Source organism: Roseomonas aerilata DSM 19363, assembly GCF_000711725.1.
In the GTDB taxonomy this organism is placed as follows: Bacteria; Pseudomonadota; Alphaproteobacteria; order Acetobacterales; family Acetobacteraceae; genus Roseomonas; species Roseomonas aerilata.
Map to the genome: position 1 here is coordinate 1 of NZ_JONP01000002.1, position 227,854 is coordinate 227,854.

The 227,854-nt window shown below is 70.1% G+C and carries 204 protein-coding genes, 1 pseudogene and 1 other annotated feature (1 of these 206 cut by a window edge); of the genes and pseudogenes, 100 read left to right on the forward strand and 105 right to left on the reverse strand.

Going from position 1 to position 227,854, the window contains the following annotated elements; translation table 11 throughout:
- Positions 1-1,013 precede the first annotated feature (1,013 nt).
- Positions 1,014-2,801, forward strand: a complete 1,788-nt coding sequence (locus BO39_RS02895) for a transglycosylase domain-containing protein (protein ID WP_052401384.1) — start codon at positions 1,014-1,016, stop codon at positions 2,799-2,801.
- 113 nt (positions 2,802-2,914) lie between these two features.
- Here BO39_RS02895 and BO39_RS02900 read toward each other — a convergent pair whose 3' ends face one another.
- The 3 genes from BO39_RS02900 to BO39_RS02910 are packed head-to-tail and all read right to left on the reverse strand — an operon-like array spanning position 2,915 to position 6,706.
- Positions 2,915-5,164: a xanthine dehydrogenase family protein molybdopterin-binding subunit gene (locus BO39_RS02900; protein WP_043829957.1), complete on the reverse strand. Its 2,250-nt coding sequence runs from the start codon at positions 5,162-5,164 to the stop codon at positions 2,915-2,917.
- Positions 5,157-6,212: an FAD binding domain-containing protein gene (locus tag BO39_RS02905; RefSeq protein ID WP_043829959.1), complete on the reverse strand. Its 1,056-nt coding sequence runs from the start codon at positions 6,210-6,212 to the stop codon at positions 5,157-5,159. Before BO39_RS02905 ends, BO39_RS02900 begins: the two co-directional genes overlap by 8 nt.
- Complete coding sequence (locus BO39_RS02910; RefSeq protein WP_043829961.1) at positions 6,209-6,706, reverse strand: (2Fe-2S)-binding protein; 498 nt, start codon at positions 6,704-6,706, stop codon at positions 6,209-6,211. Before BO39_RS02910 ends, BO39_RS02905 begins: the two co-directional genes overlap by 4 nt.
- 164 nt (positions 6,707-6,870) lie before the next feature.
- Between BO39_RS02910 and BO39_RS02915 the strand changes: the two genes are divergently transcribed.
- Positions 6,871-7,461, forward strand: coding sequence for a TetR/AcrR family transcriptional regulator (locus tag BO39_RS02915; protein ID WP_043829963.1), 591 nt, complete (start codon positions 6,871-6,873; stop codon positions 7,459-7,461).
- Positions 7,462-7,797: 336 nt separating this feature from the next.
- Here the strand turns inward: BO39_RS02915 and BO39_RS02920 are convergent, their stop codons facing one another.
- The 7 genes and pseudogenes from BO39_RS02920 to BO39_RS02950 form a co-directional block, all read right to left on the reverse strand.
- Positions 7,798-8,886, reverse strand: a complete 1,089-nt coding sequence (locus tag BO39_RS02920) for an acyltransferase family protein (protein ID WP_043829964.1) — start codon at positions 8,884-8,886, stop codon at positions 7,798-7,800.
- Positions 8,887-8,923: 37 nt separating this feature from the next.
- The gene (locus BO39_RS02925; RefSeq protein WP_043829965.1) at positions 8,924-10,042 is read right to left on the reverse strand and encodes a LuxR C-terminal-related transcriptional regulator; all 1,119 of its coding nucleotides are present in this window, start codon (positions 10,040-10,042) and stop codon (positions 8,924-8,926) included.
- Positions 10,043-10,483: 441 nt separating this feature from the next.
- The gene (locus BO39_RS02930) at positions 10,484-11,239 is read right to left on the reverse strand and encodes a LysE family translocator (protein ID WP_043829966.1); all 756 of its coding nucleotides are present in this window, start codon (positions 11,237-11,239) and stop codon (positions 10,484-10,486) included.
- 1,001 nt (positions 11,240-12,240) lie between these two features.
- Entirely contained in the window at positions 12,241-13,002 is a 762-nt protein-coding gene (locus BO39_RS02940; RefSeq protein WP_245614913.1) for an ABC transporter ATP-binding protein, read from the reverse strand.
- Positions 12,996-13,756 (reverse strand): annotated as a pseudogene (locus tag BO39_RS02945) (ABC transporter permease); the annotation flags it as partial. The pseudogene BO39_RS02945 and the gene BO39_RS02940, both read right to left, overlap by 7 nt.
- Before the next feature lie 174 nt (positions 13,757-13,930).
- Positions 13,931-14,263 carry a hypothetical protein gene (locus tag BO39_RS32405; protein ID WP_156963426.1) on the reverse strand — a complete coding sequence of 111 codons (333 nt, stop codon included), beginning with the start codon at positions 14,261-14,263 and terminating at the stop codon, positions 13,931-13,933.
- Positions 14,264-14,818: 555 nt separating this feature from the next.
- Complete coding sequence (locus BO39_RS02950) at positions 14,819-15,226, reverse strand: DUF6525 family protein (protein WP_156963428.1); 408 nt, start codon at positions 15,224-15,226, stop codon at positions 14,819-14,821.
- Between the two features lie 520 nt (positions 15,227-15,746).
- On the opposite strand from BO39_RS02950, the gene BO39_RS02955 reads away from it, so the two are divergent.
- Together BO39_RS02955 and BO39_RS02960 are read left to right on the forward strand one after the other, a co-directional pair.
- Positions 15,747-16,004: a DUF3126 family protein gene (locus BO39_RS02955; RefSeq protein WP_043829971.1), complete on the forward strand. Its 258-nt coding sequence runs from the start codon at positions 15,747-15,749 to the stop codon at positions 16,002-16,004.
- 205 nt (positions 16,005-16,209) lie between these two features.
- Entirely contained in the window at positions 16,210-16,605 is a 396-nt protein-coding gene (locus BO39_RS02960) for a response regulator (RefSeq protein ID WP_043829973.1), read from the forward strand.
- Between the two features lie 108 nt (positions 16,606-16,713).
- Here the strand turns inward: BO39_RS02960 and BO39_RS02965 are convergent, their stop codons facing one another.
- From BO39_RS02965 to BO39_RS02980, 4 genes are all read right to left on the reverse strand, one after another.
- Positions 16,714-16,899, reverse strand: a complete 186-nt coding sequence (locus BO39_RS02965) for a hypothetical protein (RefSeq protein WP_043829974.1) — start codon at positions 16,897-16,899, stop codon at positions 16,714-16,716.
- Between the two features lie 119 nt (positions 16,900-17,018).
- Positions 17,019-17,240 carry a hypothetical protein gene (locus tag BO39_RS02970; RefSeq protein ID WP_043829976.1) on the reverse strand — a complete coding sequence of 74 codons (222 nt, stop codon included), beginning with the start codon at positions 17,238-17,240 and terminating at the stop codon, positions 17,019-17,021.
- Positions 17,241-17,830: 590 nt separating this feature from the next.
- The gene (locus BO39_RS02975) at positions 17,831-18,139 is read right to left on the reverse strand and encodes a glutathione S-transferase family protein (protein ID WP_043829978.1); all 309 of its coding nucleotides are present in this window, start codon (positions 18,137-18,139) and stop codon (positions 17,831-17,833) included.
- A gap of 45 nt (positions 18,140-18,184) precedes the next feature.
- A complete protein-coding gene (locus tag BO39_RS02980; protein ID WP_084697805.1) occupies positions 18,185-19,090 on the reverse strand; it encodes a hypothetical protein in 906 nt (301 codons plus the stop codon).
- A 529-nt stretch (positions 19,091-19,619) separates the two neighbouring features.
- Between BO39_RS02980 and BO39_RS02985 the strand changes: the two genes are divergently transcribed.
- The 3 genes from BO39_RS02985 to BO39_RS02995 all read left to right on the forward strand — a co-directional run bounded on the left by BO39_RS02985 (position 19,620) and on the right by BO39_RS02995 (position 22,417).
- Positions 19,620-20,612, forward strand: a complete 993-nt coding sequence (locus tag BO39_RS02985) for an aminopeptidase (protein WP_043829980.1) — start codon at positions 19,620-19,622, stop codon at positions 20,610-20,612.
- Positions 20,613-20,619: 7 nt separating this feature from the next.
- A complete protein-coding gene (locus BO39_RS02990) occupies positions 20,620-21,537 on the forward strand; it encodes an NAD(P)-dependent oxidoreductase (protein WP_043829982.1) in 918 nt (305 codons plus the stop codon).
- A gap of 76 nt (positions 21,538-21,613) precedes the next feature.
- Complete coding sequence (locus BO39_RS02995) at positions 21,614-22,417, forward strand: IclR family transcriptional regulator (RefSeq protein WP_043829985.1); 804 nt, start codon at positions 21,614-21,616, stop codon at positions 22,415-22,417.
- A gap of 7 nt (positions 22,418-22,424) precedes the next feature.
- On the opposite strand, the gene BO39_RS03000 is transcribed toward BO39_RS02995, so the two are convergent.
- Positions 22,425-23,210, reverse strand: coding sequence for an SDR family NAD(P)-dependent oxidoreductase (locus BO39_RS03000; RefSeq protein ID WP_043829987.1), 786 nt, complete (start codon positions 23,208-23,210; stop codon positions 22,425-22,427).
- Between the two features lie 31 nt (positions 23,211-23,241).
- The gene (locus BO39_RS03005; RefSeq protein ID WP_043830299.1) at positions 23,242-24,213 is read right to left on the reverse strand and encodes a Bug family tripartite tricarboxylate transporter substrate binding protein; all 972 of its coding nucleotides are present in this window, start codon (positions 24,211-24,213) and stop codon (positions 23,242-23,244) included.
- Positions 24,214-24,354: 141 nt separating this feature from the next.
- On the opposite strand from BO39_RS03005, the gene BO39_RS29595 reads away from it, so the two are divergent.
- On the forward strand, positions 24,355-25,791 hold the full coding sequence (locus BO39_RS29595) for an MmgE/PrpD family protein (RefSeq protein ID WP_169742722.1): 1,437 nt from the start codon (positions 24,355-24,357) through the stop codon (positions 25,789-25,791).
- Positions 25,788-26,753, forward strand: coding sequence for a Bug family tripartite tricarboxylate transporter substrate binding protein (locus BO39_RS03015; protein WP_043829989.1), 966 nt, complete (start codon positions 25,788-25,790; stop codon positions 26,751-26,753). Before BO39_RS29595 ends, BO39_RS03015 begins: the two co-directional genes overlap by 4 nt.
- Before the next feature lie 61 nt (positions 26,754-26,814).
- On the opposite strand, the gene BO39_RS03020 is transcribed toward BO39_RS03015, so the two are convergent.
- The 4 genes from BO39_RS03020 to hisD form a co-directional block, all read right to left on the reverse strand.
- Positions 26,815-28,242: a SulP family inorganic anion transporter gene (locus tag BO39_RS03020; protein WP_211257378.1), complete on the reverse strand. Its 1,428-nt coding sequence runs from the start codon at positions 28,240-28,242 to the stop codon at positions 26,815-26,817.
- A gap of 111 nt (positions 28,243-28,353) precedes the next feature.
- Positions 28,354-28,409 (reverse strand) — a sequence feature (sul1 is cis-regulatory element that is thought to sense ions involved in sulfur or methionine metabolism; They are found in Alphaproteobacteria).
- A gap of 296 nt (positions 28,410-28,705) precedes the next feature.
- Complete coding sequence (locus BO39_RS03025; protein ID WP_052401389.1) at positions 28,706-29,557, reverse strand: alpha/beta fold hydrolase; 852 nt, start codon at positions 29,555-29,557, stop codon at positions 28,706-28,708.
- A 548-nt stretch (positions 29,558-30,105) separates the two neighbouring features.
- Entirely contained in the window at positions 30,106-32,172 is a 2,067-nt protein-coding gene (locus tag BO39_RS03030; protein WP_052401390.1) for a methyl-accepting chemotaxis protein, read from the reverse strand.
- Positions 32,173-32,842: 670 nt separating this feature from the next.
- Positions 32,843-34,138 carry a histidinol dehydrogenase gene (hisD, locus tag BO39_RS03035; protein WP_043829991.1) on the reverse strand — a complete coding sequence of 432 codons (1,296 nt, stop codon included), beginning with the start codon at positions 34,136-34,138 and terminating at the stop codon, positions 32,843-32,845.
- Between the two features lie 168 nt (positions 34,139-34,306).
- Here hisD and BO39_RS03040 point away from each other — a divergent pair, with 168 nt between their 5' ends.
- From BO39_RS03040 to def, 4 genes are all read left to right on the forward strand, one after another.
- A complete protein-coding gene (locus BO39_RS03040) occupies positions 34,307-34,855 on the forward strand; it encodes a cupin domain-containing protein (protein ID WP_043829993.1) in 549 nt (182 codons plus the stop codon).
- Positions 34,856-34,945: 90 nt separating this feature from the next.
- The gene (locus BO39_RS03045; protein ID WP_043829996.1) at positions 34,946-36,436 is read left to right on the forward strand and encodes a M81 family metallopeptidase; all 1,491 of its coding nucleotides are present in this window, start codon (positions 34,946-34,948) and stop codon (positions 36,434-36,436) included.
- 91 nt (positions 36,437-36,527) lie between these two features.
- A complete protein-coding gene (locus tag BO39_RS03050) occupies positions 36,528-38,108 on the forward strand; it encodes an ABC transporter substrate-binding protein (protein WP_043829997.1) in 1,581 nt (526 codons plus the stop codon).
- Between the two features lie 100 nt (positions 38,109-38,208).
- A complete protein-coding gene (gene def / locus BO39_RS03055) occupies positions 38,209-38,739 on the forward strand; it encodes a peptide deformylase (protein WP_043829998.1) in 531 nt (176 codons plus the stop codon).
- A gap of 50 nt (positions 38,740-38,789) precedes the next feature.
- Here def and BO39_RS03060 read toward each other — a convergent pair whose 3' ends face one another.
- Together BO39_RS03060 and BO39_RS03065 are read right to left on the reverse strand one after the other, a co-directional pair.
- Complete coding sequence (locus BO39_RS03060) at positions 38,790-39,635, reverse strand: NAD-dependent protein deacetylase (RefSeq protein ID WP_245614915.1); 846 nt, start codon at positions 39,633-39,635, stop codon at positions 38,790-38,792.
- A 34-nt stretch (positions 39,636-39,669) separates the two neighbouring features.
- Positions 39,670-40,437, reverse strand: a complete 768-nt coding sequence (locus BO39_RS03065) for a DUF3891 family protein (protein ID WP_052401391.1) — start codon at positions 40,435-40,437, stop codon at positions 39,670-39,672.
- Between the two features lie 320 nt (positions 40,438-40,757).
- On the opposite strand from BO39_RS03065, the gene BO39_RS03070 reads away from it, so the two are divergent.
- The 3 genes from BO39_RS03070 to BO39_RS03080 are packed head-to-tail and all read left to right on the forward strand — an operon-like array spanning position 40,758 to position 43,041.
- Complete coding sequence (locus tag BO39_RS03070) at positions 40,758-41,303, forward strand: DJ-1/PfpI family protein (RefSeq protein ID WP_052401392.1); 546 nt, start codon at positions 40,758-40,760, stop codon at positions 41,301-41,303.
- 10 nt (positions 41,304-41,313) lie between these two features.
- Complete coding sequence (locus BO39_RS03075; protein ID WP_043829999.1) at positions 41,314-42,348, forward strand: phosphotriesterase family protein; 1,035 nt, start codon at positions 41,314-41,316, stop codon at positions 42,346-42,348.
- 15 nt (positions 42,349-42,363) lie between these two features.
- Positions 42,364-43,041, forward strand: a complete 678-nt coding sequence (locus BO39_RS03080) for a type 1 glutamine amidotransferase domain-containing protein (protein WP_043830000.1) — start codon at positions 42,364-42,366, stop codon at positions 43,039-43,041.
- 42 nt (positions 43,042-43,083) lie between these two features.
- On the opposite strand, the gene BO39_RS03085 is transcribed toward BO39_RS03080, so the two are convergent.
- Genes BO39_RS03085 through BO39_RS03095 form a run of 3 tightly spaced genes read right to left on the reverse strand, consistent with a single transcriptional unit; the run spans position 43,084 to position 46,081 of the window.
- Entirely contained in the window at positions 43,084-43,947 is an 864-nt protein-coding gene (locus BO39_RS03085) for an alpha/beta fold hydrolase (RefSeq protein WP_043830001.1), read from the reverse strand.
- Positions 43,948-43,974: 27 nt separating this feature from the next.
- Entirely contained in the window at positions 43,975-45,015 is a 1,041-nt protein-coding gene (locus BO39_RS03090; RefSeq protein WP_156963432.1) for a 2,5-dihydroxypyridine 5,6-dioxygenase NicX family protein, read from the reverse strand.
- Between the two features lie 16 nt (positions 45,016-45,031).
- The gene (locus BO39_RS03095) at positions 45,032-46,081 is read right to left on the reverse strand and encodes a LysR family transcriptional regulator (protein WP_052401393.1); all 1,050 of its coding nucleotides are present in this window, start codon (positions 46,079-46,081) and stop codon (positions 45,032-45,034) included.
- A 97-nt stretch (positions 46,082-46,178) separates the two neighbouring features.
- On the opposite strand from BO39_RS03095, the gene BO39_RS03100 reads away from it, so the two are divergent.
- From BO39_RS03100 to BO39_RS03130, 7 genes are all read left to right on the forward strand, one after another.
- Positions 46,179-47,264 carry a histone deacetylase family protein gene (locus tag BO39_RS03100; RefSeq protein WP_245614917.1) on the forward strand — a complete coding sequence of 362 codons (1,086 nt, stop codon included), beginning with the start codon at positions 46,179-46,181 and terminating at the stop codon, positions 47,262-47,264.
- Between the two features lie 15 nt (positions 47,265-47,279).
- Complete coding sequence (locus BO39_RS03105) at positions 47,280-48,413, forward strand: aromatic ring-hydroxylating oxygenase subunit alpha (RefSeq protein WP_043830003.1); 1,134 nt, start codon at positions 47,280-47,282, stop codon at positions 48,411-48,413.
- A 31-nt stretch (positions 48,414-48,444) separates the two neighbouring features.
- On the forward strand, positions 48,445-49,983 hold the full coding sequence (locus tag BO39_RS03110) for an ABC transporter substrate-binding protein (RefSeq protein ID WP_052401394.1): 1,539 nt from the start codon (positions 48,445-48,447) through the stop codon (positions 49,981-49,983).
- A gap of 64 nt (positions 49,984-50,047) precedes the next feature.
- Positions 50,048-51,001, forward strand: a complete 954-nt coding sequence (locus BO39_RS03115) for an ABC transporter permease (RefSeq protein WP_043830005.1) — start codon at positions 50,048-50,050, stop codon at positions 50,999-51,001.
- Positions 50,998-51,831, forward strand: coding sequence for an ABC transporter permease (locus BO39_RS03120; protein WP_084697809.1), 834 nt, complete (start codon positions 50,998-51,000; stop codon positions 51,829-51,831). Before BO39_RS03115 ends, BO39_RS03120 begins: the two co-directional genes overlap by 4 nt.
- 4 nt (positions 51,832-51,835) lie before the next feature.
- A complete protein-coding gene (locus BO39_RS03125) occupies positions 51,836-53,512 on the forward strand; it encodes an ABC transporter ATP-binding protein (RefSeq protein ID WP_052401395.1) in 1,677 nt (558 codons plus the stop codon).
- Positions 53,513-53,514: 2 nt separating this feature from the next.
- Positions 53,515-55,089, forward strand: a complete 1,575-nt coding sequence (locus BO39_RS03130; protein WP_245614919.1) for a GMC family oxidoreductase — start codon at positions 53,515-53,517, stop codon at positions 55,087-55,089.
- Positions 55,090-55,219: 130 nt separating this feature from the next.
- Here BO39_RS03130 and BO39_RS03135 read toward each other — a convergent pair whose 3' ends face one another.
- Together BO39_RS03135 and BO39_RS03140 are read right to left on the reverse strand one after the other, a co-directional pair.
- Entirely contained in the window at positions 55,220-55,954 is a 735-nt protein-coding gene (locus BO39_RS03135; protein ID WP_043830326.1) for an NADPH-dependent F420 reductase, read from the reverse strand.
- A gap of 192 nt (positions 55,955-56,146) precedes the next feature.
- On the reverse strand, positions 56,147-56,623 hold the full coding sequence (locus BO39_RS03140) for an SWIB/MDM2 domain-containing protein (protein WP_245614921.1): 477 nt from the start codon (positions 56,621-56,623) through the stop codon (positions 56,147-56,149).
- A gap of 103 nt (positions 56,624-56,726) precedes the next feature.
- Between BO39_RS03140 and BO39_RS03145 the strand changes: the two genes are divergently transcribed.
- Positions 56,727-57,791 (forward strand): SDR family oxidoreductase, encoded by a 1,065-nt coding sequence (locus tag BO39_RS03145; protein ID WP_043830007.1) that lies wholly within the window; start codon positions 56,727-56,729, stop codon positions 57,789-57,791.
- Between the two features lie 24 nt (positions 57,792-57,815).
- Here the strand turns inward: BO39_RS03145 and BO39_RS03150 are convergent, their stop codons facing one another.
- Positions 57,816-58,646: a substrate-binding domain-containing protein gene (locus BO39_RS03150; protein WP_169742723.1), complete on the reverse strand. Its 831-nt coding sequence runs from the start codon at positions 58,644-58,646 to the stop codon at positions 57,816-57,818.
- A gap of 186 nt (positions 58,647-58,832) precedes the next feature.
- Between BO39_RS03150 and BO39_RS03155 the strand changes: the two genes are divergently transcribed.
- The gene (locus tag BO39_RS03155; protein WP_052401396.1) at positions 58,833-60,185 is read left to right on the forward strand and encodes a cation:proton antiporter; all 1,353 of its coding nucleotides are present in this window, start codon (positions 58,833-58,835) and stop codon (positions 60,183-60,185) included.
- Positions 60,186-60,368: 183 nt separating this feature from the next.
- Here the strand turns inward: BO39_RS03155 and BO39_RS03160 are convergent, their stop codons facing one another.
- Positions 60,369-61,316 carry a PEP-CTERM sorting domain-containing protein gene (locus BO39_RS03160; RefSeq protein ID WP_245614923.1) on the reverse strand — a complete coding sequence of 316 codons (948 nt, stop codon included), beginning with the start codon at positions 61,314-61,316 and terminating at the stop codon, positions 60,369-60,371.
- Between the two features lie 369 nt (positions 61,317-61,685).
- Between BO39_RS03160 and BO39_RS03165 the strand changes: the two genes are divergently transcribed.
- The 3 genes from BO39_RS03165 to BO39_RS03175 are packed head-to-tail and all read left to right on the forward strand — an operon-like array spanning position 61,686 to position 64,777.
- The gene (locus BO39_RS03165; protein ID WP_043830014.1) at positions 61,686-62,975 is read left to right on the forward strand and encodes an FAD-dependent oxidoreductase; all 1,290 of its coding nucleotides are present in this window, start codon (positions 61,686-61,688) and stop codon (positions 62,973-62,975) included.
- 28 nt (positions 62,976-63,003) lie between these two features.
- On the forward strand, positions 63,004-64,005 hold the full coding sequence (locus tag BO39_RS03170) for a Bug family tripartite tricarboxylate transporter substrate binding protein (RefSeq protein WP_043830330.1): 1,002 nt from the start codon (positions 63,004-63,006) through the stop codon (positions 64,003-64,005).
- Complete coding sequence (locus BO39_RS03175) at positions 63,995-64,777, forward strand: IclR family transcriptional regulator domain-containing protein (RefSeq protein WP_043830016.1); 783 nt, start codon at positions 63,995-63,997, stop codon at positions 64,775-64,777. Before BO39_RS03170 ends, BO39_RS03175 begins: the two co-directional genes overlap by 11 nt.
- Positions 64,778-64,907: 130 nt before the next feature.
- Here BO39_RS03175 and BO39_RS03180 read toward each other — a convergent pair whose 3' ends face one another.
- Positions 64,908-66,332, reverse strand: a complete 1,425-nt coding sequence (locus BO39_RS03180; protein ID WP_043830018.1) for an aldehyde dehydrogenase family protein — start codon at positions 66,330-66,332, stop codon at positions 64,908-64,910.
- Positions 66,333-66,588: 256 nt separating this feature from the next.
- Here BO39_RS03180 and BO39_RS03185 point away from each other — a divergent pair, with 256 nt between their 5' ends.
- Together BO39_RS03185 and BO39_RS03190 are read left to right on the forward strand one after the other, a co-directional pair.
- On the forward strand, positions 66,589-67,569 hold the full coding sequence (locus BO39_RS03185; protein ID WP_043830020.1) for a Bug family tripartite tricarboxylate transporter substrate binding protein: 981 nt from the start codon (positions 66,589-66,591) through the stop codon (positions 67,567-67,569).
- 97 nt (positions 67,570-67,666) lie between these two features.
- On the forward strand, positions 67,667-68,512 hold the full coding sequence (locus BO39_RS03190; RefSeq protein ID WP_084697810.1) for a DNA-binding transcriptional regulator: 846 nt from the start codon (positions 67,667-67,669) through the stop codon (positions 68,510-68,512).
- A gap of 59 nt (positions 68,513-68,571) precedes the next feature.
- Here the strand turns inward: BO39_RS03190 and BO39_RS03195 are convergent, their stop codons facing one another.
- From BO39_RS03195 to BO39_RS03220, 6 genes are all read right to left on the reverse strand, one after another.
- Complete coding sequence (locus BO39_RS03195) at positions 68,572-69,900, reverse strand: MFS transporter (protein ID WP_084697811.1); 1,329 nt, start codon at positions 69,898-69,900, stop codon at positions 68,572-68,574.
- Positions 69,901-70,196: 296 nt separating this feature from the next.
- Entirely contained in the window at positions 70,197-70,997 is an 801-nt protein-coding gene (locus tag BO39_RS03200) for an SDR family NAD(P)-dependent oxidoreductase (RefSeq protein WP_043830022.1), read from the reverse strand.
- 77 nt (positions 70,998-71,074) lie between these two features.
- Positions 71,075-72,052: a tripartite tricarboxylate transporter substrate binding protein gene (locus tag BO39_RS03205; RefSeq protein WP_043830025.1), complete on the reverse strand. Its 978-nt coding sequence runs from the start codon at positions 72,050-72,052 to the stop codon at positions 71,075-71,077.
- A gap of 37 nt (positions 72,053-72,089) precedes the next feature.
- Positions 72,090-73,031 carry an SMP-30/gluconolactonase/LRE family protein gene (locus BO39_RS03210; protein WP_043830026.1) on the reverse strand — a complete coding sequence of 314 codons (942 nt, stop codon included), beginning with the start codon at positions 73,029-73,031 and terminating at the stop codon, positions 72,090-72,092.
- 5 nt (positions 73,032-73,036) lie between these two features.
- Entirely contained in the window at positions 73,037-73,612 is a 576-nt protein-coding gene (locus tag BO39_RS03215) for a carboxymuconolactone decarboxylase family protein (RefSeq protein WP_245614925.1), read from the reverse strand.
- Positions 73,613-73,628: 16 nt separating this feature from the next.
- Positions 73,629-74,423 carry an IclR family transcriptional regulator gene (locus BO39_RS03220; RefSeq protein WP_084697812.1) on the reverse strand — a complete coding sequence of 265 codons (795 nt, stop codon included), beginning with the start codon at positions 74,421-74,423 and terminating at the stop codon, positions 73,629-73,631.
- Between the two features lie 101 nt (positions 74,424-74,524).
- On the opposite strand from BO39_RS03220, the gene BO39_RS03225 reads away from it, so the two are divergent.
- The 6 genes from BO39_RS03225 (at position 74,525) to BO39_RS03250 (ending at position 80,898) form a co-directional block, all read left to right on the forward strand.
- Positions 74,525-75,553 (forward strand): tripartite tricarboxylate transporter substrate binding protein, encoded by a 1,029-nt coding sequence (locus BO39_RS03225; protein ID WP_156963436.1) that lies wholly within the window; start codon positions 74,525-74,527, stop codon positions 75,551-75,553.
- A 26-nt stretch (positions 75,554-75,579) separates the two neighbouring features.
- On the forward strand, positions 75,580-76,380 hold the full coding sequence (locus BO39_RS03230; RefSeq protein ID WP_043830027.1) for an SDR family NAD(P)-dependent oxidoreductase: 801 nt from the start codon (positions 75,580-75,582) through the stop codon (positions 76,378-76,380).
- Between the two features lie 424 nt (positions 76,381-76,804).
- Positions 76,805-77,149, forward strand: coding sequence for a 6-pyruvoyl trahydropterin synthase family protein (locus BO39_RS03235; protein WP_084697834.1), 345 nt, complete (start codon positions 76,805-76,807; stop codon positions 77,147-77,149).
- Positions 77,150-77,318: 169 nt separating this feature from the next.
- Positions 77,319-77,900: a GTP cyclohydrolase I gene (folE, locus tag BO39_RS03240; RefSeq protein ID WP_169742724.1), complete on the forward strand. Its 582-nt coding sequence runs from the start codon at positions 77,319-77,321 to the stop codon at positions 77,898-77,900.
- A 38-nt stretch (positions 77,901-77,938) separates the two neighbouring features.
- Positions 77,939-78,490, forward strand: a complete 552-nt coding sequence (locus BO39_RS03245; RefSeq protein ID WP_245614927.1) for a putative pterin-binding protein — start codon at positions 77,939-77,941, stop codon at positions 78,488-78,490.
- Positions 78,491-78,891: 401 nt separating this feature from the next.
- Positions 78,892-80,898 carry a putative bifunctional diguanylate cyclase/phosphodiesterase gene (locus BO39_RS03250; protein ID WP_156963440.1) on the forward strand — a complete coding sequence of 669 codons (2,007 nt, stop codon included), beginning with the start codon at positions 78,892-78,894 and terminating at the stop codon, positions 80,896-80,898.
- A 62-nt stretch (positions 80,899-80,960) separates the two neighbouring features.
- Here BO39_RS03250 and BO39_RS03255 read toward each other — a convergent pair whose 3' ends face one another.
- A complete protein-coding gene (locus BO39_RS03255; RefSeq protein ID WP_156963442.1) occupies positions 80,961-81,233 on the reverse strand; it encodes a hypothetical protein in 273 nt (90 codons plus the stop codon).
- Positions 81,234-81,439: 206 nt separating this feature from the next.
- Positions 81,440-82,213, reverse strand: coding sequence for a FadR/GntR family transcriptional regulator (locus BO39_RS03260; RefSeq protein WP_211257372.1), 774 nt, complete (start codon positions 82,211-82,213; stop codon positions 81,440-81,442).
- A gap of 113 nt (positions 82,214-82,326) precedes the next feature.
- Here BO39_RS03260 and BO39_RS03265 point away from each other — a divergent pair, with 113 nt between their 5' ends.
- From BO39_RS03265 to BO39_RS03305, 9 genes are all read left to right on the forward strand, one after another.
- On the forward strand, positions 82,327-83,352 hold the full coding sequence (locus tag BO39_RS03265; RefSeq protein WP_043830031.1) for a TRAP transporter substrate-binding protein: 1,026 nt from the start codon (positions 82,327-82,329) through the stop codon (positions 83,350-83,352).
- 10 nt (positions 83,353-83,362) lie between these two features.
- The gene (locus tag BO39_RS03270) at positions 83,363-85,219 is read left to right on the forward strand and encodes a TRAP transporter large permease (protein WP_043830032.1); all 1,857 of its coding nucleotides are present in this window, start codon (positions 83,363-83,365) and stop codon (positions 85,217-85,219) included.
- 18 nt (positions 85,220-85,237) lie between these two features.
- Positions 85,238-86,230, forward strand: coding sequence for an NAD(P)-dependent oxidoreductase (locus BO39_RS03275; RefSeq protein ID WP_043830034.1), 993 nt, complete (start codon positions 85,238-85,240; stop codon positions 86,228-86,230).
- 94 nt (positions 86,231-86,324) lie between these two features.
- Positions 86,325-86,555, forward strand: a complete 231-nt coding sequence (locus BO39_RS03280) for a type II toxin-antitoxin system ParD family antitoxin (protein WP_043830036.1) — start codon at positions 86,325-86,327, stop codon at positions 86,553-86,555.
- Positions 86,545-88,833, forward strand: a complete 2,289-nt coding sequence (locus tag BO39_RS29600; RefSeq protein WP_156963444.1) for a PAS domain-containing sensor histidine kinase — start codon at positions 86,545-86,547, stop codon at positions 88,831-88,833. The genes BO39_RS03280 and BO39_RS29600 overlap by 11 nt, the downstream gene beginning before the upstream one ends.
- Positions 88,834-88,900: 67 nt before the next feature.
- The gene (locus BO39_RS03290; RefSeq protein WP_043830038.1) at positions 88,901-89,629 is read left to right on the forward strand and encodes a DUF72 domain-containing protein; all 729 of its coding nucleotides are present in this window, start codon (positions 88,901-88,903) and stop codon (positions 89,627-89,629) included.
- Between the two features lie 432 nt (positions 89,630-90,061).
- Positions 90,062-91,597, forward strand: coding sequence for a sensor histidine kinase (locus BO39_RS29605; RefSeq protein ID WP_052401403.1), 1,536 nt, complete (start codon positions 90,062-90,064; stop codon positions 91,595-91,597).
- Positions 91,598-91,619: 22 nt separating this feature from the next.
- Entirely contained in the window at positions 91,620-92,384 is a 765-nt protein-coding gene (locus tag BO39_RS03300; protein WP_052401404.1) for a response regulator, read from the forward strand.
- Positions 92,385-92,389: 5 nt separating this feature from the next.
- A complete protein-coding gene (locus tag BO39_RS03305; protein ID WP_052401405.1) occupies positions 92,390-94,795 on the forward strand; it encodes an ATP-binding protein in 2,406 nt (801 codons plus the stop codon).
- Positions 94,796-94,808: 13 nt separating this feature from the next.
- Here the strand turns inward: BO39_RS03305 and BO39_RS03310 are convergent, their stop codons facing one another.
- Positions 94,809-95,732 (reverse strand): crotonase/enoyl-CoA hydratase family protein, encoded by a 924-nt coding sequence (locus tag BO39_RS03310; protein ID WP_043830040.1) that lies wholly within the window; start codon positions 95,730-95,732, stop codon positions 94,809-94,811.
- A 358-nt stretch (positions 95,733-96,090) separates the two neighbouring features.
- Here BO39_RS03310 and BO39_RS32415 point away from each other — a divergent pair, with 358 nt between their 5' ends.
- A complete protein-coding gene (locus BO39_RS32415) occupies positions 96,091-96,267 on the forward strand; it encodes a hypothetical protein (RefSeq protein ID WP_156963446.1) in 177 nt (58 codons plus the stop codon).
- Positions 96,268-96,336: 69 nt separating this feature from the next.
- On the opposite strand, the gene BO39_RS03315 is transcribed toward BO39_RS32415, so the two are convergent.
- The 7 genes from BO39_RS03315 to BO39_RS03345 form a co-directional block, all read right to left on the reverse strand.
- The gene (locus BO39_RS03315) at positions 96,337-97,269 is read right to left on the reverse strand and encodes a dihydrodipicolinate synthase family protein (RefSeq protein WP_156963448.1); all 933 of its coding nucleotides are present in this window, start codon (positions 97,267-97,269) and stop codon (positions 96,337-96,339) included.
- 11 nt (positions 97,270-97,280) lie between these two features.
- Complete coding sequence (locus tag BO39_RS03320; RefSeq protein ID WP_043830041.1) at positions 97,281-98,657, reverse strand: NAD(P)H-dependent oxidoreductase; 1,377 nt, start codon at positions 98,655-98,657, stop codon at positions 97,281-97,283.
- 10 nt (positions 98,658-98,667) lie between these two features.
- Positions 98,668-100,419, reverse strand: a complete 1,752-nt coding sequence (locus BO39_RS03325) for an IlvD/Edd family dehydratase (protein WP_043830043.1) — start codon at positions 100,417-100,419, stop codon at positions 98,668-98,670.
- An 88-nt stretch (positions 100,420-100,507) separates the two neighbouring features.
- Positions 100,508-102,040, reverse strand: a complete 1,533-nt coding sequence (locus BO39_RS03330; protein ID WP_043830045.1) for a tripartite tricarboxylate transporter permease — start codon at positions 102,038-102,040, stop codon at positions 100,508-100,510.
- 11 nt (positions 102,041-102,051) lie between these two features.
- Entirely contained in the window at positions 102,052-102,534 is a 483-nt protein-coding gene (locus BO39_RS03335; protein ID WP_043830047.1) for a tripartite tricarboxylate transporter TctB family protein, read from the reverse strand.
- Positions 102,535-102,559: 25 nt separating this feature from the next.
- Positions 102,560-103,561 carry a Bug family tripartite tricarboxylate transporter substrate binding protein gene (locus BO39_RS03340; protein ID WP_084697816.1) on the reverse strand — a complete coding sequence of 334 codons (1,002 nt, stop codon included), beginning with the start codon at positions 103,559-103,561 and terminating at the stop codon, positions 102,560-102,562.
- A gap of 64 nt (positions 103,562-103,625) precedes the next feature.
- The gene (locus BO39_RS03345) at positions 103,626-104,657 is read right to left on the reverse strand and encodes a 4-hydroxythreonine-4-phosphate dehydrogenase PdxA (RefSeq protein WP_043830048.1); all 1,032 of its coding nucleotides are present in this window, start codon (positions 104,655-104,657) and stop codon (positions 103,626-103,628) included.
- 123 nt (positions 104,658-104,780) lie between these two features.
- Between BO39_RS03345 and BO39_RS03350 the strand changes: the two genes are divergently transcribed.
- Positions 104,781-105,452: a GntR family transcriptional regulator gene (locus BO39_RS03350; RefSeq protein ID WP_043830049.1), complete on the forward strand. Its 672-nt coding sequence runs from the start codon at positions 104,781-104,783 to the stop codon at positions 105,450-105,452.
- A 286-nt stretch (positions 105,453-105,738) separates the two neighbouring features.
- Here BO39_RS03350 and BO39_RS32420 read toward each other — a convergent pair whose 3' ends face one another.
- Positions 105,739-105,945: a hypothetical protein gene (locus BO39_RS32420; protein WP_156963450.1), complete on the reverse strand. Its 207-nt coding sequence runs from the start codon at positions 105,943-105,945 to the stop codon at positions 105,739-105,741.
- Between the two features lie 385 nt (positions 105,946-106,330).
- Here BO39_RS32420 and BO39_RS03355 point away from each other — a divergent pair, with 385 nt between their 5' ends.
- The 9 genes from BO39_RS03355 (at position 106,331) to BO39_RS03395 (ending at position 115,348) form a co-directional block, all read left to right on the forward strand.
- Positions 106,331-107,083: an IclR family transcriptional regulator gene (locus BO39_RS03355; protein WP_052401407.1), complete on the forward strand. Its 753-nt coding sequence runs from the start codon at positions 106,331-106,333 to the stop codon at positions 107,081-107,083.
- Entirely contained in the window at positions 107,080-108,783 is a 1,704-nt protein-coding gene (locus BO39_RS03360; RefSeq protein WP_043830052.1) for a hypothetical protein, read from the forward strand. Before BO39_RS03355 ends, BO39_RS03360 begins: the two co-directional genes overlap by 4 nt.
- Positions 108,780-109,538: a hypothetical protein gene (locus BO39_RS03365; protein WP_052401408.1), complete on the forward strand. Its 759-nt coding sequence runs from the start codon at positions 108,780-108,782 to the stop codon at positions 109,536-109,538. The genes BO39_RS03360 and BO39_RS03365 overlap by 4 nt, the downstream gene beginning before the upstream one ends.
- Positions 109,528-110,502 (forward strand): dipeptidase, encoded by a 975-nt coding sequence (locus tag BO39_RS03370; protein WP_043830054.1) that lies wholly within the window; start codon positions 109,528-109,530, stop codon positions 110,500-110,502. Before BO39_RS03365 ends, BO39_RS03370 begins: the two co-directional genes overlap by 11 nt.
- A 10-nt stretch (positions 110,503-110,512) precedes the next feature.
- Positions 110,513-111,565, forward strand: a complete 1,053-nt coding sequence (locus BO39_RS03375) for an ABC transporter substrate-binding protein (protein ID WP_052401409.1) — start codon at positions 110,513-110,515, stop codon at positions 111,563-111,565.
- Positions 111,562-112,401, forward strand: a complete 840-nt coding sequence (locus tag BO39_RS03380) for an ABC transporter permease (protein ID WP_043830056.1) — start codon at positions 111,562-111,564, stop codon at positions 112,399-112,401. Before BO39_RS03375 ends, BO39_RS03380 begins: the two co-directional genes overlap by 4 nt.
- 4 nt (positions 112,402-112,405) lie before the next feature.
- The gene (locus BO39_RS03385; protein WP_043830058.1) at positions 112,406-113,194 is read left to right on the forward strand and encodes an ABC transporter permease; all 789 of its coding nucleotides are present in this window, start codon (positions 112,406-112,408) and stop codon (positions 113,192-113,194) included.
- Entirely contained in the window at positions 113,191-114,267 is a 1,077-nt protein-coding gene (locus BO39_RS03390; protein WP_043830060.1) for an ABC transporter ATP-binding protein, read from the forward strand. Before BO39_RS03385 ends, BO39_RS03390 begins: the two co-directional genes overlap by 4 nt.
- Positions 114,268-114,481: 214 nt before the next feature.
- Positions 114,482-115,348 carry a type 1 glutamine amidotransferase gene (locus BO39_RS03395; RefSeq protein ID WP_043830061.1) on the forward strand — a complete coding sequence of 289 codons (867 nt, stop codon included), beginning with the start codon at positions 114,482-114,484 and terminating at the stop codon, positions 115,346-115,348.
- Between the two features lie 28 nt (positions 115,349-115,376).
- Here BO39_RS03395 and BO39_RS03400 read toward each other — a convergent pair whose 3' ends face one another.
- The 14 genes from BO39_RS03400 to BO39_RS03465 all read right to left on the reverse strand — a co-directional run bounded on the left by BO39_RS03400 (position 115,377) and on the right by BO39_RS03465 (position 129,304).
- The gene (locus BO39_RS03400) at positions 115,377-116,168 is read right to left on the reverse strand and encodes an LOG family protein (RefSeq protein WP_043830063.1); all 792 of its coding nucleotides are present in this window, start codon (positions 116,166-116,168) and stop codon (positions 115,377-115,379) included.
- Between the two features lie 211 nt (positions 116,169-116,379).
- Complete coding sequence (locus tag BO39_RS03405) at positions 116,380-116,943, reverse strand: NUDIX hydrolase (protein WP_084697818.1); 564 nt, start codon at positions 116,941-116,943, stop codon at positions 116,380-116,382.
- 197 nt (positions 116,944-117,140) lie between these two features.
- Entirely contained in the window at positions 117,141-117,815 is a 675-nt protein-coding gene (locus BO39_RS03410) for an alpha/beta hydrolase (protein WP_043830067.1), read from the reverse strand.
- Between the two features lie 215 nt (positions 117,816-118,030).
- Positions 118,031-119,002, reverse strand: a complete 972-nt coding sequence (locus BO39_RS03415; protein WP_043830069.1) for a TIGR03885 family FMN-dependent LLM class oxidoreductase — start codon at positions 119,000-119,002, stop codon at positions 118,031-118,033.
- 414 nt (positions 119,003-119,416) lie between these two features.
- On the reverse strand, positions 119,417-119,776 hold the full coding sequence (locus tag BO39_RS03420) for a response regulator (RefSeq protein ID WP_043830071.1): 360 nt from the start codon (positions 119,774-119,776) through the stop codon (positions 119,417-119,419).
- Positions 119,766-121,694, reverse strand: a complete 1,929-nt coding sequence (locus tag BO39_RS03425) for a PAS domain S-box protein (RefSeq protein WP_043830073.1) — start codon at positions 121,692-121,694, stop codon at positions 119,766-119,768. The genes BO39_RS03420 and BO39_RS03425 overlap by 11 nt, the downstream gene beginning before the upstream one ends.
- A 188-nt stretch (positions 121,695-121,882) precedes the next feature.
- Positions 121,883-122,719: a creatininase family protein gene (locus BO39_RS03430; protein ID WP_043830076.1), complete on the reverse strand. Its 837-nt coding sequence runs from the start codon at positions 122,717-122,719 to the stop codon at positions 121,883-121,885.
- An 11-nt stretch (positions 122,720-122,730) separates the two neighbouring features.
- Positions 122,731-123,426 carry an ABC transporter ATP-binding protein gene (locus tag BO39_RS03435; RefSeq protein ID WP_043830078.1) on the reverse strand — a complete coding sequence of 232 codons (696 nt, stop codon included), beginning with the start codon at positions 123,424-123,426 and terminating at the stop codon, positions 122,731-122,733.
- The gene (locus BO39_RS03440; RefSeq protein ID WP_043830080.1) at positions 123,413-124,174 is read right to left on the reverse strand and encodes an ABC transporter ATP-binding protein; all 762 of its coding nucleotides are present in this window, start codon (positions 124,172-124,174) and stop codon (positions 123,413-123,415) included. The genes BO39_RS03435 and BO39_RS03440 overlap by 14 nt, the downstream gene beginning before the upstream one ends.
- Complete coding sequence (locus BO39_RS03445) at positions 124,171-125,118, reverse strand: branched-chain amino acid ABC transporter permease (RefSeq protein ID WP_043830082.1); 948 nt, start codon at positions 125,116-125,118, stop codon at positions 124,171-124,173. The genes BO39_RS03440 and BO39_RS03445 overlap by 4 nt, the downstream gene beginning before the upstream one ends.
- On the reverse strand, positions 125,115-125,978 hold the full coding sequence (locus BO39_RS03450; RefSeq protein WP_043830084.1) for a branched-chain amino acid ABC transporter permease: 864 nt from the start codon (positions 125,976-125,978) through the stop codon (positions 125,115-125,117). The genes BO39_RS03445 and BO39_RS03450 overlap by 4 nt, the downstream gene beginning before the upstream one ends.
- A gap of 5 nt (positions 125,979-125,983) precedes the next feature.
- A complete protein-coding gene (locus BO39_RS03455) occupies positions 125,984-127,192 on the reverse strand; it encodes an ABC transporter substrate-binding protein (RefSeq protein WP_043830086.1) in 1,209 nt (402 codons plus the stop codon).
- 45 nt (positions 127,193-127,237) lie between these two features.
- A complete protein-coding gene (locus BO39_RS03460; RefSeq protein WP_043830088.1) occupies positions 127,238-128,461 on the reverse strand; it encodes a gallate dioxygenase in 1,224 nt (407 codons plus the stop codon).
- A 171-nt stretch (positions 128,462-128,632) separates the two neighbouring features.
- Positions 128,633-129,304: a cysteine hydrolase family protein gene (locus tag BO39_RS03465; protein ID WP_052401410.1), complete on the reverse strand. Its 672-nt coding sequence runs from the start codon at positions 129,302-129,304 to the stop codon at positions 128,633-128,635.
- A gap of 119 nt (positions 129,305-129,423) precedes the next feature.
- On the opposite strand from BO39_RS03465, the gene BO39_RS03470 reads away from it, so the two are divergent.
- The gene (locus tag BO39_RS03470; protein ID WP_052401411.1) at positions 129,424-130,644 is read left to right on the forward strand and encodes a LysR family transcriptional regulator; all 1,221 of its coding nucleotides are present in this window, start codon (positions 129,424-129,426) and stop codon (positions 130,642-130,644) included.
- On the opposite strand, the gene BO39_RS03475 is transcribed toward BO39_RS03470, so the two are convergent.
- From BO39_RS03475 to BO39_RS03490, 4 genes are all read right to left on the reverse strand, one after another.
- Positions 130,641-131,822, reverse strand: a complete 1,182-nt coding sequence (locus BO39_RS03475; RefSeq protein WP_043830371.1) for a 4-hydroxybenzoate 3-monooxygenase — start codon at positions 131,820-131,822, stop codon at positions 130,641-130,643. The two genes, BO39_RS03470 and BO39_RS03475, sit on opposite strands and share 4 nt — an antisense overlap.
- A 173-nt stretch (positions 131,823-131,995) precedes the next feature.
- Positions 131,996-132,871, reverse strand: coding sequence for a glutathione-dependent disulfide-bond oxidoreductase (gene yghU / locus BO39_RS03480; protein ID WP_043830090.1), 876 nt, complete (start codon positions 132,869-132,871; stop codon positions 131,996-131,998).
- A gap of 123 nt (positions 132,872-132,994) precedes the next feature.
- Complete coding sequence (locus tag BO39_RS03485) at positions 132,995-133,660, reverse strand: GntR family transcriptional regulator (RefSeq protein ID WP_043830092.1); 666 nt, start codon at positions 133,658-133,660, stop codon at positions 132,995-132,997.
- Entirely contained in the window at positions 133,660-134,334 is a 675-nt protein-coding gene (locus BO39_RS03490) for a DUF4286 family protein (RefSeq protein ID WP_043830094.1), read from the reverse strand. Before BO39_RS03490 ends, BO39_RS03485 begins: the two co-directional genes overlap by 1 nt.
- 84 nt (positions 134,335-134,418) lie before the next feature.
- Here BO39_RS03490 and BO39_RS03495 point away from each other — a divergent pair, with 84 nt between their 5' ends.
- From BO39_RS03495 to BO39_RS03510, 4 genes are read left to right on the forward strand one after another with little or no spacing between them, the layout of a single operon-like run.
- Positions 134,419-135,000: an amino acid synthesis family protein gene (locus BO39_RS03495; RefSeq protein WP_043830096.1), complete on the forward strand. Its 582-nt coding sequence runs from the start codon at positions 134,419-134,421 to the stop codon at positions 134,998-135,000.
- Position 135,001: 1 nt separating this feature from the next.
- Positions 135,002-136,198, forward strand: a complete 1,197-nt coding sequence (locus BO39_RS03500; RefSeq protein WP_043830098.1) for an amidohydrolase family protein — start codon at positions 135,002-135,004, stop codon at positions 136,196-136,198.
- Positions 136,198-137,412, forward strand: a complete 1,215-nt coding sequence (locus tag BO39_RS03505; protein WP_043830100.1) for an FAD-dependent oxidoreductase — start codon at positions 136,198-136,200, stop codon at positions 137,410-137,412. The genes BO39_RS03500 and BO39_RS03505 overlap by 1 nt, the downstream gene beginning before the upstream one ends.
- A gap of 29 nt (positions 137,413-137,441) precedes the next feature.
- Positions 137,442-138,464, forward strand: a complete 1,023-nt coding sequence (locus BO39_RS03510) for an alpha/beta hydrolase (RefSeq protein WP_043830102.1) — start codon at positions 137,442-137,444, stop codon at positions 138,462-138,464.
- A gap of 39 nt (positions 138,465-138,503) precedes the next feature.
- Here BO39_RS03510 and BO39_RS03515 read toward each other — a convergent pair whose 3' ends face one another.
- Positions 138,504-139,481 (reverse strand): Bug family tripartite tricarboxylate transporter substrate binding protein, encoded by a 978-nt coding sequence (locus BO39_RS03515; RefSeq protein WP_043830104.1) that lies wholly within the window; start codon positions 139,479-139,481, stop codon positions 138,504-138,506.
- A gap of 158 nt (positions 139,482-139,639) precedes the next feature.
- Complete coding sequence (locus BO39_RS03520; RefSeq protein WP_043830106.1) at positions 139,640-140,560, reverse strand: LysR family transcriptional regulator; 921 nt, start codon at positions 140,558-140,560, stop codon at positions 139,640-139,642.
- Between the two features lie 190 nt (positions 140,561-140,750).
- Here BO39_RS03520 and BO39_RS03525 point away from each other — a divergent pair, with 190 nt between their 5' ends.
- The 3 genes from BO39_RS03525 (at position 140,751) to BO39_RS03535 (ending at position 144,770) form a co-directional block, all read left to right on the forward strand.
- Complete coding sequence (locus BO39_RS03525; protein WP_052401413.1) at positions 140,751-141,965, forward strand: FAD-dependent monooxygenase; 1,215 nt, start codon at positions 140,751-140,753, stop codon at positions 141,963-141,965.
- A 46-nt stretch (positions 141,966-142,011) separates the two neighbouring features.
- A complete protein-coding gene (locus tag BO39_RS03530; RefSeq protein ID WP_043830108.1) occupies positions 142,012-142,986 on the forward strand; it encodes a Bug family tripartite tricarboxylate transporter substrate binding protein in 975 nt (324 codons plus the stop codon).
- Between the two features lie 101 nt (positions 142,987-143,087).
- Entirely contained in the window at positions 143,088-144,770 is a 1,683-nt protein-coding gene (locus tag BO39_RS03535; RefSeq protein ID WP_043830109.1) for an amidohydrolase, read from the forward strand.
- Positions 144,771-144,780: 10 nt separating this feature from the next.
- Here BO39_RS03535 and BO39_RS03540 read toward each other — a convergent pair whose 3' ends face one another.
- From BO39_RS03540 to BO39_RS03565, 6 genes are all read right to left on the reverse strand, one after another.
- On the reverse strand, positions 144,781-146,316 hold the full coding sequence (locus BO39_RS03540) for a cryptochrome/photolyase family protein (protein WP_043830111.1): 1,536 nt from the start codon (positions 146,314-146,316) through the stop codon (positions 144,781-144,783).
- 10 nt (positions 146,317-146,326) lie between these two features.
- A complete protein-coding gene (locus BO39_RS03545; protein ID WP_043830113.1) occupies positions 146,327-146,872 on the reverse strand; it encodes a cob(I)yrinic acid a,c-diamide adenosyltransferase in 546 nt (181 codons plus the stop codon).
- A gap of 58 nt (positions 146,873-146,930) precedes the next feature.
- Entirely contained in the window at positions 146,931-147,764 is an 834-nt protein-coding gene (locus BO39_RS03550) for an energy transducer TonB (RefSeq protein ID WP_043830115.1), read from the reverse strand.
- Positions 147,765-147,854: 90 nt separating this feature from the next.
- Positions 147,855-148,742 (reverse strand): cation diffusion facilitator family transporter, encoded by an 888-nt coding sequence (locus BO39_RS03555; RefSeq protein WP_043830117.1) that lies wholly within the window; start codon positions 148,740-148,742, stop codon positions 147,855-147,857.
- Positions 148,743-148,767: 25 nt separating this feature from the next.
- On the reverse strand, positions 148,768-152,268 hold the full coding sequence (gene metH, locus BO39_RS03560; protein WP_043830375.1) for a methionine synthase: 3,501 nt from the start codon (positions 152,266-152,268) through the stop codon (positions 148,768-148,770).
- An 11-nt stretch (positions 152,269-152,279) separates the two neighbouring features.
- Entirely contained in the window at positions 152,280-153,212 is a 933-nt protein-coding gene (locus tag BO39_RS03565; protein WP_043830376.1) for an ArsR/SmtB family transcription factor, read from the reverse strand.
- A gap of 57 nt (positions 153,213-153,269) precedes the next feature.
- Between BO39_RS03565 and BO39_RS03570 the strand changes: the two genes are divergently transcribed.
- Complete coding sequence (locus BO39_RS03570) at positions 153,270-153,644, forward strand: hypothetical protein (RefSeq protein ID WP_052401414.1); 375 nt, start codon at positions 153,270-153,272, stop codon at positions 153,642-153,644.
- Between the two features lie 284 nt (positions 153,645-153,928).
- Here BO39_RS03570 and BO39_RS03575 read toward each other — a convergent pair whose 3' ends face one another.
- The 3 genes from BO39_RS03575 to BO39_RS03585 form a co-directional block, all read right to left on the reverse strand.
- The gene (locus tag BO39_RS03575) at positions 153,929-154,447 is read right to left on the reverse strand and encodes a GNAT family N-acetyltransferase (protein WP_043830119.1); all 519 of its coding nucleotides are present in this window, start codon (positions 154,445-154,447) and stop codon (positions 153,929-153,931) included.
- A gap of 224 nt (positions 154,448-154,671) precedes the next feature.
- Positions 154,672-155,112, reverse strand: coding sequence for a DUF3429 domain-containing protein (locus tag BO39_RS03580; RefSeq protein ID WP_043830121.1), 441 nt, complete (start codon positions 155,110-155,112; stop codon positions 154,672-154,674).
- Between the two features lie 99 nt (positions 155,113-155,211).
- Positions 155,212-155,925 (reverse strand): GNAT family N-acetyltransferase, encoded by a 714-nt coding sequence (locus BO39_RS03585; protein WP_043830380.1) that lies wholly within the window; start codon positions 155,923-155,925, stop codon positions 155,212-155,214.
- Between the two features lie 87 nt (positions 155,926-156,012).
- Here BO39_RS03585 and BO39_RS03590 point away from each other — a divergent pair, with 87 nt between their 5' ends.
- From BO39_RS03590 to BO39_RS03620, 7 genes are all read left to right on the forward strand, one after another.
- On the forward strand, positions 156,013-156,816 hold the full coding sequence (locus tag BO39_RS03590) for a ferredoxin--NADP reductase (protein ID WP_478212672.1): 804 nt from the start codon (positions 156,013-156,015) through the stop codon (positions 156,814-156,816).
- Positions 156,817-157,150: 334 nt separating this feature from the next.
- On the forward strand, positions 157,151-158,860 hold the full coding sequence (locus tag BO39_RS03595; RefSeq protein WP_043830123.1) for an MFS transporter: 1,710 nt from the start codon (positions 157,151-157,153) through the stop codon (positions 158,858-158,860).
- 148 nt (positions 158,861-159,008) lie between these two features.
- Positions 159,009-159,827 (forward strand): enoyl-CoA hydratase, encoded by an 819-nt coding sequence (locus BO39_RS03600; protein WP_043830125.1) that lies wholly within the window; start codon positions 159,009-159,011, stop codon positions 159,825-159,827.
- Entirely contained in the window at positions 159,827-161,473 is a 1,647-nt protein-coding gene (locus tag BO39_RS03605) for an AMP-binding protein (RefSeq protein WP_052401462.1), read from the forward strand. Before BO39_RS03600 ends, BO39_RS03605 begins: the two co-directional genes overlap by 1 nt.
- A gap of 40 nt (positions 161,474-161,513) precedes the next feature.
- The gene (locus BO39_RS03610) at positions 161,514-162,050 is read left to right on the forward strand and encodes a GNAT family N-acetyltransferase (RefSeq protein ID WP_043830127.1); all 537 of its coding nucleotides are present in this window, start codon (positions 161,514-161,516) and stop codon (positions 162,048-162,050) included.
- Positions 162,047-162,808: a hypothetical protein gene (locus BO39_RS03615; RefSeq protein ID WP_043830129.1), complete on the forward strand. Its 762-nt coding sequence runs from the start codon at positions 162,047-162,049 to the stop codon at positions 162,806-162,808. The genes BO39_RS03610 and BO39_RS03615 overlap by 4 nt, the downstream gene beginning before the upstream one ends.
- A gap of 53 nt (positions 162,809-162,861) precedes the next feature.
- Positions 162,862-163,923, forward strand: coding sequence for an ROK family protein (locus BO39_RS03620; protein WP_052401415.1), 1,062 nt, complete (start codon positions 162,862-162,864; stop codon positions 163,921-163,923).
- Here BO39_RS03620 and BO39_RS03625 read toward each other — a convergent pair.
- The 4 genes from BO39_RS03625 to BO39_RS03640 form a co-directional block, all read right to left on the reverse strand.
- On the reverse strand, positions 163,915-164,505 hold the full coding sequence (locus BO39_RS03625; RefSeq protein ID WP_052401416.1) for a DUF1643 domain-containing protein: 591 nt from the start codon (positions 164,503-164,505) through the stop codon (positions 163,915-163,917). The two genes, BO39_RS03620 and BO39_RS03625, sit on opposite strands and share 9 nt — an antisense overlap.
- Positions 164,502-165,632 carry a peptide chain release factor 2 gene (prfB, locus tag BO39_RS03630; protein ID WP_084697821.1) on the reverse strand — a complete coding sequence of 377 codons (1,131 nt, stop codon included), beginning with the start codon at positions 165,630-165,632 and terminating at the stop codon, positions 164,502-164,504. Before prfB ends, BO39_RS03625 begins: the two co-directional genes overlap by 4 nt.
- A gap of 101 nt (positions 165,633-165,733) precedes the next feature.
- Entirely contained in the window at positions 165,734-168,352 is a 2,619-nt protein-coding gene (locus BO39_RS03635; RefSeq protein ID WP_169742725.1) for a penicillin-binding protein 1A, read from the reverse strand.
- Between the two features lie 230 nt (positions 168,353-168,582).
- Complete coding sequence (locus tag BO39_RS03640; RefSeq protein ID WP_052401417.1) at positions 168,583-169,725, reverse strand: N-acetylmuramoyl-L-alanine amidase family protein; 1,143 nt, start codon at positions 169,723-169,725, stop codon at positions 168,583-168,585.
- Between the two features lie 831 nt (positions 169,726-170,556).
- Here BO39_RS03640 and BO39_RS03645 point away from each other — a divergent pair.
- The 3 genes from BO39_RS03645 (at position 170,557) to BO39_RS03655 (ending at position 175,932) form a co-directional block, all read left to right on the forward strand.
- Positions 170,557-173,763: an Rne/Rng family ribonuclease gene (locus tag BO39_RS03645; RefSeq protein ID WP_043830131.1), complete on the forward strand. Its 3,207-nt coding sequence runs from the start codon at positions 170,557-170,559 to the stop codon at positions 173,761-173,763.
- 40 nt (positions 173,764-173,803) lie between these two features.
- The gene (locus BO39_RS34905) at positions 173,804-174,802 is read left to right on the forward strand and encodes a bifunctional GNAT family N-acetyltransferase/(deoxy)nucleoside triphosphate pyrophosphohydrolase (RefSeq protein WP_052401418.1); all 999 of its coding nucleotides are present in this window, start codon (positions 173,804-173,806) and stop codon (positions 174,800-174,802) included.
- Positions 174,803-175,161: 359 nt separating this feature from the next.
- The gene (locus tag BO39_RS03655) at positions 175,162-175,932 is read left to right on the forward strand and encodes a competence/damage-inducible protein A (protein WP_043830133.1); all 771 of its coding nucleotides are present in this window, start codon (positions 175,162-175,164) and stop codon (positions 175,930-175,932) included.
- Here BO39_RS03655 and BO39_RS03660 read toward each other — a convergent pair.
- Positions 175,929-176,870 carry a M14 family metallopeptidase gene (locus BO39_RS03660; RefSeq protein ID WP_043830135.1) on the reverse strand — a complete coding sequence of 314 codons (942 nt, stop codon included), beginning with the start codon at positions 176,868-176,870 and terminating at the stop codon, positions 175,929-175,931. The two genes, BO39_RS03655 and BO39_RS03660, sit on opposite strands and share 4 nt — an antisense overlap.
- A gap of 132 nt (positions 176,871-177,002) precedes the next feature.
- Between BO39_RS03660 and BO39_RS03665 the strand changes: the two genes are divergently transcribed.
- The gene (locus BO39_RS03665) at positions 177,003-178,151 is read left to right on the forward strand and encodes an aminotransferase class V-fold PLP-dependent enzyme (protein WP_043830137.1); all 1,149 of its coding nucleotides are present in this window, start codon (positions 177,003-177,005) and stop codon (positions 178,149-178,151) included.
- A 134-nt stretch (positions 178,152-178,285) separates the two neighbouring features.
- On the forward strand, positions 178,286-179,050 hold the full coding sequence (locus BO39_RS03670; RefSeq protein ID WP_052401419.1) for an IclR family transcriptional regulator: 765 nt from the start codon (positions 178,286-178,288) through the stop codon (positions 179,048-179,050).
- A gap of 27 nt (positions 179,051-179,077) precedes the next feature.
- Here BO39_RS03670 and BO39_RS03675 read toward each other — a convergent pair whose 3' ends face one another.
- The 10 genes from BO39_RS03675 to BO39_RS03720 all read right to left on the reverse strand — a co-directional run bounded on the left by BO39_RS03675 (position 179,078) and on the right by BO39_RS03720 (position 191,208).
- On the reverse strand, positions 179,078-180,841 hold the full coding sequence (locus BO39_RS03675) for an FAD-dependent oxidoreductase (protein WP_043830139.1): 1,764 nt from the start codon (positions 180,839-180,841) through the stop codon (positions 179,078-179,080).
- Positions 180,842-180,977: 136 nt separating this feature from the next.
- Positions 180,978-182,252 carry an acyl-CoA dehydrogenase family protein gene (locus tag BO39_RS03680; RefSeq protein ID WP_052401420.1) on the reverse strand — a complete coding sequence of 425 codons (1,275 nt, stop codon included), beginning with the start codon at positions 182,250-182,252 and terminating at the stop codon, positions 180,978-180,980.
- Between the two features lie 37 nt (positions 182,253-182,289).
- On the reverse strand, positions 182,290-183,267 hold the full coding sequence (locus BO39_RS03685) for a tripartite tricarboxylate transporter substrate-binding protein (RefSeq protein WP_169742726.1): 978 nt from the start codon (positions 183,265-183,267) through the stop codon (positions 182,290-182,292).
- Positions 183,268-183,406: 139 nt separating this feature from the next.
- Entirely contained in the window at positions 183,407-184,399 is a 993-nt protein-coding gene (locus tag BO39_RS03690) for a Bug family tripartite tricarboxylate transporter substrate binding protein (RefSeq protein WP_052401422.1), read from the reverse strand.
- Between the two features lie 50 nt (positions 184,400-184,449).
- A complete protein-coding gene (locus BO39_RS03695) occupies positions 184,450-185,505 on the reverse strand; it encodes an alpha/beta hydrolase (RefSeq protein WP_052401423.1) in 1,056 nt (351 codons plus the stop codon).
- A gap of 11 nt (positions 185,506-185,516) precedes the next feature.
- Positions 185,517-186,794, reverse strand: a complete 1,278-nt coding sequence (locus BO39_RS03700; RefSeq protein ID WP_052401424.1) for an acyl-CoA dehydrogenase family protein — start codon at positions 186,792-186,794, stop codon at positions 185,517-185,519.
- A gap of 409 nt (positions 186,795-187,203) precedes the next feature.
- On the reverse strand, positions 187,204-188,256 hold the full coding sequence (locus BO39_RS03705; protein WP_245614931.1) for an amino acid ABC transporter substrate-binding protein: 1,053 nt from the start codon (positions 188,254-188,256) through the stop codon (positions 187,204-187,206).
- 65 nt (positions 188,257-188,321) lie between these two features.
- Positions 188,322-189,572 (reverse strand): D-amino acid dehydrogenase, encoded by a 1,251-nt coding sequence (locus BO39_RS03710; protein WP_043830141.1) that lies wholly within the window; start codon positions 189,570-189,572, stop codon positions 188,322-188,324.
- A 33-nt stretch (positions 189,573-189,605) separates the two neighbouring features.
- Positions 189,606-190,463: a tryptophan 2,3-dioxygenase gene (kynA, locus tag BO39_RS03715; protein ID WP_043830142.1), complete on the reverse strand. Its 858-nt coding sequence runs from the start codon at positions 190,461-190,463 to the stop codon at positions 189,606-189,608.
- Positions 190,456-191,208, reverse strand: coding sequence for a DsbA family protein (locus BO39_RS03720; RefSeq protein ID WP_043830143.1), 753 nt, complete (start codon positions 191,206-191,208; stop codon positions 190,456-190,458). Before BO39_RS03720 ends, kynA begins: the two co-directional genes overlap by 8 nt.
- A 206-nt stretch (positions 191,209-191,414) precedes the next feature.
- Between BO39_RS03720 and BO39_RS03725 the strand changes: the two genes are divergently transcribed.
- The 3 genes from BO39_RS03725 to BO39_RS03735 are packed head-to-tail and all read left to right on the forward strand — an operon-like array spanning position 191,415 to position 194,979.
- On the forward strand, positions 191,415-192,809 hold the full coding sequence (locus tag BO39_RS03725; protein ID WP_052401425.1) for a gamma-glutamyltransferase: 1,395 nt from the start codon (positions 191,415-191,417) through the stop codon (positions 192,807-192,809).
- A gap of 52 nt (positions 192,810-192,861) precedes the next feature.
- Entirely contained in the window at positions 192,862-193,980 is a 1,119-nt protein-coding gene (locus BO39_RS03730) for a pyridoxal phosphate-dependent aminotransferase (RefSeq protein ID WP_052401465.1), read from the forward strand.
- 33 nt (positions 193,981-194,013) lie between these two features.
- Positions 194,014-194,979: a Bug family tripartite tricarboxylate transporter substrate binding protein gene (locus tag BO39_RS03735; RefSeq protein WP_043830144.1), complete on the forward strand. Its 966-nt coding sequence runs from the start codon at positions 194,014-194,016 to the stop codon at positions 194,977-194,979.
- Positions 194,980-194,998: 19 nt separating this feature from the next.
- Here BO39_RS03735 and BO39_RS03740 read toward each other — a convergent pair whose 3' ends face one another.
- The 3 genes from BO39_RS03740 to BO39_RS03750 are packed head-to-tail and all read right to left on the reverse strand — an operon-like array spanning position 194,999 to position 198,045.
- Positions 194,999-195,847, reverse strand: coding sequence for a shikimate dehydrogenase (locus BO39_RS03740; protein ID WP_043830145.1), 849 nt, complete (start codon positions 195,845-195,847; stop codon positions 194,999-195,001).
- Positions 195,848-195,851: 4 nt separating this feature from the next.
- On the reverse strand, positions 195,852-197,081 hold the full coding sequence (gene argJ / locus BO39_RS03745) for a bifunctional glutamate N-acetyltransferase/amino-acid acetyltransferase ArgJ (RefSeq protein ID WP_043830147.1): 1,230 nt from the start codon (positions 197,079-197,081) through the stop codon (positions 195,852-195,854).
- A 16-nt stretch (positions 197,082-197,097) separates the two neighbouring features.
- Positions 197,098-198,045 carry a peptidylprolyl isomerase gene (locus tag BO39_RS03750; protein WP_043830149.1) on the reverse strand — a complete coding sequence of 316 codons (948 nt, stop codon included), beginning with the start codon at positions 198,043-198,045 and terminating at the stop codon, positions 197,098-197,100.
- A 262-nt stretch (positions 198,046-198,307) separates the two neighbouring features.
- Here BO39_RS03750 and secA point away from each other — a divergent pair, with 262 nt between their 5' ends.
- Both secA and BO39_RS34910 read left to right on the forward strand, forming a co-directional pair.
- Positions 198,308-201,040: a preprotein translocase subunit SecA gene (gene secA / locus BO39_RS03755; RefSeq protein WP_043830151.1), complete on the forward strand. Its 2,733-nt coding sequence runs from the start codon at positions 198,308-198,310 to the stop codon at positions 201,038-201,040.
- Positions 201,041-201,105: 65 nt separating this feature from the next.
- On the forward strand, positions 201,106-201,237 hold the full coding sequence (locus BO39_RS34910) for a hypothetical protein (RefSeq protein WP_281175523.1): 132 nt from the start codon (positions 201,106-201,108) through the stop codon (positions 201,235-201,237).
- A gap of 285 nt (positions 201,238-201,522) precedes the next feature.
- On the opposite strand, the gene BO39_RS03760 is transcribed toward BO39_RS34910, so the two are convergent.
- The 5 genes from BO39_RS03760 to BO39_RS03780 all read right to left on the reverse strand — a co-directional run bounded on the left by BO39_RS03760 (position 201,523) and on the right by BO39_RS03780 (position 205,213).
- Complete coding sequence (locus BO39_RS03760; RefSeq protein WP_043830153.1) at positions 201,523-202,086, reverse strand: type 1 glutamine amidotransferase domain-containing protein; 564 nt, start codon at positions 202,084-202,086, stop codon at positions 201,523-201,525.
- A 118-nt stretch (positions 202,087-202,204) separates the two neighbouring features.
- A complete protein-coding gene (locus tag BO39_RS03765) occupies positions 202,205-202,954 on the reverse strand; it encodes an ABC transporter permease (RefSeq protein ID WP_043830154.1) in 750 nt (249 codons plus the stop codon).
- Positions 202,954-203,742 (reverse strand): ABC transporter ATP-binding protein, encoded by a 789-nt coding sequence (locus tag BO39_RS03770; RefSeq protein ID WP_043830156.1) that lies wholly within the window; start codon positions 203,740-203,742, stop codon positions 202,954-202,956. Before BO39_RS03770 ends, BO39_RS03765 begins: the two co-directional genes overlap by 1 nt.
- Positions 203,739-204,701 carry an ABC transporter substrate-binding protein gene (locus BO39_RS03775; RefSeq protein ID WP_043830158.1) on the reverse strand — a complete coding sequence of 321 codons (963 nt, stop codon included), beginning with the start codon at positions 204,699-204,701 and terminating at the stop codon, positions 203,739-203,741. Before BO39_RS03775 ends, BO39_RS03770 begins: the two co-directional genes overlap by 4 nt.
- Before the next feature lie 11 nt (positions 204,702-204,712).
- The gene (locus BO39_RS03780; protein ID WP_052401426.1) at positions 204,713-205,213 is read right to left on the reverse strand and encodes a VOC family protein; all 501 of its coding nucleotides are present in this window, start codon (positions 205,211-205,213) and stop codon (positions 204,713-204,715) included.
- A gap of 214 nt (positions 205,214-205,427) precedes the next feature.
- Here BO39_RS03780 and BO39_RS03785 point away from each other — a divergent pair, with 214 nt between their 5' ends.
- Both BO39_RS03785 and BO39_RS03790 read left to right on the forward strand, forming a co-directional pair.
- Positions 205,428-206,183, forward strand: a complete 756-nt coding sequence (locus BO39_RS03785) for an aspartate/glutamate racemase family protein (RefSeq protein ID WP_043830159.1) — start codon at positions 205,428-205,430, stop codon at positions 206,181-206,183.
- 25 nt (positions 206,184-206,208) lie between these two features.
- Complete coding sequence (locus BO39_RS03790; protein ID WP_052401466.1) at positions 206,209-207,192, forward strand: Bug family tripartite tricarboxylate transporter substrate binding protein; 984 nt, start codon at positions 206,209-206,211, stop codon at positions 207,190-207,192.
- A 104-nt stretch (positions 207,193-207,296) separates the two neighbouring features.
- Here BO39_RS03790 and BO39_RS03795 read toward each other — a convergent pair whose 3' ends face one another.
- Positions 207,297-207,659, reverse strand: a complete 363-nt coding sequence (locus BO39_RS03795; RefSeq protein ID WP_043830163.1) for a hypothetical protein — start codon at positions 207,657-207,659, stop codon at positions 207,297-207,299.
- Positions 207,660-207,799: 140 nt separating this feature from the next.
- Between BO39_RS03795 and BO39_RS03800 the strand changes: the two genes are divergently transcribed.
- Genes BO39_RS03800 through BO39_RS03810 form a run of 3 tightly spaced genes read left to right on the forward strand, consistent with a single transcriptional unit; the run spans position 207,800 to position 210,656 of the window.
- Positions 207,800-208,771, forward strand: a complete 972-nt coding sequence (locus BO39_RS03800) for a CobW family GTP-binding protein (RefSeq protein ID WP_043830166.1) — start codon at positions 207,800-207,802, stop codon at positions 208,769-208,771.
- Positions 208,772-209,812: a WD40 repeat domain-containing protein gene (locus BO39_RS03805; protein WP_043830168.1), complete on the forward strand. Its 1,041-nt coding sequence runs from the start codon at positions 208,772-208,774 to the stop codon at positions 209,810-209,812.
- Between the two features lie 22 nt (positions 209,813-209,834).
- The gene (locus BO39_RS03810) at positions 209,835-210,656 is read left to right on the forward strand and encodes an aldo/keto reductase (RefSeq protein WP_043830171.1); all 822 of its coding nucleotides are present in this window, start codon (positions 209,835-209,837) and stop codon (positions 210,654-210,656) included.
- A gap of 43 nt (positions 210,657-210,699) precedes the next feature.
- Here BO39_RS03810 and BO39_RS03815 read toward each other — a convergent pair whose 3' ends face one another.
- Positions 210,700-211,074 carry a hypothetical protein gene (locus BO39_RS03815; protein ID WP_043830173.1) on the reverse strand — a complete coding sequence of 125 codons (375 nt, stop codon included), beginning with the start codon at positions 211,072-211,074 and terminating at the stop codon, positions 210,700-210,702.
- Positions 211,075-211,237: 163 nt separating this feature from the next.
- Between BO39_RS03815 and BO39_RS03820 the strand changes: the two genes are divergently transcribed.
- The gene (locus BO39_RS03820; RefSeq protein WP_043830175.1) at positions 211,238-211,654 is read left to right on the forward strand and encodes a DUF3775 domain-containing protein; all 417 of its coding nucleotides are present in this window, start codon (positions 211,238-211,240) and stop codon (positions 211,652-211,654) included.
- Here BO39_RS03820 and BO39_RS03825 read toward each other — a convergent pair.
- Positions 211,651-212,364, reverse strand: a complete 714-nt coding sequence (locus tag BO39_RS03825; RefSeq protein ID WP_043830177.1) for a DUF1194 domain-containing protein — start codon at positions 212,362-212,364, stop codon at positions 211,651-211,653. The genes BO39_RS03820 and BO39_RS03825 overlap by 4 nt on opposite strands.
- 72 nt (positions 212,365-212,436) lie before the next feature.
- On the reverse strand, positions 212,437-213,114 hold the full coding sequence (locus tag BO39_RS03830) for a phosphoribosyltransferase (RefSeq protein WP_043830179.1): 678 nt from the start codon (positions 213,112-213,114) through the stop codon (positions 212,437-212,439).
- Positions 213,115-213,239: 125 nt separating this feature from the next.
- Here BO39_RS03830 and BO39_RS03835 point away from each other — a divergent pair, with 125 nt between their 5' ends.
- Genes BO39_RS03835 through BO39_RS03855 form a run of 5 tightly spaced genes read left to right on the forward strand, consistent with a single transcriptional unit; the run spans position 213,240 to position 218,466 of the window.
- Entirely contained in the window at positions 213,240-214,838 is a 1,599-nt protein-coding gene (locus BO39_RS03835; protein ID WP_043830180.1) for an ABC transporter substrate-binding protein, read from the forward strand.
- A 4-nt stretch (positions 214,839-214,842) separates the two neighbouring features.
- Positions 214,843-215,859, forward strand: a complete 1,017-nt coding sequence (locus BO39_RS03840; RefSeq protein ID WP_211257375.1) for an ABC transporter permease — start codon at positions 214,843-214,845, stop codon at positions 215,857-215,859.
- Positions 215,856-216,872 (forward strand): ABC transporter permease, encoded by a 1,017-nt coding sequence (locus tag BO39_RS03845; protein ID WP_084697824.1) that lies wholly within the window; start codon positions 215,856-215,858, stop codon positions 216,870-216,872. The genes BO39_RS03840 and BO39_RS03845 overlap by 4 nt, the downstream gene beginning before the upstream one ends.
- Positions 216,869-217,732: an ABC transporter ATP-binding protein gene (locus BO39_RS03850; protein ID WP_043830182.1), complete on the forward strand. Its 864-nt coding sequence runs from the start codon at positions 216,869-216,871 to the stop codon at positions 217,730-217,732. The genes BO39_RS03845 and BO39_RS03850 overlap by 4 nt, the downstream gene beginning before the upstream one ends.
- Complete coding sequence (locus tag BO39_RS03855) at positions 217,729-218,466, forward strand: ABC transporter ATP-binding protein (RefSeq protein ID WP_043830184.1); 738 nt, start codon at positions 217,729-217,731, stop codon at positions 218,464-218,466. Before BO39_RS03850 ends, BO39_RS03855 begins: the two co-directional genes overlap by 4 nt.
- On the opposite strand, the gene BO39_RS03860 is transcribed toward BO39_RS03855, so the two are convergent.
- Positions 218,463-219,017 (reverse strand): sugar O-acetyltransferase, encoded by a 555-nt coding sequence (locus tag BO39_RS03860; protein ID WP_043830186.1) that lies wholly within the window; start codon positions 219,015-219,017, stop codon positions 218,463-218,465. The genes BO39_RS03855 and BO39_RS03860 overlap by 4 nt on opposite strands.
- Before the next feature lie 264 nt (positions 219,018-219,281).
- On the opposite strand from BO39_RS03860, the gene urtA reads away from it, so the two are divergent.
- The 6 genes from urtA (at position 219,282) to BO39_RS03890 (ending at position 225,485) form a co-directional block, all read left to right on the forward strand.
- Positions 219,282-220,517: an urea ABC transporter substrate-binding protein gene (gene urtA / locus BO39_RS03865; RefSeq protein WP_043830188.1), complete on the forward strand. Its 1,236-nt coding sequence runs from the start codon at positions 219,282-219,284 to the stop codon at positions 220,515-220,517.
- Between the two features lie 49 nt (positions 220,518-220,566).
- The gene (urtB, locus tag BO39_RS03870; RefSeq protein WP_043830419.1) at positions 220,567-222,120 is read left to right on the forward strand and encodes an urea ABC transporter permease subunit UrtB; all 1,554 of its coding nucleotides are present in this window, start codon (positions 220,567-220,569) and stop codon (positions 222,118-222,120) included.
- Entirely contained in the window at positions 222,117-223,214 is a 1,098-nt protein-coding gene (urtC, locus tag BO39_RS03875; protein ID WP_043830190.1) for an urea ABC transporter permease subunit UrtC, read from the forward strand. The genes urtB and urtC overlap by 4 nt, the downstream gene beginning before the upstream one ends.
- Positions 223,211-223,951, forward strand: coding sequence for an urea ABC transporter ATP-binding protein UrtD (gene urtD, locus BO39_RS03880; protein ID WP_043830192.1), 741 nt, complete (start codon positions 223,211-223,213; stop codon positions 223,949-223,951). Before urtC ends, urtD begins: the two co-directional genes overlap by 4 nt.
- A gap of 3 nt (positions 223,952-223,954) precedes the next feature.
- A complete protein-coding gene (urtE, locus tag BO39_RS03885; RefSeq protein ID WP_043830194.1) occupies positions 223,955-224,647 on the forward strand; it encodes an urea ABC transporter ATP-binding subunit UrtE in 693 nt (230 codons plus the stop codon).
- Between the two features lie 130 nt (positions 224,648-224,777).
- A complete protein-coding gene (locus BO39_RS03890; RefSeq protein ID WP_043830195.1) occupies positions 224,778-225,485 on the forward strand; it encodes an SDR family oxidoreductase in 708 nt (235 codons plus the stop codon).
- Positions 225,486-225,736: 251 nt separating this feature from the next.
- Here BO39_RS03890 and BO39_RS03895 read toward each other — a convergent pair whose 3' ends face one another.
- Positions 225,737-226,540: an enoyl-CoA hydratase/isomerase family protein gene (locus tag BO39_RS03895; protein ID WP_043830197.1), complete on the reverse strand. Its 804-nt coding sequence runs from the start codon at positions 226,538-226,540 to the stop codon at positions 225,737-225,739.
- Between the two features lie 147 nt (positions 226,541-226,687).
- On the opposite strand from BO39_RS03895, the gene BO39_RS03900 reads away from it, so the two are divergent.
- Positions 226,688-227,854, forward strand: the 5' portion of a protein-coding gene (locus tag BO39_RS03900) for a 4-hydroxybenzoate 3-monooxygenase (RefSeq protein ID WP_043830198.1). It continues 21 nt past the right edge of the window; the window shows 1,167 of its 1,188 coding nt (coding positions 1-1,167); its start codon is at positions 226,688-226,690; the stop codon falls past the right edge of the window.

Here is a 227,854-nt window from a genome sequence, read left to right on the forward strand (position 1 = left end):
CGGCATGGCTCTCGGAGCCTTCCATCACGAACTGCTGGCCGGGCTCGAAGCCCGAGTGCCAGAGGAAGCGCTGGCCCGCCGCACACGAAGCTCAGTGCGCATTTTCCTCCGAGGCTGCCGGACCAGTTCGACCTGACGACCGCGCCCGGGCCGCGTTGCACGAGTCAGCCTGCAGGCGCAGCGAGCCACAGGAGAATTTTGATTGGCTGACACGGACATACTCCAGGCATCCAAACTCAAGCCGGCGGTTAAGCACACTGACGGCGTCGGCCATCTCAGTCGCCCGTGCTGCGCGCGAAGTGCCGGATAGGGGGCCGAAGAGGATGCCCGGCGCAAAAGGCGGGCCCCCTGGGATAGCTGAGGCCTTTCCCATCATCTTGCCCGCGAGAGGCCACAGCATCGCCTGCTTCCGGATCGATAAGCGTCGGCGGGCACGGCCGCCCATGGCGAGGACAGGATGACGCGCAGGCTCAGGAGTTTCCCCGTGCTCGCCCTCTGCGCCGTTGCGCTCGTGGGCTGCGAGACGAGGACCTATGGCGGCTACGCCCCACCTTATGCGGGCCCGGCCTACCCGCCGGCGTACACCCCCCCTCTTCCTCCACCGGTGCCTTACGCATCCCCGCAGCCTCCCGGTTGGGGGTACGGTGATCCTGCTCATCCAGGCAGCAACCGCCCGGAGCCGCCGACGGTCTTTCAGGACGAGTACGGCCGCCGGGAGGAGGGTTACGTGCCAGGGGCGTCCGGCCGTGAGGAGTTCGGACGCCGCGGGGACGAGGCGCGGGACGGCAGGTGGAACTATCGGCTGGAGGAACCACGGCGAGGCGACGACGGAGCCTACGGGCAGCCGGAGCAGGGCTACAGCCGGCCAGATCTTGGCGCTCCGACCTGGCGCTGATCCCGCCCCCTTGCCCGAGGGGCCCAATGCGGCCGACATCACCCGGGAAGCGACAGATCCACCACGGGCCTGCCATTCTCAAGACCGTGTCCGCCAGGGGGCCAGCACAGGAGTGTCGATGCCAGCGAAGGGCGCCATAGACCGGAGACAGTTCCTCGCGCTTATCGGCCTGGCCGCGGCGGCTCCACGGCCTACCGAGGCGCTGGAACTCGCTGACGTCAACGGGCTGATCACCGAGAACCGACATGACGGCGTGCGCGTCCTTAGCGCGGGGGGCGAGTTCGTCGGCGCGCGCGGGGCCTATTACGGGCCGCCGGTGCCATTCGCTCAGCTGCCGGTCCATCTCGTCAACGCGCTCGTGGCGAGCGAGGATCGCCGGTTCTACGAGCACTGGGGGCTGGATCCGAGGTCAATGGCGCGCGCGGTCTGGTCCACCATTACGGGCCGCACCCAGGGTGGCAGCACGCTGACGCAGCAGACCATCAAGGAGATCTACCTCAGGGAGCACAGCCCGATCATCCGAAAGCTGCTTGAGGAGCCGGTGCTGGCCCCGATCCTTGAACTCAACCTGAGCAAGGAGGACATCCTGTACGTCTACCTGAACAGGGTGTTCTTCGGTGGCAGCGCCTACGGCATCGAGGCCGCTGCCCGGGTGTATTTCAACAAGTACGCGCGCAGTCTCAGCATCCTCGAGTCCGCCATGATGGTCGGGCTGCTTCCAGCTCCCAACCGGTTCAACCCCCATCGGAACTTTCAACTGTCACGCGACCGGGGCATCCGGGTTATCGAGCAGATGGTCGAGGCGGGCTCGCTCAGCCGGACCGCGGCGGACCGTGCCAGGGGGCAGGAGGTCACGGTGACCCCGTCCCGGTCCGCCTGGGGCGGCTTCTATCCCCGCAGCGTCGGGATCGGCTGGTTCGCCCGGTGGGCCGAGAACGAGGCAAACGCCAATTCCGCACCGGCCCAGCGGAGCGGCACGCGGACCGTCACGACCACCTTGGATCTGAGGATCCAGGCTGCGGCGGAACGGCAGCTGGAAGCAGCCCTGCGTCAGCACGCGCGAACGAGGGTGATCGAGGAGGGCGCCGTCGTCGTCATGCGGTATGACGGTGCGGTGCTCGCGCTCGTCGGCGGGCGCGATTACCGGCGGCGCGAGTGGGATCACGTCACCCAGGCCAAGCGCCAGCCAGGCTCCGTGGCCAAGCTGTTCGTGTACCTCGCAGCGCTCGGGAAAGGCGGCACGCTGGATACGAAGGTCAGCGACGCCGCTCTGACGCTGGGCGGACGAGCCGTGAGAAACTATGACGACAAATATCTTGGTGAGATCACGCTCGCTGCCGCGCTGGAGAAGTCTTCCAATACGGCAGCGGTCCGATTAGCACTGCAGAACACCCGCGAGACGAGGGAGCTGATCAAGGTCCTGAATGTGGCGGATGAGGCCGAGGGCGAGGCTGGTGATCTTGCACTCGGAACCTATGAGGCAAGGCTCGTCGACCTCACGGCAGCCTTCGCCTCTGTCGCCAACCGCGGAAGGATGGTCATACCCTATGCCGTGCAGCGGGTTCAGGACCCGGGGGGCGCCGAACTTCTGACACGCGTGCTTCCGGCGCGATCCGAGATCAAGCAGGTCTTGGAGCCCCAGCAGGCTGAGGCCATGCGGCAGATGCTCGCCGGTGTGGTGCAGCGGGGGACCGGACGGGCTGCTGATCCAGGGTTCTGGGCCGCCGGGAAGACGGGAACCACCACAGCCAGCCGGGACGCTTGGTTCATCGGTTTCACCGAGCGTTATGTTGCGGGCGTTTGGCTTGGGAACAGCGACAGCAAGTCCATGCTCGGCGTGTCGGGCGGCGGCTTGCCTGCCCAGATCTGGCGCGCGGTGATGATCGACGCGCATCGAGGCGCGTGATCGGGAAGAGGCCACGCGAACTCGCCCGCGCGCGTGTTGCAGGGGCCGGACTTGTGGTCCGTGCGGGCTGGATCCCTGAGGAGGCAACGCCTGTCCTCCTCAGGAATAGGCAGTTATACCGTCGCGGAACCCTCAATGAGATCCTCGATCGAGATGGGGAAGCGCCGCACTCGCACGCCCGTCGCGTGCCAGACAGCGTTTGCGACCGCGCCTGCCGTGCCGGTAATGCCGATCTCGCCCACACCCTTGATACCAAGGGCGTTCACATAGGGATCTTCCTCCTCGACGAGGATCGCCTCGACCGAGGGAACATCCGCGTTGACCGGCACGCGGTACTCGGCAAGGTCGGCGTTCATCACGCGTCCGGTCCGCCGGTCCAGCAGGGCGTGCTCGTGCAGCGCGAACGAGACGCCCCAGATCATGCCGCCGTAGTATTGGCTTCGCACCAGCCGCGGGTTGATGATCCGTCCGGCAGCGAACGCGCCGACGAGCCGCGTCACCCGAACCTGTCCGAGTTCGGGATCCACCTTCACCTCGGCAAAAACAGCGCCATGGGCGTGCGCCGCGTAGCGCTCCGCGATGGCGGCGTCGGGGACGGAGCTGCCCTGCGCCTCGATCTCAGCCAGACCGGCGCGCGCCAGGATGTCCGCGAAGCGCTCGCCGCGGCTCTCGTCATCCCGGCGCAGCAGGTGGCCGCCCCGTGCAACGACGCCGACATTGCTTGCGCCGAAGAGCGGCGAGCGCGCGTCGGTGGTCGCGAGTTCCGCCAGGCGTGCAACCACCTTCTGTCCGGCGTCGCGGATCGCGCCGCCCGCGGTCGCGGTATGCGCCGATCCGCCAGCGATACCGGCGTCGGGCAGGTCCGAGCGGCCAGAGCAGAATTCTAGCCGCTCGACGTCGAGGCCAAGGCTGTCGGCCGCGATCTGCGCGAAGGCCGTCCAGGCGCCCTGCCCCATGTCATGCGCCCCGGCCTCAACGAGGCCGCTGCCGTCCTGCCGGATTACGGCCCGCGCCGCGCCCTGGAACATGAGCGCGGGGAAGGTCGCGGTCCCGACGCCCCAGCCGACCAGCATCCCACCCTCATCCCGCATCTGCCGCGGGAGCAACGGACGCCCCGCCCAGCCGAATTGCGCCGCCCCCTGCGCGTAGCACTCGCGCAGCGCCTTGGAGGAGAAAGGCTTGCCGGAGACAGGCTCGACCTCCGCGTAGTTCCGCAGGCGGAACTCCAGCGGGTCCATGCCGCAGGCCTGCGCCATCTCGTCCATCGCGCTCTCCAGCGCGATGCTGCCGCTGGCCTCGCCGGGCGCGCGCATGAACCCCGGCGTCCCCGTGTCTAGCCGTACGGCCTCGTAGGTCGTTCGGACTGCTGGGGCGGCGTAGAGCGTATGGCTGACGCCGGCGGCGGGCTCGATGAAGTCGTCGAAGCGGCTTGTCGCCGTGCGGACATGGTGGTGCAGGGCCGTCAGTTCGCCGTCCACCGATGCTCCGAGGCGCAGGACCTGCCTCGTCGGCGCGCGATGCGTAACGGGGCCGTACATCTGCCCGCGCCGTAGCACGAGCTTCACTGGTCGCCCGACGAGCCGCGCCGCCAGAATGCCCAGAACCTGCGGGCTGGTCAGCAGCTTCGACCCGAAGCCACCACCGAGGAAGGGGCTGCGGATGTGGATGCTCTCGGCCGGGATGCCGAAGAGCGCGGCGAGGCGCATCTGCGTCAGCGCGAATCCCTGGGTCGGCATGTCCAGCGAGAGCGTGTCCCCAACCCAGGCTGCGACGACGCCGTGCGGCTCCATCGCGTTGTGGAACTGCGCCGGCGTCTCATAGGTCGTCTCGATCCGCTGCGCTGCCTCGGCCAGCCCCTTCTCGACATCGCCGTGCCGCAGCTCGGCCGGAGCCCCCACGCCGACGACGGGCGGCACGAAGGCCTCGCCCTGGTCGAGCGAGACCTCGACCGGCTCCGCCTCGTAGCACGGCGCGAGCAGGGCGGCGCCCTCTGCGGCAGCCTCGAGCGTCTCCGCGATCACGACCGCAACCGGCTGGCCGGCGTAGCGCACGCGGCCGTCCTGGAGCAGGTCCATCCGGAAGGAGAAGGGTACGGACTTGTCGTCCGGGTCCATCGCCAGGGCTGGCCGGTTGGCCGGCGTCATCACCGCCACCACGCCTGGATGCGCATCGGCCGCCGCCTCGTTCAAGGAGGTCACGCGCCCACGGGCGATGGCGCTGGTCGCGACGACGGCGTGCAGCATGCCCGGCGGATGGTTATCGGCGGCGTAGCGGGCTGCGCCCGTCACCTTCAACGGGCCGTCCCGGCGCGTGATCGGCTGTCCGGCACTGGAGCCGTGCCGCACCTGAAGCACCTCAGTCATGGAGACCTCCGGCAGAGGAAGCGAAGGGAGAGGCCGGCAGGGCCGGCAGCCGCGTCGGCGTACCGGAGGCGGCCAGGCTGAGGGCGCGCACGGCGATGCGTCGCGCCAGCTCGATCTTGAAGCCGTTCTCACCGGAGGGGCGGGCTTCCGCCAGCGCGAGCTCCGCTGCCCGGCGGAACGCGGCGGCGTCAGGGATCGCCCCAGCCAGGGCGATCTCGGCCGCCTCCGCCCGCCAGGGCCGAGCGGCGACGCCGCCCAGCGCCAACCGCGCCTCCACGATCCGCCCTTCCTCAACGTGCAGCCCGGCCGCGGCCGAGACCAGGGCGAAGGCATAGGAAGTCCGCTCGCGCAGCTTCACGTAGCGGGCATGGGCGGCGAAGCGGTCCGCGCCGGGTGGCAGGCGCAGCGCCACGACCAACTCGCCCGGTGCCAGCACGCTTTCGCGTTCCGGCGTCGTGCCGGGGAGAAGGTGGAAGTTCCGCAGCGGCACCTCCCGCGCGCCATCCGACCCTTCGATCTCCACAACCGCGTCAAGCGCGACAAGCGGGACGCAGAAGTCGGAGGGGTGGGTCGCGATGCATGCGTCGCTCCAGCCGAGCACGGCATGCAGCCGGTTCTCGCCGTCCCGCGCGTCACAGCCGCTACCGGGCTCGCGCCGGTTACAGGCGCTGTCGGGGTCCTGGAAATAGGCGCAACGTGTCCGCTGGAGGATATTGCCGCCGACCGTCGCCGCGTTGCGGAGCTGCGCCGAGGCTCCGGCAAGGAGCGCCTCCGCGACGGCGGGGAAGCGCCGGGCAAACCCCGCGTCTCGCGCGAGTGTCGCGTTGCGGACCTGCGCGCCGAGCCGCAGTCCGCCATCCGGCAGGCCCTCGATCGCGTCGAGACCCGGAAGGTGGTTCAGGTCCACGAGGCGCGCCGGTCGCGCGACGCCGATCTTCATCAGATCGATCAGGTTGGTGCCGGCGGCGAGGTATGCGCTGCCCGGCTGCGCGGCGGCTGAAAGGGCCTCGGCGATCGTCCGCGGGCGCACGTAGTCGAAGCGGTTCATGCCGCGTCCTCCTGCCCGGCCGCGCCCATGGCTTGCGTGGCCGCAACCACGGCCTCCGTGATCCCGCGATAGGCGCCGCAGCGGCAAAGATTGCCGCTCATCCCCTCGCGCACGCGCTCCGGGTCCAGGCCGGCCTCTCCCTCGCCGATGAGGCCGACGGCGCTCATGATCTGTCCGGGCGTGCAGAAGCCGCACTGCAGCGCGTCATGCTCGATGAAGGCGGCCTGCACAGGATGGAGCGCGTCGCCCTCCGCCAACCCTTCGATGGTCAGGATCTCCGCCCCGTCATGGCTGATGGCCAGGGCAAGGCAGGCATTCACGCGGCGCCCGTTCAGCAGGATGGTGCAGGCCCCGCACTGCCCGCGGTCGCAACCCTTCTTCGTGCCCGCCAGGTCCAGCCGCTCCCGCAGCAGGTCCAGCAGGGTGACGCGCGGATCGTCCAGCTCGACCGTTCGCGCCGCGCGGTTGATGGTGAAGGTGACCGACATGCTCATGCGGAGCCTCCGAAGAACGCAATTTCAGGCTAAGGTATGCGGCCGGGATCGCCGGAGCCGGGGGCTCCGGCGCGCCGCTGCGGCCACATATGTGGAGGGTCCCTCCACTTGCAAGAAGAAAACGGAGGTATCCTCCGTTTCTGTGGAGAGGGCCCGTCTCGCCGATGACCGACCAGCCAAACAGCCACCAGCGCAGGCCCCGGGCCGATGCCGTCCGGAACCGCGAGCGCGTTCTGGAGGCGGCGAAGGCGGTGTTCAGCGAAGGGGGCACGGAAACAGGCCTGGAGGCCGTGGCCCGGCGCGCGGGCGTGGGCATCGGCACGCTCTACCGCCACTTCCCAACCCGCGAGGCGCTCTATGAGGCGGTATATCGACGGGAGGTGGAGCAGCTTACGGAACTGGCCCGGCAATTCGCCGCGGAGATGCGGCCCTTGGACGGACTGCGCCGCTGGATCGAGGCCCTGGTCGATTTCGTCGCGACGAAGAAGGGCATGGTCTCCGCCCTCGCCCTGGCGGCCCACAAGCCGCCGGAGCTCATGGCCTATACCAGCAGCCAGTTGCACGAGGCGATCGGCACCCTGCTGCGCCCGGCGGCCGATGCCGGAGCTGTGCGGCACGATGTCAGCCCGGAGGATCTGCTGCGAACGGTAATCGGGATTTGCTACATGCAGGATGGGCCAGGCTGGCAGGGACAGGTGATGCGGCTGCTAGACATCTTCCTGGACGGACTACGCCTCGTCAGGAGAGATGACTAGGTTCGCCGCAGCCATCGTTCTTCGGCCTCTGCTCCCAAACTGGGCAGCGCACATGGGCGCCGGTCCAGTCTTCGGGAGCCACAGCAGAGATCACTGAGCCGTGCACGGCACCTACCCTCCGGCGCCTTCTTGAGGAGGCCTGCTCTCAGCATGCTCCGGAGGAGCCCGTTGAGCGCGACTTCAGGCTGGGTCAACAGGCGGTTCCGCTCGCCGTGCTGGGCGCTGAGCAGCAACACTGATGAGCGGCGCCCGGGCGCGGGATGGCGACTCCCTCATCGTCAGGCGTTGAGGCAAACCCGACCGCCTGACCGCAGCAGCAACCCGACAGGGCCGTCGTCATGCATGCCTGACGTAGCGCGCCCTCAGGGATCCTTGCAGATAACCTTGCGCTGGTTGCTCCAAGTAGCGCCACGATAACGTCGCGAGTGCCAAGGCAAGCAGCGCGGTGCACAGAACGGCCAAGGTCCAGGCCCCGAGGACGTTGTAGCTCTCGAACAGCCCGGCCAACCCGTCCCGGACGGGGAGAAGCGTGATGTGGACCAGATAGATCGAATACGAAATCTTCCCCAGGTATGAAAGGGGCCCAGACTGGAGCATGCCGGACAGAATGGATGTCTCGAACGACAGGCCAATCAGCAAAAGGGCACAGATCAGGACGAAGGCCGCATCGAGCATTGTGAACTGGATGAGGATGGCCAAGCAGAAGAGCAAGCCTGCTTGGATGCGGTTGTCGGCCAGGACGGAAGTCCACGCCAGACGCGATCTCACCCGCCAGCAATACATGCCGATCACGAATTCAGTGACGCAGCGCCCCAGCGCCTGGGGACCGCTGATCATGTTCACGGCCCCACTCGCCGGCACGTCGAACAATTGGCCGAACATGATTGCACTGACGACGAGTCCAACGAAGGCCAATCCGCTGGACCATGTGGCCAGAGCGAGGGATCGTCCCAGGATCACCGGCACCAGCAAGGGAAACACGAGGTTGGCGAACCACTCTGCGCTGATGGACCAGCCCGGGCCATTCAGGCTCGAGCCAGGCCAGAGCCAGGTCTGTACCGCGAGGAGGTTTGCAACGAGGGCGCCATAGGAATTATCTGGGTTCAAAAATGTCAGCCAGCCCATCCGGCACAGCACGAAGCACACGACTGTCGTCACCGCATAGAGCGGATAGAGGCGCGCGATCCTGCGTAGCAGGAAGGTCCGGTATCCCTCACGGACGGACAGAGATGCCAGGCGGTCTTCGTAGGTCATCGCAAGGATAAACCCGCTCAGCAGCATGAACATGTCCACGGCCAGGTACATGTGGGGCAGCATGTCGAGCGGGAATGGATAGCTGAAATCGATCGCCGCATAGTGGTCCAGCATCACCAGCGTTGCGGCGATGCCGCGCAACCCGGTCAGGGACCTGATCTCCGGCTTCACTGCCTGAGCACCTTTGCCGTTATCCGAAAGAACCATGTCAGGACCCGAAGCCGGACTTGGCCAGCCCAACCAACTCGGCCTGCCTGTTCGTCCCGGTTTTCTGGAAAATCTTGTCGAGATGGGTCTGAGCAGTGGACCGGGCGATGCCGAGCTCCCGCGCCGCTGAAGCCAGCCCCTTTCCAACGACGATGGCCGATAGCATCCGCGTTTCGGCAGGCGTCAATCCGTACTGCTCCGCCACGTTAGCGATGTCCGTGCCGCTGATAAGCACGAGGCATCGTGCCTGGCTGGAGAAATCGTCGCCCAGTGCGCTCCAGACCCCATCTGACGGGGGCAGCGGGGACAGCATGATTGTCAGGCTCCCCTCGCCGGATGGACGCTGCACCGGCATTTGGCTGCCCTCGGGCAGCCCACCAATTCCAAGCGCGCGCGAGATCGCGGCCTGGAACTGCCCATCCGTCTCGGCGTCACGAATGAAAAGCTTGCCTGACACGCATCCCAGGACACCACCGCCCTTCCGACCGAGCAGGTTCTTGGCAGCCGCATTGGTGAAGATCAGCCGCCGCTCCCGATCGAGCAGCAGCGCGCCACATGGCAGCTTCTCCAGCACCATCGTCGCCTCCCGCCGCGCCTCGGAGGCGGCATGCAGCCGAAAGGTGACGTCCATGGCATGCACCAGATGCCGCGCGAGACGTGACAGCATGGCCCGGCCATCCGACGTCACCTCTCCGGCTCCGTCCGGGCGCACGAGCGTGAGCGGCACATAGAAGGCCTCGGTACGGTGTATGACGACGGTGACCGGACTGCACAGCCCCTGAGGACGGGCCCAGCCATTATAGAACTCCGATTTTCGGAATGCCCTGACCTCAACCACGTCCTCGTTCGCGACCACGAAGCCCGGCTGCATCCGCGGCTCGATCCGAAACAGGGGATTCATTGGCAAATAATGGTCGAAAGTCCGCTCCACGTGTCCGGGATCGAAACCAAAATAGGTCAGCGGCGTCCCCTGCCGGGTTGCAGGCCGTTCGACGGTCAGCCCTCCGGCCACGCAGCCCGTCAACAAAGCAAGCCGGCGCAGGACATGATCCCAACCCACTGAATGCAGCGCGGCCTCATGGATCAAATCCAAGACGGCCAGGAAGTCTTCCTCCTCCATCACCGTGCTCCGTGAACCAGCATCTTCGGACCTAGCTTCCGTCTACCGGCAGACCGATCCAGGATCGCGATGGGTGCTTCCACCATTTGTTGGAGGCCAGCAGGCGATCCTAACTAAGCATCATAGCCAAGCATTATGCCACGACCATTATTTTCACTTCAGGTGCATACCCGATGTCGCCCGGATGGCGTTCCTTTGCAGCGCCCCGAGCCGGGGCGGGCTTCCGTCCTGACTGGCATCCACCCGACATCTCGGCCGTTATTCCCTTCAATCAGGTCTTCCCCCCGCCACACGACACCAGATCGCAACGATGTTCCAGCTGGGCATGGCTTAGGGCACCGGAGCGTCCTGCGTCCGACTTCATTCCGCCGCCCGGTCAATCGCGGAGACATGCGCTGGCAATGAGGGTTGATATAGACAACGGGCGTGCTTGGGGTCGCCCTAATCGGCTTGGAAAGCAGCGAGACGGGATTGGCTTAACAAACCAGACCGGTTGACGCTGTTTACGGCACTCGCTGGTTCCGCCTGGTTGTTCGTCAGGACGGGCCGCAACGTGTTCACGGCCATGGAGGCGAGGAGAGCAGCAACCCCGAAACGAATCGGCCGATGCCAGCTGATAGCGGCAGAACGAACCGGAGGTCGCGCGAGCAGCGACGCCACGAGAAGGAAGAAAACGAGCGCGCTCAACATGATGCACGCAATGGCCCAGGCACCCCTCGCCCCCATCCTGTTTGGGTCGAGGGGGCCCAGGAACTGTGCCGCGAAAAAGGAACCGGTAAGCGGGTTGGTGGCAGCGGTGCAAAAGCCGACGCCAAAAGCCGCAGCTCGGTTGATCGCCGGAATGGCGCAGCCCAGGGCCTGAGCTTTCTCCTGCAATACTGAGTGACGGGCAATGTCGATCGCGACATAGGCCAGTAGCAGCGCTCCGGCGATACGAGCCACCCCTTCAGCGCTCGGGACCGCCGACGCGTAGCGCACGAAGAGGAAGGTCGCCGTCCCGAGGCACCCTGCGCCGAAGGAGGCGCCTATGCAGAGCGGCGCCGCGCCCCTGAGGCCGTGCAAGGCCGCGACCCCGCCGATGGCGAGCATGTTGGGCCCGGGGGTCACGAGGATCATGACATAGCCGGCCAGAAAAGCGGCCAGGGGCCGGAGGAGCGTGGTGTCGGTCGCCGCGCCGCCCAGATCCGGCAGGCTCATCTTGATCCGCCCTTCAGGTCCTGGCGCTAACGTGCGTTGTTCGGGGTCGTGCAGGGGCGTTCGCCCTCAACCACCAGCCCATAGGTATCCCGTTCCGCACTGCCCGTTGCAGCCCCGATCGATCGAGGTTGGACGGAATAGACCGGGACGGAGGTACAGGTGAGAAAATCGGCGAACCCTATGCTGTCGTATTCAGGCAAGCCGGTAACCGCCCCAACAGAAAGCGGCCGTCTCGGTGTTTGCGCCGTGTTCGCACCGGATATGGAGTCGTCCGCCTCCGCCCGATGGGCGCCCACGGTGGAGATGACGAGAAAGGAGCCCAGGCAAATCGCGCGGGCAGTGCTGCAGGCAATCACTGACGCTCTCCCTTTCATTGCCGGGATCTCGGAACCCGACTGTGAAAAGGTGCTCGCCAACCTCTTCTTTGTCCTCATCCAAACAGGGGAGGACCTTTGAAACGATATATGAACCTGCTTCGGGGTTGGCTTGATCCAAAAAACTTGGCGAAATGCCATTGCCGGTCAAGTAGCGGCGCGATGACAGACGGCTTTCGCTGGGCAGTCCTGCCGCCCTGCTGGAATACTTCACCTCAGTGGCGTTCAGCACGCTGTCAAGGCAAGTTACAAGATGCGCCTATCGGTGACGGGCCGGCCCCGGAGCATGTTGCGGACCCGTCCCATTAGTCGTTTGATGTTGGAGTGCGGCAGGACGTCAGCCTTCACCGCTTCGATTGGCCTTACATCTTAGCGGAAACGTTCTCGAGCCTGAAAGCGTAGGGGCAGTCGGCGGGAAGGGCCCGGATGATCGGGCGTCCGATCGGCCAGGCAAGGTCGCCGGAACGGTTCAACAGTCACATCGCAAGCCAGGACGCGGTGCTCGTTGCGCAGACCGCGCCCTGGAGGGTGCAGCGCCCGTCCTGGCCGCTGCACAGCCGGCTGCATCGTTGCCCTGCTGCACAAGCGGACGGTGACGAACGCTCTCAACACCCTCACGGGAGTTTCTCAGGCGGCCTGGCGAAGGCCAAGCGTGTCGAGCACCTCGCGCCGCAGGGCGACAAGGTGCGGGTCGTCCCGGTGGCGGGGAAAGGGCCGCTCCACCGCGATCTCGGTTACTACCCGGGCGGGACGTGGGGAGAACACGAGCACGCGCTCCGCCATCAGCAGCGCCTCCTCCACGTCGTGGGTAACGAGCAGCGTGGTGAAGCCCTCGCGCTGCCATAGCGAGACGAGTTCCTCCTGCATGCGCAACCGGGTCAGGCTATCCAGCTTGCCGAGCGGCTCGTCCAGCAGCAGCAGGCCAGGCCGGTTCACCAGCGCGCGGGCGAGCGCCACGCGCTGCGCCATGCCGCCGGAGAGCTGGTGCGGATAGGCATCGGCGAAGTCGTGCAGCCCCACGAGCCGCAGCGCCTCCTCCACCCGCGCCCCTTCCGCCTTCAACAGCCCGCGCGCCTCCAGGCCGAGGGCCGCGTTCGCGCGTACGCTGCGCCAGGGATAAAGCGTGGGATCCTGGAACATCAGCACGCGGGAGGGGTCGGGGCCCGCAATGTGGACACCATCGGCCTCCAGCGTGCCGCGGCGGGGCGGCTCCAGCCCGGCGACCAGGCGCAGCAGGGTGGACTTGCCGCAGCCGGAAGGGCCGAGCAGCGCGACGGAACCGCCGGGGTGGACGTCGAGATCCACGTCCTCGAGCACCGGCAGGTCCTGCCCCTTGAGGGTGAAGGCGTGATCGATGCCGCGCAGGCGCAGGCCGATCGGATTCACCACCGCACCACTCCCTTCTGCCAGACAAGCTTCCAGTCTCGGACACGGAAGAGCAGCGTGACCAAGCCTGTGCACATCGCCGCCATCACGATCAGCGCCGCGTAGACATTGGCGTAAGCCGCCCAGCCTTGCGACCACTGCATGTAGAAGCCGAGCCGGCCTTCACGCCCATCATCTCCGCGACGACGAGAACCGAGAAGGAGGCGCCGAGGCCCATGAAGAGGCCAACGAAGACGGATGGCAGGGCAGCCGGGACGGCCACCTTGCGGATCAGGAACCAGGGCTTGGCGCCCATGGTGCGCGCCACGTCGTAGAGGCTGCCGGCGACGGAGGCGACGCCGGACCAGGTGAGAACCGCGACCGGAAAGAAGCTCGCCAGCGCGATGAGGAAGGTGCTGGCCTGGCGGCTGGTCGAGAAGGCGAAGAAGGCGATGGGCAACCAGGCGGTGGCCGGCAACGGCCCGATCAGCCGCAGCACCGGATGCGCCCAGTAGCCGACGCGGCGTGACCAACCCATGGCCACCCCCACCACGAAGCCGACCGCCGCCCCCAGCAGGTAGCCGGGAAGGAGCAGCAGAAGCGAGTGCAGCACACTGTCACCGAGCTTGGCATAGTCGTCGGTGAAGACCTCGAGCAGCGCCTGGGGGGCCACGAAGAAGGGACGCGGCAGGATGTCCAGCTTCGCCGTGAGCAGTTCCCAGGCGACGAGGCCGGCGGCGATGGCCACGATCCAGGGCGCGGCCGGACGAAGGCGCTTGCCCTACGCTCTGAGATAAATCCCCTCGACGGTCCGCTGCGCCGGCGTGCTGTCGCCCTGGATGGGCTGCGCGATGACGGACCGGCCGCGCACCAGCGCCCTCGGCGCCTATCCTTCAGTGCCTGTAGAATCCCTCGTGTAATTCGACCTGGGATCGCGGATGCACTCGCGCCGTCAGCGGCCACCGAGAAGCTGGCCGAGGATTTCGGCCAGGGCATCGAGCGCACCACGTCGATGGTCGTCACGTGAGAAGTCATCCCTGCGGCGGTCGTAGTCGCGCCGGCGCTCGTACTCCCAGCAACGCGAGGCCTCCCCACGCCGAGGCTCGGCCCGGCGCCGGTCGTCACCGCGAAAGCGCCCGTAGTCACGGTCGGACCGCCGGTCATAGTGTCTCTCCCGGCGCCCGTTCCCACTCTCGTCCTTCCAGGGATCGGCCAGGCCGGAAGGCACAGGACCGGCCAATACCGCGGCCAGACTACCGGGGAGAAGAACGCTCCATCGGGCCATGACACCTGTTCCCTCTCTCAGGACAGGTCTCTTTCATGACAAACGTAACGGCGGGTGCGGGAAAGGTCACATCGGCACGGGTGGAAAACAGCCTCAGCATTGATCGTCGATGGCCGACGATGCACTCATCACCTTCCGTCTGGCCCTTGCGGTAACCGCCCGTTGCTGGACGGCGGACATCCTCCGGAGGAAACGCGGCTGTCTGAAAGGAGCGGGGTCAGCCGCCCGACCTCACCGAGAACCATCTCGGCGCCCGCCCCTCAACGTCAGGCAAGCCCTGCACCTCGTCCAGGAACGCAAGCTTTGCACTCGGTTCTTCTCGCTGCTTCAACTTTCCACCGGCTACTTTTTCCTGGGCGGCTGGGATTGCGCCTTTCCATTCGCTCCGGCCTGTAAATTCGAGGTCTTCTACGGATGCTGACCTCGAGATGGATTGTTCCCATAAATCGAGCACGCCCATTGCTCACCGGCGCTGCTCTGTCCGGATTCTGGCTTCACAGGCATTGCTGGCAGTTAGGCGCAGGGCTGCGCGTCGGGATCGCTGCGGGCTCGCGCTTACCGCCGGGAGCGCCGACGCGCTGAGTGCTTGGCCTTCGCCTTGGGCTGCGTTTTCGTCTGGGCGACGGAAACAGGCTTGGCCGCTGGGATGCCGTCCGTTCCGACATAGCGCTGCAGCGTCGCGCCGGCAGCGAGGTGCGGATAGGCCTGGGCGCCTTTCGGCCATGTCCTCGCGAAGGCGGCTACTTCCGCGTGATCCTGCCCGCGGATCGTCTGGACAAGGAAGAACGCTGCCTGCGCCGGTCGGAGCCGTTGGCGATGCAGGAGGTGAAGATGCCATTCGCGGGCACGCAGGGGACACCAGTCCACCAAGGCTTCCTGCAAGGCTCGGCGCACCTCGATCGGCAGTTCCTCAAAGGCCCGGTAGGGGTCACCCTTGAGCTTGCTGTAGGGCTTGGCCGCCATGCTGTTATCCATGTCGACCTTCTATCGAATGAGGAACCTCAGACAAGTCGTAGCGTCAGCCACTTGGTGCTGGGCACGTATGCTTCGCGTTCAGCACGGTCGCGGTGTGGCCCGTCCTGCCGAATGATCCCCGCGATCAACGCAAAGCCGTCCCGCGTCCCGTGCAGCGAGCGGCTCTCATTGCGACCAGCGGCGTTGCCGAGAGCCACCGCTTAGCCAGCCTCCAGGCCAGGGTTGCTCCCCTCCCCCGCGGCTCGACCGGGCCCAGCTGCGAAATCGATGGCCTGCGCCGCGATACGGCCGAAATCGGGCTGCCCTTGCGCGAGCGGCCCTGAATGCGCCATGTCCAGCATATGTCACGCCAGCGCGCTCACCCGGCTCGATCCATCGCCAGGCTCCCACAGGGAACGGTGACGCGCGTCAGGTCCTCCCTCCCCTGCCAGCCAGCACCATCGCAAGGTAGGTCATCCCGGCTGGGGAAGCCCGCGATGGCGCCCGTGCCAACAGGAGTTGTTCAAGCGTGACGAAGTCTGAGATCGAGCGTGTGCAGGCCTACCTGCGTCGGCTGCTGGGGACGGAGCGCATCAGCATCATACCCCCGAAGCAGGCGGGGATGAGCGTCGAAGTCGAGGCCGGAGGCGAGGTGATCGGCACCCTCCACCGTGATGCGGAGGACGGCGAAGTGTCCTATGCCGTGCACCTCACGATCCTGGAGGAGGATCTGCCCCCTGCCGCGCCATCCGCGCCGACGCCGCCGACCTCCAAGCGGAGGCGCTGACGGCTTCGCCCGGTCTGGCGTCGCTACGTTCTTCGGCGCGGGATCAGCCCCGCCGAGGCAACGGTGCCAGATCACAGCAAAGGGCTGTGCTGTCGCTGAAGGGTAGGATTTCGGGCCTTTTCGGAGCAGCCGGTTTGATCTGGGCCGAAACGCGCTCCCGATGTAGGTTCCAGACACACGGCTGTTCTCGGCCAGGGAGTTCACCATGACTTCGGAGTTTCAAGGGCGTCGTATCCTCGTGGTGGAGGATGAGCCGCTGATCACCTTCTTGCTGGAAGACGCGCTGATGATCGCCGGCGCGCAGACTGTCGTGCAGGCCGCGAGGGTCGCCGAGGCGCTGTCGGCCATCAAGACGGCCGTGTCCGAGGGCGGGATCGATGCCGCCGTTATCGACTACAGCCTCGCTGATGGCCAGTCGGCCCTTCCCGTCGCCGACCGCCTGGCGGCCCTGGGCGTGCCGTTCGTGTTCGCAACCGGCTATGAGGCATCGGCCGTGAACAAGGGGCAGCATACGGACGCCCCCGTCATCACCAAGCCCTACGGCCCCGCGGAAGTGGTTTCACGCCTCGCCGACATCATGCGCAGGAGTGCGGCAGACTGACGCGACCTCGGGCGGCTCCGACCGGCAAGTGTTCGAAGCCGTCCTTGCCATGTCAGTGCGGTGGCGGCTCTGCGGAACCGCGCCAACCCTGAGCCGGACCGCCAGCTTTCAGGCATCGATATCGCGTCCGCGCGCTTTGGCGAGGAAGAGCAGCCCGAGCCCGAAGGTCAGGCTTACGATCGCGACAGGATACCGGTGGCTAGAGAAGGTGTTTCCGGCCTCCGCGTTCATCGCGCAGATCGTCGCCGGCAGCGGGCCGCCAATCCAGCCGGTGCCTGTCTGATAAGGCGACATGGAGGTGTAGCCTGTGGCTCGGCTGATGACGCCATCAGAGTGACGAGATCCGGCGGCTTGCCCTGGTGGCGCGAGTAACGGCAAGCACCTCCTCTGAACGCCGGCCCGTTGGGTGCTGGTCAAGCAGGTTGGGGATGCGCCGAAGGCTGGGTGGCGCCGGGCGACGCCTTCCTGATCCTTTGCGCCGGCAGCATCCCGGCCGAGAGGCTGATCGCCGGCACCCCATCCTCATGGAGGGCCATCGGCGGGAGAAGTCCCCTCTCCAGCGAGGCGAGGTCCAGCTCCCAGGGCATCAGGCCTGAGCCCACCGCCGCCGTCCGGACGCGAGGCACCTTTCCCATGGACCCGCTCAACGCGCGCGGGTTGCACAGTCGCTCCGGGTGGCGGCACTCCGGCCGCCAGGATGGATCCTATTTACCGGGCTCCTACCTGCGGGTCGTACTCTCCAGGCTTGGCATAACGCGCCAGCGCTTCTAGGACCCGACCATGCTTACGAAACCGCTCCGCCCAACGCACGAGGCCCCCGAAGCCAAGGAAATCCGGATCAGCAGGGAGGGGTCAGGCCGAAACAGTTGGCGTTGGACCATCTGGCAGGGCTCGACCCTCGTTGCCCGCTCCCCGGACGGCTTCCCGGGGGCCGAGGCCGCCTACGAGGCTGGCCGCCGCGTCCTGAACCGCTGACGCGTGAGCCAGGCGGGTGGGCGCATGATGATCGGGTCCGTCCCTCTCGGGGCGAACCGAGCTTATTCGCCCTTCCGAATACAAGGCCCATCCGGCCCCTTCCTGACGCCGAGTGAATGCCAGCCTTAACTGGACGCCTGGCGCATGCGCCCGTCGAGCGCCATAGGCCGTGTCATGACGCTCGACGATGAGGCGTGCCGCTACATCAATCCCTCATGCGTCATCGCCGTCCTCACGGATGGAAGTGCCATCATCCGGTCGCGGAAGGCGACCAGCCTAGCGGGTACGTCGAGGCCGTTCTTCTAAGCCCAGAAAAGCAGTACCCCATCCGCTTCAAGATCACCTCGCCGGCTTTCTTCTTCTCCTCATCGCCCGCACCGGAGAAGAACGGCTTGAATGCTTTGTGGATTTCAGTCGAGATGAAGGCGAGCAGCTCGAGCAGATGGGCGTGGCCCATCGCTCCCGAGGGCTTTAGCGCGCTGTTCTGACGGGCCACCCAGTCGAGGATCGCGACGTTCTCGGTGAGGGTCTCGCCCGTGTCGAGCGTCAGCGCAGGCACGTGCCCCTTGGGGTCGACCGTATTGAAGTCAGCGCCGCTGCTTGATCACTGCCCTGCCTTCGACCGACGTGTCGCCTGCGCCCGCTCCAGAGAAGCCGCCTTGCGACGTTCCTTTCGCAGCACCTCGATCGTCGGCTGCCACCAGCCACGAGCCAAGTCGGCCGGGCTGGGCGGTGTTCGCGCCGGCCAGGCCTCGACAAGCTCGGCATGGTCAGGCCTTCGCCAGGCCGACCAGATCAGCGCAGCCGCTCCGGCAGCGACGGCAGGGTAGAAGCGAGCGGCGGTCGTGGGCTCGACAAGCTCGCCGGTGATTGCCTCGAACACGACGCTCCCCACATGGGTCATTAACACGCGACCAAGGGGCGGCGGCGCATCCTCCGGCACGGGATACCTGTTTCGCCGGCGCTCCGCGGCCTCGGCTCGCCTGTGCTCGTGCTCGGGAGAGGCCTTGCGGCTCTCCTCGCGCTTCCGTCGCTCCTCGGGCTCGGCCAAGCGGGCGGCCGTCTCGATGGCGGGCCAGCGCCTGCGCAACTCCTCGAACGACCGGAATGGCACGCGCCAGGCCTTGAGGGAGGGGTCCCACCGAGCCCACGGCACCTCCCGCAACTCGGCAATGACAGTCCGGGAATACGGCGTCCGGACCACGAAGTCGTCCTCCACCTCCAGGTAGGAGCTCGCAATCGGCTCAAAGACGAAGGCGTCGCGTCCACGCTGGTCGGCATAGGCCAGCACGCCCGACCATTCACGCCCCATCCATGACTTCAGGCGTCGCTCTGCCCGCGTGCCGGGAACGAACCAGGCCGCGAGGTCGTCGCGCCACCGTGCTTTCGGGAAGGCCTCGCGGAAGCGCTCCACGGTCATGCGGTCATACGGGAAGGCGGCCGTCGCCCCGGGTATGCCGTCGCCAACGTCCCGCTGGGTTGCGCTGAACCCTGCCGTCTCGTCAGTCACCTGCCGCTTCCTCCCTGGCAGCCCAGCTTGCCAGCCGTCGCCCGCTGCGGTGAGCGCTCCCTGCGCGAGAGGTGCGCGGCGACGTCCCACCCGATCAGTAGCACGGCCGCCCGCCTCGCAGCGCATGGAGACCCACGCCGCCATCCTCAGAGAGTTGAACAAGCCGCTCGGCATGGAAACCACGGAGCTCGAGGGACCAGCCTGACGAAGCCCTTTCCGAGATCAGGGCAGCGGGAGTCGCCGTACCGATGCCTACTGCTCCCGGGCCTCCCTACGGAGCGCAAGTCCAACGCCGTCCACCGCGCATCTGCCTGCACCCCGCCGCGGCTCGTCAGCCCCCCTCCGGACGACGGATCGAGGCTCAGGAACCGACAGGACCTGACCACACGATGCGTACCGATCCATGGATCAGCAATCTCGCTTGCTCCGGGTGAGACCTCGCTTTACATTTGGAATTACTTTCCGTTCAACGGAAAATTGCTCGGCGCAGCCCCTGCAGAACGTCCCAGAATGCGGAGAACCGGCACGAATGCCCGAACTGGCCGAAATCACGCGGATGCTCCGGACACCGCTGGAGCTGAACGCGAAATCCGGTGACCGCATCCTCATCATCACCGACACCGCCATGGACCCGCTTCTCTGGCAGGGCCTTTCCGCCGCAGCGCGGGAGATGGGGATCGAGCCCGTGGTCACGATCATGAGCCCGCGCGAGACGCACGCAACAGACCCTGTCGCGCCGATCCGCCGCGCCGCCATGGGCGACGACGTGGACCTCTGCATCTATCTCACCAGCACGGCGATGGCGCACGCACCGATCACCGACGCCTTGGTGGATCGGGGACAGCGCTTCATCCTCATGGAGGAGCTGACGCCCGCCATGCTCGCGCCGGACGGGCCGGCTTCCGCAGACTACCACGCCCTCAACGCGCTCGGGCAGAAGCTCGCCGCCATCTTCAGCGCGGGCGAGACCGTTCGCGTGCGCTGCGACAACGGCACCGACCTCACGGCGAGCATCAAGGGCCGCCCCGGCCGCTCGATCGCGGGCCTGCCGTTGCGCCTGCGCCCGGACGGCGGGGGCGGCTGCGCCTTCCCGGACGGTGAAGCTCATGTCTGCCCCGTGGAAGGAACGGGTGAGGGAACGGTCGTCTTCGACCTCACCGCCCATTCGGTCGGCCGGATCCAGGAGCCTCTCCGGCTGACCATTCGCAAGGGCATGGTGACCGCGATCGAGGGCGGGCGCGAGGCGGAGATCTGGAACGACATCCTGCGCCGCCACGACGATCCCAACAACCTGAACGCGCCGGCCGAGGTGGCCATCGGCCTCAACCCGAAGGTGACGCCGACCGGCAGCATGCGCACGGACAAGAAGAAGTACGGCACGTCCCACATCGGTATCGGCGACACGATCGCCCTTGGCGGAACCTGTCACGCCCGCCTCAGGCTGGAAGGTGTCATCAGCGCGCCGGAGATCGAGGTCGACGGGCAGGTGCTCACCCGCGGCGGCCGCATTCTTGTGGACTGACACGACGATGCCAGCGGAGCGGATCGGGTTTGTCGGGTGCGGGCACATGGGCGGCGCCATGTGTGCACGCCTGCTCGACACGGGTTATTCCCTCGTCGTCTACGACCCCGATCCCGCTGCGGTCGCGTCCCTGGTGGCACGCGGCGCGGAGGCGGCGCCGTCGCCGCGGGCGGTTGCTGACCGGGCCGCCATCATCTTCGCCTGCCTGCCCTCCCGCGAAGCCAGCCTCGCGGTCGCGCTGGGCGAGGACGGCGTTGCGCGCGGCGGTGCCGTGCAGGTCTACGTCGAAGCCTCCACCATCGGGCAGCCAACCATCGCGGCCATCGCCCGCGGCCTGGACGGAACGGGCATCGAACTTGCCGACATGCCCGTGAGCGGCGGGCCAACCTGGGCAGCGGAAGGCAATCTCACCACCATCCTCGCGGCATCGGCCACGGCGCAGGCGCGCCTCGCTCCGGTGCTGGCCGACCTCGCGCGCCGCGTCCTTGTGGTAGGTGATGCGCCGGGCCTCGCGCAGGTCGCCAAGCTCGTGAACAACCTCATCTCCTTCGCGGGCATGCTCGCGGCCTGCGAGGCGATCGTCCTGGGGGTCAAGGCGGGGTTGGACGCGGACACGTTGCTGGATGTCGTGAACGCCGGCACCGGGCGCAACTCGGCCACCGCGGACAAGTTCCCGCGCGCCGTGCTGCCGCGCAGCTTCGACTACGGCGGGCCGCTGGCGATCGGGACGAAGGACATCGACCTCTACCGCGAGCTCGGCCGGTCGCTGGGGATGCCAACCTTCGTCGGCGACCACGTCTCGACGCTTTGGAATTACGGTGTCTCGCAGGGCGCGCCCGACCAGGACTATTCGGAGCTCGTCCGCCACTTCGAGGCATGGGCCGGCGTGCAGGTAAAGGGCAGAGCCGCGCCCGAGGGCGCCTGAGAAGCCCTTGAACGGCAGGAGGCTTTCTCCTATCGCATCCGAGGTGGCTTTCTGTGCCTCCAGGGGGCCGGCAAGCATGGAGGATACAGGCGAGGCGAAGTCGGTCGGCACGGTGCTGCGCGTCGTGCGGCTGCTCCGCTTCCTGGCGGAGACGGGTGGCGAGGTCACCGTCACCCAGATCTCAGACCAGCTGCAGCTTCCAGCCAGCACCGTTCACCGCCTGCTGCATCTCCTGATTGCCGAGGGGATCGTGCAGCACGATCCCGCCTCGCGCCGCTACCAGGTTGGTGTGGAGCTGATCCGGATCAGCTCTCTCATCGCGACGGGCTCCAGCCTGAAGGCGATCGCGCGCCCCTTCGTGCAGGCCGTGGTGGACCGCTGCAACGAGGCCTGCCTCTTCGTCGTGCATCTTCCCTCCACCCACCAGGTCAGCGTGCTCGAGGGCATCAACTCGTCCCATCCGCTCCGCTACGAGTTGCAGATCTATGCGGCGCACAGCCTGCTCTGGGGCGCAACGGGCCGCTCGGTCCTCGCCTTCCTGCCGGAGGCGGAGCAGGAGATGGCCATGGCGCTGGGCACGCCGTCTCCGGCGGACGGCCGCCCTGCCCCCCCGCGCGACCAGTTGCGCGCCGATCTCCGCTCCATCCGTGCGCGGGGCTATGCCGTGTCCTGGGGCGAGAAGATCCCCGGGGCGGTGGGGCTCGGGGCCCCGGTGCTCATGAAGGGCGACAAGGTGGTCGGCAGCCTGTGCCTCACGATCCCGCAGATGCGCTTCGAGGCCGCGCAGGAACCCGCACTGACCCACCTCCTCAAGCAGCAGGCCGAGCTGCTGAGCCGCGCGCTGGGCTACAAGGGCAGCTACCCACCGGCCGCGGGCTGACGCCCCTTCAGCCGTCGCGCCGCGCGAAATACGTCGCCGCGTCGGTCGGCGAGCCGATGTGCAAGCCCCCATCCACGACGAGATGCGTGCCGGTGCATCCGGAAGCCGCGTCGGAGCACAGGAAGAGGATCGGCGCCGCCACCTCCTCCGGTGTCAGCCAGCGGCCGAGCGGCACCTTGCGCGGGATCGCCTCGCGCGTCGCCGGATCGATCTTCGCATCCATCTGCGGCGTCATGATGGGTCCCGGAAGCACCGCGTTCACCCGAATGCGGTCGCGCGCCAGCTCGAAGGCGGCGTGACGGGTGAGGCCGAGCACGCCGGACTTGGCCGAGGTGTAGCTGGCCCCGTTGTTCAACGAGATCTGCAGCGCGGCAAGGGAGGAGACCGTCACCACGGCACCTCCCCCGGCCCGCCGCATCGCCGGCGCGACGGCCTGGATGCAGTAGAAAGGCGCGCTCAGGTTGAGGGCGACGATCCGGTCCCAGTCGGCGGCCGGCGTGGCGTCAAGCGTCCGCGGCAGGCCACCGCCGGCGACGTTGACGAGGATGTCGATCCGGCCGAACCGCTCCTCCACCCGCGCGCAGGCCGCGGCGACGGCGGCCGCGTCGGTCACGTCCACCACGGCCGCCATCATGCCGTCGTCCTCGCCGGAGGCCGCCCGCAGGCTTTCCTCGCTCCGGTCGAACAGTGCCACGCGGGCACCGTGCTGGCGGAACAGCAAGGCGGTGGCGCGGCCGATCCCTCCGCCGCCGCCGGTCACGATCGCGACCTTTCCCGTCAGATCCGGCGACATGCCCCCTCCCCCAGTTCCTGCGCCCCGCGCCCTAATCGGTGATCGAGATACCGAGCTGCCGCACGACCGGCGCCCAGATCCGTTCCTGCTCGGCGACGTCGGCCTGCGCGACCTCCGGTGTGGAGGCGATGACCTCGTAGCCGCGGTCCGCGAACCCCTTGGCGACATCCGGAACCCGCAGGACGGCGTTGAGCGTCGCGTTCAGGCGCGCGATCGTGGCCTCGGGTGTCCGGGCGGGCGCGAGCAGCAGGAAGCGCACGCTGGAGCCCGCGTCGTTCAGCCCCTGCTCCGCGGCGGCCGGAATCTCGGGCGCGAGCGCCGAGCGCTGCGAGCGGTGGATCGCGAGGGCCTTTACCTTGCCCTCGCGGATAAGCGGCAGGACGGAGCTGAGGCTGAAGGCGGCGAAGTCGATCTGCCGGCCCAGCAGGTCCGTTACGGCGGGCGCCGTGCCTCGATAGGGAACGTGCTCGGCGGCGATACCAAGTTCCCGCGTCATCCTCTCGGTGCCGAGATGCTGAGGTGACCCGATCCCGGCCGTGCCGAAGGTCAGTGGCTTGCGCCTTGAAGCCTGCACGAGATCCTTCAGGACCACGGCCGGAAAGTCGGGATGCACGACGAAGACCGTGGGCGTCTCGCCGATCATGCCGATGGCCGCGAAGTCCCGTAGCGGATTGTAGAGCAGGCCGGGCAGCATGTGCGGGAAGACGCCGATGATGGAGGCCTGTGCCAGCAGCGTGTACCCGTCCGGCGGCGCCTTCGCGACGCGGTCGTTGCCGATGCTGCCGGTCGCGCCCGGCCGGTTGTCCACGACCACCGGCTGGCCGAGCAGTTCTCCGAGCCGCTCGGTCATCAGCCGGATCAGCACGTCGGTGCCGCCGCCCGGCGGAAAGGGCACGACGATGCTGACAGGTTTGCTCGGATAGGCCTGCGCCCATGCGTCGGGGGCGAGAGCGCTGCAAAGGACGCCGGATGCCGCAAGTCGAGCCAGGGCGCGTCGGTACACGATGAACACCTCCTCCACTTTTTCCGTTGAACGGAAAGCAGTTCTGTTGAACGGCATGATAGATGGTGTTATGGGATGCGCAAGGAAGAATGCGGGCCAGCCCTCCGAACGGCCGGATCTGCGACCAACCGGGGGATCGACGTGGCATCGAGCTTCATCCTGCAGCTGTCCGCGGCGGTGCGCGCCAGTGACCGCGGAGAGGCCGCTCACCGTGATCTTCTCGGCCGGGCGATCGCGGACACGGTCGGCGTCGCGGCTGCCGGCTGGGCCGAACCTGCCGTCGCGGCTGCCACGCGAGCCTATGCCGGCGGGGCCGCCCGCTCCTGGTCTGGCAGCGCGCTGGAGGGCGAGGATGCGGCAGTCATGCTCGACGCCATCGCCGCGCACGCGTTGGACTTCGACGACGTCTATCTCGACAGCGCGACGCATCCGAGCGCGGTCATCCTTCCGGCGATCCTCCGTGCCGACCGCGACGACGATCCGGACGAGATTCTCGCCGCTTTCGCGGCCGGCCTGACCGCCGCCCTGGCCGTCGCAAGACGCGTCGGCCCCGGTCACTACCACCGCGGCTGGCACGGCACTGGGACGATCGGTGCCTTTGCCGCCGCCGCGGCGGCCGGACGCCTCCGGCGCCTTGACGAGCGGCAACTCGCCTCGGCTTTCGCCCTGGCCGCCGCGCAGTCCGGCGGGTTGCGGGTGAACTTCGGCACCATGGCTAAGCCGGCCCAGGCCGGGCTCGCGGCCGCGGCCGGCTTTCGTGCAGCCCGGCTGGCCGCTGCTGGCTTCGAGGGAAGCCCCGATGTCTTCGCACCCGGTGGTTATGCCGATCTCTACGGCACCGGGGACGGGATTGCCGACCTGAGCGGTGACGCCTTCCAGTCGCGGCCGGACCTCCTGGCCCTCAAGCTCTATCCGTGTTGCTACGCGAGCCATCGCCTCATCGGCCTTGCTCTCGATGCCCGCTCGGCGCTCGGGGCCGGGCTGACGGAAGGCGGCACCCGCTTCCGGGTGCTGGCCCCGAAGCGGAGCCTGGAGGTGCTGCGCTACGCCCGGCCGCGGAACGGGTTGGAAGCCAAGTTCTCCGGGCCTTACTGCATTGCCGCCACTCTGCTGGACGGCGCCCCCGGCCTCGGCCACTTCGACGATGCCGCTCCGCGCCCCGACATTCTCCCGCTCTTGGACCGCATCGACCTCTCCGAGGATCCGGCCCATGACAGCGGCGGGGACATCACCGCGGGCGAGGTCACGATGGAGGTACTGGACGGTGCGGGAGCGCGCATCGGCCGCTTCTCCCGCGGCGTGATCCCCGGATCGCCGCAGGATCCACCCTCCCGTGCAGCGGTGGCGGCCAAGCTGTCGGGCTGCCTGACCACGTTCGAGAGCGGCTTCGGCCGGCCATTTCCCCTTCTTGCGAAGATACAGGCCATTCCGGAAGCGGCGGCCTGGCTATGGCCCGACGAGGCGGATGGGAGGCGGGAACAGCCCGGGGCCAGGATGGCGGATACCGGCCAACTCACCGCTCCACCGGGTACGGCCGCGCGTCGGGAACAGGACAGGGTGGGGGGAGCGGCGCGATGAGATGGATCTCGATGCTGGCCGGCGCCGTCATGGCCGCCTGGTCGAGCCTGGCTGCCGCCGAGACGTATCCGGCGCGCGGCGTTCGCCTCATCAACCCGTTTCCGCCGGGATCGCCGGTGGATTTCGTGGCCCGCCTGGCTGCGGAGGAACTGCAGAAGGAGTTCGGCCAGTTCGTCATCGTCGAGAACCGGCCGGGTGCCGGAGGCACCATCGGCGCGAACTACGTGGCGAAGGCGAGGCCCGACGGATACACGCTCCTGGTCACCTCCGCATCGACGCAGGTGATCGCGCCCGTCGTGCGCGCCGAGATGCCCTACGACCCGGTCAGGGACTTCAGGCCGGTCTCCCTGGTGGCGCAGGGACCGGTGCTCATCGTGGCCCATCCCTCCCTGCCCGTGACGACGCTGCGGGAACTCGCCGAGCGAGCCAGGCAGTCGCCAGAAACCATCGCCTATGCGTCGTCCGGGACGGGGACCATCCTCCACCTCGCGGGCGAACTCTTTCAGGAGAGGACCGGCACGAGGCTCCTGCATGTGCCGTTCAACGGGGCCGTGCCGGCCTCGACCGCCCTGCTCGGCGGGCAGGTGCAGGTGATGTTCGACTCCATTTCGAACGCGGCCCCTCAGGTTCGCGCCGGGCAGATCCGGGCGCTCGCCGTGATGACGCCCAGGCGCTTCACGGGCTTGCCGGACGTGCCGACGGTGGCGGAAGCCGGGCTGCCCGGCCTGGAGTTTCCGGCCTGGATCGGCATCTTCGCGCCGTCGAACACCCCGGACGAGGCCGTGCTGACGATCGAGCGCACCCTCAGGCAGAGACTTGCCACTCCGGCGATGACGGAACGCATGCTCGGTGCCGGCCTCATCCCCGATCTCATCGGCGGCGCGGCGCTCGCCGCGGCCCTGCCCGAGCAGATCCGGCTCGTCGAGGGCATTGCCGCAGCGGCCGGGGTGCCGAAGCAGTAGGGCCACTTCGGCCCGGCCAAGCCCCGAGGCTGCTTCCAGCGGCGCCCGGTCGAGCGCGGCCTTAGCCGGGCCGGATGGTGGGGCCGAAGCGGTCCACGAGGGTGGCGCTTGCCGTGTTCAGCCCGACGACATCGACGGCCGCGCCGTGGCGCCGCAACTTGCTCACCACGTTCTCCAGCGCACCGACCGCCGTGACATCCCACAGATGCGCACCGGTGAGATCGATGCGCACCCGCTGGGCGGCATCCCGCATGTCGAACTCGTCGGCCATGATGTCGGCGCTGGCGAAGAAGACCTGCCCCATGACGCGGTAGGTCCGGGTGTCGGTGGCCGCTTCGTACTCGCTGCTCACGCTCATCAGTTGCGTGACCTTGAACGCGAAGAACACGCCGCTGAGCAGCACGCCGACCGTCACGCCGGCGGCAAGGTTGTGGGTGAGCACGGTCACCGCCACCGTCGCCAGCATCACCAAGCCCGACATCCGGGGCTGCCGCGACAGCTCGCGCAGCGAGGACCAAGAGAAGGTCTCGATCGAGACCATGATCATGATGGCAACAAGCGCGGCCACCGGCACCTGCGCCATCCAGGGGCGCAGCAACACCATGAGCACCATCAGGAACACGCCGGCGGTCAGCGTCGAGACGCGGCCGCGGCCGCCGAAGCGAACATTGCCCACGGTCTGCCCGATCATGCCGCAGCCGGCGATGCCCCCGAAGAAACCGGCCGCGAGATTGGCGAATCCCAGGCCGGCACACTCGCGCGCCTTCGAACTGGTCGTATCGGTCAGATCGTCCACCACGCTGGCCGTCATCATGGATTCCAGCAGCCCCACCGCGGCCATGGCCAGAGCGTAGGGAGCGATGATCGCCAGCGTCTCCAGGCTGAAGGGCACCTGCGGGAGGAGCAGAGAGGGCAGGGAATCTGGCAGACGACCGAGAGAGGCCACGGTCGTGACGGGCATGGGCACCGCCATGGTGAAGCCCGTCAGCAACAGGATGCAGATCAATGGGGAGGGAATGACGGTCGTCAGGCGCGGCACGAGATAAATGATGGCCAGACCGGCGCCGATCAGCGCGTAGGTATGCCAGGTGACACCCAGCATCTGCGGCAGCTGCGCCGAGAAGATGAGGATGGCCAGGGCGTTGACGAAGCCCGTGCGGACGGAACGGGATACGAAGCGCATCAGCACATCGAGCCGGAGAAGACCGAAAACGATCTGGAACACGCCGGTGAGCACCGTGGCAGCGAGGAGGTATTGCAGCCCGTGGCTCGCCACCAGGGCCGCCGCAACCAGCGCGACCGAGCCTGCCGCGCCAGAGATCATAGCCGGCCTGCCGCCGGCGAAGGCGATCACGACGCCGATGACGAAGGAGGCGAAGAGACCGACCTGCGGATCCACGCCGGCGACGAAAGAGAAGGCGATGACCTCGGGGATGAGGGCGAAAGTGCCGACCATGCCTGCGAGGACATCCTGACGCAGGCGGGCCATTCCGCTGAACCATTCGGTCCCGTCGTGCGAGGTGAGACGATTTTTCATGCAGAAGGTCCGCAACTGGCGCGGAGGAACACCGTGGGGTGCCCTCCTGGATCGCGTCTTGTGCGTTATCCGGCGGATCGGCGGCCGGAAGAGCCACCCGGAGTTACACCGGGTCCTGGGTGAATGACGCTATTATAGCCAGAGGAATGCTGCACTGCAACAAGTCGGGTAAGGCGGTACTTCGATAGGACCGGCGGATCTTCAGGTGTCCGCAAGCCCCGGGCTGCCCCCTAAAGGCGTGTCGCCAAGCCGTCCCTCACGCAGGTTGAAAGGAGCGAAACGGGTATCATGGGCGGCGCGTAGCCGAAGGTCTTCAGTTATGGCGGTCTCAGTTCCCCGGCCATTTACATCCGCAACGTTGGGCATACGAATCGGATAGCCCAGAACGAGAAGGAAAGCAGCCGAGTTTCATCCTCTAGTGGCGACGGAGGAAGTCCAGCACGGCGCGGTTGAACAGCTCCGGTTGCTCCATCGGCACCGAATGACCGGCGTCGGCAATCGCGACCCACTCGGCCTGCCTCATGTGGCTGACCCAGCCGCGCATGAGCGTTGGGGGCGCCAGGAGATCGGCGCTGGCGCTGATAACGAGCAAGGGCGTGCGGATCGCCTCAACCTTCGCGAAGGTGTTCGGCGTGCGCAGCGGCTGCGGCCGGGCACCTTTCTGCCGCGCGTTCTCCTCGGCCGCGAGCCAGGCAGCGGTGCGCTCGGGCTGGGTGGCGCGGAAGGAGGGGCCGATCTCAATGAAGCTCTCGGGGAGTTGGCGGAAACCCGGGACGTCGAGATTACGGGTCATCCGCTCCATCTCGGGCTCCGAGAAGGAACCGGTGCTGGCGGCGACGACGAGGCTGCGGAGCGTCTCCGGACGCCAGGCAGCGTAATCGAGGGCGACGAAGCCGCCGCCGGCCACACCGAGGAGGTGGAAGGGCGGAAGGCGGAGGTGATCGACAAGCGCGGCAAGGTCCTCGGCGACGCTGCCGGGCTGCGGGCCGCCGGGATCAGGCAGGCTGCGACCCCATCCGCGCCGGTCGAAGGCGATGACCCGGTAGCCGGCGGCAGACAGGGCCTCGAACTGCTCCGCCCAGCTGGCGCTGGTGCCGGTGTTGGCGTGCAGCAGGATAACGGGCGTCCCGCTCCCGCCGGTGTCGCGAACAAAGAGCCGGACACCGGGAAGCGCGATCCCGGTTCCGTCCGGCACGGCGCCCGCGCTGCGAGTGGCCAGCGTCGAACACATGGCGGCCAGGGCCAAGAGCAAGCGACGTGGCAGCATCGTTCAGATTCCTCCGTTACGAGCCATCCTGGGCAGAGGCTGGCGCATGGGCAACCTGCAAGGCATCCGGAAGCTCGCCGGCACCCCGGAAGTGCATCTGAGGCGTAGGATGGCGCCGGCCGCATCGACAGACGCAAGGTCGGAACGCATTGAGCCGACAAGCGACGCCCGTTCGGACAGGCTCATCCTCCAGGGCGGCTCACCCTCCCCCGAGCGTCGTCCATCGTTCCAGCTCGTGACGGGGTCAACAGCAGGGGAACGCCAAAAAGCGGAGAGCCGCAACAAACCGTCCCGCGGCCACTCACCAGGAGCCGCCAAGGCGGCTTACGGCCTCCTCGGCGGCCTGCATCGTGGCCGTGACACTCGCCCGGTAGCCGAGGAGGACCCGCAGCGAGACGCCATCTCCCACAACCGGCTTTCCACGACGACGCGGACGAAGTCGGGCGCCTCTGTCGGGATGAATGCCCGCCCTGATGGACTGCCGGGTGGGCCCCTGCACGGCGGCGTGGCCGCCACCAACGCCGAGGCGCCGGTCGCCTCTGCCGGGCTTAACTGGCCCGGATGCCAGCAAGGAAGGTATCGACCCGGCCCCGCAGCAGCTCGGATTGCTGTGCCAGATCTCCTGAGGCAAACCGAACTTGCTCAGCGGCAACCCCCGTTCGCCCGGCCCCCTCGGTTACGCCGGCAGTATGGCGCGACACCTCGTGGGTGCCCGAGGCGGCTTCCGCCACGGCCCGCCCGATCTCGCGAGTGGCCGCCGTCTGCTCCTCCGCGGCTGCCGCCACCTGCGTGGTGATCCCGCTCAGCTCCTCGATCGTACGCACGATATTCCCGATCGCCGAGACGGCCTCGCCCGTTGCGGACTGAATGGCGGTGATCTGGCTACCGATCTCCTCCGTGGCTCTGGCGGTCTGGGCGGCGAGTGTCTTCACCTCGGAGGCGACCACCGCGAAGCCCCGGCCTGCTTCGCCGGCGCGCGCCGCCTCGATCGTGGCGTTCAGCGCCAGTAGGTTCGTCTGGCCCGCGATGTCATTGATGAGCCGCACCACATCCCCGATCCGGGCTGCACCTTCTGCCAAGGCCTGCACGGCGCCATCGGTCGCCCGTGCATCCGCCGCCGCGCGCTTGGCGACCGCCGCCCCGTTCGATACTTGGCGTGACACCTCGGCGATGGAGGCCGCCAGCTCCTCGGCGGAGGCCGCCACCGTCTGCACATTCGCGCTCGCCTGCTCGGAGGCAGCCGCCACCGATGTTGCCCGCGACACGCCGTCCTGGGCCGTACCCGCCATCTCGCCCGCGGTCGCGTTCAGCTCCACTGCCGCCGCGGCCACCCCGCGGAGAACCTCCGCGGCGTCGGCCTCGAAGCCACGTAGCAGCCCATCCACCCGCGCCGCGCGCTCGGCCTTGGCGGCCTCCTCGGCCGCCTGCGCCGCAGCCAACCTGCGCGCCTCCGCCGCACCCGCGCGAAGGGTCTCGAGGGCTCCCGCCATCGCACCCAGCTCATCCGCCCGGTTGCGCCCCGGGATCGCGGTCTCGAGGTTGCCGCCGGCGATCCGCTCCACGCTCTGCGTCAGGGCCTGCAGCGGCCCGAGCACCCGGCGAAGCAGGACGGTGATGCAGAGCACCGTCAGGCCACAGACCAGCAGGGCCAAAGCCGCCGCGGTGAAGAAGGCAGTCCGCGACCGCTCGACCACCGAAGCGGCGCCCCCAAGCGCCTCATCGAGTGCCACGTCCCGCAGGCGCAGGATGTCCGCCTGCGCCGGGACAGACCAGGCCCGGTAATCCGCTGGCGAGAAGGGCCACCGCGGCGCCTGCCCGCCGAGCGCGCCGCGCGCCAGGGAGAGCATCTCGCGCCAACGAACCTCCGAGCCCTGAACGAATCTTCCCACCTGCTCCTGCAGCGCGGCATGCAGCGCGGCCGCGTCGGGCAGGCCTGCGATCAGCCTTCGCGTGCCGGCAAAGGCCTGCTCAGCGCGCCCGGTGAAGCGTAAGGCCTCCTCATAGACAGGCTGCTGAACCGGAATGCCGCTGACCCAGCCCGTGATCAGGGCGTTCCGCTGGCCCACGAAGTCGCGGATGTCCATCACCGCGGTCGCGACCTCGATCAGCAGAGCGGACCGCGGCGAGATCTCCGCCGTACGGGCGGCGCCCTCCGCCGCCAGCCGCCGCATCGCCTCGACGCCCTCGTTCCGCAACGCCTGGCTCGCCGACGGCAGGCCCTGGTCGCGCGCCTCCAGCGGCTTGGCCATCGCGCCCTGCGCACGGGTGCGGATCTCGGTAATCCGCGGCGCCAGTTGCCGAACCGCCCCTGTCTCAAGCTCGGCTTCCATCGCACTCGTCGAAGCCGCCAGGAGCAGGCGATCGGTGGCCGACGCCATCTCCCTCGCCTCTTCAAGGTTCGGGGCGGGCATCCTCAGCATCGAGACATAGCCGCCGATCTCGCTCGCGATCGCGGTCTGCGCGCGCTGGGCGTCGCTGACCGCGCGCGCGACCTTCAGCGCATCTCCCGCCTTCTCCCAGGATGACCATCCGGACCCCGCCAGCCACAGCGATGCGCCTGCCCCCGGAATGGCCATTCCACAGAAGCAGGCCAGGAAGAGGGTGCGGATGCGCATCTCGGGACACTTTCATCTTGGACCGGTATCGCAATGATAGTTCCACCATCCTAAACACAAGGCTAAAGCGCTCTGGTCCAGGCGTGCACAATGCAGGGCGCTGGCGCCCCTCTGACACCCCGGGTGAATCCCTATCCGTCGAGCCGCACCCCCGATGAGCGGATCACCTCCGCCCAGGTCGCGATGTCCCGGTGGACGCGGCCGACGAGTTGTTCGGAAGTGCCGGCCTCGAAATGGTGCTCAGCTGCGCGAATCGCTGTTGCACCGCCGTCTCCCGCGAAAGGATGCCCGGGCCCAGGCGATACTGGACAGGCTTTGGGCGAGCGATGGAATGGTTTTCGTGCGGACAGGGGAGATCGCCGACTGGTCCTCCGCGACCTGCCCGGCGGAGGGCGTGGGTGTTTGACCGCAATGCTACGCTCCTTGTGGCACACTGGCGGATTTCCAGCCTGCCGCGCTCCAGGCGCCTGATCCATCGCCCTGGCCGCGGCACCTGTGCACAATGGAAAAGCGGAATAAGGCCAGCAAAGCCAGATCTATGGCCCATGCACCTGGTCCAGGATCGGCGGTCCGCGCGGCAAATCCCAAGGCCCCCTTGCACAGGCCTCCTCCCGCTCCTCCCCTTCACCAGCGCTGCTGCGCGACGGAAGCAAGCTGCAGCCGATTGCTCCTAGGCAACTCCGGCGTAGTTGTGGCCGGTGCGGAACGCGGCTGCACGTCGGTGGCCTTCCAGGCCTTCGCGTGCACTCTGTCGCACGGCAGCCGGAGCGACAGCAGCCACCCCGCGCGCGTCGAGCCATTGATGCGTGCAAACCTTCAGGTAGGAGCCGACCCAGAGGCCGCCCGTGTAGCGGCCTGCGCCGAGCGTCGGCAGGGTGTGGTTCGTGCCGCAACACTTGTCGGAATAGACAACGCTCGCGAGCGGGCCGATGAAGAGCGATCCGTAATTGCGGAGCTTCGCCGCGGTGGCGTGCGGGTCGGCCGTGTGGACTTGCAGGTGCTCGGCCGCGATGCGGTCGGAATAGGCGATCATCGCTGCCTCGTCGGCGCAGAAGACGACCTCGCCATAGTCGCGCCAAGCCGGCCCCGCGACGTCCGCAGTGGGAAGGTCGGCGAGTTGGCGTTCTACCTCGGCCACAGTGGCCTCTGCCAGGGCGCGATCGGTCGTGATCAGGCCGACGCGCGTCATCACGTCGTGCTCGGCCTGCGCGAGGAGGTCGGTAGCGATCATCTCGGGGTCGCCCGTGTCATCGGCGACGACGTAGATCTCGCTGGGACCGGCAAGCTGGTCGATGCCCACCTTGCCGAAGACCTGGCGCTTCGCCTCGTTCACATAGGCGTTGCCGGGGCCAAAGATCTTGTCCACCGCGGGAACGGTCTCGGTACCGAAGGCCATGGCTGCAATGGCCTGGGCGCCACCGATACGGAAGATGCGGTCCGCCCCGGAGAGATGGCAGACGGCGATCATGTCAGGGTGCGCGGTGGGCGGAAGGCAGGCGATCACCTCTTCGCAGCCAGCGACCCGGGCAGGGACGATGGTCATCACGGGGGCGGAGAGCAGCGGATAGCGGCCGCCGGGTACGTAGGCGCCGACGCGGCGGATGGGGATGACGCGGTGCCCGAGATGAAGGCCGGGAAGCGGCTCCACCTCCAGCGGCAGGATCGTGCCGAGCTGGGCGGTCGCGAAATCGCGCACCCGGGCGATGGCGAACTCGGCATCGGCGCGCGCGGCGGGGTCCATCCGGGCAAGCGTCTCGGCCCGCTCGGCCGCGCTCACCTCGAACGCCGCCAGATCGGACCTGTCGAAGGCCGCGGCGTATTCCCGAACGGCGGCGTCGCCGCGGGTGCGGACGTCGTCCAGCACGGCCTTCACGGTGGCGCCGAGGGCGTCGTTGTCCTGGAAGGAGTCGCGGCGAACGGGCTTGATGAAGGTCAGGCCGGCGTTGGGCGTGTCGTGGGCAATCATTCGAGCCTCCGGTGGAGGGGCCGCGCGGGATGACCCAGGCGGGTGAGCCGGCCAGGAAACTGACCGGGCCGGACTGGAGAATGGCTCGGGCCAGGAGATGAGTGGAAGTAGGCGGCGGCGCCCCTGTTGATTATCCTCGACGGTCCTTGTGCCTTGAGGGCTAGAACGATGGCGATGGTCGGGGCGAAGCTGAAGGCGTTGCGGACACGGCGCGGGTTGGGAATGCGGGAACTGGCGGCGCGGTCGGGCATATCGCACTCGGCGATCTCGCTCATCGAGCGGGAGCGGATGAGCCCTTCTGTGGACACGCTCGGCGCCATTCTGGGGGCCTTGGGAACAACGATGTCTTCGTTCTTCGCGGACCTGGAGAGCGGCCTGCCGAGCCGCCCCTTCTACCGTGCCGAGGAGCTGGTGGAGATCGGGCGGCCCGATCGCATCTCCTATCGCCTGGTCGGAATGGACTACCCTAACCGGCGCATGCTGATGCTCGCCGAGCGCTACGCACCGGGAGCGACGACGGAGGCGAGCGTGGCGCACCGGGCAGAGGAGGCGGGGATCGTCACGCGCGGGGCAGTGGAGGTGACGGTGGGCGACCGAGCGGCGGTGCTACGCGCGGGGGACGCGTATTACTTCGACAGCCAGCAACCCCACCGCTTCCGCAATGTCGATCCAGGGATAAGCGAGATCGTCAGCGCCATCACGCCACCCACCTACTGATCCGGCGACTATTCTGCCCAGCCCGCACGCGGCGCTTGCGTCGGGCAGCCTGCCCGGTTTGTGCTTCCGGGCTGAGAACGGAGGCGGGCGATGGCGAAGAGGCGAATTCTGGCCGGCGGCATCGCTCAGGAGTCCCACAGCTTCAACCCTGTCCCCACCGGCCGGTCGTGGTTCAACATCCGCGCCGGGGCCGAGGCAGTGGAGGCGGCGCGCGGCAGCAACTCCGTGCTCGGCGGCATCGTGGACGCGGCCGGGGAAAACGGCGCCGAGGTGATCGTGCCGGTCATCTTCCGCGCCCAGTCCGGTGGTCCCGTGGAGGAGGCCGTCTTCGCCGAGATGCGCGACCGGATGTGCGAGGCGGCGCGGCGCGGCGATTTCGATGCCATCGTGCTGCCGCTGCATGGCGGAATGCTGACGCCGAGCCTGGAGGACCCCGAGGGCGCGCTGATGGTGGCGCTGCGCGAGATCGTCGGCACGGAAGTTCCGTTGACCGCCGGCTTCGACCTGCACGCGCATGTCACGCCGGCGATCCTGGCGCGCTGCGACCTGCTGGCGGGTTATCTCACCAACCCGCACGGCGATCAGGGCAGCACGGGGCGGCGCGCGTTCCGTGCGGCGCTGGACATGCTGGATAGGCGGCTGCGGCCCGCGCTGGCGGCGGTGCACCTGCCGATGCTCACCCTCGGCAACGACCGCACGGACGAGGAGCCATTGCTCTCGCTGCATGCCCGTGCCCGCGCCGCAGTTGAGGCTGGCGCTGCCTATGACGTCTCGATCTTCAACGCGCAGCAGTTCCTGGACGTGCACGGCCTGGGCCAATGGGTGCTGGCCTACGGGAACGGGACGGCGCCCGATGACCTCGCCCTGGAGTTGGCGGGAACGCTCTGGGACCGGCGGCGGGAGCTGATCGGAACCTATCCCTCCTTGGACGAGTACCTGAACCGTGCGGCGCGCGGGACGGAGCGGCCTCTGATCCTCGGCGACCAGGGGGACCGCGTGGCAGGCGGCAGTCCCGGCGACGGAACCTACGTGCTGCGGGCATTGCTGGCGCGGGACGACCTGCCACCTTCCGCCGTGCCCGTTGCGGACGCCGAGGCGGCCGGGGCGTGTCAGGCGGCCGGGCCGGGGGCCACGGTCACGCTGACCGTAGGCGGGCGATACTCGACCGTCTCTCCGCCGGTGACGGTCACGGGGGAGATTGTATCGGCCGGCAACTCGGCGGAGGTGGTCTATGATGGGCCGGCGGACGCGGGCTATCGGGCCAGGCTGGGCGGCTACGCCGTGCTGCGCGTGGGCAAGGTGCATCTCGTCCTGACGGACCAGCCCTATTCCTACCTCGACCCCGGCTACTTCAGGGCCATGGGCGTCGATCCCGCGCGGATGGGGATCGTGATCACCCGCTCCGGCTATCATTTCACCCTCAACTACGCGGCCATCGGCGAGTGCGTCACGGTGGATACGCCGGGCATGACCTCCTATCGCGTGGGGGAGCTGCCCTTCGCCAAGGCGCGGCCCTTCTTCCCGCTGGACGATGTCGATTTCACCCCGCGGCTGCACCCGAAGGGCAGCGCGATGCCCTGAAAGTATCTTGCATCGGTGGCGCGGCTCTTGCTGCATATCCAGGACCAAGCTGGCCGGCGGGCTGAGCCGAGGCCATGAAGAGGAGAGGCCGATGCATCGTCGCTCACTGCTGAAAGGGGTTGCGGCGACAGGCGCCGCGCTTTCCGCCCCCGCCTTTGCCCAAGGCACGTCTCGCACCCTGCGCTTCATTCCGCAGATCGACCTTGCCTTCCTCGACCCGCACTGGACCACGGCGAACGTCACCCGCAACCACGGCTACATGGTGTTCGACACCCTCTACGGGCTCGATGAGCAGGACGTGGCGCACCCGCAGATGGCCGAGGGCCACACGGTGGGGGATGACGGCAAGCGCTGGACCATCCGGCTGCGCGAGGGGCTTCTCTTCCACGACGGTACGCCCGTCCTGGCGCGGGACTGCGTGGCGAGCATCCGGCGCTGGGGCGCACGGGACGCCTTCGGCGGCGCGCTGATGCGCGTGACCGACGAGATCTCCGCGCCCGACGACCGTACGATCGTCTTTCGCCTCAAGAAGCCCTTCACCCTGCTGCCGGACGCGCTGGCGAAGGGCACCGCGATGATGCCCGCGATCATGCCGGAGCGGGTGGCGCGCACTGACCCCGGGACGCAGATCACCGACATCATCGGCAGCGGCCCCTTCCGCTACGTCGCGGATGAGCGGCTGCAGGGCTCGCGCAACGTCTATGCCAGGTTCGACCGCTACAAGCCGCGGGAGAGTGGACCGGCGCTCGGCAGCGCGGGCCCCAAGGTCGTGCATTACGACCGCGTGGTCTGGACCACCATTCCCGATTCCTCCACCGCCGCCAGCGCGCTTGTCGCCGGAGAACAGGACTGGTGGGAACAGGTGGCGCATGACCTGAAGCCGATGATCGCGCGAAGCCGCGGCATTCAGATGCGCATCCAGGAGGAGACGGGCACGGTCGGGATGCTGCGGCCGAACTGCACGCAGGCGCCCTTCAACAACGCCGCGATCCGCCGTGCCGTGATGGGAGCGATCGACCAGGCCTCCTACATGCAGGCGATCGTCGGCGATGACCGCGCCTCGTACCACGTGCCGACCGGCTTCTTCACCCCGGGCTCGCCGATGGCGAACGAGGTAGGGCTCGACCCTCTGCGCAAGCCGAAGGACGATGCGGCGGTGCGGCGCGACCTGGAAGCCGCGGGCTACAAGGGCGAGAAGGTCGTCCTTCTGGTGCCCACGGACTACGTGACGATCAAGGCGCTCGGCGATGTCGCGGCGGACATGCTGCGAAGGATCGGGATGAACGTGGACTATGTGGCGACGGACTGGGGCACCATGCTTCAGCGGCGCAACAACCGCGGCCCGGTCGAGAGCGGTGGCTGGAGCCTCTTCGCGACGAGCTGGACGGGCACGGACCTGCTGAACCCGGCGACGCATGTCGGCGTGCGCGGCAACGGCGCCGCGGGCTACGCCGGCTGGTACGAAAGCGCGCGGCTGGAGGATCTGTACAACGCCTGGTTCGACGCACCGGACCTGCCGGGGCGCCAGGCCGTGTGCCGCGACATCCAGGCCGCCTGCATGGAGGAAGCGCCCTACTACCCGCTCGGCCAGTTCAAGCAGCAGACGGCGACACGGGGCATACAGGGGCTGCAAACAGGCTTCACGCGGTTCTGGGGCATCCGGCCGGCCTGAGTTCCTGGCGCGTCCCCGGGCCGCGGGCGGGCGCACCGGCTGGGGGTGACGCCGCCCCCCGCATCCGGCAATCGGATATCGTTCTGAGCAGGAGCGGCACATGGCCATTCTGAAGATTGCCCGCATGGGCCACCCGGTCCTACTGGAGCAGTGCCAGCCCGTCGCCGATCCCGGGGCGCCGGAAATCCGCAGGCTCGTGCAGGACATGTTCGAGACGATGGAGGATGCACCGGGCGCCGGCCTCGCGGCGCCCCAGGTGCATGTGCCGCTGCGCCTGTTCGTCTTCCGGGTTCTTCCCTCCCGCGCCACCGGGGTGCCGGACGACGTGCCGGTCGGCAATACCGTCCTGATCAATCCGCAGGTGGAGCCCCTGGCCGAGGAGAAACACCTGCGCTGGGAGGGATGCCTCTCGATCCCTGGCTTGCGCGCCGCTGTCCCGCGCTTCAAGCGGGTGCGCTACACCGGCGTGGATTGCGACGGCCGGACCGTCACTGCCGAGGTGGCGGGCTTCCATGCCGGCGTCGTCCAGCACGAGAACGATCACCTGGACGGCATCCTCTACCCCATGCGGATGACGGACTTCCGGCTCATGGGCTTCAACGAGGAACTTGCCCGAGCCGCCGAGCAGTAGAAGCAAGCGGAGACGACGGGCCAAGGTGCCGCCTCAACGGCCCACCGCCTCTACAGCAGGAAGGAGAGCGCTTCGGCGCAGGGCTGCTCCACCTTTAGCGCCAGCATGGGGTCGGCACGGGTGCGGCCGAGATTCACCGCGGCAACCGGCTTGCCGGCACGCGCGGCCGCCTGCACGAAGCGGAAGCCCGAATAGACCATCAGCGAGGACCCGACCACGAGCATCGCGTCGGCCTCCTCCAGCGCGCCAACCGCCCTCTCCACCCGCTCCTTCGGCACGCATTCGCCGAAGAACACGACGTCCGGCTTGAGCACGCCACTGCAGGATGGGCAGGGCGGTACGGCGAAGGAGGCGAAGTCCTCCTCATCGAGGTCGGCATCGCCGTCCGGTGCCATGGCGGCCTCCCGCTCCTCCCAGCCGGGATTGAGCCGGGTCAGCGCCTCCTGCATCGCCTCGCGCGGGATCGCCTCCCCGCAGGCGGTGCAGCGGACCCGGTCCAGGCGTCCGTGGAGATCGACCACCTCGCTACTCCCGGCCGCCTGATGCAGCCGGTCCACGTTCTGGGTGAGGAGAAGCACGCTCTTGCCCGAGCGCTCGAGGCGCGCGAGGGCGTCGTGGGCGCGGTTCGGCCTCACCCGGCTGAAGCGTCGCCAGCCGATCAGGCTGCGCGCCCAGTAGCGCCTGCGGGCTGCCTCGCCTCCCATGAAGGCCTGGAACGTCATCGGCTGCGCCCGCTTCCACTGGCCCTCCGCGTCGCGGTAGTCGGGGATGCCCGAATTCGTGCTGCAGCCCGCCCCGGTCAGCACGAAGATGCGCCGGTGGCGGTCGATGAAGTCGTGCAGCGGCGCCGTGTCGTTCATATCGCGCATGTAGGAGCGGTCAGCGGCGATCGCCATGGGAGCAGCGCCACCGGCCGCGGCGGTCCGGCCATCAGGCCGGGACCAGTGTCTCGGCCAGCTTGCTCCAGGCGGCCTCGCGCAGGTCGCGGCGCATCGCCTCCTCATCCGTCCATCGGGCACTGGCGGGGAGGCGGATCGCCTCGCAGCGGAGCGTCAGCGTGCTCTCGCGGAAAGGCCACGGGTCGAGCGACCAGCGGGACGGCGCCTGCCGCACGAGCTTCATCTTGCGGGTGCTGCCATCCTCCATCGGCGCCTCCCCCGCCTTGTCCGGATCGGCGAAGCATAGAGCAAGGGAAAGCGCGTCGGTCACCGCGACAAGGGCGGAGTTCCGTTCCACCTGCTCGGCCGTCGCGCCGAGCTTCGCAATCCAGTCCGCCTGCAGCACGTCCTCCTTGGCGGCGTTGCGATCGATCGCGGCCTCGTCCTTCGCTGGCAGGCTCTCCGGGTCCATGTACTGTGTGTAGATGCGCGTGCCGTGCAGTGAGATCAGCAGGGCGGGCCAGAGGCCCCAGGCAGCGCGAGCCAGCTCCACGCCTCGGGCCCACATCGGCGCGTGGACGGCCGCGCCCAGTGCCGTGAAGGCGTGGGGCAGGCCCGTCTCAGGATCGAGGGTCGGGGCGGTCTCCCAGGACAGCCAGGCGATATCGTGCTGTCCGGCGGCGAGAATCACCTCAGGCGCCGGGTCCGGCCGCGCGAAGCCGGGGGCGCCCCAGGCGGCCATCATCTGGCCGGAGAGCAGGGCATGGGAGGGCTGGGGAATGAGGAGGCGGATGCCGTCCTCGGGGTCTCGCAGGATCATGCGGCGTCAACGCGCGAGAGGGGCCATGGGACACAGCCGTTCCTCATCCGCCGGGCTTCGGGCCTCCGGTACGTGAACGGTCACCCGGCCACGCCCGAAGCCCCTCCTTCGAGCCGGCCCGGAACCACATTCCCCGCCTCAGTGTGGCGATGCCGAACATGTCGCCGGTCGTGAGTTCCACCCGGGCCGTGCCGGGCAGACCGATGCTCTCAAAGATCACGCAAATGGATGCATCAGCACGACCGACGTTGACGCCCCATCGATGCGCGTGACTAGATTTTCCTGTCGGCGCACGGGCCGGAACGGCTGGAGCATGCGGGATGGGTGCAGACACACAGGATCGCCGGACCGGCGTTCTCGTCGAGGCAGGATTTCAGGAAATCGAGTTCTGGTACCCGGTCTTGCGCCTGCGCGAGGCGGGGAGCGCGGTCATCGTCCTGGGCCCGCGGGACGACGCGCAGGTGGAGAGCCAGCTCGGTTACCCCGTGATCCCGGACTCAACCTTCGATGCGGGCGGCGAGTGGGCCGGGCTGATCGTTCCGGGCGGCGCCATGGCGGCCAAGCTGTCCGGGAACGCGGCGGCGCTGCGGCTCCTGGCAGAGGCGGACGAGGCCGGCGCGGTGCTTGGCGCAATCGCCGAGGGAGTGGCGGTGCTCGCGAAGGCAGGCCTTCTCAAGGGGCGACGCGTCGCCTGTGCATCATCTCTCGAGACGATGGTGCGTGCCGGTGGCGCCGAGCCCTCCAGCGGCGGCCTGGCCGCCGAGGGCAGGCTCATCACCGCCCGTTCCGCCGACGAGTTGCCAGGTTTCTACCGCGCTTACGCCGCCGCCCTCTCCGGCACGCCGACGCGGCGCGCGGCGGCTTGAGGGGACGGCCATGGGACATATTCGCACGGTGCTCGGCGATATCGAGCCGGATCAACTCGGCATCACGCTGACCCACGAGCACATCCGCTACGCCTACCAGGGCTCCGATACCGACCACCAACAGGTGTGGAGCCTGGATACCCTCGCAGGGCAGGTCGCCACGGTCCTGAGAGAGGGCCGGGAGGTCCACCACATCCAGAGCCTGGTGGACATGACGCCGCCGGAGATCGGACGCCATCCCGAGCTGCTGGCCGAGGTCTCCCGCCGCAGCGGCGTGCACATCGTGGCGATGGCCGGCTTCTTCCCGGAGGAGCACGCCATCGGCATTCCCTTCCACTGGCGCCGCAAATCGCCGGACTACATCGCGGACATGCTCGTGCGCGACATCACCGAGGGCATGGTCTACGACAACCAGCTCACGCCCTATAAGGCCGGCATCCTGAAGGCCGCGACCGGCGGCACCACCAGCACCGAACTCGACCCCAGCAAGGGGCCGACGCCGATCAGCCCGCTCGAAGCAAAGGTGATCTGCGCCGTGGCGCGGGCGCAGCGCCGGACGGGGGCCTGCATCAACACCCACACCCAGCCGGAGGATTACGCCTATCTCAACCCCGGCATCGAGCTGCTGGACCTGCTGGAGCGCTACGGCGCGGACCTGAGCCGCGTGATCATCGGCCACGCCTTCGTGCACCCTAATATCGAACAGCTGAAGGCGATCGTCGAGCGCGGCGCCTGCCTGCAGGTCGACCATATCGGCATCCCCTGGCAGAACGACAGCCAGGAGAGTCTGGACGAGCTGATCGCGAACGCGGTGTGCCAGCTGACGGAGATGGGCTACCTCGACCGCCTCGTCTTCTCCTACGACCGCTTCTTCAGCTACGCCGGCAGTCCCCCCAGTGCCGAGGACCCGCCGCTGCTGAACGAGCAGGTGCCGGTCGGCTACATCTTCGACAACTTCGCCCATCGGCTGGAGGCGAAGGGCTTCGGCAAGGCCGAGATGCATCAGGTGATGGTGGAGAACCCCCGTCGCCTGATCGCCTTCTGAGAGGGGATGCGAGGCATGGATCTGAACGGCGCGCAGGTCGGCGTCCTCATCGAGAACGCCTTCCAGGAACTGGAGCTCTGGTACCCCGTGATGCGCCTGCGCGAGGCGGGCGCGAAGGTCCTCATCATCGGGCCCGCCCGTGGGCAACTCTACGCCAGCAAGCTCGGCATGCCGACGCGCTGCGACCTCGCGATGGACGAGGTCTCGGCGGACGACCTGGACGCCATCGTCATCCCCGGCGGCCTGGCACCCGAGGGGATGCGCAAGCACAAGCCCATGGTGGACCTTGTCCGCGCGGTGCACGACCAGGGCAAGCTGGTGGCGGCCATCTGCCATGCGGGCTGGATGCTGGCCTCCGCCGGCATCGCGCGCGGCCGGACGGTGACCTGCGTTTTCCTGGTGAAGGACGACGTGATCAACGCCGGCGGGAACTACGTGGACGAGTCGGTCGTGCGGGACGGAAACATCATCACCTCCCGCCTGCCGAGCGACCTGCCGGCCTTCGGCAAGGCCATCGTCGAGTACCTGGAGCAGGCGCCCTCCCTCCGCACGGGGCGCGTGCTGGCGCCGGCCTCCGGCGCCTACGCCTCCGCGGCCTACACGCATGTGGCGGAGACGGGGATGCTGGCGCGGGCCAAGGCCTCGGCGAACTATGTCGCGGTCACGCGCGAAGGCGCGCCCATCGGGGCCTGACCACTCCAGGGGAGGCACCTCGCCTCCCCTGTTTCCGGCGGGTCAGGCGGCCAGCCGGTACTCCGCCATCTCATCCCCGAGCAGGAAACGGCGCGCGGCCTCCTGCACCTTCACCGGGTGCTCCAGATGCGGCACATGGCCGCAGCGCTCCACCGTGATGAAGCGCACGTCGCTCACCATGCGGGCGGCTTCCAGGGCCTTGTCGATCTTGGCGTGCGGGTCGTTGGCGCCCCAGATCATCAGCAGCGGGCACTCGATCTCGCCGAAGCGGCCGGTGATGGTCCAGGGGCGCGTCGCCTCCAGGTCCATCATGCCGTCCATCAGCCTCTCGAATCCCTCCGCCAGGCCCGGGCGGGCAAAGATGTTCATCTGGACATAGAGCAGCGCCTCCGGGATGCAGGAGACGTCGTAGACCATCCCGCCCATGCGCTTGCGCGCGTACTCGATGGTTGGGTTCTGCATGGTCGCCACGGCCGCAGCCTTGGCTGCCTGGAAACTCGCCAGCCGCTCGGCATCGCCCATGGTGGCGGAGGCGCTGCCGAGCATGATGACCTTCGTCACCCGCTTCTTATCCGCCATGTGGCAGAGCACGGAGAGAAGCGCGCCGTAGGAGCTTCCGAAAACCGAGAACTCCCCCCAGCCGAGGGCATCCGCGACGCCGTGCAGGTGCTTCACCATGACCGGCTGGGGAGGCCCGCCGCTGTAGTCGCCGATGTGGGTGAGCCCATGGCCGATCAGGTCCGGCGCGACGACATGGAAGTGCTCCCCCAGCCCATCGATGATCTTCATCCAGGAATCGCAGGACGAGCCCACGCCGTGGATGAGCATCAGGGGCGGCCGGCCCGGCTCGCCGGCCGTCAGGCAGCGCGTGTTCACACCACTCGATTGAATATAGGCGATGCGCATCGGACTGCGGCTCCTTGGGGCCTGGGGTCAGTAGAAGAGGGGCGACATCTTCCCGTGCAGGGCGAGGAGATGAGCGGGGCCAACGAAGCGGCCGTCCTGCTGGACCGTCTGCCCGTCGATCCGCAGGGTCATGTCCTGAACCACGCCGTCCGGGTGGTTCTCGCCACCGCCCTCCTCCCACCATGGCAGCCCCATGCCGATGGCGTTGCTGCCGGGCGTGCGAATATCCTCGATGAAGTGGCGGCCGGTGAACCTGGCGGCGGGGTGGAAGCCAAGGGTGAAGTGGATCATCCGCCCGTAGTTGCGGCCTGATGCGGCGCGGCGGAGCGAGCGCTCCAGCCGCGGCATATCCTCGGCCGTGCCGCCCTCCAGCGCCGTGATGGCACCGTCCGAAACCACGGTGATGGGCTTGCGCAACGGGCGATAGATCTCGTCGAAAAGTGCCGTCAGGACGGTGCGGCCACGGACGGAGCCGTCCACCGGGTAAAGGTTCTGAGCCCCCGGCGTGGTGTGCATCCCCGGGTGGTTGGCCACGCGAGAGCGGCGGATCTTCACCTTGTCCAGGCCGAAGCGGATGTCGGTGCCCATCGGGCAGGTGACATGCGCCTCCTTCCCAGCGCAGCCGTCGAGGTACTCCACCAGCGCGAGCTGGAAGTCCATCAGCGCCTGGAAGTCCACGCCACCGTAGATGCGCCCGAAGCTGCCGGGATCGCCCATGTTCAGCAGGCCGTAGCGCACCCGCCCCGCCTTCAGCGCGGCATCATGCATGCGCGAGCCGGCCAGATAGGGAAAGGTAAAGTCCAGCCAGCAATCCGATGCCACCGCGGCGGCGGCCAGGTTGTCCGGCACATAGGGGTCGGCCAGCCCGCCCTGGAAGGGAAGCTGCGGGATCAGCGCCGTCATCAGCTTTGCCCCGCGCCGCGTGACCGCGCCGGCAATGGCTGCGGTCACGGCCGGATCGGTCGCGCTGTCCACGGTGAGAAGGACGCTCTCCCCCTCCGCGACGGCGAAGTGCTCCTCCACCAGCACCCGGCTGGCGCGGTCCAGATGGTGATCGGCAGACGACATGGCGGGGGGCTCCGGATCAGGAAGCGCGACGCGCGCGTGGGCGGCGCTGGGCGCCAGCAAGGGAGGGCGGATAGCTGCGCTCGCTCAGCGGCTTGGCCTGCACGGCCGAGGTGAGCAGGTGCACGAAGGCGGACTCGATGCGGCCGAGTTGCACCTTTGGATTGGTGATCAGGTGCACGTCGATGGCCGGCGCATCCTCGTAGGGCGGCAGGCGCCAGAGCAGGCCGTCGCGCTCGTCGCGCTCCATCACGTGGATCGGCATCGCGCCGATGCCCATGCCGGCGAGAATCATGCGGCGCACCTCCTCGAGATGATCGGAGATGCCGACCATCGGCACGGCGAGGTTGGCCCGCTTGTTGAGGGCGCCGATGGTCTGCACCCAGTCCGAGAAGGTGAAGACCCGGAAGGACACCGCCTTCTCACCCTCCAGGTCCTTCAGGGTCAGCCCCGTCCGGCCGAAGAGCCGATGCAGCGGGCCGCAGAAGAAGCCGAAATGTTCGCGGTACAGGTGCTGATATCGCAGGTCCGGGTGCTGGACACTCGCCAGCCCGATCCCGACCTTGACCGAGCGATTCAGCGCGTCCTCCACGATCTGCGAGGATGGGCTGATGGAGATATCCATCGTCACGCGCGGGTAGCGGCGGTGGAACTCGGCGATGGTGGTGTCGATCAGGTCGCTGACGATGTGGGAAGCAAGGCGCAGCGAGAAGGTGCCGACGAGGCTGTCGCCGCCGCCATCCAGCAGACGCGGCATCTGCGCGATGGTGTTGAAGATCTCCTGGCACTCGCGCAACAGGATCTGGCCAGGCTCGGTCAGGCGGAAGGAGGTCGCGGTGCGCAGCGCCAGCGTGGCGCCGATCTGCCCTTCCAACCGCTTCAGCGCGGCCGAGATGGCGGGCTGGCTGCGGTGCAGCACGTCGGCGGCACGGGAGATGCTTCCCTGCTCGGCGATGGTGAGGAACGCGCGCAGGAGGTTCCAGTCCAGCTGGTGCGCGAGCGGCCGCGTCACGCGCGAGAGGCTGGCAGCGGCACGGCTACGCGGCGGAACGGACGGCGCGGCGGTCATGGCAGGCACTGCGGATAAGCATTCATCAGACTGATGCTCTCATCCCCAATCTCTATTTGATCTATGGTTCCACGCACCGTCAGGATTGTCCATCGACTTGGCCAACGACCTCACAAGGAGCGCGGTGCCCGGCATGCGCGTCTATGTTTCCCCCCGGCAGGCGGCGCACGACCCGCGGAACTTCCTGGTGGCCGGCCGCGTGCGCGCCAACCCGGATGTTCCCGCGCGAATCGACCGGCTGATGAGCGGCATCGCCGAGCAGGGCCACGCCGTACTGGATCCGCCGGACAGCGGGGAACTCTATGTGCGGCGCGTGCACACGCCCGACTACGTGGACTTCCTGCGCACGGCGCATGAGCGCTGGGCGATGAACCCGAATGCGGGGCCGGAGGTGGTGCCCAACGCCCATCCTCGGCGCGCCCGCGGTCCCTATCCGCGCAGCGTGGTCGGGCAGGCTGGCTATCACCTCTCGGATCTCGCCTGCCCCGTCGGACCGCACACCTGGGATGCGGTGCTGTGGAACGCGCATTCGGCTGCGGCCGCCGCCCTGGCCGTGCGTCACGGCGCCGAGCGGGAGGCCTATGCGCTGTGCCGCCCGCCCGGGCACCATGCGGGCCCGGACTATGCCGGCGGCTTCTGCTACCTCAACAACGCCGCCGCGGCCGCCGAGATCCTGCGGGACCGCTGGGACCGCGTGAGCATCCTCGACATCGATGTGCACCACGGCAACGGCACGCAGGACATCTTCCTGGAGCGGAGCGACGTGCAGTTCGTCTCCCTTCACGGTGACCCCGCCGATTTCTACCCCTTCTTCTGGGGCTACGCGGAGGAGGCGGGGGCCGGCGCCGGCGCGGGCACGACCGTGAATTTCCCCTTGCCGCGCGGCACGGGCGATGACGAATATATTCGCGCGCTGGATGCAGCGCTGGACCGCATCCGTGCCTACGGTCCGGGCGCCCTGGTCGTCTCACTCGGGCTCGACGCCTTCGTGAACGATCCGCTCGCCTTCCTGGGGCTGACCACGGCCGGCTTCGCGCGGATCGCGGCCAGAATCGCGGCACTGGGGCTGCCCACGGTGCTGGTGCAGGAGGGCGGCTACATGTGCGACGACCTCGGCCGGAACCTGGCGGCCTTCCTGGGCTCCTTTCAGTCCGGCCGCACCGCCCAGGCCGTGAGCGCCTGAGACCCGGAGGAACCCATGCCCGACAACCAGATCCCCCTCCCCGACCCGAGCTACGCCGAGACCTTCCGGCCGGTCACCCAGGCCACCCACGCGCCGGGCGGGCTCTATAGCGATCCCGCCATCCTGCAGCGGGAGATTCAGAACATCTTCCTCAAGGACTGGCTGATGCTTGCCCGGTCCGAGGAGATCGAGAATCCCGGCGACTTCCGCAGCTTCCGCATTGGCAAGGAGCCGCTGCTGATCGTGCGCGACAAGGAGGGCAAGGCGCGCGCCTATGCCAACCTGTGCCTGCACCGCGGGGTGGAGATCGCGAAGGGCACGGGCAACCAGCGTGCCTTCGTCTGCCCCTATCACGGCTGGAGCTATGGCCTGGACGGGCGACTGATCGGCGCGAGCTGGATGCAGGACAGTGAGGGCTTCGACCGGCGCGACTGCCGACTGAAGGAGTATCAGCTCAACGAATGGCACGGCTGGATCTTCGTCTCCATGGCGGCGGAGCCGATGCCCTTCGCGGAGTACATCCAGGATTTCGAGGAAAAGTTCGGCTGGATCGGCATGGGCGGCCTCTATGTCGGCCTGCGCACGGAGACGAAGCTGAACTGCAACTGGAAGTTGATGGTCGAGAACTTCATTGACTTCTACCACCTGAAGATCCTGCACAAGGACACGATCGGCCGCTTCCTCTCCACCCCGGACGCGGAATACGACCTGCGCCCGCGCGGCCAGGTTTATATCGACGAGTACGATGCGGGCCCGCTCTCCAAGGATGGCAAGAGCTTCGCCAGGCGGATCCCCTCCATGGAGGACAAGGGCGAGCGCTACTCCCGCACCGGCGTGCTGCCGCCCAACGTGAACGCCTTCCTGCGGCCGGACTACATGACCTTCTACACCTCCTGGCCGGTGGACGTGAACACGATGGTCCTCGTCGGCTACGCGCTCTGGCCGCGCGAGGTGATGATGGGCCCGGACAAGGAGCGGATCGTCACGGAGTTCCAGGGCATGCTGAACAAGGTGCTGGAGGAGGATTTTGAGATGGTCGAGAGCCTCCAGAACGCCGCCGGCGCCGAGGCCTTCGTGCCAGGCCGCATGTCGCGCCTGGAACGCGGCTTGCAGCACTTCGTGAAGCACAGCATCCAGCGCGTCGCCTGACGCCGAAACGCGTGAAACGGAGGACCGGGAAATGACGGGATTCGAAGCGTTCGGCCGGCGCGGCCTGTTGGGAGTGGGTGCGGCAGGATTGCTCGCGGCAGGGCTGCCGGCCACCGCCCGCGCGCAGGCCACGCCGAAGAAGGGCGGCAAGCTGCGCATCGGCATCGTGGGCCAGACGGCGAATACGCTGGACCACACCTCGCCGGTCTTTGCCTCGCCGAACGAGCGTGTGGTGAACTACACCTTGTTCAACACGCTGGTTGAGATCGACCCCACCGGCAAGGCGATCCCCGAACTGGCCGAGAGCTGGGAGATCGGACCCGGCGCCAGACGCTGGGTATTCAACCTCCGCAAAGGCGTCACCTTCCACAACGGGAAGGAGATGACGGCTGATGACGTCATCTTCTCCCTGCGCCGCCACAATGCCGAAGGATCCAAGTCCGGCGCGCTGGCGCTGATGCGCGACCTGGAGGCGATCAACAAGACCGACAAGTACCAGATCGAGATCATCCACAAGACCGGTTCGCTCGACATCCACTACCTGATGTCGGACTACCACTTCGCCATCGTGCCAGATGGCGACAACTCCCATAAGGGCATGGGCACGGGCCCCTACGTGCTGCAGACCTGGGAACCCGGCGTGCGCTTCCGCGGCACGCGGAACGCGAATTACTGGAAGTCCGGCCGGGCCCATGTGGACGAGGTGGAGATCACCGTCGTCAACGACGACGCCGCCCGGGTATCCGCGCTGCGCGCTGGCGAGGTGGACATCATCAACCGCCTTGACCCGCGCACGGTGCGGCTGGTGGAGGCGTCAGCGGACCTGAAGGCGAATATCGCCAAGGGCTACGGCTTCTACACGGTGAACATGCGCACGGATGTCGCGCCCTTCAACAACCCTGACCTGCGCATGGCCTTCAAGCTGGCCACCAACCGCAAGGAGCTTCTGGACCGCATTCTGCGCGGCTACGGCTCTCTCGGCAACGACCACCCGATCGCCGAGGCCCTGCCCTTCCACGCCAACCTGCCGCAGCGCGAGGTGGACTTGGACAAGGCGAAGTTCCACTTCCAGAAGTCCGGCTTCAGCGGCACTATCCCGCTGCACACCTCTACGGCCGTCTTCTCCTCCGCTATCGACATGGCCGTGCTGATGCAGGCCCAGGCGCAAAAGATCGGACTGAACATCAGCGTGGAGCGTCAGCCGCCCGATGGCTACTGGGGCAACATCTGGCTGAAGGAGCCCTTCCACATGTCCTACTGGACGGGCCGCATCACCACCGACATCATGCTCAGCACGGGCTACGCCTCCAACTCCGTCTGGAACGAGGGGCACTGGAAGAACCCGCGTTTCGACGAGCTGTTGGTCCGCGCCCGCACGGAGTTCGACGAGGCGAAGCGCGCCGCGCTCTACGCCGAGTGCCAGTCCCTGCTGCGCGACGACGGCGGGGTGATGATCCCGCTCTTCAACAGCTTCATCGACGGCGCGAAGAAGAGCCTCGGCGGCGACCTGACCGCGCCGAACATGGAGATGGCGGGCGGCCGCATCGCGGAGCGCTGCTGGCTGGGCTGATGGTGTTGCTCAGGAAGGGGCGGAGGGTCTCCTCCTCCGCCATCCGCCGCGAAGGAGACAGGGTATGACGCTTTCGCGGCTGATCGCACGGCGCGCCATCGAGGGGATCGCGACCCTTGCGGTGATCGCCGTGCTGCTCTTCGGGGGCGTAGAACTCATTCCCGGCGATCCCGCCCGCACCATCCTCGGGCAGAGCGTGACGGAGGAGGCAGTGCGGAACCTCCGCGTCGCGCTGCGGTTGGACCAGCCGGTGCATGAGCGCTTCCTCAGCTGGGTGGAGGCCGCGGCGCAGGGCGACCTCGGCACCTCCATCCTCAACGGCCGCCCCGTGGCGCCGGACTTCGCCTGGCGGGCGAAGAACACGCTCTTCCTCGCCGGCTACGCTGCGGCGATGTCCATCCCGATTTCCATCATGCTCGGCCTACTGGCGGCGCTCTACCGGGACCGCCTGCTGGATCGGGCCATCTCCCTCGGCTCGCTCGCCACCATTTCCTTCCCGGAGTTCTTCGTGGGCTACGTGCTGCTCACGGTCTTCGCGCTGAACCTCGGCTGGTTTCCTGTCCTCTCCTCCGTCACGCCGGAGATGGGGCTGGCGGAACGGCTGAGCCGCTGCTTCCTGCCGGCGGTGACGCTGAGCTGCCTCATCGGCGCCTATGTGCTGCGGATCACGCGCGCCGCGATCATCTCCATCCTCTCCCGTCCCTATATCGAGATGGCGGAACTGAAGGGCGCCTCCCGCACTGCCATCGTGCTGCGCCACGCGCTGGTGAATGCGGTGGGGCCGATCGCGAACGTGGTGGCGCTGGCGCTCGCCTACATGGTCGTAGGCATCGTGGTGACGGAGGTGGTCTTTACCTATCCCGGCCTCGGCCAGTGGATGGTGGACTCGGTCGCCAAGCACGACATGAACGTCATCCTCGTCTGCGGCCTCGCCTTCGGCGCCACCTATGTCGGCCTGAACGTGCTGGCCGATATTGCGGCGGCCCTGGCCAGCCCGCGCCTGAGGCACCCGCGATGATCCTCGCCCTGCGGCTCTCCCTCCGGCAATGGCCGGTGGTGCTCTCCTTCGCCGTGCTGGCCTTCGTGGTGCTGCTCGTCCTCGCCGGTCCCGGGATCGTGCCGGCGGAGGTGCGGGAACTCGCGGGCGATCCCTGGGAGCCCTTCGGGGCCGAGCACCTGCTGGGCACCGACCAACTCGGGCGCGACCTTCTGGCACGGCTGCTCGAGGGCGGGCGCCTCACCCTCTTCCTCGCCTCCGCGGTGGCCGTGCTCTCCTTCGTGGTGGGACTGGCCCTCGGCCTCGCCGCCGCCTTCCTCGGCGGCCTGATGGATACGGTGCTGTCGCGGCTGATGGACATCATCATGGCGCTGCCGCCGCTGATCCTGGCCATCCTCGTGATCGCCCTGCTCGGCAACTCCATGCCGGTGCTGGTCGGCGTCCTGGTGGTGTTCGAGGCGCCGCGCGTCTTCCGCCTCGCCCGAGCGCTCGCCATGGAGATCATGACGGAGGACTTCGTGACCGCCGCCCGCCTCCGCGGCGAGGGCATCGGCTGGATCCTGGCGCGGGAGATCGCGCCCAATGCCGTCGTGCCGCTGGTGGCGGAGCTGGCGATGCGCTTCGTCTTCGCCCTGCTCTTCCTCTCCTCTCTCTCCTTCCTCGGTCTCGGCGTGCCGCCGCCGCAGGCCGATTGGGGCGGCATGGCCCGCGAGAACTCGCCGGCCCTCGGCTTCGGCCTGCCCGCGCCCATCGTGCCGGCCGCGGCCATCGCGGCAGTGGCGCTGGCGGTGAACCAGATCGCGGACTGGCTGGTGGCCGCCTCCGGCCGCCGCGCCGCGCGGAGGGGCTGACCGGATGACCGAGCCGCTTCTCCGCATCCGCGACCTCTGCATCCAGGCCGCCGGAAAGCGCGGCGTGACGGAGCTGCTGCGCGGCATCAGCCTGGACCTCCATGCCGGCGAGGTGCTGGGCCTGATCGGCGAGTCCGGCGCCGGCAAGTCCACCATCGGCCTCGCGGCCATGGGCCATATCCGCCCAGGCTGCCACGCCGTGCGCGGCCAGGTGCTGTTCCAGGGGCAGGACCTGCTGCGCGCCTCCGCCCGCACGTTGCGGGGGGTGCGGGGCGGCGGCATCGCCTATGTCGCGCAATCGGCAGCGGCGGCCTTCAATCCCTCCTTCACCCTCGGCGCGCAGATCGACGAAGTACTGCGCCGCTTCGACAGCCGCGGCCCGGCCCAGCGCCGCCAGCGCATCATCGAACTGATGGGGCGCCTGGGCCTGCCCGACCCGGCCGGCTTCTACGACCGCTACCCGCACCAGGTCTCCGGCGGGCAGCTCCAGCGGGCGATGACGGCGATGGCCCTCGCCCCCGGCCCGAAGATCATCGTCTTCGACGAGCCGACCACGGCGCTGGACGTCACCACCCAGCTCGGCGTGCTCGCCGCTATCCGGCAGGCCATCCGGCAGGAGCAGGCGGCGGCCCTCTACATCAGCCACGACCTGGCCATCGTCTCGCAGGTCGCGGGCCGCATCATGGTGCTGCGCGGCGGCGGGCTGGTGGAGGAAGGCCCGGCGCGCGAGGTGGTGGAGCGCCCGCGCGAGGCCTACACCCGCAGCCTTCTGCAAGTGGGCACTCAGCCGGCCTCCCCGCGCGATCCCTCGCCGGCGCCGCCCCTCCTCACCGTTCGCGGGATGAAGGCGGGCTTTGGCCCCCTTCGCGTGCTGCACGACATCGATCTGACCGTGCGCAAGGGCCGCACCCTCGCCGTGGTGGGGGAGTCCGGCAGCGGCAAGTCCACCCTCGCCCGGGTGATCGCCGGGCTCCACGCGGCCGAGGACGGGCAGGTGGTCTTCGCCGGCCAGCCCCTGCCCCGCGCGCTGAAGCAGCGCAGCCGGGACCTGCTGCGCCGCGTCCAGATGGTGTTCCAGTCGGCCGACACGGCGCTGAACCCCACCCAGGCGGTCGGCGACATCATCGGCCGCCCGATCCGGTTCTACTTCAACCCGTCACGCGCAGAGGTCAGGCAGCGCGTCGCCGCCCTGCTGGAGGCGGTGGAGCTTGCCCCCGAACTGGCGGATCGCCGCCCTATGGCCCTCTCCGGCGGGCAGCGGCAGCGCGTCGTCATCGCCCGCGCCCTGGCGGCCGAGCCGGACCTGATCCTCTGCGACGAGGTGACCTCCGCCCTTGATCCGCTGGTGGGCGAGGGAGTCCTGAAGCTGCTCGACCGGCTGCGGCGGGAGCGGGGCGTCTCCTACCTCTTCATCACGCACGATCTGGGCGTGGTGCGGAGCATCGCGGACGACATCGTTGTGATGGAGCGCGGCCGCATCATTGAATCCGGCACCAGGGACGAGGTGCTGGCACCCCCCTGGCACCCGACCACGGAAATCCTCCTCGCCTCCCAGCCCAGCACGGCGGCGGGATGGCTGGACCGCGCTCTGGAGCGACGAAACCGGCTTCTGGCCGGCGATCTCGATCCCGAGGCAGCCATCGCCCCCCCGCCCCTGGCGGCGAACCTCGTCACGCCCTGACGGTGGAGGCGGATTTCATCGTCGTCGGCGCCGGCTCCGCGGGCTGCGTGCTCGCCAACCGGCTCTCGGCCGATCCGCGCCACCGCGTGCTGCTGCTGGAGGCCGGGCCGCGCGGCCGCGACCCCTGGCTGCACATCCCCGTCGGCTATTTCCGCAACGCCTACCATCCCCGCTACAACTGGTCCTACGAGACAGAGCCGGTGCCGGGGCTGGGCGGGCGCCGCGTGGCCTGGCCGCGGGGCCGGGTGCTCGGCGGCTCCTCCGCCATCAACGGGCTGATCCATGTGCGCGGTGCCCGGCACGATTTCGACGGCTGGGCCGCGCTCGGCCATCGCGGCTGGTCCTACCGAGACGTCCTGCCCTTCTTCCGCCGCGCCGAGCACCAGGAACGGGGTGAGGACGAGTTCCACGGCGTCGGCGGCCCGCTCTCCGTCTCCGACATCCGCATGCCGCACACGCTCTACGATGCCTTCATCGGCAGCGCCCTCGCCCTGGGCTTCCCGCGCAACGACGATTTCAGCGGCGCGACCCAGGAAGGTGCCGGCGCCTACCAGCTTGCGGTGGGCGGCTACCGGCGCGCCAGCACGGCCAATGCCTATCTGCGCCCCGTGCTGCGGCGGGGGAATCTGCGCGTGGAGACCGGCCTGCTGGTGACTCGCGTGGTGCTCGAGGGAAATCGGGCCGTCGGCGTCGAGATCCTGCGTGGAACGGAGCGGCAGGTAGTCCGCGCCCAGCGAGAGGTGATCCTCGCCGGCGGCGCGATCAACTCGCCACAGCTTCTGCAGCGCTCAGGCATCGGTCCCGGCGCCGTTCTGCGGGATGCGGGTCTCGATGTGGTGCACGACCTGCCCGTGGGCGAGAACCTGCAGGACCACCTGACCGCCCGCGTGGCCTACCGCGCCCGGCAGGCCAACACGATGAACGAGATCTTCCACTCCTGGCCGCGCCGCGCCTGGGCGGGCCTGCAATATCTCGCGCGCCGCGGGCCGTTGATGATGGGCGGCGGGCCGGTAGGCCTCTTCGCCCGCACCCGGCCCGACCTGCCAGTGCCGGACGTGCAGTACCACTTCCTCGCCCTCAGCCTCGAGGCGCCGGGCCGCCCGCCCCATCCGTTCCCCGGCTGCACAATCGCCGCCGTGCCCTCCTATCCCGAGAGCCGCGGCTGGGTGCGGATCCGCTCGCCCGGTCCGCAAGCGGCGCCGGCCATCCAGCCCAACTATCTCTCCACGGAAGGCGACCGCGCGACCATGGTGGCCGGGCTGCGCTTGGCGCGACGCCTGTTCGGGACCGGTCCCCTGAGCGATGCCGTTGCGGAGGAGCTGTTGCCCGGCCTGGGCACGGAAACGGACGAAGCCTGGCTGGAGCATGCGCGGCTCCGCGGCGGCACGGGCGCGCATCCCTGCGGCACCTGCGCCATGGGCCCCGTGGTGGACGACGTGCTGCGGGTTCGGGGCATGGAGGGGCTGCGCGTGGTCGATGCCTCTGTGATGCCGCGCATCCCCTCAGGCAACATCAACGCCACGGTCATCATGATCGGAGAGAAGGGCAGCGACCTCATTCTGCAGGACGCGCGCTGAGGGAGGGCCGCTGGACACAAACGTCCCCTCGGGCCTGCGTAAATGCGTTGCCCCGGAAAGAGCCGCTCCTGTCCATCGTTCTTCGCGTTGAAGCACTCCGCATGGCCGAGGACCCTCGGCCAGGAAGCGCCTAGGACGGAAGATCCAGGATGCGGCGAAGCTCCGGCGCGGTCACCGCCTGCCCGTAGCCCCGCGCGCCCATTGCAAAGTCGGATGCCCGGGAAAGCGGGCCGACGACGACCGGATCGAAACCGGCATCCCGCACCAGCGCCGCGGCGGTCTCGAGCGCGGCCGCGTCGTCGCCCGCGATGGGAATGGCGATCGGTGCCCCTGCCCGGTGCGCCCCTTCCGCCAGCACGCGAGAGCCCAATGTGTTGAAGGCCCGCACCACCCGTGCCCCCGGCAGATGCTCCGCCGAGGCCAGCCCGATGCCGCGCTCGATGGCCGCCTGTCCGACCGCCCCGTCGCGCGTCACCACCGCGTTGCAGGCGTCCAGCACCACCTTGCCCCGCAAGGCGCCGCCCAGCTCCTGCCCGACCTGCGGAAGCGCGCCATAGGGCACGGCCACCAGCAGGGCCTCGCCGAACGCGGCCGCCTCGGCCGGCGTGCCCGCCTTGGCATTGGGGCCCGCGGCTTCCACCAGCTCCTTCAACCGCTCCGGATGACGAGAGGAGAAGAGGACCGGATGCCCGGCCTTCGCCCAGAGCGTGCCGACCGTCCCACCCAGCCGTCCCGATCCGATGATGCCGATGCGGGTGCCGGCCGCTGGCTGCGCAGTCGCCGCCCACCCATGCGGCAGGAGCAGCGCCGCGCCAGCCAGGATAAAAACCGAGCGGCGCGCGATCCGGACTTCACTGACGGGCATGAACATCTCCGCAGCCGAGTTGATCGGCGCAGAAGGCTACGCCGCCGAAGGTTCGCGGAGAAGGATCATCCGCCCGGGTCACAACCTCGTTCGGAACGGCTTCCAGGGGGAATGAAAGCATCATCCCCGCCGAAGCCGAACCGCCCCGCGATGAACACTCCATCACAGCGCACGCGCGGGGCCGGCTGCTGCCTATTTCAGGTGCTGAGCGAGATACTTGTTCATCTCGAACATCGTCACCTTGTCCTTGCCGAACACCTTCTGCAGGTTGTCGTCCGCCAGGATCTCGCGGCCATCCTTCGGGTTCTGGAGCTTGTTCTCCTTAATATAAGCCCAGACCTTGCTGACCGCCTCGCCGCGGGCAAGCTTCTCCTCGCCCACCACGGCCGCCAGTTCCGCGGACGGCTGGAGCGGCTGCTGAAGCGCGTTCGGCTTGTGGCCCTTGGCCGGCTTGGCGACCTTCTTGGCCTTCACCGGCTCGGCATCCCCGGATGCCTTCTCGGACGTCTTTGACGCTGCTTTCGTGGCCATCGTTGTACTCCTGGGCGCTATGGCCGATGCCATCCGTAAGTCGGACATCGGCATGGTGGAAAAAGCAACGGTGCTTCGCTTCAGCAGTTGCCCCGCCGCGGCGGCGACGTGCCGGGCGAGGACGTTGGCAAGACGCATCCTTGGACACCCGGGGGCAAACCTTTCACCGCAGGGTGCCTTCTGGTCTCTCCGCCCAGCATGCCTGGCTGCGAGGGCGAGGATAGAGGGGCAGGGCTGGAACATGGCGGGATCGGCACTGATCGCGGGCGTCAGCGGCATCGTGGGCAACAATCTGGCCCGGCGCCTGCTCGGCCAGGGCTGGGAGGTCAGCGGCCTCGCGCGGCGCCCGCCGGGCGACATCGAAGGGCTGCGCCCCGTCGCGGCCGACCTGCTGAACCCTGCCGGGCTCCAGGCCGCGCTGCGCGACCAGCGCCCGAGCCACGTTTTCATCACCACCTGGCTGCGCCAGCCGACGGAAGCGGAGAATATCCGGGTCAACGCCGCCATGGTGCGCAACCTGCTGGACGCGCTGCAACCCGGCGGCACCGTCCGGCACGTCGCGCTGGTCACCGGGCTGAAGCACTATCTCGGCCCCTTCGAGAACTACGGAAAGGGCAGCCTGCCCGCCACGCCCTTCCGCGAGGAGCAGCCGCGGCTGGATGTCGAAAACTTTTACTACGCCCAGGAGGACGAGGTCTTCGCCGCGGCCGCGCGGGACGGCTTCGGCTGGAGCGTGCACCGGCCCCACACCATCATCGGCTACGCCCTCGGCAATGCCATGAACATGGGGGTCACCCTCGCGACCTACGCCACGCTCTGCCGGGAGACCGGCCGCCCCTTTCTCTTTCCCGGTTCCGCCGCGCAGTGGAACGGGCTGACCGACATGACCGACGCCCGCCTGCTGGCCCGCCAGCTCGAATGGGCCGCGACCACCCCGGCCGCGCGGAACCAGGCGTTCAACGTGGTGAACGGCGACGTGTTCCGCTGGAGTTGGATGTGGGGGCGCATCGCCGGCTGGTTCGGCCTGCAGCCCGCGCCCTTCCCTGGCCAGGGCACGCCACTCGAGCAGCAGCTGGCCGATGCCGGCCCGCTCTGGCGCGAGATCGCGGAGCGCCACCACCTCGCCGAGCACGACCTGAACCGTCTGGCCTCCGCCTGGCACACCGATGCCGATCTGGGCCGCCCGATCGAGGTCGTCACCGACATGAGCAAGAGCCGCAAGCTCGGCTTCCTCGACTACCAGGCGACGGAGGACTCCTTCTTCGACCTGTTCAAGACGCTGCGGGAGGCCCGGATCATCCCCTGACGGTCCTGCGCCCGAGCGCCGGGTTCAGCCCCGGTTCAACGGCTCCAGCCCCGTCCGCTCCAGCGCCGGCGCGGCCTCGGGCGAGGCGAGGAAGCGGATGAGGGCGCGCGCCGCCTCGGGTTCCCGCGCCTTCGCGGGGATCGCCGCGCAGAAGATAGTCGGTAGCTGCACCGGCTCCGGGATCGTGCCGACATAGGCGGCGCCCTCGACGAAGAGGATCTCGCTCACCTGCTGGAAGCCGATCTCGGCCTCGCCGCGCGCCACGACGCTCGCCACGCGCTCGGAGAGGATGCGGCGCGACTTCGGCATGACCTGCTCATGGATGCCGAGGCGCCGGTACATCTCGTTCTCGATGTAGACCCCGCTCGCGCTCGCCGAATAGGCAATGGAGGAGGCGTTGAGCAGCGCCTGCCGGAAGGCGTCCACGGACGAGATATCCGGCTTCGGCGCCCCGGCGCGGACGCACATGCCGATCAGGCTCCGCGCGATATCCACCCGGCTGTCGGGCAGGATGAGGCCCCGCGCCGCCAGCGGCTCCAGCCCGCCGCTCGCGAGCAGCAGCACGTCGGCAGGCTCGCCGCGCCCGAGGCGCTGCGGAATGGCGTCCGGCGCCGCGCCCATGGAGGAGGCCTGAACGCTGACGAGGCTATGGCCGGTCTGCTGCTGAAATGCCGGAACGAGCGTGAGATAGGCGGCATTGAGCCCGCCGGAGCTGAAGACCACCAGTTCCGCTGCGGCGGCGCGCCGCGCGAGAAAGGGGAGGGCCGCGGCGCCGAGAAGCAGCGCGCGACGGCCCCTTCCGGCCGGGGCCATCGGGCCTGCACGATCCCGCTCCTGCGACGGATTTTGCGTCATGGACATTTTCCTCAGACAGCCAGTGGCGGCCGGTCGGGCACTTTATGGCCCAAGAATGCGATCACCTTCGGAGACATGCCAGCCCCAATCGACGCGCTGCAGATCGCCCGGATAGTGCAGAATGGGTTCTTACAGGTTGGCCCACTCTCGCCCCGAACGAGGTCCGTGCGCGCTCGTTAAGCGAACATGACAGACAGTTCATGGCTTCCGGACCCCTATATCCTTGCTCTCACCGGGTTCGGATTCCTCATCGCTCTCGTGGCGTGGCTTCCCCTTGTCCTGAAGCGCCTGCCGCTCTCCCTGCCGATCGTCTGCATCGCACTCGGCGCCGGCCTGTTCTCCCTCCCGCAGGTGACGATCCGCCCGGTGCCGCTCGACTATCCGGAGATTACCGAACGCCTCACTGAATTCGTTGTGATCATCGCGCTCATGGGCGCGGGCCTGAAGCTCGATCGCATCTTCGATTGGCGAAGCTGGACCGTCACCTGGCGATTGCTCGGCATCACCATGCCCCTCGGCATTCTCGCGATCGCCCTGCTCCTCGGCTGGGGGATGGGCCTGCCCTGGGCGGTGGCCATCCTGCTGGCAGCCAGCCTTGCGCCCACCGATCCCGTGCTCGCCGCCGACGTGCAGGTGGGCCCGCCCAGGAGCGGGGAGGAGGACGAGGTGCGCTTCGGCCTCACCTCGGAGGCCGGGCTGAACGACGGGCTCGCCTTCCCCTTCGTCCATCTCGCCATCGTCCTCGCCGCCGTCGCGGGCACGGGGGAAGCCTGGTTCGTTGAATGGTTCAGCTACCGGGTCCTATGGGAGGTCGGCGCCGGCGTGGTGGCCGGCTGGCTGATCGGGCGCGCGTTCGGCTGGCTGACCTTCCACGTCCCGGCCGAGACCAAGCTGGCCAAGACCGGCGACGGGCTGATCGCTCTGTCCGCCACGCTCGTCTCCTATGGGCTGACGGAGATCATCCACTGCTACGGCTTCCTGGCCGTGTTCGTGACGGCGGTCGCGTTCCGACACGCCCACCGCGAGCACGACTTCCAGCTGCAGATGCACGAGATCACCGAGCAGATCGAACGCATCGCCATGATGGTCCTGCTGCTGCTCTTCGGCGGCGCGCTGGTCAGCGGTCTCCTCTCTCCGGTCACCTGGGCCGATGCCGGGATCGCGGCCGTCATCCTGCTGGTTATACGCCCGGTGACGGGCCTGATCGGACTTTTCGGCTTCAAGGCAGACATGGGCGAGAAGCTGACGCTCGCCTTCTTCGGCATCCGCGGCGTCGGCTCCTTCTACTATCTCGCCTATGGCCTCAACCACATGGAGGTGCCCGGCGCCGAACGGCTATGGGGGCTTGTGGGCCTCATCGTCCTGATGTCGGTCCTCCTGCACGGGCTGACCGTCACGCCGATCATGCGCCTCCTCGATCGCCATCATGGCCGCGACCCGGATGCCGAGGAGGTGGCGGCTTCGGCCCGCCCAGACGGCATGGGGCAACCGGACGAACAGCCGGAGGGCGAGGCCGGCAGGCTGGCTGCCCGCGGGTGATCGCCCCCGACGCCAGGCCATGCTTCGGAAGCGGCGTTCAGCACCCCGAGCGGCTGGTTGGGAAGGCTGAAGCACTCGCCTCAGCCCCTAGCAACGACCAGCGGCGAAAAAAGGGCCGGACGCCTGAGCGCCCGGCCCCGTCATGCCGGCCGTAAGGGGCAGCGTGCCGCCCCTCGGCAGGGTTCAGGCCGGCAGGTCGGCCGTCGCACGGCGGCGGCGCACGAGCCCCATGCCGAGCAGCCCCACCCCGAACAGCGCAAGCGAGGCGGGCTCGGGCACGGCGACCGCGAGCTGGTCATGCGCGATCTGCTGCAGCGCGAGCGCCTGGCTCGCGGTGAAGCCGAGGTCGCGCGCGACATACTCGTTCGCCCCGAGGCTCAGCGGGTCCAGGCCGGTGATGCTGCCGAAGAACATCAGCGCCTCGAGGTAATAGCCGTAGGGGCTGGCGTGATAGCTGTCGGGCGCCCAGAGGTTCACCAGGCCGGCCATGATCCCGTCATAGGGATTGGGATCCGCGAAGCCCGTCCGGATCGCCCGGTCCCAGGCCGCGCCGACAGGGATCACGCCGTCGATCAGGGCCGAGTTCGCATCGGCCGCGCGGTAACCGGCCTCCACGTCCCGCTGCATCGCGCTGATGTCCTGGCCGTACCAGGCCCCTGTGGGCAGGTAGGTCTGGTCGGCGCGGGACCAGGTGGCGTCGAGCAGGATGTTGACGTTCGGGTTCTGCGCCGTGAACGTGTTCGCCAGCAGCGCGGAGTACTGGATCAGCGTGGCGGGATTGCCCGGGCGGGCGGAATCGAGCGTGCTGTAGCTCTGGAGGACGACATTGTCCCAGGGCTGGTTAATGAGGCCGAGGCGGTTGTTGTAGTGGTAGTCGAGCCCGGTACCGCCCTGGGTCTCGAGGCTGACGGTATAGTCGAGCCCTGCCTGAACCGTGAAAGCCTTGAACAGCGCGGGCACGCCGCCGATACCGGTGCCGACCAGGTCGGTCACGGTGCTGGGTCGGTAGTTCCGCACGGTCGGCGGCCCACCGGCGGGATCGCCATAGGTGAAGCTGTTACCCACGAAGAGGATGGTCTCCGCCGAGGCGGAAGCACAGGGAAGTGCCAGGGCGAAAGTCAGCGCAGCCACAGCCTTCATTGGCCCGAATCTCAAGCAAGCAACGGTCATCGTTTCCTCCAGGCTGCGAGCAGGCCAACCGTTCGAAACGGCCGCATTCTCCAGCAGCACTGGAAAGGCAATTCCCATGCCCTATGACAGTGACCTGCCTTTCCAACAACTTCTACGGCATTTCGAAATCGCAACGCGACATTTGTAAAAATCCTCAACAACTCAGGGTTGAGGCGCGAGTTCTTGATAAGAAGATGTTATTATTTCGCTCTGTTCCTTCTAGTATTCGCTTGCCCTACCCTGCAGACCCGTCGCGACGCCAAGAAGCAGATCGCAGTGATTGATGCGTATTGCGCACTATAGTGCGCAATGCGCATAAATGGGTGGAACATGCAGCCGTATCTCGACACCCCCACCGATGTCCTGGTCTGTGGCGGCGGCATGGCCGGCACCGTCGCGGCGGTCGCCGCCGCGCGGGCCGGAGCCCGGGTTCTGCTCGTGGAGCGCTGGGGCTTCCTCGGCGGCAGCGCGACGGCGGCAGCGGTGGGGCAGTTTGTCGGCTGGGAAACCGCCGCGGGCCGGCAGGTCATCCAGGGCCTCGCCGAGGAGGTCGTCGAGCGGCTGGAGCGGCACGGCGGCTCGGGCGGCCACACCCGCTTTACCATGTCCACCGGCCATCGGATGGACCAGGTCTCCTACGATCCGGAACGGCTGAAACTCGTCCTCGACGAGATGACGACTGAGGCCGGCGTGCGCCCTCTCTTCCATGCCACGATCCTCGACGTGGCCAGGCAGGGATCCGCCATCGCGACCGTGACGGTGCTGACGAAGGCGGGCCCGCTCGCGATCCGGCCAGGATTCGCCATCGATGCCTCGGGCGATCTCGACGTGATGGCCCGGGCCGGCGCGACCTTCCTGCCGCTGGAGCCTGACGAGGCGCCGCAGCCCGCTACGATGATGTTCCGCTTTGGGCCAATTGACTTCGACCGCTTCGGCGCCCTTGGAGCCGCCGAGCTGAAGGACCTCTGCACTCGGGGGGTCGAGAGCGGCGCGCTGGCCAGGGCCGCCCTGCACCAGAGCCGCATCCCCGGCACCAATGACGGCTGGTTCAACATCAGCCGGGTCAACCTCGACGCGACGGACCCCTTCCAGCTCTCGGCCGGCGAGATGGAAGGGCGCCGGCAGGCCTTCGCGGCCGCCGATTTCCTTTCGGCCCATGTGCCGGGCTGCGAGGGCGGGCGCCTCATCGCCCTGGCGCCGCAGCTCGGGATCCGGGAATCGCGGCGCGTGCGCGGCGACTTCGTGCTGACCCCGGAGGACCTTCGCGCGGAGCGGCGCTTCCCGGACGCGATCGCGGTCGGGGCCTATCCGATGGACATCCATCCGGCGAAGGGCACCGGGCTGCACTTCGAGACCCTCGGCGGCGACAAGAGCTACGAGATTCCGTACCGCTGCCTCGTGCCGACCGGGCTCGACAACGCCCTCGTCGCCGGGCGCGGCATCTCCGCCAGCCACGGCGCCCATGCCTCGACGCGCGTGATGCCCACCACCATGGCGATCGGCCAGGCTGCCGGCACCGCCGCCGCCCTCGCCTGCGCCGGCAATGGCGGTGCGCGCCAGGTGGACCCGGCCGCCCTGCGCGAACGCCTGCGGCGCGACGGCGCCTACCTGCCGGCCTGAGACCGGCTTCACAGAAACGGAGGAAACGATGAACAAGCCCAGCCAATTCGCCCTCGAGCGCCGGTCGCTGCTCTCCACGGGCCTCGCGCTGCTCGCGGCTTCTCCCGCCGCCCGCGCGCAGTCGGGCGGGACCTGGCCGAGCCGCCCTGTCAGAATCATCGTGCCCTTCGCGGCGGGCGGGCCGGCGGACGGCCTTGCCCGCATGCTCGGCGAGCAGGTGCTCGGGCCGAAGCTGGGCCAGCCGGTCGTGGTCGAGAACCGGGCCGGCGCCGGCGGCGTCATCGGCGTGGCCGCGGCGGCCGGGGCGAACGACGTCCACACCCTCCTGTTCGGTAGCATCAGCATGACCATCGTGCCGCACCTGCAGGCCCAGCCCGTGGGTTACGACGTCGTGCGGGACTTCACGCCGCTCGCGCAGATCGCCTCGACGCCCTTCCTCCTCGTCGTGCCCTCCGGCTCTCGCTTCACGGACGTGGCCGCGCTCGTCGCGGCGGCGAAGGCGCGGCCGAAGGGCCTGTCGGCAGCGAACAGCGGCTACGGCACGCTGTCCCACATGACGGCGGAGCTGTTCAACCAGGGTGCCGGCGCGGAGCTGGAACCGGTGGTCTATCGCGGCGAAGGCGTGCTGATGCCGGACCTGCTCGGCGGGCAGGTGGATCTCGGCTTCCTCACCCTCTCCTCCGTGCTGCCCCATCTGCGGGCCGGCACGCTGCGGGCGCTCGCCGTGGCCGGGGCAGCGCGGCTGCCGGAGCTGCCGGAAGTTCCGATCCTGGCGGAAGCGGGCTTCCCCGGCATCGAGGTGGACGGCTGGCAGGCGATGTTCGCGCCCCGCAGCGTACCGCCGGCCGCCGCCGCGCGGCTCTCGGCCATTCTGGCGGAAGCGATGGCCGATCCCGCCATCCGCGCCCGCATCACGAGCTTCGGCGCCGTGCCGGCCAGCCGACCCAACGCGGATTTCGCGGCGATGGTGCCCGAGGAATTCCGCCGCTGGGGGGTGCTGGTGAAGGAACGGAACATCCGTGTCGACTGACGCCGCGGGCGAGGAGATCCGGAGCCGGGGCTTCGTGACGTCCTTCGCGCGCGGGCTGGACGTCATCGGCGCCTTCGGTCCGGGCGCGGGTCGGCTGACGCTGTCCGAGGTCGCGTCGCGCGCCGGGCTCGACCGCGCCGTCGCGAGGCGGCTGCTGATGACCCTGGTGGAACTCGGCTTCGCCGAGAGCGAGAGCCGCCGCTTCGCCCTCACGCCGCAGGTGCTTCGCCTGGCGCAGGCCTATCTGGGCGGCGCCGGGCTGGACCGCCGGATGCAGCCCGCGCTGGAGGCGCTGGCGAACCGCCTCGGCGAGAGCGTCTCGCTCAGCGTGCTGGACTGGCCGGATATCGTGAATGTCGCCCGGGCCGAGGCGGCCGACCGGCCTTTCCGCCACGCCCTGACGGTCTCGGCCCGGATGCCCGCGCATGCCACCGCGTCCGGGCGCGTGCTGATGGCCGCCCTGCCCGCCGATGTCGCGCGGGCCCATCTCGCGGCGCCGTTGCCTCGCTACACCCCGCGCACCGTCACGGAGTCCGACGCCCTGATGCGCGCCGTGGCGGCGTGCAGGGACGCCGGCTTCGCCGTGCTCGACGGCGAGCTGGAGGAGGGCTTCGCCTCGGCGGCCGTGCCGGTGGCGGATGCCACGGGGCGCGTCGTCGCGGCGCTCGCGACCAGCAGCCACGCCGGTCGCCGTGATGCCGCCGCCCTTCGCGCAGAAGTGGTGCCGGCGATGCTGGCGACGGCGCGGGAAATGTCGGCGCTTCTCGTCTGACCGATCTGGCCGCGGTCCGGGATGCGTCGTGCAGCGTCCCGCAGAGAATGTGGTCGAGCGCCCGTGCCTCTGCTTCAGCCCGCGCGAACGGGCACGCTCATCTCCGCCCGGGAGCAGGGCGGCACCGCCGCTAGCCCGCCGCGCCCAGGATGGCCTTCACCTCAAGGTATTCCTCGAACCCGAAAACCCCGAACTCGCGCCCGTTGCCGGATTGCTTATAGCCGCCGAAGGGGAGGCTGCGGTCGAACGCGGCGCCGTTGATGTAGACGCGCCCTGACCGGATCCGGTTGGAGATGGCGCGCGCGTGTGCGGGGTCGCGGGACTGCACGAAGCCTGCGAGACCGAAGGGCGTGTCGTTGGCGATCTCCACCGCCTCGTCCTCGCTGTCGTAGTTCATGATGGACAGCACGGGGCCGAAGATCTCCTCCCGAGCGATCCGCATCCCCGGCGTCACGTCGCCGAAAACGGTCGGGCGAACGTAGTATCCGTGGTTGAGCTCCGCCGGCCGGCCCGGTCCGCCGGCCACCAGGGTCGCCCCCTCGTCGATCGCGGAGCGGATGAAGTCCTGCACCTTCTCGAACTGCGCCCCGCTCACCAGCGGCCCCATGGTGCAGGCGGGATCAAGAGGGTCGCCGAGGCGGACGGCGCCAACAGCCTCGCGCGCCGCCTCGAACGCCGCTTCGCGCTGCGCCCGCGGGATGAGCATGCGCGTGGGAGACTGGCAGTTCTGGCCGGCATTCGTGTAGCTGGCATGAACGCCCTCGATCACGGCGCCCCTCAGGTCGGCATCGGGGAGGATGATGTTGGCTGACTTGCCGCCCAGTTCCTGCGCCACGCGCTTGACCGTATCCGCCGCCAGCTTCGCCACCCGCACGCCCGCCGCCGTCGAGCCGGTGAAGGACACCATGTCGATCCCGGGATGGGCGGCGATCGCCTCGCCCACCGTTGGCCCGTCGCCGTTCACGAGGTTGAAGACGCCGGCGGGGACACCGGCCTCGTGGACAATCTCCGCGAAGAGCATGGCGCTGAGCGGCGCGACCTCGCTCGGCTTCAGGACGACGGTGCAGCCAGTCGCGAGCGCGGGGGCAACCTTGGAGCCCACCTGGTTCAGCGGCCAGTTCCAGGGCGTGATCAGCCCGCAGACGCCAATCGGCTCACGGCGGATGATCCCGTTCCCCATCCGCTCCTCGAACCTGTAGCGTTCGAGCACCCGCACCGCTTCCTCGAAATGGAAGAGCGCGACGGTCGCCTGCCGCTCGGTCGCGAAGGTGATGGGGGCGCCCATCTCAAGAGTCATCGTGCGCGCGAGCTCCGGCAGGCGCGCCCGGAACCCCTCGACGATCCGCCGGAGAAGGCGGAGGCGCTCCTCCACGCTCGTCGCGGCATAGGCGGGAAAGGCCCGGCGCGCGGCCGCGACGGCCCGGTCCACGTCTGGCGCGGAGCCGAGGCTGATACGGGCGAAGACCTCCTCGGTCGCGGGGTTGACCACTCCCAGGGTCGCGGGCGTGGTCGGCTCCACCCAGGCGCCGTCGATATAGAATTTCAGCCGTTCCATGGCGCTCTGCCCCCAGAGGTGCCTGCCCTCATCCGGGGCAGCGGGTGCACGCGGACGCCCGTGCGACCGATGTCGCCCCTGGCGGATCCCTCGACGTTCCCGGCGCCGAGGCTAGCCGAAGCGGCCGGCGCGTCGAGCCGCGAGTGACCGCATTCCGGATCCCGGAATTCCCGCACAATGGCGCAGCGCGCGCGATCAATCCGGTTAGGATGCCCGCAACAAGCGGCGGAGCCCCAGCGCCGCGAGGGAGGACACCATGAAGGCATGCGTCACTCGCCGGGCCGCACTCGCCCTCGGCACGGCCGGGTTATGGGCGGCGCCCAAGCCCGGCTGGGCCCAGGCCTGGCCGTCGCGCCCGGTCACCATGGTCCTGCCCTTCTCCGCCGGCGGGGGAACCGACCTTTTGGCGCGCGCGCTCGCCCAGTACCTGAGCGAGGCGCTGGGCCAGCAATTCGTCGTCGACAACCGTGCCGGCGCGGGCGGAAACATTGGCGCGGCCGCCGTTGCCAGGGCCGCGCCCGACGGCAACACGATCCTGTTCGGCACGCCGGGGCCGCTGGCGAACAACAAGCTGATCTACAAGAGCCTGTCCTTCGACCCCGAGCAGGCCTTCGCGCCGGTCGTCCTGATTGCCAAGTCACCCCTGATCGTCGCGGCGAAGGCGTCGCTGCCGGTCAAGGACATCAGGGAACTGGTGGCGCATGCGAGGGCGAATCCCGGCAAGCTCACGGTGGGCGTGCCGGGCAACGGAACCCTCGGCCACATCACCGCCCTGCTGCTGGAGAAGGAGCTCGGGATCAGCCTGACGAGCGTGCCGTATCGCGGCACCGCGCAGGTGGTGAACGACCTTGTGGGCGGGCAGATCGACCTCGCGATGGACTTCCTGCCTTCCTACGTGCCGGTGGTGCAGGACGGAAAGGCCCGCGCTCTTGCCGTCACCACCGCCCAGCGGTCAGGCGACCTGCCGGAGGTCGAGACCGTCCAAGAAGCCGGGTTCCGCGGGTTCGAAGCCTCCGCCTGGTACGCCCTCGCGGCACCCGCGGGAACGCCGGGCGAGATCATCGGCAAGCTCAACGCGGCCACCAATGCCTTCCTGCGGAGCCCGAAGGGGCAGGAAGCACTGGTCAAGCTGAGCATGCAGGGCGTCGGCGGCTCCCCGGCCGACCTAAGGGCCTTCATCGTCTCCGAGTTGCAGAAGTGGGGCCCGGTCCTGAAGGAGGCCGACATTTCCATGTAGCCGGCGCAGCACCGGCGGCGAAGCGGGGGCGGCATGGTTGAAGGCGGGGTGCCGTTGCCGCAGCGTTCCGTTGTGAACGGCCGGGCGAACCGGCAAGGTGGCCCCGGCAGCCCTGCCGCCCGCCGCGACCGTGCCGGAGCCCCCTGTCCTGAGCGATCCGCCCGTCCAGTCCGTCCTCCGCGCCCTCTCGGTCCTGAAGGAACTGAACCGGCAGCGCAGCACCACGGTGGAGGAGCTGCATCGCCGGACCGGGCTGCCGAAGCCGACCATCATGCGCCTGCTCGGCACGCTGATCGTCGCGGGGCTGGTGATGAAGGGCAGCCGCGGGCTCGGCTACCACGTCACCTCCGACGTGCTCTCCCTCAGCGCCGGCTACCATGGCGGCCCGCTGGTGGCGGAGGCCGGGCGGCCCTGGGCCGCGGACCTGACGCGCCGCCTGCGCTGGCCCGCCGCCATCGCCGTGCTGGACGGCGCGCGGATGGCGATCAGCGTCAGCACCATCGCGGACAGCGCGGTCTCGCCCTTCCACAGCACGGTTGGGTCGCATCTCAGCCTCGTCACGCGCGCGCTCGGCCGGGCCTATATCGGGTGGTGCCCGGACACGGAGCGGCGGATCCTCGTCCGCATGCTCGCGGCCTCCGCTGATCCCGAGGACAACCCGCCGACCCTGGAGCGCACGATTCGCGGCATCGTCGGCAGCGTGCGGCAGCAGGGCTACGCCCTGCGCGACCCGCGGGTGGAGCCGCGCTCCTCCGACACGGTGGCCGTACCGATCCTCCTCGGCGGGGCGGTCGCGGGCACGATCGGCCTCAGCTACTTCCGCTCCGCGGTGAACCATCGCGCCCTGACCGAGGAGCTGGTGCCGGCCCTGAAGGAGGCGAGCCGGGAGATCACCGTCTCGATGGAGCGCCTGCAGCGCGGCGCAGGGACGGCGGCACCCTGACCACTCCGGCCCTGTCGCGCCGCGATGCCCTGCCGACGCAGGGCTCTCGCGAAGGGGCCTCAACCGCCCCCGCCGGCCTCGTGAGCCCCGGCGAGGGGCGCGGCGGCCGGCACCCGCAGCACCGCCCGCTCCTTCGGCAGGATGAGATGGATGGCCAGGGTGGCGACCACATAGGCCCCGGCGCCGACGAAGAGGACGAGCGTGTAATTGCCGCCCGTGGCGTCCAGCAGCCGCCCCACCACGACCGCGGAGAAGCCGCCGAGGATGGAGCTGACGCAGCCGCCGAACCCCACGGCGCTCGCCACCGCCTCCTTCGGCATCGTGTCGGAGACGAGGGTGAAAAGGTTGGCCGAGAAGCCCTGATGCGCGGCCATGGCGAGGCCGATCAGCAGCACCGAGACCCAGATCCCGTCGGCCATGGGCGCGAGGAAGACCGGCACCGTGCAGGCCGCGCAGGCCAGCAGCGCCAGCTTGCGCGCGGTGAAGACGCCGAACCCGGCCCGCATAAAGCGCCCGGACAGCCAGCCGCCGCCGATCGAGCCGACATCCGTCATGAGGTAGATGATGACGAGCGGCAGGCCGAGCGCCATCAGGTTCACGTGGAACTTCGAGAAGAGGAAGCTCGGCACCCAGTTGTTGTAGAACCACCAGACGGGGTTAGTGAGAATGCCGCCCACCAGGTACACCCAGGTGCCGGAGTAGCGGAACATCTCCACCCAGGGCACGCGGCGCGAGGGCACCTCGGGATCGCTATGGATATAGGCGAGTTCCTCCAACGTTACCTTCGGGTGCTCCTCCGGCGCGCGGTATAGGGCCAGCCAGAAGACGACCCAGACGAGGCCGACCAGGCCGGTCACGTAGAAGGCCGCCTGCCAGCCGAAATGGGAGGTGACGAAGGCGGCGATCAGCGGCGCGAGCAGGCCGCCGATATTGCTGCCGGAGTTGAACACCCCCGTGGCCAGCGCGCGGTCCCGCACCGGGAACCAGGTGGCGACCGACTTGATGCAGGTCGGGAAGTTACCGCCCTCGCCGAGGCCCAGGGCAATGCGCGCGGCGGTGAAGCCCGCGACGGAGGTGACGAGGCCGTGCGCGGTGGAGGCAACCGACCAGATCATGGCCGCGACCGCGAGGCCGACGCGTACGCCCACCTTGTCCGTGAAGGCGCCCATGCCCGCATAGCCCGCGGCATAGGCCATGCTGAAGGCAAAGACGATGTTGCCGTAGTCGCTCTCGCTGAAGTGGAGCTCGCCCTGGATCGTCGGCTTGAGCACGCCGAGCAGATTGCGGTCCATGTAGTTGACGGTGGTGACGACGAAGAGCAGCGCGATGATGACCCAGCGGTATCGCCCCGCCGCGGCCGGGCGTGGCCCGGGGACGGTGAGTGCCATGTTGTCTCCTCCCCTCGGGGCAGTCGGCCCGGGATTGATCCCTGTCCGAGCAGCTTGCTCGCAGCCTTCGAGGAGCGGAACGGAGCCATCTTTCGGCCGTGCAATCCGCGGGGTTACGACGTGTTACAGCGGGCACGGAACAGCTGGTTCCCGCTGGCTGGCCCAGGTGAAGGTTCGGCCATCATGCGGGCGAAGCGGGCGCGTAGATCACGGCGATGTGCGCCTGCCGCACGTCCTGCCGCACGTCCTGCCGCACGTCCTGCCGCGCGCTCGCACGAGCGATTCCGCCCTCCTGGTCAGTCGCAGCGGACGGACATGCCACCGTCCACCACGATCTCCGTTCCAGTGATGAAACGCGCCTCATCGGAGGCAAGGAACAGCGCGGCGTTCGCCGTGTCGCGCCCATCGCCCGCGAAGCCCAGCGGGATGCGCTTCACGCGGGTGGCGAGAAGCGCCGCCACGTCGCCGCCCGCGCGCTGCCCGGCCAACCGCGTCTCCACCATCGGCGTGTGCATCTGGCCGGGCACCACCGTGTTCACGCGGATGTTGCGAGCGGCGTACTCCACCGCCACGACGCGGGAGAACTGAATGATCCCGGCCTTGGACGCCGCGTAGGCCACCTGCGCCGCGCCCGTCCAGCGGATGCCGGAGGTGGAGGCGGTGTTGACGATCGCGCCGCCGCCCTGCCGCTCCATCACGGGCAGGACGTGCTTACAGGCGAGGAACACGCTCTTGAGATTGTAATCGATCTGCGTGTCCCAGACCTCCTCGCTCATCTCCACCGGGCCGCCCTTCGCCGAACCGCCGACATTGTTCACGAGGATGTCGATGCGGCCATATTCCGCCACCGCCGCCTCAACCATGGCGGCGATGGACGCGCTGCTCATCACGTCGCAGGCACCCATGGCGAAGCGGCCGCCTTCCTCGCGGATGCGGGCGGCGGTCTCCTCCATGGCCGCCATGTTCTTGTCCACGCCGTAGACCAGCGCGCCTTCCCGCGCGAAGAGCACGGCGGCAGCGCGGCCGTTGCCCCATCCCGTTCCCACCGAGCCCGCGCCCGTGATGACGGCGACCTTGCCCTCGAGACGTCCTGCCATGCTTCGATCCGATCACCTGTTCTGCCGCGTCGCGGCCGCGCCCGCCTCGGCGGGCCGCACAAGAAGGACGGGACGTCTCAGTCCATCGTGATGTTGGCGCGGCGCCCGACCTCGCCCCAGCGCGCGCTCTCCTTCGCGATGAAGTCGCGGAACTCCTCCTGGCTGCCACCCACGGGCCGGGCGCCCTGCTCGCCATAGGACTTCACCAGGTCGGGGTCCCGCAGCGCCTTTGCGGCGGCGTCGTGCAACAGCGCCTGGAGAGGGGCGGGAACCTTGGAGGAGGTGACGAGCCCGTACCAGTTGTCCGCGATCACGGGCACGCCGGCTTCCGCCATGGTGGGCGTCTGCGGCAGCAGGGGCGTCCGCTCGCCGCTCGCGATGGCCAGCGGCTTGAGGCCGCCGCCCTGCACCTGGGACAGCATGGCCGGGATGTCCGCGAACATCATCTGCACCTGCCCGGCGATGAGGTCCGTCACGGCCGGCGCGGCGCCGCGATAGGGCACGTGGGTGATGTCGATCCCCGCCGCGGCGCGGAAGGCCTCCCCGGCCAGGTGCGGCATGGAGCCGATGCCGGAGGAGCCGTAGTTCAGCTTGCCCGGGTTCCGCTTCGCGTAGTCCACCAGCTCCGCCACCGAGTTCACGGGAAGGGCGGTGGGCACGGCCAGCATCTCGGGCATCAGCGCGACGAGGGTGATGGGCGCGAGGTCCTTCGCCACGTCGAAGGGCATGGACGCGCCGAGGACGGGCGAGATGGCGATGGCGCCGGCGCTCGTGAGGCAGAGGCTGCGGCCATCGGGCGCCGCCTTGGCCACGTTGTCCGTGCCGATGACACCGCCGGCGCCGGAGCGGTTCTCGACGACGACGTTGCGGTCGAGCACGGCGCCCAGCTTCTGGCCGAGCACGCGGGCGACGAGGTCGTTTGGCCCGCCGGGCGGGAACGGCACCACCAGGCGGATTGGGCCTTCCGGAATGCGCGCGGACTGCGCGATCGCCGGGCAGGCGAGCGGCAGGGCGGCAGCGGGGATCAGCTGGGCGAGATGTCGGCGGGTGATCATGTCTCTTTTCCTTGAGGCCTTGTGCAAGGGAGGCCGGCTAGCCGCCAGGCGTCCCCTGCGTGTTGACGTAGAGCGCATAGAGAGAATGGCATGAGGCCATGAAGAGTCTGTTCCTGTGCCGCCCGCCGAAGGCGAGGTTGGCGCAGCGTTCCGGCAGGTGGATATGGCCGATCGGCTCGCCGGCCGGGTTGAACACGCGCACCCCGTCCTGCTCGGGGTCCATGCCCCAGCCGCACCACAGATTGCCGTCCACGTCCACGCGGAAGCCGTCCGGCGTGCCGGTCCCTGCCTCCACCAGCACGCGGCTGTTGCGCAGGGCATCGCCCGCCACGTCGAAGACGCGAATGTTGCGCGGGCGGGCGCGGGATTCGATGACATAGAGCCGGCTCTCGTCCGGCGAGAAGGCGAGCCCGTTAGGACCGTTCACGTCGTCCGCTACCACCGTCGCGCAGCCCGTGGCGCCGTCGATCCGGTAGATCCGGGCGGGCAGCTCCTGCTCCGCCTTCACGCCCTGGTAGTAGCCAAGGATGCCGAAGGGCGGGTCGGTGAACCAGATGGAGCCGTCCGACCTGACCACCACGTCGTTGGGCGAGTTCAGCCGCTTTCCCTCGAAGAAGTCGAGCAGCACGGTGATCGCGCCGTCATGCTCCGTGCGCGTCACGCGGCGGCCGCCGGCCTCCCCACCGTGCTCGCAGGTGACCAGCCGCCCCTCGCGGTCCCGCGTGTTGCCGTTCGCGTGGTTGGAGGGCGCGCGGAAGGTCGAGACCGCACCCGTGGCCTCGCTCCAGAGAAGGATGCGGTCGTTCGGCACGTCGCTGAACAGCAGGCTGCGCCAGGCGCCGAACCAGACCGGCCCCTCGGCCCAGCGGCAGCCGGTGTAGAGGCGCTCCACTCCCGCCAGGGCGAGGTGGTAGCGCTCGAAGCTGGCATCGAGCGCTCGGATCGCGGGATCGGGGTAGCGAAGGCTTGGCTCCCACATGGTAGTCAAACCGCCGGGTCGCCGGGTTCGGCGCCCAGCTCGGGCGCGAAGTTCTCGGGTAGGCCGAGCTCGAAGGCGTTCAGCGTCAGCGCGACCATGGAGTAGTAGCCCATGATCCCGACCAGCTCGACCAACCCGCGCTCCCCCAGCACCGCGACACCGCGCTGATAGAGCGCGTCCGGCAGGCGCCGCGTGGCGAGCAGGGTTTGGGCCACCTCATAGACGGTGCCTTCGCGCTCGTCGCGCAGCGCCGGCTCCCGCCGCGCCGCGACGGCGGCGACCACCTCCGGGTCCATCCCGGCCTTCAGTCCCTCGCGCTTGTGCGCGGTCCATTCGTGATGGGAGCTCCAGTGGCGCGCGGTGACGAGGATCGCGAGCTCGGAGAGGCGTGGCTCCAACGTGGTCTGGTAGCGCAGCAGCTCGCCCAGGCGCTGACCGCGGCGCGCCAGCTCCGGGTTCTTCAGCCAGGCGATCATCGGCGCCGGCACGCGGCCGCGGATGCCGGAGACGGCTTCCTGGCAGACCTCCCTCTCCTCGGGCGTGCGCTCCGCCTCGGGCGTCAACTCGATCCGGGCCATCATCTTCTCCCTGCCGCGCCTAACGCGCGGCCTGTTCCAGCGGCGCGGGGTCGCCGCCCAGGTCGCGCGTCATCGCCACTGCCTCCCGCAGCACGAGCGGTGCGCAGAGCGCCTCCGTCTCCTCCGTGAAGCGGTAGAGCGGTACAGAGATGCCGATGGAGCCGACGATGTTCCCGCCCGCGTCGAGGACAGGGCAGGCGATGGCGGCGATCACCGGCAGGCGCTCGCCCCGGCTGACCACGGGCAGCCTCTCGCCGTTCTCGAGCGCGATGAGGGAACGGCCATGGGCGCCGCGGCCGAGCGGCTGGGCCTCGCCGAGTTGGGCGACATCGCGCACCAGCTGCGGAGAATCCAAGCGGAAGACGCAGCGGCGCTGCTCGCCCTCCCGCACGAAGAAGGCGGCGCTTTCCCGGCTTTCGGCGCGCAGGCGCTCCAGCGCGGGCATGACGTGGTGCTCCAGGCGCAGCGATCGGCGGAACAGGTCGCCCAGCAGCAGCAGGGTGGGGCCGAGGAGATAGCCGCCGGAGGGCAGGCGCTTGACGAAGCCGTGCCCCTCCAGCGTGCCGAGCAACCGCAGCGCGGTCGTCAGGTTCAACCCGGCCCGGCGGGAGAGTTCCGTCAGGCCCAGAGGGCCGTCCTCCTCCCGGAAGGCGCGCAGCAGGACGAGGGCGCGGTCCACCGCGCGCACGCCGTCACCGGGCAGCGCGCTGACCGGGGAGGCCGGGGCAACGGCGCGCAGGGCGCTGCCGGCCGCTGCGGAACCGGCCGGCGCATCCTCGGCGGTCGTGCGGGCGCGTCGGGGCTGCTTTGCCATGCCGGGAGCCTAACCGATCCTTTCATCACACGGAAGCTGCTTGCACAGTACGGAAGCAGCGGCCTAGCTTTCGCGCCAAGACAAAGGCGGGAGGATGCGGGATGGGAACCGAGCGAAGCGGCGGCGGGTGGGCTGGGGATGGCCTCCGAGCCGGGCGGCGAAACCTGCTGCGCCTCAGCGCGGCGGGGGCCGGAATGTGGGCCCTGCCCAACGCCCCGCCCGCCCTGGGCGCGGAGACCTATCCTTCCCGCCCGATCCGCGTGATCGTCCCCTTCACCGCCGGCGGGGGCACGGACGTGGTGGGGCGCGAGCTTGCCCAGATGCTCGCGGTGGAACTCGGCCAGGCCGTGGTGATCGACAACCGGCCGGGCGGGGGCACGGTCCTCGGCTCCGACCTCGCCTCCAAGGCCGCGCCGGATGGCTACACGCTGCTGCTCACCACCTCGGCGCTCGCCATCAACGCCTCCCTCGTGAAAGGCCTTCCCTACGATACGGAGAAGGGCTTCTCGGAAGTCGGGCTGGTCTGCCACGGGCCGAACGTGATCGTGGTGCGGCCGGACAGTCCCCTTCGCAGCGTGGCTGACGTTATCCGTGTGGCGAAGGCGGACCCGGGCAAGCTGACCTACGGCTCCTCCGGCAACGGCTCGGCGGTGCATCTGGCGGCGGAGCTGTTCAAGCTGACAGCCGGCGTGGACCTCACCCACGTTCCCTACCGCGGGGCAGGGCCGGCCTATACCGATCTTCTCGGCGGGCGGCTGGACATGGTCTTCGGCACGGCGGGCGGTGTGTCGGCCTTCGTGAAGGGCGACCGGATGCGTGCCCTCGCCGTGACCTCGCCCCAGCGGACGCCGGCCTATGAAGGCGTGCCCACCGTGGCGGAGACCCTGCCGGGCTACGAGGCGGAGGTCTGGTACGCCGTCTTCGCGCCCGGCGGCACGCCGGCCCCGATTCTCACCCGGCTGAACGAGGCGATGCGGAAGGTGACCGCGGCGCCCGCCTACCACTCCCGCCTGGCGGGAGAGGGGCTGACCGTCGCGGTGAACAGCCCGGAGGAGATGACGCGCTTCATGCGCGCCGAGGAAGCGCGCTGGCGGCGGGTGGTCACTGACGGCCGCATCACCTCCGATTGATGAACAGCAGAGAGCAGGAAGCACGCATGTCCCGGGGCAGGTTGGACGGCAAGGTCGCCATCATCGTCGGCGCGGGGCAGCAGCCCGGCGAGACCGTGGGCAATGGGCGCGCGGTGGCCGAGCGCTTCGCGGAGGAGGGCGCGACCCTGCTGCTGGTGGACATCAACGAGGATTGGGCGGAGGCCACGCGCGCGGCGGTGGAGCGGCATGGCCACCCCGCCTCGGTCCTGCGCGCCGACATCACGAGGGAGGAGGACTGCGCCGCCATCGCCCGCACCTGCATGGAGCGCTACGGCCGCATCGACGTGCTGCACAACAATGTCGGCCGCTCCAGGGGCGACCGCAGGACGGCCGAGATGGACGCGGACATGTGGGACACCATCATGGCCATGAACCTCAAGGGCATGTTCATGACCTGCAAGCACGTCCTGCCGCACATGGTCGCGCAGGGATCGGGCTGCATCATCAACATCTCCTCCACCTCCTCCCTCTCCGCACGGCCTACTGTCACCTACAAGACCAGCAAGGCCGGGGTGAACGCGCTGACCCAGCACATCGCGACCGAGAACGCCCGCCACGGCATCCGCGCCAACGTCATCCTGCCCGGGCTGATCGACACGCCCATGGCGATCGAGCGCCGGGCGCAGGAGCGGGGCGTGCCGCGCGAGGTGGTCCGGGCGGAGCGCGAGGCGCTGGTGCCGATGGGACGCATGGGCACGGCCTGGGACGTGGCCAATGCCGCCCTGTTCCTCGCGTCCGACGAGGCCGGCTACATCACCGGCGTGATCCTGCCGGTCGACGGAGGGTTGCTGGAAAAGCGGGGCTGATCAACGGGCGGTGGGCCCTCAGCGCCCAGACCTGACCTCCGTGAGAGGAACGCCGCAGCCCTATGTCCAGCCGGACGGCAGGAGCTCCTGCGGCAGCGGGCATTTCGCACAGGAGGAAACGCCCTCGACTCCCTTGAATCATCAATCAACTGGCCGCAGGCTCAGGTTGAACCCATGGAGCCGCGTGCGCAGCATTACAGTCCTGCAATGGCCACCTCGAACACAGGGCCGGCCAGGGAAAGTCTGCTGCCGCACTCCCGGAGCAGCAGAGGCAGGTTCATTATGATACTGTATTGATATAAGGAAAGAAACGTTGGCTTTCCAGACCGGATCGGCTGTAAGCTCCATTGGATAGCGCGGGTTGCGTGCAAGTGTTACATGCGCCTCGCGCCGGATCGACAGAGGCGGATTGGTCGTGATCGAAATGTTCAGTGAGTTCACGTTCGAAGCGGCGCACAAAACCACCCCAGATACCCCCCTTCATGGACACACCTTCAAGGTCAAGGTGGTTTTGACCGGCGAGCCACACCCGGTCTTCGGCTGGTCCCACGACCTTCTCGAGGTCGAGCCCGTCATCTCCGCCCTCAGAAAGAGGGTCGACCACAGCTATCTGAACGACATCGAAGGCCTGGAGATCCCCACGCTGGAGAATGTGGCCGGATGGTTCTGCCGGCATCTCGACCAAGCGATCCCGGGTATCGACCGGGTCGAGGTACGCCGTGGGCTCGAGGGCGCCGGCGAGGGCGTCGTGTTCCGCAACCAGCGCTGATCGCCTCCCCGTTCCTTCACGGCCGAGCACCGCGCGCGCACCTCGCGTCCGCGACACCCAGTCCAGGAGTAGACCTGCAGTGAGCGTTGCACTTCGCCGCCTGCAATCCCGCCCCAGCGCCGCCAACGAAGCCCTAGAGGCTCCGCTCTCGTCCGACGAGCGGGAGGCGATGATCTGCACCGCCAGCGAGAAGCTGGAAGAACTCCTCGAGATCCTGCGGATCGACCACCGGAACGACCCGAACACGCGCGGCACGCCCGGACGAGTGGCCAAGATGCTTGTGAACGAACTATTGCGCGGTCGCAGCGTTCCCCCACCGGTGCTGACGGATTTCGAGAACCGGCTCGTCTACCAGGGCATGATCGTGACCGGCCCGATCGAAGTCCGCTCCACCTGTGCGCATCACCTCATGCCGATTCGGGGGGAGGCTTTCATCGGTGTACTGCCCTCGGCCACGGGAAAGGTTCTCGGGCTCTCGAAATATGACAGGGTCGTCGATCACTTCGCGACGCGCCTCCAGACCCAGGAGGAGCTTGTGCAGCAGATCGGTGACTTCCTCTGGGAGAACACCGCGCCCCGCGGCCTCGCGGTCCGCATATCGGCGTCGCACATGTGCCGTATGCAACGCGGCGTCCGCGCGGGAAGTGGCCGCATGGTAACGAACGCTTATTTCGGGGCCTTTACGGAAGAGGCTGGCCTGAAGGACGAGTTCCTGCGCGAATGCGCGTCCCTCGAAACGACGTCGCGCTGAGTTCAACCCTGGGGGCCTCGATGCGGAAGGATGTCAGCGTGACGGATCTGCGGGTCGGCAAGCGTGCGCTTATGGTTGCGCTCGGCACGGGCGCGGTCGTGGCAGCGACGGGCCGCGTCGGGGCGCAGTCCACGGCGGGGCAACAGGAAGGATCGCTCCCGCGGCCCAGCCAATCGCCGATCCTGAAGGTCTCGGGTAAGATCCGCGTGACGAATGAGGGCGACGTCGCGGTCTTCGACCGGGCCATGCTCGAGAACCTGGGCTCGGCCACCATCACGACCAACACCCCCTGGTTCGACGGGCCGGTGCGCTTCGACGGCATTCCCATGGCGACGCTGATGCAGGCGATTGGGGCAAGCGGCGAGACACTGACGGCCATCGCGCTCAACGATTACTCGACGGACATCCCGATCGCCGATTTCGCACGGTTCGGCGTGCTGCTGGCCACGCGGCGGAACGGCGCCCCGATGCGCGTGAGCGAGAGGGGCCCGCTCTTCATCGTCTATCCCTACGACTCCGAACCGGAACTCCGCAGCAGGCTCTACTATAGCCGCTCGGCCTGGTCGGTCGCCCAGCTCGTCGTCCGGTGACCAAGTGGAGCATCCCGTGGCTCGGAAGAACGCGGGGGCAGGCCGCGGGCAAGGGTGCACGTGTCGTGCGCCGGCGGCTTTCAGCCGTAGGCGCCGGTAGCGTCGTACAGATCCTCTCTGTCGCCGCAGCCCTGCTTCTCGGCGCGGGCGCCGTCTACGCGTCCTACCTCATCTCTGCCAGGCAGGATGCGGTAAGCAAGCTCTCCCGCTACAACATCGCCTGGACGGCGGGGCAGGCGGCCCAGGAGGTATCGAGGCTGCAAGCGGCCATCGCCGCCTTCACGCTGACCCGCGGCGAGATTGAGCACGATCAGCTGGAGACCTGGCTCGAGATCGTCGAGAGCCGGGCTTCCGCCCTGCGGAGCGGGGAGACAGGAGCCTTCATCAGCTCCCATGACGAGTTGGTCCGGGCGGTCGATCAGCTTCAGGTCGCCGTGGCAACCGCACGCCCCCTGCTGGCTTCGCTGGACGATCCGGCGGTCATCGCCCAGTTCATGGGCAAGTTCCAGCAGATCAACGGGCCGATGGCACGGCTTTCCTCAGTTGCCCACGCGCATGGCGCGGATCTCGCGGCAAAGGACACGCAGGAACTCGACCGACTCCACTGGGTATTCTCGCGGCTCCTCCTCGGCCTCATCGCCTGCTGTCTGGCACTGACGGCAACGACCTTCTGGCGCAACCGCCTGCTGGCCCGCTCGAACGCCTATGTGCGGGCGCGCGATAGCGAGCTGCGGCGGCAGAACCAGCTTTTCGACGCGGCGCTGAACAACATGTCGCAGGGACTCGGCATGTTCGACGCCGAGCACCGGCTCATCGTCAGCAACCGGCGCTTCAGTGAGATATTCCATCTCGCGCCGGGGGCAGCGAGGCCAGGCGTGCATGCGGCCGACCTCCTGAAGCTCCGGTCGGGGCCTGGTGACTCCGAGGGAAACGACCGCGGGTCCATCTGGACCGAGCACCAGGAGCTGGCCGCACGATCGCAGGCCTCGACCTTCGTCCAGGAGGATGCGGAAGGCCGGTCGCTCTCGATCTCGCACCAGCCGCTCCCCGATGGCGGCTGGATCACGACCTACGAGGATGTGACGGAGAGCCGCCGGGCAGAGGCGAGGATCCGGCATCTGGCAAACCACGATGCCCTCACCGGCCTTCCGAATCGTCGCCAGTTCGCGACTCGTCTCGACGAGGCGCTTCATCGCGTCGGCACCGAGGTCGCGGTACTCTTCCTCGACCTTGACCAGTTCAAGAACGTGAATGACACGCTCGGTCACCACGCCGGCGATGCCTTGCTGCGCCTGACGGCCGGCCGGATCCGCGAATGCATGCGCGACGGTGACCTCGTCGCACGGTTGGGCGGCGACGAATTCGCCGTGCTGATCGAGGGGAAGGGGGCCCTGCTGGAGCGGGTCGAGGCGCTTGCCCGGCGCATCATCGAGTCTCTGGGGGTGCCCTTCGATCTTTCCAAATACCAGGCCTCGGTGGGAGTGAGCGTCGGCATTGCGATTGCGACTCCGTCCACACCCGATGGCGACACCCTCCTCAAGCACGCCGATATGGCGCTCTACGAGGCGAAGTCGGCCGGGCGGGGGACCTTCCGCATCTTCGAGGAATCGATGGCGGCCGGTCTGCAGGCGCGGATGGAGCTGGAAAACGATCTGCGCGGCGCCATGGACCGCGGGGAGATGGAGCTTCACTATCAGCCCCTCTTCGATCTTCAGCGCGGGCAGCTCAGCGGGTTCGAGGCGCTGCTCCGTTGGCGCCACCCGGTGCGCGGCATGGTGTCGCCGGCCGACTTCATCCCCATCGCGGAGGAGACCGGCCTGATCGTGTCGCTTGGGGAGTGGGTCCTGCGCCGGGCCTGTGCTGATGCCGCAACCTTCCCGATCCCCGTCAAGATCGCCGTCAACATCTCGCCGGTGCAGTTCACGGGCAGCGATCTGTCGGAACTGATCCACGAGACGCTTCTGAAGTCCGGGCTTGCGGCATCCCGTCTCGAGTTGGAGATCACCGAGTCGGCGCTGCTGCAGGACAGCGAGGCGGTGATCGGAACTCTCCATCGCCTGCGCGCCCTTGGTGTACGCACGGCACTCGACGACTTCGGGACGAAATATTCGTCGCTGACCTACCTGCGCAGCTTTCCTTTCGACAAGATCAAGATCGACCAGTCCTTCGTGCGGGACATGGCCACGCGCGAGGACTGCCTGGCGATTGTACGCTCCGTCGCCCAGTTGGCGGTGAGGCTCGGGATGACGGCGACCGCCGAGGGCGTCGAGAGCAGCGCCCAGTTGGACCAGGTCCGCGAGGCCGGCTGCACGGAGGCGCAGGGATACTTCTTCGGGCGGGCGGAGCCGATCGACAAGCTCAGGCCCTGGTTCGAGGAGCGGCAGCCCAGGTTAGTCGCTATCGGCTGACTTCCGTCAGCCGCCCCTCAACCACCGGCGAGCGCCTGCGGCATGCCAGACGCAGAACGGGATCAACCCTCTCCGTGGAAGCTCGCGGCCGGGCGCGGGCGCACAAGGGAAGCAGCACCGCCGGGGCCGTCGGCGCTTTCCAGGGAGGCGGCCACGCTGCCCTGGGGATAGGTGTGGCGAACCTGCTGACCGCCGCCTGTCACCGGCTGGGCGAAGCCCACCGCGGCGTAGAGGCCGACCGCGGCGGCCAGGGACGACACCATGCCGACCACGCCAAGCAGCTTGCGGTCGCCGGACCGGCCGTAAGTCTCAATGCTCGAAGAGGTGTTTTCCACCGAACTCTCCATCCCGGCCCGCATCATCGGGCTTGGTGAGGGTGTTATCGGCCCTGATCGTGGCGGCCTCAGGCCGGCCCTGTGATGATTTGCCTTATTCTGAACGCAGCCCGGCCGAGGCATGGCGGGCTCGCCCGGCAGTTCCTGGGAAGGGCGATCAGCCACACGTAGCCTGAGCGACCGATCACCCGGACGAGGACACGCCTTCAGCCCAGTGGCGCGGGTCGGCTCTCCACGCCCGATCCTTCCTGGTGCCCACCCTCCCGCCGCGGGTCGATGCCGTACATGCGCTTGAGGTCACCGGCGGCGTGGTCGATGAGCACGTCCATCGCGGCCCGCGCCGCCTCCGGGTCGCGCGCGGCGATGGCTTCCATGACCCGGCGGTGCTCCTTGATCGAGCGGGGCCGGTGGTCCCCCGGCGCCACGAGGTCGAAGGCACGGCGGAGCACGACGCCGAACATCTGCGCGATGGGCCAGAAGAACTCGTTGCGCGTCGCGATGTGGATGGCCCGATGGAAGGCAATGTCGGCCTCCACCCAGGCCTCGTTGCTCTCGGCGGCGGCCATCGCATCGGCGGCGGCGCGGATCGCGGCGATGTCCTCCGCCGTGCCCGATACCGCGGCATAGGCTGCCGCCATGGGTTCCACCGCGCTCCTCAGCCGGAAGAGCTTGACGAGGTAGGTGGCGAGATCCGCGGTGTCGAACTGCCAGCGCAGCACATCCGGATCGAGCTGGTTCCACAACTCGGGCGGGCGCACGCGCGTGCCGCTCTTGGGGCGGGATTCCACGAGCCCCTTGCCGCTCAGCATGCGGATTGCCTCGCGCACCACCGTTCGGCTGACATTCAGCATCTCGCAGAGCCGCATCTCGGATGGAATGGGCTCACCGGGCGCGACATCCCCGCGGATGATGCCTCTGCCGATCTGCTCGGCCACCTGCGCCTGGATGTTTCGCAGCACCTGCGAACGCTCGAAGATCACCCTTGCCTCCGCCCGCATCCGGAGCAGCGGCTTGTCACCGCGGAAAATCTGGTCATACAATATTTGCAAAGAGGGAGGCTGCCTAGAGCGGCCGTCAAGCCGGAGGAAAGCCCATGCGTCCCGTCGACCGTCGCCGCGTCATTCAAGGAACCCTCGCGGCAGGTGCCCTGTCCCTCGCCGCGCCGGCCCTGATCGGGCGTGCCCAGGCCGCGGCCCTGCGGATGCGCCTCTCCTCCTCGCAGGCGAACGACCCGAAGTTTGGCAATGGTCGCGTCTTCTACGACAAGCTGGTCGGCCAGATCCGGGCGAATGGGCTGGGGGAGCAGATCGAGGTCAGCTTCTTCCCGGACAACCAACTCGGCCAGGAGATCGACGTCATCAACTCCGTCAAGCTCGGCGTGATCGAGATGATGGTGTCGGGCTCCTCCATCGCGGCGAACCTCGTGCCGCTCGTGGGCACCTTCGACCTCGGCTACCTTTTCTCCAGCTTCGAGCAGCAGACCAAGGCCTTCGACGCCGGGGCGGCCCGGCCGGTCGAGGCGGCGCTGCAGCGCAGCGCGGGCATCCGCATCATCGCCTGGGCCTATAACTTCGGCGCGCGCAGCGTGCTGTCGAAGAGGGCCGTGAACACGCCCGAGGATCTTGCCGGGCAGAAGATCCGCACCCTGCCGAACCCCGTCATCACGGAGTGCCTGCGCCTGATGGGCGCCGCCGCCACCCCGCTCGCCTTCGGGGAGATCTACACCGCGCTTCAGGCCGGCGTGATCGATGGGCTGGAGCACGACCCGCCGACAATGGTGGCCAGCAAGTTCTTCGAGACCTCGAAGTTCTACTCGCTGACCCAGCACAACTTCTCGCCGCTGGCGCTCTACCTCAGCGACATCGCCTACAACCGGATGAACCCGGCGCTGCGGGAACGCTTTCTCGACGCCGCGCAGAAGGCCGCCGTGGAAACCCGCGCGCACGGCCTTACCGTGGAGAAGGAGGCGCTCGGCCTCCTGCGCGAGAAGGGTGTCACGATCATCGAGTGCGACCGGGAGGCCTTCCGCAAGCGCGTCGAGCCGCAGATGCAGACCTTCATGCGAAACCGGCCGGAATCGAAGCCGGTCATCGAGCAGATCCGCGCTATCTCGGTCTAGGGACGTCCCGATGCACGCTGCCGCCGCGCCCGCCCTCGGCCGGAGCCGGGCGATGACGGGGCCCCTGCTCGCCCTCTCTGACGCGATCGCGGCGACTCTGCTGGCCGCGGACCTCGTCGTCGTCATCGGCTCGGTCCTCGCGCGATCACTCTTCGGCGCCCCGGTCGAGTGGTCGGACGACGTGGCCCGCGGGCTGATGGTGGGATCGAGCTTCTTCGGCGCCGCGAGCGCGGTGGCGCGGGGTGAGAATCCGGGCGTCGAGTTCTTCGTCGCGAAGCTAGGCCCGGCCGCCCGGCGGCGCTTCGATGCCATCGGCGCCGTGCTCGTGGCGGTGATCTCGGGCTTCGTCTCCTACAACGCCTTCAGGCTTGGCTGGCTGACGGCGGGGCAGACCACCGGCTCCGGCCTGCCGCTGGAATGGACCTTCCTGCCCATGGGCGGCGGCGCCCTGTTCATGACGATCTTCGCCATTGACCTCGCCTGGCGCCGGCCACTCCGCGAGATCGCCGAGGCCCTGGCCGTCCTCGCCGTGATCGCGGCCGGCTTCGCGGCCTGGGCCATGGCCGCGCCGGATTCCTTGCCAGCGCCCGGCTGGTTCATGGGAGTCGGCTTCGTCGTGGCGCTGCTGGGCGGGCTGCCCATCGGCTTCTCGATCGCGCTCGCCGCGCTCATCTACATCTGGGTGGACGGCTACCTGCCCGGCGTGATCTTCGCCCAGCAGATGGCGCGCGGCATCGACAACTTCGTCCTGCTCGCCATCCCCTTCTTCATCCTCGTGGGCTACCTCATGGAGGCGAACGGCATGTCCGTGCGCCTCATCGAGCTTCTGCAGCGCCTGGTGGGGCGCATGCGCGGCGGGCTGAACGTCGTCATGGTGCTCTCGATGGTGCTCTTCTCGGGCATCTCCGGCTCCAAGATGGCGGATGTGGCGGCGGTCGGCTCGGTGCTGATCCCCGCGGCCCGGCGCTCGAAGCAGGAGCCCGGGCAGGCGGTGGCCCTCCTCGCCGCCTCCGCGGTGATGGCGGAGACGATCCCGCCCTGCATCAACCTCATCATCCTGGGCTTCGTCGCCAATCTCTCGATCGGCGGGCTGTTCATGGCGGGGCTCATCCCCTCTGCCCTCATGGCCGCCGCGCTCATCGGCGTGTCGGTCCTGTTCGGCACGAAGGCCGCGCTCGCGGCCGACATCATCCCGGACGGGTCGCTGCGCCGGATGTGGGTCGGCGCCATCGTGTCCTTCGGGCTGATCGCCATGATCTTCATCGGTTTCAAGAGCGGCTTCGCCACGGCCACCGAGATCTCGGCCTTCGCCGTGCTCTACGCCATCGTCGTCGGCGCGGCGGTCTTCGGGGAGCTGAGCTGGGGCGCTCTGGTGAGGAGCTTCATCCACGCGGCCACGCGCTCCGGCCTCGTGCTCTTCATCGTCGCGGCGGCGCAGGCGCTGGCCTGGGTGCTGACGCTGCAGCAGGTGCCGCACGCCCTCGGCGAGGTCATGATCGGCCTGTCGCAGTCGAGCGGCACCTGGCTCTTCATGCTTCTCTCCATCGCCATCCTCATCATCATGGGCTCGGTGCTGGAGGGCGCGGCCGCCCTCATCATCTTCGGGCCGCTGCTCGTTCCCGTGGCGGGGCAGCTCGGCATCGATCCCCTGCATTTCGGCGTGGTGCTGGTGATCTCCATGGGCATCGGGCTCTTCGCGCCGCCGCTCGGTCTCGGCCTCTACGGCGCCTGCCTGATCGGGCATGTGCCGATCGAGCGCACGGTGAAGCCCATCATGGGTTATCTCGGGCTGATTTTCCTGTGCCTGCTGCTGATCGCCTTCGTCCCCGTGCTCAGCACGGGCCTGCCACGCCTGCTTGGCTACTGAAGAAAGGCGGACGCAGCGATGAAGGTGCTCCTGACGCACACGCCGCGCACGCGCGAGCAGTATTACGGCCCGCGCGCCCTCGCCGACCTGCGCGCGATCGCCGAGGTGATCCTGCACGAGGAGGAGGAGGCCCTCACGCCGGAGGGGCTGGTCAGCCTCGCGCAGGGCGCCGACCTCATCATTGCGGACCGGCTGACCACCGGCCCGGCGGAGGTCTTCGAAGCCCTGCCGGGCCTTCGCGCCTTCCTCCGCTGCGCCGTCGATATCCGCAACATCGACACTGCGGCCGCCAGCAAGGCCGGCGTGCTGGTGACGCGCGCCGGGCCGGGCTTCGTTGCCTCCGTGACCGAGCTGGCGCTCGGCTTCCTCGTCGATCTCTCGCGCGGCATCTCCCGCGCCACGCGCGACTACCAAGCCGGCCGCATGCCGGAGGTGCGGATGGGGCGGCAACTCCAGGGCAGCCGCATCGGCATCATCGGCTACGGCGCCATTGGCCGCCGCCTCGCGTCCCTCGCCGTGCAGCTCGGCATGGAGGTGCTGGTCGCCGATCCGAACGTGACGATCGAGGCGCCAGGGATCCGGCAGGTCGGGTTCGAGGCGCTGATGGCCGATTCCGATTACGTCGTCTGCCTGGCGGTCGCGACCGAGGCCACCGAGAACCTGATCGACGCCACCGCCCTCGCGCGGATGAAACGGGATGCCGTGTTCATCAACCTCTCCCGCGGCAACCTGGTGGACGAAGCGGCGCTCGCCGCGGCGCTGACGGAGGGGCGGATCGCCGGCGCCGCCATGGATGTCGGCCGCGCCACGGACCAGATGCCCTCGCCGGATCTCGCGCGGCTGCCGAACGTGATCGCGACGCCCCATATTGGCGGCCTCACCCCACCGGCCATCCAGGCCCAGGCCTTCGACACCGTCGCGCAGGTCCGCGCCATCCTCGCGGGCGATGTCCCGCCCGGCGCGGTGAATGCGGAAGTCTGGTCTCGCCGACTTGGCCGCTCCGGGCCCTGAGGCCCGGCGCCGCGAGGGATCTTCCGGAGGCGGCAGGCGGCACCCTCGCGCGGCTCCCCGCTGCTCACGGTCTTGCGCTGTGGCGGAGATTGACATGGCCGGGGCGATAGCTTCCTTCGGCACCTTGCCGAACTGCAAGACCCGCAACGTTTTCCTCACGCCGGAATTCGAGTCCTTCGCCGATGGCTGCGCCGCCTCCGGGCGCTATCGCGGCGCCAGCGAGGTGGCGCGTGCCGCGCTGCGCCTGCTGGAGCGGAGTGAGAGCGAAGGTTCCTCGCAGAAGCCGGAGCCGGTTGACGAGTGGGCTTCGGCACGTGCGCGATAAGGCTTCGTACCGCTCCTTCCCTCCCGGGGAGATGGGGCGGCAGATCGCCGTGCATGACTGGTCGCGGACGTCGCTCGGCAACATCAAGGACTGGCCTGCGGGCCTGCGCAACATCGTCGATCTCATGATCGCCTCGCGCCAACCCGCCTACATCGCCTGGGGCCCGGAACTCGTCTCCCTCTACAACGACAGCTACATCCCGCTCCTCGGCACCAAGCACCCGGACGGCCTGGGCAAGCCCTATGCCGAACTCTTCGCGGAGGTCTGGGACGAGTACGCCCCCGTGGTGGCCGCCACGATGGCCGGGGAAGCCCAGTATTACGTCGACAGGCCGGTCGCGCTCGCCGGCCGCTCCGGCCGGCCGATGAGCTGGTTCACCTTCTCCTGGACGCCCCTCCGCGACGAAGCAGGGGAGGTCAGGGGCTTCTACTGCGCGGCGACCGAGACGACGGAGAGGGTGCAGGCCGCGCGCTCCCTTCGCGAGGCCCGCGACGAAGCGCTGCGCCGGAGCGAGGAGCGGCGAGACGCCGCGCTCGCGGCCGCGCGGCTCGGGACCTTCGAGTGGGACCTGACGACGAACACCGTCGTTCTTGACGCCCGAAGCCGGGAGATCTTCGGTTTCGCCCCCGGCGAGGGCACCGAGGCGGGGCAGGTGTTCGACCGCATCCACCCGGACGACCTCGCGCGCGTGCGCGCCGAGGCGCAATCCTCCGAGAACTCGCTCTCGCGCCTTGTGACCGAGTACCGCATTCAGCTGCCGGAGGGGCCGGTCCGCACGGTCGCGAGCCTCAGCGATGCCGTGATCGGCCCGGACGGCCGGGCGGAGCGCATGGTCGGCGTCTTCGCCGACGTGTCGGAGCGCGTGCAGGCCGAGGCGGAGCTGAACCGCCGGCGGATGGCAGCCGACCGCCAGCGCCGCCTCTACGAGGCCATCCTGACCAACACGCCCGACCTCGCCTATGTCTGGGACCTCAACCATCGCTTCATTTACGCCAATGAGGGCCTGCTCAGGATGTGGGGCCGGACCTGGGAGGAGGCCGTGGGCAGGAACTGCCTCGAGCTCGGCTACGAGCCGTGGCACGCCGCCATGCACGACCGCGAGATAGAGCAGGTGATCGCGACGCGGGCCCCGGTCAGGGGGCAGGTTCCCTTCGCCGGGACCTTCGGGCGCCGAATCTACGACTACCTCCTCGTCCCCGTCATCGGCGAGGACGGTGCGGTCGAGGCCGTGGCCGGCACCACCCGGGACGTCACGGAGCAGACGGGGACCGAGGCGGCGCTGCGCGAGAGCGAGGCGCAGTTGGAAGCCGCCATGCGTGCGGCGCGCATGGCCGCCTGGCGGTGGAGCCCGAGGGAGGACCGCGTCACCTTCTCGAATACGGTGGCGGAGGTCTTCGGGCTGCCGGCGGGCAAAGCCTTCGCGAGCAGCGCCGAAGCGCTGGGCGTGCTGCATCCCGACGACGCGGGGCGTCATTCCTCCCTCCTCCAGGAAGCGCGGGAGCGCGGGACAACCTGGCACACCGAGTTCCGCATTATCCGCCCCTGCGATGGAAAGGTGGCCTGGCTGGAGGAGCGCGCGGCGTCCGAGCGCGACGACGCGACCGGCGAGCCGCAGATGAGCGGCCTCGTCTGGGACATCACCGAGCGCAAGATGGCGGAGGAGCAGCAGGCCCTGCTGGCGCGCGAGGTCGATCACCGGGCCAAGAACGCCCTTGCCGTCGTGCAGGCGGCGCTGCGGCTGACCAAGGCGTCGTCGCTGCCCGAGTACATTGCGGTGATGGAGGGCCGCGTCTCCGCCCTCGCCCGTGCGCAGACGCTTCTCGCCCGCGACCGCTGGTCGGGCGCCGACCTGCGCACCCTACTGGACGGCGAACTGGCGCCCTTCCTCGGTTCCAGGCAGCGCGCGCTACTTGACGGCCCTGCGGTCATGCTGCCGGCCCATACCGCTCAACCTCTTGCCATGACCCTCCACGAGCTCGCGACGAATGCCGTGAAATACGGCGCGCTGTCGTCCGAGGCGGGCCATGTCTCCGTGACCTGGACGGTGGAAGGGATGCCCTCCGGCGTGATGCTGCGGCTAGGCTGGACCGAGGCGGGCGGCCCGCCGCTCAGCTCTCCGCCGCGCAGGATGGGCTTCGGCTCCCGCGTGCTGGAGGGCACGATCCGCGGCCAGCTGGGCGGAAGCGTCTCGCTGGAATGGGAATCCGCCGGGCTGGTCTGCACCATCGGGATCCCGCTGCAGCGCGATGCGGCGCATCAGGACGGCGCGGGCGAGTAACGGCGCCCGGTCGGCGCGCTCAGCGCAACCTGCGGCTCCCCTCGCCGTATGAGGCAGTGGAGGCACGATGAACAACGGGAGCCGCCGGGTGGGGACGGCGGGTTGGAGCATCCCCAGGCAACACGCCGAGAGCTTCCCCGGCACGGGCAGCCATCTCGAGCGCTATGCGGCCCGCCTTCCGGCCGTCGAGATCAACTCGTCCTTCTACCGGCCGCATCGGCCCGCGACCTATGCCCGCTGGGCCGCGAGCGTGCCGCCAGGTTTCCGCTTCTCCGTGAAGGTGCCGCGCGAGATCACGCATACTCGCCGGCTGGTGGATGCGGAGGAGCCGCTCGATCGCTTCCTCGGAGAGGTGCAGGCGCTCGGCGACCGGCTGGGGCCGTTGCTCATCCAGCTGCCGCCGAGCCTTCGCTACGACCAGGTGGTGGCCGAGCGCCACCTCTCGGGGTTCCGCGCCAGGTTCAGCGGACTTCTCGCCTGCGAGCCGCGGCACGAGAGCTGGTTCACGGATGCGGCCGAGGCCACCCTCACGGCCTACGAAATCGCCCGGGTGGCAGCCGATCCGGCCGTGGTCCCACGCGCCGCCGAGCCGGGCGGATGGCCGGGGCTCGTGTATCATCGCCTGCACGGCTCTCCGGAAATCTACCACTCCGCCTATTCGGAGGCGCAGGTCACGGCCGTCGCGTGCGCCATGTCGGGCGATGAACGAGAAGCCAGGCAGGCCTGGTGCATCTTTGACAACACCGCGGCCGGCGAGGCCACGCACAACGCGCTCCAGTTGCTGGCCGCGCTGTGACGCCCCGTGGCCACGCCCCGGCCGCAATGCCTTTCGGTCCGCCGGGCAGAGCCGCAGCGGTCCTCTTCGTTTCCAATCGTTTTTATAACGCAAAGAATAACCCGAAGTCGGGAGCAGCGGAAGTTCTACGAGCGCCACTAATGTGGTCACCGGTATTCTTGCCATTCACTTGCGCCATTCACACATAGCTGTGATACTTGTTGCCGGGAGGTAGCTGCTTTGGGGCGATGTGAACCGTGCTCGCAGCTTTTTCGGGCAAGGAGCGCATCTGCATGAGAAGCCGTGCCCTCCTGGCCATCCCACAGCTCTTCACCCACCCCGCGGCAGTCGCTTATGGCGGCGCCGCACCCTGCGTCCCCTATGCTCGGGGTGGCTGAGTGCATGGCATCCATTCCTTCCGGAGTACGCATTGACGGAAGGCGGCCGCCGGCGATGCCGCAAGGCCGTGTCGGCGCGCTTGCTCTCGCCGGGCTGGCACTCGCCCTGCTCGGCTCGCTGGCATCGATCTCGCTCGTCGCCGTGGCGCCGCTCGGGGTGGCGCTCGGCCTCGTACTAGGTATCGGCATCCTTGCCGCAGCCCGCGTCTCTCGCCGCCCGTCCCCGCCCAGCCCGCCGGAGCGCATGGCGCTCGACGTGGCCGCCGTCTTCGTCCGCACGCCCGAGGGGGTCATCCGCTATTGGTCGCCCGGGGCGGAGCGCCTGTTCGGCTACACGGCCGCGGAGGCGGTTGGCCGTGTCGCGCACGAACTTCTCCGCACGCGCTTCATGGATGGCGGCCGCCGCAGCGCGATGGCCGAGCTGGCGCAGGCCGGGCGCTGGCAGGGCGAGCTGCGCCACCGCCGGCGGGACGGGGCGCAGACGACCGTCGCCACCACCTGGGACATGCGCAGCGACGGGGCCGAGCCCCTGGTCGTGGAAGCGAGCACCGAGGCCCTCGCGCTGAAGGCGGCGGAGGAGGAGTTGCGCGCCTCGGAGGGCCGCCTTCGCCTCGCCCAGGAGGTGGCCGAGATCGGCACCTTCGAATGGCACCCGGACACCGAGGAGCAGGACTGGTCGCCCGAGCAGCACGCCCTCTTCGGCACGAACCCAGAGGCCGAGGCGCGCCCGACGGTGGAGCGACTGGTCGCGCTGGTGGTGCCGGAGGACCAGGCGCCGCTCCGCGCCGCCCTCGCCCATGCCGACGAAACCGGCGAGTACGAGGCCGAGTTCCGCATCCGCCGCCGCACCCGCGACGGCGGGGAGGAGACGCGCTGGCTCTACGGTCGCGGCCGGCGGATGCCCGGCCCGGCGGGCAGCCGCGGCTCCATCGTCGGGATGCATCTGGACACGACCGCGCGCAAGGAAGCCGAGATGCGCCAGACCCTCCTCATCCGGGAGGTGGACCACCGCGCGAAGAACGCGCTGACCGTGGTCCAGGCCATCCTGCGCCTGACGCGCGCGCCGGACCAGGCGACCTATGTGCGGGCGGTGGAGGGCCGTGTCGCCGCGCTCGCGCGCGCGCAGACACTGCTGACGCAGAGCGGCTGGTCCGGCGCCGACCTGCGGACGCTGCTCGAGGGCGAGCTGGCGCCCTTCCTGACGAGCGGCGGTGCCGGGCCGACCGTGGTCATCCCAAGCCCGACCCTGATGGTCCCGCCGATCATCGCCCAGCCCCTCTCGATGGCCGTGCACGAGCTGGCGACGAATGCCGTGAAGCACGGCGCCCTTTCCGTGCCGGGCGGCGTGGTGCAGATCGAGTGGTCGGTGGCGCAGGAGGCCGAGGGGAACGCCGCACGCCGGCTGCACCTGCTCTGGCGGGAATCGGGCGGCCCTGCCCCACTCTCCCAACCGACGCGCTGCGGCTTCGGATCGCGCGTCCTGCAAACGACGGTGCAGAACCAGCTCGGCGGGCACCTGACCCAGCACTGGTCGGCGGCAGGGCTGGAGTGCCGCATCGATTTCCCGCTGCCCGGCCCGGCGCAGCCCTGACAGTGGCACAGGAGTCCGCGCCATGCCCCTGATCCTCATTCTCGACGACCGCGCCACCAACCGCGCGATCTTCACCCGCCTGGCCGGGCTGATCGCGGACGACGTCATCGTCGAGAGCTTCGCCAACCCGCTCGACGCGCTCGAGTGGCTCGAGAGCAACCCGGTGGACCTCGTCATCACGGATTATTCAATGCCGGAGATGGACGGCGCGGAGTTCACGCGCCGCTTCCGCAGACTGCGCACCGGCATGGCCGCCCCCGTGCTGGTGGTCACCGCCTACGACGACCGCAGCTTCCGGCAGGCGGCGATGGAGGCCGGCGCCACCGACTTTCTCCAGAGCCCGGTGGACCACTTCGAGTTCGTCGCGCGGGCGCGCAACCTGCTGGCCCTGCCCCCGGCCGCCGCGGTGCCAAGGCCGGTGGTAGCGCCGGTCATCGACGACCTGCCCGCACTCGTCGCCGCGACCGATCGCGAAGGACGCTGCCTCTTCGTGAATGCGCGCATGGCAGGGCATCTCGGGCGGCCCGCCGCGGAGCTGGTCGGGCAGGACATGGCCAGGCTGCTGAGCGCGGAGCGCGCGGTGATCAGCCGCGCCAAGGACCGCGCGGTGCTGGAGACGGGCCAGCACGTGCCCGCCTTCTGGGAGGTGGCGGAGAACCGCTCGGTCCTGCTGACGACGAAGGCGCCGCTGCGCGCGACCGACGGCACGGTCGTCGGCGTGCTCAGTACCTCGCTGGAACTCGATCCGGCCTCCGGGATGCCCGGCCTCTACGGGGCTGGGGGCTAGCGCCGGTGCGCAGCCTGCGGGAGGGCTTGGCCCGCCTGCGCGGCCGGCCGGATTCCGAGCACGAGATGAGCCTCAACCGGCTCGGCTTCGCGGCGCTCCTGCTGAGCTGCCAGGTGTTGCTCCCCGGCCCCTTGCCGGGCGGCGCGCTGCTCGCGCTCGGTGGCTGGTGCGTCGCAGCGGCCGCCGTCTTCGCCCATATCCTCGCCTATCCCGGCACCTCCACGCCTCGGCGCGCGGTGGCGCTGCTGCTCGATGTCGGCTGCCTGTCCTGGTACCTGCAGATGGGGGAGGAGGCGCACTCCGGCTTCGTTCCCATCTATCTCTGGATCATCTTCGGCAACGGCTTCCGCTTCGGCCTGTCCTGGCTCCGGGCCGCGACGGCGGTGGGGGTAGTCGGCTTCGCGGCGGTCGTTGCCACCACGCCCTTCTGGCTGAGCCAGCCGCATCTCTCGGCCGGGCTCCTCGTCGGCTTCGTGGTCCTGCCGCTCTACGCGGGCGTGCTGATCCGCAAGCTCTCGGACGCACGGCGCGCGGCGGAGGAGGCGAACCAGGCGAAGAGCCTTTTCCTCGCCTCGGTCAGCCACGAGCTGCGCACGCCGCTGAACGCGATCGTCGGCATGGGCGCCCTCCTGCACGATACCCGCCTCGACGCGGAGCAGCGCGACATGGCGCGCATCATCCTCGTCGCCGCACGCGCGCAGCTCGACCTCGTGGACGATCTGCTCGACCTCTCGCGCATCGAGGCCGGGCGGATGAGGGTGGAGCTGGAAGAGTTCAGCCTGCCCGACCTGCTGCTTGACCTTCGCAGCTTCCTCGCCCCCCAGGCGCGGGAGCGCGGCCTCGCCTTCGGCCTGCACGTCGCCGCGGGCACGCCGGCGTGGCTCCGCGCGGACCGCCGGCACCTGCGCGAGATCCTGCTGAACCTCGCCGGCAACGCGCTGAAGTTCACCGAGACTGGCGGGGTCTCCGTCGCCGTGCGAGGCGAGCCGGCCGGCCGCGGCCTCGTACGGCTGAAATTCGAGGTCTCCGATACCGGCATCGGCATCGCCGCGGAGGCGCAGGGCCGGATCTTCGAGAGCTTCACCCAGGCGGACCCAGGCATCATCCACCGCTTCGGCGGAACGGGGCTGGGCCTGGCCATCTGCCGGCGGTTGGTCACGCTGCTCGGCGGGGAACTGGGCGTGGAGAGCGCGCCCGGACAAGGCGCGACCTTCTGGTTCACGGTCGCGGCCGAAGCGCTCGACGAACCCACCCCGTTCGCGGCACCTGCCGGGGGCGTCGCGCTGCTCGCCTCGGACGAGATCGCGGCGCGCCTCGCGCCCACCCTGGCGGGCGCCGGCATCGCCGTGCGGCGCGTGACAGGGGTCGCCGAGGCGGGTGGCCGGCCCTTGTTGGCCGAGGCCGCGCTCCTCCTGCCGCGGCATCTTCCGGAAGGGCCCGGCCTGGCTCCCCCCGCCTGGCCGGCGCAACCGATCGTGCTGGTCGGTGCGCCCGAACGCAGCCGCCTGCCGCGGGACGCCAGCCGCTGGGCTGCGGGGATCGTCCCGCCCGACTGCACGTCGCGCGATCTCGCGCTGGCGCTGCGCCTGGCCAGTGCCGCGCCGGAGCCCGCGGCGGCCGAAGCGGAGCCCGGGCCGGCACCTGAGGCGCAGCTGCGCCTCCTCGTCGCCGACGACAACGGGGTGAACCGCAAGGTCGTCGCGCGCATCCTGGAGCGCGCGGGCCACGAGGCGGTGCTGGTGAACGACGGGGACGCCGCGCTGGACGCCATGGCGGCCGATGGGCCCGGCTTCGACCTCGTCCTGATGGACGTGAACATGCCGGGCCTGGACGGCATCGAGGCGACCAAGCTCCACCGCTTCGCCGAGGTCGGCGAAGGCCGGCGGCTGGTGATCCTCGGCCTCACCGCCGACGCGACGCCCGAGACGCGCGCCCGCTGCCTGGAGGCGGGAATGGATGGGCTCATCACCAAGCCGATCGAGCCGGAGGCGCTGCTGGCGGCGATCCGCGGTGTCCTGCCGGATGCGCCCGCCCCGCGCAAGGCGATCGCGCAGCCCGCAGTGCCCGCCCTTCCTGTCCTTGATCCCGAAGTAGTGGACCGGCTCGGCGGCCTGGGCGGCGAGGTCTTCGTCGCGGAGGTGGCGGGCGACTTCATGGCGGAGGGCGCGGAGCTGCTGGTCGGCTTGTCGAGCGCCGCCGCTTCAGGCGACAGCACTGCCTTCCGCCGGCAGGCGCATGCGCTGTCCAGCATCTCCGCCAACATCGGCGCGGCGCGCCTGCACCGGCTCTGCCGCCAGGCCGAGGGGCTGGCGGGGGCCGAACTTCGCGCACGCGGGCGGGAGGATGCGGGAGCGATCGCGGCGGAGTTCGGACGCGTCCGCGTGGCGCTCGAGAACCTGCGCTTCGGCTAAGGTCGGGAGGGCCTCAGGCCGTGGCGAGGCCTGCCATGCGCCGGTCCTGGGCGCCGGCGAGGCGCAGCATCTTCCGCAGGTCGGCCTCGCCCAGGTTGAGCGCCGCCTCGGCCCATCCGTCCACGACGTGGCGCAGCTCGTGAAGGGTCACGGGCTCCACGCGGCGGCGGGTCTCATAGAGGGCGCGGTGCGCATTGAAGCGGCGGCCCGTGCGCTCCGTGTAGTCCCGCACCGCCTGCTCGCCCTCCCCGTCCTCGGCCAGTACATCGACGAGACCCATCTCGTGCAGTTCGGCCGCGCCGTAGATCCGGCCCGAGAGGATCATGCGCTCGGCCGCCACGCGCCCGATGCGGCGCGAGAGGAAGGAGTAGGCGCCCATGCCGGGGAAGAGGTTGAACAGCACCTCCGGCAGGCCGAACTTCGCGCCGCGCTCCGCGACGATCACGTCGTGGGCCAGCGCGCACTCGAAGCCGCCGCCGAGCGCGTCGCCCTGGACGAGGGCGATGGTCGTCACGGGAAGGCCGAAAGCCGTGTGGTTGCGGTGGATCGCCTCGACGGCGACGCGGCCGTAGCGGCGCAGCCCCTCGAGATCGCCGGCGCGGATAAGCCGTGCGAAGAGGGCGAGGTCGCCGCCCAGATTGTAGATGCCCGGCACGGAGGAGCCCAGGACCACGTGCCGAACGGTGCCCGGCGCCGCTTCTACCACCCGGGCCAGCTCGCGATGCATCTCGCCGATGTCGTGCAGCAGGCCGTCGGTGAAGCTCGGCCGGCCGAGCGGGGCCATGCGGGCCCACCAGATGCCGGCGGGTGCGTCGAGCTCGGCATGGATGTTCCGGTAATGCAGAAGATCAGGAAGGGTGGACTGCGGGCTGCCACCCTCGGCACCCTCGGAAGAAAGACGGCCCACAACGGGGGCGACGTGTCCGACATAGGCCATTTGCAGCCTCCTGCATTTTGCATGGTAGGAGCGAACGGTTACTTTTCGTGTCTGAACCGCAATCTCCAATACGTGATCAATAGACAATTGACGTTGCGTGATCAACCATTACGGGTGCTCACCCCCTTCAACTCGCACAACAGTATGTTTATAAGGAAAGTTTTTCTCGTGAGTTCGGTGCCCCCTCGATTCGCAAGCGCGGACAGAGTGGGGTAAGGTTCCCGTCAGGGCAGCCGCCTTCATCGGAACAGTGCGCGCTTAACCCCGGGCCGTCACGGTGCCGGCTGCCAGCCTGCCGCCGGCGAGGTCGCCTTGCTTGCTACGCCCTCCACTCCCGCCTGATCGACGAGGCATCACCATGGCGAACCTCCCTCCCCTGCCGCCCGCCGGCCGCGCTCCCCAAGGGGGCAAGAACGCGACCGGCGGCAAGCCGAACACGAAAGACGCGCGCGCCGATGGTGGCCGTCACGGCAGCGGAAAGCAGGGCGGTGTCAGCACCGCCACGCAGAGCAACCGGAAGACGGGCGACCGGTAGAAGCGCGCCGGCCCCTGTCGCGCCGGGCGCTTCCTCGGCCCGGCTGCGGCCTGACCCTGCGATCCCCGGTCAGCGCCCCCAGCGCAGTACCAGGGCACCGGCGCGCTGCGCGATCTCCACCAGCCCGGTGCGGGTGGCCGGGTGCAGCGGCTGCAACGGCGCGCGCGGCGCGTCGCAGCCGATGATCCCGCCGGCCTTCATCAGCGCCTTGGCCGCGAGCAGCCCGCACTGGCGGTTCTCGTAATTGATGAGCGGTAGCCAGTGCTGATAGGCCTCTGCCGCCTCCTCCCGCCGCCCCTCGCGATAGGCGTCCACGATCTGGCGGATGCCGTCGGGAAATCCGCCGCCGGTCATGGCGCCGGTGGCGCCGGCGTCGAGGTCGGCCATGAGGGTGATGGCCTCCTCCCCGTCCCAGGGGCCTTCGATGGCATCGCCGCCGAGGGCGATCAGCTCCCGCAGCTTCGCCGCGGCGAAGGGCACCTCCACCTTGAAGTAGGAGACCTGCTCGATTTCCCGCGCCATGCGGGCCAGGAAGGGGGCGGAGAGAGTGGTGCCGCTGACCGGCGCGTCCTGGATCATGATGGGGATATCGATCGCGTCCGACACGCTGCGGAAGAAGCTGAAGATCCCGGCTTCCGGCACCCGAATGGTCGCGCCGTGATAGGGCGGCATCACCATCACCATGGCGGCGCCGGCGGCCTGGGCCTGCCGGGACCGCTCGGCGCAGATGCGAGCGGAGAAATGCGTGGTCGTCACGATCACCGGCACGCGCCTGGCCACGTGATCGAGGATCGCCGCCGTCAGCACCTCCCTCTCCCGGTCCGTGAGGACGAACTGCTCGGAGAAGTTCGCGAGGATGCAGAGGCCGTCGGAGCCAGCCTCGATCATGAAGTCCACGCAGCGCTTCTGCCCTTCCAGGTCCAGCTCCCCGCGCTCGTCGAAGATCGTGGGCACCACGGGGAAGACGCCCCGATAGCGCGGGCGGGTCTGGCTCATCGGCATTCTCCGAGGGATCAGGCGGCAGGAAGAGGAGTGTCGCGGCGGATCGCCTGCAGCAGCGACCCATCCAAATCTACCGCATCCTCCGCGATCAGGCCGCCGCGCGGAACATCAGTGCGCAGCCGCTTGTTGGCCGCGAGGTAAAAGGGCGCGAGGCCTGCGGCTTCCGCGGCGGGCAGGAGGAGCGCGGTGCAATCCTGCATGACGTGGTGGTGCCCGCCCATGTGCAGCATCTCGCCCGCGCGGAAGTCCCGGTCGGCGCGGGCGACCATCACGGCGTGCACCCGCTGGCGGTCTCCCCCCGAGGCGCGCCCATGCAGCACGGCCGAGAGAAGGGAGAGCGGCGTCTCCACCCCCATGATGTGGTAGGGAAGGAAGATGCAGGCGTGGCTTCCATCGCGCGAGACGACATGGCCCTTGCCGCGCAACAGTTCCCAGGTGGCGGGATCGGCGCAGCGGACGACGACGAAGACACCGCCGCCGAAGCTCACCTCATCGGGCCGGCGGATGAGGTTGAACACGTCCACCACGCCCGTGCGGTCCAGCACGCCGCCCTTCGCGCGCGGAACAAAAATGTCCGCCAGTTCCGTGATGCGGCAGAGCGGGTAGTTCAGCGCGTCGCGCGAGGGGAGCAGCCCGGTGGAGTTCGCGACGACGTTCATCTCGCAATAGTCGGGCGTCGCACTCTGGGGCAGATCTGCCAGGACTTCCGAACGCCGGGCAAGGGTCGCGGCCACGTCCTCGCCGAGGTGCCAGAGGCTGGCGAGAGCGGGGGCGTCGCATTCCCGGTCGGTCCAGGCGACGCGGCCCGTCGCGGGATCGAAGACGAAGTCGTACTCGCTCGACTTGCCCGCCGCGACCACCTCCAGCCCCAACAGCCGCGCCCAGGTGACGAGGCCGATGAGATTGGCGGGCTGGTCGCCGTCCGCCGTGGTGTAGACCAGGCCACGATCCGCCGCGCGGCGGTTCAGGTGCGGGCCGACGACCGAGTCCACCTCCTTGCTGACCATGGCGACATGCGCGCCCCGCTCGATCGCATTCAGCGCGATGCGGGCGCCGATCTCGGGATGGCCGGTGGCCTCCACCACGATATCGTGCGGCACCTCCGCCAGCAGGGCGTGGTCGCGCACCACCGCGACGCGCCCCTCCCCCGCGGCCGCTCGCGCCGCCGCGGCGTCATCGCAAACGACGACAGTGCCTTCAGCGTAGCGCAGCTCCTGCAGCAAGGCGACGACGCGCTCCGGCTCCAGGTCGCAGAGGACGGCCACGTCCAGCCAGGGAATGGACGGCACCTGCCCCAGCAGGGTGCGGGAGAAGCCTCCACCGGCCCCGGTGAGCGCGAAACGGATGCGACGGTCGCCGAGGTCGCGGAAGAGGATCTCGTGGTTCACGGCGCAGCGCTCAGTGGTTGTCGCGCGCAACGGGCGAGCCGCTGTTGCCGACGAGGAAGTCGAGGTCCACGCCCCTGTCGGCCTGCAGCACGTGCTGGACGTACATGCGGGTATAGCCGCGCTCGGAAAGCGGCGTGGGCGGCGGCACCCAGGCGGCGCGGCGGGCTTCCAGCTCCGCCTCCTCCACATGCAGGTGCAGGCTGCGGGCCGCCACGTCGAGCGTGATGGTGTCGCCGTTCCTGACCAGGGCCAGGTTGCCGCCCGCCATGGCTTCCGGCGCCACGTGCAGCACCACCGTGCCGTAGGCGGTGCCGGACATACGGGCGTCGGAGATGCGGATCATGTCGCGCACACCCTGGCGCAGCAGCTTGGGCGGCAGGGGCATGTTCCCCACCTCCGCCATGCCGGGATAGCCCTTGGGGCCGCAATACTTCAGCACCATGACGCAGGTCTCGTCGATGTCGAGATCCTCGTCGTTGATGCGGGCATGCAGGTCCTCGATGCTCTCGAAGACCACGGCGCGGCCGGTGTGACGGAGAAGATGCGGCGAGGCGGCGGAGGGCTTGATGACGGCACCGTCCGGGCAGAGATTGCCGCGCAGGATGGCGATACCCGCCTGCGGCTTGAAGGGCGCGTCGTAGCTGTGGATGACGTCGCGGTTCCAGCACTGCGCGTCCGCCACGTTCTCGGCGAGGGTGCGGCCATTGGCCGTGATAACATCGCCGTGGAGGAGGTTGCGCTCCACCAGGTCGCGCAGCACCACGGGCAGGCCGCCAGCGTAGTAGAAATCCTCCATCAGATGCTCGCCCGAGGGGCGGAGATTGACGAGGCAGTTCACCTCGCTCGCCAGGCGGTCGAAATCCTCTAGTTCCAGCGGCACGCCCAGGCGGCCGGCGATGGCCAGCAGGTGCACGACCGCGTTGGTGGAGCCGCCGATCGCGGCCAGCGTCCGGATCGCGTTCTCCAGGGCCTGCCGGGTCAGCAGCTTCGACAGGCGCAGGTCCTCGCGCACCATCTCCACGATCCGCCGCCCCGCGAGCCGCGCCAGCTCGTTGCGGCGCGCATCGGGCGCGGGGATGGCGGCATTGCCGGGCAGGCCGACGCCCAGCGCCTCCACCATCGAGGCCATGGTGGAGGCGGTGCCCATGGTCATGCAGGAACCGGCGGAGCGCGACATCGCGCCCTCGGCCTCGTGGAACTCGCGTAGCGTGATCTCGCCGGCGCGGAGCTGCTCGCTCATCGAGATGGTGTTCGTACCGGAGCCGATCTTCTGGCCCCGATAATGTCCGCTCAACATCGGTCCGCCGGAGACGCCGATGGTCGGCAGGTCCACGCTGGCCGCGCCCATGAGCAGGGCGGGCGTGGTCTTGTCGCAGCCCATCAGCAGCACCACGCCATCGAGCGGATTGGCGCGAAGCGCCTCCTCCACGTCCATTGAGGCAAGGTTGCGGTAGAGCATGGCGGTGGGACGCATCTGCGTCTCGCCGAGGCTCAGTACCGGGAACTCCAGCGGGTAGCCGCCGGCCTCCAGGATGCCGTAGCGCACGTGCTCGGCGATGGTGCGGAAATGCCCGTTGCAGGGCGTCAGCTCGGACCAGGTGTTGCAAATGCCGATCACGGGCCGCCCGTCGAACTGGTCGTTCGGCAGGCCTCGGTTGCGCAGCCAGGAGCGGTAGTAGAAGCCCATCTTGTCCTGGCGCGCGAACCAGGCGCGGGAGCGCAGCTCACCGGGCTTGCGGTAGTCGTTCGCGTCGTCGGTCAAGTCGTCGGTCCTCTCTGCGGGGCGGGATTGCACCACTTCAGCAACGGGGCGGAATAGCCGGGATCATCCCCGGCGGCGATGGCGACCCTCACGCGCCGGGCTCCGGGCGGGCCAGCTTCATCGCCTTGCTCGTCCGGTGCCAGCCCAGCACCGCCGAGGCCAGGGGCCAGAGCAGGAAGAGCGCAGCCAGGGTGGAGAGGGTGCCGACCAGCGGGTTGGCCCAGAGCACCCCAAGCGAGCCGTTCGACATCAGCATGGACTGGCGGAAGGCGTCCTCCGCCTTGTCGCCGATGACCATGGCGAGGACGAGCGGCGCGAGCGGGTAGTCGAGCTTCTTCATGACGTAGCCCGCCGCGCCGAACGCGACCGCGAGCCAGAGGTCGAAGGGCGCGCCCGCCACGGTATAGGCGCCGACGAGACAGACCGTGACGATGACCGGCCCGATGATGGAGAAGGAGACGGAGAGCATCGCGGCGAAGAGCGGCACGGTGGCCAGTGCCAGCACCACGCCGATGACGTTGCCGAGATACATCGAGGCGATCATGCCCCAGACGAAGTCGCGCTGCTCGATGAAGAGCATCGGGCCGGGATTGAGGCCCCAGATCATCAGCCCGCCCAGCATCACCGCCGAAGTGGCCGAACCGGGAATGCCGAGGGCGAGCATGGGCAGCATGGCCGAGGTGCCGGCCGAGTGGTCCGCCGTTTCCGGCGCGATCACGCCCTCGGGCTCGCCACGGCCGAAGTTGGCGCCGTTGCGCGACAGGCGGCGGGCCAGGCCGTAGGACATGAAGGAGGCCGCCGTGGGCCCGCCGGGGGTGATGCCCATCCAAACGCCGACGGCGCTGCCGCGCAGCACCGCCACCCAATAGCGTGGCAGGCTGGCGAGCGCACGCAGCATGCCGCGCGGGTCCAGCCGTCCGCTGGCGCCCTTGAACTCGGGTCCCTCCTCGATGGTGAGCAGCAGCTCGCCGAGGCCGAAGAGGCCGATGACCACGACGAGGAAGGAAATGCCGCGGATCAGCTCGGGGATGTCGAAGGTCAGGCGCATGGAGCCGGAGACCGTGTCCATCCCCATCATGCCGAAGCCGAAGCCGAGGCAGAGCGAAACAATGGTCTTGAGCGGCGCCCCGCCCCCGAAGGCGATGAAGGAGGCGAAGGCGAGGAGATAGACCGCGAAGTATTCCGGCGGCCCGAAGCGCAGCGCGAAGGAGGCGACGGCGCTGGAGAGAAGCGTAATGACGACGATGCCCACCAGCGCGCCGATGCCGGCCGACAGGAAAGCGTAGGTCAGCGCCTCGCTCGCCCTGCCCTGCCGCGCCATGGGGTAGCCGTCGAAGGTGGTCGCCACCGAGGAGGGCTCGCCAGGGATGTTGAAGAGGATGGAGGTGGTGGAGCCCCCGAAGAGCGCACCCCAATAGAGGCTGGTGAGCAGGATGATGGCCGAGACCGGATCCATCGAGAAGGTGAGCGGCAGCAGCAGCGTCACGCCGTTGGGGGCGCCCAGGCCGGGCAGCACGCCCACGAGGATGCCGAGCAGGACGCCCGCGATCATCAGCACGATGTGGTGGAGGGTGAGCGCGACGGAGAAGCCGTGCATCAGCGCGTCGAGGTTGGACAGCATCGGCGCGCCCCTCAGCCCAGGCCCAACATGACTTCGAGCGGCCCCTTCAGAAGCGGGACGGTGAACCACTTCTCGAAGACCACGAAGGTGATCACGGTGACGCCGACCGCGACGCCGAGCGCCGTGGCCCAGCGGCGGCGCCCCGCGAAGCGGATCGTGAACAGCAGGTAGAGCGCCATCGCAAGGTAGAGGCCGAGCCACTGCGCCACCGCGACCATCGCGAGAATGGGCAGGCCGAAGCGCAGCACCCGCGCCCCGCCCTCGCGCTCGATCACGACGGTGCGCGACAGCGTCTCGCGCGCCCGCCAGGCGTTGATCGCCACGAGAGCGGCCGCGACCATGAGGATGAGCGACACGCGGAAGGGGAAGAACCCCGCCTGCGGCCCGTCCGAGGCCCAGCCCGTGTCCAGCTCGGCCGTGCCGCGAAGCCCTACGAGCCCGACGAGGAAGACGAGGCCGGCGAAGGCCAGCTCGAGATGCAGTCGGCGCAGCATCGATCCGCCCCTCCCGTGCGCGCCGTCAGTTCACCAGCCAGCCTTCGGGGCCGTAGAGCTCGCGGGCCGAGCGCTCCTCCGTCACCATCAGGGCGCGCATCTCGTCGGGCGAGAGCAGGGCGGCGCTCTGGCTCGTGCGCTGGATGTAGTCCGCCCATTCCGGCGTCTCGCTGACCTTGCGCATGACCTCCGCCCAGAAAGCCTGGGCGCCGGGGGGCACGGCGGGCGGCAGGAAGATCGTGCGCGGCATCCGGAACTCCTCGATCGGGATGCCCTGGCTGGCGCAGGTCGGGATGTCGGACCATGACTGGGCCTCGGTCACGCGCGGGCCGGCCGGCAGCGCCTCCCGGCGGAAGACGCAGACGGGGCGCACCTGCCCGCCGCGCCAGCCGCCGACGCTCTCGGAGGGATTGTTGACATCGGCGTCGATATGCCCGCCGGCGAGCTGCACGCCCACCTCTCCGCCGCCGCGGAAGGGGATGTAGTTGAAGCGCACGCCCGTCGCGCGCTGGATCAGCAGGGTCAGAGTCTGGTCGGTGTCGCGGGTCTGGCTGCCGCCCATGCGGATGGCGCCCGGCCGCTCCTTCGCCGCGGCGATCAGGTCCGCGCCCGTGCGGTAGGGGGAATCCCCCTTCACCCAGAGCATGAACTCATCGAAGGCCATGGCCGTCACAGGCGTCAGGTCCAGCGGCTTCCAGGCCACGCGGGCGACGAGCGGCAGCAGCCACTCGTTGTTCGTGCCGAAGATCACCTTGTGCGGGTCGCCCTGCGCGCCGCGGCCATAGACGAAGCCCTCCGCGCCCGAGCCCGCGCCCTTGTTGGTGACGACGATGGAGGTAGGGACAAGGTTATGCCGCGTGATGGCCGCCTGCACGGTGCGGGCGAAGAGGTCCGTGCCGCCACCCGCGCCCGAGGTGACGACGAATTCAACGGGCCGCGTGGGCTGCCAGGCGGGCTGCGCCGCCGCGGGGAGCGTGACGCTCAGCGCGGCGCCGAGAAGCGCGGCCGCCTTGGGAAACATGGTCATGTCGATCTCTCCTTGGACAGGAAGCCGCGCGCCCTTTCCGGGTCTGCGCGGGCTGTGCGGTGGGTTACGCGGCCGCGGCGGCCTCCCTGCTCGCCATGCGGGCGGCCAGCAGCACGGCGTTCCTCATCGCGCCAGGGTGGGCGATGCCCTTCCCGGCGATGTCATAGGCGGTGCCGTGCGCCGCCGTGCAGATCGGGAAGGGAAAGCCCCCCATCAGCGTGACGCCCGCGTCGAAGCCGATCAGCTTCATCGCGATCTGGCCCTGATCGTGGTACATGGTCAGCACCGCATCGAAGTCGCCGCGCTTGGCGCGCAGGAAGACGGTGTCCGCCGGGAAGGGACCGTCGCAGCCGATCTGGGCGCGCTTCCCCTCCTCCACGGCAGGGCCGATCACGTCGATCTCCTCCCGCCCGAAATTGCCGTTGTCGCCGGCATGCGGGTTGAGGGCCGCGACAGCGATGCGCGGCCGCGCGATCCCCGCCGCGCGGAGCGCGTCGTCCGTCAGGCGCAGGTTGTCGAGGATGCTCTCGCGGCTCAGCAGGGCCGCCACGTCCTTCAGGGGCACGTGGGACGTCACGCGGGCGTTCCAGAGGCCGTCGAGGACGTTGAACTCCTTGGCCACGCCGTGGAACCCGATCGCCTCCGCGGTGAAGCGGATCTCGTCGTCATAGCTGGGGGTGACGAGGCGCATCGCTGCCTTGTTGAAGGGCGTGAAGCAGACCGCATCGGCCTCCCCCTCGGCTGCCATGGTGAGGGCGCGGCGGAAATTTGCCGTCGCGAAGCGCCCGCTCTCCTCGGAGATCCGGCCGAGCGGGATCGCGGCGGGATCGAGGTGCCCGAGGTCGACCAGCACGGGCCGGCCGGGCTGCCGCCGGAAGGGCTCGCCATCCGCCACCACGTCGATGTCGAGCGAAGCGCCGGCTACACGGGCGCCTTCCGCGAGCACGCGCGCATCGCCGATCACCGTGATCTCCGCTGCCGCCCGCACCGTCTCGTCGGCCAGGACCTTGGCCGCGAGTTCGGGCGAGATCCCAGCTGCGTCACCCATTGCAAGGGCGATGCGGGGGCGATCCGCCGCAGGCAGCCCGTCGACCATGCCCGCTTCCTCCACTTTATTCGTGATACTGTATGCAGTATGTAAGCGTTATCGAGCATCACTCGGCTCGTCAAGCGGCCATCGAGGGGCAGTGAAGTGGAGCTTGGGTCATCCCGATCAGACTTGGCCGAGAGGGGGATTGCGGAGAACGGCGGCCGCATCGTCCGTCGCCCCCTACAGGAAGAGGTCGCGGCCAGGCTGCGCGACCTGATCACGCAGGGCACCATTCCCGCGGGCGCGCGCATCAACGAGGTGGTGCTGGGCGCGCAGCTTGGCGTCTCGCGCACCCCGCTGCGAGAAGCCGTGCGCATGCTGGCGGGCGAGGGCTTGGTGGAGCTCGTCCCGGCACGCGGGGCGGTGGTCCGGAAGCTGAGCGCCAAGGATATGTTCGACAGTCTTGTCGTGCTGAAGTCGATGGAGGAGTTGGCCGGTCGCCTCGCCTGCGCCAAGGCATCCGCACAGGGTATAGAGGAAGTATCCGCCCTGCATCGTGCGATGCTCGAGCATTATGTCCAGCGCGAGCGGCTGGCCTATTTCAAGCTCAACCAGGCGATCCACTCGGCGATCGTCGCGCTGTCCGACAACGCGACGCTTGCCTGGACGCATGAGGTCATCCAGGCCCGGATGAAGCACATCCGTTTCATCGGCAATGCGGGATCGGAGAAATGGGCGGGCGCCGTGGAGGAGCATGAGGAGATGATCCGCGCTCTCCAGGCGCGGGACGGGAATCGGCTGGCTGCGGCGCTCGGCCTTCATCTCGACCGGACCTTCACCCGGGTGAAGGCCCTGCTCTGATCCGGTTCCAGCCGCAGTGAGCAGGCTCGTGCCCTGCCCTGCCAGGGACTGAAGCGGGTCCGTAGGCGTCTCGCCCCTCCCGTGCTTGCACAGCCTGGAGCAGCGTGCCCACGCGTCACGAAATAAAAAGCCACCGCCCACCAGTCGGCGAGCAGTGGCTTATGAGTCATCACGTCAGGAAGTCAAAGTGCACGCCAGTTCCGGAGAAACCCCCTCTCCGGTATTCATCGGCACGCTCGTTCAGCAACCCACCGAAGTAGCCCCCCACTCCGCCGGGAATTGTTCCTCAAACCTCTAGATCGCCAACGAGCATCCCCTCTTCGTCGGCCCGGAGCAGCAATTCCGGCACCCGTTCTTTACCGATCACGCATCCGTGAAGCAATCGAAAGATAACAAGAATCCGCATCCGTTTTGACCTAGCGGAACTCGACCACATCGAGACCGCCTTTCGGAGCGCTGGGATGTCGCCGGCCAGGTCGGGCGACAGTTGCAAGCGACGCTCCAGCAAGTCCGCAGGTCGCCCTGCGGGAAGCACCCTCCAGGGCGCCTCAGGCTCGCTACCGGAACGCCTAGACGAGCAGGGCAAAGGCCGGCATCGGCTGGCGGCGGCTGGGATAGTAGAGGCGGTAACCGGGAAAGGGCGAGCCCTGCGCGTCTCACGACAGTAGCGGCAACAGCTTTTCAGCCGGCAATGCCGGGAGCAGCCGCCACCGACCCATCAGCGATGAGCGGTCATGTCACTCCAGGCGCCACGCGGTGCATAGGAAGCGGATGAGCGTTCGGCAGGCTGAACCGGTCGGCAAAAAACATTTGACGGAGACCAATGGCAGCGCCGAGACTTCTCCTGGTGAAAGACAATGTCTTCTTATAGAATACATATGGCCGATGTGACCATCGCGAGAGAGGAGGACGCGCCCGAAACCGGCGTCCGTCCGCTCGCCTCCGCCCTCAAGGCCTTCGCCCTGCTCGACCATCTCGGCCGAAAGCGGCAGGCGGTCCGCCTCTCGACCCTCTCGCGGGAACTCGGCGTCGGGCGCGCCACGATCTACCAGCGGCTGGTGACGCTGATCGCGGCCGGCTGGGTCGAGCAGACGGCGGCGGGGGATTTCCGCCTCACCCTCCGCGCCGCGCGCCTCGCCCACGCCGCAACCGAGCAGGCGGGCCTTGGCGCCCGCACCCTGCCGGTCTTGGAGGCCCTCTCGGCCGAAACCGGGGAAGCCGCGTCCCTGACGGTGCTGGAGGACGACGCGCCCTGCATCGTGCAGCGGGTCGAGCCGCGCGGCGTGCTGCGCGTCGAGATGCGCGTGGGCGCCACGATGTCGATCGATGGCAGCGCCTCCGGCCGTGTCCTCCTCGCCTATCTCGACCGCGGGCACGCCCTTCGCCTGGCGCCCGACCTTGACCCGGCGATCCTGGATGCCGTGCGCGAGACGGGCCATTCCATCTCCTCCGGCCAAACGATGGAGGGCATCCGGGCCGCGGCCGTTCCCGTCTTCGGCCATAACGGTGCCTGCGCGGCGGCCCTCTCCCTCGTCGCCCCGGTCCAGCGCTTCGCGGCCGATGGCTGGATCCAACCCCTACGCGCCGCCGCCGAAAGCCTGCGCGCCATCATGGAGGGCCGCCCCAGGTGAGTGCCGCGCTTCCCCTCGCCGCATCGCCACCGGCACCGCGCGATCCGGACTTCCTCATGCGGCCGGAGCGCTTGGCGGCCTTCCAGCCCAGCCGCATCAGCTGCTCCCGCGCGCTGATGGCGCAGGCGATCGCAGAGCGCTGGCGGATCGCCACGCGCCGCTTCGAGATCGGCACGGACTCCGCCGGTACCGCAGTCTACGAGATCGAGACGCCCGGCGGCACCTTCAGCTTCCTCGCCTTCTCCAACACGCCGCAACGGGCTGGCCGCACCGGACGGATCATCGCTCGCACCTGGGACATGACGGGCGCGCTGATCGAAGGCGTGGCGGACGAGCGGGTGATCGAGACGACGCGCCAGGAGCTGCCGAAGCTCTATGCCGGCCGCGCGACGCCTGGGACGCTCATCTGGTGCCGCTCCAACCGCAGCATGCGGGTCTTCGATGCGACGGTGGAGGCCCTCGCCTCGGGGCGGCAGCCGGAGGCGGCGCTGGTCGCGCAGTCCTGCTACCTCATGCGCAACACGGGGCTCGACGGCAACGGCACCTTCGGCACGCGCTCCTTCCTCGCGCTGGAGAGGGGCCACGCGCTGCGCCATCCGCTCGCCGCCCAGATGCTCGCGGCCTACATGATGCGGGAGTTCGCGGCCGACCTGGCGAACCACCTCGCCGCGCTGCGCTCGCCCGATGCCGTGGCGCTCTCGCCGGAGATCCGCCGCTTCCTCGGCATCGGCAACGGCTCGGCGCTCGGCCTCATCCTTTTCATCAACAACCACCCGCGCCTGATCGATGCCTGGATCGGCGCGCGGGAGGAGGCAATCGCCGCCGCGTGCGCCCTGCCAGTGGTACCGGGTGACCCGCGGCTGGCACATCTGGAGGCGCTGGTCCGCCGCGCGGCCGTGTTCCGGCGCGAGGACCGCATGGTCTATGACGCCTTCGCCCCCAGCGCCCTCATCGCCGAGGAGCTGGACGCCGTCGCCGCCCTTGTCGCGTCCCTGCGCGAGCGCGGCAGCGACGCCGCCTATCCACTGGAAGAGTTGGCACGGCAGGTTGCCGCACACTTCCATCCGGAAACGGAGGAGACGCTTCTCTCGCTCATGATTGAGCTCGTGCCGGAACTGGCCGACCGCCTCGCCCGCTCGATGATCGTCAGCGAGGAGATGGAGGTCACGCCCAGCATGAGTGCCGGCGCGCTGCGCGCCATCCTGCACCGCGAATACGGCTGGGCGCTGGCCTGGGACATGACGGCCCCCGGTGCCTACGAGCAGGTCTGGTATAAGTCTGCCACGGCCGAGGAGCCGCGCCGCGGGCCGATGGCGGAGGCGCCGCCCGGCACCTTCAACCTCGGCCTTGACGTGCCCGGCCTGGTGCAGGCGCTGGACGCGGCGCTGGAGGGCCGCGACCCCGCCGAGCCGGTGGCACGGCTGCTGCTGGCACGGCCCGACCTGCGCCAGATCACGGCGCGCGTGCAGAGTCTTGCCGGGCTGCGCTACCACCAGCCGCGGGTGAACATCATGGCCGGCGACTTCGTGCCCGCGCATCTCGTGCGGCTGATGAACGTCGCCCTGCACGGCGTGGACAAGACGCGCGACTATCTCGCCCGCAACCTGCGCGGCGTGCTGTTCCACGGCGCCCCGACCGCAGCGGATCTCGCCGCCGGCGCCTCCCCCGACTGGTTCTACCCGGCGGAGCCACGGCCATGAACGCCACCTGCACCAAAGAGGCCGTGATGCTGTTGCCGCGCGAGATGCGGCTGGTGGTGGAGCGCATCCTCCTCCTCACCCATCTGCCACCCGGCGCCATCCCCGCCGTGCGGGACGTGGTGCTCTACTCGGCCGCGGCCGGGCTGGGCGGCCTCGCCCTTCTGCACTTCCGCTTCGAGAGCCTGCGCGCCAAGGAACCTGCGCCGCCGCAGATCACCGAGACCGCGCCGGGCCACCTGCTGATCGACGCGCGCGGCCAGCACGCCTGGATGGTGCTGCCGATGATCCTCGATGCGCTGGCCGAGGCCGCGGCGCGCGAAGGAGCCGCGATGGCCGCCGTGACGGGCGTGACCGACCCGGAGGAGCTGCGCACGGCCTGCGCGCTTGGCCCCCGCACCGGCCTCTCGGTCTTCGTCAGCGAGGGCGATTGCACCGGTCCCGCGACCGGCCCGGACGCCGCCCTACTGCGGACGAAAGGCCCCGTCGCACTCCTCGCCGCGCCGGCTCCCGGCGCGCGCGACGCCGTGCTGGAACGCGCGCTGCGCGGCGGCACGGCGGTGGATCCGGCCCTCTGGTGGGCCTTGCACCAGTTGTCCAACAGCGCCCTGGCCACCGACACGCCGGAGTCCCGACGCCACGCCGGCCCGGTGATCGTGGAGGCCGACGGCCGCATCATCGGCCGCAGCGACCACGACGATGACACCGACCTCTCGCTCCTCACCGCCGCCCATCCGGATATCCCAGATGCTCATTGACGGCTTGCAATGCGGCCACTTCACGCCGGAGGTCTTCGCCGCACTTCGCCGGGGAAATATCGGCGCCGTAACCGTCACCTGCGGCTTCTGGGAGGACCCGATGGAGTCCTTCGACTCCCTCGGCCGCTGGCGCGACCTGATCGCGGAGAACGAGGCGACCTGCGCCGTCGCCCGGACGCCCGCGGAGATCGAGGCGGTGGCCGCCTCCGGCCGCACCGCCATCATCCTCGGCTTCCAGAACACCGACCTTTTCGGCGGGCGCATCCGGCTGGTGGAGATGTTCGCCGAGCTCGGCGTGCGCGTGGTCCAGCTTACCTACAACAACCAGAACGCCGTGGGTGGCAGCTGCTACGAGCCGAATGACAGCGGCCTCGCCCGCTACGGGCGGGAGGTGGTGCGCGAGATGAACCGCGCAGGCATGCTCATCGACTGCTCCCATGTCGGGGAGCGGACGACGCTGGATACCATCGCGCATTCCGAGCGTCCGATCGCCGTGACCCATGCCAATGCCACCAGCCTCGTGCCGCACAGCCGCAACAAGGGCGACGCCATCCTCCACGCGCTGCGCGACACCGGCGGCGTGATGGGCTGCGCCGTCTATCGCAACATCACCGGCGACTACTATTGCGCCTCTGTCCGGAACTGGTGCGAGATGGTGGCGCGGACGGTGGATATCGGCGGTCTCGACACGGTGGCCATCGGCACCGATTACGGGCACGACAACACGCCGGCCGACTACGCCTGGATGCGGATGGGCCGCTGGACACGCGGGATCGACTACGGCGCCTCCTCCGCCGGCAAGCCGGTGCGGACGCCGAAGGCGGAATGGCTGGCCGAGGGCGTCTCCGGGCTGGGCGCGATCCCCGAGGGGCTGCGACAGGTCGGCTTCCAGCCGCACGAGATCGAGAAGATCACCCACGGCAACTGGCTGCGGCTCTACGCCGCGACCTTCCGCCCGAACTGAGGAGGTTGGCATGGCACCGAATGGGTTCTCCCGCCGCGCGGCCCTGACCCTGGGCGGCGGTGCCGTGGCGGGGCTGGCCACGCCCTACTTCAAGCGCGTCCGCGCGGCCGAGGTGCTGCACGTCAACACCTGGGGCGGCATCTGGGAACGGGCCGCCATCAAGAACCTGTTCGAGCCCTTCACGCGCGACACGGGGGTCGAGATTCGGCCGGTCTCGCCCGTCTCCTTCGCCAAGCTGGCGCAGCAGGTCCGCAGCGGCGCCTACGAGTTCGACGTGACCACCCTCGGTGCCGGCGAGATCATCCGTGCCAACCAGGCGAACCTGCTGGAGAAGCTGGACAACACCGACCTGGTGAAGAACCCGCCCTTCCCGGGCGCGGCCTTCCAGAACGGAGCGAGCAGCCACGCTTTCGCGACGGTGATCGCCTACCAGAAGGCGAAATACCCGAATGGCGGCCCGCAGAACTGGGCCGACTTCTGGAACCTGCAGAAATTCCCCGGCAGCCGCTGCATGCAGCGCTACGCCGCCCGCATCCTGCCGATCGCCCTGGTGGCCGACGGTGTGCCGATGGACAAGCTCTACCCGCTCGACATCAACCGTGCCTTCGCCAGCCTCGACAGGATCAAGCCGGCGGTCCGGACCTGGTGGACGCAGGGGCAGCAGTCCCAGCAGCTGTTGCGGGACGGCGAGATCGACTGCATCGCCCTCTGGCACGCCCGCACGCTGGAGCTAATCGACCAGAACCAGCCTGTGGAGATCGTCTGGAATCAGGCGGAGATCGAGCGGGCCTACTGGGTGGTGGCGCGCGGCACGCCAAACCGCGACAACGCGTTTCGCTACCTGGAAGCCTCGGTGAAGCCGGAGCGCGTGGCCGGCTTCTGCCGCGACTCCGCGAACGGCCCGCTGAACCCGGCCGCCTTCAACTTCCTCAGCGAGGCCGATGCAGCGCGCATGCCGACCGCGCCGGCCTATCGCGGCAAGGTCTTCGAGCAGGACATCCTCAACTTCGGCGGGGACGTGAACGCCGCGACGCAGCGCTTCGAACGCTGGATCGGCACTTGAGCAAGTCGCTCGCCCCCGCACAGAGCAGCCTTCGCTCCTGGCTGCTCGTCGCGCCGCTGCTTGTATTCCTGACCGCCTTCTTTCTCGTGCCGCTCGCCCAGGTGGCCGTCATGAGCGTGAGCGACCCCGAATGGGGCCTCGGCCATTACGTGGATATCGCGACGGATGGCTTTCATCTGCGCGTCCTGGGCGACACCTTCCTCACGGCCCTCATCGTCTCGCTCTGCTGCCTCCTCCTGGGGTTTCCCCTGGCCTATGCCATGGCGGCCGCGCCGCCGGGGCTGGCCGCCGCGATGATGGTGGTGGTGACGATGAGCTTCTGGACGAGCTTCCTCGTCCGCACCTATGCCTGGATGGTGCTGCTCGGCTCGCGCGGGCCTGTCGCGCATCTCTTCTCGTGGTTCGGGTTCACGGCGCCGGAGCTGCTCTTCACCCGCTTCAGCTCAACGGTGGCGATGACGCACATCCTGCTGCCCTACATGGTCCTCAGCCTCTACGGCGTGCTGAAGCGGATCGAGCCCTCGCTGCCGCGCTCGGCGGCCAGCCTGGGCGCACCGCCGTCCTTCGTCATCCGGCACGTCGTGCTGCCCCTGGCGGCGCCCGGCATCGTCAACGGCCTCACGCTCGTCTTCGTCCTCTGCCTCGGCTTCTACGTCACGCCCATCCTGCTCGGTTCCCCGCGGGAACAGATGGTGGCAGGCGTCATCGGCCAGCAGGTGGAGGAATTCCTTGCTTTCGGCGAGGCCTCGGCCATGGCGGTGGTCCTGCTCGCCAGCACACTGGTGGTGCTCGGCCTCTATCACCGCCGCTTCGGCCTCGACCGGCTCTGGGGCTGACGCGATGCGCCTGGCCCTGATCCTCTTCGGCGCGGTCGTGCTCGCCTTCGTGGCCATGCCGCTGCTCATCGTCGTGCCGATGTCCTTCAGCACCGCCGTCTCGCTCGAATTTCCGCCGCCGGGCTGGTGGACGGGCTACTACGCTGCCTATTTCAGCGATGCGCGCTGGACGACGCCCACCCTCAACAGCCTGGGCATCGCGGCCGCTGTCTCGGTGCTGACGGTCCTGCTGGTCACCCCCGCCACCTTCGCCGTGGTTCGCCACCGCTTCGTGGGGAAGGGGCTGGTGAACCTGGCGCTCATGCTGCCGCTGGCGGTGCCGCACATCGTCATGGCCATCGGCTACTACGCTTTCCTGGCCGATATCCGCCTGCTCCAGACCTTCCCGGGCATCGTCCTCGCGCACACCGCCCTCTCGGTTCCGCTCGCCTTCCTCGTCCTCTCGGCCAATCTCAAGGGTTTCGACCGCGGACTGGAGCGGGCGGCGCTCTCGCTCGGCGCGACGCCGGCGCGCACCTTCCTGCATGTCACCATGCCCGTGCTCTGGCCAGGCTTCGCGGCCGCCGCCCTCTTCGCCTTCGTGCAGAGCTTCGACGAGACGGTGGTCGCCCTCTTCATCTCCGGCCGCGACACCGAGACCCTGCCGCGCAAGATGTTCGACAGCATCCGCACCACCGCCGACCCGGTGATCGCCGTTGTCTCCACCCTGCTCTTCGCCGCGGTTGCCGTGCTGGTCATCGCGCCCGTCCTCTGGCGCGCGGTGTCGCGCCGCCGATCGGAAGCCCGCCCGTGACCAAGCCCTACCTGGAGCTCGAGAACCTCGCCAAGAGCTATGACGGCCGCACGCATGCCCTGCACAGCGTGAACCTCTCGGTTGCCAAGGGCGAGTTCATCACCTTCCTGGGCCCCAGCGGCTCCGGCAAGACCACCACGCTCATGCTCATCGCGGGGTTCGAGGCGGCGAGCGAGGGCGAGATCCGGGTGAACGGCGCCTCCATCACCCGCGTGCCGCCGCATCGGCGGGACATCGGCATCGTCTTCCAGAACTACGCCCTGTTCCCTCACCGCACGGCGTTGGGCAATGTCATGTTCCCCCTGCAGATGCGGAAGATGCCGAAGGCAATGGCGGCCGAGAAGGCGCGCGCCATGCTCGACCTCGTGGGGCTCGCGCGCTTCGCGGAGCGCCATCCCCGCGAGATGTCGGGCGGCCAGCAGCAGCGCGTGGCCCTCGCCCGCGCCCTCGTCTTCGACCCCGCGCTCCTGCTACTCGACGAGCCGCTCGGCGCGCTGGACAAGAACCTGCGCGAGGGGCTGCAGATCGAGATCAAGCGCATCCAGCGAGGCCTCGGCGTCACGACCATCTTCGTCACGCATGACCAGTCCGAGGCGATGGCCATGTCGGATCGCATCGTGGTGTTCGAGGGCGGCCGCATCCAGCAGGCCGGTGCGCCGCTCGAGGTCTATAACCGGCCGGCCAACGAGTTCGTGGCGCGCTTCGTGGGGGACAGCAACTTGCTGCCCATCCGCCTGACCGATCCGGCCGCCGGCCTTGGCGAGGTTGCAGGGATAGGGCCCGTTCGCGTACCAGCGCAGCCCGGCCGCCAGGCCGGAGACCGGGCGACGCTCCTCCTCCGCCCCGAAGCCTTCGGCCTGCCAAATGGGGAAGCCATCAATGCCTTTCGCATGCGGGTCGGAGCGGTCGTGCATTTCGGCGACAGCGCCCTTCTGATCGGCCGTGCCGGTGAGACGGACGTAAGAGCCCGGCTTCCGGGTCTTGCGGCGCAGGGCATCGCCGAAGGAACGGAGATCAGCCTCTCCTGGAGCCCCGTTTCGGCTCATCTCCTGCCGGCCGCGAAGGAGTCCTGACCGCCGCAACCCGGCATCCGGCGGGGATGGAAGCGCGACGACGCGCGGCACGCGCCGGCAGGAGGGCCAATCAGGCATCGAAGCGGACCGGGCCTGCGCGCAAGGAATGGCGGCTGCTCTTGTGAGCGGCCGCCGCAACCCGAAATGAGAGGCCCGCTCCTCTGATCGTCGCACAGCGATCGGCCACACCCGCACCAAAGGTCCCTCGCGCGCGATGACGACGCTTCGCTTCCTTGTTGCCGAGAGCGAGACCGCGGAGGATCGCGAGCGGCGCCGGGCGAGCGTCGGGCGCAGCAGCGGCGAGACCTATCTCGGTACGCTCCGCGCGATCGTGCCGGATGCGGATTGCGAGCTGGCAAGGCCGGCGGAAGAGGGTGCGGCCGCGCCGGATGCCGCGGCGCTGAGCGGCTACGACGCCGTCTTCCTCACGGGCTCGCCGCTCCACGTCTACGACGACACGCCGGAGGTGCGCCGGCAGCTCGCCTTCATGCGCGACGTGTTCCGCTCCGGGACGCCCTCCTTCGGCTCCTGCGCCGGGCTGCAGGTGGCCACGGCCGCGGCCGGCGGCACGGTGCGAAGGAACCGGCGCGGCCACGAGGCCGCCTTTGCCCGCCGCATCACCGCAACCACGGAGGGGCGCGATCACCCGCTGCTGGCAGGCAGGCCTGCCGCCTGGGACGCTCTCGCCATCCATTCCGACGAGGTGGAGCGCCTGCCCGAGGGCGCGACGCTGCTGGCGGGAAACGGCGTGAGCGCGGTGCAGGCCGCCGAGATCCGGCATGAGGGGGGGATCTTCTGGGGCGTGCAGTACCACCCCGAGTTGCCGCTGGACGAGGCGGCGGCGGCGCTGCGCCGCCAGGCCGCAGACCTGATCGAGCAGGGGCTGGCGCGAGACGAGGCGGCCGTCGAGGCCTACGCCTCCCTGATCGAGGCGCTGCACCGGGAGCCGGAACGCCGCGACCTCGCCTGGCAACTCGGCCTCGATCCGCAGGTCACCGATGCGGACCGGCGGAGGACGGAGCTCCGCAACTTCATCGAGCAGCTCGTGCGGCCGACACAGAGAGCGCGCGGCAGGGCCTGATCTCCGCGGCCAGGGGCCAGCACGCGCGTCAAACCTCCTTGCCGCCCGGGGCAGCCACCTCCCCCAGCCCCTGTTTCACGAGGCAGGTCCAGGCGGACTCGGCGTCGGCGGCGAAGTGGAACAGCCCGAGATCGGCCGGCGCGATCATCCCGGCCTCCAGCAGGGCATCGAGGTTGACGACCGATCGCCAGTAACCCTCGTCCACGAGCACGATGGGCACCTTCTGCACCTTGTCGGTCTGCCGCAGCGTCAGCAGCTCGAACAGCTCGTCCAAGGTGCCGAAGCCGCCGGGAAACACCACCAGGGCATTGGCGCGCATCGCGAGGTGCATCTTGCGCAGCGCGAAGTAGTGGAAGCGGAAGGTCAGCTCCGGTGTCGAGTAGGCGTTCGGCTCCTGCTCGTGCGGCAGCATGATGTTGAAGCCGATCGAGGGCGCGCCCGCATCCCCCGCCCCGCGGTTGGCGGCCTCCATGATGCCCGGCCCGCCGCCCGTCGCGATCACGTTGTCCCGGATGCCGGACCGTCCCAGGAAGGCCCCGCCGCGCTCGGAGGCGATGCGCCCGAAGGCTCTGGCCTCGCTGTACCAGAAGGGATGCCGGCCAGGCCCGTCCTCCCGTACCCGCGCGCTGCCGAACACGACGATGGTCGAGCGCACCTGCCAGGCCCGCAGCGCCTCGTCGGCCTTGGCGAATTCGAGAAGGAAGCGGACCCCGCGCATGGAGGGGTTGAGGAGGAAGTCCGGATCGAGCACGGCAAGCCGGTAGGAGGGCGAGGCCAGTTGCGCCGCATTCGGCTTGGCGGGGGGCGGGCTATCGTTCATCGGTTCTCCGTATAGCGGGCTGCCCGCACCCCATCCGTCAAGGCGGCGATGATGGTCGCGCGAAGCGCACCGCATCCACCAGGGCCTGCTGCGGCGAGAAGCATCCTCCCTACGGGCCGCGGCCGTCCAGGCAGAGGCGGGGGCCGCCCGGCGCCCCGTCGAGGCGCCGCATGAACGACGCGCCGCCAAGGGTCAGGCTCGAGGAGCAGCCCTACGCCGTCCCCACCTTCCGCCTCTCCGTCCGGGCGGCGAGGTAGGCGGCGACCGGCCCGGTGAGGGGAATGCGCCGCAGGTCATCGGCAGAGACGAGCCTGGCTCCCACGATCTCCCGACCGTCGAACTCCAGCTCGGGCGGTTGCTCCAGCCGCAGCTCGAAGAAGTGCACCCGGTCGTGCCGGCCGTCCCAGAGGCCGGACAGCTCGCCCGCGGGCGCGAGGGCTCCGCAGACCAGGCCTACCTCCTCCGCCAGCTCGCGCCGCGCAGCCTCCTCGGGCGGCTCGCCGCGCCGGAGGCCGCCACCCGGGAAGTTCCACTCGGCACGGTAGGACGAGCGCACCAGCAGCAGCGCCGACCCGACCCAGATCGCCACCAGGGCGCCCTCGTGATGGGGCCGCGACAGGTGCCACCAGGCCCGGGCCATGGGGAAGAGAGCCCTGTAGGCAAGGCGCCAGAGGACATCCACCGGCCAGCCGCGGGCGAGGCCGCGGCGCCCGGGTGAAGCGGCGGGCACTATGTCCCATGTCCCGCCGGCCCAGGCCGACCGCGGATAGTTCATCTCGCCCCTCTCTCGCGCCAACGTTGCAACCTTCCGCCGGCCTCCCGGCGAGCACGATAGGCGGCAGTTTCGATCTCCCCGCCGAGGTTGCCGCGCCACAAACGTTTCAGAAAGAGAAAAGATTACGCCCGGCGGCAGGTGGTCGACTTACTGGCCATTGGTGAGAGCCGCATTGCGACGGCGCGGCGCCGCGCCCCTTACCCCGCAAGCATCGCGAAGGCCTCTTCAGCCATCGCGGGCGGCACGTGGTGGCCGCCGGCGAACTCGCGATAACGAACCTCATAACCTGCGCGCCGCAGGCGGGGCACGAGCCGGCGGCTGCAGCGGTCGATGGGCAGCACCTCGTCCGATATTCCGTGCGAGACGAAGATCAACGGCCACCCCACCGGCTCCGGCGGTGCCGCGAAGCCGGGGGAGAAGGCAATGGCGTGGGTGAAGAGGTCGCCATTCCCGATGGCGAGCGAGAGCGCGTAGGAGGCGCCGTCCGAGAAGCCGGCCAGCGCGATGCGCCGCGGATCGATGCCGTGCTGCCGGAAAACCTCCTCCAGCGCATGGTCCAGGAAGGCGACGTCCGGGCCGTAGCCGCCCATGATGACGTCCCAGGTCGGGCCGCGGCTCTCGGGCAGCAGCAAGATCGCACCCGGCGCGGCGGCCTCGATCAGCCCGAGGGTTCCCGCCGCGCTGCCTCCTGCCCCGTGCAGCATGACAACCAGCGGCAGCGGGCCGGAAGCACCCTCCGGCACCTGCAGGATGCCGTCGCGCCCCGCGGCGAGGCCCAGCGCCCGGCGCCCCGGCACGCCCGGATTCCTTGCCTCCTCAGGGCGCGCCAGCAGCCGCCCCCGCGCCGCTTCGGCGCCGATGGTGCCACTCATCGGGAAGGAACGTTCCTCACCGGGGCCCCTCGGAGCCGAGGCGCGTTGCGGCGCCGGGCGGTGGGGAATTGCTGCTCATCACACCCGCTCCTGGCCGGGATGAACCGGCATTCCTGCGCCCGCCTGGGCTCCACCGTCTCACGACCCGGCCGAGCATGCGCGGCAGAGGCGTCGGCTCCACAACCTATGATGCTCCCGGCCCGGGCGCCGGGGCCTCAACCCCGCAGCGCCGGCAGCACCTTCTCACCGAAGGCCTCGATGAAGGCGCGCTGGCCGGTGCCGACATTGTGCAGGTCGATGCTCTCGAACCCCAGCGCGGCGCACTCCCCCAGCCAGTCCACGAAGGCGGCAGGATCAGCCGAGATGCGCACGGCCTGGCGCATATCCTCCGGCCGCACGAAGCGGGCGGCGGTCTCGAACTGGGCGGGCGAGCGCAACTCCCAGTTCACGTCGCTGCCGAGCAGGTTGAAGCGCCATTGCTCATGGGCCTGGCGCAGCGCTTCCTCCTCGGTGGCAGCAAGGCAGAGATCCACCTTCAGGTAGACCGGCTTGCCCTCGCCGCCGCCGCGGCGGAAGGCCTCGATCGTCCGCCGCAGCGTCGCGGGCTCCGTGCCGACCGTCAGCAGCCCGTCCGCCCAACCGCCGAGCCACTCCGCCGTCTTCTCGCTGGTGGCCGCCCCGACGAGGCGCGTGGCCTGCTCAGGGCGCGACCACAGGCGGGCCTCCACCACGCTCACCCGGCCGCGATGCGTCACGGTCTCGCCGGCCAGCAGGGCGCGCATGATCTCCGCCCCTTCCTTCAGCCGGGCGTTGCGCTCCGCCTTTTCGGGCCAGGGCTGGCCGCTCACCGCCTCGTTCATCGCCTGCCCGCTGCCCAGCGCCACCCAGGGCAGGCGGCCCGGGAACATCGCCCCCAGCGTGGCGACGGCCTGGGCGAGGACGGCGGGACTGTAGCGCCAGCCGCCGGGCACGCTGATGACGCCGAACTGCAGCCCTTTCGTCGCCTGCATCGCGGCCCCCAGCCAAGCCCAGGCGAAGCCGGAATGGCCCTGCGCCGGTGCCCAGGGCTGGAGGTGGTCGGAGGAAAAGGCCCCGTCGAACCCCGCCGCCTCGGCCTCCTGCACCAATTGCAGCAACTCGCCGGGCGGGAACTGCTCGTGGGAGATGTGATAGCTGAACCGCGTCATCGCGGGCGACCTCGTTCGACATGGCCGCGGCACGCCGGGGGCGGCGCCACGGGAATTCCGGCCGCGCGGAGGGAACCCGGCGCCACACGGCCCGGGCCTCTCTCCGCCCCCAGGGCCGCCGATACCCGCTGCGTGCGGGCGCTGCATCCTCACCGGTCACGCCAAGCCCGGCACGACCTCCACCCCTCCCCGCCAGGGAGGAGCTCGCCGCGGCCGGGAGGCTTCGCCGGGCACCGCCCCGCGTCAGGCCCAGATCCGGCGCCGTGACGGGACTTATCGGCGGCGATGCGCGCCGGACTTAACCTGTGAGAGCGGCAAGGGGGCGGCGGCGGGACTTCATGGAAGCGTGATCGCAATGCGCTCCCGGTTGGCGCCGCTCGCGCGCCCGCCGAGGGACCGACCATGGCGAGGGCCTTAGGACGGAAGGGCGCGCTGGAGAGCGCGCGTGATCTCGCGCAGCGCCACCGGCTTCTCGCAGCGGGGCAGGTGGGCGTAGCGCTCGGGAAGGGAGCCGGCGTCGTAGCCGGTCGTGAGCACCACCGGGACATTCCGGCCCACCAGCAGGTCCACGACCGGCCAGATCATGCCCCCGCCCAGGTTCACGTCCAGCAGCGCGGCGTCGATCCGCTCCTCGCCCTCGGCCATGGCCAGCGCGGCCGGGACCGTGGCCACGGGGCCGAGCACCTCGGCCCCCTCCTCCGCCAGCGCCTCGGCGACCTCTTCGGCGATGTGGTACTCGTCCTCGACAACGAGGATCCGACGGTTATGGAGCATGCTCACCTCCCCGTGGCCATGTCGCGGGTTCTTCATCTTCCGGGTCGCGCAGGGGCAGGGCGATCCGGCAACGCACCCCGTCCGGCATGAACTCAAGCCGTGTCCTGGCCTGCAACTGGTAGGGCAGCGCGCGCTCGATCAACTCCCGCCCGTAGCCCCGCCGCTCGACCGAGGGGGCTGGCATCGCCACCCCGCTCTCCTCCCAGTCCAGCAGGAGGAGGGGCGGACCCCGCCCATCCTCCAGGCGCCAGATGACCTTGAGGCGGCCGTCGGGCTGGCCGATCGCGCCGTGCTTCACCGCGTTGGTGGCCAGCTCGTGCAGCGCGAGCGCGAGGGGCTGCACCTTGTCGCCCGGCAGCTGCAGCGGCGGCCCGCTCACGACGATCCGCTCCGAGGTCCCGTCCCCGGCCGCCATCAGCTCGGCATCCAGCAGGTCCGCCAGCGCGACCTCCCAGGTCGGGGAGCGCGAGAGGAAGCCCTGCACCCGCCCGAGCGCGCTCAGGCGCGCCTCGTACTCCTCCCGCCCGGGAGATGGGTCGAAGCTGCGCCTGGCGATGGAGCGCACCACGCCCAGAAGGTTGCGGGTGCGGTGCTGTAGCTCCGCGACAAGGATGGACTGCTGGCCCTGCAGGCGTTTGAGGTCGTCGATATCGGTCGAGGTGCCCAGCCACTCGAGAATACGGCTCTCCGGCCGGGGGACGGACGCCTCGTCACGCAGCGGCACGGCACGGGTCCGGTGCCAGCGGTAGCTGCCGTCAGCGGCGCGGCGCAGCCGGAACTCCACATCCAGCGCCCCGCACGCGCGCGCCTCGTGCCAGGCGTCCACCGCGGCGGCACGGTCGTCGGGATGCACGGCGCGCAGCCAGCCCCGGCCATGGGTCTCCTCCTGGCGCTGGCCGGTATAGGCCAGCCATTGCGGGCTGCCCCAGGTCCATTGCCCCTCGCCGTCAGAGCGCCACACGAGCTGCGGCATGCCCTCGACGAGGACGCGGAAGCGCTCCTTCTCCTCCTCCAGGCGCCGCTCGGCCATCAGCCGCTCGGTCATGTCCTGGCCGATCTTGAGGAAGCCGAGGAGGGTGCCGTCGGGATCGCGCAGCGCCCGCGTGGACCCCTCGATGAAGACCCGCTCCCCGCCCTTGCGGAGGTGCCAGCGGACATTCGGCGCAACCCCCTCCCGACTGGCCGTTTCCGTCTCCCACGCGTCCCGGTTCTCCTGCCGGTCCTCCGGCGTGAAGATGATGGCGGAGGGCTGCCCGATCACCTCCTCCGCCGCCCAGCCATAGACGGCCCGGGCACCGGGCAGCCAGTCGGTGATCCGGTCCTCCGGATCGGTGAGGAAGATGCCGTAGTCGAGCGCCTGCTCGACGGTGAGGCGGAACCGCTCCTCCGTGGAGCGCAGGGTGCGGGCGATGAGCAGGCGGTCGATCACCGGGCCCAGGATGGCGGTGTAGGTGCGCAGGAAACGGATATCGTCCTCGCCGAAGTCGCGGGGCTCGGTGGCATCCACCTGCAGAAGGCCGAAAGGGCGCCCGCCCGGCAGGAAGATCGGCACGTTCACGAAGGAGACCACCCCCGCCTCCTTCATGAAGGCGGGGACGTCGAAGCGGTCCTCCCTGGCCACATCCTGCGAGATGACCGGCCGCCCCTCGTCGATCGCGAAGGTCTCCGAGGAGTGCTCCTCCATCGGCAGGCGCAGCCGGCCGACGATGCCGGTCTCCCAACCCACGCCCGCGCGGACGAGAAGCTGCCGTTCGGTCTCCAGGATTTCCAGGATCTTGGCCCGCCCGGTCCCGAGCGCCTCCCCCACGAGGCGGCAGGCCTCGTCGAGAACCTCGTTGAGATCCTGCGAGCGCAGGGCGGCCTCGCCGAAATCACCGAGCACCCGCTGCCGCTTCATCATGGTCTCGGGATGGGACATCGGCGGTTCCGTCACGGGCGTCCCCCCCTCTCGGAGGGGGAGCGACGCCGCAACGGGCTCTGGGGCACCTTCATGTCCATTTCAACGCCGTGACGCTCGGCTGGCTGCCAAGCCGGGGCCTAAAGCCGGCCCGCACCACGAGATTGGGGCCCCTGCCCGGCGGGCGAGCCGCGGAACGGAGAGGCGCCTCAGGGCGCCGGGGCCGGCCCCGCCACGGCCGCGGCCATCACCCGCGCCGTCTCGTCGTAGTGCCTCCACAACTCCGGGTCGATCGGGTTCGGGGCGCCGAAATAGCCGTCCGGCGTCAGGCGCCGCGCGGCCTCCCCGCCCTTGCGCCATTCCTGCAAATCCGCGAGCGTGAGCCTCGTCGGTTGCAAGCCCCGCAAGGCGTCGTGGTCCACCGTCTCCGGCCGGTAGCGCATGATCGCGGCCGTCTCGTACTCGTCCGCGTGGACGCCGAGGATGCCCGTGAGGCGGAAGCCCTCCATCGCCGGAACGGGCTCCCAGGGAACCCAGATGGGCTCGCGCCCCGTCTGCCCGATCCGCTCGTACATGCGCCAGCGGAAGGGCGCGTAGAGCCAGCGGGCGCCGCTGAGACCCTCCGCGTGAAGGGCGGTCAGCACGTCGCGGATCATCTCGTTGTGCAGCCGGTCGCCGTGGTGGCTGACGAGCAGGATCTCGCCGAAGCCGTTCGCCGAGAGCGAGGTGATCACGTCCCGCAGCAGGGCGGTCGCTGTCTCCGGGCGGATGCGAAAGCTGCCCGGGAACTCGCCGAGGATGCCGTTGATGCCCCAGTAATAGGGCGGCGCGATCACCGCCTCCCGTCCCAGCCCGGCCATGTAGCGGCGCGTGGCGCGGCACAGTTCCAGCGCGACGAAGGCGTCGGTGCCGACGGGCAGGTGCGGTCCGTGGCACTCGATGACGCCAACGGGCAGCAACGCGACCGCGCCGCGCCCGGCGGCGGCCCGGATGGCGGTGCCCGTCATCTCCGCCATCGTGCCCGCCATCAGCGAATCCGTCGGCATGGCCGCCTCCTCTACACCGCGATCCAGCGCCGGACCTGATCGAAATCCGCCAGCAGATCCGCCGAGCGTCCCTCCAGCACGACCCGCCCGCGGTCGAGCACGACGGCCCGGTCGCTCAGGCCCAGCGCGTCCTCGGCGTGCTGCTCCACGATCACCGTCGCGAAGCCCTTCTCCGCGCGCAGGCGGCGCAGCGTCGCCTCCAGCTCCTCCACGATCACCGGCGCAAGCCCCTCGAAGGGTTCGTCCAGCAGCAGGAGGCGAGGGTTGGTCATCAGCGTGCGGCACATGGCGAGCATCTGCTGCTCACCGCCCGAAAGCTTGTCGCCCATGTTGCGGCGGCGCTCCTGCAGGCGGGGGAACATATCGTAGGCATCGCGCAGCCCGAAGGGACCCGGACGGCGCGCGACGAGCAGGTTCTCCTCCACGGTGAGGGAGGGGAAGATGTCGCGCTCCTGCGGCACCCAGCCGATACCCAGGCGCACCCGCGCGTAGGCGGGCACGGCCGCGATATCCCTCCCCTGCCAGCGCAGCGCCCCCGCGAAGCGCCGCGCATGGCCCATGATGGCGAGCATCAGCGTCGTCTTGCCGACGCCGTTGCGGCCGAGAACCGCCAGCCCCTCCCCGTCCTCGACCGAGAGGCTCATCCTCTCGAGGACCACGGCCTCGCCGTAGCCGGCGGTCAGGCCCTCGACCTCAAGCAGCGCCATGATGCCCCCTGCGGCCGAGATAGACCTCGCGCACGCGCTCGTCCGCCTGGATCTCGGCCGGCGTGCCCTCCGTCATGATCCGGCCGCCGACGAGCACGGTGATCCGCTCGGCGAAGCGGAAGACAAGGCCCATGTCGTGCTCCACGAAGAGCAGCGTCAGGTCCCGTGGCAGGGCGTTGATCCGCTCGAAGATGGACTCGCTCTGCGCCGCGGGAACGCCCGCCGCCGGCTCGTCCAGCACCAGCACCCGCGGCCGAGTGGCGAGCGCGATGGCGATCTCAACAAGGCGCTGGGAGCCGTAGGGCAGCGAGCGCACGGGGCGGTCGGCCATTTCCTCCAGATGCGCGAAGGAGAGGTGCTCGCGCGCCTCCTCCGCCACGGCGCGGTCGGCGGCGAAGGAGCGCCAGAACTGGCGCGTCTTCCGCTCCCGCTCAAGGATGGCGAGGGAGACGTTCTCAATCACCGTCAGCCCGCGGAAGAGCTGGTTGATCTGGAAGGTGCGCGCGAGGCCCCGCCGCACGCGCTCTGCCTGCGAAAGCACCGTGACATCCTGCCCGGCGACGCGGATCCGCCCCGCCGTGGCCGGCACGTTGCCGGTCAGCGCGTGGACGAGCGAGGTCTTGCCCGCCCCGTTCGGCCCGATCAGCGCGTGCCGTGCCCCCGCCTCGACGCGCAGCGAGACATCGCCCACCGCCGTGAAGTGGCCGTAGCGGAGGGTGAGGCCCTCCGTCTCGATAGCGGGCGTCATTCCCAACCCCGCAGCCGGCGCAGCAGGGCCGAGACGCCGCCCGCGATGCCCCCGCGCAGGACGAAGACCGAGAGCATGAGCACGAGGCCAATCCCGAGATGCCAATATTTCGGGCTCATCGCCGAGAGCGCGTCTTTGAGATAGCTGAAGCCCACGGCGCCCAGCACCACGCCGGGGATGCTGCCCGTGCCCCCAAGGGTCGCCATCATCATCACCTCCGCCGAGCGCTCGAAGCCGAGCATGTCGAGCGAGGCGAAGTTGCTCGTCTGCGCCAGCAGCGCGCCGGCGAGCCCGGCGATCCCACCGGAGATGGTATAGGCCGTGGCGAGGTGGCGGCGCACCGGCGCGCCGATGGCCGGCATGCGCCGCACGTTCTCCCGGATGCCGCGCAGCGCGAGGCCGAAGGGCGAGGTCGTCAGCCGCCAGAGGAAGGCATAGACGAGCACCAGCGCGGCCAGGCTGTACCAGAAGGCCGTCTCCCCCGCGAAGTCGAAGCGGAACAGGCCCAGCACCGGCCCCATGGTGAAGTCCGACATGCCGTCCGCTCCGCCCGTCAGCCAGCGCGCCTGGTTCGCGGCCTCCAGCATCAGGAAGCCGATCCCGAGCGTCACCAGCAGCCGCGTCAGGTCGTTCCCGACCACGACGATGCGCGTGAGCAGCAGCGCGAGCAACCCGCTGAGGAGAAGCGCCGCCAGCAGTCCGACGACCGGCTCCGTCACCCCATGGGCCGCGAGGACGGCAGCGGTATAGGCGCCCATCCCGAAGAACACCGCGTGCCCCAGCGACACCACGCCCGCATGCCCTTGCAGCAGATCATAGGCGAGGGCGAAGATGGCGAGGATGAACAGCGTGTTCAGCAGGCTGAGGTACTCGGGGAAGAGGAAGAAGCTGGCGACGGCTGCCAGCAGGAGCGGCAGCCCGGCGCCGATGCGGATCAGCCTCACGCCGCCCTCCCCGCCAGGCCGCGCGGGAAGAAGATCATCATCAGCACGAGCAGCGCGTAGATGACGTAGTTGCCGACCTCCGGCACGAGGTACTTGAACAGTGCGTCGATCGCGCCGATCGCGATGGCCGCGGCGAAGGACCCGCCGATCGAGCCCGGCCCGCCGATCGCGACCACCATCAGCACCAGCACGAGGTACTTGAAGGGAAAGGTCGGATCGAGCCCGAGGAAGCCCACGGCCAACGCGCCGCCCAGCCCCGCGAAGGCGGCCCCCAGCCCGAAGGTAAGGGCGAAGAGCCGGTCCACGTTGATCCCGATCCCCTCCGCCGCGCGCCGGTCGTCAACCGCCGCCCGCACGCGCGCGCCGAAGAGGGTGAAGTTGAACAGCGCCATCAGCAGCCCCGCCGCGACCAGCCCGAACAGGACGAGGAACAGCCTGTAGCCGGTGATCCCGACGCCGAGGAAGCCGACGCGCGCGGTCAGCCAGTCCGGCAGCAGCATTGGCTGCTGCTGCGGTCCGAACAGGATGTTCGCCACCGCCCCCGCCGCGAAGGCGAGGCCGATGGAAAACAGCACCTGCTGCAACTCCGGCATGGGATAGACGTGGCGGATGACGGAGCGCTCCAGCACCACGCCGATCAGCCCGGTGACAACAGCCGCCGCCGGCAGGGTGAGCAGGAAGGGCACGCCGAAGCCGTTCAGCAGCACCACCGCCACATAGCCCCCGCACATGGCGAAGGCGCCATGGGCAAGGTTGATGAAGCGCATCAGCCCGAGCGTGACCGACAGGCCGATGGAGAAGAGGAACAGCAGCATTCCGTAGGCGATGCCGTCCGCGAGAATGCTGATGAGGCCGGACATGCCCTCTACTTCGCGGGGTCCTTTACGCCCTCGATGGTCTCGAAGGCGATATTGGCCCAGCGGCCATCCCTCTGCTGCCCGCGGCGGATATAGATGCTCTGCACGATGTCGCGCGTGGCGGGATCGATGGTGAAGGGCCCGCGCGGGCTGTCGATCCGGGCGCCCTTGATCGCGTTCATGATGGAATCGGCATCGGTCTTGCCGCCCGTCGCCTGCAGGGCGTGGTAGATCAGCGCCATCCCGTCATAGGCCTGCACGGTGCGGTAGCTCGGCGTCGCATTTGCGCCGGCAACCTCGCGGAAGCCCGTGAGGAAGCGCCTATTGGCGGGGTTGTCCAGTTCCACTTGATAATGCAGCGCGGAGATCACGCCGTCCAGCGCGTCGCCCATGGCGGGGATGAGGTTGTCGTCCACCACGTCGCCCGTCACCAGCAGCTTGATGCCGGCCTGCGACAACCCGCGCTCCTTCGTCTGCTTCATGAAGGCGACGGAGACGTCGCCGCCCGGGTTGAAGCCGAACACCGCCTCCGGCTTCGCCTCGATGGCGCGCTGGAGGAAGGGCGAGTAGTCCATCGCCGCCACCGGCGTGCGGGCGCCGCCCACTACCTTGCCGCCGCCGGCCTCGAAGGCCTTGGTGAACCAGGTTTCCGCATCCAGCCCCGGCCCGTAGTCGGAAACGATGGTGAAGACCGTCTTGATCCCGTTGCGCGCCGCCCACTGGCCGAGCGAGGAGGCGAGCTGCGGCAGCGTCATCGACACGCGCGCGAAATAGGGGGAGCGCTCCGTGATGATGGAGGTCGCGGCATTGATGATGATGCCCGGCTTCTTCGCCTCCGTCAGGAGTGACGCAGCCGAGAGCGCGTTGGGCGTGAAGCTGTAGCCGAGGATGATCTCCGCCCGGCTGCGCTGGATCAGCTCCTGGGTCAGGCGGCGGGAGAGGTCGCCCGAGCCCGGCCCCTGGTCGTCGCGCATCACCGTCTCGACCGTGACGTTGCCGACCTTCGTGCCGTGGATCTTCTGGAAGGTCTTGATGCCCTCCTCGTTGTTGCGGCCCTGGTCGGCGAAGGTGCCGGAGAGCGGCAGGACGACGCCCACGACCAGCTTGCGCTCCTGCGCGATGGCCGGGCGCGCGAGCGGAAAGGCCGCCGCGGCCGAGGCGGCGAGGAGAACCGAACGCCGCCTGGCCTGGACGGAGGGCTGCTTGCTGCGGGCCATGCCACTTGCTCCTTGTCGAAGATATCCTGGACGCTTAGCCCGCACTCAGCGGGCGTCGGGCACTTGCCGCGTGGCGAGGAACTCCTCGAAGGTCTCGCCGCGCATCTCGGCGTAGACCTCGAGGTTCGAGCGCTGCGCGGTGCGGGCGAACTTCTCGAGCACGAAAAAGTTGGCGCCGTAGCGGATGAGGCCAAGCCAGTCGCGCTCGAGCACGAGGCGGGTTTCCTCGGGCGTCAGGCCTGCGCGCTCGCAGGCGCCCGCCTCGTCCGCCAGGAAGGCCTCGCGAAAGGCGGTCTCCTTCATGTTCCAGAAGAAGCGGTTCAGGCGTAGCCGCTCGCGTGCCGTCGAGATATCGAAGGCGTAGGTGCCCTCGATGCTCTCGATACCTTCGAGCTGCGGATTGACCCCGCTGCCGGGCACGGCCGCGGCATCGCCTTTCTCCTCGAAAACAAGCACCGTCATCGCCGTGGTGGTGGCCAAATAGTAGTTCTGGTGCACCTTCTCTATGTTGTCGCTGAGCGCGCCGCGCATCGCCAGCCACATGATGACCTCGACGCTCTCCGCGCCGCCCAGGCGGATATAGTCCACGTGCCGCATGCGCGCGAGCGTCATCGGGTCGTGCTCGATGAGGTCGATGAAGCGCATGTCCCAATCGGTGTCGTTGTAGCCCGTGCGCTCGCCGTGCACCTGGTGCGACAGGCCACCCGTGCCGACGACGACCACCTTCAGGTCCTCGGGATAGGACTCCACCGCCCGCCGCAACGCCTGTCCGAGCTTGAAGCAGCGCATGGCCGTCGGCAGCGGGTACTGCACCACGTTGACCTCGATCGGCACCACTGCCCCCGGCCAGCTCCCCTCATGCGGCCAGAGCAGAGGCAGGGGAGAGAAGACGCCGTGGTCGAGCGGGCGGTCCTGGAACACTGCCGGATCAAATTCGTCATTCACCAGGCACTCGGCAATGTGCTTGGACAGGCCGGGATGTCCAGGCAGCAAGGGCAGCGGCCGCCGGCCGGCCCCTTCGTCCGCCACGTCGTAGCTCGGCGCGACCCCCACCGCGAAGGTGGGATAGAGGTCGTAGAAGAAGGCGTTCAGATGGTCGTTGTAGAAGAAGACGAGAACGTCGGGCTTCTTCTCCTCAAGCCAGCGCCGTGCCGGCTCGTAGCCCTGGAACAGGGGCGCCCAGGCCGGAGCCTCCTGCTTGCCCTTGTCATAGGCCACCCCGATCGTCGGTACGTGCGACGTCCCGATCCCGCCAATGATCCTGGCCATGCCACGCCATCCCTACCCTGCGCCCCAGGCGGTGCGTCGCCAGGGGCGGCACCGCCCCCGACACCCCAGCCGGGACTGCTATTCTTCGGGCATACCGGCCTGACCGGTAGCCACAAAGAGTGAGATTGGCATCGAAAACACTTATCGGCCAGAGGGCCGACGGGCCGCTGCCTAGCGGAGCATCCCGATCATCTCGTCCACCGTCACCACGTCGCCGAAGCTCTGGAACACGGTCGTGAAGCCGATATTGTGGTCCTCGTCGTAGCGTGCCGCGTTGGCATCGGAAACCATGGCCACGTGATAGTCCAGCATCATCGCGTCGCGCGCCGAGGTCTCGCAGCAGAAGTTGGTCAGCATGCCCACGATCGCCACGTTGGTGATCCCGCGCTCAGCCAGCTTCTCCGGCAGGTCGGACTTGCCGGGAATGAAGGCGCTGAAACGGGATTTCTCCGCCTGGATATCCTCGGGCATGGGCTCGAGGTCCGGGTGCAGCTCGTGGCCAGGGGCGCCGGGGGTGAGGTTGTCGCGGTGCCGCGCGGCGTTGGCCGGGTTGAAGAAGCGCTCGTGATAGAGCGGCCAGAGGCTCTGCCCGTCGCGGCCGGCCGTCATCTTCACCCAGGCGACGCTCGCGCCCCTGGCGCGGAAGGTACGGGCCAGGCGGTTGATGTTCGGGACGATGGCGACCGCCGGCGGCACGTCCGTCACGTAGAAGGCCTGCATATCGATGACCACGAGGGCGGTCTTCGCCGGCTCGAACTGCTCGAAGACGCGGAGCCGGCCGCGCTTGTTCATCACGCGTTCGATGACATAGGCGGGCATCTCGAACGGGGCGGGTTCGGTCATCGTCTCGTCTCGCTCAGGGCTGGGCGGTGTGCGGCCTAGAAAACATTTGCCAGGTGCCGGCGCCCAGCCGAAACTGAACGCCACCCCATCGAAAACCCTTATCCGCGGGAGAGGCCGAGATCACGGCGGCGCCGCACGCCATCAATCCCAAGCATCTCCGCGCCTTCCTCGCCGTGGCGCAGACAGGCAGCGTCGTCCGCTCCAGCCGGATGGTGCGCCGGGTGCAATCCGCCGTCACCCGCTCTATCCAGGAGCTGGAGAGGGAGCTCGGCGCGCTTCTGTTCGAGCGCCGGCCGCAGGGGATGCTGCTTACCGGTCTCGGCCGCACGCTGCTGCATCGGGTGGAGCGCGCCTTCGCGGAGATGGAGAGTGCGCGGCAGGGGATTGCCGCCGCCGGCCCGCCCTCGGGCTGGAACGATCACGCGCCGATCCTATCCCTCTCCCTCGGCCGGCAACGGCTGCTCGCCTTCGCCGAGCTGGTGGAGCAGCGGCACATGGGGGCGGTCGCGGACAGCCTGCTGATCTCCCAGCCCGCCGTCAGCCAGGCCCTGCGGGAGGTGGAACTGGGGCTGGGCATCGAGGTCTTCATCCGCTCCCCCGCGGGGCTGCAGCCAACGCCTCTCGGTGCGCTGCTCGCCCTGCATGTGCGCCGTGCCCTCGCCGAGATCCGCGCGGCGGAGGTGGAGGTCGGCCTTCTCCAGGGCGCCATGGCCGGGCGCGTCACCGTCGGCACGCTCTCCCTCGGCCGCACGCGCCTCCTGCCGCAGGCCATTATCCACATGCAGGAGAGCCATCCGAACCTGACGGTCAGCACGGTGGAGGGAAGCTTCGAGCACCTCGCCATGCGCCTCCGCGCGGGCGACATCGACTTCATCCTCGGCGCCCTGCGCTCGCCCGAGCACACGATCGGCCTCACGCGGGAGACGATCGCGCAGGACGAGCTCGCGATCGTCACGCGCGCCGGCCATCACCTGGCGCAGCGCCCCGATCCGGACTTCGCCGCCCTGGCCAACGCGCGCTGGGTGCTGCCGCAGCGCGGCACGCCGACGCGCGAGCTGCTGGAAATCGCCCTGCAGGGCCGGGCCCTTCCCACCCCGCAGGTTGCGGTCGAGACGACGGACCTCGCGATCACGCGCGGCCTGCTCCTTGACAGCGACCTGCTCACCGCCGTCTCGCCGCACCTGTTCCAGCCGGAGATCGACGCGGGGCGGCTCGCCATCCTCCCGCTCGACCTGCCGGAGACGCGCCGCGGCATCGGCATCCTGCAACGCGCCGGCGGCAGCCCTTCCCTCGCCGCGCGGCTGCTGATGAGCAGCATCCGCGCGATCGGCCGCCTCTAGGGCAGGTCCTTCAGATAGTTCAGCATCACGTACTGCTCGGCGATGGCGGCCTGGGCGTTGCGCGATCCCGCGACATATTCCAGCTCGGCGAGCTGCAGATTGCGTTGAAGCGGTGAGTGCTCGTCGAAGCGGTGCAGCAACCCTGTCAGCGCGCTGGAGAAGCGCACCGTCTTCCACACGCGCTCGAGGCAAGTGGCCGAATAGGCCTCCAACGCCGTGCGCGACCCGTCGCGGTAATGGGCCGTCAGCGCGTGGCTGAGCACCCGGACATCCGCCACCGCCATGTTGAGCCCCTTGGCGCCGGCGGGCGGCACGATGTGCACGGCATCGCCCGCCAGGAAGAGGCGGCCGTGCTGCATCGGCGCGGCGACGAAGGCGCGCAGCTTCGCGAGGTCTCGCTGGAAGATCTCGCCCTCCGCGATCTCGCTCCGGTCCTCGTCAAACATCCGGGCGTGCAGTTCCTCCCAGAAGCGGCTGTCGGACCACTCCTCGGGATTCGCGTCGACCGGCACCTGGAGGTAGAGGCGCGACACCTGCATCGAGCGGCGGCTGCACAGGGCGAAGCCGCGGTCGCTGTTGCTGTAGGTCATGTCCGCCATCGGCCGCGCCCGGGCGAGCACCCCGAGCCAGGCGAAGTCATAGACCTGCTCGAATAGCGTGATGCGGTCCTGCGGCATCGCGGCGCGGCCGGCACCGTGATAGCCGTCGCAGCCCGCGACAAATTCACAGTCCAGCACACGGCTCTCGCCGCCCTCGGTGTAGTGGATGCGCGGGCTTTCGGTCTCAATCCCCTCGATCCGCGTCACCTGCGCCTCGAAGATCAGCGGGTCGCCGGCCTCCACCCGCGCGGCCATGAGGTCCTTCACCACCTCCTGCTGGCCGTAGATCACCACGGAGCGGCCGGTGAGCTCCGGCAGGTCGAGATGGATGGTGCGACCCCGGAAGCGCATGTCCAGGCCCTCGTCGATCAGCCCTTCGCGCCGCAAGCGGGCGTCGAGGCCGAGCCGCGCCATCGTTTCGACCGTTCCCGGCTCGAGCACGCCCGCGCGCACCCGGCCCTCGGCGTAGGTGCGGCTGCGCGCCTCCAGAATGACGGAGTCGATCCCCTGCGCCTTCAGCAGATGCGCGAGGAACAGCCCCGCAGGCCCTGCGCCGATGATGCCGACCTGTGTTCTCATCGATCCGTCCACGCCACCCTGGTTCCGCTCCGGCCGCGGGGCGGCGAAGGGGTGCAAAATCTGTCCTGCCCGGGGGGACCCGGCCAGCGCAAAAAGCCGCAGGGGGGATCGAAATCCCTTATCGTTTCGGGAGATGGCGCGGCAAGCCTGCGCCGGCCGCGCCGCGGCGAGACCTAACCGGCGGGGCTCACCTTATCCTGTGTCTTCGTCTCGAAGTCGCCCGCATCGTGGCGCTCCCAAAGCTGGCCGGAGGGCTCGCCCTGCGTGCGGTTCACCATGCGGCCCCGCTTCACGGCCGGGCGCTCCCAGATCATCTCCGCCCAGCGCTGCACGTTTCTGTAGGACTCCACATCGAGGAACTCGGCCGCCCCGTAGTTCCAGCCCTTCACCAGGCCGCCATACCAGGGCCAGATCGCCATGTCCGCGATCGTGTAGTCGGGGCCGGCGATGTACTCGCTCTCCGCCAGGCGCCGGTCGAGCACGTCGAGCTGCCGCTTCACCTCCATTGCAAAGCGGTCGATCGGATACTCCATCTTCACGGGCGCATAGGCGTAGAAATGCCCGAAGCCGCCGCCGAGATAGGGCGCACTCCCCATCTGCCAGAAGAGCCAGGAGAGGCACTCCGCCCGCGCCGCTCCCCCAGTGGGCAGGAAGGCGCCGAACTTCTCGGCGAGGTAGACGAGGATGGCGCCGGACTCGAACACGCGCACCGGCGTCGCGCCGCTCCGGTCCATGAGCGCCGGGATCTTCGAGTTCGGGTTCACGGCGACGAAGCCGCTGCCGAACTGCTCGCCCTCGCCGATGCGGATGAGCCAGGCGTCGTATTCCGCGCCGCCATGACCGGCGGCGAGGAGCTCCTCCAGCATGACCGTCACCTTCACCCCGTTCGGCGTGCCCTGGGAATAGAGCTGGAGGGGGTGGCGGCCAACCGGCAGCTCCTTCTCATGCGTCGGCCCGGCGATCGGGCGGTTGATGTTGGCGAAGCGGCCGCCGCTGGCCTTGTTCCAGGTCCAGACCTTCGGCGGCGTGTACTCGGCGGAATCGCTCATGCATCGGGCTCCTGGCGGCGCTCGGGGAATGCCGACCCTAGCTGCTCGGGCAGAGGGCGCGAAGGAGGGGGCGACCCCGCCCCGCGTCACAGCGGCGGCACCGCCGGCGCGGGGCCCGGCGGGTCAGGCCACGCGCCGCTCCGCCATGGCCACCTTCGCCGCCGCGCAGGCGGCCTCCACATGCAGAAGGGCGGCCTTGCGCGCCGCTGCCGGCGCTCGCTCCTGGATGGCGGAGAGGATCGCCCGCATCTCTCGCGCGCTCTCCGGCGCCCGCCCCTGGCGCGACATGGAGCGCGAGCGCAGCAGGTTAATGCGCGCGTGCAGGCCTCGCAGGATCTCGTCGATCACGGCATTGCCGCAGGCCGCGAGCATCAGGTCATAGAAACGCGCCGTGGCGGCAATCCGACCAAGGGCGTCCTCCGTCGCCACCGCCGCCTCGAAGGCCCCCAGCGCCGCCTCCATGGCCTCGCGCTGCGCCGCCGTCGCGCGCCGGGCCGCCAGCGCCGCCGCCTCCCCCTCCAGCAGGCGGCGCACGTCGTAGATCTGCGCCGCCTCCTCCCAGCTCAGCTCCGTGACGGAGGGGCCGCGGTTCGGGGTGATGACGACCAGCCGCTCCCCCTCCAGCCGTCGCAGCGCCTCGCGCACCGAGCCGCGGCTGATGCCGAGCAGCCGGCACAGCTCCGCCTCCACCAGCCGCTGCCCCGGTTGGAAATGGCCAGAGACGATCGCCTCCCGCAGCTTGTCCACCGCCTGGCTCTGGACGCCCTGCGGGGTGACGCGCAGGTCCATCAGCGGGCGGGCTTCTGCCGCGGGCGGATCGCCTCGAACACGCTGTAGCTGCCCTTGAACCAGGGCTCCGCGGCCAGGCGCGCGCGCCAGGGCGTCGCCCGCGCCTTCTCCCGCGCCGGGGAGGAAAGAGCGGCGCGGTCCGCCAGGTAGTGCAGGGCGAGGCGGTTAAAGGGCAGCGGCTCGCCGTCATTGATGCGGAAGCGGCGCACCATCAGCCAGTCCGGGCTTTCCATCAGCAGCGGCACGTGGTCCTGCTCGTACCAGGCGTCGAAGTCGGCGAGGCGATCCTCCGGCACCTGGAACCACACGGCGTAGAGCAGCGGGGCGTCCAGCGCGGCTGGCGCATCCCCCTCGGCGCGGCGGCGGACGGCCATCTCCTGCCCGATATAGCGGGTGAAGCCCGAGACACTGGCCAGCATGTCCCTGGTCAACGCGCTCGGCTTGCCCTTCACCTCCTCATAGGCTGCGGACCTCAGCACGTCCGGCGCGTCCATCTCGTAGACGGCCAGGAAGCCCTTCGCCCCCTCCCCCGTGTCGCGGTAGCGCCGGGCGGAGACAAAGCCGGGCACGCCAACGCGGAGCGGGACGTGCTCCTCGTCGTACCAGGCGTGGAATTCCTCCTCGCGGCCCGGCGGCGGCGTCATCTCGGAAAAGAGGATGGTCGTGCCCTGCACAGGCGCCTCCTGAAGCTTTGGATTGTTTGACAATCCTATGATGGGGAGGGATGATCCCACAACACGCTTCCGAAGGTCGCCCCGATGCCGCTCGATGTCCGCCGCTGGTCCACCCTCGTCGAGGAGAAGGCCGTGGAGGCCGGGCAGCGCAGCGAGGTTCCGCTCCGCAAGGTGGCGGCGCTGGCCATCGTCGCCAACCCCCATGCCGGCCGCTACGAGCCCGACCTCTCCGGCGTGATCGCGGACAGCGAGGCGGTCGGCGCCCTGCTCGCGAAGCTCGCGCTCGAGGCCATGGGCGGCCTGCCCGTCGAGAGCTACGGCAAGGGCGGCGTCGTCGGCCTCGGCGGCGAGCAGGAGCACGCCAACGCCATGCTGACCACCACCTTCGCCGAGCCGCTGCGGGTCGCCGTGGGCGGCGCGCTCTCCTGGATCCCCTCCTTCACGAAGGTGGCGGCGCCGGGTGGCATCATCGACGTGCCGCTGGCCCACAAGGACGCGCTCTACGTCCGCTCCCACTACGACGGCGTCACGGTCGCCCTGCCGCCGGACGCCCCGGCGCCCGACGAGGTCGCGCTCATCGTCGTGCTCGCCAATCGCGGGCGGCTGAACGCGCGCGTCGGCGGGCTGAAGGCCGGGGAGATCAGCGCGCGCGACGGGCTGCGCTAGCATGCGGGTCGCGGTCGTTAATCTCGGGCAGATCGTGACGGGGGACCTCGCCTCCCCCTTCGCCGCGGGGGATTCGATCCTCCTGGAAGCGGGCCGGATCGCCGCCCTCGGCACGCTGACGGCCGAGCAGGTCTCGGGCGCCGACGTGGTGGTGGACGCGGCGGGCACGGTCGCCATCCCCGGGTTGATCGACAGCCACGTCCACATCACCTTCGGCGACTACACGCCGCGCCAAAAGGTGGTGGGCTATCTCGAGAGCTACCTGCACGGCGGGACGACCACGGCCATCACCGCCTCCGAGGTGCATGTCCCCGGGCGGCCGAAGGACCCCGCGGGGGTGAAGGCCCTGGCGCTCGCCGCCCAGGCCTGCTTCCGGGACTACCGGCCGGGCGGCATGCGCGTGCACGCCGGTTCGGTGATCCTCGAACCTGGCCTGACGGAAGCGGACCTCGCGGAACTGAAGGCGGCCGGCATCTGGCTGGCCAAGGCCGGCTTCGGCGCCTTCGCCACTCCCTATGACTACGCGCCCCTGATGCGGGCCGCGCGTCGCCTCGGCATGGTCACCACCATGCACACGGGCGGCTCCTCCATCCCCGGCTCCTCGGGTATCTGGGCGGAGCACGTGCTGGCCGCCGACGCCACCGTCTCCTTCCACGTCAATGGCGGCCCCGTCGCCATGCCGGAGGAGGGCTTCGAGCGGCTGGTGAAGGAGAGCAGCGTCGCCATGCAGATCTGCACGGCCGGCAATCTCCGCACCGCGCTCAAGACCGCGCGCCTGCTGGACGAAGCCAGGCAGCCCGAGCGCCTGCTGATCGCGACCGACACGCCCACGGGGAGCGGCATCATGCCACTCGGCATCTTCTACACCATCACCCATCTCGCGAGCCTCGGCGGCATGGCGCCCGAGCGGGCGATCGCCGCCGCCACCGGCAACAACGCCCGCGTCTACGGGCTGAACAGCGGCTTCCTCGCACCCGGCCGCGACGCCGACCTCGTGCTGATCGACGCCTGCGCCGGCGGCGCGCATGACGAGGCCCTGACCGCCATCGCCCATGGCGACGTGCCGGCTGTCGCGGCGGTCTTCACCGACGGCGTGCCGCGCTTCGTCGGCCGCAGCCGGAATACGCCGGCCTCCATCCGCAACGTGCGGGTGGCCGAATGCCGGCTGCCCATGGATTTCTCGGGGAGCGCGCATTGATGAGCCGTTTCAACGCCGCCCCGAGCGTGATCGTCGCGGGGGCGGGGCCGGTCGGCGTCGTCACCGCCCTCGCACTGGCGGATGCCGGCTTTGCGGTCACCCTCATCGAGGCGGCGGCGGATATCGACCGCAATCCCCGCGCCTCCACCACCCACCCCTCCACGCTCGCCATGATCGAGCGCGTGGGGCTCATCGACCGCTTCGTGCGCGAGGGCCTCATCGCCCGCTATTTCCAGTTCTGGGACCGCCCTGCCGGGCAGAAGGTGGCCGAGTTCGACCACCAGATCCTCGCGGACGACACCCCCTTCCCCTTCGTGGTGCAGACCGAGCAGCACAAGCTCGCCCGCATGGGCCTCGACCGGCTGGCGACGCTGCCCAACGCCACGATCCGCATGAACACCGGCCTGACCGCGCTGGAGCAGAACGCGGATGGCGTCACCGTCACCCTGCCGGACGGCGAGAGGCTGCGCGCCGACTGGCTGGTGGGCGCCGATGGCGGCCGCTCCACCGTGCGCAAGGCGCTCGACATCGAGTTCGAGGGCTACACCTGGCCCGAGCGCTTCATCGTGCTGACCGTCACCGACGACTTCGAGGCGATGCTCGGCTGCTGCCTCAGGAACTACTTCGCCGATCCCGACGAGTGGGCCAACCTCTTCAAGGTGGCCGGCGACGGCCAGGGCCCGCTCTGGCGCGCGGTCTTCCCCACGCGGCAGGACGAGCCCGACGAGGAGGCGCTCTCCGATGAGGGCGCGGAGCGGCGCCTGCAGGGGCTGCACCCGAAACCCGGCCGCTACGACCTCGTGCACCGCAACCTCTACAAGGTGCACCAGCGCGTGGCGAAGAGCTTCCGGCAGGGCCGCGTCTTCCTCGCGGGCGATGCGGGCCACGTGAACAACCCCATCGGCGGGCTGGGGCTGAACTTCGGCATCCACGACGCCATGGACCTCGCGGACACGCTCTCCGCCCATGTCTTCGGCGGCGCCGATGCCGCGCTGCTCGACGGCTACGAGCGCCGTCGCCGCACGCTGAACATCGAGTTCGTCCAGCAACAGACAATCGCGAACAAGAAGCGGCTGGAGGAGAAGGACCCGGCCCGGCGCCGCGCCAGCCTGGACGCGCTGGCCGAGACCGCCGCCGATCCCGTGAAGGCCCGCGAGTTCCTCCTGCGCAGCTCGCTGATCGGCAGCACCCGTCAGGCCGCCGCCATGGCCTGACGGACCGCCCCCGTCGAAGGAACGCCCCAATGCTACGCCGCCTCGCCCCGGCCGCCCTGGCCATTTCTCTCACCATCGCCGCCCCCCCATCGCCGGCACGGGCCGCGGAAGTGGTGGCCGCCCGCATCGCCTACGAGGAGGTGGCCCGCCCCGCCGGCCTGCCGGAGACCTTCCAGCCGGCGGAGGCGGCGACGCTGCGCTTCCTCGTGATCACCGCGATCGACGGGAACCGCGTGGACGCCGCGCTCTGGGAACCGCGCAACCGCCCGCCCGCCGAGACCACGCTGGTCGTCGCCGTGCACGGCAGCGGCGACAATTTCGCCCACGCGCCGGCCGATGCGCTCGGCCGCGGCCTCTCGGCCGGTGGGCGCGCCGTGCTCTCGATCAGCACGCGCCAGCACGACGACCGCGTGAACACGGAAAACTTCTTCGACGTCCGGCGCGACATCGAGGCGGCTGTCATGACGGCCCGCTCCCTCGGCTACGGTCGCCTGGTGCTCTCCGGCCACTCGCTTGGCAACATCCAGGTGCAATTCTACGCCGCCACCGACTGGTCGTCCGACATTCGCGGCGTGGTCCTGCTCGGGCCTTTCGCCAATCTGCCCTGGAAGACGCGCAACATCCTCATGCAGGACGAGCCCGCCTACCGGCGGCTGAACGAGGCGGCGCGGGCGATGCTGCGCGATGGCCGGCTGGCGGAGCGGCTGCCGGAGCCGATGGGCTTCTACACCGGCCAGCGCGTGCCAGTAACGGCGCAGCACTTCCTCACCTACCGCTCCGACGCTGTGAGCGCTGCGGACGGCACCTTCTGGATCCGCCGCATCCCCAAGCCCGTGCTCATCATGCGCGACGCCGCCGACGCGGTAATCCAGCCCTTCGAGCCGCATATGCTGCTCTCCGCCGCGAATGCGGAGGGGTCGCTGACCCAGGGCGCCCGCTACGTGCTGCTGCCCAATGACCGGCCGCCCTCGCTTGCCGGCCACTACTTCCCGGACACGGCGGACAAGCTTGTGGAAACCCTCGGCGCCTGGCTGGCCGAACGGCAACTCTAGCAGGGCGGGGGCCGGCAAGCGGCCGGCCCCCTGCCCCTCTCAGTCGAGCGTTGCGCCCGAGATCTGCACCGCTTCCTTCCAGACCGGCAGGTCCGCTTCCACGCGCGCGCCCATTTCAGCCGGCGTGTTGCACACGGGCTCGACGCCCAGGCGGCTGAGCGAGGCGCGGAAGGCGGCGTCGGCGCAGGCCGGCCGCATGGCTTCGGCGATCCGCTCCACGATCGCGGGCGGCGTGCCCGCGGGTGCCGCGATGCCGTTCCAGGTCTCCGTCACGAGCCCCGCCACGCCCTGCTCGGCCACCGTCGGCACGTCCGGCAGTTCGGGAATGCGCTCGCGGCCGGAAGTGGCGATGATGCGGAGCGTGCCGCCCTGCATCTGCGGCACCACCTCGGAAGGGTTGCCGAAATAGGCGACGACGCGCCCGGCCAGCAGGTCCTGCGTGGCGGGGCCACCGCCACGATAGGGCACGTGCTGCATCTCGATGCCGGCCCGGCGCAGGAAGAGCGCCATGGTGAGATGGCTGCCCGAGCCGTTGCCCGCGGAGGCATAGTCCAGCGTCCCGTTCTCGCGCCGCGCCAGCGCGATGAACTCCTGCAGGTTGGCCACGCCGAGCCGCGCGGGCACGGCGAGGGCGAAAGGATTGCTCGCCACGATGGAAACCGGCGCGAAGCTGCGCAGGGGGTCGTAGCGGACAGCGGTCAGTGCGGGCAGCACCGCAAACTGCGAGGCGCTGGCGACGAGCAGCGTATAGCCGTCGGGCCGGCTGCCGGCCACGAGTTCGGCCGCGATGCTGCCGTTGCCGCCGCTGCGGTTCTCCACCACCACGGGCTTGCCCAGGCGGCTGCCGAGCCATTCCGCGCTGATTCGCCCGATGCTGTCCGTCACGCCGCCGGGCGCGAAGGGCACGACGAGGCGGATGGGCCGTTCGGGCCAGGCCTCCTGCGCCCGCGCGCCCGGCGCGCCGCCGACGAGGACTGCCGCCATGCAGGCGGCCAGCAACGCAGGAACCCACTTCATCGCGCATCACCTCTTTCTGACGCCCCTTCGGCCGGCGGAGCGCCGCAGGGGAGCGGCGCCACCGATCGTGGCCGGATAGGGCCGGATTGTTTGACAATCCCACGATGCCTGCAATGCAGAATCCGTGCCGCCGACGGCGCGCCGCCCGTGAACGCCGCTCAGGCGGCAGCCGCGCCCGGCATTGCCGGCAGCCGCGCCGCGCCGATCCGTAGCAGCCGCACGAACTCCGCCGCGGCTGGCGAAAGGGAGCGCTCCTCGCGGTAGACAAGCTCGATCTCGCGCGTGACGGAGGGGCGCGCGAGCGGCCGCAGCACGAGCGACTGCGCGGCGAAGGGCCCGAGCGCGTAAGGGGGAAGCACCGTGACCCCGAAGCCGGCCTCCACCATCGCGATCACGGTGCCGATCTGGTCCAGCTCGATGGCCGGCGCGGCGCGCAACCCCGCTTCCTCGTAGCCGCGCTCCACCTGGTCGCGGATCCCGTTGCCGGGGCGGAGCGTGATGAGCGGCACCCCTTCCAGCTCCGCCCAGCCGGGCTCCGCACGCCCGGCCAGCGGATGGTCGGCCCGGCACAGCAGCGAGAGGCGGTCGGCGATCAGCGTCACCCTTACCAGCCCCTGCTCCTCCCGGCGAAAGGTTCCCACGGCCAGCTGCACCTCGCCGTCCCGCAGCAGGGCGCCGATGGCCGCGATGTGCCGGTCGTAGAGGGTAACGGAGACGCCCGGCGCGCTCTCCGCGAAGGCGCGGATCACCCCCGGCAGCAGCGTGGCCGCGAGGAGCGGCGGGGCACCGATGCTGAGATGCCCGCGTCGCCGCGCGCCGATGTCGCGTGCCCGGCGCACCGCGCGGTCCAGATCGCCCGTCATGCGCCTTGCGTCCGTCAGGAACTCCGCCGCCGCCGCGGTCAGCTCGACCCGGCGCGTGGTGCGGTCAAAGAGGCGAAAGCCAAGCTCCGCCTCCAGTTCACGGATGAGGGCCGAGACCATGGGCTGGGCCATGTGCAGCGCACGGGCCGCGCGCGTGAAGCTGCCCTTCTCCGCGACGGTGACGAAGGCGCGGAGCTGACGAAGGGTGATGCTCATGCGCGCGGATCCGGGATTGATAGCGGATCCTTATTAACTAAGATCATAAGGCCATGTTGCCGGCTAAATCGCCGCTCTCCAGTTTAGGGGAAAGGGGAGGCAGCGGGCGCTTGCCCGTTCGAAGCCCCTCGGCCCCGACACGAGGCAAGAAGGGCCAAATCCAGCACGCGGCAGGGAGGAGGATCACGACATGCAGGCCAGGAAGCTGCGCGCGGCCGTCGTCGGCGGCGGCATCGGCGGGCTCGCCGCCGCCAGGGCGCTGATGCACCGCGGCATCGAGGTCGCCGTCTTCGAGCGGGCGGAGGCCCTGGGCGAGGTCGGAGCGGGCGTGTTCATCTTCCCGAACAGCCTGCGGCAGATGGTGCGCATGGGGCTCGGCCCCGCGCTCGACAAGGTCGGCGGCAAAGTCGGTCCGGCCTCGCGCTACTGCCGGATGGACGGCACGGTCGTCGGCAGGATCCCAACCACGGACTCGAGCGGCTGGAACGGCATGTACGGCATGCACCGGGCCGACCTGCTGAACGCGATCGCCGCCACCATCCCGCCGGAGGCCATCCACACCGGCCACCGCTGCACCGGTCTCCAGCAGGATGAGCAGGGTGCGAGGCTGGAGTTCGCCAACGGCAACACCTTCGAGGCCGATGTCGTCATTGCGGCCGACGGCATCCAGTCGGTCCTGCAACCCTACGTCGTCGATCCCATGCCGCCGGAATACTCTGGCTCCCGCGCCTATCGTGGCCTGATCGCGCGCGACAAGCTGCCGAACTGGCTGGATGAGGCGCACCAGGTCTGGATGGGCGACGGGAAGCACTTCATGGTCTTCCCCGTGCGCAGCGGACAGCTGCTCAATTACGTCGGCTTCGTCCCGACCGAGGACCAGACCGTGGAGTCCTGGTCCGCCATCGGCGACCGCGACGAGTTGGCCGCCTCCTTCGCCGACTGGGACGCGCCCGTGGTCGAACTGCTCTCCAAGGTGGAGAGCTGCTTCTGGTGGGGCCTCTACGACCGCCGCCCGCTGGCCAGCTGGACGAGGGGCCGCCTGGCCCTGCTCGGCGACGCCGCCCACCCGATGCTTCCGCATCTCGGCCAGGGCGCCAATCAGGCCATCGAGGACGGCGTCGCGCTCGCGGTCCTGCTCGAGGGCCGGTCGCCGGAGGAGGTGCCGGAAATCCTTCCGCGCTACGAGGCGCTGCGCCGGGTGCGCACCGACGTCATCCAGGCGGAGGCGCGCCGCAACGGTCTGCGCTACGACTCCCGCTGGGGCAGCCTGGAGCAGCGCGACCGCGAGATCGCCAATGCCGCGAAGTTCCGCCGCCAGCTCTACGACTACGATATCGAGGCCGCGGCCATCGCCTTCCGGGACGGCAAGGGGACGACGACCGAGCTGGAGGTCGCGCTCACCTGAGGCACGGCTTCGCAAGGCCGCAACAAGAAGAACGGGGAGAGAGACGATGAAACGGCGTGAACTCGGTGCGGGCCTCGCGGCCCTCGCGCTTTCGGCTCCGCTTGCCCGCCGCGCCCGCGCGCAGGGAAATTGGCCCGCCCAGCCCGTGCGGATCGTGGTTCCCTTTCCCGCGGGCGGCACGGCCGATTCCGTGCCGCGCATCGTCGCGGAGGGGCTGCGCGCCCTCTGGCGGCAGCCCGTGATCATCGACAACCGCCCCGGCGCCGCCGGCAATATCGGCACCGCCCATGTCGCGGGCGCGGAGCCGGACGGCTACACGCTGCTCGCCGCGCCCCCGCCGCCGCTGGCGATCAACCAGCACCTCTACGCCCGCCTCAACTTCGACCCGACGGGGCTTCGCCCGATCGTCATCATGGGCACCTCGCCCAATGTGGTGGAGGTCTCGACGAAACTCGAGGTACGCAACCTGCGCGAGCTGATCGACCTCGCGAAGGCAAAGCCCGGCGGCATCAACGCCGCGAACCAGGGCATGGGCACCACCTCCCACCTGACGGCCGCGATGTTCGAGGCGGCGGCCGGGGTCGAGTTCAACCACGTACCCTACAACGGCACGGCGCCCGCGCTGAACGACCTCGTCGCGGGGCATGTGGACCTGTTCTTCGACAATCTCTCCTCCTCCCTCTCCTTCCACCAGTCCGGCGCCACGCGCATCCTCGCGATCTGCCAGGCCGAGCGCGCGCCGCAGCTGCCGGACGTGCCGACCGTGTCGGAACTCGCCCTGCCCGGTTTCTCCGCCATCGCCTGGTACGCCATCATGGCACCGCGCGGCACGCCGGACGCGGTGATCCAGGCGGTGAACCGGGACGCCGTCTCGGTCATCCAGCAGCCGGAGGTACAAAAGCGCTTCGTCGAGCAGGCGGTGAAGCCGGTTGGCAATTCGCCGGAGGAGGCCGCGGCCTTCATCACCGCCGAATCCCGCCTGTGGGGCGAAGCCGTGCGGCGGACCGGCCTGCGGCTCTGAGTGCGACAGCCGGGAGCGCTCGACAGGCTCTCGGCAGCCGTGCAACCCTTCCCGAAACCGCCTCGGAACGGAATATCGGGCGGGAACGGGGAGAATGGTCCATGCCGACGCTCGCGCGCGGATGCATCGCCGCGGCCCTCGCCGCCTTCCTCAGCATCGGAACCGCCGCGGCCCAGCCGGCCGACACGGTGCTGCTCAACGGGAAGGTCCTGACGGTGGACCGCGACTTCTCCACACGGGAAGCGCTCGCAATCCGCGGCGGCCGCGTGCTCGCGACCGGCAGCTCGGAGGCGATGCGGGCGCTGGCAGGCGATGCCACCCGCGTCGTCGATCTCGGCGGGCGCACCGTCATTCCCGGGCTGAACGACAGCCACATCCACGCGATCCGCGCCGCCCAGACCTTCGCCGTCGAGGTGAATTGGACGGGCGTGCCGAGCCTCGAGGAAGCGCTGGCGCGGCTGCGCGAGGCGGCGGAGCACGCGCCGCCCGAGGCCTGGATCATCGTCGCCGGCGGCTGGATGGACATCCAGTTCAAGGAAGGCCGCAAGCCGACCCAGGCGGAGATCGTCGCGGCCGTGCCGGATCATCCCGTCTACATCCAGCAGCTCTACGAATGGCTGCTCCTCTCCCCGCTCGCGATGGAGCGGCTGGGCATCGCGAGGGAGGCGGACCTGCCGCGCCCCGGCCGCCTGCTGCTCGGCCCCGATGGGCGGCCGAACGGCGAGATCGCGGGCGACGCGCTGCTGCTGGGCGCGCTGTTCAACAAGCTGCCGCGCCCGAGCCTCGATCAGGAAATTGAGGGCACGCGCCGCTTCTTCGCGGAGATGAACCGGCTGGGCGTGACAGGGTTGATCGATCCCGCCGGCGTCAGCGTCCCGCCATCGAGCTACCGCCCGGTCATGCGGCTCTGGCAGGATGGCGCGCTGACGATGCGGGTCAGTTACCACCTCTCCTCCCAGCAACCGCCGGGCAAGGAACTGGACGACTACCGCAACCTGACGCAGCTCCTCCCCTCCGGCTTCGGGGACGACATGCTGCGCTTCGGCGGCATCGGCGAGATCGTCACCTGGCAGACCTGGACGGACAACGACCCGACCGAGGACGCCATGGGGCATCTTCAATCCGTGCTGCGCTGGGCCGCGCGGGAACGGATGGGCCTGCAGATCCACTGGAACCCGAACCGCAGCGCCGGATGGCTGCTCGACCTGATGGAGGCGGTGAACCGCGAGACGCCGATCGCGGATCTGCGCTGGTGGATCAACCACCTGCACGACGCCACGCCGGAGACTCTCCGCCGGATGAAGAACCTCGGCGTCGCCTGGAGCGTGCAGGACTCACTCTTCTTCTCCGGCAACCGCTTCGCCGCGGCGCGCGGCCCCGAGGTCTCGGCGCATGCGCCGCCGATCCGCACGGCGCTGGAGATGGGCCTGCACGTGGCGGGCGGTACGGACGCGCACCGCGTCTCCTCCTACAACCCCTTCGTCGCGCTGCGCTGGTATCTCGACGGCCGCACCATGGACGGCCGCACCGTCCTCGGCGAGGCGGAGCGCATCACGCGCGAGCAGGCGCTGCGCATGTACACGATCGATTCCGTCTGGCTGGCCCGTGCCGAGGACCGGCGCGGCTCGCTGGAGCCGGGCAAATACGCTGATCTCGCCGTGCTGAGCGCGGATTACGCGACCGTTCCCGTTCAGCAGATCGGCGACATCGTCTCGGAGCTGACGATGCTCGGCGGCCGCGTCGTGCACGCCACGGGCCCTTTCGCCGGCCTCGCCGCCCGCTGAGGATGGAACCCTAGACGCCCTCCATTCCCGCGAGCACCCCTGCCGCCCGCGCACGGATGGTGCCCAGGCGGCTGGGCGCCATCGCGTCCAGCGCGCGCAGGGCCGGGCCCATGCGGGAATTGGTCGAGAGGCGGTCTCGATGTCGTGCGAGGAAGTCCCAGTAGAGGCTGTTGAAAGGGCAGGCGCCCTCGCCGGCGGCCTCGCGCACGTCGTAGGCGCAGCCGCGGCAGTAGTCGCTCATGCGGTTGATGTAGGCGCCGCTGGCGGCATAGGGCTTCGAGCCCATCAGCCCGCCATCCGCGTGCAGCGCCATGCCGTGCACGTTCGGCAGTTGCACCCATTCATAGGCGTCGGCGAAGACGATGAGGTACCACTCGTTCACCGCCGCGGGTTCGAGGCCCGCGAGAAGAGCGAAATTGCCAGTGACCATCAGCCGCTGGATGTGGTGGGCATAGGCGTGGTCGCGCGTCTGGCGCACCACCTGGCGCAGGCAGTTCATGCGCGTCTCGCCCGTCCAGAAGAAGCCGGGCAGCGGGCGGTCGGCGGCGAGCGCGTTGAGGGCGCGGTAGCCGGGCATCTGCCCCCAGTAGACGCCGCGCACGTATTCCCGCCAGCCGAGCACCTGGCGGATGAACCCCTCGGTGGCGGCCAGGGGAATATGGCCGGCGCGATAGGCCCCTTCGGCGGCGGCGATGACCTCCCAGGCCAGGAGCAGGCTGAGGTTGAGGCTGGTCGAGACGAGGGCGTGGAACAGGAAGGGCTCGCCCGAGGCCATCTGGTCCTGGTGCAGCCCGAAGCCGGGGAAGCGGCGGGCGACGAAATCCTCCAGCGCGCGCACGGCCTGGGCGCGGGTCACGGGCCAGCCGAAGCCCTCCAGCGCGCCGAAATGATCGGGGAAGCGGCGCTCCACCAGCGCCATAACCTCCTGCGTGATGCCGTCCGGCGGCACCACGGGGCGGGCGGGCACGGGCGGCAGGCGGCGCAGCGGCGCGCGGTTCTCCCGGTCGAAGTTCCAGGCCCCGCCGACCGGGCTGCCGTCCCCTTCCATCAGCACGCCGTGGCTCGCGCGCATGGCGCGGTAGAAGAACTCCATGCGCGGCTGGCGCTGCCCGGCGGACCAGCGGCGGAACTCGTGGAGCGAGCAGAGAAAGCGGTCGTCCTCGAGGATATCCACGGGAACGCCCGCGGTTTCCTCCCAGCCGCGCATCGCTTCCAGCAACCGCCACTCGCCGGGATGGGTGAGCACAACGCGCTCGGGGCGAAGCTCGCGCACCGCGCGCAGCACCTCGCCCTCCAGGCTACCGGTGTTGTCGGGGTCGTCCAGCCGGATGTAACGGACCCGCGTACCGAGCGCCGCAAGCGAGGCCGCGAAATGTCGCATCGCCGAGAGGACGAGGGCGATCTTCTGCTTGTGGTGGCGGACATAGGTGCATTCCGCCGCCACCTCCGCCATCAGCACCGTGTCCTCGGCGGGATCAAGGTCGCGCAACCCGGCAAGACTTTCCGAGAGCTGGTCGCCCAGAACCAGGCGCAGCCTGCCCCCCATACGGCGCGGCCTATCGCGTGGCGCCGGGTTCCCAGAGCACGTCCTGCCCCGTGTTCAGGCTGCGCGCGAGGACGAAGAGGTGGTCCGAGAGCCGGTTCAGGTAGCGCACGGCATCCCCGTTCACTGGTTCGGCCGCGGCCAGGGCCACCACTGCGCGCTCCGCCCGCCGGGCTAGGGCGCGGGCCATGTGCGCGTGGGCGGCGGCGGGCGTGCCGCCCGGCAGGACGAAGGAGCGAAGCGGCGGCAGGCCCTCGTTCATCGTCTGCAATTCCCGCTCCAGCCGCAGACATTGGGCCTCGGTCACGCGCAGCCCGCCCTCCGCGCCCGGCACGCTGAGATCGGCGCCGAGGTCGAAGAGGTCGTTCTGGATGCGCCCGAGCATCGCGTCCTCCTCCTGCGCCGTGTGCAGGCGGAGCATGCCGATGGCGGTATTCGCCTCGTCCACCGTCCCGAGCGCCTCGATGCGCGGCGCGTCCTTCGGGACCCTCTCGCCATTGCCCAGCGATGTCTCGCCGGTGTCGCCGCCGCGGGTGGTGATGACGTCGAGCTTGACCATGCCGTTTCCTTCTCGAGCCCGCCGCTGGCGGAAATTCAGACGCAGCACATGGGCCGGTTTATTCCAGGCGGAACACCACGGGGTAGTCCCGGCTGCCCCAGACCGGCATCCCATCCCGCAGCGAGGGCAGGAAGCGGCAGCGGCGGATGCCCATCCGAGCCGCCTCGTCCAGGGCGAAGGACCCGCTCGGCTCGACTACGCGGGCCTCCACCACACGGCCGTCGTCGGAGACGCGGAGGCGGAGCTTCACCCGGCCCGTGATCCCGCGGGCGCGCTCGGAGGCCGGGTAACCGATCACGTCCTGGCAGCCGGGCTGCGGCGCGCCGACCTCCCGGCTCTCCCCCGGAGACCCGGCCGTGCCCGCGCCGAGGCGGATGGCGCCGGCAGCCAGCGCTACCTCCCCCGCCCGAGCGGCAGGGGCAGGCGCCGTGGCCGTGGGAGCGGCCGGGGCCGTGCGCGGCGGGACCGGCGGCGCGGGCGGCGCCGGGGGAAGCGGCAGAGGCAGCGGGGCGGCCGGGACTGGGCGCAAGGCAAGGGCCTGCTGCGCCGGCGGCGCCGGGGCATCGGGGGCCACGGGCAGCGGCTCGGCGGCCGGCGTCGGCGGCATCGCGTCGGGCAGGGGCGCCTCGGGCACGGGGTCCTGCGGCGCCGCCTCCGGGGGCGGGGGCGGGGCCGCCTCGGCCGGCATGGCGGGCGCGAAGGCCTCGGGCGCGGCGCGGGGAGCGTCGGGTGAGAGGTCCGGCGCGCCCTCGGCGGCACCCACCGGCCCCTCCCAAACGAGCGGCGTGCCCTCCACGATCCGCGGTTCGGCAAGCGTCTCCGGCCCAAGATAAAGGAGTGCGGCAAGGGCAGCGGCGTGCAGGGCGGCCGCGAGCCACCAGGGCCAGGCCACCGCCCTTTCCCGCCGGGATCGCGGGCGCCAGGCGGGGGCGGCGCAGGGGGTCCAGGCGACCGCGCTCAAGGCCCGGCTCTCAGGGGCGGCTCACAGGACGACCACGCCGCTGTGCTTCGCCTTGCCCTCCGGCTCCACATGGATGGTGATGACGGCGCTGCCGAGCGACTCCTTCAGCGCGGCCTCGATCCGGTCGCAGATCACATGCGCCTCCGCCACCGGCATGGCGCCGGGAACGACGAGATGGAACTCGACGAAGGTGATGCGCCCGGCGCGACGGGTGCGGAGGTCATGCGCCTCGATCGCCCCCTCCGCCTGGGTCGAAACGAGGCTGCGTATATTCGCGAGCTCGTCAGTCCGCACCGCCTCGTCCATCAGCCCGCCCACGCTCTCACGCAGCAGCCGGGCGCCCGAAAACAGGATCATCACCGCCGTCGCGCCGGCCAGCACCGGGTCCAGCCAGAGAATACCGGTGGCCGCCACCAGCCCGACGCCGGCGATCACCCCGGCCGAGGTGACCACGTCCGACATCAGATAGTGTGAATCCGCGACAAGGGCCGGGGAACCGAGGCGCTTGCCCCTCCGCCGCAGGACGGTGGCCCAGGATCCGTTGATCACCGTCGCGACCGCCGAGAGCGCGAGGCCCACCAGCGGCTGGTCCGGGGCGCGCGGCCTGAACCAGGCCTGGTACACCTCCTGCAGGATCATGGAGGCAGCCACCAGGATCAGCGCCCCCTCCAGCACCGCCGAGAAGTACTCCACCTTGGCATGGCCATAAGGGTGGTTCTCATCCGCCGGCATGGCGGAATAGCGCACCGCCGCCAGCGCGGCGGAGGCGGCGGCGACATTCACCACCGTCTCCAGCATGTCCGCGAAAAGGGCCGTGCTGCCCGTCAGCCACCACGCCGCCCCCTTGAGGGCGAGCACGGAGAGGCCAACGCCCAGGCTGGTCCAGGCGGTGCGTTCGGTCGGGCTCATCGGGCCCGACATAGCCCGCCCGACCCTAGACCGAGAAGTACTTCGCCCGCGGGTGGTGCAGCACGATCGCGGAGGTGGATTGCTCGGGATGCAATTGCCATTCGTCGGAAATCGTGACCCCCACCCGTTCCGCCTTGAGCAGCCGGAGCAGGCTCTCCTGGTCCTCCAGCTTCGGGCAGGCCGGATAGCCGAAGGAGTAGCGCCCGCCCCGGTAACCCTGGGCAAGCATCTTCTCCATGTCCCGGGCATCCTCCCCGGCGAAGCCCCATTCTGCGCGGATGCGCTTGTGGACGTACTCCGCCATCCCCTCCGCCATCTCGACCGAGAGGCCGTGCAGGTAGAGGTAGTCCTGGTAGCGATTGTCCTCGAACCACTCGCGCGCCATGTCGCTCGCCTTCTGGCCGACGGTGACGACCTGAAGCCCGATCACGTCGCGCCCCCCCGGCCCGTCATCGATGTCGCGCACGAAATCGGCGATGCACTCGCCATCGGCCTTCGGCTGGCGCGGCAGGGTGAAGCGCGCGGCCTCGGTCACGCCGTCCTCCTCGAAGAGGACGAGATCGTTCCCCTGCCCCGCGCATTTCCAGTAGCCATAGATCGCCTGCGGCTTGAGGATATCGCCCTCCTCCGCGACCGCCAGCATCCGCCGCAGCACCGGCCGCAGCTCCTGCTTCGCCCAGCCGATAAAATCCTCGAGCGAGCGGCCCTGCTTCCGGAAGCCCCACTGGAATTGGTAGAGGCTGCGCTCGTTGATGAAGGGAACGATCGCCTTGGGCGGCGCCTCGATCACCTTCGCGCCCCAGAAGGGCGGCACCGGTACGGGCTCGCCCGCGGTCTCCCGGCGGCGGCGGGTCTGCGCGTAGCCGACCTCGACGGGGGCGAAGCCGCGCGCATCGGCCACGCCCAGCGTGCGGCGCTCGTTCCGCCCCTTGCCCACGCGCTTGGCCTGCAGCGCGGCCAAGTAGTCGTCGAAGCCGTTGCCCATGACGCGGTCCATCAGGTGCAGGCCGTCGAAGGCGTCCCGTGCATAGGCCACGCGCCCGCAGGCATAGGCCTTGACGCAGTCCTCCTCCACGTAGTTCCGCGTCAGCGCCGCGCCGCCGAGCATGACGGGGATATCAACGCCCTGGCGCGACATCTCCTCGAGGTTCTCGCGCATCACCACGGTGGACTTCACCAGCAGGCCGGACATGCCGATGGCGTGCGCCTTGTGCTCGCGCGCGGCGGTCACGATGTCGGCCAGCGGCACCTTGATGCCGAGGTTGACGACCTTGTAGCCGTTGTTCGTCAGGATGATGTCGACGAGGTTCTTGCCGATGTCGTGCACGTCGCCCTTCACCGTGCCGAGCACGATGGTGCCCTTCTCTTGGCCCTCCACCTTGACCATGTGCGGCTCAAGGTAGGCGACGGCGGCCTTCATCGTCTCCGCTGACTGCAGCACGAAGGGAAGCTGCATCTTGCCGGCGCCGAACAGCTCGCCCACCACCTTCATCCCGTCCAGCAAGATGTCATTGATGATCGTCAGCGGCTCGATGCCGCGGCCGAGCGCATCCGCCAGCTCGTCGTCCAGCCCCTTGCGGTCGCCGTCCACGATCCGGTCCTTCAGGCGCCCCTCGACCGTTTCTGCCTTCGCGCGCTTCGCCGAATCGGCGGCCTTCCGGCCCGAGAAAATCTCCAGCAGCTTCTGCAGCGGGTCGTAGCCCTCGGCGCGACGGTCGAAGATCAGGTCCTCGGCCACCCGCACCTCCTCCTCGGGGATGAGATGCAGCGGCTTGATCTTGGAGACGTGCACGATGGCCCCAGTCATACCCGCCCGCACGGCGTGGTCGAGGAACACGCTGTTCAGCACATGCCGCGCGGCCGGGTTCAGCCCGAAGGAGATGTTGGACAGTCCGAGGATGATCTGGATCTCCGGGAAGCGCTCCCGGATCATCCTGATCCCCTCCAGCGTCCAGAGCCCGAGCTTGCGGTCGTCCTCGTTGCCCGTGGCGATGGTGAAGGTCAGCGGGTCGATCATCAGGTCGGATTGCGGCAGCCCGTACCTGTTGCAGGCGAAGTCCACCAGCCGCTCGGCGATCCGCAGCTTGTCCTCGGCCGTCTTGGCCATGCCCACTTCGTCGATGGTCAGCGCGATCACGGCGGCGCCGAACTTCTTGGCCAGCACCAGCCGATCCCGCGCGTGCCCCTCGCCGTCCTCGAAGTTGATCGAGTTGATGATGGGCTTGCCGCCGTGCAGCTTCAGCGCCGCCTCGATCACCGGCGTCTCAGTCGAATCAATCACCAGCGGCGCGTTCACGCTGCTCGTGAAGCGCGTGATGACCTCGTTCATCTCGGCCACCTCGTCGCGCCCGACAAAGGCCGTGCAGATGTCGAGCGAGTTGGAGCCCTCTCCCACCTGCTCGCGCCCGATGGCGACGCAGCCGTCCCAGTCATGCGCCTCCTGCCGCTGGCGCCAGATCTTGGAGCCGTTGGCGTTGCAGCGCTCGCCGATGGAGAAATACGCGTTCTCCTGCCGCAGCGCGACGGCGCCGTAGAGGCTGGCGACCGAGGGTACCCAGACCGGCTTGCGCGCGACCGGCGCCGGCCGCGCCTTGGCCCCGCCCAGCCGCCGCAGCATCGCGTCCAGTGCCTGGATATGCGCGATGGATGTGCCGCAGCAGCCACCGATGAGGTTCAGCCCGTCCTCGGTGACAAAGCGCTCCATCCAGCTTGCCATCTCGGCCGCGCCCAACGGGTAATGGGTGTGGCCATCCACCAGCTCCGGCAGTCCCGCATTGGGCTGGACCGAGAGCAGCCCACGCCAGTTCTGCGAGAGCCACCGCACGTGCTCCGCCATCTCCTGCGGCCCCGTTGCGCAGTTGAGGCCGATGAGCGGCACGTCCAGCGAATCCACCACCGTCGCGGCCGCCGCGATGTCGGGCCCCACCAGCAGCGTGCCGGTCGTCTCCACCGTCACCTGCACGAAGATGGGGATATCGACGCCTGCCTCCGCAATGGCGGCCTTGGCGGCGTTCACGGCGGCCTTGATGAACAGCGTGTCCTGGTTCGTCTCGGTCAGGATGGCGTCACAGCCGCCGGCGATCAGTCCGCGGCACTGCTCCGTCAGCGCCGCCTCCAGCGCGTCATAGGTGATGTGGCCGAGGCTCGGCAGCCGCGTGCCGGGCCCGATATCGCCGATCACCCAGCGCGGCCGTCCGTCCGAGAACCCCTCCGCCGCCTCGCGCGCCAGTTCCACCGCGCGCTTGTTGATCTCGTGCGTGCGCCCCGTCAGGTCGAACTCGCCGAGCGTCACCGGGCTGCCGCCGAAGGTATTCGTCAGCACCATGTCCGCCCCAGCCTCGAAATACCCGCGGTGGATTTCGCGCACGAGATCGGGGCGGGAGAGGTTCAGCACCTCCGTGCAGTTCTCCTGCCCCCAGTAATCCTTCTCGATATCGAGGGTGAGCGCCTGCACGCGGCTGCCCATCGCGCCGTCGCAGAGAAGAACACGGTCGCGCAGCGCGTCGAGAAGGTGCGGTCGGGACATGCGGAGTTCTCTCAGGCGGGCTGCGCGGCGGTCGCGCGATGCGCCGACCACAGGCGGACGTTCAGGGGACCGGCGATTTCGACCGGCGAGGAGGCGGCGCAGCCGGCGGCACCGAGCCAGCCGGCGATCTGCGCGTCGTCGAAGCCGGGCCAGCGATGGGCCTGCCCCTCGATCAGCTCGGCCCGCGCGTGGGGCGCAAGGTCCAGCACCAGCAGCACCCCCTCGGGTGAGAGGACGCGGGCGGCCTCGGCCAGGGCGGCAGCGGGGTCCTCGGCGTAGTGAAGGACCATCTGCAAGGTCACGGCGTCGAAGGAGGCATCCGGGAAGGGCAGCCGGTACATGTCGGCCTGGCGGACGGCGCAGCGGGAGGCGAGCCCGCGCTCGGCCAGGCGGCCGCGGGCAAGGGCCAACATGTCGCGGCTGGCATCCACCCCCAGGGCCGTGCCGCAGCGATCGGCCACGAGTTCCAGCAGTTGCCCGGTGCCCGCGCCAATATCGAGCAGCCGCCCGATGCGGGGCGGCAGCGCGCCCAGCAGCGCCGCCTCGATGGCCGGGGCCGGCAGGCCCAGCGCCCGCATCTCGTCCCAGTCCGCGCCAGCGCTGCGGAAGGCCTCCGAGGCCGCGCGGGCACGCTCGGCCCCAAGGCGCGCGGCCACGCGACGGTCAGCGGCCAGAAGCGGATCATCCTCCGGCAGGCGGGCGAGAATGGCATGCGCCAACCCGGCGCGGGCGGAGAGGGAGAAATAGACATTCGGCCCCTCCGGCATCCGCTCCAGCAACCCCGCCTCCACCAGCAGCTTGAGGTGCCGGGACAGCCGCGGCTGGGACTGTCCGAGGGCCGCGCAGAGGTCGGTTACGCAGAGCGCACCGCGCGCGCAGAGCGCGAGGAGGCGAAGGCGCGTGGGCTCGGCGGCGGCACGAAGCTGGGCCAGGATGTCGTCCATGGGCTTGATCATGACATAACAATATCTTTATGTCTATTCGGAAGGAGCCCAGCACCCATGCCCGTCTTCGCCGATGGCCGCATCCCCGTCCTGCCCGTGCCCGACGAGCCGACGATGCGGGCTGCCCTGGCCTCGCGCCCCGGGGCCGCCATCCTCGCCGAGGCCCCGCCTCCGACGCTGCCGGAAGGCGCCGTCGCCATGGCCAGCTTCGACCTCTACCTCTCCTCCCACCCCCAGGCCTGCACCTGCTGCGGCGGGCGCTCGCCCCTCTCCCAGGCCCTGGACCGGCTCTTCCTGGCGCGGGTGAAGGGGCAGTCGCGGTGGTTCGACCGAGTGGTAGCACTGGTTCCCGGCGCGGACGCGCGCTCCGCCCTGGCCACCGCCCTGCGCGAGGATGCGGTGACCGCTAGCCGGTATCGCGCGGAGGTGTAGCGCCCTGGAGAGGGCTCTGCCCTCTCCAGACCTCTCCCGCCAAGGGCCTGAGGCCCTTGGATCTCCATCTGGCTGGCGCGGATGCAATGATTGGGGACGGCGCTTTCTCTGTGCCCCTCCTGCCCGTGTAGTCGCCTCGACCCGAGGCGCACCGGCCATTCAGTATTTCCAGATCGAAGAAGAAGATGATGGAGAGGGGTCCTGGGGGAGGAAGAATTCCTTCTTCCTCCCCCAGGAGTCACCCGCAAAGCCGACTCAGAACAAAGTCCTGAATGCGCCCGATTTCAGCCCGGAAGGGTGCGGTCCGCTTCGCCCAGGGCTTTCTGCATATAGACCACGTCCACCCAGCGCCCGAACTTCAGCCCGACCGCGCGCAGCAGCCCGGCCTGCTTGAAGCCGAGCGAGAGGTGCAGCCCGATCGAGCCGACATTCTCGGAATCACCAATCACCGCGATCATCTGGCGGAACCCCGCCGCTTCCGCCCGGACCAGGAGTTCGGCCACCAGTCCCTTGCCAACGCCCTGCCCCCGCACGTTGTCCCGCACGTAGATCGAGTTCTCCACCGTGTGCCGGTAGGCGGATCGCGCGTGGAAATTGGTGTAGTAGGCGTAGCCGAGGATGGCATCGTCCTCCTCCGCCACCAACCAGGCGTGGCCGGCAGCCTGGATGCGGGCCATGCGGGCCGCCACCTCCTCGGCGGCGGGCGGCGTCTCCTCGAAGGTGCCGGTGCCGTGCAGGACATGGTGGGCGTAGATCGCCGCGATGGCAGCGGCGTCGTCGGTCGTGGCGTCGCGGATGGGCATGGGGGTTGCCTAGAGCAGATCGGGCACGGCGGGAATCACCTCACCGCAAATCGGCGCCCTCGCCGGTTGCCGAAGGTGAGGACGGCCAGGTTCCGAAGGGGAATGCTCCTTACGTCGATGCCCTCCAGCCGCCAGGGGCGGTGGCCGACGGTCCATCCTGCGAAACGCGGCGTCCCTCCATGGTGAATGCGCACGATGGCGGCCCCTTCCCCGACTCGGGACGCTCAGGCGAGCGCCGCGCCGACCAGGAGGCAGGCACCCGCCCCGAGGCTGAGCGCCCAGCGCAACCGAAGATAGGCGGCGGGAACGAGCCCGCGCCGGGCAGCCAGACTTTCCACGGCCGCGGTGGCCAGCAGAAGAGCGGCCAGCCCGGCCAACCCCGCGGCCAAGGGGGCGAGCAGCGCGACCCAGGCAAGCAGCGCCGGGACGACGCCGAGCCCCAACCGCCCCCAGGCCGCACCCTCCTCGCCTGGCGTCGGGCGAAGGGCGAGGCCCCAGTGAACGGCGCCGAGGAAAGCGGCGATGGTTGCGCCATAGGCCAGCAGCGCGACGAGAAGAACAGGCCGCCACTCGGGCCAGAGGGCGGCGAGCAGAACGAGGCCGGCAAAAGGGATTAGCCCGGCGGGGCCGAGGACGCGGGCAGGGCTGGGCAGAGTGTCGTGCATGGGCGGCAGATCGTGCGGGGCGGGCGCGCGGCAAGCCCGGCTCCCCAGGCGATCCCGCCAGCGCTCGCTCTGCCAACGGCCCTGTCCGGGCGGACGGGCTCAGCCCGCCGCGGCGATCCAGGGCAGCGGTGCATGGGGCGCCCGCGCGAGGGAGGCACAGGGCCGCCCCGTCTCGTCCCAGTTCCCTTCCGCCAGCCAGGCTGCGATGGCCTCGCGTCGCGCCGGCCACTCGTCGGCCAGGATGGAGAACTGCGCCGTGTCCCGCAGCCGCCCCTTGATCACCTTGATGGCCCGCAGCGTGCCCTCGTAGCGGAAGCCGAGCCGGGCGGCCGCCGCGCGAGAGGGAGCGTTGAGCGCGTGGCACTTCCAGACGAGCCGGCGGTAGCCGAGGTCGTCCATGGCGTGGCGCATGAGAAGGAACATCGCCTCCGTCGCCGCCAGCGTGCGTTGCATCCGGGGGGAGAACCAGATGTGGCCGATCTCGATCGCCGAATCGGCGGGGGAGATCTCCATCAGGGTCAACCAGCCATCGGCGGTGCCGGTCAGCGCCGGGCGAACTGCCCAGGCCATGGGGTCGTGCTGGGCGGCGAAGGCGGCGACGTGGCGGCGCATGGCGCCCTCGTCCGCGAAGGGGCCGTAGCCGAGATAGGCCCAGCCATCCTCGGCCGCCGGGGATTGGGCAGCAGCCCAGAGCTCCTCCGCGTGCTCGGTGCGAAGCGGTTCGAGCACCACGCTCGCGCCCCGATGGGGAATGCGGGCGGGCAGCGGGCGCGGGGTGGGATCGACCTCGGGGCCGAGGGGCGGTGTGGGCATCCGGCGATGGTGCCGGGTGGCGCGGCGCGCCTCAAGGGAGCGGTGCCGCATTGCACAACCGGCGCCTCCACCCCATACGGTCCCGCCATGCCGACCGCCGATCCCACCCGCCCCGCCATGACCGCCTTCCTGACCGAGACGGTGCTGGAGGTCCGCCACTGGACCGACCGGCTCTTCTCCTTCCGCTGCACCCGCGACCCGGGCTTCCGCTTCGAGGCCGGGCAGTTCGCGATGATCGGGCTGATGGTGAACGGCAAGCCCCTGGTGCGGGCCTATTCCATGGCCTCTCCGCCCTGGGAGGAGACGCTCGAGTTCCTCTCGATCAAGGTGCAGGACGGACCGCTGACCTCCCGCCTGCAGAACATCGTCAAGGGCGACGAGGTGCTGATCGGCCGCAAGCCCGTGGGCACCCTGATCCTGGGCAACCTGCTGCCCGGGAAGAACCTCTGGTTCCTCTCCACCGGCACCGGCCTCGCGCCCTTCATGGGCCTGATCCGCGAACCCGAGTGCTACGACCGCTTCGAGAAGATCATCGTGACCCACACGGTGCGCCAGGTGGAGGAGCTGGCCTACCGCGAGTACATCACGAAGGAACTGCCCGGGAACGAGTTCCTCGGCGAGATGGTCAGCGAGAAGCTCGTCTACTACCCGAGCGTCACCCGGGAGGAATTCCCGAACCGCGGCCGCATCACCGAGCTGATGGACAGCGGCCACCTCTACACGGATCTCGGCCTCCCCCCGATGTCTCCCGAGAACGACCGGGTGATGCTCTGCGGCTCCCCGGAGATGCTGGTGGATGCCCGCGCCCGGCTGGAGGCCATGGGCATGAAGGAGGGCAGTCAGCACGAGCCCGGCCATTTCGTGATCGAGAAAGCCTTCGTCGAGAAGTAGCGCCGCGTCAGCCCAGGAGGCTGGTCCGACGGAACGGGAAAGGCAGTCCTGGCACCTTCGGAACGGTTGCTGACCGCATTTTTTGATGTGCGATGCAGCATTTTCATCACAGTCTTGTAGATGATTGCTGTTTCTCCAGCTTCGCCGCTGGCAGGCCCGTGATTCGGCGCGCTAGCGTGCCGGATGCGGGTCGGCGCGACGGCCCGCCCCTTCGCGCGTCCCGGACCTCAGTCCGGGCCCATTGATCCAGGGTCGGTCATCCGGCCGCGGTGCGGGAGGGAAGCAAAGTTCCGGGAGGTGTCGCAGCCCGGGGGGGAAGCAGGGTCCGAGAAAGATGAGCACAGCCTATTCAACCGCGGCGGCGGCGGACCGCCACCGACCGATGAGCCGGGAGGAGCGGAAGGTCATCCTCGGCTCCTCGCTCGGAACCGTCTTCGAGTGGTACGACTTCTACCTCTACGGGAGCCTCGCGGGCCTCATCGGCACGCATTTCTTCAGCCAGTACCCCGAGGGAACGCGCAACATCTTCGCGCTGCTGACCTTCGCGGCCGGCTTCCTCGTCCGCCCCTTCGGTGCGCTCGTCTTCGGCCGCATCGGCGACCTCGTCGGGCGCAAGTACACCTTCCTCGTCACCATTCTGATCATGGGCGCCTCGACCTTCATCGTCGGCCTGCTGCCGGGGTCGGACACCATCGGGATCCTCGCGCCCATCCTGCTCATCGTCCTGCGCTGCCTCCAGGGCCTGGCGCTCGGCGGCGAGTACGGCGGCGCCGCCACCTACGTGGCCGAGCACGCGCCTAACGGGCGCCGCGGCTTCTACACCTCCTTCATTCAGATCACCGCGACGGCCGGCCTCTTCCTGTCACTGCTCGTGATCCTCGGCGTCCGCACCTGGACGGGCGAGGCGGATTTCGCGGCCTGGGGCTGGCGCATTCCCTTCCTTCTCTCCGTCGTGCTGCTCGGCATCTCCGTCTGGATCCGCTCCACGCTGAACGAGAGCCCGGCCTTCCAGAAGATGAAGGAGGAGGGCACGCACTCCAAGGCGCCGCTGTCGGAGGCTTTCGGCCAGTGGAAGAACGCCAAGTGGGCGATCCTCGCGCTGCTCGGCCTCACCATGGGCCAGGCGGTGGTCTGGTACACCGGGCAGTTCTACGCGCTGTTCTTCCTCGGCTCGATCGCCAAGGTGGACGGCCCGACGACGAACCTGCTCATCGCCTGGTCTCTGCTGCTGGGATCGGGCTTCTTCGTCTTCTTCGGCTGGCTCTCGGACAAGATCGGCCGCAAGCCGATCATCCTCGGCGGCTGCCTCCTCGCGGCATTGACCTACTTCCCGCTGTTCAAGCTGCTGACGGCGGAGGCCAACCCGGCGCTGCACCAGGCGCAGCAGACCATCCCGGTGACGGTGCTGACCGATCCTTCGACCTGCTCCTTCCAGTTCAACCCGGTGGGCACCGCGCGCTTCACCCAGCCCTGCGACATCGCCAAGGCCGCGCTCGCCCGCGCCTCGGTGAAGTACAGTGTCGAGGCACTGCCGAATAACGGCGCGGCGGCCGGCACCGCGGTCCGCATCAAGGACGGCGCGCCGATCATCGCGACGGACCCGACCTTCCAGCAGCAGCTCACGGCCGCGCTCACGGCCGCGGGCTACCCGGCGGCGTCCAACCCGACGGTCGTGAAGATGTCGGGGCCCTTCGACATCTTCCGTGAGCAGCCGGCGGTGCTGATCGGCGTGCTGACGATCCTCGTGATCTACGTCACCATGGTCTACGGCCCGATCGCGGCAGCGCTGGTGGAGCTCTTCCCCACGCGCATCCGCTACACCTCCATGTCGCTGCCCTATCACATCGGCAACGGCTGGTTCGGCGGGCTGCTGCCGGCGACCTCGCTGGCCATGGTCGCGCAGACCGGCGACACCTATTACGGGCTCTGGTACCCCATCGTCATCGCGCTCGCGACCGTGGTGATCGGCGCCATCTTCATCCCGGAGACCAAGGACCGCGACATCTTCGAGGCCGAGGAATCGGGCACCAACGTCCGCGCCTGATCGGCTCCGGACGAACGGAAAAGGGCGTCGGGAGGGATCCCGGCGCCCTTCTTCTTTGCGCGCTCGCCACGCGGCTCTGGATGGGCCGCGCCCTGTCGGTGCATGATGGGCACGAGAGGCAGAACAACCTGCCCCGAAGGAAACGAGCTTGCCCGACAGCCTCGCCGAGGCGGGCCCTGCCCCGACGCTCCTGCGGGAGGATGCGGCGGGGGTGGCCACCCTCATCCTGAACCGCCCGCGCGCCCGGAACGGCCTCTCCGTCGCGCTGCTCGACGCCCTGGCGGCGTCGCTGCGCGACATCGCGGCGGACGAGGCCGTGCGCTGCGTCGTCATCGCGGCCGAGGGGCCGGTCTTCTGCGCCGGGCACGACCTGAAGGAGATCACGGCGCATTTCGCCGATCCCGATGGCGGCCGCGCCTTCTTCGCGGACTCGATGGCGCGCTGCGCGGGCGTGATGCAGGCCATCCCCGCCCTGCCGCAGCCGGTCATCGCCGCGGTGGAGGGGCTGGCAACGGCTGCGGGCTGCCAGCTCGCCGCCGCCTGCGACATGATCCTCGCCTCGGAAGCCGCGCGCTTCTGCACGCCGGGCGTCGATATCGGCCTCTTCTGCTCCACCCCCGCAGTGGCCCTCTCGCGCGCCGTGCCCGGCAAGGCCGCGATGGAGATGCTGCTGACGGGCGAGGCTATCGGCGCCGAGGAGGCGCGGCGCATCGGCCTCGTCAACCGCGTGGTGCCCGCAGGCGCATCGCGGGCGGAGGCGGCGGCGCTCGCCGCGCGCATCGCCGGCCGCTCGACGCTGGCGGTGCAGCTGGGCAAGCGAACTTTCTACCGTCAGGCCGGCCTGCCCCTCGCGGAAGCCTACGAGATCGCGGCGGCGGCCATGGTCACGAATCTTCTCGCGGAGGACGCGGCCGAGGGCATCGGCGCCCTTCTCGAGCGCAGGACCCCGCAATGGAGGCATCGCTGATGGACATGGAACCGACGCCCCTACCGGCCAAGGCGGCCTATGACGCGCTGCCCCAGGGTCCGGCCAACCACCGCGCCCTGACGCCGCTGCTGTTCGTGGAGCGCGCGGCGGCGGTCTTCCCCGACCGTGTCGCCGTCATCCACGGCGCGCAGCGCATGACCTGGCGCGAGCACCGGGACCGTTGCGTGCGGCTCGCCTCCGCCCTCGCTGCGCGCGGCATCGGGCGTGGCGACACGGTGGCGGCGATCCTGCCGAACATCCCCGCCATGATCGAGTGCCACAACGGCGTGCCGATGACGGGCGCGGTGCTGAACACGATCAACATCCGCCTCGACCCCGATACCATCGCCTATATCCTCGACCACGGGGAGGCGCGGGCCGTCATCGTGGACCGCGAGTTCGTGCCGGTGCTCTCCCGCGCGCTGGAGATCGCCACGACGAAGCCGCTGGTCATCGAGGTGGACGACCCTGAGGCGCGCTTCCCGCACAGCATAAGCGACGAGAGCTACGACGCCTTCGTCGCCTCGGGCGACCCCGCCTTCGCCTGGCAGCCGCCGGCCGACGAGTGGGACGCCATCGCGCTCAACTACACCTCCGGCACCACGGGACGGCCCAAGGGCGTGGTCTATCACCACCGCGGCGCCTATCTCGGGGCCATCGGCGACCTGCTCGCCTGCGGCATCGGCCCGGCGCCTGTCTATCTCTGGACGCTGCCGATGTTCCACTGCAACGGCTGGTCCTTCCCCTGGGCCATCGCCGCCGTCTCGGGCACGCATGTCTGCCTGCGCGCCGTGCGGGGCCCGGCGATGTGGGAGAAGATCACGGCGCATGGCGTGACCCATATGTGCGGCGCGCCGATCGTGCTGCAGACGCTGGTGAACGACTCCGCGCGCGTCGCGGGCACGGGCCTCGTCTTCGCTGTGGCCGGCGCCTCCCCGCCCGAGGCCGTGCTGGCCGCGGCCGACACCGCCGGCGTCACCGTGCGCCACATCTACGGCCTGACGGAGTGCTACGGCCCCTCCGTCGTCAACGAGTGGCATCCCGAGCACGACGCCCTGCCCGGCCCCGAGCGCGCGGCGCTGATGGCGCGCCAGGGCGTGCGCTACGTCACGCTCGAGGCCTTCGATGTGCTCGATGCCAACGACCGCCCCGTGCCGGCGGACGGCGTGACGATGGGCGAGGTGGTGATGCGCGGGAACACCGTGATGAAGGGCTACCTCAAGGACACGGCCGCGACGGAGAAGGCCTTCGCCGGCGGCTGGTTCCGCACGGGCGACCTCGGCGTGAAGCACAGGGACGGTTACGTCCAGCTGAAGGACCGCGCGAAGGACATCATCATCTCCGGCGGAGAGAACATCTCCTCCATCGAGGTCGAGGACGCGCTCTACAAGCACCCCGCCGTCGCGGTCGCCGCCGTCATCTCAGCCCCCGACGAGAAATGGGGCGAGGTGCCCTGGGCCTTCGTGGAGCTGAAGCCTGACGGCCTGGCAAGTGAGGCCGAGCTGATCGCCCATGCCCGCGGCCTGCTGGCGGGCTTCAAGGTGCCCAAGCGGATTCTCTTCCAGGAGGTGCCCAAGACCTCCACGGGCAAGCTCCAGAAGGTCCCGTTGCGCAAGGCGGTTCGGGAGGGAACGCTCGCGACCTGACCTGCTTGCGGCCCGTGGCGGCGCGCTGCATGACGGCTACATGACCGCGCCCGCCATCCGCGACAGCCGCCCCGAAGACGTCACCGCCATCGCCGCTATCTACGCCCACTGGGTTGAGAACGGCCGCGCCTCCTTCGAGCTCTCCCCGCCCTCGGAGGAGGAGATGGCGGCGCGGCGGGAGGCGATCCTCGCGGGCGGCTACCCCCACCTCGTCGCGACCGACGAGGCCGGGGCGGTGCTCGGCTACGCCTATGCCTCCGCCTACCGCCCCCGCCCGGCCTACCGCCACACGGTGGAGAACTCGGTCTATGTCGCGCCCGGCGCCACCCGGGGCAGCACCGGGCGTGCGCTGCTGGAAGCGCTGATCGCCCGCTGCGAGGCCGCGGATTTCCGCCTGATGGTCGCGGTGATCGGCGATTCCGCCAATGCGCCCTCCATCCGCCTGCACGAGGCGCTGGGCTTCCGCCACGCGGGCGTCATCCCCTCCATCGGCTGGAAGCACGAGATGTGGCTCGACACCGTGCTGATGACCCGCCCCCTCGGCCCAGGCGACACCACCCCGCCGACCCGCCCGTGACACCCGAGGCGGCCGACCGCGACACGCGGAACTCGGCCCTCACCCTCGCCCTCACCCTGCCAGGCGACACGGTGCTCTACCTCCTGCTGCCGCTGCACGCCGCCGTCTTCGGCGTGACCCTGCCGGAGGCCGGGCTGCTGCTCGCGGCCAACCGCCTCGTGCGCATCGCCGGCTGCGGCTGGGTCGCGCGCTTCTACGCCGATCGCGGCCCGCGCGCCGCCTGCATGCTGGCCGCCGGTGGCGCCGCGCTGGCCACCACCGGCTACGCGCTGCTCTCCGGCGTCACGGCCCTGCTGGCCGCCCGCCTCCTCTGGGGCCTCGCCTATGCCGCGATGAACATCGCCGTGCAGGCCCTGCCGACGGCGCTGCCGGACGGCGCGGAGCGGCGCAGCGGCTGGTCCCGCTCCATCGTGGCGGCCGGGCCAATGATCGGGCTGGCAGGCGGCGCGCTGCTGATGCTGGGAGGCGGCGGTGCGCTGCTCTGGCTCGGCGCCCTGTCCACCGTGCTGCTGCGCGCGGTGGTCCAGCCCCTGCCCGGCCCGATCGTGGCGGCGGAGAACCCGGGCGGCGCGCGCGTGCCGGCCCTCGCCCGGCAGGCCACCTGGCGGGACATCGGCGCCGGGGCCGGCCCGCTCCTCGCGGGCCTGCTCTTCCCGGTGCTGCCGGCGCTGGCGATCTATGGCGGGGCCGCCGCCCTGCTGACGGTCGCCAGCCTCGCGGTGAGGCGGCCCCGGTCTCGCGCGTCCGGGCAGGTTTGAACCTGACCGCGGCGCCAGCGTTCCTCCCCTGTACCGAGGGGAACCATCGAAGCATGCCGGACCATGCCATCGCGCCGCCCACCAGCGGTCACGCGTCGTCGCACCTGCCCCATGTGATCCTGGACGCCTACAACGCCGAGCTGCGCGACAAGGACGGCTTCATCGGCGACCGCGCCAGCAAGCGCGCCTTCCGCGCGATCCTCGACGACTGGCGCGAACGCCTGCACAAGCTCGGCGACGAGGACCCACTAGGTGAGACGGAGACGGAGGAGGTCTCCAACCGCCGGCTGGAGAAGCTCCTGAACGACGAGCGCCCCGAGGCCGCCGCGCTCATCCACGGGGTGATCGAGGAATTTGCTCAGGAACTCGCCAGCGTCACGCGCCGGTTCCTCCGTCACAAAGGCTGGAAGGACACCCAGCGCATCGTCGTCGGCGGCGGCATGAGCGGCAGCCGCATCGGCAAGCTCTCCATCGGCCGCGCCTCCCTCCTGCTGAAGGCCGAAGGGACGGGCGTGGAGCTCGTGCCGATCACCCACGAGCCGGACGAGGCCGCGCTGATCGGCGCCGCGCAGCTGGCGCCGAGCTGGATCTTCTCCGGCCATGACAGCCTGCTTGCCGTGGATATCGGTGGCACGAACATCCGTGCGGGCCTTGTGGACCTGAACCTGAGGAAGGCGCGCGACCTCTCGGCCGCCAAGGTCGTCGGATTGGAACTCTGGCGCCACCGCGACGACAACCCGACACGCGAGCAGGCGGTGGAGCGGATCGTCGCCATGCTGCGCGGGATGATCGATCTGGCCGAGAGCAAGCACCGCTCCCTCGCACCCTTCATCGGCATCGGCTGCCCCGGCATCATCCGCGAGGACGGCTCCATCGACCGCGGCGGCCAGAACCTCCCCGGCAACTGGGAGAGCAGCCGCTTCCACCTGCCGAGCGCCATCGCCGAGGCTATCCCGGAGATCGGCGGCCACCCCAGCGTCGTCATCATGCACAACGACGCCGTGCTGCAAGGACTGAGCGAGATCCCGAACACGAAGGACGTGGAGCGCTGGGGCGTGCTGACCATCGGCACGGGCCTCGGCAATGCCCGCTTCACCAACCGCCGCTCAGGCTGAGGGCGGCACCCAGGGCTGGGGCAAGGTGTCCCCGGCGATGTAGAGCGGGTGGCCGGGCTGGCCATCCGCCGTGACCTTCAGCGCCAGCGGCTTCGCGCCCACCCCCTCCAGAAGCGCGGCCAGTTGCAGCGCGCGGCCGCGCAGCCGCTTCGGCGGCAGGCCCCAGGCGACCACCACCCGATCCGCCCGCGCCGCCCATTCGGCGATGGCGGCGTCGTTCCCCGGCCCCACGGGGTCCTCGCATTCGAGCAGCATCGTGGGCTTCGTGGCGCGCAGCGCGAAAGCGTTCAACACGACCATGGCGCCGAAGCCCCATCGGCGCGTGAAGTCGCGCGCGCGGCGCACGGTGGGGTCGTCCACCGTCTCGTCAGCCGTGCTCGGGTTCATCATGATCCAGGCGCAGACGCCGGGGCTGCCGAAGGGCAACCCATCCCAGCGCCGCTCCAGCACCGTGCGGTAGCGGCCATCCGGCGAGAACTCGGCGCGGCTGACCACCTCTTCCCCGATCCGCAGCCGCACCTTGCCGCCGGGATCGTGCCGGTCCTGCGGCCGCGGGGCCGCGGGAAACAGGTCGTCCGTCACCGCGCGCTGGCGCTGGCCTCGGAGCGCGTCGCGCCGACGCGGCTGGCCAGGGCCGCGGCCATGAAATCGTCGAGGTCGCCGTCGAGCACCGCCGCCGGGTTGCCCTTCTCCACGCCCGTCCGCAGGTCCTTCACCATCTGGTAGGGCTGCAGCACGTAGGAGCGGATCTGGTGGCCCCAGCCGATATCGGTCTTGCCCGCCTCGGTCGCGGCGGAGACCGCCTCGCGCTTCTGCAATTCCAACTCGTAGAGACGCGCGCGCAGCATGTTCATCGCGATCACGCGGTTCTTGTGCTGGCTGCGGTCCTGCGTCGAGGCCGCCACGATCCCCGTCGGGATATGCGTGAAGCGCACGCCGGATTCAGTCTTGTTCACGTGCTGCCCGCCGGCGCCCGAGGCACGGAAGGTATCGGTGCGCAGGTCCGCCGGGTTGATGTCCACCTCGATCTTGTCGTCGATCACCGGGTAGACATAGACGGAGGCGAAGCTCGTCTGCCGCTTGTCGTTCCCGCCGAAGGGCGAGATCCGCACGAGGCGGTGCACGCCCATCTCGGTCTTCAACCAGCCATAGGCGCTGGGGCCGCTCACCTGGATCGTGGCCGACTTGATCCCGGCCTCGTCGCCCTCGCTCTGCTCGGTGATGGACACCTTGTAGCCATGCGCCTCGGCCCAGCGCGTGTACATGCGGAGCATCATCTCCGCCCAGTCCTGCGCATCCGTGCCGCCGGCGCCGGCATTCACCTCGACATAGGCGTCGTTGCTGTCCGCCTCGCCCGACAACAGGCTCTCGATCTCGCGGCGCTTGGCCTCGGCCGCCAGGGCGTGCAGGTCGGCAACGGCGGCATCGGCCATGGCGGCGTCCCCCTCCGCCTCGGCCATCTCGATCAGCTCCAGCGCGTCGTTGACGTCCCGCTCCATGCGGCGAACGCCGTCGATCTGGTCGGACAGCCGCGTGCGCTCGCGCATCATCTTCTGCGCCGCCGCCGCGTCGTTCCAGAGGGAGGGGTCCTCCGCCCGCGCGTTCAGCTCCTGCAGGCGGACGAGGGCGGCATCCCAGTTCAGGTGGCGGCGCAGCAGCGCCACGCTATCGGCGATCTGGGCCTTCAGGCCCTCGGCATCGGCGCGCATGGTTCAACGGGTCCAGTCGTGAGATCCGGTCGAATCGGGTGGCGCCGATCCGATCTCCTTGTATTGCGGGTGCTTCCCCAAATGGGGCGCCCGGGCCGGCCCTAGTAGAGCCCGCCCAGGCTGCTGTCCACGGCCGAGGCCGTGCTGCCGGCCGAGCGGCCGGCCGCATCCCCACCGGAGGCGACGTTGCCGCCCATGGGCGGACGAGCCGCGTTCTCGGTCCCGGGCTTGAAGGGCTCGAGGATCGACTCGCGGTTGCTGGTGGAGACGCGCACCAGCGCCACGCCCGGCGGCGCGCGGAAGGGCACGGGCGGGCTGTCCTGCAGGGCCGCCGCCACCACCTCGTTGAAGATCGGCGCCGCGTTGCCGCCGCCCGTCTCACCCTCGCCGAGGCTGTGCGGATCGTCGAAGCCGACCCAGACGGCCACCACGATGTCCGGCGTGAAGCCCACGAACCAGTTGTCGTAGTAGTCGTTGGTGGTGCCGGTCTTGCCAGCCACGGGGCGGTTCAGCCCCTTGGCCGCAGCGATGCCCGTGCCCCTGGTGGTCACGCCCTGCAGCAGGGAGACCATCTGATAGGCCGCGATCGGGTCCACCACCTGGCGGCGCGCATCCGCCAGCCGGGGCGGCCCGGCCGAGACATCGGCGTCGCAGCCCTGGCAGCGTCGCGCGTCGTTGCGCCACACCACATGGCCGAAGCGGTCCTGCACGCTGTCGATGAGCGAGGGCTCGACGCCCCGCCCGCCGTTGACGAAGGCGGCGTAGCCCGCGGCCATCCGCATCACCGTCGTCTCTCCGGCGCCGAGCGACATCGACAGCACGCGCGGCATGTTCGGAATGACGCCGAACCGCCGGGCGGTATCGGCCACCTTGTCGATCCCCACCTCCTGAGCGAGGCGGATGGTCACGAGGTTGAGCGACTTCTCGATCGCCGTCCGCATCGTCACCCAACCGTTAGAGGTGCGGTCCCCGTAGTTGCCGGGCCGCCAGACGCCCTGCGGCGTGTTCATCTCGAAGGGCGCGTCCAGCAGCTGCTGGTTGGGCGGGATGCCCTGCTCCAGCGCCGTGACATAGACGAAGGGCTTGAAGGAGGAGCCGGGCTGGCGCAGTGCCTGGGTCGCGCGGTTGAACCAGGACTTGCCGAAGTCGAAGCCTCCGGACATCGCCAGCACGCGGCCGGTGGCGGGGTCGAGCGCGACGACGGCGCCCTCCACCTCCGGGATCTGGCGCAGCACGATGCGCTCGGCCCGGGCATTGCGCCCCTGGGCGGCGGGCAGCGTCTCCACCATCACCACGTCGCCGGGGGAGACGACGTCCTGCATGCGGCGCGGCACGGCGCCCAGGCGCCCGTCGCGCACGGGGCGGGCCCAGGCCATGTCCTCGAAGGCCATCCGGCCCTCGCGCGGCTGGGCGGCGGCGCGGGGCGCGGGGCGCTCGGCCCAGCCGAGGCGGGCCTCGCGGGCGTTCACCTCCAGCACCACGGCCAACCGCCAATCGGCGAGCATGCCGGGCACCCGGTTCACCCCCTCCAGCGCCGGCATCCACTCGGCGGCGGCGGGGGAGACCTTGGCCACGGGCCCGCGCCAGCCGCCGCGGCGGCGGTCATAGGCCATCAGGTGGTCGCGCAGCGCCTTCTCGGTCGCCGCCTGCAGCTTGGGGTCCATGGAGGTGCGGACCACGAGGCCGCCCATCGTCGTCTGCTCCGGCCCGAAGCGGGCGTTCAGGTCGCGCCGCACCTCCTCGGTGAAGTACTGGCCGACGGCGACCAGGTCGGGGCGGGCGCGGCCGCGGGCGATCAGCGGCTCCGCCTTGGCGGCATCGGCCTCAGCGCGGCTGATGGCGCGGTCCTCGAACATGCGCTCGATCACCCAGTCGCGCCGGGCCTTGGCGGCCTCGGGGTGGCGGTTGGGGTTGTAGTTGTTCGGCGCCTTCGGAAGGGCGCCGAGGAAGGCCATCTCTCCGATGGTCAACTCGTCGAGGCCCTTGTTGAAGTAGTTCTGCGCGGCAGCGGCCACGCCATAGGCCTGGGCGCCGAGGAAGATCTCGTTGAGGTAGATCTCGAGGATCCGCTCCTTGCTCATGGCCCCCTCGAGCCGCTGGGCGAGGATGGCCTCCCGGACCTTGCGCATCATCGTGCGATCCGCCCCCACCAGCATGTTCTTGGCGACCTGCTGGGTGATGGTGGAGGCGCCGATGCTGCGCCGGCCGCTGCCGAGCTGCTCAAGATTGGTGAAGGCGGCGCGGGCGACGGCCAGCGGGTCGACGCCGCCATGGGTCCAGAAATTCTGGTCCTCGGCCGAGACGAAGGCCTGCTGCACGCGCTTGGGGATGGCGGCGATGGGCACGAAGACCCGCCGCTCGATCGCCATCTCGGCCATCAGCCGGCTGTCGGCGGCGTAGATGCGCGACATCTGCGGCGGCTGGTAGTCGGCCAGCCAGGCATGGTCCGGCAGGTCCGCCGTCGCGCTGCGCCAGAGGCCGTAGCCGGCAATGCCGCCGACCACCACGCCGATCATGCCGACCGCGAAGACGAAGCCCACGGTGCGCCGCAGCCAGATGGCGCGGCGCGGGCGGGGCTTGCCGGGGCGTCGCGGGGAGCCGGCGGGCGGCACCGGCGGCTCCGTGCCGTCACCACCACCGCCGGAACGCAGGGGATCGGCACCGCGCGGGCGGCGCTCGCCCACCAGGGGCCGTTCGGCGCGCAGATCTCTCGAAGCCATCCCAATCCTCATGGCGGCCCCGCCGGGGCGGCCCATCCGTCGTCCGTCGTGTCGCAAGCCCCGCGGGCGGGGCCATGGCAGGCCGCGCCGCGCCCGAAGGGGCGAAGCGGTGCTTCTAGCACAGGTCTCAGGGGCCGGGGTTTAACACCTCCGCGCGGAACCGGTCAGTCTGAAACGTAGCCCGAGCAGGCGCGGGCCGAATCGGTCCGGCCGGCCTTCGACGAGGTGAGCTAGCCGAAGGAGGCCATGCCGAGGCCGGGGCGCTCGAGATAGTCCTCCACCGCCGAGGCAAGGGCGGTGGCCACCACCGCCCGGTGATCCGCCCGGTTGAGCTGCGCCTCGTCCTGCCGGTTGGAGAGAAAGCCGATCTCCACCAGCACCGAGGGGATGTCGGGCGCCTTCAGCACGGCGAAGGCCGCCTGGCGGTGCGTGTTGGGCAACAGCGGCACGCGGGGGCGAAGGGCGCCCACCGCCATATTGGCCAGCCGCACCGAGCCCTGCCGCGTCTCCTGCCGCACGAGGCTGAGCAGGATGCGCTGCACATCGGCCGAAACCGGCGGCAGGTTCAGCCCGCCCGCCGCATCCGCCGCGTTCTCCCGCCGAGCAAGGCCCGCCGAAAGGGCGTCCGAGGCCGTCTCGGAGAGAGTATAGACGCTCGCCCCGCGGGCGCCCGGGGCCGAATCGGCGTGCACGGAGACAAAGAGCACGGCCCCGTTCCGCCGGGCGAACTCCACGCGGTTGGCGAGCGGCACGAAGACGTCGCGGGTGCGGGTCATCATCACCCGGCAGCGCCCGCCGGCCTCCAGCCGCCGCCGCATCTCCTGCGCCGCGGCGAGGACGATACGCTTCTCGTAGGTGCCGGCGGCGCCGATCGTGCCGGGATCCTTCCCGCCATGGCCGGGATCCAGCACCACCAGGGGGCGCGGCGCCGGGGTGCCCTGCACGATCGGCCGCCCGGTGCCGGCCATCCGCACGAAGGCGTCGCCCGGGCCAGGGCGGAGGGAGAGGACGAGCGCCCCGCCCTCCTGCACCACGTCCGGCACGCCGACGGGGGCGGCGAGGTCGATCACCAGCCGGCGGGCGCGGGGCTCCCAGCGGGCGGCGCGGACCGGGCCGGCGCCGGGCAGCACGAGCGGGCCGCGCCAGCCGTGCCGGGGCAGGCTGAGAAGCAGCTGGGCCGGCCGCGCCTCGGCCAGCAGGCGGTAGCCGCTGGCAGCCCCGCCGGGCAGCACCAGGCGCGCGCCGTCGCCCTCGGCGCGCAGGGTGGCGGGCGCGGCGGCATCGGCCGGGTCGGCCAGGGCTGCGCCAGCGGCGGTGGCAGTGGCGGCAAGGGCTGCGGCCAGAAGGCCCCGGCGCGTCGCAAACGACTTCATCCCTTCCGCAGACCCCTCCCCAGGCCAGGCGGCACCCGGCATCCCCGAATCCCCGGCGGGAATCCTTCGTGGATCGTAGCACCGCGAATGCGGCCGATCCTTGCCACAAAGCCTATCTCCCCCCTTCCGAGCGTTCACGCGGAAGCGAGTCCCAGCCCTTCCCGCCGCTTCCCCCGCCGGTGTGTCCCGCGGCACACACAGCGCCTTGCCCCCTGCTCCCCCCCTGCGTATGGTGCAGTGCCCCGGCGGCACGCCGCCGGTGGAGGGTTCCGGGCGCGGCCGACACAGAACGGCCGCCGGTCCACCAGATGGACGCCCGACCCGCGCCACCCCGGCCAAGGGGCCGCCGCCAGCGCCGATCTTCGGCCGGGCGAGCCGGCCCGGGGAACCGGGGGCGCGGATAGCAATCCTCGCCGGCGCGCGCCACGCGGCGCGACAGGGCCCCGTCTCGCTCCTCATGGGTCTATCCCCTGAGCTGCCTGGCGGACCGCGACGCGCCAGCCGCCGGACCGCCCGCGCGCGCCCCTCGCCTGCCAAAGGAGAGGGGACCGCCGCGCCGAGGGGTCCGCGCAGGGCCGCGACAACGGGCGCCCCGGCGCCCGAGGACGAACCCATCGGATGCCTCGGCATCCGAGAGCAAACGGGCACCCCCTGCCCGAACCCACCCGGGCATTCAGTTGCCCATGAGCGCATCCGGGCCCCGAGCCCGCGGGAGAAAGGAACGGCGGCGGATGACGGTCACCCTCGCTCCGCGCCGGTCCCCTCCCGGCCCCCCAACCCTCACCGCCGCCGGTTGCACAGAGCCCCGCGCGGCGCGGAGCCCTCTCTTCCATGACCAAGCGCATGCTGATCGATGCATCCCACCCCGAAGAGACGCGGGTGGTGGTGCTGGACGGCAACCGTCTTGAGGACTTCGACCTCGAGACCCAGAATCGCCGCCCGCTGAAGGGCAACATCTACCTGGCCAAGATCGTCCGGGTGGAGCCCAGCCTGCAGGCCGCCTTCGTCGAGTACGGCGGCAACCGCCACGGCTTCCTCGCCTTCGGCGAGATCCACCCCGACTACTACCAGATCCCCGTCGCCGACCGGCAGCGCCTGCTGGAAGCCCAGGCCCAGGAAGCCGCCGAGGAAGACCCCGAGGACGAGATCGAGACCGCGGCCGAGCGCGTGGCGCCCCGCGACGACGCCGACCTCCAGCGCAGTGGCCGGGATCGCGACAGGGACCGTGATCGGGGCCGCGGGCGCGACCGGGACCGGCACGGCCGCCGCCAGGGGGTCGCATCGCCCAGTTCGGACGCCGTCCAGGAGGCCGCCGACGCGGCGCTCGGCTCTGAGGCCGCGGGCGAGGAAACGCCGGCGATCGAGCAGGCCCTGCCCCTGGAGCATGCCGCGTCGTCGGAGCCCGAGCAGGCCGCCGAGGACCTGACCCTCAAGGCGGCCCCCGCCGAAGCCCCGAACGAGGCTCCCGGCGAGACGACCGATGAGGCGCCGGCCGAGCCCGCGGCGACCTCCGGCGCCAGCGCCCTCGAGCGGGCCGTCGGTATCGACCTCAGCGGCCCCGGCGAGAGCCTGGGCGAGGACGGCGCCCCCGCCGTGACCCCGGCCGAGGAAGCCCCGCCCGCCCCCGCCGCCCCGATCGACCCCACCCCCTCCCCCATCGCCGGCGAGACCGGCGGCGGCGAGGACGGCGCCCCGCCGCCGGAGGCCCGCCCCCCCCAGGCTCAGCCAATGACCATGCATGTGGACCGGGTGAGCGAGGGCGACCCCGTCGCCGAAATCGGGGCCGAGGCCGGCGCCGGGGAGGAGGACGAGGGCAACGAGGTCGAGACCGTCTCCGACGATACCCCGCCCCCCGAGACCATTGGCGGCGACGACCGCGAGGACCGCGAGGACCGCGAGGGTACGGACGAGGAGCGCCGCGAGCGCCGGGTCCCCTCCAAGTTCCTTCGCCACTACAAGATCCAGGAGGTCATCCGCCGCCGGCAGGTGATCCTCGTGCAGGTCGTCAAGGAGGAGCGCGGCAACAAGGGCGCCGCGCTGACCACCTATATCTCCCTGCCCGGCCGCTTCTCGGTCCTGATGCCGAACTCGCCCAAGGGCGGCGGCGTCTCCCGCAAGATCTCCTCGGCCGCCGACCGCAAGCGCCTGCGCGAGGTGATCGACGAGGTGGGCCTGCCGCGCGGCATGGGCATCATCGTCCGCACCGCCGGCGCCCAGCGGCCCAAGCCCGAGATCCGGCGCGACTGCGAGTACCTGCTGCGGCTCTGGGACGACATCCGCACCCGCACCCTGTCCTCCACCGCCCCCGCCCTGGTCTATGAGGAGGCCGACCTCCTCAAGCGCTCCATCCGCGACAACTTCGCGCGCGAGATCGAGGAGATCCAGATCGAGGGCGAGGACGCCTTCCGCCAGGCGCGCGACTTCACGCGCATGCTGATGCCGCAGAACGAGCGCAAGATTAAGCTCTACCGCGACCCGAGCATGCCCCTCTTCGCCCGCGCCGGCGTGGAGCAGCAGCTCGACGCCATGATGTCCCCGACGGTCCAGCTCCGCTCGGGCGGCTACATCGTCATCAACCAGACCGAGGCGCTGGTCTCCATCGACGTGAACTCGGGCCGCGCCACCCGCGACCGGCACATCGAGGACACCGCGCTCCGCACCAACCTCGAGGCCGCGGACGAGATCGCGCGCCAGCTTCGGCTCCGCGACCTCGCCGGCCTCATCGTCATCGACTTCATCGACATGGAGAGCAGCCGCAACGACGCGATGGTCGAGCGGCGGATGAAGGAGGCGTTGCAGCACGACCGCGCGCGCATCCAGGTCGGCCGCATCTCGCATTTCGGCCTGCTGGAGATGTCGCGCCAGCGGCTGCGCCCCTCCCTCACCGAGCACTCCTTCGTCACCTGCCCGCACTGCCAGGGCCTGGGCATCGTCCGCTCCGACGAGAGCGCCGCGCTGCACGTGCTGCGCGCCATCGAGGAGGAGGGCGCGAAGCGCCGTGCCGCCGAGATCGTGGTGCACTGCTCCCCGGCCGTCGCCATGCACATCCTCAACCGCAAGCGCGAGCGGCTGGCGGCGGTGGAAAGCCGCCACGACATGTGCGTGATCTTCGAGCCGGACGCGACGATGACCGCGGCGCAGAACCGCATCGAGCGCACCCGGCCGCAGACCTCGGTCCCCGCGCCCGCCGCGATGCCCGCACTGCGCATGGACTACGCGCCCGAGCCGGTGATCCTCTCCGGCGGCGGCGACGACGAGGAAGAGGAGGAGATCCTCCCGCCCGAGGAAGCGACCGGCGCCACGGAGGCCGCCGAGGAGGCCGCCCCCGGCGACGCCAATGGCGAGCGCGGCCGCCGCCGCCGCCGCCGCCGCCGCGGCGGCCGGCGCGAGGAGGGAGGCGCCCCCGAGGCCGAGGGCGAGGAGGAGTCCTCCGCCGAGGAACTGCCGGAGGAGGCGCCCGGCGATGCCGGCGAGGAGGAGGCGGCTGCCGAGGCCGCGCCGGCCGAGGAGGAGCGGCCGGTGGGCGACCGCCCGGAGGGCGAGGGCGATGCCCGCCGCCGCCGTGGCCGCCGCGGCGGCCGCCGCCGCCGCGAGGACGAGGCCCCGCGCGCCGAGGGCGACACCTCGCGCCCCGCGGCTGACGCCGCCCCGCGCTACGCCGGCCCCACCCCGGCCGATCCCTTCGGCGGCACCTATGACGCGCTGATGGACACGCTGGACGCGGCGGAGGAGGCGAGCGCCCCCCGCAGCCTGCGCGAGATCCCGATCGCCGCGGAGCCGCCGGCGACGGATGCGGCCGAGGAGCCGGCCCAGCCTATCGCCGAGGCGCCGGCCGAGCCGGCCGCCGAAGTGCCGGCCGAGGCCCCTGCGCCCGAGCCCGCCGCGCTCGCCCCGGCGCCCGAGGCACCCGAGCCCGTGGCCCCCGAGGCCGAGGCGCCGCGCGCGGAGCCGGTGGTCGGCACCGTCGTGCAGCCCGTGCTGCTGGGCACCGAGGAAGCCCCGGCCGCTCCGGCAAAGAAGGGATGGTGGCGCCGCTGACCCGGCGCCCCCGCGCCCGGCACCGCCCGGGAGGGCCGATGTGAGCGACGCGATCTTCGCGCCCCTCGCCGTGGACGACCTCACCCTCCGCGCCCTGCGCGCGGAGGACGCGGCCGAACTGCACCGGCTGGTGAACGACTGGGAGGTCGCGCGCATGCTCGCGCGCGTCCCTTTCCCCTACTCCCGAGAGCTGGCGGACGAGTGGATCGCCTCCACGCGCGCGCAGATCGAGGCGGGCGCGGGCTGGCACCTCGCGATCATGCGGGGCGAGGCGCTGGTGGGCTGCGTGGGCCTGACCACCACCCGCGACGCGCCGCGGCACGCGGAGCTGGGCTACTGGGTCGGGCGGCGCCACTGGGGACAAGGCATCGGCCCCCGCGCCGCCGGCCGCCTCGCGCGCTGGGCTCTGGCCAACCTCGACATCGACGTGATCCACGCCTCCGTGCTGGAGGAGAACGCGCGCTCCGCCGCCGTGCTGGCGCGCATCGGCTTCCAGGAGGATGGCTGGGCCGAGCAGGACTTCACCGCCCGCAACGCACGCCTTCCCGTCCGCCGCTTCCGCGCCGGGCGGGCGGAGCTCTCCGCCACCTCCGAACCTGCCACGCCGCCCGCGCCGCCCCCCGCCGGCACCGAGGCCGCGACCAACCTGCTGCTGGTGGTCGCCTGCGGGCTGATCGATGCCGACGGGCGGGTGCTGCTGGCCCGCCGCCCGGAAGGCAAGCACATGGCCGGCCTCTGGGAATTTCCGGGTGGCAAGGTCGCCCCGGGGGAAACACCGGAAGCCGCCCTGATCCGCGAATTGTACGAGGAACTGGGCATTGACGTCTCCGCCGCCTGCCTCGCCCCCTTCGCCTTCGCCTCCCACCCGCTGGACGGCCGGCACCTGCTGATGCCCCTCTATCTCTGCCGACGCTGGGGAGGAACGCCGGAGGGCCGGGAAGGCCAGGCCCTGGCCTGGGTGCGGCCGAACAAGCTTGGCGACTACGCGATGCCGCCGGCCGATAAGCCGCTGGTGGCGCTGCTCAGGGATTTTCTCTGAGGTTCTTCTGACCTCCGTTGCGGCCTCGGAGAGGGCGCCGCCCTCTCCGAACCTCACCCGCCAAGGGCCTGAGGCTCCTGGACCCCCATCTGGCTGGCGCGGATGCGATGATTGGGGGCTAGGGCTCTTCTAAGCGCCCTTCCTGCGCGTGGAGTCGCCTCGGGTCCATGGCTCGAGGCGCACCGACTGCAAAGCATTCCCAACCTGAAAAAGGGGATGATGGGGAGGGGTCTGGGGAGAGGAAGAACTCCTTCTTCCTCTCCCCAGAGCCGCAAGCACGATCGAGCACCGCCACGCCCCGGGCTTGACGCCGCGCCCCAGTGCGCAACCTTGCAGGCTTCGCCCGAGAGAGTCGCCAGATGACCCAGCCCACCGCCGCCCTTCTCATCATAGGCAACGAGGTGCTGTCGGGCCGCACCCAGGACGCCAACCTGAAGTTCATCGCGACGCGGCTGGGCGAGTTGGGCATTCCCCTGCGCGAGGCGCGCGTGATCCCGGACGTGCCGGAGACGATCATCGGCACGGTGAACGAGATCCGCGCCCGCTTCACCTATGTCTTCACCACCGGCGGCATCGGCCCGACGCATGACGACATCACCAGCGAGTGCGTCTCCCGCGCCTTCGGCGTGCCGTGGGAGGTGCACGAGCCCTCCCGCGCGATCATGGAGGCCGACTACGCCCGCCGCTCCCCGCCCGTGGAGATGAATGCCGCCCGGCTGCGGATGGCGACGCTGCCGCGGGGGGCGGAGCCCATTCTTTGCGGGGAAACGTCGGCGCCCGGCTTCCGCATGGAGAACGTCTACGTCATGGCCGGCGTCCCGCGGATCATGCGCAGCATGTTCGAGGTGGTCGCCCCCACACTGCAGGGCGGCACCCCCGTGAAGTCCCGTGCCCTGCACGCGACGGGGCTGCTGGAGGGCGCGATCGCCGAGGCGCTGACCGCCGTGCAGAACCGCTTCCCGATGCTCGATATCGGCTCCTACCCCTACTACCGGGAGGGCGGGAACGGCGTGGCGCTCGTCGCCAAGGGTACGGACGAGGCCGCGCTGGAGGCTGCAGCGGCCGAGATCGCCGCGCTCATCCGTGCGGATGGCAAGGAGCCCATCGTGGGAGAGCCGGCGGCAGCCTAGCCCTCCGCCCGCTCGGCCAAGCGCACCGCCACATGCCCACGCATCACGCGTGGGCTGGGCATCACCAGCATGCAGTCGTCGTGCGGCGTCCGAATCTCCGCCGCCCCGTCGTGCGCGATGAGGGTGCCGGCGCGCGGGATCACCGCGCCACCGCGGAAGCTGCCCGTGAAGGCGAAGTGGCGCGAGACGGCGGTAACGGCACGGGTGACACGCCAGACGGAGGCGTCGCCGCAGGGCGAGGCGGGCACCGGGATCATGCCGAGGGCGCGCAGGAAGCCGCGCACGCAGGCCTCCGCCACTACCTCGGTGCCGGGCTCCCAATGCATCCCGGCCTCGACCAGCAATGCGGCCCGGCGCGTGCCAGGGGCGATGAAGGGCGCGTGGTCGATCAGCCGCGGTCCCTCCGGGTGGCCCGAATCGGCCACGATGGTGCCGGGGACGCCGATCGCGCGTGCCAGGTCCAGCGCCGCTGGCGTCGCCTTGCCCAGGATCAGCGGGTCGGAGGGCCAGAGCATGGAATGAAGGTCGAGCAGCACGTCGGCCGCCTCCACCACCGGGCGCAGCGCGCGGGCGCGGCGAAGTTCCAGGCTGTCGCGCCGGCCATCCAGGTGCTGCGGGCTCCAGACCCGGTTCATGTCCTCGTCCACGTAGCGGGAGAGGGTGGGGTCCGCCGGGTCGAAGCGGGCGAAGGCGTCGAGGTTGGCGAAGACAAGGGTCAGGCTGCCGCGGACCGGGCGCGGGCCCGCACGCAGCAGCCGCGCCAGCACGGCGGCCCCCGTGAACTCGTTGCCGTGGATGAGAGAGACGATGACGGCCTGCGGCCCTGCCACGCCCGAGTCGAAGCGCCACACCCCCGGGATTCCGGTATTGCCGCGGGCCGCCGCGCCGAGATCCGGGACGGGCACGCGCACCGGGAAGCCAGGGGCATCCTCGGTCACGGCGCGGCGCGGCCTGGCCTGTCCGGCGGCGCCGGGCGGCGGGGCGCGGCCGCTGGCTGACGTCGTCGTGTCATTCCCGGTCTCCCGCGGCCACTCTATACGCTGGCGGCACGGCGACAATCCGGAGGGGTGATGCTGGACCTGCGCGCGCATTTCTCGCGCTTCCTGACGGCCGAACCCGGCCGGCTGCACTTCGCGGCCCATAGCCACCATCCCTGGCCCGACGTGACGCGCGAGGCCCAGCTTCGCGCCTGGGACGACGCGGCCCGCCTGCACGACAGCAAGTGGGAGAAGGTGCTCGGCCCTGTGGCAGGTCGCGCGGCCGCCGCGGTGGCCGCCCAGCTCCGCCTGCCGGATCCTTCCACCATCGCCTTCGCGCCGAACACGCACGAGTTCGTCCGCCGCATACTCAGCGCCATGCCGCTCGGCCGCCCGCCCCGCGTGCTCACCACCGACGGCGAGTTCCACTCCTTCGCCCGCCAGGCCGCGCGGCTGGAGGAGGAGGGGCTGATCGCCGTCACCCGGATCCCCTCCGAACCCGGCGGCGACTGCGTGGCGCGGCTGGCCGAGGCCGCGCGGGCCGGCTTCGACCTCATCTGGGTCAGCGAGGTCTTCTTCCACTCCGGCTACGCCCTGACGGGGCTGGAAGCTCTGGCGGAAGCCGCCGGGGAGGCCGCGATGGTCATCGACGGCTACCACGCCTTCATGGCGCGGCCCGTCGATCTCTCGCGCATGGCGGATCGCGTCTTCTACACCGCCGGCGGTTACAAATACGCCATGGCCGGCGAGGGCTGCTGCTTCCTGCACTGCCCGCCCGGCTGGCTCCCGCGCCCGCGCGACACCGGCTGGTACGCCGCCTTCGGCGCCCTTTCCGCGAGCGACGGGCGCGTCGGCTACGCGGAGGACGGGCGGCGCTTCCTCGGCGCCACCTTCGACCCTTCGGGGCTCTACCGGCTTGATGCCGCGCTGCGCTGGGTGGAGGAGACCGGCCTGACCGTCGCCGCGATTCACGCCCACGCGCATGCCCTGCAGGAGCGCTTCATCGCGGGGCTGGAGGGCACGGGGCTCGACCCCGCTTCGCTGGCCGTGCCGCTCTCCGAACCCCGGCGCGGCAACTTCCTCGCCTTCGACCTCGACGAGGCCGGGGAATGGCAGGCCCGGCTGGAGGCCGCCCGGATCACCACGGACCGCCGCGGCCGGCGGCTGCGATTCGGCTTCGGCCCCTACCAGACTGCCGACGAGGTGGACGAGGCGCTGGCGCGCATCCGCAAGCTCGCCTGAACCGGCCTCCCGGCCCGGCGGGCGGCCGCTTCACAAAGCCGACCAAGCCTGCAATCTGAGGCCTCATGACAACGCCTCATCGCGACGCCCGACCGGTCCCTGCTCCGGTTTCTGCCGCGGATGCCCGGGCCGGGATGCAGCTCATCTCGCGCGCCTCGGCTGTGCTGCAGGCGCTGGAGGGACAGCTGACCGGCCTCAGCCTCGGCCAGATCGCGGGCGTGACGGGCCTTCCGCGCCCGACCGTGCAGCGGCTCGTGGACGCGCTCTGCGCCGAGGGCTTCGCGCTGGTGGACCCGCAGCAGGGCGGCGTGCGGCTCGGCCCCCTCATCGCGCGGCTCGCCAGCTCGGTCCGGATCGACCTCGTGGCGCTCGCGCGGCCCTATCTCGAGCGCTTGGCCTGGAAGACCCAGGAATCCGCGGCCATGACCACGCTGCAGGACGGGAAGGTCGTCGTGCTCGCGATCGTGACGCCGCCGGCACGCGCCATCCAGCTGACCGCCAGCGTCGGCTCCCACTGGCCGCTGCACAGCTCCGCCGAGGGAAAGGCGCTTCTCTCCGGGCTTCCGGAGGACGCCATCCGCGCGATGCTGCCGCCGGCGCTGGAAGCGCGCACGCCGCGGACGACCACCTCCGTCCTGGCCCTCCTCGCCGAGATCCAGGAGGCCGCGGCGCACGGCGTCGCGGTGGATGAGGAGGGAACGGCGACGGGCATCTCCGCCCTCGCGGCGCGGCTGGTGGATGGGACGGGGCGGCGATACGCCCTGTCCCTCCTGCTCCCGGCCTCGCGCTTCAACGCCCTGGCCGGCGAATTGCGGAGCGCCCTGCTGGAGTGCCGGGCCGCCGTGCTGACCGCGGCGGGCCTCCCGCCGATGCCGTCACCCGAGGGATTTGCGGAGTGACGGCAGGGCCGGTGCCCGAAAGGGCCCTCAGGCGGCCCGGCTGACCGGCACGGCCCCCGCGCGCCCCAGCACGGCGCGCAGGGCGTCGCCCAGCCCTCCGACCTGACCGGCATCCTGGGCGCGCCAGGCGACATGCATGTCGGGGCGCACCAGCACGCAGCCATCCTCGTCGATGCCCCGGATCGTCGCCCAGTCCCCGAACAGGTCCTCGTAGGCCTGGCCGGGGCCGATAATGAAAACCTCGATCGGCAAGCCCGTCTCGCCCACCAGCTGCTCCACCTCTCGCTGCCAGGCGCCGCCGTTGATGCCGGTAAAGAGCGAGAAGCGCCCCTTGCCGGCGAGGTCCAGCGTGGAGACCTGCCGGCCGCCCTGGCCGAGCCAGACATGCGGCAGCCGCGCGCCGGGCCAGGTGGTCGGGTGATAGTAGAGTTCCGCGTCCCGCTCCCAGGCCGGCTCTGGCGTGCCGTCCGGCACCACCGCCGCCGAGGCGTAGCGCTGGTTCATCTCCACGCCATGCGCGTTGAACTCGTAGTCCTTGAAGGCGATCGCCTGGCGCAGCGTCTCGCGCTGCGCGGCGGCCTCGGGCGTCGCGGCCTTGCGGGCCTCCATGTTGGCGCGCATTTGGGCGAAGCCGCGGTCGTCGAGCAGGCCGAGCGCGCCGAAGATCGGGCCGAACTCCTCGATGCTCTTGTTGGCGCGCGTGACGATCTGCCGGCCGATGGGCGCGCGTTCCGCATCGTAGGTGTCGAGCAGAGAGGGATCCGCCTGCCCCTTGAGGACCAGCGCCAGCTTCCAGGCGAGGTTGTAGGCATCCTGGATCGAGGTGTTGGAGCCGAGGCCGTTGGAGGGCGGATGCCGGTGCACCGCGTCGCCCATGCAGAAGACCCGGCCCTTCGCGTAGCGCGTGGCGAACATGTTGTTCACCGTCCAGACCGAGGTGGAGGTGATCTCGATCGGGACCGTCTCGTCGCCGATCAGCTTGTGCGCCACCTCCTTCGCCAGCGCGTCGCTCACCTCCGGCGGGGGCTGGTTGATGTCGTAGCCCCAGACGATCAGCCACTCGTTCCAGGGCCGGACCATGCGCACCAGCCCCATGCCGATGCCGCCGATGTTCGATCCCGGCTGCAGCACCCAGTAGAGCACGCTCGGACGGTGCGCGACGTAGCGGGAGAGGTCCGCCTTGAAGACGATGTTCATGCTCCCGGCCACGCCCATCCGGCCCTCCATCGGCAGGGCGATGTCCTCGGCCACCTTGGAGCGGCCGCCATCGGCGCCGATGAGATACTTCGCGCGGATCTGGTACTCCTCGCCGCCCAGCCGGTCCCGCACCGTCGCCGTCACGCCCTCTGCGTCCTGGGTGAGAGAGAGGTACTCGGTGTCGAACCGCGCGCGCGTGCCGCGGGCGCAGGCATTGCCGAAGAGGATCGGCTCCATCAGGTGCTGCGGCATGTCGCACATGGCCGACGGGCTCGCCTGGTCGTAATCCGCCTTTCTCCGCGGGTGCGTGCCCCAGGTGCGGATGCGGCCGAGTTCCTCGCCGGCGAGGCTCGTGCAGAAGACGGTATTGCCCATCCACTCCTGCGGCGTGGCCAACGCCTTCACCTCCTCCTCGACGCCGAGGTCGCGCAGGATCTCCATCGTCCGCTGGTTCGTGATGTGCGCGCGGGGCGTGTCGGCCAGCCAGCGGTACTTCGTGACGAGCACGTTGGGGATGCCGTAGCTGCTCAGCATCAGCGCGGCCGATGAGCCCGCGGGCCCGCTTCCCACGATCAGCACGTCCGTCTCGATCATCAGCGCACTCCTCCCCTGATCATTCGTCGCCGCAGGCTAGCGCAGCCGGCGGGCCCGAGGCTGAAAGTTTCGCAGGCGGCGCGACAGCCCGGCGCCAGGGCCGCCTCTTTCCGAAGCGGAGCGGCGGGAAGCGCCGCTAGAGGCCACGGAACCCCGTCGGCCGGCCGAGATGCGCCCGCGCCGCGTAGGTCGCGAAGGCCTGGTGCTGCGCGGACATGTGTGTGCGGTACATCTGCACGTCGCGGAAGTAGCGCTGCAGCCGGTTGCCCCGCTTCGTCGCGAAGGCCCCCACGTTGTGGAACAGGGATTCCACCACCTCGCAAGCGAGCTTCCCGCCCTGCTGGAGCATGGTCCAGAGCCGCAGGTTGTCCTCGACCGTGAAAGGGGTGCCGTCGCGGGCCCAGCGGGCGCAAAGGTCCATGTAGCGCCCCGCGGCGCCCATCAGGACGGCCTCCGCCGCATCCGCCTTGGCCAGCGCCTCGCCCAGCGGGCGCTGGAAGTCGTGGTGGTCCGCCCGCAGGACATCTGGGTCGATATAGGTCTTCATCCTCTCTGAGACGGCCTCGTACTCGTCGATGGCCGCCCAGGCCGCGCCGGTCACCACGGCGACGAGGGAGGCGTGGTAGGGGCCCATCAGGCGCCCGAGATACATCGGGTTGCCGTGCAGCCGCGTGCCGTGCGTGCCGTTCTCCAGGCCCTCCGGCCGGGCGAACAGCACGTCGAAGGGCACCACGAAATGGGCGGGCACAAGGGTGTCGCGGATCTCGACGCTGTTGGATCCGCTGGCCCGCATGCCCAGGGTCTCGTCCCCGCCCCAGTCCGGGACGATCTCGTAGCCCCCGCGCGGCACGGCCACGAGCACGGCGCGCGGCGCGGCCTCGCCCTCCCGCAGCAGCGCCGTGCCGATGAAGTGGGTGGCGTGCGGGATGCCCGAGCAGTAGTTCCACCGGCCGTTCACCCGCCAGCCCTCGGCAGTGCGCGTCACGGTGCCCATCGGCTGGGCGCGGTGTGGTGCGATGAAGTCCCCGTCCGGGCCGAAGAGCTCGCGCTGCGCCCTCTCCGGCCAGTGCGAGGCCACGACGAAGCCGTGCGAGGCCCCGAGCGTGAGGCACCAGCCCACGGCGGGATCGCCGCGCGAGACCTCCATCATGACGCGGTAGAAATGCGGCAGCGGCATCTCGTAGCCGCCGAACAGCCGCGGCTGCGTGATGCGGTAGAAGCCGGCATCGCGGAAGGCGCGGTGCAGGTCCTCGCCATAGGTGCCCCGCACCTCGTTCTCCGCCTGCTGCTCGCGCAGGATCGGGCGCAGCGCCGCGGCCCGCTGCACGAGAGCCTCCGGCGTCAGGCCTGGCTCGGGCGCGGGAAGCGGCAGCTGCCGCAACCCCGGATGGTCAGCGAGGGCGAAGGACATGGCTTGGTTCCCGGTCAGGTCTCGGCGGGCGGAGAGGCTATTCCTCGGCCGTGTAGCCGGTGTCCCGCACGATCGGCCCCCAGCGGTCGCGCTCGCTGGCGATGCGCTCGGCCATGCCGCGCGAGCCGAGCGTAGCGGGCGTCTGCTCCATCTTCGCCAGCGCAGCGCGCAGCTCGGGGTTGGCGGAGGCGGCGGCGATGGCGCGCTCCAGCGCCTCCACCACGGGCGCCGGCGCGCCAGCGGGAAGCAGGATCGTGTAGAGTTCCTCCGAGGTCAGCTCCGCATGGCCGAGCTCCGCGAAGGTGGGCACGTCCGGCAGCGAGGCGACGCGCTTGGGGGAGGTGATCGCGAGGACGCGCACATGCCCCGCGCGGTGCTGCTCCCCCATGTCGCCGATCACGCCCATGATGCCGCTCAGCCGTCCCGTGGCGAGGTCCGGCATGGCAGGGCCCGTGCCGCGATAGGCCACATGCATCAGCCGGAGATCCAGCTTGCGCGACATCTGCTCGGCCACGAAATGCGGCATCGAGCCCGCGGCGGGGCTGGCATAGGAGACGTCGCGCTGCGTACGCGCCCATTGCACGAAGGAGGCGAAGTCCTTCGCCGGATGGTTCGGCGCGACGATGAAGGCAAAGCCGAAGGAGGATGTCGCACCGCCCGGCACGAAGTCCTTCGAACCGTCGTAGCGCAGGGTGCGCGGGTAGATGTGCGGGTAGATGGTCAGCATGCTCTCGGGCGTGAAGACGAGCGTGCTGCCGTCGGGCACCGCGGCCTTCGCGGCCTCCAGCGCGATGCGGGCGGCGGCGCCTGGGCGGTTCTCCACGACGACCTGCTGGGCGAAGCCGCCCCGCAGCCGTTCCGCGTAGATCCGGGCGACAATGTCGGCCGCGCCGCCCGGCGGGAAGCCAACGAGCATGCGCACGGTTCGATCCAGTCCCTGCGCGCGCGCCGCGCGCGCCAGCATCGCGGATGCCTGCAGCCCGACAAGGGCGCGCCGACCCAGTGCGAGAACCATGCCCGCTTCCTCCCGGCCCGGCCGGACGGTCCTGATATCCGCCAGCCAGTTCATTGTATCGTTAGATGACGGCTATTCTCTTTGCCGCTCGGCCGTCAACTATTATCGGCGGCCAGGCAGCGGGGCCCCGGCCAGCTCCCTATTCCGCCACCTCGTAGCCGGAGCTGCGGACCACCGGTTCCCATCGGGCGCGCTCCGCCCGCAGCCGCTCGGCAAATTGCGAGGGCGTCGTCTCCACCGGATACTGTTCCAGCCTCAGGAGGGAGGCGCGCATCTCCGGCGTGGCGGCCACGCGGGCAATCGCGCCGTGCAGGCCGGCGACCATCGGCGGCGGCGTGCCTGCGGGCAGGAAGATCCCGTACCACTCGTCCGCCGTGAACTGCGGAAAGCCAAGCTCGGCGAAGGTCGGCACGTCGGGCAGCGTCGCCACGCGCTGCGGCATCGTCACGGCCAGCAGCCGCATCCGGCCGGAACGGTGCTGCTCCGCCGCCGTGCCGATCACCGACATATAGGCCGCGATGCGCCCGCCGTTGAGGTCGGCGAAGGCCATGGCCATCTCGCGATAGGGCACGTGCGACAGCCGCAGCCCTAGCGCCTGCGCCATGATGACGGAGACGAAATGCGGCGTGGAGCCCGCGGCCGGCGTGGCGTAGTCGATCTCCGTCTGCCGCCGCGCCCATTCGACGAAGCCGTGGAAGTCCTTCGCGGGATGGTTCGCGTCCACCATCCAGCCGAAGCCGAAGGAGGAAAGGCCCGTCACCGGCACGAAGTCGCGCTGCGGGTCGTAACGCAGGCTCCGGTAGATGAAGGGGTAGAGCACCATCATCGTCTCGGGCGTCATCAGGAAGGTGGTGCCGTCGGCGGGGGCGGTCTTGGCCAGCTCCACCCCGATGCGCGCCGCGCCGCCCGGACGGTTGTCCACGATCACCTGCGGCGCGTACTGCCCGCGCAGCCGCTCGGCGTAGAGGCGCGCGACCGTGTCCATCACGCCGCCCGCCGAGAAGTTCATGATCAGCCGCGCCGGCCGGTCCAGCAGCGGGCCCTGCGCCAGCGCCCGGTGCGGAACAGCGAGCCCGCTCAGGCCCGCGGCGCCGGCACGCAGCAGCGCGCGGCGCGTGGTGGTACGCTCCATGACGTTCCTCCCCTCCCTGGCCCGGGCGGTTGCTCCGCCCTGTGGCCGCGTTACGCCGTCCTTCGCGTGATCCAGTCACAGAGCAGGGCGGCGATCTCGTCGCTGTTCCGTTCGATCATCATCATGTGGCCGTTGCCGCGCAGCCCGTGCTCCTCCAGCCGCAGATGCTCGACCGGGACGCCGGCCTGGCGCAGGAAGTCCACCATCCCGTGGTCCTCCGCCGCCTTCCAGGAGGCCTCGGCCGTCACCACCGCCACGGGCACGTCCCGCAGGTTCGGCAGCTGCCTCGCCGGCTCCGCCTGCACGAAGCAGTCCTGGAGGTACGGGCGCGGCGCGGCGCGCAGTTCCCGCCCGATCTCGCCGGGCGTTGCCGCCGGCGGGTCGAACCTCATGGGCACGGCGGTCAGGCCCCAGGAGAGCTCGCCGCCCGGCGCCGCGGCGAAGGGCGGCCCCTGCGGTTCCACCGCCAGGATGGCGCGCACCTGTCCGGGCCGTGCATCCGCCGCCAGCCAGCCGAAGGAGCCGCCGGCGGAGTGCGTCACCAGCACCGCCGGGCCGATCCGGTCCAGCAGCGCCGCCGCGCAGCGCTGGATGTCCGCGTGCACCCGCGCGAGGTCCGCGACCGACGGTCCCTGCCCCGCCATGAACTGGTCGAGCACGGGGTCGCCCGGTTCCGTGCCGCCCGGCCACTGCGTGTGCAGCGCCGCCTGGGGATAGGCGTCCGGGGTCAGCTCCGGCGCCACGAACCGCCCGCGCATGAGGCCGTAGCTCGGCGGCGGACCGAGCGAGCCGTGCAGGTCGGGATGATAGGGCGAGCGGCCGAGCGCGGTGCGGTCCACGACATAAACGGCGTATCCGTGCCGCAGGAAGGCGGTGGCCCAGCCCGGCCGCCCGTCGGGCGTGCCGAGATAATCGAGCCCCTGCCCGCCGCCGCCATGCACCATCACCACGGGCAGCGCGTGCTGCCGCACGGCGGGCACCATGTACTGGACGAACATCTGCCCAGCCGCCATCAGGCCGCCGGCCCGCTCCTCGCGCTCGACGCCCACCCAGAAGAAGCCCTGGTCGGCCAGAACAGGCGGCGCCTGTCGCGTCACCCCGTCCACTGTGCGCTTCCTTACAGCCCGCGCATGCCGATGGGCCGGCCGAGATGGGCGCGGCCCACGAAGGTCGCGAACTCCTCGGGCTGGGCCGAGCTGTGCGTGCGGTACATCGTCACGTCCCGGAAGTAGCGCTGCAGCCGGTTGCCCTTCTTCGTGGTCATGGCACCCGCGGAGCGCAGCAGCGATTCCACGACGTCCGAGGCCATCGCGCCCGCCTGCTGCAGCACCGCGCGCAGGCGAAGGTTCTCCTCCACGCTGATCGGCGTGCCGTCCGCGGCCCAGCGGTCGCACAGCTCCATGTAGCGGTCCAGCGTGCGGAGAAGGATCGCCTCCGCGGCGTCAGTGCGCGAGAGGGCGAGACCGATCACGCGCTGCGCATCGTGGTGGTCGGCGCGCAGGGTGTTCGGATCCGTCGGCACCTTGAAGCGGCCGATGATTGCCTCGTACTCGTCGATCGCCGCCCAGGCCGCCCCGACGATCACCGAAACGAGCGAGGCGTGGTACAGGCCCATGATCCGGCCGAGATACATCGGGTTGCCGTGCAGCCGCGTGCCGGGCGTGCCCTCCGCCATTTCCTCGGGCCGGCAGAACTGGGCGTTGAAGGGCACGACATGGTGCGTGGGGATGACCGCCCCTTCCACCACCACCGTGTTGGAGCCGGACGAGCGCATGCCGAGGATCTCGTCGCCGCCCCAGTCCTTCACGATCGTGAACTCGCCCCGCGGCACGACGACCAGCACGGATTCAGGCGGCTCGCCTTCGCGCTGCAGCATCGCCGTGCCGATGAAATGCGTCGCGTGCGGCACGCCGGAGGAGTAGTTCCAGCGCCCCTCGATCCGGTAGCCGCCCGGTACGGGCGTCGCGGTCCCGAGCGGCAGCGCGCGGTGCGGCGCGACAAAGTGGCCGGTCTCGCCGAAGAACTCGGCCTGCGCCCGCTCCGGCCAGTGGGAGGCGATGAGGAAGGCGTGCGACGCGGCGAGGGTGAGGCACCAGCCCACGCCGGGATCTCCGCGCGAGATCTCGACCATGGTGCGGAAGAAGACGGCGGGCGGGAACTCGTAGCCGCCGAACATCCGCGGCTGGGTGATGCGGTAGAAGCCCATCCGCTCGAATGTATCGTGCAGGTCGGGGGCATAGGTGCCAAGCTCCTCGTGCTCCGCCTGGCGGTCCCGCAGCATGGGGCGGAGCGAGACGGCGCGACGGATGAGCTCGCCCGGCGTCAGCCCGGGTTCCGGGAGGGGGAGCGAGACCTTAGGCGCGGCCTTCGCGTGGCCGAGTGCGGTGAGGTGCATGAAACGCTCCCTTCGCGATGACGGGACACCCCAGGCGCGTCCCCGCGTATATTCTTATCTATCCGTCAGTCGGTACAGCGCATCGAATTGTTGGAGGCTAGGATGGCGTCGGCGCGGGTGTCAATTTTTCATTGACCCTTCACCGGCGCAGCGCCGGCCGGCCGGCCGGGGAATGCTTTCGAACAGCCTTGCCGGCAACGACGAGCGCCGCCCCGACGCTCTCGGGGCGGTGATCCACGTTCCCGGCCTGCGGGAACCGTCTCTCAGACAGTCAGGTTATCCCGGCGAACATGCGAACCGACACACCGCGGCGACGCGGCTGCGCCGGGATGCTGCTTCTGGAGACCGCGCCGGGGGCGGTTGTCCGAAGTGGAGCGGACGGGGCGGGACAACCCCCGCCCCGCCAGCCTCAACGCATGGCCGGCGCGTAGATCAGCCCGCCCTGGCTCCAGAGCCGGTTCACGCCTCGGTCGATCCCGATCGGCGTCAGGTTGCGCGCGAAGATCTCGCTGTAATTGCCGACCTGGCGCACGGCCTCATAGGCCCAGCGGTCGTTCAGGCCGAGCATGGTGCCGAAATTGCCCGTCACGCCCAGCAGGCGCTGCGTGTTGGGGTCGGTGCTGCGGAGCTTCTCGGCGAGGTTGGCGCTCGTCACGCCCTGCTCCTCCGCCTCGATGAGGGAGAAGAGGGTCCAGCGCACGATCTCCAGCCAGCGCTGGTCGCCCTGGGCGACGACGGGGGAGTAGGGCTCCTTGCTCAGCACCTCCGGCAGCAGCACGAAGTCGTCAGGGTTGGGCGCGCGCAGCCGCGTGCCCGCCAGCGCCGCGCGGTCCCAGTTGAAGGCGTCACAGCGGCCGTTGAACAGCGCGTCGAAGATCTGCTCGAGGTTTTGGAAGACAAGCGGATTGAGGCGGATGTTGTTCGTGCGCGCGAAGTCGGCCACGACCAGCTCGTTGGTCGATCCCGTCTGGACGCAGACCGAGGCGCCGTCGAGCTGCGCCGCGCGCTCCAGCCCCGGCGACTTCCGCGCGAGGAAGCCGGCGCCGTCGTAGAAGGCGATGCCGACGAATTCGAGGCCGAGCTGGATGTCGCGCTGGAAGGTCCAGGTGGTGTTGCGCGAGAGAACGTCGATCTCGCCGGACTGGAGCGCCGTGAAGCGCTGCTGCGCGGAATAGGCCTGATAGCGCACCTTGTTCGCGTCGCCGAGCACGGCGGCGGCGAGCGCCCGGCAGAAGTCCACGTCGAAGCCCGACCAGCCGCCCTGGCTGTTGGGCGTGGAGAAGCCGGGCGTGCCCTGCGAGACGCCGCAGCGGACGTAGTCGCGGCTCTTCACCCCGTCGAAGATCGGCGTGGCGCCGCGGGAGACGGCGGCGGGGGCCGGCGCCGGGGCCTGCGCCCTCGCGGGCGTGCCGAAGGCGAGCAGCGCGGCGCCGAGCGCGCCGAGCATCGGGGCGAATCGCATTCTTGTCTCTTCCCTGTCCAGGTTCGCATCATCCTGACCGGCGCGCCCCGCGCCGGGAAGGCCGGTCAGGCGGCGAAACCATCCATCGGGATCGGCGGTGCCCGTCCGGCGAGCAGATCCGTCACCACCCGTGCCGAACCCATGGCCAGGGTGAAGCCGAGCGCGCCGTGGCCAATGTTGAGGTGCAGGTTCGGCAGCCCGCGCACCGGTCCGAGGATCGGCAGGGCAGTGGGGGTGGCCGGCCGCAGCCCGGCCCAGGGCCGCAGCGTCTTCCAGTCCGCCGCATCCGGGAAAGCCTCCCGCGCCTGCCGCACGAGAAGGTCGAGGCGCGAGAGGTCGAAGCGCGTGTCGTAGCCAACCAGGTCCGCCATCCCCGCCACCCGCAGGTCACGGCCGAGGCGGGCATAGACGACCTTGCGCGCGAAGTCGGTGATGCTGATGCGCGGCGCCGCCTCGTCCGAGGCGATGGGAAGGGTGAGGCTGTATCCCTTCAGCGGGTAGAGCGGCGGGCGGATGCCGAGCGGCGCCAGCAGCCGCGTGCTGCCAGCGCCCATGGCCAGCACGACCGCGTCCGCCTCCTCCACGCCCGCATCCGTCAGCACGCCGACGACGCGGCCGCCCACCGCGAGGATCTGCCGCACCTCCGTGCCGAAGGCGAAGGTGACGCCGAGATTGCCGCCGCGCATCGCCGCCTCCAGCCCCGCGCAGAAGAGGCGGCACTCGGCCGCGTCCTCGCCGCGCGTCAGGATGCCGCCGCAGATGCGGTGCGCGATGCCCGCGAGCGACGGTTCCGTCATCAGGCATTGATCGCGCGAGAGCGGCTCCTGCTCGCTGCCGAGCGATCGCTGGTAGTCCACCAGGCGGCGCGCGGCCTCGAATCCGATCGTATCGGAATAGACGACGAGCTTGCCGGCGTGCCGGAAGGAGCACTCGATCGCCTCGTCGCCGATCACCGCCCGCGTCAGGTCGCGCGAGAGGAAGGAGAGGAGAAGCAAGCGGCGCGTGGTGCGGTCCGCCGTTCCCGCGTTGCAGGCGGCAAGGAAGCGCGCCCCCCAGGCCCATTGCGCGGGGTCGAGGCGCGGGCGGAAGCGCACGGGGCTGTCCCGGTCCAGCAACCAGCTCGGCAGCTTGCCGATGACGCCCGGCCCCGCCAGGGGCGCGACATAGGAGTAGGAGAGTTGCCCACCATTCGCGTGGCTGCTCTCCAGCGCGACGCCCCCGCGGCGCTCCAGCACCGTGACGGCGTGGCCGTCCCGCGCCAAGAGATAGGCGGCGGCAAGCCCCGTGACGCCGGCACCGAGGACGAGGACCTTCATGCGGGGATCATCGCCCGCCCCGGGGTCGCGCGGCTAGAGGCGGCCGCGCACCGTCCACAACTCAGGGAAGAAACGGCGCTCCAGCGCTCGCCGCAGATAGGCAACGCCGGCCGAGCCGCCGGTGCCCGTCCGCATGCCGATGACGCGCTCCACCGTGGTCACGTGGCGAAAGCGCCACTGCTGGAAGGCGTCCTCCAGGTCCACCAGTTCCTCGGCTAGCTCGTAGAGGTCGAAATACTCGTTGCTGTTGCGGTAGATGACCGCCCAGGCCTCCACCACCCCCTCGTTCTCGACATGGCGCTCCGAGGGGTTGGCGATCAGCACGGAATCGGGAACCGGGATGCCACGGCGTGCCACCAGGCGCAGCGCCTCCTGATACAGGGACGGCGCGTCGAAGGCGGCGCGCAGCCGCGCGGTCAGCGCCGCGTCATGCGCGTGGGGCTTGAGCATGAACTCGTCCCGTGCGCCCAGCAGGATCTCCATCAGCCGGTACTGCCAGGACTGGAAGCCCGAGGACTGGCCGAGCACGTCGCGGAAGGCGAGGTAGTCGGCCGGCGTCATGGTCGAGAGCACGTCCCAGGCCTCCACGAGCTGGCGCTGGATGCGGGAGACACGGGCCAGTCCCTTGAAGGCCGGGCGCAGGTCGCCCACCCGCACGCAGGCCGTCGCCACCTCCAGCTCGCGGATGATGAGCTTCATCCAGAGTTCCTGGACGTGGTGGATGACGATGAAGAGCAGCTCGTCGTGGTGCTCCGACAGCGGCTTCTGCGCGGAAAGAAGCGTGTCGAGGTCGAGATAGGCGCCGTAGGACATGCGGCGGGAGAAATCGGTGGCGAGGCCCGCCCCCTCCTCCCGCGCGTGCTCGGGGCCCTTGCCGTCCGCGTCAGCCACGGCGACGGGCCTCCGCCACCAGGCGCTGCAACTCGGGCAACTCCACCGCGCCGGGCACCAACGTGTCGCCGATGACGAGGGCCGGCGTGCCCTCCAGCTGCAGGCGCTGGGCGAGCGCGATGTTCGCCTCCAGCCGGGCCTGGATGGCGGGGTCTTCCATGTCGCGGCGCAGGCGCGGCCAGTCGAGGCCGGCGCGCTGGGCCTCGGCCTGGATCACCGCCTCGGTTGGCTCGGTGCGCAGCTTCAGCAAGGCGTCGTAGAGCGGCTCGTACTTGCCCTGGCGCTGGGCGGCGAGCAGCGCGCGGCTGGCGAGGACGCTGTTGGGCCCGAGGATCGGCAGGTCTTTCATCACCACCCGGATGTTGCCGTCCCGCTGCAGGAGTGCCTGCATGTTCGGGTAGAGCGCCTTGCAGTAGGTGCAGCGGGCGTCGAAGAACTCGACGATGGTGACGTCTCCCCGCGGGTTGCCCTTGATGGGGTCGCGCGCGTCGTTGAACAGCGCGTCGCGGCTGGCGGCCAGCGCGGCGCGGCGGGCGCCTTCCTGCTCGTTCCGCTGGGCCTCCTGCATGGCCCCGATGGCGTCGCGCAGGATGGAGGGGTCGGTCCGCAGCGCCTCGCGCAGGATGCCCACGATCTCCTCCCGCTGGCGGGGGGTGAAGCCGGGCGCCTCCTGCGCCTGGGCCGGCCCGGGGCCCCAGGGCGTGCAGAGGGCCAGGAATGCCCCGATCATCAGGATGCGCTTCATCGATACCCGTCCTCTCGCCGGCGGTGGCGGCCGGCCGTCCCTGGGCCCAAGCCTATCACGGCACGGCGCCGGTCACAGCCGCCGGCCGCGCTCGCCCTGGAACCCGCATTTCAGCCCCTGTCCGGGCCGGAAGGTTCCCGTTTCCGCCCCCGCGGCCGCCCCCGCCCCCTTGCGTCCAGGGCGCGGCCGGTGCCAGGAACGCGGCGATGACGATCACGGCGGCAGGGAGGTCGCGGGACCATATGGCAGGCAAGAGCGGCTTCGCCCGGGGCGCCACCGCCCGCCATCCGGCCGCGGCGGCCCTGCTGGCGCTGGTGGCGCTCGCGGGCTGCTCCACCGTGGACCGGGTGAGCAACGCCCTGACCGGCGGCCCCTCCCTCCAGCCGGGGCAGCAGGGCTATGTCCGCGGCTTCCTCGGCAATGTGGCGGCGGAGGACCCCCGCGCGGCGCTCGTCGCGCGCGACATCCTCTCGGCCGGCGGCTCGGCTGCCGATGCGGCTGTCGCGGCGGGCTTCGCGCTCTCCGTCACCCTCCCCTCCCGCGCCGGACTCGGCGGCGGCGGCGCCTGCCTCGGCTACGACGCGCGCCGCAACGAGATCGAGGCCTTCCTCTTCCAGCCGGGCGCGCGCATCGGCGTGCCGCGCGGGGCGGACCGGCCGGCGGCGGTGCCGATGATGGCGCGCGGCCTCTTCGCCCTGCATGCCCGCGAGGGCCGGTTGCCCTTTGAGGCCACCATCGCCCCGGCCGAGCGCCTGGCGCGGCTCGGCACCCCCGTCTCGCGCGCGCTCGCGGCCGATTTCGCGGCGGTCTCGGCGCCCCTGATGGCCGATCCCGTCACCCGCGCCGCTTTCGGTGGCACGAGCGGCGGGCTCGGCGAGGGCGACCAGCTAACCCAGTCCGACCTCGCCACCACGCTCGGCCAGATCCGCACGGCCGGGGTTGGCGACTTCCACCAGGGCGGCCTTGCCCGCCGCGTGGAGGAGGGCAGCGCGGCGGCCGGCGGCTCTCTCACCGTGCCCGAGATGCGCGCCGCCGTGCCCCAGGCGGTGACGCCCGTGCAGGAACGGCTCGGCGACGATACGCTTGCCGTGCTGCCAGCCTCGGTGGATGGCGGGGCGACGCTGGCGGCCTTCCGCGCCGCCGCCGCCGGGCAGGCTGCGCCCGTCGCGGGCGGAAGCTTCGGCGCCAGCACCTCCCTTGTGGTGCAGGACCGGGAGGGCGGCGCGGTGGCCTGCGCCTTCACCATGAACAACCTCTTCGGCACCGGGCGGATGGTGCCGGGCATGGGCTTCCTGCTGGCCGCCGCGCCGAACATGGGCAGCGTGCAGGCGCCGCCGCTGGGGGCGATCCTGGTCGCCAATCTCAGCGTGAAGGCGATGCGCTACGCCGGCGCGGGCTCGGGCCAGGGCGCGGCGCCGGCCGCGGCGGGCATCCCGGCCGGGCTTCACCTCCGGCGGCGCGCGCCGCTCGCCCAGGCGGTCGCGGCGGTGCCCGAGCCGGGCCGCGCCGTCGCCATCACCTGCCAGGGCACAGTGACGGCCGACCGCTGCTCGGCGGTCGCCGACCCGCGCGGCTTCGGTCTCGCCACCGGAAGCGAGTGAGTTGCAGGGCCTGAAGGTGGGGCGGGGCGCGAACACCCCGCCCTTTCTCGTCATGGACGTGATCGCCGCCGCCAACGCGCGCGCTGCCGCCATCGCGCCCGGGGAGCCTGGCATCCTCCGGATGGAGGTCGGTCAGCCCGGCACCGGTGCCCCGCGCGGCGCGGCCGAGGCCGCCATCCGCGCCCTGCGCGATGGCCACCCCATGGGCTACACGGAGGCCTTCGGGCTGCGCTCGCTGCGAGAGCGGATCGCCGGGCGCTATGCCCAGCATTACGGCACGACGGTTCCGGCCGAGCGGATCGCGGTGACGGTCGGGGCATCGGGCGCCTTCCCCCTCGCCTTTCTCGCGGCCTTCGACACCGGGGACCGGGTGGCCATGGCCGCCCCCTACTACCCCCCTTACGTGAACATCCTGACCGCCCTCGGCATGGTCCCGCAGATCCTGCCCTGCGACGCCAGCACCCGCTTCCAGCCCACCGTCGCCATGCTGGAGGCGCTCGACCCGCGCCCCACGGGGCTGATCGTGGCCAGCCCCTGCAACCCCGCCGGCACCATGCTCGCCCCAGACGAGCTGGCCGCCATCGCGCGCTGGTGCCACGCGAACGGCGTGCGGCTGATCTCGGACGAGATCTATCACGGCCTCTCCTACGACGTGCCGGAGGCAACGGCGGCCGCGCACTCGCCGAGCGCGATCGTGGTGAACAGCTTCTCGAAATACTTCTCCATGACCGGCTGGCGCATCGGCTGGCTCGTCCTGCCGGAAGACCTGGTGCGGCCAGTAGAGCGGCTGGCGCAGAACATGTTCATCTCCGCCCCCCACGTTGCCCAGGTGGCGGCCGAGGCGGCCTTCGACTGCGTGGACGAACTGGAGGCGAACCGCGCCACCTATCGCCGCTCGCGCGACCTGCTGCTGGCGGGGCTGCCGGCGGCCGGCTTCGACCGGATCGCCCAGGCGGACGGCGCCTTCTACATCTGGGCCGATATCGGCCACCTGACGAATGACAGCCCGGCCTTCTGCGCGCGCATGCTGGCGGAGGCTGGCATCGCCGCCACCCCCGGCGTCGATTTTGACAGCGGGCGTGGGGCCCGTTTCTTGCGTTTCAGCTATTGCGGGCCGGAGGCCGACATGGCCGAGGCACCCGCCCGCCTGCGCCGCTGGCTCGGAACCTGAGCCGGGGCCAGGGGACCTCTAGGGAACCATCACATGAACCGCCGATCCCTCCTTGCCCTGCCGGGGCTCGCCGCCCTCGCGCGGCCGGCTATCGCCCAGTCGCAGGCACGCCCCGTGCGGCTGATCGTGCCCTTCCCGGCGGGCGGGGCGACCGACGCGGTGTCGCGCCTTTTCGCGCCGCTCCTGGGCCAGCGCCTGGGCACGACCGTGGTCATCGAGAATCGCCCCGGCGCGGGCGGCGTCCCGGCGGCCGAGGTGGTGGTGCGCGCGCCGCCGGACGGGCTGACGCTGCTGCTCGCCACCTCCTCCATCCACTCCACCGCGCCGGCCACCGGCGCCAACCTGCCTTACAACGTCGAGACCGACTTCACGCCGCTCGCGCTCATCGGCGCCTCGCCCTCGCTCGTGCTCGTCTCCACCACCGTGCCGGTGAATGATCTCCGTGGCTTCATCGCCTGGGCCAAGGCGCGGCGCGGGGGGGTGAACTACGGCTCCTCGGGCGTCGCCACCACGCCGCACCTGAATGGGGCACTGCTCGACAGCCTGGCGGATCTCGGAATGGTGCACGTGCCCTATCGCGGCACCGGCGCCGTCTATACCGAGCTGCGGCGGGGCGACGTGCACGTGCTGCTGGACGTGCCGGCCACGGCGGCAACCCATATCCAGGCGGGCACGGTCAAGGCACTGGCCGTGACCTCCGCCGCGCCGACGCCGCTGGCGCCGGGAATACCGACCGGCGAGGCCGCGGGCCTGCCCGGCCTCGTCTCCGAGACCTGGTTCGGCATCTTCGGCCCGGCGCACATGCCGCCCGCCGTCGCGCAGCGGATCACCGAGGCCTCGGATGCCGCCATGGGCGATGCCGATCTCAAGGCACGGCTGCTCGGCCTGGGGGTGGAGCCCCGCGCCGGCGACGGGAACGCGCTGGCCGCGGCGGCGCGGACGGAGCGGGAGCGCTGGACCGAGCTGGTCCAGCGCCTCGGCATCCGCGCGACAGACTGAGGCCGCGCGGGGCGGCCGCTTACTTCACATGCGCGGCGAAGGCGGCGTCGATGACGCCCGCCGGCGCCTGCCGGCCGGTGAAGAGGGTGAAGCCGTCCTCCGCCTGCCCGACCGACATGGCCCGCCCGGGCATGATCGCGCAGCCGAGCGCCGTCGCGGCCGCCAGCAGCGGCGTTACGGGCGGGTGGTAGACGGCGTCCGCCACCCACATGGAGCCGCGGAGCAGGGTGGGATCCACGGGGCTGGAGGTGTCAGGCAGCATCCCGGCGGGGGAGGCGTTCACCACGCCCACGGCGCCCTCCATGGCGGCGGCGATGCCGCCAGCCGGCAGGAAGCGCCCGCCACCCCAGCCCGAGGCCTCCCCGGCAAGGGAGGCGGCGCGGGCGGGGTCCTGATCCACCACGCGCACCTCGGGAACGCCTGCCTTCGCCAGCGACCATGCGATGGCGCGTCCGGCGCCGCCCGCACCGATCAGCACGGCGGGGCCAGCCTTCACCGCCTCCCCCACCGTGCCCAGCAGGCCCGACAGGAAGCCCGTCGCGTCGGTGTTGTGGCCGGTCAGCCAGCCGTCGCGCACGGTGATGAGGTTCACCGCGCCCACCTGCTGGGCGCCGGGGGCCAGCGCGTCGAGGAAGGGGATGACCGCCTGCTTGTAGGGAAAGGTGACATTGATCCCCGCAAAGCCGATCAGCCGCACCCCGTCGAGGATGCGGCCGATGACCTCGGGCGTGGCGCCCGCCACGTCGATCAGGTGGTAGCGGACATCGAGCCCCGTGGCGGCGCCGGCCGCCTCCATCATCGCCGGAGCGGCGGAATGGGAGATCGGGTGGCCGAGCAAGCCGAGCAGGACCCGGTTGGAACTGGCCATCGCCTCAGGACCGGTAGGAGCCGTTGATGTCGATGTAGCCGTGGGTCAGGTCGCAGGTCCAAACGGTGGACTCACCCTTGCCCAGGCCGAGATCGACCTCGATGTCGATCTCCCGCCCCTTCATGTGGGTCACGACCGGGCCCTCGTCGTAGCCCTCGACCACGCCACCGTCCTTGGCCATCCAGGTGCCGCCGACGGCGACCGAGAGGCGATCCCGGTCCGCCGGCTCGCCGGCCTTGCCCACGGCCATGACGATGCGGCCCCAGTTAGCGTCCTCGCCGGCAATGGCGGTCTTCACCAGGGGCGAGTTGGCGATGGCCATGGCCACCCGCTTGGCCGAATTGTCGGAGACGGCCCCGCGCACCGTCACCTTCACCAGCTTCTGCGCCCCCTCCCCGTCCCGCACCACCTGCAGGGCGAGGTCCAGCAGCAGGGCATCGAGCTGCGTCTGGAAATCGTCCAGCGCCTCGCCCGGGAAGGCGGAGACGCGATCGTTCCCGGCCTGCCCCGTGGCGAAGAGCAGCACGGTGTCGGAGGTGGAGGTGTCGCTATCGACCGTCGTGCGGTTGAAGCTCGCCTCCACCCCGCGGCGCAGCGCCGATTGCAGGGCAGCGGCGGGGATGGCGGCGTCGGTGGCCACGAAGCACAGCATCGTCGCCATGTCCGGCGCCACCATGCCGCTGCCCTTAGCGACGCCGAGGATCGTGACCTTCGTGCCGTGGATCGTCGCGGTGCGGGCGGACGCCTTGGGGAAGGTGTCGGTGGTCATGATGCCGCGCGCGGCATCGGCCCAGCCCGTCTCCTTCAGCGAGGCGTGCAGCGCCGGCAGGGCGGCGGCCAGCTTCTCGTGCGGCATCACCTGGCCGATGACGCCGGTGCTGGCGAGGAACACCTCGGAGGTCTCGCACCCGGCGAGCGAGGCCGCGGCAGCGGCGGTCGCCTCGCAGGCCACCACGCCGGCCCGGCCGGTGAAGACATTGGCGTTGCCGGCATTCACCACCAGGGCGCGCGCGGCCTCGCCCTTCAGCGCCGTGCGGCACCAGTCCACCGGGGCGCCGGGGCACTTGTTGCTCGTGAAGACGCCCGCGACGGTCGTGCCCGGGGCGAACTCCATCATCATGACGTCGGGCCGGCCCTGGTAGCGCAGGCCGGCGGCGGCGACGCCCAGCCGCACGCCCTTCAGCGGCGGCAGGGGCGGCAGCTCGACCCGGAGGGGGGAGACGGGGATGTCCATCGCCTACCTCCTCCGCTCAGCGCCGCGGGGCCGAGGAGGGAGCCGGCGCGGCGGCCGGCGGGGTCGCGCCCTCCATCAGCCCGGGCGCCCGAATCGGCGAACCGTCGAGGTTGAAACGCTCGACGCGAGCGGCGTTGCGGATGCGCTCGACCGCGCCGTTCACCGTCTCCTCGAAGGCGGACTGGCGGAGCGCCTCCTGGCTGTCCTCGAAGCTGGCGGCCGGCGCCGTGCGGCGCTCCTCCAGCTTGATGACATGCCAGCCGAAGGCGGTGCGCACGGGGGCGGGGCTGATCTGGCCGGGCTGGAGAGCGAAGGCGGCTTCGGCAAATTCAGGGATCATGTCGGACTTCTTGAAGAAGCCGAGATCGCCGCCCTGCTCGGCGCCAGGGCCGGTGGAGCGGCGCTTGGCGATCTCGGCGAAGTCGGCGCCGGGGCGGCGGACCTCCTCCAGCGCCTCTCGCGCTGCGGCCTCGGTCGGCACGAGGATGTGCCGGGCGTGAATCTCCTCCTCGCCCTGGCGGGTGGCCGATTCGCGGTCGTAGCGGGCGCGCAGGGCCCCCTCGGTCAGCGCCGGCGCCACCTCGCGGCGGAGAAGGGCCTGCTGCAGCTCCTGGTCGGTGGCGCGGGCGATGCGGCGCTGCACCTCCGGGTCCCGCTCCAGCCCCTCGGCGCGGGCGCGGGCGACGATGGCCTTCTGGGCCACCAGCTGGTCCACGATTAGGGGGAAGATCATCGCCGGGGGGGCATTCTTCAGCTCGTCAGGCAGCTCGGCGGCGGCGTCGCGCACGTCGGAGAGGCGGATCTCCTGCCCCTCCACCCGCGCCACCACGGGGTCGGCTGGCTGGGGAGAAGCCGCCTGGGGCGCGGCGGAGGCGGGCGGTGCCGCCGGCGCCTGGGCGAGGGCAAGCCCGGCCGAGAGCAGGCAGGCGGGGAGGGCGGCGGCGGAGAGGAGAAGGCGGCGCATCGGGGGGAAGCCTCGGCGGAAAGGGGCGCAACATGGCGGAGGGGGGGCCCGCTCACAAGGCGGCCGCGTGGCCGGGGCATCACGAGGCGGCGTCCTGCAGCCCCTTCCCCCCCGGCATTCGTTGACCCGCCGCCCCCCCTTCCCTATCTCTGCGCCTGCACGCAGGGCCCTGTCAGGCCCCCCTCCTGCCGGCCGCCCCGCGGTCCTTCCGGTGGCGGCCCCCAGGCGATGCCCAGGCCTGCCCCGGAGACCTCCTGACCCTATGTTCGCCCGCCTCGCCCGCGCCATCCTCGGCACCTCGAACGACCGCGCGCTGAAGGCGTACCGGGCGCGCGTGCCCGCCATCAACGCGCTCGAACCCGCCATCGCCGCCCTGTCCGACGACCAGCTGAAGGCCAAGACCCCCGAGTTCCGCGAGCGCCTTGCCAAGGGCGAGACGCTGGACAGCCTGCTGCCCGAGGCCTTCGCGGTCTGCCGGGAGGCCTCCAAGCGCGTGCTGGGCATGCGGCACTTCGACGTGCAGCTCATCGGCGGCATGGTGCTGCACGAGGGCCGCATCGCCGAGATGAAGACGGGCGAGGGCAAGACCCTCGTCGCCACCCTGCCCTGCTACCTCAACGGCCTGACCGGCAAGGGCGTCCATGTCGTCACCGTGAACGACTACCTCGCCTCCCGCGACGCCGAGGAGATGGGGCGGCTCTATTCCTGGCTGGGCCTGACCACGGACACGATCGTCTACGGCAAGACCGACCCGCAGCGCCGCGAGGCCTATGCCTGCGACATCACCTACGGCACGAACAACGAGTTCGGCTTCGACTACCTGCGCGACAACATGAAGTACTCCCTGGGCGAGATGGTCCAGCGGCCCTTCAACTACGCGATCGTGGACGAGGTCGACAGCATCCTGGTGGACGAGGCGCGCACGCCCCTCATCATCTCCGGCCCCACCGACGACACCTCCGACCTCTACAACCGCGTCAACGCGGTGGTGAAGGAGATCGCCAAGAATCCCGAGAACTACGACAAGGACGAGAAGAACAAGACCGTCTCCCTCACCGAGGCGGGGAACGAGGCCGTTTCGGCCGCCCTGACCGAGGTGGGGCTGCTGGAGGAGGGCGATCTGTATGATTTTCAGAACGTCACCGTCGTCCACCACGTGAACCAGTCGCTGCGCGCGCACACCCTCTTCGCGCGCGACGTGGACTACATCGAGCGCGCGGACAAGATCGTCATCATCGACGAGTTTACCGGCCGCATGATGGAAGGCCGCCGCTACTCCGACGGGCTGCACCAGGCGCTCGAGGCGAAGGAGGGCGTGACGGTCCAGCCCGAGAACCAGACGCTGGCCTCCATCACCTTCCAGAACTACTTCCGCCTCTACCCCAAGCTGGCGGGCATGACCGGCACGGCCGCAACCGAGGCCGACGAGTTCGCCGAGATCTACAAGCTGGAGGTGGTGGAGATCCCCACCAACCTGCCGGTGTCGCGCCTCGATTCCGACGACGAGGTCTACCGCAGTGCCGCCGAGAAGTACGAGGCGGTGGCCGGCCTGATCGCCGAGGCCCGTGACCGAGGCCAGCCCTGCCTCGTCGGCACGACCAGCATCGAGAAGTCCGAGCTGATCTCCTCCCTTCTGCAGAAGAAGGGCGTGCCGCACCAGGTGCTGAACGCGCGCTACCACGAGCAGGAGGCGGCGATCATCTCCCAGGCCGGTCGCCCGGGCGCGGTGACGATCGCGACGAACATGGCCGGCCGCGGCACCGACATCAAACTCGGTGGTAACGCCGAGATGCTGGCGCGCGCGAGCTTCGCCGGCGAGCCCGCGGGCCCCGAGTTCGAGGCGCGCCTGGCCGAGATCAAGCGCGAGGTGGAGGAGAGCGCCGCGAAGGTAAAGGCCTCCGGCGGCCTCTTCGTCATCGGCACCGAGCGGCACGAGAGCCGCCGCATCGACAACCAGCTCCGCGGCCGCTCCGGCCGTCAGGGCGACCCCGGCGCATCTCGCTTCTTCCTCAGCCTCGAGGACGACCTGATGCGCATCTTCGGGTCCGACCGCATGGGCGGGATGCTGCAGAAGCTCGGGTTGAAGGAGGGGGAGGCGATCGTCCACCCCTGGATCAACAAGGCGCTGGAGAAGGCGCAGAAGAAGGTTGAGGCGCGGAACTTCGACACGCGCAAGAACCTGCTCAAATACGACGACGTCATGAATGACCAGCGCAAGGAGGTCTATGCCCAGCGCAAGTCCTTCATGCACGCCGCCGACGTCTCCGAGACCGTGACGGAGATGCGCCGCGAGGTGATCGACGACATGGTCGCCGCCGCCATCCCCGAGAACGCCTATCCCGAGCAGTGGCGGATGGATACGCTCCAGTCCCGCGTGCGTGATGTCCTCGGCCTGGACCTGCCCGTCGTCGACTGGGCGCGCGAGGAAGGGATCGACGAGACGCAGATCCGCGAGCGCCTGCACGAGGCCGCCGACACCACCTACGCCGCCCGCGCCGCGAACTTCGGCGTGGAGCGGATGCGCGAGGTGGAGAAGTCCATCCTGCTGATGGTCTTCGACAAGGTCTGGAAGGATCACCTCCTCTCCCTCGACCACCTGCGCCAGGGCATCGGCCTGCGCGCCTACGGCCAGCGCGACCCGCTGAACGAGTACAAGTCCGAGGCCTTCAACCTGTTCAACGCCATGCTGGCGGAGATGCGGGAGGAGACCACGCGCTGGCTGATGCAGGTGGACATCCCCACCGGCGCGCCGCTGCCCAGCCCGGAGCCGATCAGCGTGCTCGACGCCCGCCACCCGGCCCCTGACTCCGGCGACCCGCTGCTCGGCTATGACGCGGTCGCCGGGGAGTACGGCGCGGCCGCCCCCGTCACAGCCCCCCGTGTAGCCGATGGTGTGGACCCGAACGATCCCTCCACCTGGGACCGCACGCCCCGCAACGCGCCCTGCCCCTGCGGCTCCGGCAAGAAGTACAAGCACTGTCACGGGCGGGCCTGATGGCCCGCAACTTCGAGGTCCGCGCGCGTTGATGAGGTAGCGCGGAACGAAGAAGGCGAAGCAGGATGCTTGATTCACCCCTGATTGGGCTCGCCGCCCTCGCCGTGATCATCGTGGTGCTGGTGGTGCTCCAGCGGCTCGAATTCTTAAGCGTCTTCTCCCGCCGGCGCCGCGATCAGCCGCCGCGGGAGGATTGAGGGCCGTTCGGCGACCGCCAGAGAGGGCTCTGCCCTCTCCGGCACCTCACCCGCCAAGGGCCTGAGGCCCTTGGAACCCCATCTGGCTTTCGCGGGTGCGGTGATCGGAGGCCGGCTCCTCGCCGGTGCTCTTCCTGTGTGTGCAGTCGCCTCGGGTCCACGACCCGAGGCGCACCGGTTGCAGAACCGCCCTAAACTTGAAGAAGAAGATGATGGAGGGGGGTCCGGGGAGAGGAAGAATTCTTTCTTCCTCTCCCCGGAGTCACCCACGCCACCCGCTCAAAATCAGGCCGCCACCGCCCGCGGCGTGGTGCGGGACACGGCATCAACCATCTTCTCGCAGAAAGCGGGCAGGTCCTGCGGGTTCCGCGAGGTGACGAAGTTGCCGTCCACCACGCAGGTCTCGTCCACCCAGATCGCCCCGGCGTTGCGCAGGTCGGTCTTGAGCGAGGGGTAGGAGGTCATGCGCCGCCCCTTCACCGCCCCGGCCTCGATCAGCGACCAGGGGCTGTGGCAGATCGCCGCGATCGGCTTACTGGCCTCGGTGAAGGCGCGGACGAAGGCGACGGCCGCCTCGTTCATGCGCAGCTTGTCAGGGTTGGTGGTGCCGCCCGGCAGGACCAGGGCGTCGAAGGCGTCGGCGTGGGCATCGGCCAGTTCCACATCCACCGCGATCCTCTCGGCGGGGTTCACGTCCCCGTCCATCGACTGGATCTCGCCGAGCTTCAACGACACCACGGCCGCATCCATCCCCGCCTCTTTCAGGGCCTTCAGCGGTTCGGTCAGTTCAACCCGCTCGACCCCATCCGTCGCCAGGATCGCAACCCTGCGGTGCGTTGCTTCGGCCATGTCGCATTCCTTCCTTGCCAAACGGCAGCGGGGCTGGCGCATGACGCCAACCCTTGCGCCCGATAGAACGGCCGGCGGCAACGGAGGTTTGGCCGGGGATGGCGGAACGACGCCGCGATTACTTCCCAGACCAGTGGACGAAGCGTTTCTCCATCAGGAGGAAAAGAAGGTTGAGCGCGTAGCCGAGCGCGCCAGCGACGAAGATGGCGCCGTACATCAGCCCGCTCTCGAACAGCATCTGCGCGTTGATCACCCGCTGGCCGAGGCCGTCGGTGGAGCCGATGAACATCTCCGCCACCACGACGATGACCAGCGCCAGCGACACGCCCTGGCGCATGCCGACGAGGATCTGCGGCAGGGCCTCCCAGACGAGCACGTCCACCAGGATGCGGGCCGGCCCCGCGCCCATCACGCGCGCGGCCAGCACGCGGGTGCGGCGGGCGTTCATCACGCCGTAGGCGGCGTTGAAGAGGATCACGAGGGCCGCGCCGAAGGCGGCCACCGCGATCTTGGTCGCCTCCCCCGTGCCGAAGAGCACGAGGAAGAGCGGGAACAAGGCGGAGGCCGGGGTGGAGCGGAAGAAGTCCACCACGAACTCCACGGCGCGGTAGAGGCGTTCCCGCGCACCGAGCGCGACGCCCAGCGGCACACCAATGGCGGAGGCGATGGCGAAGGAGAGCAGCGTGCGCGCGACCGTGCGCCAGAGGTCATGCGCCAGCGTGCCCGTCGAGAGCGCCGCCCAGGTGTCGCGCGCCGTCTCGGCCGGCGAGGGCAGCAGCACCGGGTCTGCCACGCCGAGCAGCACCGCCACCTGCCAGAGCGCGATGAAGGCGAGCGCGCCGAGGACGGGCGGAAGCAGCGCGCGCATCAGGCGGCTTCCGGCCGCGAGCGCACGGCGGCGGTGAAGACATCGAGGCAACGCCGCTTGATCGCGACGAATTCGGGAGAGGAAAGCGTCGCGGCATCGCGTGGCCAGGCCAGCGGCACGGGCACGTCGTCCACGATGCGGGAGGGCCTGCGGGTCAGCATCAGCACGCGGTCCGACAGAGCGATGGACTCCTCGAGGTCGTGGGAGACGAGCATGGCCGTGATGCGGTTCTCCTTCAGCACGCGACCGAGGAGTTCCCGTAGGGAGAGGGTCGTCTCGTAGTCGAGCGCCGAGAAGGGCTCGTCGAGGAACAGCACCTCCGGCTCCACCGCCAGGGCGCGCATGACCGAGACGAGCTGCTGCTGCCCGCCGGAGAGCTCATAGGGGTAGCGGTTGAGGTCGAAGCGCACGTCGAAGGCGGCGACCAGCGCCTCCAGCCGCCGCTCCACCTGCGAGCGCGGCTGGCGCATCAGGCGCAGCGGATAGCGGATGTTGTCGGCCGCGCGCTTCCAGGGAAGCAGCGCCTCCCGATAGTTCTGGAAGACATAGCCGATGCGGGCCTCCCGCACCGTGCGGCCATCGAACAGCACGGTGCCGGAATCGGCCTCCAGCAACCCCGCCATCATGTTGATGAGCGTGGACTTTCCGCAGCCATTCGGCCCGAAGACCGAGAGGATGTCGCCGCGGCGAAGGTCCAGGTCCAGCCCGGCATGCACGGGCTGGCCACGGAAGGCCTTGGAGAGGCCGCGGACGCTGACCGCGGCCTCCCGGGGGGAGATGACGTTCACAGGGGCCGCAGGAAGAGCTTCACGTCGATCGCGCTCCGCACGACGCCCTGGGCGACGGCGAGGTCCACGAACTTCTGGAAGTCCGCGACCTCCTGCGGGGACATGTCCTTCACCATCGCGAAGTTCACCAGCGGGATGGTCGGCGCGAGCTCCGCGGAGGTCTGCATGAAGGGCACCAGCAGGTCGCGCACGGAGGGATCGCTCTTGATGGTGGCGCAGGCCTTGCCCCAGGCACCGGCGAAGCGCGCCGCGACCTCCGGCTTGGCATCGAGGAACTTGCCCGTCAGCGCGGCGCCGGCCGCCCAGGCCTGCGCATCGGGGCGGCCGATGAGGTGGGTGGCGATCACCCCCGCCTCCAGCCGCCGCGCGGCGCCCTGACGCTCGGCAATGGTGGCCTGCGGCTCCAGCGTATAGGCGGCGTCGAAGGTGCCGGCCGCCAGGGCGCCGACATGCACGCCCATCTGTTGCTCCGACAGCGTGTAGTCGCGCCCCTCCTGGAGTCCGACGGAAGCGAGCACGGCGCGCGCGGCGGACATGTTGGCAGGCCCGGGGGCAGAGAGGATCTTCGCGCCCTTGAGGTCGCGCAGGGTGGTCGCGTTCCAGCCCGGCCGCACGACGAACTGCTCCATCCGGAAGCGGTCGCTCTGGCCGTTCAGCGCGAAGTAGATCGCCGTGTTCGCGCGGCGGGCGTTGATGTTTGCGCCCTCCAGCGTCACGAGGTTGGAGGCGCCGTCGAGGTCGCCCGCCACCATCGCCTGCACGATCAGCGGCGCGGCCTGCAGCGGCACGGCCTCTACCGCCAGCCCAGCCTCGGTGAAGAAGCCGCGCTCCCGCGCGACGTAGAAGGGCAGCGCGGAGGAAACGTTGAAGACGCCGATCTTCACCGCATCCGCCGCCATCGCCGCGCGGGCGAGGAAGGGCGTGGCGAGGGCGGCGCCGAGCAGGGTGCGACGATTCATTGGGGGCGGCCTCACGAGAGCTTCGGGTAGGTCTGGGGATCGAAGAAGCTGCTGCCGGCGACGTAGCGGCGCCCGTCGGACATGTCGGGCGGCGCGCCCGCCTCGGAGGCGCCGTCGAAGGTGAGTTCGAGCTGCACGCCGGAGGGGTCGTAGACGAAGAGCTGCCAGAGGGTGGTGCCGGGCACGAGGAACTCCCGCCAGTCCAGTCCCGCCTTCCGAAAGCGCTCGACGAAGGCGTGGTAGCCGCGGCAGGCGAGGGAGACGTGGTCGATCGCGGCCGTGCCCTGGGGCGCCACGCCCTCGGGCCCGAGCGCCGGCCCGCCGGCATAGACATGCAGCAGGGCCTGCCCGCCCGGCAGCGGCACGGAGAGCCAGGCGCCGGGATAGCCGAAGTCGGGGCGATGGGCTTCAGCGAGGCCCAGCACGCCCTTGTAGAAGGCGAGGGTGGCGGCGAGGTCGCTGGTCTTGACGGCCACGTGGAACAGGCCGGCGACGAGGGGCGTGTCAGACATCAGGGGGCGCGATCCGTGAAAAGCCCCATGCTGAGGGCAATCGACGTGCCACGGGAAGCGCGGGCTTAGGGCCCCGGCCCGCCCGCTTCGCGGTCAGGCAGCGCCGGGACTGGCGCAATCCTGGGCAGGAGCGGTGCCGGCGGGCCCCGGGGGCACCCGACAAGGCGGTTGGCCCGTCCTATGCTGAGGGGGTTCCTCGACCCAGGGCCCGACCATGACCGCAGCACCCCCTTCCCTCCCCACGCGCCGCCGGGGCATCGCGCGCGGCGGCCGCGCCCTTTACGGCGCACCGCTCGGCATCCTCATGCTGGAGGCGCGCTTCCCCCGCATCCACGGCGACATGGGCAATGGCGGCACCTGGCCCTTCCCGGTTCTCTACCGCGTCGTGCGCGGCGCGAGCCCCGAGAAGGTGGTGCTGGAGGGGGCCCGCGGCCTGCTGCCGGACTTCCTGGAGGCCGCGCGCGAGCTGGTGGCCCAGGGCGCGGAGGCCATCACCACCAATTGCGGCTTCCTCTCCCTCTTCCAGCGGGAGATCGCGGCGGCGGTGGGCGTGCCGGTGGCCACCAGCAGTCTCATGCAGGTGCCCTGGGTGCAGGCGATGCTGCCGCCCGGCCAGCGCGTCGGGCTCGTCACCGTCTCCGGCGGTAGCCTCTCGCCCGCGCATCTCGAGGCCGCCGGCGTGCCCCTCGACATCCCCATGGAGGGCACCGAGAGCGGGCGCGAGTTCTTCCGCGTCCTGATCAAGGCCGAGAAGGACGACATGGACGTGGACCTCGCCGAAAGGGACGTGGTCGAGGCCGCCGAGCGCCTCGTCGCGCGCCATCCGGAGGTCGGCGCCATCGTGCTCGAATGCACGAACATGCCGCCCTATGCCGCGGCCGTGCAGCGGGCCACGGGCCGGCCGGTCTACGACATCTACGCCATGATCACCTATTTCCACGCCGGCATCCGGCCGCGCGACTTCGCCTGAGGCAACACCGATGGAGGCCCCGCCCATGCTCCGCCGAACCGCGCTCGCCCTCGCGGCACTCGCCCTCGCGCTTCCCGCCGCGGCACAGGAGGCGCCCTGGCCTAACCGGCCCATCACCATCATGGGCGGCTTTCCCAACGGCTCCGGCGTGGACATCTACGCGCGCAAGCTGGCGGAGCCGCTGACCCGCGCGCTGGGCGTGCCCGTCGTGGTGGACAACCGCACGGGCGCGGGCGGCAACATTGCCTCCGAATACGTCGCCCGCGCGCGGCCGGACGGCTACACCTTCCTGCTGGCGACCGCGGGCACGCACGCCATCAACGCAACCCTCTACAAGTCGCTCCCCTTCGATCCGTTGCGGGACGTGACGCATATCGCCATCCTCGGCGACGTGCCGAACGTGCTGCTGGTCAGCCCCGAGCACTCCCCCAACCTCCGCACCTGCCGCGACCTGATCGCGGCGGCCAAGGCCAAGCCGGGCGGCCTCGCCTACGCCTCCACCGGCAACGGGGCGTCGACGCACCTCTCGGCGGTGCAGTTCGCCGTCGCCGCGGGCATCGACGTGCTGCACGTGCCCTATCGCGGGCAGGGACCAGCGATGGTCTCCCTGCTGGCCGGGGAGTCCGCCTTCTTCTTCAACCAGAGCGGGCCGAGCATCGCGCCGGTGCAGCAGGGCCAGCTCCGCGCCCTCGGCGTGACCACGCGCGCCCGCCTGGCTCCGCTGCCGGACGTTCCGACGATCGAGCAGGCCTGCGGCCTGCCGGGCTTCGAGAGCAGCACCTGGTACGGCCTGATCGCCCCGCCCCACCTGCCCGCCCCCATCCAGGCCCGCATGGCCAAGGAAGTGGCGCGCATCATCGCGCAGCCGGACTTCGTCACCTGGCTAACGGACAACCAGGGCATCACCCCGCCGGCCGATCCGGGGCCGGAGGCCTTGCGCCGCATCCAGGAGGCGGATATCGCGCGCTGGGGGGAGATCGTGCGGCGCTCGGGGGCGCAGGTGGACTGATCCCGGGTCCGCTCGGGAAGGCCCTCTCCCGGCATCCGGGGCAGGGCCATCTCCGGCCGGGGCGGATGCGATGCCCGGGGAATTACTCCGCCCCGGCCCTCCGCTCAGTCCTTCTTCGTCTCGGCATTCCGCTTCCGCGTCGCCGCCGCCTTCCTTGCGGAGGCCGAGCGCTGCTCCGGCGTGCGGGAGGAGGCGGCCTTCTTGGCCGAGGCAGAGCGCATCGCCGCCGGCCGCGCCGCCGAGGCAGCCCCGCCACGCTCCCCGCCAGTGCGGGAGGGCTGCGTGTTCATCGGCTTGCCGCGGCCGGAGCCGCTCTTCTTGCCGCCGCCCGTCTCCTTGTTAACGGTGGCCCAGGCCCGCGCTTCGGCCTCCTCCACCGGGATGCCGCGCTTCTCGTAGCCCTCCTCGATATGTGCGGCCATGCGCTTCTGCTTGTCTGTATAGGCGGACTTGTCACCACGGGGCATCGTTGCGCTCCTCTCGGGCGATGATGCCGGAACAACGCAGGAACCCCGCGGGCGGTTGGGCACCCCCCATGGCCCCGACCCCCCGCGCTACTATATAACGCGGCCAGGTCACGACCTCTCCCTTCCCGAGGCTCCCCATCATGTCCGAAACCCTGCCCGTCCCCGTCACCGTCCTCACCGGCTATCTCGGCGCCGGCAAGACCACCCTCCTCAACCGCATCCTCACCGAGAACCACGGCCGCAAGTTCGCGGTAGTGATCAACGAGTTCGGCGAGATGGGCGTGGACCAGGACCTCGTCATCGACGCCGACGAGGAGGTCTTCGAGATGAACAACGGGTGCATCTGCTGCACCGTGCGCGGCGACCTCATCCGCATCCTCGGCGGGCTGATGCGCCGCAAGGACAAGTTCGACGGTATCATCGTGGAGACCACGGGTCTCGCGAACCCCGCCCCCGTCGCCCAGACCTTCTTCGTGGACGAGGACGTGAAGCGCGCGACGCGGCTGGACGCCATCGTCACGGTGGTGGATGCCAAGCACCTGCTGAGCCGCCTGGGCGACAGCCCGGAGGCCGAGGAGCAGGTGGCCTTCGCCGACGTCATCGTGCTGAACAAGATGGACCTGGTGACGACCGAGGAAGCGGACGAGGTCGAGCGCCGTATCCGCGCCATCAACCCGACCGTCGAAATCCGCCGCGCTACCAAGTCCGACGTGCCGCTCGACGCCGTCATCGGCCGCGACGCCTTCCGCCTGGACCGCATCCTCGCGCGCGAGCCGGAATTCCTCTCGGGCGACGACGAGCACAGCCACGACAGCGCCGTGCAGTCCGTCTCCTTCGAGGTGGATCAGCCCATCGACGCCGAGAAGTTCAATGCCTGGATCGGCGAGCTGCTGCAGACCAAGGGCCAGGACCTGCTGCGCACGAAGGGCATCCTGCACTACGCCGGCGACGACCGCCGCTTCGCCTTCCAGGCCGTGCACATGATTGCGGATGGCGACTACATCGGCCCCTGGAAGGAGGGCGATCCGCGCAAGTCCCGCATCGTCTTCATCGGCCGCGACCTGAACCGCCCGCGGCTGCGGCGCGGCTTCGAATCCACGGTGGCCGCCTGAATGTCCGGCGTCGCGGAAGCGGACTTCCTGCTCGATCAGCGCGGCACCGGGCGCGAGCTCGGCGCCTGGGTGGTGGGCGCGGTCTTCGGGCGGGAGGGCCGCACGGCCGGCTTCGCGCTCTCGGATGGCACGGTGCACCTTGCCGCCACCGCCGACCACGCGGGCGAGTGGAGGCGGCTGGAGGCGCATGAGGGCGCCGCCCTCTCGCTCGCGCCCGATTATGCGGAGGGCCTGCTCTCGGGTGGCGACGACGGCAAGCTGCTGCGCATCGCGCCCGACGGCACGACGGAGACGGTGGCCGATTTCGGCACCATGAAGTGGGTGGACCACGTCACCACCCACGCGTCCGGCCTGCGCGCGGCAGCGGTGGGCAAGAACGTCCACCTGTTGGACGGCAAGGGCGCGAAGCTGAAGGTCTTCGGCCCGCATCCCTCCACCGTCGGCGGCATCGCCATCGACGCGAAGGGCAAGCGCGTCTTCGCCTCGCACTACAACGGCGTCTCTTCCTGGTTCGTCGCGGCCAAGGAGGACAAGCCGCGCGTGCTGGAATGGAAGGGCAGCCACCACGCCGTCGCCGTCGCGCCCGACGGGCAGGCGGTGGTGACGGCGATGCAGGAGAACGCGCTGCACGGCTGGCGCCTAACCGACAGCCAGCACATGCGCATGTCCGGCTATCCCGCGAAGACGCAGTCCATCGCCTTCACCGCCAAGGGGCGCTGGCTGGCCTCCTCCGGCGCGGATTCCGTCGTGCTCTGGCCCTTTTTCGGCGGCGGCCCGATGGGCAAGGCGCCGACGGAGATTGCGGGCGGCGATCAGGTCATCTGCACGCGCGTCGCCTGCCATCCGCAGCACGAGGTGGTGGTCGCGGGCTTCGCCGATGGCTTGGTGCTGATGGCCGAGATCGGCTCGGGCAAGGTGGTGCCGATCGCGGCACCCGGGCGCGGCTCCGTCTCCGCCCTGTCATGGAACGCGGCAGGAACGCATCTCGCCTTCGGCACGGAAACGGGCTTCGCGGCGCTTCTGGACTTGGCGAAGCGCTGACGCGTCCCCACCCTTCCCGGCCATGAGCGATCGCATCACCACACCCCATCTTTCTATCCCGCGCCTCGGCTTCGGCACCTGGCGGCTTTCCGGCGCCGAGTGCCAGGCTGCCGTCGAATCTGCGCTCGGCCTCGGCTACCGCGCCGTGGACACGGCGGAGATGTACGGGAACGAGGAGCCGGTCGGCGCCGGCCTCAAGGCCTCTGGCCTGTCGCGCGGCGAGATCTTCCTCACCAGCAAGGTCTGGTGGGAGAATCTCGGCCGCATCCGCCAGCACTGCGAGGCCTCGCTCTCGCGCCTCGGCACCGACTACCTCGACCTCTACCTTATCCACTGGCCCTCGCCCGACATCGACGTGGCGCAGGCGATGCACGACCTCGCGCGGCTGCGCGAGGAGGGGCTCGCGCGCGCGGTGGGCGTCGCGAACTTCCCCGCGGGCCTGCTCAAGCGCGCCATCGAGACCGGCGTGCCGATCGCGGCGAACCAGGTCGAGTACCACGCCCTTCTCTCGCAGGACCGTTTGCTGGAGGTCACCCGCGCGCAGGGCATCGTGCTGACCGCTTATGCCCCACTCGCCCAGGGGCGCCTGGCCTCGGACCCGCGGATCGGCGCCATCGCCGGGCGGCACGGCGTGACGGCCGCCCAGGTGGCCCTCGCCTGGCTGCTACGGCAGGACGGGGTGAACGCCATCCCGAAGGCGTCGCGGCCCGAGACGCAGAAGGCCAATCTCGAGGCCCTCGCTCTGGCCGCGAAGCTGACGGACACGGATGTGGCGGAGATTGACGCGCTGCCGAAGGATCAGCGTTTCGTGAACCCGCCCTTCGCGCCCGACTGGGCGGCCTGACGGGGAGTACCTGACGGGGTCTGCCCTGCCCCCGCCCGTCCACTCAGGTGTAGCGAACAGGATTATCCCAGCCAGCCGGCGTGATGCAGAAATGCACGGCCGGGCGAAGCACCGCCTCGCTCTCGTTGGACGGAACCTCGGTCTCCTCGACAGGCCGGGGCGCCGGCCGCGCGGCGTGGCGCCGGGCCTGTGCGGGAGCCGCGGCCCGCTGCTGCGGCCGGGCGACAGGGCGCTGCGCCACGCGCTTATGAGCGCCGACCTGGGCGCTCACATGGCGCCGGATGACCGCTGTCGCAGCCGTGATGGGAGCAGCGGCATCGCAGACCGTTGCGTTGACGAAGGCAGGCGTATCGGCGGCCTGCGCGACCGGGGACAAGACCAGGAAGCCGAAGAGTGCGAACGCGCCGATCTTCATCATTGCAGTGCCCCTCGGCCAAACAATTTCAGTGACTTACGAAAAGGTCTTGAATCAACCTCGCGGAATGAACGCCGAGTCGGGAGCTTGGGTTTCGCGCAGCCGAAGGCCGGTTCAGGCGTTGGGCCGGCGACAGCAACTCACACAGGCATTCGGGACCCCTTCGATGAGCGACAAACCCGGTGGAATCCCTGGCCCGCCCGAGAACGAGGATGGCGAGGTCGATCTCGGCATCAGCCTCCCGGCCGTGGCCAATATCATTGATGCCGCCCGCGCCTCGGAGGAGGCCGAGGACGACGAGGACGCCGATACCGACCCCGTCGGCAAGGCTGACCCGGAGGCAGAGGACCTGGAGACACAACTTGGCGAGCTGAACGATGAGGAGCAGTGCTCCCTCATTGCGCTCGCCTGGGTGGGCCGTGGCGACTACGAGCCGGACGAGTGGGAGGAGGCGCTGAACCTCGCGCGGGAGCGGCACGAGGCCGATCCGGCGGGCTACCTCACCAGCTTCGACCTGCTAGGCGACCTCCTGGCCGAGGGCCTGGCCGCCTTCGGCATCGTGGTGGAGGAGATCGAGCGCTAGCCGATCGCGGGCCCGGGCAGCCCCGCGATCTCGCGCACGAGCTTGCGACGCACGGCGTTGCCGAAGGCCTCGAAATCCTCGGCGGCGATGAGGAAGGCGCCATCCCCGCCGATGACGGAGTCCCGGTAGTACTGGTCGAGCGGGATCGGAGAGGGGCGCCCGAAGGTCGGCCGGTCGTTTATGATCGGCAGCCCGTTGACCGTGATCCCCTCGGCCACCAGCCGGTCCCGCACGCCCTCCACGGGCATGCCGCTGTTGTTCACGCCGTCGCCGGAGACATCCACCACACTTCGGGTGCCCTCGAAGGGCGATTCCGTCAGCGTGCGCAGCGCGAAGTCCAGCCCGCCCGAAATCGAGGTCCAGGAGAGGGCGACGCGCGGCGCGCGCGCGAGGGTATCGGCCCAGGCCGTGGCCTCTGCGGGGGCCGAGATGCGCGTCCACGGGATCACCAGCCGCTGGTAGTCCGCCCCCGCCCATTCGACATAGGCGAGCGCGATGGCGCCCGTCATGCCCGCACGGATTGCCTCCATCACGCGGGGATCGGTCACGGCGCTGCGATATCCCTCCCGCTGCAGCCGCGCCTCGTCCTCGTCGATGGAGCGGGAGACATCCACCGCCAGGACGAGCAGCAGGTCCACCGCCTCCTCGGCCCGCGCCTCCCACGGAAGAAGCGCGGCACCGCCCGCCGCCAGAACCGACCGACGCCGCATGGCGCATGCCCCTCCCGCAACCGCTGATCGGCAATCACACCAGGGCCTACACGCCCGGCGCAATGCTTTTCGTTAGGCAGCGCCGTCCGGCAGCAGCACCGCGGGCCGCGTCGCAGGGTCGGGCGCCCAGCCACCCGGCGCCGGCCGCAGCAGCGGCGCCGCAAAGCACGCGCAGACCGGGACCGCCGCGGGCCAGGCAGGCACCCAGCGGTCGCCCTGCGCCATCGCGACGCACAGCCCCACAGGCACGATGCCCGCCCGCTCCAGCAACGCCATCCCCGCGAGCGCCGAGCTGCCGGTGCTGATCACGTCGTCCACCAGCAGCACGCGCCGCCCCGCCAGCCGGCCCAGGATGCGCGGATCAAGCCACATCCGCCGCTCCCCCGGCGTGGTGGAGGAGGAGACGGGAACCGAGAGCGCCTCCTCGTACCAGCGCTTGCGTGAATAGCCGGCCGCCACCCAGTTCGGGTGCCCCAGCGCCTCCGCAACCAGTGGCGCCAGGGCGTGGCCGAGGGTGGGCAGGCCGCAAACGACCTCCGCCCCCAGCGGCCGCGCCGCTTCGGCCATCCAGCACGCCAAGCGCCGGAGGACAGCGAAGGAGGCCTGGTTGACGATCAGCCCCGTGACCGCCACCCCGCCATAGTCCCGCAGCGGCAGGCGCAGCGCGCTGCCGTCCGGCATGGGCAGGGCCGCGCTGTCCCGATGGGGCGGCGCGTCGGGCGCCGGTTCGAATCCTTGCCAAAACTCCATGAACGGCGCTTGGCACGCGGGATGCCCCTGGTCCAGCCTGGGTTCCAGCCCAGCTTCCAGCCGGGGTGGGGCCTTGCGGGCTGGCCGCGCCTCGGGCATCCGCCCGCGATCACCGGAGACAGAGCATGATCCCCCGCCGCCACCTCCTCGCCGCCTCCGGCGCCGCCTTCCTCTCCTGGAACGCGGCGATCCGGGCGGCGCACGCCCAGACGCCCCCCGGCGTCATCGTCATGGCGAAGCAGATCGACGACATCATCACGCTCGATCCCGCCGAGAGCTTCGAGTACACGGCGCAGGAGATCGCGGGGAACGTCTACCAGAAGCTCGTCACCACCCCGAACGACGATCCCTCCCGCCTCGCCGGCGACCTCGCCGAGAGCTGGACCGCGAGCGACGACGCGCGGACCTTCACCTTCCGCCTCAAGCCCGGCCAGAAGTTCGCCAGCGGCAAGGAGGCGACCGCGGAGGACGTCGTCTACTCCCTCCAGCGCGTGGTGGCGCTGAACAAGGCCCCGGCCTTCATCATCAACCAGTTCGGCTTCACCAAGGACAACATGGCGGCGACGATCCGTGCCACGGATCCGCGCACGGTGGTGCTGACCACCGCCGAGCCGACCGCCACCTCGTTCCTCCTCTACTGCCTCTCCGCCGCCGTCGGCAGCATCGTGGAGAAGGCCACCGTCACCGCCCGCGCGCAGGGGGACGACTGGGGCAACGCCTGGATGAAGGGCAATTCCGCGGGCTCCGGCGCCTACAGCGTCGTCTCCTGGCGCGCGAGCGAGGCGGTGACGCTGCAGGCCAACCCCAACGCCGCCCATAGCCCCGCCACGCGCCGCATCATCATGCGCCACGTCGCCGATCCTTCCGCGCAGCTTCTCGGCCTTCAGCGGGGCGACTACGACATCGCGCGCAACCTCGCCTCCGACCAGATCAAGACGCTGAGCACGGACAACCGCTACACCGTGGTCACGCAGAGGAAGGCGAGCCTTCTCTACGTCGCGATGAACCAGAAGAACCCCATCCTGGCGAAGCCGGGGGTGCGGCAGGCGATCAAGATGGCCATCGACTACGAGGGCATCCAGCGCAACATCGTCCCGAACAACTACGCCGTGCACCAGGCCTTCCTGCCCGAGGGCCTGCCCGGCGCGCTGACCGAGAAGCCCTTCAAGCTGGATGTCGCCGGCGCCAAGCGCCTGCTGGCCGAGGCGGGGCACCCCGACGGCTTCGAGTGCGCCTTCGACTTCTTCTCCGGCGCGCCGGTGGGCGACATCGCCCAGGCCCTGCAGGCGAACCTCGCGGCCATCGGCATCCGCCCGCGCATGCTGCCGGGAGAGATGCGCTCGGTCATCACCAAGACCCGCGCGCGCCAGCACGACCTCGCGCTGCTGCGCTGGGGCTCGGACTATTTTGACCCGCACAGCAACGCCGAGGCCTTCAGCATGAACCCCGACAACGGGGACGATGCGCGGAACAAGACCCTCGCCTGGCGCTCGGCCTGGGCCATCCCGGAGCTGACCGCCCGCACCCAGGCCGCCGTGCGCGAGACCGACACGGCGAAGCGCGTCGCGATGTACGAGGCCATCCAGCGCGACCACCAGAAGGAGAGCCCTTTCGCAGTGATGCTGCAGGAGCTGGAGGTGGCGGTGACGCGCAACAGCGTGCGCGGGCTGCAGATCGGCGTGCTGAGCGACCGCACCAGCTACGCCCCGATCGCCAAGGCCTGATCGGTTGCTGCGGGCGCGCCTCGGGGCGCTGGCGGCCACCGCCGCCAGCATCCCCATCACCCTTCTCGGCCTCGCCGTGGTCACCTTCTTCATCGGCCGCGTCGTGCCGATCGACCCCGTGCTGGCCGTCGTGGGGGACCGCGCGCCCGCGGACGTGGTGGCGCGCACGCGGCTGGAGCTCGGCCTCGACCAGCCCCTCTACGCGCAGTTCTGGCGCTACCTGACCGACATCGTCACCGGCAATCTCGGCCGCTCGGTGATGACCTCCAATCCCGTCTGGGAGGACATCGCCCGCTACTTCCCCGCCACCTTCGAGCTGGCGACGCTGGCGATCATCGTGGCCAGCATCATCGGCATCGGCCTAGGCGTCCTCGCCGCCACCCGGCAGGGCTCCTGGGTGGACCAGGCGGTGCGCGTCTTCTGCCTCGCCGGCCATTCCCTGCCGGTCTTCGTCCTCGCCCTCGTCTCGTTGCTCGTCTTCTACGCCTGGCTCGGCTGGCTGCCCGGCCCGGGGCGGCAGGGGATCGTCTACCAGGACATGGTGGAGACCCGCACAGGGCTGATGACGGTGGACGCGGCGCTGGCCGGCGACTGGCCGGCCTTCTGGGACGCCGTCGCGCACCTCATCCAGCCCGCGGGCGTGCTCTGCCTCTTCTCGCTTGCCTATATCGCCCGCATGACGCGCGCCTTCATGCTGGCGGAGCTGCGCGCCGAATACGTGACCACCGCCCGCGCCAAGGGTCTCTCTTGGTCCCGCATCGTCTGGCGCCACGCCTTCCGCAACACCGCCGTGCCGCTGGTGACCGTGATCTTCCTCACCTATGCCGGGTTGCTCGAAGGCGCGGTGCTGACCGAGACGATCTTCGCCTGGCCGGGCCTCGGCCAGTATCTCACGGTCTCGCTGCTCAACGCCGACATGAACGCGGTGCTCGGCGCCACCCTCGTCGTCGGGCTCATCTACGTCGTGCTGAACCTGCTGGCCGACCTGCTCTATCGCCTCATGGATCCCCGTACGCGATGAGCGACCCCGCTTCCCCCATCGCCGATGCCGCGACCGCCACCGCGGCGCTGGAGCCGATCGCGCCCGATGCCGTGCCGGAAGCCGCCGGCGCGCCTCCCCCGCCGCAGGAGGGCGCCGCTTCCGGCCGCCGCGCCTGGCTGCTGACGGAGGCGCCGGCCTCCCGCGCCCAGGCCGCCTGGGGTCGCCGCTACCAGGCTTGGCTCGCCTTCCGCCGCAACCCCCTAGCCATGGCGGGCCTCGGGGTTATCCTGGTGATGCTCCTGCTGATCCTGCTGGCGCCGGTGCTGGCGACGCACGATCCCGGCATTCAGGAACTCGGCAATCGCCTCGCCGCCCCCTCCGCCGCCCACCTGCTGGGTACGGACGAGCTGGGCCGCGACGTCTGGTCCCGCCTTCTCTATGGCGGGCGCATCACACTCGGTATGGTGCTGGCGGTGGTGCTGCTGGTTGCCCCCATCGGTCTGCTCGTCGGCTGCGTCGCCGGCTATGCGGGCGGGCTCTGGGACCGCCTGCTGATGCGGGTGACGGACGTCTTCCTCGCCTTCCCGCGCCTCATCCTCGCGCTGGCCTTCGTCGCCGCCATGGGGCCGGGGGTGGAGAGCGCGGTGATCGCCATCGCGCTGACCGCCTGGCCGCCCTATGCCCGCCTCGCGCGGGCGGAGACACTGACGATCCGCCGCACGGACTACGTCGCCGCCGCGCGCATGACCGGCGCATCCCCCGCGCGCGTCGTGCTGCGCCATGTGCTGCCGATGTGCCTGCCCTCCCTCGTCGTGCGCGTGACGCTGGACATGTCCTCCATCATCCTCACCGCGGCCGGCCTCGGCTTCCTCGGCCTCGGCGCGCAGCCGCCGCTGCCGGAATGGGGCACGATGATCGCGACCGCGCGCCGCTTCATCCTCGAGCAGTGGTGGGTGGCGGTCATGCCGGGCATCGCGATCTTCTCGGCTTCCCTTGCCTTCAACCTGCTGGGCGACGGCCTCCGCGACGTGCTGGACCCGAAGCAGCGATGAGCGCCCCCCTTCTGGCCGGCGAACCCCTGGTGGCCGTCCGCAACCTCCACGTCGATTTCCCCTCGGCCACGGGCGTCACCCAGGCCGTGCGCGGCGTCTCCTTCGCCATCGGGCGGGAAAAGCTCGGCATCGTCGGCGAGAGCGGCTCGGGCAAGTCCGTCACCGGCCGCGCGCTGATGGGCCTGCTGCCGGGCTCGGCGCGCGTGCGGGCCGACGTGCTCCGCTTCGGCACCACCGACATCCTGCATGCCAGCGAGCGCGAGATGCGCGGCCTGCGCGGCGGCCGCATCGGGCTGATCCTGCAGGACCCGAAATACAGCCTCAATCCCGTGATGACGGCGGGCGCCCAGATTGCGGAGGCCCTGCGGGCCCATACCCGCCTCGGCCGGCGGGAGGCGCGCGACGCCGCCCTCGCCCTGCTCGAATCCGTGCAGATCCGCGATCCCCGCCGCGTGCACGATGCCTACCCGCACGAGCTCTCCGGCGGCATGGGCCAGCGCGTGATGATCGCAATGATGCTGGCCCCCAACCCCGAGCTGCTGATCGCGGACGAACCCACCTCCGCCCTCGATGCCAGCGTGCAGGCCGAGATCCTTCGCCTGATCGAGGAGCTGGTGGACAGCCGCGGCATGGCCCTGATGCTCATCAGCCACGACCTGCCCCTCGTCTCCCGCTTCTGCGACCGCGTGGCCGTCATGTATGCGGGTCAGGTGATGGAGGAACTGCCCGCCGCCGACCTTCACCGCGCCACCCACGCCTACACGCGCGGCCTGCTCGAATGCCTGCCCTCGCTCACCCAGAAGCGGGAGCGCCTCGCGACGCTCAAGCGCGACCCCGCCTGGCTGGCGCCCCGCACATGATCGACATTGGGAACCTCGACGTTCGCTTCGGAGCCAACCACGTCCTGCGCGGCGTCTCCTTCCGCGTCGCCCCCGGCGAGACCTTCGGCCTGGTGGGCGAGAGCGGAAGCGGCAAGTCCACCGTGCTGCGCGCCGTCGCCGGGCTGGTCACGGAATGGACCGGCCGCATCGCCGTGGACGGCAAGCCGCTCGGCCAGAAGCGTGACCGCGCCTTCTACCGTCTCGTGCAGATGGTCTTCCAGGACCCCTACGGCTCGCTCCACCCGCGCCAGACGGTGGACCGCATCCTGTCGGAGCCGCTGGCCGTGCACGGCTTCACCGACGCCGACGCCCGCATCCCCCGCGCGCTGGAGGAGGTGGCCCTGCCCCGCGCCGCGCGCTTCCGCTACCCGCACCAGCTCTCGGGCGGGCAGCGCCAGCGCGTGGCCATCGCCCGCGCGCTGATCGCCGACCCCCGCGTGCTGCTGCTGGACGAACCGACCAGCGCCCTCGACGTCTCCGTGCAGGCGGAGGTGCTGAACCTCCTGGCCGATCTCCGCGCAGCGCGGGGCCTCACCTGCATCCTCGTCTCGCACAACCTCGCGGTCGTCGCGCATCTCTGCGGCCGGCTCGCGGTCATGCAGGGCGGCCGCATCGTGGAGGAGCTGGACGAGGCCTCGCTGCGCGCCGGCCGCGCCGCCCACCCGCACACGAGGGACCTCATCCGCCTCTCGCGGGACCTCGAGGAAGCCTAGGAAAGCCGCCGCACCACCCGCGCCGGGTTGCCCACCGCCAGCACGCCCGCCGGCAGGTCGCGGTTCACTACCGCGCCCGCCCCCACCACCGTGTCGTCCCCAATTGTGACCCCCGGCAGCATGATGCATCCGCCGCCGAGCCAGACATTGCGCCCGATGGTCACGGGATGCGCGCTCTCAATCCCCGCCGCGCGCGGCCCTGGCTCCAAGGGGTGGGTCGCGGTGTAGATCTGTACCGAGGGCGCCACCTGGCAGCTGTCGCCGAGCGTGATCGGCGCGCAATCGAGGAAGACGCAGTCGAAGTTGACGTAGCAGTTCGCCCCGATGCGGATGTTGCTCCCGTAGTCGCAGCGAAAGCCCGGCATCACCTGGGTGGCCGGCCCGATGGACCCCAGCAACTCCTCCAGCACCGCGCGGCGCGCCGGCTCGTCCTCGGGCGGCAGGGCATCCATCCGCTGCACGAGGGCGCGGGCACGCTGGCGCTCCGCCAGCAGAAGAGGGTCCATGCCGTTATAGGGCAGCCCACTCAGCATCTTCTCGCGTTCGGTCATGCGGCACTCTCCCGCGGTTCGCCCGTCCGCGCCAAGGCCATCCATGCCGGCCACCACTCGACCACCCAGCAAACAGGCAACCGCCAGGGAATCCGAGCTTCCTGCCGAATGATGGCGCAGGGCTGCTCACGCAAGCGCCACATCGGCCGCCAGGCCGGGGCTGGATGCTGCCTGGGAATTGGCATGCTTCTCGCAACCCCGTGACCGTCCGGCCAGTCGCGGGGAGATCCGCGGGCGCACCGGCCCATCTGGGACGACAAGAAGATGACGCTCTCCCTCACCCGCCGCGCCGCGCTGGCCGGCCTGGGTGGCGCGCTGGCGATGCCGGCGATCCGCCCCTCCTTCGCCCAAGGGGCGCCCATCAAGGTCGGCGTCCTCCACTCCCTCTCCGGCACCATGGCGATCAGCGAGACGGCGCTGCGCGACACGGTGCTGATGATGATCGAGTGGGCGAACGCCCAGGGCGGCGTGCTCGGCCGCAAGCTGGAGCCGGTGGTGGTGGACCCCGCCTCCAACTGGCCCCTGTTTGCCGAGAAAGCGCGGGAGCTTCTCGCGGTCTCGAAGGTGGACGTCACCTTCGGCTGCTGGACCTCCGTCTCCCGCAAGTCCGTCCTGCCGGTCTTCGAGGAGCTGAACGGCCTCCTCTTCTACCCCGTTCAGTACGAGGGTGAGGAGCAGAGCAAGAACGTCTTCTACACCGGCGCAGCGCCGAACCAGCAGGCGATCCCGGCCGTGGAATACCTGATGGGCAAGGATGGCGGCGAGGCCAAGCGCATCGTCCTGCTCGGCACGGACTACGTCTATCCGCGCACCACCAACCGCATCCTGCGCGCCTTCCTGATCAGCAAGGGCATCCCCGAAAGCGACATCATGGAGGAGTACACGCCCTTCGGTCATTCCGACTGGCAGGGCATCGTCTCCCGCGTGAAGACCTTCGCCAACCAGGGCAAGCGCACCGCCATCGTCTCCACCATCAACGGCGACGCCAACGTCCCCTTCTACCGCGAGCTCGGCAACCAGGGCATCAAGGCCGAGGACATCCCCTGCGTGGCGTTCTCCGTCGGCGAGGAGGAGCTGGCGGGCATCGACACCAAGCCGCTCGTCGGCCACCTCGCGGCCTGGAACTACTTCATGTCCGTGCCCGGCAAGCCGAATGACGACTTCAAGGCGATGTGGCGCGCCTACATCAAGAACGACAAGCGCGTGACGAACGACCCGATGGAGGCCACCTACACCGGCTTCCGCATGTGGATGCAGGCCGTGCAGAAGGCTGGCACCACCGCGGTCAATCCCGTGCGCCAGGCGATGTACGGCCAGAAGGTGATGGCCCCCTGCGGCTACGAGGAGGAGATGCGCCCCAACCATCACCTCACCAAGCCCGTGATGATCGGCGAGATCCAGGAGAACGGCCAGTTCAACATCGTCTACAAGACGCCGAACGCCATCCCCGCCGAGAACTGGTCCCCCTTCATCCCCGAGAACGCCAGCCGCCGCGGCTGACGTGAAGGAGCGGGCGGCGGGGCCCCTTACCTCGCCGCCCATCCGTAAGATGGCACGCCTCGTCCTCCTCCTCGTGCTTCTCCTGGCCGCGGCGCGTCCCGCCGCGGCGCAGGACGCCTATCTCGACGCGCTCCCCGGCCTCGCGGGCGGCTTCGGCGCCCAGGCGGAGGCGGTGGAACGCCTTGGCGCGGGCGGCGACCCGCGCGCCCTCGCCGTGCTCCGCGCCCTCTCCGAAGGGCGGCTTATGAAGCGCGACAGCACGGTCATCCTCGACGGCACCGACGCCGCGACCGGCCAGGCGCTCGACGTCACCGGCGCCGATACGGTCCGCATCAACAACCGCGTCCGCTCCGCCCTTCGCGGAGCGCTGGGCCGCTTGCAGCTCGTCTCCACCAACCCCGACGAGCGCTTCGCCGCCGCTGAATCCGTCTTCCGCAGCCGGAGCGCCGAGAACATCCCCGGCCTCGAGGCCGCCATCGCGCGCGAGACGGTGCCGCGCGTGAAGGAGCGTCAAGAACTGGCACTGGCCGCCTCCCGCCTCGTGGCCCCCGAGGCGGCCGCGCGCCGCCAGGGCATCGCCACCCTCGGCGGCGCCTCCTCCGAGGACGCGCGCGCCCTGCTGCTGGAAGCCCGCGGCGCCAACCCCGACCTCGCCGTCGAGATCGACGCCGCCGTCGCCTCCATCGACACGCGCCTGACCTTCAAGCGCGCCGCCGAAACCCTCTTCCAGGGTCTCTCCCTCGGCTCCGTCCTCCTGCTGGCGGCGCTGGGCCTAGCCATCACCTTCGGCGTCATGGGCGTGATCAACATGGCCCATGGCGAGTTCGTCATGCTCGGCGCCTACACCACCTTCGTGGTGCAGGAGGCCCTCCGTGGCATCCCCTGGCTGCTGCCCTGGTCCCTGCCCCTATCGGTCCCCGCCGCCTTCCTCGTCGCCGGCCTCGCGGGCGCGGCGCTGGAGCGCGGGCTGATCCGCCACCTCTACGGCCGCCCGCTGGAAACCCTGCTGATGACCTTCGGCGTCGGCATGATCCTCCAGCAGGCCGTGCGCCTGGCCTTCGGCGCACAGAACCGCGAAGTGATCTCGCCGGCCTGGATGCAGGGCACGCTCTCGCTCCCCGGCGGCATCCTCATCACCCAGAACCGGCTCTGGGTCATCGTCTTCGCGATCCTCGTCCTTCTCCTCGCCATCGCCGCCATCCGCCTCACGCGCTTCGGGTTGGAGATGCGCGCCGTGGTGCAGAACCGCCGCATCGCCGCCACAATGGGCATCCGCACCGGCCGGGTGGACGCGCTGACCTTCGCCTTCGGCTCGGGCATCGCCGGCATGGCAGGGGTCGCGCTGAGCCAGATCGACAACGTCTCCCCCAACCTCGGCACCGGCTACATCATCGACAGCTTCATGGTCGTCGTCTTCGGCGGCGTTGGTTCCCTCGTGGGCACCCTGGTCGGCTCCATGGGGCTGGGCGTGCTGAACAAGGTGATCGAGCCCTGGGCGGGCGCGGTGCTGGCCAAGGTGGCCGTGCTCGTCATCATCATGCTCTTTATCCAGCGCCGCCCGCGCGGCCTCTTCGCCCTCAAGGGCCGGGCGGCTGACGCATGAGCGAGATCACCGCCACCCCCGTGCCCCGCGGTATCCCGCCCCGTCTGCTCGTGCGGGGAGCCATCCTCGCGGGCATCGCCCTGCTGGCGGCGCTGCCGCTCCTCAACCTCCTCCCCGCCGGCAGCGCGCTCCGCGTCTCGGACTTCACCGTCGCCGTCACGGGCAAGTGGATCTGCTACGCGGTGCTGGCGCTCGCGATCGACCTCGCCTGGGGTTATGCGGGCATCCTCTCCCTCGGCCACGGCGCCTTTTTCGCGCTGGGCGGCTACGCGATGGGCATGCACCTCATGCGGCTCATCGGGCCGCGCGGCGTCTACGGGCACCCGGTGCTGCCGGACTTCATGGTCTTCCTCGGCTACCGCGAGCTTCCGTGGTACTGGCTCGGCTTCGAGCACTTCCCCTACGCGATCCTCATGGCGCTGCTCGTGCCGGGCGCGCTCGCCTTCGTCGTCGGCTGGCTCTCCTTCCGCAGCCGCATCACCGGCGTTTACTTCTCCATCCTGACGCAGGCGATGACCTACGCCCTCATGCTCGCCTTCTTCCGCAACGACATGGGCTTCGGCGGCAACAACGGCTTTACCGACTTCAAGGAGCTGCTAGGCGTGCCGCTCAATACGCAGGCCGCGCGCTCCGGCCTCTTCTACGCCGCCCTCGCGCTGTTGGCGGGCTCGCTCTTCCTCTGCCGCCACATCGTCTCCACCAAGCTCGGCCGCGTGCTCGTTGCGGTGCGGGACGCCGAGAGCCGCGTGCGCTTCCTCGGCTACTCCGTCACCTCCTTCAAGCTCACTGTCTTCACCCTTTCCGGGATGATGGCCGGACTGGCCGGCGCCCTCTACGTGCCGCTCGTCGGCATCATCAACCCCGGCGAGTTCGCCCCGGGCAACTCGATCGAGGCGGTGATCTGGGTCGCCGTCGGCGGGCGCGGCACGCTCATCGGCGCGGTGCTCGGCGCCTTCTCCGTCAATGCCGTGAAGACCTGGCTTACCTCCTTCGCGCCGGACCTCTGGCTCTTCGTCCTCGGCGGCCTCTTCGTCGCCGTCACCCTGCTGCTGCCCCAGGGGCTGGTCGGTCTGTTTCGGAGGCGCGCGCGGTGACGAAGCGGCAGGGCCTCTACCTCGATGGCGTCTCGGTCGTCTTCGACGGCTTCCGCGCGCTCAACAATCTCTCCCTCATCGTCGATCCCGGCGAGCTGCGCGCCGTCATCGGCCCCAACGGCGCGGGGAAGACGACGATGATGGACGTCATCACCGGCAAGACCCGCCCCACCGCTGGCACCGTGAAGTTCGGCGACCACGACCTCACGCGCATGGACGAGGCCGCCATCGCCAATCTCGGCATCGGCCGCAAGTTCCAGAAGCCGACCGTCTTCGACGCGCTGACCGTCTTCGAGAACCTCGAACTCGCGCTCAAGGCCCCGCGCGACCCGCTCTCCTGCCTTCGCTGGCGCCTCAACACCCTCTCCCGCGCGCGGATCGAAGCGGTGCTGGAGGAGATCGGCCTCACCGCCCGTGCGGCGGACCTCGCCGGCGTCCTCTCCCACGGCCAGCGGCAGTGGCTGGAGATCGGCATGCTGCTGATGCAGGACCCCGAGTTGCTGCTGGTGGACGAGCCCGTGGCCGGCATGACCGACCAGGAAACCGAGCAGACCGCCGCCCTTCTCCGCCGTATCGCGGGCCTCCGCAGCGTGGTGGTGGTGGAGCACGACCTCGAATTCGTCCGCGCCCTCGGCGAGAAGGTCACGGTCCTGCACGAGGGCACGATGCTGTCGGAGGGCTCCATCGACGCCGTGCAGAACGACCCCCGCGTCATCGAAGTCTATCTGGGGCGCTGACGAATGCTCAGGGCCACCGGCATCCGCCTCTCCTACGGCGCCAGCCTCTGCCTCCGCGGCGTGGACCTCGCGGCCGATTCCGGGCTCATCACCTGCGTCCTCGGACGCAACGGCGTCGGCAAATCATCGCTCATGCGCTCCGTCATGGGGGTGGAGCGCATCTCCGCCGGCCGCATCGAGTGGGAGGGGCGCGACATCGCCAACCTCTCCCCCGCCGACCGCGCCCGCGCGGGCATCGGCTACGTCCCCCAGGGGCGGGAGATCTTTCCTTTCCTCACCGTGCAGGAAAACCTTGAAACCGCCCTCGCCGCCGCCCCGCGCGGAGCCAAAGTGTCGTCGGAGGTCTTCGACCTCTTCCCCATCCTCCGCCAGTTCCTGCGGCGGCGCGGCGGCGACCTCTCGGGCGGGCAGCAGCAGCAGCTGGCCATCGCGCGCGCCCTCACCGCCCGCCCCCGCCTGCTCATCCTCGACGAGCCCACCGAGGGCATCCAGCCCTCCGTCATCAAGGACATCGCCCGCGTCATCCGCCACCTCGCGCGGGATCGGAACATGGCCGTGGTGCTGGTCGAGCAATACTACGAGTTCGCCCGCGACCTGGCCGACCGCATCACCGTCATGGTCCGCGGCGAGGTCGCGCTGGAAGGCGAGGTCGGCGCGCTTGAGGAGGAATCGGTCCGCCGCCTGCTGACCGTCTGAGAGGGGGATGGCGCGTCGGCGATCCACACGGCGTGCAGGGGGCGGGGCGGAGGGCCGGGGGGCCTTCCGCTCATGCCCAAACCGGGGCCGCCCGCCCGCGTTCCCCGCCCGGCACTCGAAGGGGCGGTTCATGTCAGAGGAAAAGCGGGTCGCGCTGGTCACCGGCGGCTCCAGGGGCATCGGGCGCGGCATCGCCCAGCGGCTGGCCGCCGATGGCTGGCACGTCGTCACCGCCGACACCGAGCCCGAGGGCCCCGCCGAGGCCGCCCGCCACCTCCGCGCCGACATCTCCGACGAGGCCGCCGTCCGCACCCTCATCGACGGCATCGCGGCCACCGAGGCTCGGCTGGATGGCCTCGTCTGCAACGCCGGCATCATGGTGCGAAAGCCGCTGCGCGACCTGTCGCTCGCGGACTGGTCCCGCGTGATCGGCACCAACCTCACCAGCACCTACCTGCTCGCCCGCGCCGCCGAACCCATGCTCCGTGCCGCCAGGGGCGCTATCGTCACCATCGCCTCCACCCGCGCCCACCAGTCGGAACCGGATACGGAAAGCTACGCCGCCTCCAAGGGCGGCCTGCTCGCCCTCACCCATGCCCTGGCCATCAGCCTCGGCCCTGAGGTGCGCGCCAACGTCATCTCCCCTGGCTGGATCAACGTGCGCGACGAGAAGCTGAGCGAGCGCGACAACGCCCAGCACCCCGCCGGCCGCGTCGGCCGCCCGGCCGACATCGCCGCCCTCGCCGCCTGGCTCCTCAGCCCCGAGAGCGGCTTCGTCACCGGCGCCGAGTTCGTGTCGGACGGGGGGATGACGCGGAAGATGATCTACGAGGAGTAACGCGGGTGGCTCCTGGAGAGGGCTCTGCCCTCTCCAGACCTCACCCACCAAGGGCCTGAGGCCCCTGGACCCCCATCTGGCTGTCGCGGAACCTTCCTGATCAAGCCGTCGCCTCGGGTCATCGACCCGAGGCGCACCGGCCGCGAAGTAATCCAAACCTGAAAAAGAAGATGATGGTGAGGGGTCCGGGGAGAGGAAGAATTCCTTCTTCCTCTCCCCGGAGTCACGCGCGCCGAGCGCTCAGAAAAGCCCTACCCACTCTGATCAGCCAACCAGGCCGGCGCCCGCCGCGCCTTGAAGGCCGCGATTCCCTCGTCCGCTTCGCCGCTCGTCGTGCAGCGGGCGAAGGCCCGCGCCCCGGCCTCCGCATAGCCCTCCGGCACCGCGCCGCCGAGGGCGGCCAGCATCGCCTTCGTCTCCGCCAGCGCGCCGGGCGCGCCTTGCAGAACGTCCGCGACGGTTGCCTCCACCAGTGCGTCCAGCGCCGCGGCGTCGGGCGCAACCTGATGCACGAGGCCGATCCGCGCGGCCTCGGCGGCGTCCATCACATGGCCCTGCAGCACCATGCGCGCGGCCTGGCTGCGCCCAGTGCGGCGGACGATCCAGGGCAGGATCTGCGCCGCCACCAGCCCGCGCCGCACCTCGGGCGCGGCGAAGCGCGCGTCGGCAGCGGCAAGGGCAATGTCCGCCGCGCAGACGAAGCCGAGGCCGCCCGCGAAGGCCGATCCCTGCACGGCCGAGATCACCACCTGCGGCAGCGAGGCCAGCGCCGCGAAGCGCGCCCCGATCGCCCGGTTGCGCTCGAGCTGCGCCGCCATGCGCTGCTCCTCCGGCAAGGGGGCGCCGACCTCGTCCAGGTCCAGCCCCGCGCAGAAATGCCCGCCCGCGCCGGAGAGCACGAGCACGCGCGCCGAGCGGTCCTCGCGCAGCCCGGCCAACAGCGCGTCGATGTCAGCGGAAAGCGCCCCGTTCAGCGCGTTGCGCCGGGCAGGCCGGTTCAGCACGGCGCGCACGAGGCCCCCATGCCGCGTTACCAACAGCGGTTTATCGCTCATCGGACTTCCTCCATCCCGCCCCGGTCATGCCGGGCCGGGGGCAGCGCGGCAAGGCGGCCGGCCCCGGGGCTTCCCACCCCCGCCCCCTCCCGTGCTACCGATCGAACCGATCGTCGCCACGACGCACCGCCCGGAAGAAGGCTTTCCATGTCCCAGCGCACGCAGGTTGGCATCGTCGGCTGCGGCCCCGCCGGCCTCTTCCTCGCCCACCTGCTGCACCGAGCGGGCATCGAGAGCGTGATCCTGGAGAACCGCTCGCGCGAGGCGGTGGAGAGCACCATCCGCGCCGGCGTGCTGGAGCACTGGGTGACCGACCTCATGCGCGAAATGGGCCTCGGCGCGCGCATGGACCGCGAGGCGCACATCCACAGCGGCATCACCCTGCAATACGGCCCCAACCGCTTCCACCTCGACGTGACGGAGCTGACGGGCGGCAAGCAGGTAACCGTCTATGCTCAGCACGAGGTGCTCTGCGACCTCATCGCCGGCCGCCTCGCCGATGGCGGCACCATCCATTTCGAGGTGACCGGCACCGCCTTCCACGACGTGGAGAGCGAGGCCCCACGCATCGCCTTCCGCCACAAGGACGGCACGCCGGACGAACTCCTATGCGACTACGTCGTCGCGGCGGACGGCTTCCACGGCCCCGGTCGCAAGGCGATCCCGGAGGCGATTCGCCAGGAATACAACAAGACCTATCCCTTCGGCTGGCTCGGCATCCTCGCCGAGGCCCCGATCTCCTGGCACGAACTCATCTACGCCCGCCACGAGGACGGTTTCGCCCTCCTCAGCACGCGCTCCCCCGAGATCCAGCGCATGTACATCCAGTGCGACCCGGCCGACGACATCGCCAACTGGCCCGACAGCCGTATCTGGGCCGAGTTGCACAAGCGCCTTGAGATCGCCGGCAACTGGCACCTTTCGGAGGGCCGTATTTTCCAGAAGGGGATCATCCCGCTCCGCAGCTTCGTCTGCGAGACGATGCGCCACGGCCGCCTCTTCCTCGCCGGGGACGCCGCCCACATCGTGCCTCCCACGGGCGCTAAGGGCCTGAACCTCGCCGTCGCCGACGTGCTCGTCCTCGCCCGTGCGCTGGAGGACGCCATCCTCCACCACCGTACCGAACGCCTGGACGCCTACCCCGCCACCGCCCTCCGCCGCATCTGGAAGGCCGAGCGCTTCAGCTGGATGATGACCACCATGCTCCACGTGGACGAGGCAGAATCGCCCTTCGAGCACCGCATCCGCATGGCGGACCTCGACTTCCTCTCGGGCTCGCGCAACGCCCAGGCGGCGGTGGCCGAGAACTACGTC

Coding starts and splice junctions, on each gene's coding strand:
- BO39_RS03475 (WP_043830371.1), bottom strand. CDS start 131,822: ATGAGAACACAGGTCGGCATCATCGGCGCAGGGCCTGCGGGGCTGTTC.
- BO39_RS02900 (WP_043829957.1), bottom strand. CDS start 5,164: ATGACTGAGGTGCTTCAGGTGCGGCACGGCTCCAGTGCCGGACAGCCG.
- urtB (WP_043830419.1), top strand. CDS start 220,567: ATGGCACGCCTCGTCCTCCTCCTCGTGCTTCTCCTGGCCGCGGCGCGT.
- BO39_RS03635 (WP_169742725.1), bottom strand. CDS start 168,352: ATGGCTTCGAGAGATCTGCGCGCCGAACGGCCCCTGGTGGGCGAGCGC.
- BO39_RS03605 (WP_052401462.1), top strand. CDS start 159,827: ATGGACATGGAACCGACGCCCCTACCGGCCAAGGCGGCCTATGACGCG.
- BO39_RS32415 (WP_156963446.1), top strand. CDS start 96,091: ATGGCGAACCTCCCTCCCCTGCCGCCCGCCGGCCGCGCTCCCCAAGGG.
- BO39_RS03825 (WP_043830177.1), bottom strand. CDS start 212,364: ATGCGGCGTCGGTCGGTTCTGGCGGCGGGCGGTGCCGCGCTTCTTCCG.
- BO39_RS02995 (WP_043829985.1), top strand. CDS start 21,614: ATGGAGGATACAGGCGAGGCGAAGTCGGTCGGCACGGTGCTGCGCGTC.
- BO39_RS03310 (WP_043830040.1), bottom strand. CDS start 95,732: ATGGCCTATGTCGGACACGTCGCCCCCGTTGTGGGCCGTCTTTCTTCC.
- BO39_RS03800 (WP_043830166.1), top strand. CDS start 207,800: ATGTCCGAAACCCTGCCCGTCCCCGTCACCGTCCTCACCGGCTATCTC.
- BO39_RS03040 (WP_043829993.1), top strand. CDS start 34,307: ATGGCGATGGTCGGGGCGAAGCTGAAGGCGTTGCGGACACGGCGCGGG.
- BO39_RS03555 (WP_043830117.1), bottom strand. CDS start 148,742: ATGAGCCCGACCGAACGCACCGCCTGGACCAGCCTGGGCGTTGGCCTC.
- BO39_RS03345 (WP_043830048.1), bottom strand. CDS start 104,657: ATGGTCGACGGGCTGCCTGCGGCGGATCGCCCCCGCATCGCCCTTGCA.
- BO39_RS03675 (WP_043830139.1), bottom strand. CDS start 180,841: ATGATCGAGACGGACGTGCTGATCGTGGGAAGCGGGCCCGCGGGCTCA.
- BO39_RS03150 (WP_169742723.1), bottom strand. CDS start 58,646: ATGACGCAAAATCCGTCGCAGGAGCGGGATCGTGCAGGCCCGATGGCC.
- BO39_RS03370 (WP_043830054.1), top strand. CDS start 109,528: ATGCTCATTGACGGCTTGCAATGCGGCCACTTCACGCCGGAGGTCTTC.
- yghU (WP_043830090.1), bottom strand. CDS start 132,871: ATGAGCGATTCCGCCGAGTACACGCCGCCGAAGGTCTGGACCTGGAAC.
- BO39_RS03365 (WP_052401408.1), top strand. CDS start 108,780: ATGAACGCCACCTGCACCAAAGAGGCCGTGATGCTGTTGCCGCGCGAG.
- BO39_RS03835 (WP_043830180.1), top strand. CDS start 213,240: ATGATCCCCCGCCGCCACCTCCTCGCCGCCTCCGGCGCCGCCTTCCTC.
- BO39_RS03530 (WP_043830108.1), top strand. CDS start 142,012: ATGAAACGGCGTGAACTCGGTGCGGGCCTCGCGGCCCTCGCGCTTTCG.
- BO39_RS03645 (WP_043830131.1), top strand. CDS start 170,557: ATGACCAAGCGCATGCTGATCGATGCATCCCACCCCGAAGAGACGCGG.
- BO39_RS03015 (WP_043829989.1), top strand. CDS start 25,788: ATGAGATGGATCTCGATGCTGGCCGGCGCCGTCATGGCCGCCTGGTCG.
- BO39_RS03725 (WP_052401425.1), top strand. CDS start 191,415: ATGACGATCACGGCGGCAGGGAGGTCGCGGGACCATATGGCAGGCAAG.
- BO39_RS03065 (WP_052401391.1), bottom strand. CDS start 40,437: ATGATCCTGCGAGACCCCGAGGACGGCATCCGCCTCCTCATTCCCCAG.
- BO39_RS03180 (WP_043830018.1), bottom strand. CDS start 66,332: ATGGAACGGCTGAAATTCTATATCGACGGCGCCTGGGTGGAGCCGACC.
- BO39_RS03890 (WP_043830195.1), top strand. CDS start 224,778: ATGTCAGAGGAAAAGCGGGTCGCGCTGGTCACCGGCGGCTCCAGGGGC.
- BO39_RS03050 (WP_043829997.1), top strand. CDS start 36,528: ATGCATCGTCGCTCACTGCTGAAAGGGGTTGCGGCGACAGGCGCCGCG.
- BO39_RS03810 (WP_043830171.1), top strand. CDS start 209,835: ATGAGCGATCGCATCACCACACCCCATCTTTCTATCCCGCGCCTCGGC.
- BO39_RS03570 (WP_052401414.1), top strand. CDS start 153,270: ATGCCCGTCTTCGCCGATGGCCGCATCCCCGTCCTGCCCGTGCCCGAC.
- BO39_RS03070 (WP_052401392.1), top strand. CDS start 40,758: ATGGGTGCAGACACACAGGATCGCCGGACCGGCGTTCTCGTCGAGGCA.
- BO39_RS03300 (WP_052401404.1), top strand. CDS start 91,620: ATGCCCCTGATCCTCATTCTCGACGACCGCGCCACCAACCGCGCGATC.
- BO39_RS29605 (WP_052401403.1), top strand. CDS start 90,062: ATGCCGCAAGGCCGTGTCGGCGCGCTTGCTCTCGCCGGGCTGGCACTC.
- BO39_RS03230 (WP_043830027.1), top strand. CDS start 75,580: ATGTCCCGGGGCAGGTTGGACGGCAAGGTCGCCATCATCGTCGGCGCG.
- BO39_RS03335 (WP_043830047.1), bottom strand. CDS start 102,534: ATGCTGCGCCGACTGCATCTCGAGCTGGCCTTCGCCGGCCTCGTCTTC.
- BO39_RS03420 (WP_043830071.1), bottom strand. CDS start 119,776: ATGCTCCATAACCGTCGGATCCTCGTTGTCGAGGACGAGTACCACATC.
- BO39_RS03410 (WP_043830067.1), bottom strand. CDS start 117,815: ATGAGTGGCACCATCGGCGCCGAAGCGGCGCGGGGGCGGCTGCTGGCG.
- metH (WP_043830375.1), bottom strand. CDS start 152,268: ATGTCCCGACCGCACCTTCTCGACGCGCTGCGCGACCGTGTTCTTCTC.
- BO39_RS03705 (WP_245614931.1), bottom strand. CDS start 188,256: ATGCGATTCGCCCCGATGCTCGGCGCGCTCGGCGCCGCGCTGCTCGCC.
- BO39_RS03030 (WP_052401390.1), bottom strand. CDS start 32,172: ATGCGCATCCGCACCCTCTTCCTGGCCTGCTTCTGTGGAATGGCCATT.
- BO39_RS03610 (WP_043830127.1), top strand. CDS start 161,514: ATGACCGCGCCCGCCATCCGCGACAGCCGCCCCGAAGACGTCACCGCC.
- BO39_RS02910 (WP_043829961.1), bottom strand. CDS start 6,706: ATGAGCATGTCGGTCACCTTCACCATCAACCGCGCGGCGCGAACGGTC.
- BO39_RS03315 (WP_156963448.1), bottom strand. CDS start 97,269: ATGCCGATGAGCCAGACCCGCCCGCGCTATCGGGGCGTCTTCCCCGTG.
- BO39_RS02985 (WP_043829980.1), top strand. CDS start 19,620: ATGCCCGAACTGGCCGAAATCACGCGGATGCTCCGGACACCGCTGGAG.
- BO39_RS03225 (WP_156963436.1), top strand. CDS start 74,525: ATGGGAACCGAGCGAAGCGGCGGCGGGTGGGCTGGGGATGGCCTCCGA.
- BO39_RS03895 (WP_043830197.1), bottom strand. CDS start 226,540: ATGAGCGATAAACCGCTGTTGGTAACGCGGCATGGGGGCCTCGTGCGC.
- BO39_RS34910 (WP_281175523.1), top strand. CDS start 201,106: ATGCTTGATTCACCCCTGATTGGGCTCGCCGCCCTCGCCGTGATCATC.
- BO39_RS03845 (WP_084697824.1), top strand. CDS start 215,856: ATGAGCGACCCCGCTTCCCCCATCGCCGATGCCGCGACCGCCACCGCG.
- BO39_RS03165 (WP_043830014.1), top strand. CDS start 61,686: ATGCAGCCGTATCTCGACACCCCCACCGATGTCCTGGTCTGTGGCGGC.
- BO39_RS03515 (WP_043830104.1), bottom strand. CDS start 139,481: ATGAAGTGGGTTCCTGCGTTGCTGGCCGCCTGCATGGCGGCAGTCCTC.
- BO39_RS03585 (WP_043830380.1), bottom strand. CDS start 155,925: ATGCCCACACCGCCCCTCGGCCCCGAGGTCGATCCCACCCCGCGCCCG.
- BO39_RS03075 (WP_043829999.1), top strand. CDS start 41,314: ATGGGACATATTCGCACGGTGCTCGGCGATATCGAGCCGGATCAACTC.
- BO39_RS03090 (WP_156963432.1), bottom strand. CDS start 45,015: ATGTCGTCTGCCGATCACCATCTGGACCGCGCCAGCCGGGTGCTGGTG.
- BO39_RS03765 (WP_043830154.1), bottom strand. CDS start 202,954: ATGCGCGCGCTGCTTCCGCCCGTCCTCGGCGCGCTCGCCTTCATCGCG.
- BO39_RS03200 (WP_043830022.1), bottom strand. CDS start 70,997: ATGGCAGGACGTCTCGAGGGCAAGGTCGCCGTCATCACGGGCGCGGGC.
- BO39_RS03850 (WP_043830182.1), top strand. CDS start 216,869: ATGAGCGCCCCCCTTCTGGCCGGCGAACCCCTGGTGGCCGTCCGCAAC.
- BO39_RS03270 (WP_043830032.1), top strand. CDS start 83,363: ATGCACGCTGCCGCCGCGCCCGCCCTCGGCCGGAGCCGGGCGATGACG.
- BO39_RS03025 (WP_052401389.1), bottom strand. CDS start 29,557: ATGCTGCCACGTCGCTTGCTCTTGGCCCTGGCCGCCATGTGTTCGACG.
- BO39_RS02930 (WP_043829966.1), bottom strand. CDS start 11,239: ATGAGCCTGCCGGATCTGGGCGGCGCGGCGACCGACACCACGCTCCTC.
- BO39_RS03340 (WP_084697816.1), bottom strand. CDS start 103,561: ATGACCATGTTTCCCAAGGCGGCCGCGCTTCTCGGCGCCGCGCTGAGC.
- BO39_RS03855 (WP_043830184.1), top strand. CDS start 217,729: ATGATCGACATTGGGAACCTCGACGTTCGCTTCGGAGCCAACCACGTC.
- BO39_RS03170 (WP_043830330.1), top strand. CDS start 63,004: ATGAACAAGCCCAGCCAATTCGCCCTCGAGCGCCGGTCGCTGCTCTCC.
- BO39_RS03690 (WP_052401422.1), bottom strand. CDS start 184,399: ATGGAGCGTACCACCACGCGCCGCGCGCTGCTGCGTGCCGGCGCCGCG.
- BO39_RS02960 (WP_043829973.1), top strand. CDS start 16,210: ATGACTTCGGAGTTTCAAGGGCGTCGTATCCTCGTGGTGGAGGATGAG.
- BO39_RS03415 (WP_043830069.1), bottom strand. CDS start 119,002: ATGACGCGGTTCAGCTATCACATCTCCCACGAGCAGTTCCCGCCCGGC.
- BO39_RS03590 (WP_478212672.1), top strand. CDS start 156,013: ATGCCGACCGCCGATCCCACCCGCCCCGCCATGACCGCCTTCCTGACC.
- BO39_RS03735 (WP_043830144.1), top strand. CDS start 194,014: ATGAACCGCCGATCCCTCCTTGCCCTGCCGGGGCTCGCCGCCCTCGCG.
- BO39_RS02970 (WP_043829976.1), bottom strand. CDS start 17,240: ATGGGAAAGGTGCCTCGCGTCCGGACGGCGGCGGTGGGCTCAGGCCTG.
- BO39_RS03045 (WP_043829996.1), top strand. CDS start 34,946: ATGGCGAAGAGGCGAATTCTGGCCGGCGGCATCGCTCAGGAGTCCCAC.
- BO39_RS03430 (WP_043830076.1), bottom strand. CDS start 122,719: ATGCCGACGGATTCGCTGATGGCGGGCACGATGGCGGAGATGACGGGC.
- BO39_RS03575 (WP_043830119.1), bottom strand. CDS start 154,447: ATGCCCATCCGCGACGCCACGACCGACGACGCCGCTGCCATCGCGGCG.
- BO39_RS03740 (WP_043830145.1), bottom strand. CDS start 195,847: ATGGCCAGTTCCAACCGGGTCCTGCTCGGCTTGCTCGGCCACCCGATC.
- BO39_RS03720 (WP_043830143.1), bottom strand. CDS start 191,208: ATGAAGCGCATCCTGATGATCGGGGCATTCCTGGCCCTCTGCACGCCC.
- BO39_RS03525 (WP_052401413.1), top strand. CDS start 140,751: ATGCAGGCCAGGAAGCTGCGCGCGGCCGTCGTCGGCGGCGGCATCGGC.
- BO39_RS03710 (WP_043830141.1), bottom strand. CDS start 189,572: ATGAAGGTCCTCGTCCTCGGTGCCGGCGTCACGGGGCTTGCCGCCGCC.
- BO39_RS03385 (WP_043830058.1), top strand. CDS start 112,406: ATGCGCCTGGCCCTGATCCTCTTCGGCGCGGTCGTGCTCGCCTTCGTG.
- BO39_RS03485 (WP_043830092.1), bottom strand. CDS start 133,660: ATGGACCTGCGCGTCACCCCGCAGGGCGTCCAGAGCCAGGCGGTGGAC.
- BO39_RS03375 (WP_052401409.1), top strand. CDS start 110,513: ATGGCACCGAATGGGTTCTCCCGCCGCGCGGCCCTGACCCTGGGCGGC.
- BO39_RS03640 (WP_052401417.1), bottom strand. CDS start 169,725: ATGAAGTCGTTTGCGACGCGCCGGGGCCTTCTGGCCGCAGCCCTTGCC.
- def (WP_043829998.1), top strand. CDS start 38,209: ATGGCCATTCTGAAGATTGCCCGCATGGGCCACCCGGTCCTACTGGAG.
- BO39_RS03565 (WP_043830376.1), bottom strand. CDS start 153,212: ATGGACGACATCCTGGCCCAGCTTCGTGCCGCCGCCGAGCCCACGCGC.
- BO39_RS03500 (WP_043830098.1), top strand. CDS start 135,002: ATGCGGGTCGCGGTCGTTAATCTCGGGCAGATCGTGACGGGGGACCTC.
- BO39_RS03195 (WP_084697811.1), bottom strand. CDS start 69,900: ATGGCACTCACCGTCCCCGGGCCACGCCCGGCCGCGGCGGGGCGATAC.
- BO39_RS03545 (WP_043830113.1), bottom strand. CDS start 146,872: ATGGTCAAGCTCGACGTCATCACCACCCGCGGCGGCGACACCGGCGAG.
- BO39_RS03145 (WP_043830007.1), top strand. CDS start 56,727: ATGGCGGGATCGGCACTGATCGCGGGCGTCAGCGGCATCGTGGGCAAC.
- BO39_RS03095 (WP_052401393.1), bottom strand. CDS start 46,081: ATGACCGCCGCGCCGTCCGTTCCGCCGCGTAGCCGTGCCGCTGCCAGC.
- BO39_RS03795 (WP_043830163.1), bottom strand. CDS start 207,659: ATGCCCCGTGGTGACAAGTCCGCCTATACAGACAAGCAGAAGCGCATG.
- BO39_RS03000 (WP_043829987.1), bottom strand. CDS start 23,210: ATGTCGCCGGATCTGACGGGAAAGGTCGCGATCGTGACCGGCGGCGGC.
- BO39_RS03655 (WP_043830133.1), top strand. CDS start 175,162: ATGACCCAGCCCACCGCCGCCCTTCTCATCATAGGCAACGAGGTGCTG.
- BO39_RS03185 (WP_043830020.1), top strand. CDS start 66,589: ATGAAGGCATGCGTCACTCGCCGGGCCGCACTCGCCCTCGGCACGGCC.
- BO39_RS03830 (WP_043830179.1), bottom strand. CDS start 213,114: ATGGAGTTTTGGCAAGGATTCGAACCGGCGCCCGACGCGCCGCCCCAT.
- BO39_RS02895 (WP_052401384.1), top strand. CDS start 1,014: ATGCCAGCGAAGGGCGCCATAGACCGGAGACAGTTCCTCGCGCTTATC.
- BO39_RS03450 (WP_043830084.1), bottom strand. CDS start 125,978: ATGTCCGGCCTCATCAGCATTCTCGCGGACGGCATCGCCTACGGAATG.
- BO39_RS03540 (WP_043830111.1), bottom strand. CDS start 146,316: ATGGGGGGCAGGCTGCGCCTGGTTCTGGGCGACCAGCTCTCGGAAAGT.
- BO39_RS03155 (WP_052401396.1), top strand. CDS start 58,833: ATGACAGACAGTTCATGGCTTCCGGACCCCTATATCCTTGCTCTCACC.
- BO39_RS03790 (WP_052401466.1), top strand. CDS start 206,209: ATGCTCCGCCGAACCGCGCTCGCCCTCGCGGCACTCGCCCTCGCGCTT.
- BO39_RS03355 (WP_052401407.1), top strand. CDS start 106,331: ATGGCCGATGTGACCATCGCGAGAGAGGAGGACGCGCCCGAAACCGGC.
- secA (WP_043830151.1), top strand. CDS start 198,308: ATGTTCGCCCGCCTCGCCCGCGCCATCCTCGGCACCTCGAACGACCGC.
- BO39_RS03215 (WP_245614925.1), bottom strand. CDS start 73,612: ATGATGGCCCGGATCGAGTTGACGCCCGAGGCGGAGCGCACGCCCGAG.
- BO39_RS03700 (WP_052401424.1), bottom strand. CDS start 186,794: ATGCACCTCACCGCACTCGGCCACGCGAAGGCCGCGCCTAAGGTCTCG.
- BO39_RS03685 (WP_169742726.1), bottom strand. CDS start 183,267: ATGGTTCTCGCACTGGGTCGGCGCGCCCTTGTCGGGCTGCAGGCATCC.
- BO39_RS03120 (WP_084697809.1), top strand. CDS start 50,998: ATGATCCTCGCCCTGCGGCTCTCCCTCCGGCAATGGCCGGTGGTGCTC.
- BO39_RS02905 (WP_043829959.1), bottom strand. CDS start 6,212: ATGAACCGCTTCGACTACGTGCGCCCGCGGACGATCGCCGAGGCCCTT.
- BO39_RS03235 (WP_084697834.1), top strand. CDS start 76,805: ATGTTCAGTGAGTTCACGTTCGAAGCGGCGCACAAAACCACCCCAGAT.
- BO39_RS03815 (WP_043830173.1), bottom strand. CDS start 211,074: ATGATGAAGATCGGCGCGTTCGCACTCTTCGGCTTCCTGGTCTTGTCC.
- BO39_RS03760 (WP_043830153.1), bottom strand. CDS start 202,086: ATGGCCGAAGCAACGCACCGCAGGGTTGCGATCCTGGCGACGGATGGG.
- BO39_RS03405 (WP_084697818.1), bottom strand. CDS start 116,943: ATGAACTATCCGCGGTCGGCCTGGGCCGGCGGGACATGGGACATAGTG.
- BO39_RS03125 (WP_052401395.1), top strand. CDS start 51,836: ATGACCGAGCCGCTTCTCCGCATCCGCGACCTCTGCATCCAGGCCGCC.
- BO39_RS03805 (WP_043830168.1), top strand. CDS start 208,772: ATGTCCGGCGTCGCGGAAGCGGACTTCCTGCTCGATCAGCGCGGCACC.
- BO39_RS02990 (WP_043829982.1), top strand. CDS start 20,620: ATGCCAGCGGAGCGGATCGGGTTTGTCGGGTGCGGGCACATGGGCGGC.
- BO39_RS03775 (WP_043830158.1), bottom strand. CDS start 204,701: ATGAATCGTCGCACCCTGCTCGGCGCCGCCCTCGCCACGCCCTTCCTC.
- BO39_RS03670 (WP_052401419.1), top strand. CDS start 178,286: ATGCAGCTCATCTCGCGCGCCTCGGCTGTGCTGCAGGCGCTGGAGGGA.
- BO39_RS03460 (WP_043830088.1), bottom strand. CDS start 128,461: ATGGCCAGGATCATTGGCGGGATCGGGACGTCGCACGTACCGACGATC.
- BO39_RS03595 (WP_043830123.1), top strand. CDS start 157,151: ATGAGCACAGCCTATTCAACCGCGGCGGCGGCGGACCGCCACCGACCG.
- BO39_RS02925 (WP_043829965.1), bottom strand. CDS start 10,042: ATGGAGGAGGAAGACTTCCTGGCCGTCTTGGATTTGATCCATGAGGCC.
- BO39_RS03265 (WP_043830031.1), top strand. CDS start 82,327: ATGCGTCCCGTCGACCGTCGCCGCGTCATTCAAGGAACCCTCGCGGCA.
- BO39_RS03505 (WP_043830100.1), top strand. CDS start 136,198: ATGAGCCGTTTCAACGCCGCCCCGAGCGTGATCGTCGCGGGGGCGGGG.
- BO39_RS03620 (WP_052401415.1), top strand. CDS start 162,862: ATGCCGGACCATGCCATCGCGCCGCCCACCAGCGGTCACGCGTCGTCG.
- urtC (WP_043830190.1), top strand. CDS start 222,117: ATGAGCGAGATCACCGCCACCCCCGTGCCCCGCGGTATCCCGCCCCGT.
- hisD (WP_043829991.1), bottom strand. CDS start 34,138: ATGATTGCCCACGACACGCCCAACGCCGGCCTGACCTTCATCAAGCCC.
- BO39_RS03780 (WP_052401426.1), bottom strand. CDS start 205,213: ATGTCTGACACGCCCCTCGTCGCCGGCCTGTTCCACGTGGCCGTCAAG.
- BO39_RS03730 (WP_052401465.1), top strand. CDS start 192,862: ATGGACGTGATCGCCGCCGCCAACGCGCGCGCTGCCGCCATCGCGCCC.
- BO39_RS03425 (WP_043830073.1), bottom strand. CDS start 121,694: ATGTCCCATCCCGAGACCATGATGAAGCGGCAGCGGGTGCTCGGTGAT.
- BO39_RS03495 (WP_043830096.1), top strand. CDS start 134,419: ATGCCGCTCGATGTCCGCCGCTGGTCCACCCTCGTCGAGGAGAAGGCC.
- BO39_RS03400 (WP_043830063.1), bottom strand. CDS start 116,168: ATGAACGATAGCCCGCCCCCCGCCAAGCCGAATGCGGCGCAACTGGCC.
- BO39_RS03750 (WP_043830149.1), bottom strand. CDS start 198,045: ATGCGCCGCCTTCTCCTCTCCGCCGCCGCCCTCCCCGCCTGCCTGCTC.
- urtA (WP_043830188.1), top strand. CDS start 219,282: ATGACGCTCTCCCTCACCCGCCGCGCCGCGCTGGCCGGCCTGGGTGGC.
- BO39_RS03520 (WP_043830106.1), bottom strand. CDS start 140,560: ATGAGCATCACCCTTCGTCAGCTCCGCGCCTTCGTCACCGTCGCGGAG.
- BO39_RS03140 (WP_245614921.1), bottom strand. CDS start 56,623: ATGCGTCTTGCCAACGTCCTCGCCCGGCACGTCGCCGCCGCGGCGGGG.
- BO39_RS02965 (WP_043829974.1), bottom strand. CDS start 16,899: ATGTCGCCTTATCAGACAGGCACCGGCTGGATTGGCGGCCCGCTGCCG.
- BO39_RS03440 (WP_043830080.1), bottom strand. CDS start 124,174: ATGACGCCCGCTATCGAGACGGAGGGCCTCACCCTCCGCTACGGCCAC.
- BO39_RS03085 (WP_043830001.1), bottom strand. CDS start 43,947: ATGCGCATCGCCTATATTCAATCGAGTGGTGTGAACACGCGCTGCCTG.
- BO39_RS03105 (WP_043830003.1), top strand. CDS start 47,280: ATGCCCGACAACCAGATCCCCCTCCCCGACCCGAGCTACGCCGAGACC.
- BO39_RS03510 (WP_043830102.1), top strand. CDS start 137,442: ATGCTACGCCGCCTCGCCCCGGCCGCCCTGGCCATTTCTCTCACCATC.
- BO39_RS03080 (WP_043830000.1), top strand. CDS start 42,364: ATGGATCTGAACGGCGCGCAGGTCGGCGTCCTCATCGAGAACGCCTTC.
- BO39_RS02950 (WP_156963428.1), bottom strand. CDS start 15,226: ATGGCGGCCAAGCCCTACAGCAAGCTCAAGGGTGACCCCTACCGGGCC.
- BO39_RS03455 (WP_043830086.1), bottom strand. CDS start 127,192: ATGGCCCGCAGCAAGCAGCCCTCCGTCCAGGCCAGGCGGCGTTCGGTT.
- BO39_RS02915 (WP_043829963.1), top strand. CDS start 6,871: ATGACCGACCAGCCAAACAGCCACCAGCGCAGGCCCCGGGCCGATGCC.
- prfB (WP_084697821.1), bottom strand. CDS start 165,632: ATGCGCGCCGATGCCGAGGGCCTGAAGGCCCAGATCGCCGATAGCGTG.
- BO39_RS03205 (WP_043830025.1), bottom strand. CDS start 72,052: ATGATCACCCGCCGACATCTCGCCCAGCTGATCCCCGCTGCCGCCCTG.
- BO39_RS03395 (WP_043830061.1), top strand. CDS start 114,482: ATGACGACGCTTCGCTTCCTTGTTGCCGAGAGCGAGACCGCGGAGGAT.
- BO39_RS03020 (WP_211257378.1), bottom strand. CDS start 28,242: ATGGCCCGCCTGCGTCAGGATGTCCTCGCAGGCATGGTCGGCACTTTC.
- BO39_RS03220 (WP_084697812.1), bottom strand. CDS start 74,423: ATGGCAAAGCAGCCCCGACGCGCCCGCACGACCGCCGAGGATGCGCCG.
- BO39_RS03820 (WP_043830175.1), top strand. CDS start 211,238: ATGAGCGACAAACCCGGTGGAATCCCTGGCCCGCCCGAGAACGAGGAT.
- folE (WP_169742724.1), top strand. CDS start 77,319: ATGATCTGCACCGCCAGCGAGAAGCTGGAAGAACTCCTCGAGATCCTG.
- BO39_RS03680 (WP_052401420.1), bottom strand. CDS start 182,252: ATGTCCTTCGCCCTCGCTGACCATCCGGGGTTGCGGCAGCTGCCGCTT.
- BO39_RS03860 (WP_043830186.1), bottom strand. CDS start 219,017: ATGACCGAACGCGAGAAGATGCTGAGTGGGCTGCCCTATAACGGCATG.
- urtE (WP_043830194.1), top strand. CDS start 223,955: ATGCTCAGGGCCACCGGCATCCGCCTCTCCTACGGCGCCAGCCTCTGC.
- BO39_RS03210 (WP_043830026.1), bottom strand. CDS start 73,031: ATGTGGGAGCCAAGCCTTCGCTACCCCGATCCCGCGATCCGAGCGCTC.
- BO39_RS03465 (WP_052401410.1), bottom strand. CDS start 129,304: ATGACCGAACCCGCCCCGTTCGAGATGCCCGCCTATGTCATCGAACGC.
- BO39_RS03580 (WP_043830121.1), bottom strand. CDS start 155,112: ATGCACGACACTCTGCCCAGCCCTGCCCGCGTCCTCGGCCCCGCCGGG.
- BO39_RS03535 (WP_043830109.1), top strand. CDS start 143,088: ATGCCGACGCTCGCGCGCGGATGCATCGCCGCGGCCCTCGCCGCCTTC.
- BO39_RS03290 (WP_043830038.1), top strand. CDS start 88,901: ATGAACAACGGGAGCCGCCGGGTGGGGACGGCGGGTTGGAGCATCCCC.
- BO39_RS03115 (WP_043830005.1), top strand. CDS start 50,048: ATGACGCTTTCGCGGCTGATCGCACGGCGCGCCATCGAGGGGATCGCG.
- BO39_RS32405 (WP_156963426.1), bottom strand. CDS start 14,263: ATGGCCCGATGGAGCGTTCTTCTCCCCGGTAGTCTGGCCGCGGTATTG.
- BO39_RS03665 (WP_043830137.1), top strand. CDS start 177,003: ATGCTGGACCTGCGCGCGCATTTCTCGCGCTTCCTGACGGCCGAACCC.
- BO39_RS03785 (WP_043830159.1), top strand. CDS start 205,428: ATGACCGCAGCACCCCCTTCCCTCCCCACGCGCCGCCGGGGCATCGCG.
- BO39_RS03435 (WP_043830078.1), bottom strand. CDS start 123,426: ATGGCGCTGCTTGAGGTCGAGGGCCTGACCGCCGGCTACGGCGAGGCC.
- BO39_RS03280 (WP_043830036.1), top strand. CDS start 86,325: ATGGCCGGGGCGATAGCTTCCTTCGGCACCTTGCCGAACTGCAAGACC.
- BO39_RS03275 (WP_043830034.1), top strand. CDS start 85,238: ATGAAGGTGCTCCTGACGCACACGCCGCGCACGCGCGAGCAGTATTAC.
- argJ (WP_043830147.1), bottom strand. CDS start 197,081: ATGGACATCCCCGTCTCCCCCCTCCGGGTCGAGCTGCCGCCCCTGCCG.
- BO39_RS03060 (WP_245614915.1), bottom strand. CDS start 39,635: ATGGCGATCGCCGCTGACCGCTCCTACATGCGCGATATGAACGACACG.
- BO39_RS03110 (WP_052401394.1), top strand. CDS start 48,445: ATGACGGGATTCGAAGCGTTCGGCCGGCGCGGCCTGTTGGGAGTGGGT.
- BO39_RS03135 (WP_043830326.1), bottom strand. CDS start 55,954: ATGCCCGTCAGTGAAGTCCGGATCGCGCGCCGCTCGGTTTTTATCCTG.
- BO39_RS03330 (WP_043830045.1), bottom strand. CDS start 102,040: ATGCTGTCCAACCTCGACGCGCTGATGCACGGCTTCTCCGTCGCGCTC.